The 228,827-nt window shown below is 53.8% G+C and carries 221 protein-coding genes, 3 tRNA genes, 1 other RNA gene, 1 pseudogene and 1 riboswitch (2 of these 227 cut by a window edge); of the genes and pseudogenes, 105 read left to right on the top strand and 121 right to left on the bottom strand.

What is annotated here, in order from left to right; translation table 11 throughout:
• Positions 1-267 carry the beginning of a fimbrial protein gene (locus ACWWFX_RS09325; RefSeq protein WP_149465021.1) on the bottom strand. It extends 288 nt beyond the left edge of the window, so 267 of the gene's 555 nt are visible here — the first part of the coding sequence; the start codon lies at positions 265-267; its stop codon lies off the left edge, out of view.
• Between the two features lie 72 nt (positions 268-339).
• The gene (locus ACWWFX_RS09320; protein WP_149465020.1) at positions 340-855 is read right to left on the bottom strand and encodes a fimbrial protein; all 516 of its coding nucleotides are present in this window, start codon (positions 853-855) and stop codon (positions 340-342) included.
• A gap of 1,195 nt (positions 856-2,050) precedes the next feature.
• Here ACWWFX_RS09320 and ACWWFX_RS09315 point away from each other — a divergent pair.
• The 4 genes from ACWWFX_RS09315 (at position 2,051) to ACWWFX_RS09300 (ending at position 7,036) form a co-directional block, all read left to right on the top strand.
• A complete protein-coding gene (locus ACWWFX_RS09315; protein WP_276224707.1) occupies positions 2,051-2,680 on the top strand; it encodes a fimbrial protein in 630 nt (209 codons plus the stop codon).
• Between the two features lie 87 nt (positions 2,681-2,767).
• Positions 2,768-3,472 carry a fimbrial biogenesis chaperone gene (locus ACWWFX_RS09310; RefSeq protein ID WP_276224706.1) on the top strand — a complete coding sequence of 235 codons (705 nt, stop codon included), beginning with the start codon at positions 2,768-2,770 and terminating at the stop codon, positions 3,470-3,472.
• Positions 3,473-3,542: 70 nt separating this feature from the next.
• The gene (locus ACWWFX_RS09305) at positions 3,543-6,059 is read left to right on the top strand and encodes a fimbria/pilus outer membrane usher protein (RefSeq protein WP_473223655.1); all 2,517 of its coding nucleotides are present in this window, start codon (positions 3,543-3,545) and stop codon (positions 6,057-6,059) included.
• The gene (locus ACWWFX_RS09300; RefSeq protein WP_276224704.1) at positions 6,056-7,036 is read left to right on the top strand and encodes a fimbrial protein; all 981 of its coding nucleotides are present in this window, start codon (positions 6,056-6,058) and stop codon (positions 7,034-7,036) included. The genes ACWWFX_RS09305 and ACWWFX_RS09300 overlap by 4 nt, the downstream gene beginning before the upstream one ends.
• 1 nt (position 7,037) lies before the next feature.
• Here the strand turns inward: ACWWFX_RS09300 and nikR are convergent, their stop codons facing one another.
• The 7 genes from nikR to gss form a co-directional block, all read right to left on the bottom strand.
• Entirely contained in the window at positions 7,038-7,436 is a 399-nt protein-coding gene (nikR, locus tag ACWWFX_RS09295) for a nickel-responsive transcriptional regulator NikR (RefSeq protein WP_149465015.1), read from the bottom strand.
• Positions 7,437-7,440: 4 nt separating this feature from the next.
• A complete protein-coding gene (gene nikE / locus ACWWFX_RS09290) occupies positions 7,441-8,247 on the bottom strand; it encodes a nickel import ATP-binding protein NikE (protein WP_473223653.1) in 807 nt (268 codons plus the stop codon).
• Entirely contained in the window at positions 8,244-9,008 is a 765-nt protein-coding gene (gene nikD, locus ACWWFX_RS09285; RefSeq protein ID WP_473223652.1) for a nickel import ATP-binding protein NikD, read from the bottom strand. The genes nikE and nikD overlap by 4 nt, the downstream gene beginning before the upstream one ends.
• The gene (gene nikC, locus ACWWFX_RS09280) at positions 9,008-9,841 is read right to left on the bottom strand and encodes a nickel ABC transporter permease subunit NikC (RefSeq protein ID WP_473223651.1); all 834 of its coding nucleotides are present in this window, start codon (positions 9,839-9,841) and stop codon (positions 9,008-9,010) included. The genes nikD and nikC overlap by 1 nt, the downstream gene beginning before the upstream one ends.
• Positions 9,838-10,782, bottom strand: coding sequence for a nickel ABC transporter permease subunit NikB (nikB, locus tag ACWWFX_RS09275; protein WP_086623691.1), 945 nt, complete (start codon positions 10,780-10,782; stop codon positions 9,838-9,840). Before nikB ends, nikC begins: the two co-directional genes overlap by 4 nt.
• The gene (gene nikA / locus ACWWFX_RS09270) at positions 10,782-12,359 is read right to left on the bottom strand and encodes a nickel ABC transporter substrate-binding protein (RefSeq protein ID WP_473223665.1); all 1,578 of its coding nucleotides are present in this window, start codon (positions 12,357-12,359) and stop codon (positions 10,782-10,784) included. The genes nikB and nikA overlap by 1 nt, the downstream gene beginning before the upstream one ends.
• 173 nt (positions 12,360-12,532) lie before the next feature.
• Positions 12,533-14,386, bottom strand: a complete 1,854-nt coding sequence (gene gss / locus ACWWFX_RS09265) for a bifunctional glutathionylspermidine amidase/synthase (RefSeq protein WP_473223649.1) — start codon at positions 14,384-14,386, stop codon at positions 12,533-12,535.
• Between the two features lie 279 nt (positions 14,387-14,665).
• Here gss and yghU point away from each other — a divergent pair, with 279 nt between their 5' ends.
• Positions 14,666-15,532, top strand: coding sequence for a glutathione-dependent disulfide-bond oxidoreductase (gene yghU, locus ACWWFX_RS09260; RefSeq protein WP_456146469.1), 867 nt, complete (start codon positions 14,666-14,668; stop codon positions 15,530-15,532).
• Between the two features lie 30 nt (positions 15,533-15,562).
• On the opposite strand, the gene ACWWFX_RS09255 is transcribed toward yghU, so the two are convergent.
• Together ACWWFX_RS09255 and yghX are read right to left on the bottom strand one after the other, a co-directional pair.
• Positions 15,563-15,853, bottom strand: coding sequence for a DUF2623 family protein (locus ACWWFX_RS09255; RefSeq protein WP_015963010.1), 291 nt, complete (start codon positions 15,851-15,853; stop codon positions 15,563-15,565).
• 80 nt (positions 15,854-15,933) lie between these two features.
• Complete coding sequence (gene yghX / locus ACWWFX_RS09250; protein ID WP_473223648.1) at positions 15,934-16,821, bottom strand: YghX family hydrolase; 888 nt, start codon at positions 16,819-16,821, stop codon at positions 15,934-15,936.
• 156 nt (positions 16,822-16,977) lie between these two features.
• On the opposite strand from yghX, the gene ACWWFX_RS09245 reads away from it, so the two are divergent.
• A complete protein-coding gene (locus ACWWFX_RS09245) occupies positions 16,978-18,018 on the top strand; it encodes an aldo/keto reductase (protein WP_276223176.1) in 1,041 nt (346 codons plus the stop codon).
• Between the two features lie 47 nt (positions 18,019-18,065).
• Here the strand turns inward: ACWWFX_RS09245 and ACWWFX_RS09240 are convergent, their stop codons facing one another.
• From ACWWFX_RS09240 to exbB, 4 genes are all read right to left on the bottom strand, one after another.
• A complete protein-coding gene (locus ACWWFX_RS09240; protein WP_015963007.1) occupies positions 18,066-18,563 on the bottom strand; it encodes a TIGR00645 family protein in 498 nt (165 codons plus the stop codon).
• Between the two features lie 89 nt (positions 18,564-18,652).
• The gene (locus tag ACWWFX_RS09235) at positions 18,653-20,104 is read right to left on the bottom strand and encodes a methyl-accepting chemotaxis protein (protein ID WP_473223646.1); all 1,452 of its coding nucleotides are present in this window, start codon (positions 20,102-20,104) and stop codon (positions 18,653-18,655) included.
• A gap of 333 nt (positions 20,105-20,437) precedes the next feature.
• On the bottom strand, positions 20,438-20,863 hold the full coding sequence (exbD, locus tag ACWWFX_RS09230; protein WP_015963005.1) for a TonB system transport protein ExbD: 426 nt from the start codon (positions 20,861-20,863) through the stop codon (positions 20,438-20,440).
• Between the two features lie 6 nt (positions 20,864-20,869).
• Entirely contained in the window at positions 20,870-21,604 is a 735-nt protein-coding gene (gene exbB, locus ACWWFX_RS09225; RefSeq protein ID WP_327621863.1) for a tol-pal system-associated acyl-CoA thioesterase, read from the bottom strand.
• A gap of 250 nt (positions 21,605-21,854) precedes the next feature.
• On the opposite strand from exbB, the gene metC reads away from it, so the two are divergent.
• A complete protein-coding gene (gene metC / locus ACWWFX_RS09220) occupies positions 21,855-23,042 on the top strand; it encodes a cystathionine beta-lyase (protein ID WP_473223645.1) in 1,188 nt (395 codons plus the stop codon).
• A gap of 266 nt (positions 23,043-23,308) precedes the next feature.
• Entirely contained in the window at positions 23,309-23,968 is a 660-nt protein-coding gene (gene yghB, locus ACWWFX_RS09215) for a DedA family general envelope maintenance protein YghB (protein WP_015963002.1), read from the top strand.
• Between the two features lie 67 nt (positions 23,969-24,035).
• On the opposite strand, the gene ACWWFX_RS09210 is transcribed toward yghB, so the two are convergent.
• Positions 24,036-24,935 (bottom strand): AraC family transcriptional regulator, encoded by a 900-nt coding sequence (locus tag ACWWFX_RS09210; RefSeq protein ID WP_473223643.1) that lies wholly within the window; start codon positions 24,933-24,935, stop codon positions 24,036-24,038.
• A 198-nt stretch (positions 24,936-25,133) separates the two neighbouring features.
• Between ACWWFX_RS09210 and yqhD the strand changes: the two genes are divergently transcribed.
• Together yqhD and dkgA are read left to right on the top strand one after the other, a co-directional pair.
• A complete protein-coding gene (gene yqhD, locus ACWWFX_RS09205; RefSeq protein ID WP_456146473.1) occupies positions 25,134-26,297 on the top strand; it encodes an alcohol dehydrogenase in 1,164 nt (387 codons plus the stop codon).
• Between the two features lie 130 nt (positions 26,298-26,427).
• On the top strand, positions 26,428-27,255 hold the full coding sequence (dkgA, locus tag ACWWFX_RS09200) for a 2,5-didehydrogluconate reductase DkgA (RefSeq protein WP_276223189.1): 828 nt from the start codon (positions 26,428-26,430) through the stop codon (positions 27,253-27,255).
• 154 nt (positions 27,256-27,409) lie between these two features.
• Here dkgA and ACWWFX_RS09195 read toward each other — a convergent pair whose 3' ends face one another.
• Positions 27,410-27,610: a hypothetical protein gene (locus ACWWFX_RS09195; RefSeq protein ID WP_473223642.1), complete on the bottom strand. Its 201-nt coding sequence runs from the start codon at positions 27,608-27,610 to the stop codon at positions 27,410-27,412.
• 48 nt (positions 27,611-27,658) lie between these two features.
• On the opposite strand from ACWWFX_RS09195, the gene ACWWFX_RS09190 reads away from it, so the two are divergent.
• Entirely contained in the window at positions 27,659-29,113 is a 1,455-nt protein-coding gene (locus ACWWFX_RS09190; protein WP_473223640.1) for a DASS family sodium-coupled anion symporter, read from the top strand.
• A gap of 77 nt (positions 29,114-29,190) precedes the next feature.
• Positions 29,191-29,655: an HIT family protein gene (locus ACWWFX_RS09185; protein ID WP_473223639.1), complete on the top strand. Its 465-nt coding sequence runs from the start codon at positions 29,191-29,193 to the stop codon at positions 29,653-29,655.
• Here ACWWFX_RS09185 and ACWWFX_RS09180 read toward each other — a convergent pair.
• The 6 genes from ACWWFX_RS09180 to ACWWFX_RS09155 all read right to left on the bottom strand — a co-directional run bounded on the left by ACWWFX_RS09180 (position 29,652) and on the right by ACWWFX_RS09155 (position 38,286).
• Positions 29,652-31,871 (bottom strand): YgiQ family radical SAM protein, encoded by a 2,220-nt coding sequence (locus tag ACWWFX_RS09180; protein WP_456146474.1) that lies wholly within the window; start codon positions 31,869-31,871, stop codon positions 29,652-29,654. The two genes, ACWWFX_RS09185 and ACWWFX_RS09180, sit on opposite strands and share 4 nt — an antisense overlap.
• A 181-nt stretch (positions 31,872-32,052) precedes the next feature.
• Positions 32,053-33,465, bottom strand: a complete 1,413-nt coding sequence (gene ftsP / locus ACWWFX_RS09175; RefSeq protein WP_108475111.1) for a cell division protein FtsP — start codon at positions 33,463-33,465, stop codon at positions 32,053-32,055.
• 119 nt (positions 33,466-33,584) lie between these two features.
• Positions 33,585-34,322, bottom strand: coding sequence for a 1-acylglycerol-3-phosphate O-acyltransferase (gene plsC / locus ACWWFX_RS09170; RefSeq protein WP_276223195.1), 738 nt, complete (start codon positions 34,320-34,322; stop codon positions 33,585-33,587).
• A 257-nt stretch (positions 34,323-34,579) separates the two neighbouring features.
• Positions 34,580-36,838 (bottom strand): DNA topoisomerase IV subunit A, encoded by a 2,259-nt coding sequence (gene parC, locus ACWWFX_RS09165; RefSeq protein WP_473223637.1) that lies wholly within the window; start codon positions 36,836-36,838, stop codon positions 34,580-34,582.
• Between the two features lie 115 nt (positions 36,839-36,953).
• On the bottom strand, positions 36,954-37,820 hold the full coding sequence (locus ACWWFX_RS09160; protein ID WP_473223636.1) for an AraC family transcriptional regulator: 867 nt from the start codon (positions 37,818-37,820) through the stop codon (positions 36,954-36,956).
• A gap of 73 nt (positions 37,821-37,893) precedes the next feature.
• Positions 37,894-38,286 carry a YgiW/YdeI family stress tolerance OB fold protein gene (locus tag ACWWFX_RS09155; RefSeq protein ID WP_473223635.1) on the bottom strand — a complete coding sequence of 131 codons (393 nt, stop codon included), beginning with the start codon at positions 38,284-38,286 and terminating at the stop codon, positions 37,894-37,896.
• 153 nt (positions 38,287-38,439) lie between these two features.
• On the opposite strand from ACWWFX_RS09155, the gene qseB reads away from it, so the two are divergent.
• The 4 genes from qseB (at position 38,440) to ACWWFX_RS09135 (ending at position 41,478) form a co-directional block, all read left to right on the top strand.
• Complete coding sequence (qseB, locus tag ACWWFX_RS09150; protein WP_276223199.1) at positions 38,440-39,099, top strand: quorum sensing response regulator transcription factor QseB; 660 nt, start codon at positions 38,440-38,442, stop codon at positions 39,097-39,099.
• Positions 39,096-40,445, top strand: coding sequence for a quorum sensing histidine kinase QseC (qseC, locus tag ACWWFX_RS09145; protein ID WP_473223634.1), 1,350 nt, complete (start codon positions 39,096-39,098; stop codon positions 40,443-40,445). The genes qseB and qseC overlap by 4 nt, the downstream gene beginning before the upstream one ends.
• Positions 40,446-40,551: 106 nt before the next feature.
• Complete coding sequence (locus ACWWFX_RS09140) at positions 40,552-41,133, top strand: NAD(P)H-dependent oxidoreductase (RefSeq protein ID WP_231826220.1); 582 nt, start codon at positions 40,552-40,554, stop codon at positions 41,131-41,133.
• A 30-nt stretch (positions 41,134-41,163) separates the two neighbouring features.
• Positions 41,164-41,478 carry a putative quinol monooxygenase gene (locus ACWWFX_RS09135; protein WP_015962980.1) on the top strand — a complete coding sequence of 105 codons (315 nt, stop codon included), beginning with the start codon at positions 41,164-41,166 and terminating at the stop codon, positions 41,476-41,478.
• Positions 41,479-41,573: 95 nt separating this feature from the next.
• Here ACWWFX_RS09135 and ACWWFX_RS09130 read toward each other — a convergent pair whose 3' ends face one another.
• The 3 genes from ACWWFX_RS09130 to ACWWFX_RS09120 form a co-directional block, all read right to left on the bottom strand.
• Positions 41,574-42,764 carry a glycoside hydrolase family 88 protein gene (locus tag ACWWFX_RS09130; RefSeq protein ID WP_276223202.1) on the bottom strand — a complete coding sequence of 397 codons (1,191 nt, stop codon included), beginning with the start codon at positions 42,762-42,764 and terminating at the stop codon, positions 41,574-41,576.
• A 31-nt stretch (positions 42,765-42,795) separates the two neighbouring features.
• Entirely contained in the window at positions 42,796-44,064 is a 1,269-nt protein-coding gene (locus ACWWFX_RS09125) for an oligosaccharide MFS transporter (RefSeq protein ID WP_276223203.1), read from the bottom strand.
• A 61-nt stretch (positions 44,065-44,125) separates the two neighbouring features.
• Complete coding sequence (locus tag ACWWFX_RS09120; RefSeq protein WP_473223633.1) at positions 44,126-45,964, bottom strand: DUF2264 domain-containing protein; 1,839 nt, start codon at positions 45,962-45,964, stop codon at positions 44,126-44,128.
• A gap of 151 nt (positions 45,965-46,115) precedes the next feature.
• Between ACWWFX_RS09120 and ACWWFX_RS09115 the strand changes: the two genes are divergently transcribed.
• Entirely contained in the window at positions 46,116-46,967 is an 852-nt protein-coding gene (locus ACWWFX_RS09115; RefSeq protein ID WP_473223632.1) for an AraC family transcriptional regulator, read from the top strand.
• 40 nt (positions 46,968-47,007) lie between these two features.
• Here the strand turns inward: ACWWFX_RS09115 and ACWWFX_RS09110 are convergent, their stop codons facing one another.
• From ACWWFX_RS09110 to nudF, 8 genes are all read right to left on the bottom strand, one after another.
• Complete coding sequence (locus ACWWFX_RS09110) at positions 47,008-48,297, bottom strand: TRAP transporter large permease (protein WP_473223631.1); 1,290 nt, start codon at positions 48,295-48,297, stop codon at positions 47,008-47,010.
• Positions 48,298-48,309: 12 nt separating this feature from the next.
• Complete coding sequence (locus ACWWFX_RS09105) at positions 48,310-48,858, bottom strand: TRAP transporter small permease (protein ID WP_276223207.1); 549 nt, start codon at positions 48,856-48,858, stop codon at positions 48,310-48,312.
• Between the two features lie 54 nt (positions 48,859-48,912).
• Positions 48,913-49,890, bottom strand: coding sequence for a TRAP transporter substrate-binding protein (locus ACWWFX_RS09100; RefSeq protein WP_456146483.1), 978 nt, complete (start codon positions 49,888-49,890; stop codon positions 48,913-48,915).
• A gap of 256 nt (positions 49,891-50,146) precedes the next feature.
• A complete protein-coding gene (gene parE / locus ACWWFX_RS09095) occupies positions 50,147-52,042 on the bottom strand; it encodes a DNA topoisomerase IV subunit B (RefSeq protein WP_276223209.1) in 1,896 nt (631 codons plus the stop codon).
• A gap of 27 nt (positions 52,043-52,069) precedes the next feature.
• The gene (gene yqiA / locus ACWWFX_RS09090; RefSeq protein ID WP_015962974.1) at positions 52,070-52,645 is read right to left on the bottom strand and encodes an esterase YqiA; all 576 of its coding nucleotides are present in this window, start codon (positions 52,643-52,645) and stop codon (positions 52,070-52,072) included.
• On the bottom strand, positions 52,645-53,472 hold the full coding sequence (gene cpdA / locus ACWWFX_RS09085; RefSeq protein ID WP_473223630.1) for a 3',5'-cyclic-AMP phosphodiesterase: 828 nt from the start codon (positions 53,470-53,472) through the stop codon (positions 52,645-52,647). The genes yqiA and cpdA overlap by 1 nt, the downstream gene beginning before the upstream one ends.
• Before the next feature lie 25 nt (positions 53,473-53,497).
• A complete protein-coding gene (locus ACWWFX_RS09080) occupies positions 53,498-53,917 on the bottom strand; it encodes a DUF1249 family protein (protein WP_015962972.1) in 420 nt (139 codons plus the stop codon).
• Positions 53,914-54,546, bottom strand: a complete 633-nt coding sequence (gene nudF / locus ACWWFX_RS09075) for an ADP-ribose diphosphatase (RefSeq protein ID WP_473223629.1) — start codon at positions 54,544-54,546, stop codon at positions 53,914-53,916. The genes ACWWFX_RS09080 and nudF overlap by 4 nt, the downstream gene beginning before the upstream one ends.
• A 200-nt stretch (positions 54,547-54,746) precedes the next feature.
• Between nudF and tolC the strand changes: the two genes are divergently transcribed.
• From tolC to dsbI, 6 genes are all read left to right on the top strand, one after another.
• A complete protein-coding gene (gene tolC / locus ACWWFX_RS09070) occupies positions 54,747-56,165 on the top strand; it encodes an outer membrane channel protein TolC (protein ID WP_276223211.1) in 1,419 nt (472 codons plus the stop codon).
• A 170-nt stretch (positions 56,166-56,335) separates the two neighbouring features.
• Entirely contained in the window at positions 56,336-57,007 is a 672-nt protein-coding gene (locus ACWWFX_RS09065; protein WP_456146487.1) for a DUF1190 family protein, read from the top strand.
• 5 nt (positions 57,008-57,012) lie between these two features.
• Positions 57,013-58,173 (top strand): glutathionylspermidine synthase family protein, encoded by a 1,161-nt coding sequence (locus ACWWFX_RS09060; protein ID WP_473223628.1) that lies wholly within the window; start codon positions 57,013-57,015, stop codon positions 58,171-58,173.
• A 535-nt stretch (positions 58,174-58,708) separates the two neighbouring features.
• Positions 58,709-60,505, top strand: coding sequence for an aryl-sulfate sulfotransferase (locus ACWWFX_RS09055; protein WP_473223627.1), 1,797 nt, complete (start codon positions 58,709-58,711; stop codon positions 60,503-60,505).
• Positions 60,506-60,517: 12 nt separating this feature from the next.
• On the top strand, positions 60,518-61,186 hold the full coding sequence (locus tag ACWWFX_RS09050; protein WP_456146489.1) for a thiol:disulfide interchange protein DsbA/DsbL: 669 nt from the start codon (positions 60,518-60,520) through the stop codon (positions 61,184-61,186).
• Between the two features lie 15 nt (positions 61,187-61,201).
• Positions 61,202-61,876: a protein-disulfide oxidoreductase DsbI gene (gene dsbI / locus ACWWFX_RS09045; RefSeq protein ID WP_473223626.1), complete on the top strand. Its 675-nt coding sequence runs from the start codon at positions 61,202-61,204 to the stop codon at positions 61,874-61,876.
• Positions 61,877-61,983: 107 nt separating this feature from the next.
• On the opposite strand, the gene ygiD is transcribed toward dsbI, so the two are convergent.
• Positions 61,984-62,772 carry a 4,5-DOPA-extradiol-dioxygenase gene (gene ygiD, locus ACWWFX_RS09040; RefSeq protein ID WP_456146490.1) on the bottom strand — a complete coding sequence of 263 codons (789 nt, stop codon included), beginning with the start codon at positions 62,770-62,772 and terminating at the stop codon, positions 61,984-61,986.
• A 191-nt stretch (positions 62,773-62,963) separates the two neighbouring features.
• On the opposite strand from ygiD, the gene zupT reads away from it, so the two are divergent.
• From zupT to ACWWFX_RS09015, 5 genes are all read left to right on the top strand, one after another.
• Positions 62,964-63,737 (top strand): zinc transporter ZupT, encoded by a 774-nt coding sequence (zupT, locus tag ACWWFX_RS09035; RefSeq protein ID WP_473223625.1) that lies wholly within the window; start codon positions 62,964-62,966, stop codon positions 63,735-63,737.
• A gap of 332 nt (positions 63,738-64,069) precedes the next feature.
• A complete protein-coding gene (locus ACWWFX_RS09030; protein ID WP_473223624.1) occupies positions 64,070-64,630 on the top strand; it encodes a fimbrial protein in 561 nt (186 codons plus the stop codon).
• Between the two features lie 56 nt (positions 64,631-64,686).
• Positions 64,687-67,143, top strand: coding sequence for a fimbria/pilus outer membrane usher protein (locus ACWWFX_RS09025; protein WP_473223664.1), 2,457 nt, complete (start codon positions 64,687-64,689; stop codon positions 67,141-67,143).
• A 13-nt stretch (positions 67,144-67,156) separates the two neighbouring features.
• Positions 67,157-67,891: a fimbrial biogenesis chaperone gene (locus tag ACWWFX_RS09020; protein WP_473223623.1), complete on the top strand. Its 735-nt coding sequence runs from the start codon at positions 67,157-67,159 to the stop codon at positions 67,889-67,891.
• Positions 67,888-68,955 (top strand): type 1 fimbrial protein, encoded by a 1,068-nt coding sequence (locus ACWWFX_RS09015; protein WP_473223622.1) that lies wholly within the window; start codon positions 67,888-67,890, stop codon positions 68,953-68,955. Before ACWWFX_RS09020 ends, ACWWFX_RS09015 begins: the two co-directional genes overlap by 4 nt.
• 47 nt (positions 68,956-69,002) lie before the next feature.
• Here the strand turns inward: ACWWFX_RS09015 and ribB are convergent, their stop codons facing one another.
• Complete coding sequence (ribB, locus tag ACWWFX_RS09010; protein WP_015962961.1) at positions 69,003-69,656, bottom strand: 3,4-dihydroxy-2-butanone-4-phosphate synthase; 654 nt, start codon at positions 69,654-69,656, stop codon at positions 69,003-69,005.
• 105 nt (positions 69,657-69,761) lie between these two features.
• A riboswitch (FMN riboswitch) is annotated at positions 69,762-69,911 on the bottom strand.
• Between the two features lie 121 nt (positions 69,912-70,032).
• Between ribB and ubiK the strand changes: the two genes are divergently transcribed.
• On the top strand, positions 70,033-70,299 hold the full coding sequence (ubiK, locus tag ACWWFX_RS09005) for a ubiquinone biosynthesis accessory factor UbiK (RefSeq protein WP_276223223.1): 267 nt from the start codon (positions 70,033-70,035) through the stop codon (positions 70,297-70,299).
• Between the two features lie 86 nt (positions 70,300-70,385).
• Here the strand turns inward: ubiK and glgS are convergent, their stop codons facing one another.
• The 4 genes from glgS to ACWWFX_RS08985 all read right to left on the bottom strand — a co-directional run bounded on the left by glgS (position 70,386) and on the right by ACWWFX_RS08985 (position 76,432).
• Complete coding sequence (gene glgS, locus ACWWFX_RS09000) at positions 70,386-70,595, bottom strand: cell surface composition regulator GlgS (protein ID WP_276223224.1); 210 nt, start codon at positions 70,593-70,595, stop codon at positions 70,386-70,388.
• 192 nt (positions 70,596-70,787) lie between these two features.
• Positions 70,788-72,221: a bifunctional D-glycero-beta-D-manno-heptose-7-phosphate kinase/D-glycero-beta-D-manno-heptose 1-phosphate adenylyltransferase HldE gene (gene hldE / locus ACWWFX_RS08995; RefSeq protein ID WP_276223225.1), complete on the bottom strand. Its 1,434-nt coding sequence runs from the start codon at positions 72,219-72,221 to the stop codon at positions 70,788-70,790.
• A gap of 47 nt (positions 72,222-72,268) precedes the next feature.
• Positions 72,269-75,109 carry a bifunctional [glutamate--ammonia ligase]-adenylyl-L-tyrosine phosphorylase/[glutamate--ammonia-ligase] adenylyltransferase gene (glnE, locus tag ACWWFX_RS08990; RefSeq protein ID WP_473223621.1) on the bottom strand — a complete coding sequence of 947 codons (2,841 nt, stop codon included), beginning with the start codon at positions 75,107-75,109 and terminating at the stop codon, positions 72,269-72,271.
• A 21-nt stretch (positions 75,110-75,130) separates the two neighbouring features.
• Positions 75,131-76,432, bottom strand: a complete 1,302-nt coding sequence (locus tag ACWWFX_RS08985) for a CYTH domain-containing protein (protein ID WP_473223620.1) — start codon at positions 76,430-76,432, stop codon at positions 75,131-75,133.
• Positions 76,433-76,683: 251 nt separating this feature from the next.
• On the opposite strand from ACWWFX_RS08985, the gene ACWWFX_RS08980 reads away from it, so the two are divergent.
• Complete coding sequence (locus ACWWFX_RS08980; RefSeq protein ID WP_276223228.1) at positions 76,684-77,304, top strand: TIGR04211 family SH3 domain-containing protein; 621 nt, start codon at positions 76,684-76,686, stop codon at positions 77,302-77,304.
• A 58-nt stretch (positions 77,305-77,362) separates the two neighbouring features.
• A complete protein-coding gene (locus ACWWFX_RS08975) occupies positions 77,363-78,604 on the top strand; it encodes a multifunctional CCA addition/repair protein (protein ID WP_473223619.1) in 1,242 nt (413 codons plus the stop codon).
• Between the two features lie 10 nt (positions 78,605-78,614).
• On the opposite strand, the gene bacA is transcribed toward ACWWFX_RS08975, so the two are convergent.
• Complete coding sequence (gene bacA, locus ACWWFX_RS08970) at positions 78,615-79,433, bottom strand: undecaprenyl-diphosphate phosphatase (RefSeq protein ID WP_473223618.1); 819 nt, start codon at positions 79,431-79,433, stop codon at positions 78,615-78,617.
• Positions 79,434-79,517: 84 nt separating this feature from the next.
• Positions 79,518-79,886 (bottom strand): bifunctional dihydroneopterin aldolase/7,8-dihydroneopterin epimerase, encoded by a 369-nt coding sequence (gene folB / locus ACWWFX_RS08965; protein ID WP_108475077.1) that lies wholly within the window; start codon positions 79,884-79,886, stop codon positions 79,518-79,520.
• Positions 79,887-79,993: 107 nt separating this feature from the next.
• On the opposite strand from folB, the gene plsY reads away from it, so the two are divergent.
• Positions 79,994-80,611 carry a glycerol-3-phosphate 1-O-acyltransferase PlsY gene (gene plsY / locus ACWWFX_RS08960; protein WP_473223617.1) on the top strand — a complete coding sequence of 206 codons (618 nt, stop codon included), beginning with the start codon at positions 79,994-79,996 and terminating at the stop codon, positions 80,609-80,611.
• Between the two features lie 149 nt (positions 80,612-80,760).
• On the opposite strand, the gene tsaD is transcribed toward plsY, so the two are convergent.
• Positions 80,761-81,774: a tRNA (adenosine(37)-N6)-threonylcarbamoyltransferase complex transferase subunit TsaD gene (gene tsaD, locus ACWWFX_RS08955; RefSeq protein WP_473223616.1), complete on the bottom strand. Its 1,014-nt coding sequence runs from the start codon at positions 81,772-81,774 to the stop codon at positions 80,761-80,763.
• 235 nt (positions 81,775-82,009) lie between these two features.
• Between tsaD and rpsU the strand changes: the two genes are divergently transcribed.
• The 3 genes from rpsU to rpoD all read left to right on the top strand — a co-directional run bounded on the left by rpsU (position 82,010) and on the right by rpoD (position 86,083).
• A complete protein-coding gene (rpsU, locus tag ACWWFX_RS08950) occupies positions 82,010-82,225 on the top strand; it encodes a 30S ribosomal protein S21 (RefSeq protein WP_001144069.1) in 216 nt (71 codons plus the stop codon).
• Positions 82,226-82,340: 115 nt separating this feature from the next.
• The gene (gene dnaG, locus ACWWFX_RS08945; RefSeq protein ID WP_276223253.1) at positions 82,341-84,086 is read left to right on the top strand and encodes a DNA primase; all 1,746 of its coding nucleotides are present in this window, start codon (positions 82,341-82,343) and stop codon (positions 84,084-84,086) included.
• Positions 84,087-84,241: 155 nt separating this feature from the next.
• Positions 84,242-86,083 carry an RNA polymerase sigma factor RpoD gene (gene rpoD, locus ACWWFX_RS08940; protein WP_149463896.1) on the top strand — a complete coding sequence of 614 codons (1,842 nt, stop codon included), beginning with the start codon at positions 84,242-84,244 and terminating at the stop codon, positions 86,081-86,083.
• Positions 86,084-86,146: 63 nt separating this feature from the next.
• On the opposite strand, the gene mug is transcribed toward rpoD, so the two are convergent.
• Positions 86,147-86,653, bottom strand: a complete 507-nt coding sequence (gene mug, locus ACWWFX_RS08935) for a G/U mismatch-specific DNA glycosylase (protein WP_473223614.1) — start codon at positions 86,651-86,653, stop codon at positions 86,147-86,149.
• A 125-nt stretch (positions 86,654-86,778) separates the two neighbouring features.
• Between mug and ACWWFX_RS08930 the strand changes: the two genes are divergently transcribed.
• Positions 86,779-86,854: transfer RNA gene (locus tag ACWWFX_RS08930), tRNA-Ile, on the top strand.
• Positions 86,855-86,954: 100 nt separating this feature from the next.
• Entirely contained in the window at positions 86,955-87,548 is a 594-nt protein-coding gene (locus ACWWFX_RS08925; protein ID WP_473223613.1) for a serine O-acetyltransferase, read from the top strand.
• Between the two features lie 29 nt (positions 87,549-87,577).
• Here the strand turns inward: ACWWFX_RS08925 and ACWWFX_RS08920 are convergent, their stop codons facing one another.
• Positions 87,578-87,877 (bottom strand): DUF1889 family protein, encoded by a 300-nt coding sequence (locus ACWWFX_RS08920; protein ID WP_276220782.1) that lies wholly within the window; start codon positions 87,875-87,877, stop codon positions 87,578-87,580.
• A 444-nt stretch (positions 87,878-88,321) separates the two neighbouring features.
• On the opposite strand from ACWWFX_RS08920, the gene ACWWFX_RS08915 reads away from it, so the two are divergent.
• From ACWWFX_RS08915 to ACWWFX_RS08900, 4 genes are all read left to right on the top strand, one after another.
• Positions 88,322-88,852 (top strand): Csu type fimbrial protein, encoded by a 531-nt coding sequence (locus ACWWFX_RS08915; RefSeq protein ID WP_473223612.1) that lies wholly within the window; start codon positions 88,322-88,324, stop codon positions 88,850-88,852.
• A gap of 14 nt (positions 88,853-88,866) precedes the next feature.
• Positions 88,867-89,586: a fimbrial biogenesis chaperone gene (locus tag ACWWFX_RS08910; protein WP_473223611.1), complete on the top strand. Its 720-nt coding sequence runs from the start codon at positions 88,867-88,869 to the stop codon at positions 89,584-89,586.
• A 103-nt stretch (positions 89,587-89,689) separates the two neighbouring features.
• Entirely contained in the window at positions 89,690-91,924 is a 2,235-nt protein-coding gene (locus tag ACWWFX_RS08905) for a fimbria/pilus outer membrane usher protein (protein ID WP_473223610.1), read from the top strand.
• A 16-nt stretch (positions 91,925-91,940) separates the two neighbouring features.
• Positions 91,941-92,918, top strand: coding sequence for a Csu type fimbrial protein (locus ACWWFX_RS08900; protein WP_473223609.1), 978 nt, complete (start codon positions 91,941-91,943; stop codon positions 92,916-92,918).
• Here the strand turns inward: ACWWFX_RS08900 and ACWWFX_RS08895 are convergent.
• The 8 genes from ACWWFX_RS08895 to ACWWFX_RS08860 form a co-directional block, all read right to left on the bottom strand.
• On the bottom strand, positions 92,915-93,418 hold the full coding sequence (locus ACWWFX_RS08895; RefSeq protein ID WP_473223608.1) for a protein disulfide oxidoreductase: 504 nt from the start codon (positions 93,416-93,418) through the stop codon (positions 92,915-92,917). The two genes, ACWWFX_RS08900 and ACWWFX_RS08895, sit on opposite strands and share 4 nt — an antisense overlap.
• Positions 93,408-94,004, bottom strand: coding sequence for a DsbA family protein (locus ACWWFX_RS08890; protein ID WP_473223607.1), 597 nt, complete (start codon positions 94,002-94,004; stop codon positions 93,408-93,410). The genes ACWWFX_RS08895 and ACWWFX_RS08890 overlap by 11 nt, the downstream gene beginning before the upstream one ends.
• Positions 94,004-96,016 carry a protein-disulfide reductase DsbD family protein gene (locus tag ACWWFX_RS08885; protein WP_473223606.1) on the bottom strand — a complete coding sequence of 671 codons (2,013 nt, stop codon included), beginning with the start codon at positions 96,014-96,016 and terminating at the stop codon, positions 94,004-94,006. Before ACWWFX_RS08885 ends, ACWWFX_RS08890 begins: the two co-directional genes overlap by 1 nt.
• Positions 96,017-96,065: 49 nt before the next feature.
• Positions 96,066-96,416 (bottom strand): copper resistance protein, encoded by a 351-nt coding sequence (locus tag ACWWFX_RS08880; protein WP_108475055.1) that lies wholly within the window; start codon positions 96,414-96,416, stop codon positions 96,066-96,068.
• 116 nt (positions 96,417-96,532) lie between these two features.
• A complete protein-coding gene (locus ACWWFX_RS08875; protein WP_149463922.1) occupies positions 96,533-97,345 on the bottom strand; it encodes a MetQ/NlpA family ABC transporter substrate-binding protein in 813 nt (270 codons plus the stop codon).
• Positions 97,346-97,368: 23 nt separating this feature from the next.
• Positions 97,369-98,037 (bottom strand): methionine ABC transporter permease, encoded by a 669-nt coding sequence (locus ACWWFX_RS08870; protein ID WP_108475053.1) that lies wholly within the window; start codon positions 98,035-98,037, stop codon positions 97,369-97,371.
• The gene (locus ACWWFX_RS08865) at positions 98,030-99,052 is read right to left on the bottom strand and encodes a methionine ABC transporter ATP-binding protein (RefSeq protein WP_276220803.1); all 1,023 of its coding nucleotides are present in this window, start codon (positions 99,050-99,052) and stop codon (positions 98,030-98,032) included. Before ACWWFX_RS08865 ends, ACWWFX_RS08870 begins: the two co-directional genes overlap by 8 nt.
• A gap of 254 nt (positions 99,053-99,306) precedes the next feature.
• Positions 99,307-100,071, bottom strand: coding sequence for a siderophore-interacting protein (locus ACWWFX_RS08860; RefSeq protein ID WP_473223605.1), 765 nt, complete (start codon positions 100,069-100,071; stop codon positions 99,307-99,309).
• 247 nt (positions 100,072-100,318) lie between these two features.
• Here ACWWFX_RS08860 and ACWWFX_RS08855 point away from each other — a divergent pair, with 247 nt between their 5' ends.
• Complete coding sequence (locus ACWWFX_RS08855) at positions 100,319-100,909, top strand: PadR family transcriptional regulator (protein ID WP_473223663.1); 591 nt, start codon at positions 100,319-100,321, stop codon at positions 100,907-100,909.
• On the opposite strand, the gene ACWWFX_RS08850 is transcribed toward ACWWFX_RS08855, so the two are convergent.
• Positions 100,906-102,426, bottom strand: coding sequence for a methyl-accepting chemotaxis protein (locus tag ACWWFX_RS08850; RefSeq protein WP_473223604.1), 1,521 nt, complete (start codon positions 102,424-102,426; stop codon positions 100,906-100,908). The genes ACWWFX_RS08855 and ACWWFX_RS08850 overlap by 4 nt on opposite strands.
• A 345-nt stretch (positions 102,427-102,771) precedes the next feature.
• On the opposite strand from ACWWFX_RS08850, the gene ygjG reads away from it, so the two are divergent.
• Together ygjG and ACWWFX_RS08840 are read left to right on the top strand one after the other, a co-directional pair.
• Positions 102,772-104,160 (top strand): putrescine aminotransferase, encoded by a 1,389-nt coding sequence (gene ygjG, locus ACWWFX_RS08845; protein WP_276220808.1) that lies wholly within the window; start codon positions 102,772-102,774, stop codon positions 104,158-104,160.
• 142 nt (positions 104,161-104,302) lie between these two features.
• A complete protein-coding gene (locus tag ACWWFX_RS08840; protein WP_473223603.1) occupies positions 104,303-106,321 on the top strand; it encodes an oxidoreductase in 2,019 nt (672 codons plus the stop codon).
• A 57-nt stretch (positions 106,322-106,378) separates the two neighbouring features.
• Here ACWWFX_RS08840 and ACWWFX_RS08835 read toward each other — a convergent pair whose 3' ends face one another.
• From ACWWFX_RS08835 to rlmG, 3 genes are all read right to left on the bottom strand, one after another.
• A complete protein-coding gene (locus ACWWFX_RS08835; protein WP_473223602.1) occupies positions 106,379-106,795 on the bottom strand; it encodes a helix-turn-helix domain-containing protein in 417 nt (138 codons plus the stop codon).
• Positions 106,792-107,106, bottom strand: coding sequence for a type II toxin-antitoxin system HigB family toxin (locus ACWWFX_RS08830; RefSeq protein WP_456146525.1), 315 nt, complete (start codon positions 107,104-107,106; stop codon positions 106,792-106,794). The genes ACWWFX_RS08835 and ACWWFX_RS08830 overlap by 4 nt, the downstream gene beginning before the upstream one ends.
• 212 nt (positions 107,107-107,318) lie before the next feature.
• Positions 107,319-108,455, bottom strand: a complete 1,137-nt coding sequence (gene rlmG / locus ACWWFX_RS08825; protein WP_456146526.1) for a 23S rRNA (guanine(1835)-N(2))-methyltransferase RlmG — start codon at positions 108,453-108,455, stop codon at positions 107,319-107,321.
• 83 nt (positions 108,456-108,538) lie between these two features.
• On the opposite strand from rlmG, the gene ACWWFX_RS08820 reads away from it, so the two are divergent.
• The 5 genes from ACWWFX_RS08820 to sstT all read left to right on the top strand — a co-directional run bounded on the left by ACWWFX_RS08820 (position 108,539) and on the right by sstT (position 113,610).
• Positions 108,539-109,030, top strand: a complete 492-nt coding sequence (locus tag ACWWFX_RS08820; RefSeq protein ID WP_276220818.1) for a M48 metallopeptidase family protein — start codon at positions 108,539-108,541, stop codon at positions 109,028-109,030.
• A 92-nt stretch (positions 109,031-109,122) separates the two neighbouring features.
• Positions 109,123-109,815 (top strand): SanA/YdcF family protein, encoded by a 693-nt coding sequence (locus tag ACWWFX_RS08815; protein ID WP_276220820.1) that lies wholly within the window; start codon positions 109,123-109,125, stop codon positions 109,813-109,815.
• A gap of 81 nt (positions 109,816-109,896) precedes the next feature.
• Entirely contained in the window at positions 109,897-110,895 is a 999-nt protein-coding gene (locus ACWWFX_RS08810; protein WP_473223601.1) for a Gfo/Idh/MocA family protein, read from the top strand.
• A gap of 287 nt (positions 110,896-111,182) precedes the next feature.
• Positions 111,183-112,151, top strand: coding sequence for a TerC family protein (locus tag ACWWFX_RS08805; RefSeq protein WP_231826169.1), 969 nt, complete (start codon positions 111,183-111,185; stop codon positions 112,149-112,151).
• Positions 112,152-112,365: 214 nt separating this feature from the next.
• Positions 112,366-113,610, top strand: a complete 1,245-nt coding sequence (sstT, locus tag ACWWFX_RS08800) for a serine/threonine transporter SstT (protein ID WP_473223600.1) — start codon at positions 112,366-112,368, stop codon at positions 113,608-113,610.
• A gap of 18 nt (positions 113,611-113,628) precedes the next feature.
• Here sstT and ACWWFX_RS08795 read toward each other — a convergent pair whose 3' ends face one another.
• The 3 genes from ACWWFX_RS08795 to uxaC form a co-directional block, all read right to left on the bottom strand.
• On the bottom strand, positions 113,629-114,180 hold the full coding sequence (locus ACWWFX_RS08795) for a YgjV family protein (RefSeq protein WP_276220826.1): 552 nt from the start codon (positions 114,178-114,180) through the stop codon (positions 113,629-113,631).
• 82 nt (positions 114,181-114,262) lie between these two features.
• Positions 114,263-115,750: a UxaA family hydrolase gene (locus ACWWFX_RS08790; RefSeq protein ID WP_276220828.1), complete on the bottom strand. Its 1,488-nt coding sequence runs from the start codon at positions 115,748-115,750 to the stop codon at positions 114,263-114,265.
• A 14-nt stretch (positions 115,751-115,764) separates the two neighbouring features.
• Complete coding sequence (uxaC, locus tag ACWWFX_RS08785) at positions 115,765-117,177, bottom strand: glucuronate isomerase (RefSeq protein WP_473223599.1); 1,413 nt, start codon at positions 117,175-117,177, stop codon at positions 115,765-115,767.
• A 460-nt stretch (positions 117,178-117,637) separates the two neighbouring features.
• Here uxaC and exuT point away from each other — a divergent pair, with 460 nt between their 5' ends.
• From exuT to ACWWFX_RS08745, 8 genes are all read left to right on the top strand, one after another.
• Positions 117,638-118,933, top strand: a complete 1,296-nt coding sequence (gene exuT / locus ACWWFX_RS08780; RefSeq protein ID WP_473223598.1) for a hexuronate transporter ExuT — start codon at positions 117,638-117,640, stop codon at positions 118,931-118,933.
• A 126-nt stretch (positions 118,934-119,059) separates the two neighbouring features.
• Positions 119,060-119,836 (top strand): transcriptional regulator ExuR, encoded by a 777-nt coding sequence (gene exuR / locus ACWWFX_RS08775; protein WP_015962918.1) that lies wholly within the window; start codon positions 119,060-119,062, stop codon positions 119,834-119,836.
• Between the two features lie 317 nt (positions 119,837-120,153).
• Complete coding sequence (gene yqjA / locus ACWWFX_RS08770) at positions 120,154-120,819, top strand: DedA family general envelope maintenance protein YqjA (RefSeq protein ID WP_276220835.1); 666 nt, start codon at positions 120,154-120,156, stop codon at positions 120,817-120,819.
• A complete protein-coding gene (gene mzrA, locus ACWWFX_RS08765) occupies positions 120,819-121,202 on the top strand; it encodes an EnvZ/OmpR regulon moderator MzrA (RefSeq protein WP_276220837.1) in 384 nt (127 codons plus the stop codon). Before yqjA ends, mzrA begins: the two co-directional genes overlap by 1 nt.
• A 134-nt stretch (positions 121,203-121,336) precedes the next feature.
• Positions 121,337-121,705, top strand: coding sequence for a DUF1090 domain-containing protein (locus ACWWFX_RS08760; RefSeq protein WP_015962915.1), 369 nt, complete (start codon positions 121,337-121,339; stop codon positions 121,703-121,705).
• A gap of 29 nt (positions 121,706-121,734) precedes the next feature.
• Positions 121,735-122,040 carry an ElaB/YgaM/YqjD family protein gene (locus tag ACWWFX_RS08755; protein WP_015962914.1) on the top strand — a complete coding sequence of 102 codons (306 nt, stop codon included), beginning with the start codon at positions 121,735-121,737 and terminating at the stop codon, positions 122,038-122,040.
• 2 nt (positions 122,041-122,042) lie between these two features.
• Positions 122,043-122,441, top strand: a complete 399-nt coding sequence (locus tag ACWWFX_RS08750; protein WP_015962913.1) for a phage holin family protein — start codon at positions 122,043-122,045, stop codon at positions 122,439-122,441.
• Positions 122,434-122,715: a YqjK-like family protein gene (locus ACWWFX_RS08745; protein ID WP_015962912.1), complete on the top strand. Its 282-nt coding sequence runs from the start codon at positions 122,434-122,436 to the stop codon at positions 122,713-122,715. Before ACWWFX_RS08750 ends, ACWWFX_RS08745 begins: the two co-directional genes overlap by 8 nt.
• A 38-nt stretch (positions 122,716-122,753) precedes the next feature.
• Here ACWWFX_RS08745 and ACWWFX_RS08740 read toward each other — a convergent pair whose 3' ends face one another.
• Positions 122,754-123,722 carry an Rpn family recombination-promoting nuclease/putative transposase gene (locus ACWWFX_RS08740; protein ID WP_276220842.1) on the bottom strand — a complete coding sequence of 323 codons (969 nt, stop codon included), beginning with the start codon at positions 123,720-123,722 and terminating at the stop codon, positions 122,754-122,756.
• A gap of 273 nt (positions 123,723-123,995) precedes the next feature.
• On the opposite strand from ACWWFX_RS08740, the gene ACWWFX_RS08735 reads away from it, so the two are divergent.
• The 3 genes from ACWWFX_RS08735 to ACWWFX_RS08725 all read left to right on the top strand — a co-directional run bounded on the left by ACWWFX_RS08735 (position 123,996) and on the right by ACWWFX_RS08725 (position 125,933).
• Positions 123,996-124,388 (top strand): DoxX family protein, encoded by a 393-nt coding sequence (locus ACWWFX_RS08735; RefSeq protein WP_276220844.1) that lies wholly within the window; start codon positions 123,996-123,998, stop codon positions 124,386-124,388.
• Positions 124,389-124,453: 65 nt separating this feature from the next.
• Entirely contained in the window at positions 124,454-125,440 is a 987-nt protein-coding gene (locus ACWWFX_RS08730) for a glutathione S-transferase family protein (RefSeq protein ID WP_276220846.1), read from the top strand.
• Between the two features lie 127 nt (positions 125,441-125,567).
• Positions 125,568-125,933 (top strand): DUF805 domain-containing protein, encoded by a 366-nt coding sequence (locus tag ACWWFX_RS08725; RefSeq protein ID WP_108475028.1) that lies wholly within the window; start codon positions 125,568-125,570, stop codon positions 125,931-125,933.
• 79 nt (positions 125,934-126,012) lie between these two features.
• Here ACWWFX_RS08725 and ACWWFX_RS08720 read toward each other — a convergent pair whose 3' ends face one another.
• Positions 126,013-126,909, bottom strand: a complete 897-nt coding sequence (locus ACWWFX_RS08720) for a LysR family transcriptional regulator (protein WP_149463942.1) — start codon at positions 126,907-126,909, stop codon at positions 126,013-126,015.
• Positions 126,910-127,014: 105 nt separating this feature from the next.
• Between ACWWFX_RS08720 and ACWWFX_RS08715 the strand changes: the two genes are divergently transcribed.
• On the top strand, positions 127,015-127,716 hold the full coding sequence (locus ACWWFX_RS08715; protein WP_276220849.1) for a pirin family protein: 702 nt from the start codon (positions 127,015-127,017) through the stop codon (positions 127,714-127,716).
• A gap of 25 nt (positions 127,717-127,741) precedes the next feature.
• Positions 127,742-127,903, top strand: coding sequence for a hypothetical protein (locus ACWWFX_RS08710; RefSeq protein WP_456146537.1), 162 nt, complete (start codon positions 127,742-127,744; stop codon positions 127,901-127,903).
• A gap of 31 nt (positions 127,904-127,934) precedes the next feature.
• On the opposite strand, the gene ACWWFX_RS08705 is transcribed toward ACWWFX_RS08710, so the two are convergent.
• From ACWWFX_RS08705 to garP, 14 genes and pseudogenes are all read right to left on the bottom strand, one after another.
• Positions 127,935-129,248, bottom strand: coding sequence for an L-cysteine desulfidase family protein (locus ACWWFX_RS08705; RefSeq protein ID WP_473223597.1), 1,314 nt, complete (start codon positions 129,246-129,248; stop codon positions 127,935-127,937).
• Between the two features lie 23 nt (positions 129,249-129,271).
• On the bottom strand, positions 129,272-130,603 hold the full coding sequence (locus ACWWFX_RS08700) for an SLC5/6 family protein (protein WP_473223596.1): 1,332 nt from the start codon (positions 130,601-130,603) through the stop codon (positions 129,272-129,274).
• A gap of 306 nt (positions 130,604-130,909) precedes the next feature.
• A pseudogene (tdcG, locus tag ACWWFX_RS08695) lies at positions 130,910-132,274 on the bottom strand (L-serine ammonia-lyase).
• 67 nt (positions 132,275-132,341) lie between these two features.
• The gene (locus ACWWFX_RS08690; RefSeq protein ID WP_015962903.1) at positions 132,342-132,737 is read right to left on the bottom strand and encodes an enamine/imine deaminase; all 396 of its coding nucleotides are present in this window, start codon (positions 132,735-132,737) and stop codon (positions 132,342-132,344) included.
• A 14-nt stretch (positions 132,738-132,751) separates the two neighbouring features.
• Positions 132,752-135,046, bottom strand: coding sequence for a formate C-acetyltransferase (gene pflB / locus ACWWFX_RS08685; protein WP_473223595.1), 2,295 nt, complete (start codon positions 135,044-135,046; stop codon positions 132,752-132,754).
• A gap of 33 nt (positions 135,047-135,079) precedes the next feature.
• Positions 135,080-136,288, bottom strand: coding sequence for a propionate kinase (gene tdcD / locus ACWWFX_RS08680; protein ID WP_473223594.1), 1,209 nt, complete (start codon positions 136,286-136,288; stop codon positions 135,080-135,082).
• 31 nt (positions 136,289-136,319) lie between these two features.
• A complete protein-coding gene (gene tdcC / locus ACWWFX_RS08675; protein ID WP_276220857.1) occupies positions 136,320-137,651 on the bottom strand; it encodes a threonine/serine transporter TdcC in 1,332 nt (443 codons plus the stop codon).
• Between the two features lie 93 nt (positions 137,652-137,744).
• Positions 137,745-138,734, bottom strand: a complete 990-nt coding sequence (tdcB, locus tag ACWWFX_RS08670; RefSeq protein ID WP_473223661.1) for a bifunctional threonine ammonia-lyase/L-serine ammonia-lyase TdcB — start codon at positions 138,732-138,734, stop codon at positions 137,745-137,747.
• A gap of 112 nt (positions 138,735-138,846) precedes the next feature.
• The gene (tdcA, locus tag ACWWFX_RS08665; protein WP_015962898.1) at positions 138,847-139,770 is read right to left on the bottom strand and encodes a transcriptional regulator TdcA; all 924 of its coding nucleotides are present in this window, start codon (positions 139,768-139,770) and stop codon (positions 138,847-138,849) included.
• Positions 139,771-140,459: 689 nt separating this feature from the next.
• Positions 140,460-140,840: RNase P RNA component class A (gene rnpB, locus ACWWFX_RS08660), an RNA gene on the bottom strand.
• 32 nt (positions 140,841-140,872) lie between these two features.
• Complete coding sequence (garK, locus tag ACWWFX_RS08655) at positions 140,873-142,018, bottom strand: glycerate 2-kinase (protein ID WP_473223593.1); 1,146 nt, start codon at positions 142,016-142,018, stop codon at positions 140,873-140,875.
• Positions 142,019-142,114: 96 nt separating this feature from the next.
• Positions 142,115-143,005, bottom strand: a complete 891-nt coding sequence (garR, locus tag ACWWFX_RS08650; protein ID WP_473223592.1) for a 2-hydroxy-3-oxopropionate reductase — start codon at positions 143,003-143,005, stop codon at positions 142,115-142,117.
• A gap of 30 nt (positions 143,006-143,035) precedes the next feature.
• Positions 143,036-143,806 carry a 2-dehydro-3-deoxyglucarate aldolase gene (gene garL / locus ACWWFX_RS08645; RefSeq protein ID WP_015962895.1) on the bottom strand — a complete coding sequence of 257 codons (771 nt, stop codon included), beginning with the start codon at positions 143,804-143,806 and terminating at the stop codon, positions 143,036-143,038.
• 28 nt (positions 143,807-143,834) lie between these two features.
• The gene (gene garP, locus ACWWFX_RS08640) at positions 143,835-145,166 is read right to left on the bottom strand and encodes a galactarate/glucarate/glycerate transporter GarP (protein WP_276220867.1); all 1,332 of its coding nucleotides are present in this window, start codon (positions 145,164-145,166) and stop codon (positions 143,835-143,837) included.
• Positions 145,167-145,581: 415 nt separating this feature from the next.
• Between garP and garD the strand changes: the two genes are divergently transcribed.
• From garD to ACWWFX_RS08625, 3 genes are all read left to right on the top strand, one after another.
• Complete coding sequence (garD, locus tag ACWWFX_RS08635) at positions 145,582-147,153, top strand: galactarate dehydratase (RefSeq protein ID WP_276220869.1); 1,572 nt, start codon at positions 145,582-145,584, stop codon at positions 147,151-147,153.
• Positions 147,154-147,304: 151 nt separating this feature from the next.
• On the top strand, positions 147,305-147,640 hold the full coding sequence (locus tag ACWWFX_RS08630; RefSeq protein WP_473223591.1) for a type II toxin-antitoxin system PrlF family antitoxin: 336 nt from the start codon (positions 147,305-147,307) through the stop codon (positions 147,638-147,640).
• Positions 147,640-148,110 (top strand): type II toxin-antitoxin system YhaV family toxin, encoded by a 471-nt coding sequence (locus ACWWFX_RS08625; RefSeq protein ID WP_473223590.1) that lies wholly within the window; start codon positions 147,640-147,642, stop codon positions 148,108-148,110. The genes ACWWFX_RS08630 and ACWWFX_RS08625 overlap by 1 nt, the downstream gene beginning before the upstream one ends.
• A 34-nt stretch (positions 148,111-148,144) precedes the next feature.
• Here ACWWFX_RS08625 and ACWWFX_RS08620 read toward each other — a convergent pair whose 3' ends face one another.
• Positions 148,145-148,951 carry a DeoR family transcriptional regulator gene (locus ACWWFX_RS08620; protein ID WP_276220871.1) on the bottom strand — a complete coding sequence of 269 codons (807 nt, stop codon included), beginning with the start codon at positions 148,949-148,951 and terminating at the stop codon, positions 148,145-148,147.
• A gap of 249 nt (positions 148,952-149,200) precedes the next feature.
• On the opposite strand from ACWWFX_RS08620, the gene kbaZ reads away from it, so the two are divergent.
• The 12 genes from kbaZ (at position 149,201) to ACWWFX_RS08560 (ending at position 159,571) form a co-directional block, all read left to right on the top strand.
• A complete protein-coding gene (kbaZ, locus tag ACWWFX_RS08615; RefSeq protein ID WP_276220874.1) occupies positions 149,201-150,481 on the top strand; it encodes a tagatose-bisphosphate aldolase subunit KbaZ in 1,281 nt (426 codons plus the stop codon).
• A gap of 27 nt (positions 150,482-150,508) precedes the next feature.
• The gene (gene agaV, locus ACWWFX_RS08610) at positions 150,509-150,982 is read left to right on the top strand and encodes a PTS N-acetylgalactosamine transporter subunit IIB (RefSeq protein WP_149463959.1); all 474 of its coding nucleotides are present in this window, start codon (positions 150,509-150,511) and stop codon (positions 150,980-150,982) included.
• Positions 150,983-150,993: 11 nt separating this feature from the next.
• Positions 150,994-151,773: a PTS N-acetylgalactosamine transporter subunit IIC gene (gene agaW / locus ACWWFX_RS08605; protein ID WP_276220876.1), complete on the top strand. Its 780-nt coding sequence runs from the start codon at positions 150,994-150,996 to the stop codon at positions 151,771-151,773.
• A complete protein-coding gene (gene agaE / locus ACWWFX_RS08600) occupies positions 151,763-152,641 on the top strand; it encodes a PTS N-acetylgalactosamine transporter subunit IID (protein ID WP_149463961.1) in 879 nt (292 codons plus the stop codon). The genes agaW and agaE overlap by 11 nt, the downstream gene beginning before the upstream one ends.
• Positions 152,642-152,656: 15 nt before the next feature.
• Positions 152,657-153,091 carry a PTS galactosamine/N-acetylgalactosamine transporter subunit IIA gene (agaF, locus tag ACWWFX_RS08595; RefSeq protein WP_276220880.1) on the top strand — a complete coding sequence of 145 codons (435 nt, stop codon included), beginning with the start codon at positions 152,657-152,659 and terminating at the stop codon, positions 153,089-153,091.
• On the top strand, positions 153,088-154,218 hold the full coding sequence (gene nagA / locus ACWWFX_RS08590; protein ID WP_276220882.1) for an N-acetylglucosamine-6-phosphate deacetylase: 1,131 nt from the start codon (positions 153,088-153,090) through the stop codon (positions 154,216-154,218). The genes agaF and nagA overlap by 4 nt, the downstream gene beginning before the upstream one ends.
• 279 nt (positions 154,219-154,497) lie before the next feature.
• Positions 154,498-155,652 carry an SIS domain-containing protein gene (locus ACWWFX_RS08585; RefSeq protein WP_276220884.1) on the top strand — a complete coding sequence of 385 codons (1,155 nt, stop codon included), beginning with the start codon at positions 154,498-154,500 and terminating at the stop codon, positions 155,650-155,652.
• Between the two features lie 12 nt (positions 155,653-155,664).
• Positions 155,665-156,537 carry a tagatose-bisphosphate aldolase subunit KbaY gene (gene kbaY, locus ACWWFX_RS08580; protein ID WP_276220886.1) on the top strand — a complete coding sequence of 291 codons (873 nt, stop codon included), beginning with the start codon at positions 155,665-155,667 and terminating at the stop codon, positions 156,535-156,537.
• A gap of 204 nt (positions 156,538-156,741) precedes the next feature.
• Positions 156,742-157,218 (top strand): PTS galactosamine transporter subunit IIB, encoded by a 477-nt coding sequence (gene agaB / locus ACWWFX_RS08575; RefSeq protein ID WP_473223589.1) that lies wholly within the window; start codon positions 156,742-156,744, stop codon positions 157,216-157,218.
• A 49-nt stretch (positions 157,219-157,267) separates the two neighbouring features.
• Positions 157,268-158,065, top strand: coding sequence for a PTS galactosamine transporter subunit IIC (agaC, locus tag ACWWFX_RS08570; RefSeq protein WP_473223588.1), 798 nt, complete (start codon positions 157,268-157,270; stop codon positions 158,063-158,065).
• Entirely contained in the window at positions 158,055-158,846 is a 792-nt protein-coding gene (gene agaD / locus ACWWFX_RS08565) for a PTS galactosamine transporter subunit IID (protein WP_473223587.1), read from the top strand. The genes agaC and agaD overlap by 11 nt, the downstream gene beginning before the upstream one ends.
• 11 nt (positions 158,847-158,857) lie before the next feature.
• Positions 158,858-159,571, top strand: coding sequence for a galactosamine-6-phosphate isomerase (locus ACWWFX_RS08560; protein ID WP_473223586.1), 714 nt, complete (start codon positions 158,858-158,860; stop codon positions 159,569-159,571).
• A 52-nt stretch (positions 159,572-159,623) separates the two neighbouring features.
• On the opposite strand, the gene rsmI is transcribed toward ACWWFX_RS08560, so the two are convergent.
• A complete protein-coding gene (rsmI, locus tag ACWWFX_RS08555) occupies positions 159,624-160,487 on the bottom strand; it encodes a 16S rRNA (cytidine(1402)-2'-O)-methyltransferase (protein ID WP_473223585.1) in 864 nt (287 codons plus the stop codon).
• Between the two features lie 63 nt (positions 160,488-160,550).
• Between rsmI and ACWWFX_RS08550 the strand changes: the two genes are divergently transcribed.
• The 4 genes from ACWWFX_RS08550 to dolP are packed head-to-tail and all read left to right on the top strand — an operon-like array spanning position 160,551 to position 164,181.
• A complete protein-coding gene (locus ACWWFX_RS08550; protein WP_473223584.1) occupies positions 160,551-162,632 on the top strand; it encodes a penicillin-binding protein activator in 2,082 nt (693 codons plus the stop codon).
• On the top strand, positions 162,590-162,976 hold the full coding sequence (locus ACWWFX_RS08545) for a YraN family protein (protein ID WP_276220900.1): 387 nt from the start codon (positions 162,590-162,592) through the stop codon (positions 162,974-162,976). Before ACWWFX_RS08550 ends, ACWWFX_RS08545 begins: the two co-directional genes overlap by 43 nt.
• A 29-nt stretch (positions 162,977-163,005) precedes the next feature.
• A complete protein-coding gene (diaA, locus tag ACWWFX_RS08540; RefSeq protein ID WP_015962885.1) occupies positions 163,006-163,596 on the top strand; it encodes a DnaA initiator-associating protein DiaA in 591 nt (196 codons plus the stop codon).
• A 9-nt stretch (positions 163,597-163,605) separates the two neighbouring features.
• On the top strand, positions 163,606-164,181 hold the full coding sequence (gene dolP, locus ACWWFX_RS08535; RefSeq protein WP_276220903.1) for a division/outer membrane stress-associated lipid-binding lipoprotein: 576 nt from the start codon (positions 163,606-163,608) through the stop codon (positions 164,179-164,181).
• A 98-nt stretch (positions 164,182-164,279) separates the two neighbouring features.
• Here the strand turns inward: dolP and ACWWFX_RS08530 are convergent, their stop codons facing one another.
• The gene (locus ACWWFX_RS08530; protein WP_473223583.1) at positions 164,280-164,924 is read right to left on the bottom strand and encodes an NAD-dependent epimerase/dehydratase family protein; all 645 of its coding nucleotides are present in this window, start codon (positions 164,922-164,924) and stop codon (positions 164,280-164,282) included.
• Positions 164,925-165,026: 102 nt separating this feature from the next.
• Between ACWWFX_RS08530 and ACWWFX_RS08525 the strand changes: the two genes are divergently transcribed.
• The gene (locus ACWWFX_RS08525) at positions 165,027-165,545 is read left to right on the top strand and encodes a type 1 glutamine amidotransferase domain-containing protein (protein ID WP_473223582.1); all 519 of its coding nucleotides are present in this window, start codon (positions 165,027-165,029) and stop codon (positions 165,543-165,545) included.
• Here the strand turns inward: ACWWFX_RS08525 and ACWWFX_RS08520 are convergent.
• Positions 165,525-165,968: a YhbP family protein gene (locus ACWWFX_RS08520; protein WP_276220910.1), complete on the bottom strand. Its 444-nt coding sequence runs from the start codon at positions 165,966-165,968 to the stop codon at positions 165,525-165,527. The genes ACWWFX_RS08525 and ACWWFX_RS08520 overlap by 21 nt on opposite strands.
• 54 nt (positions 165,969-166,022) lie before the next feature.
• Here ACWWFX_RS08520 and ACWWFX_RS08515 point away from each other — a divergent pair, with 54 nt between their 5' ends.
• Complete coding sequence (locus ACWWFX_RS08515) at positions 166,023-166,307, top strand: GIY-YIG nuclease family protein (RefSeq protein ID WP_108474997.1); 285 nt, start codon at positions 166,023-166,025, stop codon at positions 166,305-166,307.
• Here ACWWFX_RS08515 and ACWWFX_RS08510 read toward each other — a convergent pair.
• Together ACWWFX_RS08510 and ubiT are read right to left on the bottom strand one after the other, a co-directional pair.
• Positions 166,294-166,797 carry a GNAT family N-acetyltransferase gene (locus tag ACWWFX_RS08510; RefSeq protein WP_276220913.1) on the bottom strand — a complete coding sequence of 168 codons (504 nt, stop codon included), beginning with the start codon at positions 166,795-166,797 and terminating at the stop codon, positions 166,294-166,296. The genes ACWWFX_RS08515 and ACWWFX_RS08510 overlap by 14 nt on opposite strands.
• Positions 166,791-167,315 carry a ubiquinone anaerobic biosynthesis accessory factor UbiT gene (ubiT, locus tag ACWWFX_RS08505; protein ID WP_015962878.1) on the bottom strand — a complete coding sequence of 175 codons (525 nt, stop codon included), beginning with the start codon at positions 167,313-167,315 and terminating at the stop codon, positions 166,791-166,793. Before ubiT ends, ACWWFX_RS08510 begins: the two co-directional genes overlap by 7 nt.
• Before the next feature lie 205 nt (positions 167,316-167,520).
• On the opposite strand from ubiT, the gene ubiU reads away from it, so the two are divergent.
• The 3 genes from ubiU to ACWWFX_RS08490 all read left to right on the top strand — a co-directional run bounded on the left by ubiU (position 167,521) and on the right by ACWWFX_RS08490 (position 170,555).
• Positions 167,521-168,516, top strand: coding sequence for a ubiquinone anaerobic biosynthesis protein UbiU (ubiU, locus tag ACWWFX_RS08500; RefSeq protein ID WP_015962877.1), 996 nt, complete (start codon positions 167,521-167,523; stop codon positions 168,514-168,516).
• A gap of 8 nt (positions 168,517-168,524) precedes the next feature.
• A complete protein-coding gene (locus tag ACWWFX_RS08495; protein WP_276220916.1) occupies positions 168,525-169,403 on the top strand; it encodes a U32 family peptidase in 879 nt (292 codons plus the stop codon).
• 144 nt (positions 169,404-169,547) lie between these two features.
• Complete coding sequence (locus ACWWFX_RS08490; RefSeq protein WP_473223581.1) at positions 169,548-170,555, top strand: luciferase-like monooxygenase; 1,008 nt, start codon at positions 169,548-169,550, stop codon at positions 170,553-170,555.
• Positions 170,556-170,636: 81 nt separating this feature from the next.
• On the opposite strand, the gene ACWWFX_RS08485 is transcribed toward ACWWFX_RS08490, so the two are convergent.
• The 13 genes from ACWWFX_RS08485 to ACWWFX_RS08425 all read right to left on the bottom strand — a co-directional run bounded on the left by ACWWFX_RS08485 (position 170,637) and on the right by ACWWFX_RS08425 (position 185,311).
• Positions 170,637-171,341, bottom strand: a complete 705-nt coding sequence (locus ACWWFX_RS08485) for a L,D-transpeptidase family protein (protein ID WP_276220920.1) — start codon at positions 171,339-171,341, stop codon at positions 170,637-170,639.
• 74 nt (positions 171,342-171,415) lie between these two features.
• On the bottom strand, positions 171,416-172,660 hold the full coding sequence (gene mtr / locus ACWWFX_RS08480; protein ID WP_456146566.1) for a tryptophan permease: 1,245 nt from the start codon (positions 172,658-172,660) through the stop codon (positions 171,416-171,418).
• Between the two features lie 145 nt (positions 172,661-172,805).
• The gene (locus tag ACWWFX_RS08475; protein ID WP_473223580.1) at positions 172,806-174,767 is read right to left on the bottom strand and encodes a DEAD/DEAH family ATP-dependent RNA helicase; all 1,962 of its coding nucleotides are present in this window, start codon (positions 174,765-174,767) and stop codon (positions 172,806-172,808) included.
• A complete protein-coding gene (yrbN, locus tag ACWWFX_RS08470) occupies positions 174,760-174,840 on the bottom strand; it encodes a protein YrbN (RefSeq protein ID WP_100249910.1) in 81 nt (26 codons plus the stop codon). The genes ACWWFX_RS08475 and yrbN overlap by 8 nt, the downstream gene beginning before the upstream one ends.
• Positions 174,841-174,945: 105 nt before the next feature.
• Entirely contained in the window at positions 174,946-175,830 is an 885-nt protein-coding gene (gene nlpI, locus ACWWFX_RS08465) for a lipoprotein NlpI (RefSeq protein WP_149463982.1), read from the bottom strand.
• Positions 175,831-175,941: 111 nt separating this feature from the next.
• Positions 175,942-178,077: a polyribonucleotide nucleotidyltransferase gene (pnp, locus tag ACWWFX_RS08460; RefSeq protein WP_276220927.1), complete on the bottom strand. Its 2,136-nt coding sequence runs from the start codon at positions 178,075-178,077 to the stop codon at positions 175,942-175,944.
• Positions 178,078-178,423: 346 nt separating this feature from the next.
• Complete coding sequence (rpsO, locus tag ACWWFX_RS08455; RefSeq protein WP_015962870.1) at positions 178,424-178,693, bottom strand: 30S ribosomal protein S15; 270 nt, start codon at positions 178,691-178,693, stop codon at positions 178,424-178,426.
• A 150-nt stretch (positions 178,694-178,843) separates the two neighbouring features.
• Positions 178,844-179,788: a tRNA pseudouridine(55) synthase TruB gene (truB, locus tag ACWWFX_RS08450; RefSeq protein WP_473223579.1), complete on the bottom strand. Its 945-nt coding sequence runs from the start codon at positions 179,786-179,788 to the stop codon at positions 178,844-178,846.
• Complete coding sequence (rbfA, locus tag ACWWFX_RS08445) at positions 179,788-180,189, bottom strand: 30S ribosome-binding factor RbfA (RefSeq protein ID WP_015962868.1); 402 nt, start codon at positions 180,187-180,189, stop codon at positions 179,788-179,790. Before rbfA ends, truB begins: the two co-directional genes overlap by 1 nt.
• A gap of 161 nt (positions 180,190-180,350) precedes the next feature.
• On the bottom strand, positions 180,351-183,035 hold the full coding sequence (infB, locus tag ACWWFX_RS08440) for a translation initiation factor IF-2 (protein ID WP_276220933.1): 2,685 nt from the start codon (positions 183,033-183,035) through the stop codon (positions 180,351-180,353).
• Between the two features lie 24 nt (positions 183,036-183,059).
• Positions 183,060-184,547: a transcription termination factor NusA gene (gene nusA, locus ACWWFX_RS08435; RefSeq protein WP_276220935.1), complete on the bottom strand. Its 1,488-nt coding sequence runs from the start codon at positions 184,545-184,547 to the stop codon at positions 183,060-183,062.
• A gap of 27 nt (positions 184,548-184,574) precedes the next feature.
• Positions 184,575-185,027, bottom strand: coding sequence for a ribosome maturation factor RimP (gene rimP / locus ACWWFX_RS08430; protein ID WP_015962865.1), 453 nt, complete (start codon positions 185,025-185,027; stop codon positions 184,575-184,577).
• A gap of 207 nt (positions 185,028-185,234) precedes the next feature.
• Positions 185,235-185,311: transfer RNA gene (locus tag ACWWFX_RS08425), tRNA-Met, on the bottom strand.
• 337 nt (positions 185,312-185,648) lie between these two features.
• Between ACWWFX_RS08425 and argG the strand changes: the two genes are divergently transcribed.
• A complete protein-coding gene (gene argG, locus ACWWFX_RS08420) occupies positions 185,649-186,992 on the top strand; it encodes an argininosuccinate synthase (RefSeq protein WP_149463986.1) in 1,344 nt (447 codons plus the stop codon).
• A 305-nt stretch (positions 186,993-187,297) separates the two neighbouring features.
• On the opposite strand, the gene ACWWFX_RS08415 is transcribed toward argG, so the two are convergent.
• From ACWWFX_RS08415 to rlmE, 6 genes are all read right to left on the bottom strand, one after another.
• Positions 187,298-187,384: transfer RNA gene (locus tag ACWWFX_RS08415), tRNA-Leu, on the bottom strand.
• A gap of 13 nt (positions 187,385-187,397) precedes the next feature.
• Positions 187,398-187,727: a preprotein translocase subunit SecG gene (secG, locus tag ACWWFX_RS08410; protein WP_015962861.1), complete on the bottom strand. Its 330-nt coding sequence runs from the start codon at positions 187,725-187,727 to the stop codon at positions 187,398-187,400.
• A 229-nt stretch (positions 187,728-187,956) separates the two neighbouring features.
• Positions 187,957-189,294: a phosphoglucosamine mutase gene (gene glmM, locus ACWWFX_RS08405; protein WP_276220943.1), complete on the bottom strand. Its 1,338-nt coding sequence runs from the start codon at positions 189,292-189,294 to the stop codon at positions 187,957-187,959.
• Entirely contained in the window at positions 189,287-190,135 is an 849-nt protein-coding gene (gene folP / locus ACWWFX_RS08400; protein WP_473223578.1) for a dihydropteroate synthase, read from the bottom strand. Before folP ends, glmM begins: the two co-directional genes overlap by 8 nt.
• Positions 190,136-190,232: 97 nt before the next feature.
• A complete protein-coding gene (gene ftsH, locus ACWWFX_RS08395; RefSeq protein WP_276220948.1) occupies positions 190,233-192,167 on the bottom strand; it encodes an ATP-dependent zinc metalloprotease FtsH in 1,935 nt (644 codons plus the stop codon).
• A gap of 100 nt (positions 192,168-192,267) precedes the next feature.
• Positions 192,268-192,897 carry a 23S rRNA (uridine(2552)-2'-O)-methyltransferase RlmE gene (rlmE, locus tag ACWWFX_RS08390; protein ID WP_015962846.1) on the bottom strand — a complete coding sequence of 210 codons (630 nt, stop codon included), beginning with the start codon at positions 192,895-192,897 and terminating at the stop codon, positions 192,268-192,270.
• A gap of 126 nt (positions 192,898-193,023) precedes the next feature.
• Here rlmE and yhbY point away from each other — a divergent pair, with 126 nt between their 5' ends.
• Positions 193,024-193,317: a ribosome assembly RNA-binding protein YhbY gene (yhbY, locus tag ACWWFX_RS08385; RefSeq protein ID WP_041686369.1), complete on the top strand. Its 294-nt coding sequence runs from the start codon at positions 193,024-193,026 to the stop codon at positions 193,315-193,317.
• Positions 193,318-193,470: 153 nt separating this feature from the next.
• Here yhbY and greA read toward each other — a convergent pair whose 3' ends face one another.
• The gene (greA, locus tag ACWWFX_RS08380) at positions 193,471-193,947 is read right to left on the bottom strand and encodes a transcription elongation factor GreA (protein ID WP_276220953.1); all 477 of its coding nucleotides are present in this window, start codon (positions 193,945-193,947) and stop codon (positions 193,471-193,473) included.
• A 246-nt stretch (positions 193,948-194,193) separates the two neighbouring features.
• Between greA and dacB the strand changes: the two genes are divergently transcribed.
• Positions 194,194-195,627, top strand: a complete 1,434-nt coding sequence (gene dacB / locus ACWWFX_RS08375; RefSeq protein WP_276220955.1) for a serine-type D-Ala-D-Ala carboxypeptidase — start codon at positions 194,194-194,196, stop codon at positions 195,625-195,627.
• Between the two features lie 38 nt (positions 195,628-195,665).
• On the opposite strand, the gene cgtA is transcribed toward dacB, so the two are convergent.
• From cgtA to rplU, 4 genes are all read right to left on the bottom strand, one after another.
• Positions 195,666-196,844, bottom strand: coding sequence for an Obg family GTPase CgtA (gene cgtA, locus ACWWFX_RS08370; RefSeq protein ID WP_456146573.1), 1,179 nt, complete (start codon positions 196,842-196,844; stop codon positions 195,666-195,668).
• 15 nt (positions 196,845-196,859) lie between these two features.
• The gene (locus ACWWFX_RS08365; protein ID WP_276220958.1) at positions 196,860-197,825 is read right to left on the bottom strand and encodes a DMT family transporter; all 966 of its coding nucleotides are present in this window, start codon (positions 197,823-197,825) and stop codon (positions 196,860-196,862) included.
• Between the two features lie 103 nt (positions 197,826-197,928).
• Positions 197,929-198,186 (bottom strand): 50S ribosomal protein L27, encoded by a 258-nt coding sequence (gene rpmA / locus ACWWFX_RS08360; RefSeq protein ID WP_007673187.1) that lies wholly within the window; start codon positions 198,184-198,186, stop codon positions 197,929-197,931.
• A gap of 19 nt (positions 198,187-198,205) precedes the next feature.
• Positions 198,206-198,517 (bottom strand): 50S ribosomal protein L21, encoded by a 312-nt coding sequence (rplU, locus tag ACWWFX_RS08355; RefSeq protein ID WP_003025032.1) that lies wholly within the window; start codon positions 198,515-198,517, stop codon positions 198,206-198,208.
• A 258-nt stretch (positions 198,518-198,775) separates the two neighbouring features.
• Between rplU and ispB the strand changes: the two genes are divergently transcribed.
• Together ispB and sfsB are read left to right on the top strand one after the other, a co-directional pair.
• On the top strand, positions 198,776-199,747 hold the full coding sequence (gene ispB / locus ACWWFX_RS08350) for an octaprenyl diphosphate synthase (RefSeq protein WP_015962839.1): 972 nt from the start codon (positions 198,776-198,778) through the stop codon (positions 199,745-199,747).
• Positions 199,748-199,952: 205 nt separating this feature from the next.
• Positions 199,953-200,222 (top strand): DNA-binding transcriptional regulator SfsB, encoded by a 270-nt coding sequence (gene sfsB / locus ACWWFX_RS08345; protein WP_231826119.1) that lies wholly within the window; start codon positions 199,953-199,955, stop codon positions 200,220-200,222.
• A 58-nt stretch (positions 200,223-200,280) separates the two neighbouring features.
• On the opposite strand, the gene murA is transcribed toward sfsB, so the two are convergent.
• The 7 genes from murA to mlaF form a co-directional block, all read right to left on the bottom strand.
• Positions 200,281-201,540 (bottom strand): UDP-N-acetylglucosamine 1-carboxyvinyltransferase, encoded by a 1,260-nt coding sequence (gene murA / locus ACWWFX_RS08340; protein WP_015962837.1) that lies wholly within the window; start codon positions 201,538-201,540, stop codon positions 200,281-200,283.
• A gap of 65 nt (positions 201,541-201,605) precedes the next feature.
• A complete protein-coding gene (gene ibaG, locus ACWWFX_RS08335) occupies positions 201,606-201,860 on the bottom strand; it encodes a BolA family iron metabolism protein IbaG (RefSeq protein ID WP_015962836.1) in 255 nt (84 codons plus the stop codon).
• A 139-nt stretch (positions 201,861-201,999) separates the two neighbouring features.
• Positions 202,000-202,290 carry a lipid asymmetry maintenance protein MlaB gene (gene mlaB, locus ACWWFX_RS08330; RefSeq protein ID WP_276220970.1) on the bottom strand — a complete coding sequence of 97 codons (291 nt, stop codon included), beginning with the start codon at positions 202,288-202,290 and terminating at the stop codon, positions 202,000-202,002.
• On the bottom strand, positions 202,290-202,925 hold the full coding sequence (gene mlaC, locus ACWWFX_RS08325; protein ID WP_276220972.1) for a phospholipid-binding protein MlaC: 636 nt from the start codon (positions 202,923-202,925) through the stop codon (positions 202,290-202,292). The genes mlaB and mlaC overlap by 1 nt, the downstream gene beginning before the upstream one ends.
• Positions 202,926-202,943: 18 nt before the next feature.
• Positions 202,944-203,504, bottom strand: a complete 561-nt coding sequence (mlaD, locus tag ACWWFX_RS08320; RefSeq protein ID WP_276220975.1) for an outer membrane lipid asymmetry maintenance protein MlaD — start codon at positions 203,502-203,504, stop codon at positions 202,944-202,946.
• A 4-nt stretch (positions 203,505-203,508) separates the two neighbouring features.
• Positions 203,509-204,291, bottom strand: coding sequence for a lipid asymmetry maintenance ABC transporter permease subunit MlaE (gene mlaE, locus ACWWFX_RS08315; protein WP_276220976.1), 783 nt, complete (start codon positions 204,289-204,291; stop codon positions 203,509-203,511).
• Positions 204,292-204,298: 7 nt separating this feature from the next.
• Positions 204,299-205,111 carry a phospholipid ABC transporter ATP-binding protein MlaF gene (gene mlaF, locus ACWWFX_RS08310; RefSeq protein ID WP_015962831.1) on the bottom strand — a complete coding sequence of 271 codons (813 nt, stop codon included), beginning with the start codon at positions 205,109-205,111 and terminating at the stop codon, positions 204,299-204,301.
• 202 nt (positions 205,112-205,313) lie between these two features.
• Between mlaF and ACWWFX_RS08305 the strand changes: the two genes are divergently transcribed.
• The 12 genes from ACWWFX_RS08305 (at position 205,314) to yrbL (ending at position 214,052) form a co-directional block, all read left to right on the top strand.
• Positions 205,314-206,288: a calcium/sodium antiporter gene (locus ACWWFX_RS08305; RefSeq protein WP_015962830.1), complete on the top strand. Its 975-nt coding sequence runs from the start codon at positions 205,314-205,316 to the stop codon at positions 206,286-206,288.
• A gap of 14 nt (positions 206,289-206,302) precedes the next feature.
• On the top strand, positions 206,303-207,289 hold the full coding sequence (gene kdsD / locus ACWWFX_RS08300; RefSeq protein WP_041686367.1) for an arabinose-5-phosphate isomerase KdsD: 987 nt from the start codon (positions 206,303-206,305) through the stop codon (positions 207,287-207,289).
• Positions 207,290-207,303: 14 nt separating this feature from the next.
• Positions 207,304-207,870: a 3-deoxy-manno-octulosonate-8-phosphatase KdsC gene (gene kdsC / locus ACWWFX_RS08295; protein ID WP_108474958.1), complete on the top strand. Its 567-nt coding sequence runs from the start codon at positions 207,304-207,306 to the stop codon at positions 207,868-207,870.
• Positions 207,867-208,442, top strand: a complete 576-nt coding sequence (gene lptC, locus ACWWFX_RS08290) for an LPS export ABC transporter periplasmic protein LptC (RefSeq protein ID WP_473223577.1) — start codon at positions 207,867-207,869, stop codon at positions 208,440-208,442. The genes kdsC and lptC overlap by 4 nt, the downstream gene beginning before the upstream one ends.
• Entirely contained in the window at positions 208,411-208,965 is a 555-nt protein-coding gene (lptA, locus tag ACWWFX_RS08285; protein ID WP_015962826.1) for a lipopolysaccharide ABC transporter substrate-binding protein LptA, read from the top strand. The genes lptC and lptA overlap by 32 nt, the downstream gene beginning before the upstream one ends.
• Before the next feature lie 6 nt (positions 208,966-208,971).
• Complete coding sequence (lptB, locus tag ACWWFX_RS08280; RefSeq protein ID WP_015962825.1) at positions 208,972-209,697, top strand: LPS export ABC transporter ATP-binding protein; 726 nt, start codon at positions 208,972-208,974, stop codon at positions 209,695-209,697.
• Positions 209,698-209,744: 47 nt separating this feature from the next.
• The gene (gene rpoN, locus ACWWFX_RS08275) at positions 209,745-211,178 is read left to right on the top strand and encodes an RNA polymerase factor sigma-54 (RefSeq protein ID WP_149463999.1); all 1,434 of its coding nucleotides are present in this window, start codon (positions 209,745-209,747) and stop codon (positions 211,176-211,178) included.
• A gap of 22 nt (positions 211,179-211,200) precedes the next feature.
• Positions 211,201-211,488 (top strand): ribosome hibernation promoting factor, encoded by a 288-nt coding sequence (hpf, locus tag ACWWFX_RS08270; RefSeq protein ID WP_149464000.1) that lies wholly within the window; start codon positions 211,201-211,203, stop codon positions 211,486-211,488.
• 56 nt (positions 211,489-211,544) lie between these two features.
• Positions 211,545-212,033, top strand: coding sequence for a PTS IIA-like nitrogen regulatory protein PtsN (gene ptsN, locus ACWWFX_RS08265; protein ID WP_015962822.1), 489 nt, complete (start codon positions 211,545-211,547; stop codon positions 212,031-212,033).
• A gap of 33 nt (positions 212,034-212,066) precedes the next feature.
• A complete protein-coding gene (gene rapZ, locus ACWWFX_RS08260; RefSeq protein WP_015962821.1) occupies positions 212,067-212,921 on the top strand; it encodes an RNase adapter RapZ in 855 nt (284 codons plus the stop codon).
• Complete coding sequence (npr, locus tag ACWWFX_RS08255; protein WP_015962820.1) at positions 212,918-213,190, top strand: PTS phosphocarrier protein NPr; 273 nt, start codon at positions 212,918-212,920, stop codon at positions 213,188-213,190. The genes rapZ and npr overlap by 4 nt, the downstream gene beginning before the upstream one ends.
• A gap of 229 nt (positions 213,191-213,419) precedes the next feature.
• Positions 213,420-214,052 carry a PhoP regulatory network protein YrbL gene (gene yrbL / locus ACWWFX_RS08250; RefSeq protein ID WP_276220990.1) on the top strand — a complete coding sequence of 211 codons (633 nt, stop codon included), beginning with the start codon at positions 213,420-213,422 and terminating at the stop codon, positions 214,050-214,052.
• Here the strand turns inward: yrbL and mtgA are convergent.
• From mtgA to mnmL, 4 genes are all read right to left on the bottom strand, one after another.
• A complete protein-coding gene (mtgA, locus tag ACWWFX_RS08245) occupies positions 214,049-214,774 on the bottom strand; it encodes a monofunctional biosynthetic peptidoglycan transglycosylase (RefSeq protein WP_473223576.1) in 726 nt (241 codons plus the stop codon). The two genes, yrbL and mtgA, sit on opposite strands and share 4 nt — an antisense overlap.
• Entirely contained in the window at positions 214,771-215,424 is a 654-nt protein-coding gene (gene elbB, locus ACWWFX_RS08240) for an isoprenoid biosynthesis glyoxalase ElbB (RefSeq protein ID WP_473223575.1), read from the bottom strand. The genes mtgA and elbB overlap by 4 nt, the downstream gene beginning before the upstream one ends.
• A gap of 232 nt (positions 215,425-215,656) precedes the next feature.
• A complete protein-coding gene (gene arcB, locus ACWWFX_RS08235; RefSeq protein WP_473223574.1) occupies positions 215,657-217,993 on the bottom strand; it encodes an aerobic respiration two-component sensor histidine kinase ArcB in 2,337 nt (778 codons plus the stop codon).
• A gap of 146 nt (positions 217,994-218,139) precedes the next feature.
• A complete protein-coding gene (gene mnmL / locus ACWWFX_RS08230) occupies positions 218,140-219,114 on the bottom strand; it encodes a tRNA modification radical SAM protein MnmL/YtqA (protein ID WP_473223573.1) in 975 nt (324 codons plus the stop codon).
• A gap of 683 nt (positions 219,115-219,797) precedes the next feature.
• Here mnmL and gltB point away from each other — a divergent pair.
• Both gltB and gltD read left to right on the top strand, forming a co-directional pair.
• Positions 219,798-224,258, top strand: coding sequence for a glutamate synthase large subunit (gene gltB, locus ACWWFX_RS08225; RefSeq protein WP_473223572.1), 4,461 nt, complete (start codon positions 219,798-219,800; stop codon positions 224,256-224,258).
• A gap of 9 nt (positions 224,259-224,267) precedes the next feature.
• On the top strand, positions 224,268-225,686 hold the full coding sequence (gene gltD, locus ACWWFX_RS08220; RefSeq protein ID WP_015962813.1) for a glutamate synthase subunit GltD: 1,419 nt from the start codon (positions 224,268-224,270) through the stop codon (positions 225,684-225,686).
• Positions 225,687-225,893: 207 nt separating this feature from the next.
• Here the strand turns inward: gltD and nanQ are convergent, their stop codons facing one another.
• The 4 genes in view from nanQ to ACWWFX_RS08200 are tightly spaced (at most 45 nt apart) and all read right to left on the bottom strand, a layout consistent with a single transcriptional unit that may run on beyond the window.
• Complete coding sequence (gene nanQ, locus ACWWFX_RS08215; RefSeq protein WP_473223571.1) at positions 225,894-226,361, bottom strand: N-acetylneuraminate anomerase; 468 nt, start codon at positions 226,359-226,361, stop codon at positions 225,894-225,896.
• Positions 226,355-227,233 (bottom strand): N-acetylmannosamine kinase, encoded by an 879-nt coding sequence (nanK, locus tag ACWWFX_RS08210; protein WP_473223570.1) that lies wholly within the window; start codon positions 227,231-227,233, stop codon positions 226,355-226,357. Before nanK ends, nanQ begins: the two co-directional genes overlap by 7 nt.
• Entirely contained in the window at positions 227,230-227,919 is a 690-nt protein-coding gene (locus tag ACWWFX_RS08205; RefSeq protein ID WP_276221117.1) for an N-acetylmannosamine-6-phosphate 2-epimerase, read from the bottom strand. Before ACWWFX_RS08205 ends, nanK begins: the two co-directional genes overlap by 4 nt.
• A gap of 45 nt (positions 227,920-227,964) precedes the next feature.
• Positions 227,965-228,827, bottom strand: partial view of a sialate:H+ symport family MFS transporter gene (locus tag ACWWFX_RS08200; protein WP_473223569.1) — the 3' portion only. The gene runs 628 nt beyond the window's last position; only the last 863 of its 1,491 coding nucleotides appear in the window; its start codon lies off the right edge, out of view — the gene reads right to left on this strand; it ends in the stop codon at positions 227,965-227,967.

The following is a 228,827-nucleotide window of genomic DNA, read 5'->3' as shown; positions in this document are numbered from 1 at the left end:
AAGAAGGCAATTAATCAGACGAACCGTAAATTTTCGTGTCGGCCCATACCCTTTGACGGCAATTTCAGAGACCGGCGTTTCGCCCATATCAATAGTTTGATCGCGGCTATCGAGATCAATCGCACAAGGGGTATATAACACCTCTCCGCGAATAAATACGGTACCCTCACCCTGGTTCGCCGCCATCGCCGTGGAACAAAAACCGGATAAGAGAAAAAGGAGCGCTTTTGTCGCTGGCTGTAGTGACTGTGTATTTAAATAAATCATTGCGCTCCCTTTTCTCATATTCAGCTGAAACTCATTTCAGGTGGCCCGTTAAGGCCACCTGTTGGTTACGAATTACTCGTAAGCCAGAGTCCAGTTGGTCACACCGGTGAAATCACCTTCGGTCGGCGCTTCGCCACCGATGATGTAAGCGGAGTAAGAAAGGGTGTTATCACCGTTGGTGATGGTCTGGCCGGTCGTTGCTTCACCCAGAGTGATGGTGTTGCTGTCACCATCGGTCATCACGATACCGACATCCGTTGCATTACCGGTTACGCCCAGTACCGCGCCGTCAACGCTGGATGAAGCGCCGCTGAAGGTGGTGGTAACGGTGTTAGCCGTATCAACAGAGCAGTTTTCCAGATGGATGTAGAAAGGAACCGGCGTAGAGGTGCCACCGTTGGCAACCGCAGAGCTGGAAACCTGACCCAGGCTGATAGTCTGATCTTCATCACCCGCAGCGATGGAGCACGGCGCATCAATAACGGAACCGGTGAAGGTGACTACGCCGCTACCCTGATCTGCCTGAGCACCGAATACCATCACGCCAGAAGCCAGAACGAAAGCAGAAACAATTTTATTAAGTTTCATAAATAACAATCCTTTTAATTGTTCGACACACGAATAAAAGCATTAATAAATCGTTCAGAATCTTTCACTCAAACAATTCAACAGCAAGATTCACTCTCCCTGATAAAGTTAAAAGGCTCCCTGCCAATAGATAAACATATCAGCCTTAACCCATATGAAAGATTCGCAAACCACAATTGATTAGCGATTTACTAATACAGAAACATCATCGATTCGGGTTCACATTAATATCGACAGCCCCGTCTCGCTGACGTAATAAATTATCGATTAATCTCCAAAAAAAGAAAGGTCAAAAAACACGCAGATTTAAAATGAAATAACAACTCTAAAAATAGAACTATTATTAGAGTTAAAAACTAAAATATCGCCATGATTATGTTTATATACTTAACAAATACACTTTATTAGATTTTTATACTTACAATCAATGAAAATGCAGCATCTAACACTTACCAAATCCACTTTTTTTTGCCACGAAAAGCACTCAATGTCGTCCATTTCTCCTGCGTATGCACATGGCAGTAGAATGCAAATGACATTTTTTAGAATGGAACTTAACATTGAGAGTATTTAGCTTAAGAGGAATAGAAGGCGGCGCGGAATTTAACTTAACATCATATAAACATCATTAACTAATTTTCATAACGCGCTATCTAATCACTTGCCATGAAATATAACAACGGAAACAGGATGTGAAGGTTCTGAAAAAGCGCAGATAAGTTACCTGCTGATACCCCTACTCATTCGGTTACCTTGCATCGATTGTTTATCACTTTTAAGAAAAAACACTCGGGTTGATACAAGGATAATCTCGTTCTTAACGATGCCAGTGTGAAAAGGTCGTCGCACGACGTCTACCGTGCTATTTGTCATGCAAATCTAACCTCAGAGATAAAAGAGATGTAGCGCACATTGCAAACCGTCATTCAATATCATCAGCCCGGGGTTTCACTCACTAAAATTGCCGCCAGTTCAATAGAGTCATACTATTTTGTCACCAAAACCGGCGGAAAATACGAAAAAGGTATTAGATGCAATACCGCTTCGGTTGCCCACTATTAGCGGGCAGCATTCATCGCAGGAGAGATTAAATAATCCTGCCGGGTTATTTAATCCCTGAAGAGAGGAAGCTGTGCACGTCTTTATCATTGTAATTCGAATGTCCTACTAAACAACACAGTAACAGGATACGCACATGAAAAAGATATATCTGGGTTTGATGGTTACCGCGGCTTTATTGGGTGGCAGTGTGGCAGCATATGCAGATGATTCTGCATCTTTTGGTCATCCTGGCAATGGTGGCGGCGGTGATGATTATACCGTTGGCACAGGTGATACATTATTGTTCGACGGTGATGTCTATACCGGTTCGTGCAAAATTAAAATTGTAGGTGGGAAAAATGGTAGCAATACCATTTACCTTAACTCAGTGCGAACTTCCGCTCTTTCAACCAAAGGCGCACTGGTTAACCGCACTGACTTCAGTATTAACCTGAAGGATTGTGGTGACCCGGATGGTAAACACGGCACATTCACCCGTAAAGTACAGTGGACCGGCTCCTCTGGCCTGTATGGCAACGGCAACCCAGGCTATCTGAAAAATACAGATAACAATGGCGCAAGCAACGTCGCCTTCGCACTGACCAACCCAAGCAGCACAACGGTTATCAAACCGGGGAGCGATTCAGGTAAGGTTCGTGATGCAACTGACGGCTCCTGGGATGTTTATAAGTACCAGGTTAGCTATGTCAGCCCAGCCGGAAGTGGTAACCCAACCGGGGGCCATGTTTCAGCTAATGCTACATTCCAGGTATTCTACGATTAATATTTAAAATCAGTGGCGGGCGACCGCCACTTTTAGCCTATTAAAAGTAATGACAATAAAATGATATAAACCTGCACGAGGGTGATTATGAAACTTGTCGCTGCGCTAAGTGGATTATTATTATCTCTTCCTGTTTTAGCGGATAGTTTACTCGTTAATGGAACCCGATTTATTTATAAAGGAAGCGATAAAGAACTTACAGTACAACTGTCAAATGCCGCTGGACGTCCGTCATTGGCACAAGTCTGGCTGGATAATGGCGATCCCGAAGTCACACCGGATAAAATATCGACACCCTTTATTATTAATCCCCCTGTTTCGCGCATTGATGGTCATAGCGGGCAAGTTATCCGCATTAAACTCGCGCCAGGCAGCAATTTACCGACAAACAAAGAGTCTATTTGGTGGATTAATGTTCTGGATATTCCCGGTACCTCCTCAGCAGATAAAGCCCCCGAAGGTGCTGGCCTGTTCAAGATGGCAGTACGTTCCCGCTTTAAATTGATCTATCGACCAACAGCACTCGCAGGAAGAGCAGACGCGATAGAAAAACTGAAGCTTCAGCCTTCAGGGTCAACGTTAACGATGACCAACCCTACGCCCTTTTACATCACCGTAGCGACCATCAGCGCAGGTCAGGGTGATCCTATGAACTCCGCCGCCGTGATGATCCCACCGTTATCATCCGAAACGGTCACCCTGAATAAGGCATTACACAGCGGTGAGGAGATCACACTAGAAGAAATTAATGACTATGGCGCGCTGGCAAAACGTAAAGCGACCGTTGGCTAATACCGTTTCCCTATAACAAAAATGGTACCGGCCGTCGCCGGAAAATTCTCTTTTATCAGGGTGGATCCACATGGAGCATAGGCGAGTCACATCCTGGCAAGTCGGCGGTCTGGTGACCCTTTTTTGCCTGGGAACCGGCTTTTGCCGCGCTGAGCAAACCGGCGCGGATGACAGTAGTGCAGACTTCGAATTTGATAACAGTTTTATTGTTGGCAGCCAGCAGCAGGCCAACCTGAAGCGTTTTGATGCGCTGGCCTTTAAGCCAGGTATCTATTCCGTTGATGTGTATACCAACGAAAGCTGGAAAGGACGCTACGACGTTAGCGTTGAACGCACATCTACAGGTAAACCAAAAATCTGTTATACGAAAGCGATGCTGGAGAATTTTGGGCTTTCACCTGAAAAGCTGAATGCGTCCAGAAGCGATGACGAGACCTTTTGCGGCACGCTTGCTGAATGGAACAGCGAGCCCGCGTTAACAGACACCTTTAGTGCATCTGCAATGCGTCTTGATTTCAGTGTGCCACAGCAACTGACGGATGGCAGTGGTGAGGGATACATCCCCCCACAATTCTGGGATCAGGGCGTTCCCGGGCTAAACCTCGGTTATACGGCAAACTACTATAACATCCTGAAATCTGACAGCGATGATAAAGGCGCCAGCGCTTATCTGGGTGTCAATGCGGGGCTGTCCGCCATGGGTTGGCAGTTACGTCATTCAGGCAACTATACATGGGATGAAAATAGCGGCGAGAACAAATGGACCAGTAACCAGACCTATTTACGCCGTCCTATCGCGCCGCTGATGTCCGTCTTAACGATGGGCCAGTTTAATACTAATGGCACATTTTTCGACACCATTCGCCTGCTCGGAGGAAGCCTTCAGACCGATGACTTGATGTATCCGGATAGCATGCGCAGCTATGCGCCCGTTGTTAATGGCGTAGCACAGACTAACGCCCTCGTCACCGTTCGCCAGGATGGCAACATTATCTATCAGACGACGGTGACACCGGGCCCGTTTACACTAACGGATGTCTATCCGGCAGGGACCGGGAACGATTTAATCGTCACACTTCAGGAAGCCGATGGTCGGACCTCAACCTGGTCAATTCCTTATGATTCTGTCGTTCAACTCCTGCATCCAGGCATGATGCTATATGGCGTCGCCGCCGGTCAGGTGGATGAGGATGACCTGCATGACAAGCCGACTATTGGGCAGGCAAATTATCAGTATGGCTTGAACAACACCTGGACGCTCTACTCAGCGATAACGGGCTATAACGATTATCAGGCCGGGCAAATCGGTACGGGGATCAATACAGGTATTGGCGCGCTGGGTCTGGACGTGACGCAAGCCAGAACAAAACTGCCTGACGGCTCATCATCCGGTCAGCAATATCGCGCCACCTTTAGCCGTATGTTTGGCCTGTCCCAGACCAACCTGAACATTCAGGGATGGATCAATAACTCGGATAATTATTACTCTCTGCGCGATGCGCTCTACGCGCGTGATGATCAAATGCGCGGGCTCACAAGCAGTAATATTCGGCAAAAAAGTGGCATCAGCTACTCGATAAACCAGCAATTTCCTGACCCCTGGGGCTCGCTTTATTTGACAGGCTCCGTCACTCGCTACTGGAACTACTCAGGCAAAGAACAGCAATACTCTTTGGGTTATAGCAACGCCTGGGGGAAATTAAATTGGTCCATTTCCGTTCAAAGAACCTACTCCAACGACAGGAGTTCATCGGACGACAACGGCACTACTTCATCGCGGCGCACTAAAGAGGATTTAGTGTTCCTGAGCTTCAGCTATCCGCTTTATCAGGGAGAGAACAGCGCGGCCACACTCTCTTCGAATACGCAATTCAAAGACTCTTCGTTTGACCGCAGCCAGGTAGGCATCAACGGCTCCGTTGGCGAAGACCACACATTGACGTGGGGCGTCAACAGCAGCGTTGATGATAACGGCAGCTATACCACTGGCGTGAACGGCGGATATACCTTCCCGAAAATTGATCTCTCCGGAAGCTACAGCTATGGGCGTCGCTACCAGCAGGCTTCTGCTACCGCCGAGGGATCCATTGTCGCTATTCCTGGCGATATTATTTTAACGTCAACCACCGGAACAACGCTTGCTGTGGTTGAGGCCAAAGACGCAACGGGCGCTTCAATTGTCGGCGCGCCATCCTGGGTGGATGGCGACGGCCATGCCGTCGTCTCGTCACTACAACCCTACCGCGTAAACAGCATCGAACTGGATCCAAAAGGCGTCCACGAAGATGTTCAGTTCTCCAGCACCGAAGCACGCACGGTACCGTATGAAGGCAGTATCGTAAAAGTTGTCTTTAATACCCGTCGCGAAAAAACACGAGTGTTCATTGCTCGTCAAAGCAACGGTATGCCACTGCCATTCGGATCAGAAATTACCGATGGCAAGGGAAAATCACTGGGCTTTGTTGGCCAGGGCAGCACGCTCTACATCAGTGGTGAAAATGTCAAAAATGTGTGGGTTCGCTGGGATGGAGGGCAGTGCCAGGTGGTGCTGCCAGTCAGTAGTTCACAACAGTTGAGGTGCTTATGATGCTGCACAGACGATGGTGGCTGGCAGGATTACTCTTGACCAGCGGAGTGGCGCATGCCAGTTGTGAGTTAAACTCCGCAAGCTCTTCCACACCGTTTTATATGGATATTGGCCGCGTGATGGTCGATCCGCAAACCCCGCCCGGTGCAGTTATTGCCAGCCGCAGTTGGCCGCTGCGTGATAATAAAGCGCAGCTACAATGTAATGGTTCGCAAAATCTGGAAGCGCGAGTCATCGCCGCCGCCAGCCGCCAGAGTGGGAATCAGATATGGTCAACAAACATTCCCGGTATCGGCCTGCGGTACACACTACAAAGACAAGCGCAGCAGATTGTTTATCCAGGTAAAATCACCGTTGGCGGCCATGGCAATAATGATGTCTCGCTACGCGATTTAACCTTCAAACTTGAAGTGATAAAAACCGCCAATCTGGTCGGAAGCGGTTCTATCGCGCCGGGACAATACACGACCTTCGGCACCGGTAGCCAGGCGCTTCTCAACACCTGGATGCGTGAAAGCTCTCTAACTATTGTGGCCCCTTCCTGTCGGGTAACGAACAACAATAATTTTCGTATTAACTTAGGCACAGTGCCTCTGACTGCCTTCAAAGGGCAAGGTAGCGGCGCTGGAGGGAGAAACTTTTCCATTCGCCTGCAATGCGCGGGCGGCGTCAGCATATCTGGAACGCGAGTCAATATGACATTCAATGGCAATACGCCTGATGGCATATCCCCCTCACTCGGGGTGATTCGTAATGAAAGCCGTAGCAATAGTGCCGCAACGGGGATTGGCGTACAGTTGATGGATCAGAATCACCGCCCGGTGCCGTTTCGCCAGGCAACACGTGTCGCGACACTCAACAGCTCACCTTCGCAGTTTCTTGATTTACGCTATTTTGCCCGGTTTTATCAATACCAGGCGAAAGTCTCAGCCGGGAACGTCACCGGACATATGGTCTTTCGTGTGAGCTACGACTAACTCACTCTTCCGGCAAGCACTGTAAATGTCCGTGCCGCACGCCACGCTGGGCGATAACGTCATCGGCAAAATGCTGGACGTCGCCCATGTCACCTTTCAGCACGGCGATTTCCAGACAGTCGTCGTGGTTGATGTGCACATGCAGCGTGGCGACCGAGAGATCGTGGTGATGGTGCTGGGTGGAGACAATACGACTGGCTAAGTCGCGTTTTTCATGTTCATAAACATAGGAGAGGACCGCAAAGCCCTGGGTACCGTGCTCCTGCGTCGTTTCCTGCGCCAGCGCATCTCGCAGAATATCGCGGATCGCCTCTGAGCGGTTGTTATAGCCACGACGCTGGCTCAGGCTGTCCAGCGTCTCCAGTAAATCGTCATCAAGGGTGATAGTGACTCGTTGCATAGACTTAAACCTTTTCTGTGGCGCGACGGCGCACGGGGAATGCGGGTAATACCGCGTTTTGAAGCACGCGCCCGGCGTCAGAGAAAAAGGCTAATCTCTCCCCCACGGTCTGTGTTTCAACAATGTACCCGTTATCCATCACCATCACCCGCTGGCAAAAGCGTTCCACCAGGCGTAAGTCATGAGTGATGAACAGACAGGCCGTGCCAAATTGCTGTTGCAGTTTTTTCAGCAGGCGAATGACGCCCGCCTGTAACACGAGGTCAAGATTGGAAACGGCTTCATCCAGAATCAGCAGTTTCGGTTCGACCGCCAGCGCGCGCGCCAGGCAGACGCGCTGGAGCTGGCCGCCGCTTAACTGTGGTGGGCGCTTGTCGAGCACGCTGTCGTCGAGGTCGACCGCCTTCAGCATTTCGCTGGCGCGCGCCAGTTGCTCCGATTTTTTCAGCGATAGCAGGTGGCGCATCGGTTCACGCAGGATCTCGCGCACGGTTTTGCGCGGGTTAACGGCGCTGATAGAGTCCTGAAATACCATCTGAATATCGCGACGGAACGCTTTACGCTGGGCGCGATTAAGTTTCGCCAGCGGTTCGCCGCGCCAGCTAATATTTCCCTGCGAGGGCGATTCTAAGCCTGCCAGCAGCCGCGCGAGAGTGCTTTTCCCGCAGCCGCTACGCCCCAGCAGGGCGACGGTTTCACCGCTTTTCAGGGTCAGGGAAACGTTATTCAGCACTGCCTGATGCTGGTGCTTACCGCTGAATCCACCGTGCGCATAGTGATGGGAAAGGTCGCAGACGTTAAGTAAAGTCATGATGCCAGCTCCATACCGTAGAGGGCGAGATGAGCGGAAACCAGGCTGCGCGTTACCGCATGTTTGGGGGCGTTAAATAGCGTTTCGACATCGCCCTGTTCGACAATCTTACCGTCAGACATCACCGCGACGTCATCCGCCAGACGCGCCACCACGCCCATATCATGAGTCACCAGCAGCATTCCCGGCGCCTGTTTTTGCATAATGCTTTCCAGCAGATCGAGGATGCGCGCCTGCGCTACTACATCGAGGTCGGTGGTCGGTTCATCGGCGATGATAAACGGCGATTCGCACAGCACCGCCATCGCAATCATCATGCGCTGCAACATCCCGCCGCTCATCTCGAACGGGTACAACTTCAACACGCGCGCGGCGTTTTCCAGCCCCACGGCTTCTAATGCAGCGGTAAGCGTAGCATCGTCGGCGGGTTTCCCCAGCGCCAGACAGGTTTCCCGCGCGTGGGTGTGCATGGTGTGCAGCGGATTAAAGGCGCTGCGCGGGTTCTGCATGATGGTGGCAACTTTGATGCCGCGCAGCGCGCAGGGAGAAACCGGTTTGCCATCGGCTAAAATTTCCCCCGCCGTCTGGCGAACGCCTGCGGGCAGAATGCCCAACGCAGCAGCGCAGGTCAGTGATTTCCCGCTGCCGCTACCGCCGACTAACGCCAGCACGCGCCCGCGTTGCAGGGTTAACGATACACCGTGCACCAGCGGCTGCGCGGCCTGTAGCGCGATATTACGTAGTTCAATATGTTGCGGCATTAGTGTGCGTGCTCCGTCACCAGATGAGGGTCCAGATGATCGCGCAGTGCATCACCCACCAGGTTAAAGGCCATCACGCTGATAAACAGCGCCAGCCCCGGCCAGAACATTTGCAGCGGCTGAGTCCAGATATACTGGCGCGCGTCGTTAATCATCACGCCCCACTCCGGCGTCGGCGCAGTCACGCCGAGGCCGAGGAAGGACATCCCCGCGACGTGTAGCATCATATGGCCGATATCCAGCGTTGCCAGCACCAGCAGCGAAGGGAGAACCGCGCCTGCCAGGTGATCAACAAACACCCGCACATGGCCCGCGCCAGAAAGCCGTGACGCCAGCACAAACTCGCGCTGGCGAAGTGAAATCACCAGGCTGCGCACCATGCGCGCGTACCACGCCCAGTGCGACAGGGCGATGGCGATAATCACGTTGGTCAACCCGGTGCCGAGCACGCCAACCATAAAGAACGACAGAATCGAGGTCGGGAAGGTCATAAACATATCGGCGACGCGCATGGTGGCCTGATCAACGCGCCCGCCAATCAGCCCGGCGCTGCCGCCAATAATCACCCCTAACGCCAGCACCAACAGCAGGCAGATCATTACGGAACCAAGCGACACGCGGGTCGCCGCCATTAGCCGCGAGAAAATATCACGCCCTAAGTGATCGGTGCCCAGCCAGTGCTGCGCATCCGGCGAGAGCAGGCGCGAGGGCAAATCAATTGCCTGGGGATCATACGGCAGCCACCACTGGCCGGTGAGCGCAATCAGCGCCAGCAGGACGATAATGATCAGCGCCAGGCGTACCGACCAGCGGGAGGAGAGGAAAAAGTTCACGCGTGCGCTCCTTCATGACGACGAATGCGCGGGTCCAGCGCGGCGTTGAGCAAATCGACAATCAAATTACAGACCACAAAAACCACCACCATCATCAGCGTAAAGCACTGAATCACCGGATAGTCACGGTTAAAAATTGCCGACACCGCATAGCGCCCGACGCCCGGCCAGGCAAAGATGTTTTCGATAATCATCGTCCCGCCGATCAGTTCGCCGATGTGCATCCCCACGGCGGTGATCATCGGCAGTGAGGCATTGCGCAGAATATGGCGACGTTCGGTCTGTTTGTCGTTCAGGCCGCGCAGCCGCGCCCAGGTCACATGACGCTGACCGGCAACGTCCAGCATGCTGGCGCGCAGTAGTCGCGCGTTAATCGCCAGCGACATAAAGGCGATGGAAACCGCAGGCAAAATGATGTGCTGCCAGCCGCCGTAACCCATCGCGGGCAGCCATTGCAGATACACCGAGAAGAACATCACCAGTAAAAACGCCAGCCAGAAGTTGGGCATCGACACACCGAGAAACGCAATGAAACGCACGGCGAAATCCGGCAGACGATCGCGATGACGCGCCGCCCAGATACCGAGCGGTACGGAAGTGAGCAGAATTAACACCAGCGCCGCGCCCGCCAGTTCCAGCGTGGCGGGCAGGAAGTTCAGCATATCGTCCAGTACCGGGCGCTGCGTGGCAAACGAGATACCAAAGTCAAGATGCAGCGCCTTCCATAGCCAGGTGCCGTACTGCACGTACAGCGGCTGATCCAGCCCGAGCATGGTGCGGGTAGAGGCCAACATATCTGGCGTCGGCGGCAGATTAGACAGACGCAAATAATCAAGAGCAGGGTCGCCGGTGCCGAGGCGCAACATCAGAAAAATGATCACCGAGGCGGAAAGCACCATCGGGATCAACAGCAGCACGCGGCGTAATACGTAACGCAACATCAGGGTTTCACCGGGGTAATCTGTTCAAAAGGAATATCGCTGGCGATGGGCGCGTAGGGAATTTTGCCCAGTTCAGGTTTCGCCACCACCATCATCGACACGTAGCTAATTGGCAGATACACCGCGTCGCTATGCAGGCGCGTCAAAATATCACGGTAAAGCGCCTGGCGTTTTGTTTCGTCCGTGGTTTCCAGTACTTCGCCAATCTCTTTATCAATCAGCGGTTTGTCAGCTAATCCTTGTTGCGCCTGAAAATCGGCGTGAGATGGCACGCGCATCGAACTTAAAAACGCATGCGGATCGTAAGGCGCGCCCCAGGTGCGGTTGAAGATCATGCCAAAGCGCCCATCGCGCTGACGCGCATAAATGCTGCTCTCTTCTTCGCCGATCAGGGCGACATCAACGCCAATCTGGCGCATGTCGGCCTGAATGACCTCCGCCATTGATTTACTTAACGCATCGGTGCCGATGAACGACAGTTCAATGCGCAGCGGCTGACCGTTTTTTTCGCGGATGTCTTTGCCTGCGGGCAGCGTCCAGCCTGCTTTTTCCAGCAACGCTTTCGCCTGCTGCGGATCGTACTGGCGTGGTTTCAGTTTGAGATCGGCGTAAGGTACGGTCGGCGCAAACAGCGTATCCGCCACCTGCTGCGTGCCGTAAAGCACGTTGTCGATCAGGGATTTTTTATTCACCGCATGATTGAGCGCTTCGCGCACCGCCAGCTCGTTGGTGGGCGCTTTGGCGGAGTTCAGCGCCAGCATTACCGTCTCAATCGGCTGAGACAGCTGAGTGCGCCAGGCCGGGTTATGGCTGAAACGCTCAAAGGTATCAAGCGGCAATAACCCTTCGTTACCGTATAGCAGGTCGATATCGCCGGTTTCAAACGCTACTGCGCGGGTGGTCGGGTCGGGGATTACTTTAATGGTTATCTTGTTAATCGCCGGTTTTTCGCCCCAGTAGTTTTCGTTGCGAACGAAGACATCGTACTGATTCAGTTTCGATTCTTTCAGCACCCACGGCCCCGTGCCGACAGGCGCTTTAATCCCGCGCAGAGTCTCGTTATCTTTAAATTGCGACGGGGCGATAAAACGGAAAGGGCGGGGTAACGCCAGCTCTTGCAGGAAAGGGTAATAGGCGCTTTTCAGAGTGATTTGCAGCTCGGTTTTGTTCAGCGCTTTCACATCGACAATCTGATTTACCAGTTCAAGCCAGGCATGACGCTGGCGGTTATCGAGCACCACGCGGAAGTTCTCTGCCGCCGCCTGGGCATCAAACGGCTCACCATTGGAGAAGGTCACGTCATCGCGCAGGGTGAAGGTCCAGGTTTTGCCATCTTCGGAATGGGTCCAGCTTTTTGCCAGCCAGGGTTTCACCGAACCATCGGCCTGATATTTCACCAGCGGTTCGTAAACCATGCTCTGGGCGAACATCTGATTCGGCGTATAAAGATGCGGATTGAGCGGCCCAACGTTAACCGGCCAGGCGGTAGTGATTTCATCTGGCGCAGCGGCGTGTGCGAAAAACGAGGCACAGGTCAGCAGCGCAATGAGCGTGCGACGGAGAATGGACAAAACGATGACCTTCAGTGAAAAGGAGTACGACTAAGTGAGTATGATGATTTTAAGGATTCATCATACGTTTGGGATGTGCTGGATCAATTTATGCGCCGAATTGCCCGAAGGGTTCAATATTGTGTCGTGATGTTCGCAGGTAAAAAAGCGGAGCCCATTGCAGGCTCCGCTTCGATTTATTACCGCTCAATCACCACCAGCGGTTCGATATCGCTCTCTTTCTTAATCACCAGCGACGTATCGCCACGCAGGCAGGTCCCGCCGTAGTTACCGCCGACGGTAAAGGTACAAACCTGGATGTATTTCCCGGCGACGTTCGGTAAACACCACAGCTGCTGGTAGATATTTTTGCGGTCGACAAACTTACCGCTGGTTTGATCAAGAAGCTGATCGTGCCCGCTCACCAGGTCAATGTTGCTGCCGCAGCGCCCGGAGATTGGTTTCACCGCATAGCCGGTTTTCGCCAGCGCATCGGTCACTTCAAAATCGGTGTCGAGCAGATACGGATGATTCGGGAACAGCGACCACAGCACCGGCAGAATCGCTTTGTTGCCCGGAATCACCGTCCACAGCGGTTCGAAGACCATCACTTCCGGACGCAGCAGCACGTCAATCAAACGCACTTCCCCCGCCGGGCTGCCGGTGCGGATCGGCACGGCGGCGTACTCGGCATCGCTGACTTCGCGCACCTGTTCAATGGCGGTTTCCCACGCCCAGGTTTTCCATACGCAGTTCACCAGTCGCCCTTCGTCATCCACCAGCTGACCCGCGGCATCCCAGTGCACCTCTTCCAGGCCGTGGAGAATTTTGCACTCGAACCCGGCCTGCGTAATGGCACGCTGCATAAACTGCGCGTGGTAATCTTCTTCCAGATCTTTATCCTGCATGATGTGAACAAACGGACGCGCCGAACTGTGTTTCCACGCGCCAATCAATTCGCTGAGCAGTTCATCTGAAGGGTTATGGCCTTTGCCCTCAAAGCCGGTTTTCAGCCACTGTTCGAGGATTAACCCGCCTTCCGTATGGCAGGATGCGGAATCGGCGTTGTATTCGTACACCTTCAGACCGCGTTCATCCATGCAGAAATCCATGCGTCCGGTGATCATGTCGTGGCGGCGACGCTGCCAGGAGAGACGCAGACGCGGCCAAAGGATTTTCGGAATATCAAACAGCGCCAGCAGGTTATCGTCACGCATCACTTTATCGGTGGCGTGCAGATACATCAGGTGCATTTCGTTGGTGGCTTTAATCAGTTCCTGTTCAGCGCTTTCCGTCATGGTGAAGTACTGATACGGGTCCTGGTTGATCACATGACCATTTGCAGCGACGTACGCTTTCTGCAATGAATCCTGTTCGTTGAGCCATTTACCGTCGAACTGACCGCGATTTTCCAGCCGCGCGCCCTGCAAATTCAGCGCTTTGCTGGCAATCGTTGGTTGCGGCAGGCTGTATTCGGTATCGGCGGTTTGGATCATCCAGCCAAGAATGGTGGTGTCATCAAACGTATCGTGAAGGATGTAATGGCCGTCTTTCACTTCCAGCATCAGCTCGCGCGTCCACTGCTGGCCCGCAGGCAGCGGCGAATGGATAACGTTCTGTTCTGCAATACGGACTTTGTTGCCAACCAGTTGGGTGATAACCGCGACGTGGCCGGTTTCATGGAATTCGCCGCCCTTCTGCCAGATGAGCAGCGAGCCCGCTTTCGGTGCGCGACGGGAACCGTTGGCAAACGCCTGCAACGGCAGAATGTCGTCATTCACCACCTGGCGCAAAAAGCGCAGAGAGAAGATTTCATAGGCCATGCCGACGTCGGTGAAAACAAAACCGTAGGTAAGGAACAGGAAGCGGCGCGCGAATTCAACGCATTGCCACTTGTAGCCCATGTACTCGTTATCGATATAGCTACGGAACGAGACATCATCCGCCCGCTCTTCGGGCTTCAGGCTACTGTAATTTGAAGAATAGATGGCGACGCCACCCGGTGCATATCCCAACAACGTGCCAAACGGCGCGTCACTACTCGTACAACTCATGTGTCTTCCTCAGAGCATGCAGGCGGCGAGTAATAGCGGGTGTGGTCGTCCCTGCACGTTGTTATTTATCCAACAGGTGTCCGTTAATCATACACCTGTTGTGCGCGCTGTCACACTGTGCGGTCTGATGCCCTCACCCTAACCCTCTCCCACAGGGAGAGGGGACCGAACTGTGCGGTTTTTCTCCCTCTCCCTCAGGGAGAGGGCCGGGGTGAGGGTGATCATTTCCGCCATCAACTGCTACACTGCCTCAACACATCATCAAAAAGGCAGGCCAACATGTCAGACAATACCTATCAGCCTCCCAAAGTCTGGGAGTGGAAACAGAATAACGGCGGCGCGTTCGCCAATATCAATCGCCCGGTTTCCGGCGCGACGCATGAGAAGGCACTGCCGGTTGGGCATCACCCGCTTCAGCTCTATTCGCTGGGTACGCCGAACGGCCAGAAAGTCACCATCATGCTCGAAGAGTTGTTAGCTCTGGGGGTGACGGGCGCGGAATATGACGCATGGCTGATTCGCATTGGCGAGGGCGATCAGTTCTCCAGCGGTTTTGTTGAAGTGAACCCGAACTCGAAAATCCCGGCCCTGCGCGACCACTCCACCACGCCGCCGACCCGCGTGTTCGAGTCCGGCAATATCCTGCTGTATCTGGCGGAAAAATTTGGCCACTTCCTGCCTAAAGATCCGGCGGGCCGCGTAGAAACCCTGAACTGGCTATTCTGGCTGCAAGGCTCCGCGCCGTTCCTCGGCGGCGGTTTTGGCCATTTCTATAACTATGCGCCGGTGAAAATTGAGTACGCGATCGACCGTTTCACCATGGAAGCGAAACGTCTGCTGGATGTGCTGGATAAACAGCTGGCGCGTGGGCGCTATGTCGCGGGTGAGGAATACACCATTGCCGACATGGCGGTGTGGCCGTGGTTTGGCAACGTGGTGCTGGGTACCGTGTACGGTGCGGATGAGTTCCTTGATGCGAAGAGCTACAAAAACGTGCAGCGCTGGGCGAAGGATATCGCCAGCCGCCCGGCGGTTGGGCGTGGACGCATCGTCAATCGCACCAACGGCCCGTTGAATGAGCAACTGCATGAGCGTCATGCCGCCAGCGATTTCGACACCCAAACGGAAGATAAACGTCAGGGTTAAACGACGGAAACCGGGTGAACCCCACCCGGTTTATCTGCCTTCCAGGCGATAACCCGCCATAAAGTAGCGCACCGTGGTGCTGGATTCGTGTTCTTTAAAGAAATCCATCACCATCTCTTTATCCAGGCCATAACGTCGTGTCAGGACGCCCGCTTCCCATGCGCTGAGCTGGCGGTCACCCGTCTTCTCAAACATGCGATGGGAAAACCCCAGCACAAACCCGCGTTTATAGTCAGAACAAAAGCCCAGAACCTTCTGCGCACTGTCGGCGTAAGGTGCTTTCAGCCCGGCCATCAGGCCTTTACCAAAATGGTTATCCATCGCACTATCCTCAATCGTTATATATAAAATTATATAGCGACTTTTTGAGCGATATCCAGTGCTATTTGCAGCCTTTACTTTCAGTGCAAATATTTCTCAAACCACGCCAGCGTTCGCTGCCAGGCGAGATCCGCTGCGGCCTTGTCGTAGCGCGGGGTCGAGTCGTTGTGGAAACCATGATTCACGCCCGGATAAATATAGGCTTCGTACACTTTTTTATGCGCCTTTAACGCCTCTTCCATTGCCGGCCAGCCTTCGTTAATACGCGTATCCAGCGCCGCATAATGCAGCAATAAAGGGGCGTTGATTTTTTCCACGTCCGCGACCGGGGCCTGACGTCCGTAGAACGGCACCGCGCAGGCCAGCTCAGGATAAGCCACCGCCGCCGCATTCGACACGCCGCCGCCGTAGCAAAAACCGGTTATCCCGACTTTGCCCGTCGCCTGCGGATGCGCCTGCATAAACTCAATCGCGGCGAAGAAATCATTCATCAGTTTAGTTGGATCGACTTTTTGCTGTAACTCGCGCCCTTCATCATCATTACCGGGATACCCGCCAACGGAAGAGAGCCCATCCGGCGCAAGGGCGATATAGCCCGCTTTCGCGACGCGTCGGGCAACATCCTCGATATACGGGTTAAGCCCACGATTTTCATGCACCACCACCACGGCGGGTATCTTTCCGGCGGCTTTCGTCGGCGTGACCAGATAACCGCGCACCTCGCCGTGGCCGTTGGGCGACGGATAACGAATATATTCCGGTTTGATATCCGGGTCGGTGAACTCGACCTGTTCCGCCAGCGCGTAGTTGGGCTTGAGCAGATTAAACAGCGCCAGCGCGGTCATGCCGCCGACGGCGTACCGCCCTGCCAGTTGCAGAAACTCGCGTTTTGAAATTTTACCGTGCGCGTAATAGTCATAGTAATCGAGCAACTCTTGCGGAAAGTCTTTGGCGGTCAGTCGGGTCATCGAGGGATCTCCATTAACAGGCATTAACTAAGAAAAGCACAAGACAGATTTATTGCCCATAAATCATCAGCATTGTGATCCCGCCGACGGGTTGGTTGTGACAAAAACGTTAATCTGGAAACAGCGTTTCAAAAATCAGACAATCAAGGAGACATTATGACCTGGTCCGCCAATCCTGCCCGTTACGAGCAGATGCAATATCGCTATTGCGGCAACAGCGGCCTGCAACTGCCCGCGCTGTCACTCGGGTTATGGCACAGTTTTGGTCATATCCAGTCGCTCGATAGCCAGCGCGCGCTGCTGCGTAAAGCGTTCGACTGCGGCATTACTCACCTCGACCTCGCCAATAACTACGGGCCGCCTCCGGGCAGTGCGGAAGAGAACTTTGGCCGCCTGCTGCGGGAAGATTTCGCCGCCTATCGCGATGAGCTGATCATCTCGACCAAAGCCGGATACGACATGTGGCCGGGGCCATATGGCAAGGGCGGTTCGCGCAAATACCTGCTCGCCAGCCTCGACCAGAGCCTGAAGCGCATGGGGCTGGATTACGTCGATATCTTCTACTCGCACCGTGTTGATGAAAACACACCGATGGAAGAAACCGCTGCCGCGCTGGCGCAGGCGGTGCAGAGCGGAAAAGCGCTGTATGTCGGCATCTCGTCTTATTCGCCAGAGCGCACGCAAAAGATGGCGGAGCTGTTGCGCGAGTGGAAAATTCCTTTGCTGATACATCAGCCGTCTTACAACCTGCTCAACCGTTGGGTGGACAAGAGCGGCCTGCTGAATACGCTGGAAGAGAACGGCGTCGGCTGCATCGCCTTTACCCCGCTGGCGCAAGGGCTGCTGACCGGTAAATACCTCAACGGAATTCCGGACGGCTCACGCATGCAGACCGAAGGGAAAAAAGCGCGCGGCCTGACAGAAAACATGTTGAGTGAAAACAACCTCAACAGCCTGCGTTTGTTGAACGAGATGGCGCAGAGTCGCGGTCAAAGCATGGCGCAAATGGCGCTAAGCTGGCTGCTGAAAGATAATCGTGTAACGTCTGTGCTGATTGGCGCAAGCCGACCGGAACAGATTGAAGAGAACGTTCAGGCACTGAATAACCTGAACTTTACGGCAGAAGAGCTGGCGCAGATTGATAAGCATGTTGCCGATGGGCAACTGAATTTGTGGCAGGCGTCGTCAGATAAATAGCACACTCTTTGCCCGGTGGCACATCGCTACCGGGCGCGAGCCGCGTTTTAATGCTTCTGGCCACGCGTTAAGCGGTCCAGATACCCCATTACAAACGCCGACAGCACAAATGTCAGGTGGATAATCACATACCACATCAGCTTGTTATCCGGCACATTCTTGGCATCCATAAACACCCGCAGCAGGTGAATAGATGAAATAGCAACAATGGATGCCGCGACCTTGTTTTTCAGCGAGGTGGCATCCATTTTCCCCAGCCAGTTCAGCTTCTCTTTGTGGGTACTGATATCCAGCTGCGAGACAAAGTTTTCGTAACCGGAGAACATCACCATCACCAGCAGACCGCCCACCAGCGTCATATCGACCAGCGATAACAACGTCAGGATAAGATCGGCTTCTGCCAGTTCAAAGATGTTAGGCAGAACGTGAAAGATCTCCTGAAAAAACTTAATCATCAACGCCAGCAGCGCCAATGAAAGGCCAAAATATACCGGGGCTAAAATCCAGCGCGACGCGTACATCGCATTTTCAAAAAAACGTTCCATAGTGTCCTGTCGATAAACTCAATTCGGCTTAGTATATCGCAACCATGCAACATCATTTCAACAATTCACATCAGCAATTTAGGGTTAGGTTACACCAATCTGAACACCGAAATCGCCGTTTTCAGTTCGCCGGTATATCGCTGCTGTTGCTGCGCCATCTGCATGGTTTGCGCCACATGCTGGACGTTTTCCTGCACGCTGGCATCAATGCTGGCGATACTGCCCTTCATCTGCATCACGCTGGTACGCTGCTGTTTGCTCATCGAAGAGAGGATTTCCAGCGAGTCCTGTAAGCCTTCAATATGCGTAATGATCGCCTGCATGGTATTTCCCGCCAGCTCGACCTGCTCAGCGCCCTGATGAGTGCTTTTCACCGAAGCGGCGGTAAGCTGGCGAATCTCTTTCGCCGCCTCTTCACAACGTAACGCCAGCGAACGCACTTCAGAGGCGACCACCGCAAACCCTCGGCCATTTTCGCCTGCGCGAGCCGCTTCAACCGAGGCGTTCAGCGACAGAATATTCGTCTGAAAGGCGATGCCGTCGATTAACTCCAGAATGCTATTAATCTGCTGTGATTCATCACGAATATGCATCATTGAGGCCGTCGCGGCGCGGATGTTTTCCCCGCCCTGCCTTGCGACATCGCACGCCTGTAAAACACGCTTGCGCGCCTCGCCGGCTTGCTCACTGGTCAGTGACGCAGCGCTCGCTAGTTGTTCCATTGCGCTGGCGGCGATAGCGAGAGAAGTGGCCTGGCTGTCGGTGCGTTCCGATAGCGCGGTATTGCGCTGCAAAATCGTTTGCGAGGCGTCCAGCAACTGACCGACATTACCACTCACCTGCTCCAGCGTGTTACGCATCGCGCCAAGCGTTCGGCTAAACGTACGGGCGAACGGCGAATGGCTGTTGTTTGATTCTCGCGCCAGGGTCAGGCTTCCGGGTTCACAATTAATGACCGCCGCCAGTTTCGCCACCTCACTGGCAGATATCGCATCCTGTTCCATACGCACCGCCAGTACGACCAGGAATAGGGTTTGCGCCACCACAAACGCGCCATGCATCATCACCATATGCAGTCCGGTATGCATAAAAATAACGATGTGATAAAGGTTATAGGCCTGCAAATAGTTAAAGACTAAATGGTGCACCGCAATGACCGCCGCGCCCATCACTAACGGACGCCAGTCACGCCAGGCCAGCAACGCGGATAAAAGCACAAAAACAGAGAAGTGATATTCCGTTTCGCCCTCGCCAAGCTGAATAAGCAGTGCGGAAAAGGCCATCAGGATAAACGCAAAAACCAACCGTGACATTAAGCGCCCGCGAAAAAATGCGGTGACAAGCGTAGCCAGAATCGCTAATGGCGTTGCGAAAAATAGCGCCACCAGCGCATTCCCGGCTATCCAGCCCACAACCAGCGAGATAGCCCAAAGCAGCCACACCAGCGCCAACATCTGTCCGTCAGCCCGTTGGCGAATTGCCGAGACAGAGATGCTTTCGCGCAGCGATCCGCGAGCATTTGTTTTGTTTGAGTTATCCATATTGTTCCGCACTGTGCAGGTAATGTTATTAGTATTTTTAGCGCCATAAATAAGCGTAGAGAGTTTATTAATCATTACCAGCGGAGGGAAAGAATATATTCTTTACACGCGTTTTTATTACTACTTAATAAAGAATTAAATTTAATTTAAAGCAGAGATAAATAATTGTGTTGTGGGGACGTATTTATTAGGAGAGAAGACTTAGGGGAAATGTGCGGTGTTTACCCCCTCACCCAACCCTCTCCCTCAAGGGAGAGGGAACCGACAGAGCCAGGGTTTAAGTGAGTGCGGTTTTCACCCTCTCCCTGAGGGAGAGGGCCGGGGTGAGGGGCTTTACTTCGCCCCCGCGTGTTCTTCCCCTACCAGACCAATCTTCAGATAACCGGCCTGATGCAGAGTGTCCATCACCTTCATCATCGTTTCATAGTCGACGGTTTTATCGGCGCGGAAGAAGATAGTGGTATCTTTCTTCCCTTCCGTCAGCGTGTTCAACGCGTTTACCATGTTCTCATCGGTAATGGGGTCATTACCCAGGAACATCGACTTATCTGCTTTCACCGACAGGTAGACCGGTTTTTCCGGGCGCGGCTGCGGTTGGCTGGAAGACGCCGGCAGATTGACCTTCACATCCACCGTCGCCAGTGGCGCGGCAACCATGAAGATGATCAGCAGAACCAACATAACGTCGATAAACGGCGTCACGTTGATTTCATGCATTTCGCCGTTATCGTCCAGATTTTCATTAAGACGCATTGCCATGGGGCATCAACCTACTCGTAATTTCTGTGCGGAACGTACCGGCTGGGTCACGCCGCTGGCGTGGAGATCCAGATCACGGCTTTGCAGCAGCAGAACCTGCGCAGCAACATCGCTGAGGTTTGCTTTATAGCTGCCAATCAGACGGGCGAAGACGTTATAGATAACCACCGCCGGAATCGCGGCAAACAGACCAATTGCGGTCGCCAGCAGCGCTTCTGCGATCCCCGGCGCAACAACGGCCAGGTTGGTGGTTTGCGTCTGCGCAATACCGATGAAGCTGTTCATGATACCCCAAACGGTACCGAACAGACCGACAAACGGAGAAATGGCGCCGATAGTCGCGAGATAGCCGGTCCCGCGACTCATATTACGACTCACGAAGGCAACACGACGTTCCAGGCGGAAGCCAGTACGCTCTTTAATCCCTTCATTGTCTTCTGAACCCGCAGAAAGCTCGCGCTCGTCCTGCGCTTCATGAATCAGTTGCGTGCTTAGGCTTTTCCCGTGGAAGGCGGCGGCGATTTCGTGCGCCTGATCGATAGAGCGGGCTTCCGCTAACAGCTGCTGCTCGCGTTTGAGGCGACGCTTCTGGGAGAACAACTCTGCGCTCTTACTAAAGAAGATGGCCCAGGTGACTACGGATGCCAGAATCAGGCCAATCATAACCACTTTAACAACGATGTCGGCATGATGATACATACCCCAAACGGAGAGATCCGTCTGCATCAAATTATTACCCACTCTGTATCTCCAGGACATAAATCACAAAATCTGAGCACAATAATATCAAAACGACGTCGAATTGATAGTAGTTCTCATTAGTATTTACATAGTGACTCAAATCATACTTATTTTCCTTGCGCTTACGCAGTAAAAAAGTCACCACCGCGATTTTTGAGAAATTTTCTGCTTTATGTCGCGCGAGCGGGTACATCCTGCAACAATCGTGATAGTTTAGACGTCCAGACGTATAAAAATAGGCAGGAGAGACATGGCAGATAAGCACCTGGATACCGCGCTGGTCAACGCCGGGCGGAGTAAAAAGTACACGCAGGGTTCGGTAAACAGCGTCATTCAGCGCGCCTCTTCGCTGGTGTTCGACACCGTTGAGGCGAAGAAGCATGCCACCCGCAATCGCGCGAAAGGCGAACTCTTCTACGGGCGTCGCGGTACGCTCACCCACTTCTCTTTGCAGGAAGCGATGTGTGAGCTGGAAGGCGGCGCGGGTTGCGCCCTCTTCCCTTGCGGCGCAGCGGCGGTCGCCAATACGATTCTGGCCTTTGTTGAACAGGGCGATCATGTGTTGATGACCAATACCGCCTATGAGCCGAGCCAGGATTTCTGCACCAAAATACTCGGAAAACTCGGCGTCACCACCGGCTGGTTCGACCCGCTGATCGGCAGCGACATCGTGCGCCTGATTCAGCCCAATACCAAAGTGGTGTTCCTGGAATCCCCGGGCTCAATCACCATGGAAGTTCACGATGTTCCGGCGATTGTTGCCGCCGTGCGCAGCGTTGCGCCAGATGCAATCATTATGATCGACAACACCTGGGCGGCAGGCGTGCTGTTTAAAGCGCTCGATTTCGGCATTGATATCTCGATTCAGGCCGGCACGAAGTACCTGATTGGCCACTCTGATGCGATGGTCGGTACCGCGGTATCCAACGAACGCTGCTGGGCACAACTGCGCGAAAATGCGTATCTGATGGGCCAGATGCTGGATGCGGACACCGCCTACATGACCAGTCGAGGCCTGCGCACACTTGGCGTTCGCCTGCGTCAGCATCATGAAAGCAGTCTGAAAATTGCCGAATGGCTGGCACAACATCCGCAGGTTGCTCGCGTGAATCATCCAGCGCTGCCGGGCAGTAAAGGTCACGAATACTGGAAACGAGATTTTACAGGCAGCAGCGGCTTGTTCTCCTTCGTGCTGAAAAAGCGTTTAACCGATGCTGAGCTTGCGACTTACCTCGACAACTTCTCCCTGTTCAGTATGGCCTACTCGTGGGGCGGTTTTGAGTCGTTGATTCTGCCTAACCAGCCAGAACAGCTGGCGGAGATTCGCCCCGGCGGCGAAGTGGACTTTACCGGCACCCTTATTCGCTTACATATTGGTTTAGAAAACATTGACGATCTTATCGCTGATTTAGCAGCAGGCTTCGCGCGTATTGTGTAAAATAGCCTCAGGCCCGGCGGCGTTTCGCCTCGGGCTGTCTGGTTAGCAATGTTCCTGAAGATACGCGCCGCGCAAAGCCTCGCGTATTTTCATGATTTTGAGAACAGTCTCTCTGCCGAATGGCCAGAACATCCCGGCGTAAACGCATAGTGCTCAGGTTGTTCTTATTCCTGAACAGCTGCGCGTGCGTTGTTGCGCGAGGGATCAAAGAGTTTCGGGCAATTCGGGAGTACAATAAGCGAAAATGCTGTTCCACAGGAAAGTCCATGGTCGTCATTCAAGATATTGTCGCCGCGCTCTGGCAGCATGACTTTGCCGCGCTGGCGAATCCTCACGTTGTGGGGGTGGTTTATCTGGTCATGTTTGCCACGCTGTTTTTAGAAAACGGTCTGCTTCCGGCTTCCTTCCTGCCGGGCGACAGCCTGTTGCTGCTCGCAGGCGCGCTCATCGCCAAAGGGGTGATGGGGTTCGTGCCGACGGTGATCATTCTGACGACCGCCGCCAGCCTCGGCTGCTGGCTGAGCTATATCCAGGGGCGCTGGTTGGGCAACACCCGTACGGTGAAAGGCTGGCTCTCGCAATTGCCGGATAAATACCATCAACGTGCGACCTGTATGTTCGATCGTCACGGCCTGCTGGCGCTGCTCGCCGGGCGTTTTCTGGCGTTCGTACGTACGCTGCTGCCAACCATGGCAGGCATTTCCGGGCTTTCTAATCGTCGCTTCCAGTTCTTTAACTGGCTGAGCGCGCTGCTGTGGGTGGGCGTCGTCACCAGCCTTGGCTATGCCATCAGCATGATTCCGTTTGTAAAACGTCATGAAGATCAGGTGATGACCTTTCTGATGATCCTGCCTATTTTCCTGCTGGTTGCCGGGCTGCTCGGTACGCTGGTGGTGGTGATTAAGAAGAAATATTGCAGCGCCTGAGGGCGCTGTTCTATAGGGCCGGATGCGCTTTGAAGCCGGATGCGCTGCGCTTATCCGGCCTACCTTCCTAAACGATTTGAATCGCGCGTAATCGCGCCGCATCTTCTCCCGGCGTAATACCGAAATAGCGTTTAAATTCGCGGCTAAACTGCGATGCGCTTTCATATCCCACCTGCATTGCCGCTGCGCTTGCTTTTAATCCATCATGCACCATCATCATGCGCGCCTTATGCAGGCGATAAGTTTTCAGGTACTGCAAAGGTGACGTGCTGGTCACCGATTTAAAATTATGATGAAACGCCGACAGGCTCATATTGGCTTCGGCGGCCAGTTGATCGACACTCAAGGTTTCGGTGTACTGGCTTTCGATGCGTTTCAATACCCGGCTTATCTGACTGAAATGCGTCTGGCGGCTGACTAACGCCAGCAGCGCCCCACCACGCGGCCCGGTAAGCACATAGAAGAGCATTTCGCGGATAATCTGTTTGCCGAGGATGCGCGCTTCCAGTGGGCGTTCCATCACATCCAGCAGGCGCTCGGCCGCACAAAGGATCTCATCAGAGAGCGTCGCCGAGTTAATGCCGCTCGCCGCCATTGCAGGCTGGAAGCATTCATCTTCCCCGATATCCATCAACAGCTCCTGAAGCTGTAAAATATCGACGTTCAGGCGCAACCCGGCCAGCGGCGCGGCCTCGGTGGCAAAGGTTTCACACTCAAACGGTAGCGGCACCGTCAGCAGTAAATATTCGTTGGCGTCGTAGCGGAAGGTGCGTTCATTGATATAGCCAATCTTATAGCCAGAAAAGAGAAATATAATCCCAGGACGGTACATAACGGGCGTACGAGCGGCAGGCTGTGTACCATAGATAAGCTGGATATCCGGCACCAACGTGCTGAGCCTTTGCTCATTACTTTTCAGTGACTTAACTTTATCCGTCAGCAATGCGCAAATCTCTTCCCGGTTCATATCCTCACTCTCCCGCCAGTTGAATTCAGGCTTTCATTGTTGACCTTTTCGCTACTTTTCTCCAGCCCTATGGAGAAATGGGCAAGACATAGGCAGGAATGTGCATTGAGAGGATCGCCCCCAAAGACCACAATAGTCGTCATCCGGTAGCCACGGTTGCTACCCACTTTTTCCATCCTCCGATGAAGGAAACGAGCAATGTTTAATTTTGATCTCCATACCCCAACCCGCATTCTTTTCGGTAAAGGCGTTATTGAAAATCTGCGTGCGCAAATTCCGGCAGATGCTCGCGTTCTGGTGACCTACGGTGGCGGCAGCGTGAAAAAAACCGGCGTACTGGACCAGGTGTTAACCGCGCTGAAAGGTCTGGACGTTCGCGAGTTTGGCGGCATTGAACCGAACCCGTCTTATGAAACGCTGATGAACGCGGTGAAAATTGCCCGCGACGAAAAAATCACTTTCCTGCTGGCCGTTGGCGGCGGTTCCGTGCTGGATGGCACCAAGTTCATCGCGGCGGCGGCGCATTACGATGCGTCTATCGACCCGTGGGAAATTCTGGAAACTTACGGCAGCAAGGTGAACAGCGCGATTCCAATGGGTTCCGTTCTTACCCTTCCTGCAACCGGTTCTGAATCCAATAAAGGTGCGGTTATTTCCCGGAAAACCACCGGTGACAAACGCGCATTTATGTCGCCGCACGTGCAGCCAGTCTTCGCAATTCTGGACCCGGTCTACACCTACACGCTGCCACCGCGTCAGGTCGCCAACGGCGTGGTTGATGCCTTCGTGCACACGGTAGAACAGTACGTGACCTACCCGGTAAACGGCAAAATTCAGGATCGCTTCGCGGAAGGTATTCTCCTGACGCTGGTTGAAGATGGCCCGAAAGCGCTGAAAGAACCTGAAAACTACGATGTTCGCGCCAATATTATGTGGGCGGCAACCCAGGCGTTAAACGGCCTGATTGGCGCAGGCGTGCCGCAGGACTGGGCAACCCACATGCTGGGTCACGAACTGACCGCCATGCACGGTCTTGACCACGCACAGACGCTGGCTATCGTGCTGCCGGCCCTGTGGAATGAAAAACGTGACACCAAACGCGCCAAACTGCTGCAATACGCAGAACGCGTCTGGAACATCACCGAAGGTTCCGATGATGCGCGTATCGACGCTGCCATCGCCGCCACCCGCAATTTCTTCGAGCAAATGGGCGTACCGACTCGCCTGTCCGACTACGGTCTGGACGGCAGCTCCATCCCCGCACTGCTGAATAAACTCGAAGAACACGGCATGACAAAACTGGGTGAAAATCAGGACATTACCCTCGAAGTAAGCCGTCGCATTTACGAAGCGGCACGTTAATCCCCACCCAAAGCCAGACCTAAGTCTTTAGCGTCTGGCTTTCGTTTTTGCATATTTCGACCAGAATTGATCTTACAAATCTTATCGGGCCCACTGTGCCGATAAGCAATAGAGAGAAAAGGAGAAATGCATGACACATCCAACCGTAATCAAACTCCAGGACGGCAACGTGATGCCGCAGCTGGGTCTCGGCGTGTGGAAAGCAAGCAACGAGGAGGTTGTCACCGCGATTCATAAAGCGCTGGAGGTCGGGTATCGCTCGATTGATACCGCCACCGCCTACAAGAACGAAGATGGCGTGGGCCAGGCGCTGAAAAGCGCAGGCGTTCCGCGCGAAGAGCTGTTTATCACCACCAAACTGTGGAACGACGATCAGAAACGCCCGGCCGAGGCGCTACAGGAAAGCCTCGATAAACTACAGCTGGATTATCTCGATCTCTACCTGATGCACTGGCCGGTTCCCGCCATCGACCACTACGTGGACGCGTGGAAAGGAATGATTGAGCTGCAAAAGCAAGGGCTGGTAAAAAGCATCGGCGTCTGCAACTTCCAGGTGAATCACCTGCAACGCATTATCGATGAAACCGGCGTCGCCCCGGTCATCAATCAGATTGAACTGCACCCGTTGATGCAGCAGCGCCAGCTACATGCGTGGAACGCGACGCACAAAATTCAAACCGAATCCTGGAGCCCGCTGGCTCAGGGCGGCGAAGGCGTATTCGATCAGAAAATCATTCGTGAACTGGCGGATAAATATGGCAAAACACCCGCGCAAATTGTGATTCGCTGGCACCTGGATAACGGCCTGGTCGTCATCCCGAAATCCGTCACGCCGGCGCGTATTGCTGCCAACTTCGACGTCTGGGATTTCCGCCTTGATAAAGACGAATTGGCCGAAATAGCCAAACTGGATAAAGGCAAACGTCTGGGACCCGATCCGGATCAATTCGGCGGCTAATGATTTTCGCCTGGTACGGTTATTCGTATCAGGCGTTTTTATTCTGCAATTCATTTTTACAATGAATAACACAACTCAATTTATTCTCCATATCTATATTATCAATATAATTCTAAACAATAAGTGCGCCATTATATAAAGTTATATCTTCTATTTACTGCCGACCGTCATTTTCTTTTTCAGGATCAAAGTTTTCTTCGTAAGACATTGCAAAATAAAGGTCACAGAGTTCAGTCTCGGCGCGACACTCTACGCTAACCGCTGAATTTCTCCGGCCTCCTGATGGTTTCAGGATAAAAATACCATCAGGATAACTGTATTTCTCAGACATCAATAGCGCGGTAATTTTTGGCAAAACATATACGCCATGAATTAATTCGCCTATAAAAACGAGTGTAATGTCGTGACGAAAAAAACAACCCAGGGAGTAAAATGGCTCCCACTCATTATTATCGTGCTTATCGCCGCCGGGCTTTGGCAACTGACGCCACCTTCCGGGCTCAGCGCGCCCGCCTGGCATTCTGCGATTATCTTTGTGGCAACCATTGCCTCTATTGTGGCAAAAGTCCTGCCGATTGGCGCGGTCGGGATCATCGGTATTACGGTTTTTGCCCTCGCCTATGCGGCGGGTGATAAAACCGCCAGCGGCGCTATCACCACGGCGCTGAGTGAACTGAACAGCTCATTGATCTGGCTTATCGTCGTCGCCTTTATGATTGCCCGTGGGTTTATCAAAACGGGCCTGGGTCGGCGCATCGCCCTGCAAATGATCCGCCTGCTGGGTAAACGCACGCTGGGGCTGGCGTATGGCCTTGCGTTTGCCGACCTGATTTTATCCCCCGCAATGCCGAGCAACACCGCGCGCTGCGGCGGCGTTATCTACCCCATCGCCGACTCGCTGGCGCGCAGTTTTGGCTCACGCCCGGAAGACGAGTCGCGGAGCAAAATCGGTACCTTCCTGATCACCTGTATTGGCAACGTCAATGACGTCACCGCCGCGCTGTTTATGACCGGCTACACCGGCAACCTGCTGGCGGTCAAACTGGCGGCTAACGCGGGCGTCACCCTGACCTGGGGGAGCTGGTTTATGGCGGCCCTGCTGCCGTGCGTGGTGTCGCTGATGATCGTTCCGCTGCTGGTTTACTGGCTGACCCGCCCGGAAATCAAGCACACACCGGATGCCCCGGAAATCGCCCGTAAAGAACTCGCCCAAATGGGCAACATGGCGCGTGGCGAGTGGCTGATGCTGGCGACCGTCGGCGTACTGCTGGTGCTGTGGATCTTCGGCGACAAACTGGGTGTGGATGCCACCACTGCGTCATTTGTCGGGCTCTCTATTCTGCTGCTGAGCGGCGTGCTGAGCTGGGAAGATGTGAAAAGTGAGAAAGGCGCATGGGATACGCTGATTTGGTTTGCCGCGCTGCTGATGATGGCCAACCAGCTGAAAAAACTGGGCTTTACCATGTGGTTCGGCAATCTGATTGGCGACAGCATTGGTAGCGCCATGCAGGGCACCAGTTGGGTTGTCGTACTGCTGCTACTGAACGCCGCCTACTTCTACACTCACTACTTCTTCGCCAGCGGCAACGCGCAAATTGCGGCGCTGTATGCTGTCTTCCTGGGCGTGGGCTTACATCTGAACATCCCGCCTGCGCCGATGGCGCTGATGCTGGCGTTCACCAGCAGCCTCTATTGCTCACTCACCCAGTACACCCATGCGCGCGGCCCGATTCTTTTCGGCGCGGGCTACGTACCAACCGGCGTCTGGTGGCGAACCGGATTTGCTATCAGCCTGTTTAACCAGGCGGTGTTTATCACCGTCGGCCTGGCGTGGTGGAAGATGTTGGGCTTTTACTAGCAGTATTTAGCTGTGATAAAACCGTTTTTTACGTCATTGTGAAAAACGGTTTTTTATTTCCCGAATGGAGACGAATCATGACCTGCATTTTCTGCCAAATCGTTGAGGGCAAAGCGCCCTGCCATAAAATCTGGGAAGATAAGCATCACCTGGCCTTCCTGTCGATTTTCCCCAATACAGAAGGCTTTACCGTCGTCATCCCGAAAAAACACTATCCGAGTTATGCCTTTGATATGCCGCCGCAGGCGCTGGCCGATTTAGTTCTGGCGACGCAGAAAGTGGCTAAATTGCTGGATAAATCCTTTGATGATGTGGGCCGCAGCGGAATGTTTTTTGAAGGTTTCGGCGTGGACCACGTGCACAGCAAACTCAGCCCGATGCACGGCACAGGCGACATGACGAAATGGCGGCCTATCGAATTTAAGCAGAAGAAGTATTTTGAACAGTATGAGGGCTATCTGTCTTCTCACGATCACGAGCGGGCGGATGATGAGAAGCTGGCCGCATTAGCGGCCAGAATCAGAGCGGAGCAGGATTCTTAACGCCCCGCTGTCGGTTTTGCGCGTTTTTTCGCAGCCGCATTAACCGGACGCGGCTGCGCGGCAGGCGCTTTCTTCGCACCCGCTGGCGTTTGGCGCTGGTGCGCCACCGGCGTGTGTTTAGTCAGCGCCGGGCGCGTGTTGCGGTTCTGGCGACGCGCTTCGCGCATCTCGTCGAGCGTCGGTGACGGCACCAGACAATCACGACGCGGGCCGATCAGATGCTTTTTACCCATTGCTTCCAGCGCCTGACGAATCATCGGCCAGTTTTTCGGATCATGATAACGCAGCAGCGCTTTATGCAGGCGGCGCTGTTTATCGCCTTTCGGCACCACCACTTCTTCACTCTTATAGCCAATTTTACCCAGCGGGTTCTTGCCGGTGTAATACATGGTGGTCGAGTTGGCCAGCGGTGACGGGTAGAAGTTCTGCACCTGGTCGAGGCGGAAACGGTGTTTCTTCAGCCACAGCGCCAGATTCACCATATCTTCATCACGCGTACCAGGGTGCGCGGAGATAAAGTACGGAATCAAATACTGTTCTTTCCCGGCCTGTTTCGAATAGGTGTCGAAAAGCTCTTTAAAGCGGTGATAGGTTCCCATCCCCGGCTTCATCATTTTCGACAACGGCCCCTCTTCCGTATGCTCCGGCGCAATCTTCAGATAGCCGCCCACGTGATGGGTTGCCAGCTCTTTGATATAGCGTGGATCTTCCACCGCGATGTCGTAACGCACACCGGAGGCGATGAGGATCTTCTTGATGCCTTTCAGATCGCGCGCGCGACGGTAAAGATTGATCGTCGGCTCATGGTTGGTATCCATGTGCGGGCAGATATCCGGGTAAACGCAGGAGAGACGGCGGCAGGTTTGCTCGGCGCGCGGGGATTTACAGCGCAGCATATACATGTTCGCCGTCGGCCCGCCGAGGTCGGAAATCACGCCGGTAAAGCCCGGCACCGTATCGCGAATGGCTTCGATCTCGTTGATGATCGAATCTTCCGAACGGCTCTGAATAATACGCCCTTCGTGCTCGGTGATAGAGCAGAAAGAGCAGCCGCCGAAGCAGCCGCGCATGATGTTGATCGAGAAGCGGATCATCTCATACGCCGGAATACGCGCATTGCCATACGCCGGATGCGGAACTCGCTGGTACGGCAGCGCAAACACGCTATCCATCTCTTCGGTAGAAAGCGGGATCGCTGGCGGGTTGACCCAGATATAGCGGTCGCCGTGCTTTTGCATCAGCGCGCGCGCGCAGCCTGGGTTGGTTTCATGGTGCAGAATACGCGAGGCGTGCGCATACAGCACTTTATCACTTTTCACTTTCTCAAAAGACGGCAGCAGCACGTAGGTTTTTTCCCACGGCTTCGGACGCGGCGGCTGAACGGTGACGGTTTTGACTTCCGCTTTTTGCGGTTCAACCGGCTTGTTGTCGGCACACGGCAAATCTTCGCCATACGGATGCGGAATCGGGTCGATTTTCCCAGGCGTATCTAAACGCGTGGAATCCACGCCAGCCCAGCCCGGCAGCGCTTCTTTGACGATAATCGCCGTGTTACGCACATCGCGGATCTGCGAAATCAGTTCACCCTGCGCCAGACGGTGCGCCACTTCCACCAGCGGACGCTCGCCGTTACCGAACATCAGCATATCGGCTTTGGAATCAACCAGCACCGAACGGCGCACGGTATCAGACCAGTAATCGTAATGCGCGGTACGACGCAGGCTGGCTTCGATGCCGCCCAGAATCACCGGCACATCTTTCCACGCTTCTTTGCAGCGCTGGGTATAAACCAGCGTCGCGCGATCCGGGCGTTTGCCACCGACGTTATCCGGCGTATAGGCATCGTCCTGACGCAGCTTACGGTCAGCCGTGTAGCGGTTGATCATCGAGTCCATGTTGCCAGCGGTCACGCCGAAAAAGAGGTTCGGCTTGCCCAGACGCATAAAGTCGTCTTTGCTGTTCCAGTCCGGCTGCGCGATGATGCCCACGCGAAAACCCTGCGCTTCCAGCATACGACCGCAAATCGCCATCCCAAAACTCGGATGATCAACGTACGCGTCGCCGGTAACCAAAATGATGTCGCAGCTATCCCAGCCAAGTTGATCCATCTCTTCACGGGACATTGGCAAAAACGGTGCCGGCCCAAAACAGGCGGCCCAATACTGCGGCCAGGAGAACAGGTCGCGATCCGGTTGGATCAGGGAGATAGAGCTCATTTTGCTTCCAAAAAGAAAAGTGGTAAAAAAATAATCAAAGGCCGGGGATTATACGCTGTATTCAGGGGGGAAATGAAGGAGATTATCGGCTGAACACGCCTGGATAACGTAAAGCCCAGCCTACTTTTTCAGAATACAACAGCGCCGGGCATTGCCCGGCGCTGATTCCCTGCATCCCGCGTTACGGTGCCGGGTTCACCAGAATTTGCCCAATCGAGCCGCGATCGGCCAGCTCCAGCGTTTGGCTGGAATACTGGAACGGGAAGTGCGGCCAGGACGGCTGGTTGTAGTAGACCAGCAGTTCAATTTGCCCATCCACCCACACGGTATCTTTCCAGCCTCTGTCTTCCGGGAACGGCATTGCGCCGTTAACGTTGCGGATCAGGAACATCACGCCTTCGATATGGAACGACTGCGGCTCATCCGCGCGTACCGTCCAGCGCTCCCAGGTTCCCTGTTGCGCGGTAATATCAATACGCTGCGGGTCCCACAGCTGGCCGTTGATGCCAGGATCATCGCCCAGCACGATATCGCGGCTACGCAGCGGCGTGCCGGTCATGATCTCGGTGGAGAGCAGACGCATCGGCAGGTTATCCGTCACCAGCGGCAACAGGCCGGTAGGTTTCAGAGTGAGCACCAACGTAGAGATCAAAATGCTCGACGGCTCAAAGAAGCCACGCAGGCGATCCATGATGCTTGCCGCTTCCCCACAGGTGATGGAGACTTCATCACCATTGGTCATATCGACCAGGATTTCACGTCGTTCACCCGGCGCGAGCGACAGCTGCTTGACCGAAACAGGCGCAGGCAGGAAGCCCTGGTCGCCGGAGATCACGTGCAGCGCGCGGCCATCGCTCATCTGCAACTGATAGCGGCGTGAGTTAGAGGCGTTCAGCAGGCGCAGACGCACCCATCCGCGTGACACTTCGACATACGGGCTTTGCGCGCCATTCACCAGCAGCGTGTCGCCAACGAAGCCACCGCTGCCAGGTTCGCTGTATTCCGGCGTGCCAAAGTTATCCAGCCGCTTGTCCTGAATAATTACCGGGAAGTCGTCCACGCCGTAGTGGTTTGGAATAGGTAAGGACTTACTTACTTCATCTTCAATCAGCCACATTCCGGCCAGGCCGTTGTAGACCTGCTGAGCCATATGGTTCGGCGTATTGGCCTGATACCAGAGCGTGGCGGCAGACTGGCGAATCGGCAGCACCGGCGCCCAGTCGGCGTTTGGCGACATCATGCGCGCCGCACCGCCAATCAGCGGGCCGGGAACCTGCAAACCGCGCACGGTCATGGCGACGTTTTCCGTCAGGCGGTTGCTGTAGATCAGTTTGACGTCATCACCGTTCCACACGCGGATGGTCGGACCGAGGTAGCGACCATTGATGCCCCAGACAGGCGCGCGCGTGCCCTGAGAGAAGGACCAGTGTGAACGTTGTAAGGTAAGAAAGAGAGGCTGTCCGCGACGCGATTCCACCAGCGGCGGTATCGGCAGCTCAGGCTGTTTCCCTGCGGCATTTGCCCTCAGCGGCACTGCCCCTGCGCAGAACGCAACGCCCGATGCCTGAATAAACTGACGCCGACTGAGTGACATATAAACTCCATGAAAACTGATCAATCAAAAAAGGGAATTCGTTTCCCGTAAGCCAGCACCGCGTTTTATGTTTGCCGCCGTGCTTTATTCGCCCGGCGGCGAGTGAGCCTGACCCGGTTTTATAGTTTTCCGTCAGACTCGCGCTGGGCGACTTCTTTATCTAATTCTTCAATCTTCGCCTGCATAACTTCACGGCAGTGTTTGGAAAGTTCGCGTACCTGGTCTTTACCCCATTTGCTGGTATCGATCGGCGGCAGCATTTCAACAATCACCAGCCCGTTGTTCAGGCGGTTAAGGTTAATCTTATCCGATGTATTGGAAACGCACACGGGAATAATCGGTACACCCGCCGCAATGGCGGCGTGAAACGCGCCGGTTTTAAACGGTAACAGGCCACGACCACGGCTACGCGTTCCTTCCGGGAACATCCAGAAAGAGATTTTGCGGTTGTTGAAGTGTTTCACCACTTCGGCGATGGTGCTGTGCGCTTTCGCACGATTATTACGGTCAATCAGCAGGTTACCGGTGAGCCAGTAAAGCTGACCAAAGAATGGGATCCACACCAGGCTTTTTTTGCCCACGGTGACAGTCGGCGGCTGCACAATATTTGCCGCAGTAACCATGTCGTAGTTGTTCTGGTGGTTCGCAATGTAGATAGCATTCCCGTAGCTTGCGGCATCCGCAGGCAGGCGGGTTTCAACTTTCAGACCAAACAGCGGGGCCATACGGCCAAACATATGGCCAAAAGTGGCAACGTGTTTTGGATTACGCGGACTAAACAGGCAATAGATACAGCCAAACACGCATACCAGGATGCAATAAATGACCACGATGATGACACGAAAAATAAATAGCATAGCTACCTCTGAAGCCCTGACCGCTTAGAGTTATATATTGGTCAGGATTTGTGACTCGCAAACCCTCGTAAGGGCTATTCTTAATCGCAACGGCGTAATTAACAACGTTTTTACAGGAAAATGTGTACGTTGTCGCCTTAAGCCCCCTCACCCCGGCCCTCTCCCACAGGGAGAGGGTGAAAACCAACGCAGTTCTTAATGTCAGGCACATTCAGCCCCCTCTCCCTAAGGGAGAGGGTTAGGGTGAGGGGTAAGCTTTACTCCTCGCTCTCTCCCGCGCTCTGACGCAACGGAGAGTCGATATCGATACGGTCGATTTTCTGCAACCCACGCATCAGCGTACCGCGACGGCCACGTTCGCCCGTCACTTTTTGCAGCTCTTCCGGACGCAGTTTGATTTTGCGTTTCCCGACGTGCACGGTCAGCGTGGTCTGTGGCGGCAGCAGGTAAAGGTGCGCCAGACTATCTTCCCCTTTCGCCGCTTCCGCTGACGGGATGTTGATAATCTTGTTGCCCTTGCCTTTCGACAACTGCGGCAGGTCGCTTACCGGGAACATCAGCATGCGACCCGCGCTGGTGATCGCCAGCAGCATGTCAGACTCATCTTCTACCACTACCGGCGGCAGAACGTGTGCGTTTTCCGGCAGCGAGATCATCGCTTTACCCGCGCGGTTACGCGCAACGAGATCGTTGAACGTACACAGGAAACCGTAGCCCGCGTCGGAGGCCATCAGCAGTTTCCGATCGTCACTCTCCATCAGCATATGCTCAACGGTCGCGCCCGGCGGGAGCGTCAGCTTACCGGTCAACGGTTCGCCCTGACCGCGCGCCGACGGCAGCGTGATAGGGTCGATGGCATAGCTGCGTCCGGTCGTATCAACAAATACCACCGGCTGATTGCTCTTGCCTTTCACCGACGCTTTCCAGCTGTCGCCCGCTTTATAACTCAGCCCCTGCGCGTCGATGTCGTGACCTTTGGCGCTACGCACCCAGCCCATCTGCGACAACACAATGGTCACCGGCTCAGACGGCAGCATGTCATGCTCGCTCATCGCCTTCGCTTCATCACGCTCGTGCAGCGGAGAACGACGATCGTCACCGAAGGTATCGGCATCCGCCTGAAGTTCTTTCTTCAGCAGGTTATTCATTTTGCGTTCGGACGCGAGAATCGCCTGCAGCTGATCGCGTTCTTTCGCCAAATCGTTTTGCTCACCACGAATCTTCACTTCTTCCAGCTTCGCGAGGTGGCGCAATTTCAGTTCAAGGATGGCTTCCGCCTGCGTTTCGCTAATGCCGAAGCGCGACATCAGCGCCGGTTTCGGCTCATCCTCGGTGCGAATGATCTCGATCACTTCGTCGATATTGAGAAACGCCACCAGCAAACCTTCGAGGATATGCAGGCGTTTAAGGACTTTCTCCAGACGATAATTCAGGCGACGACGCACGGTGTCGCGACGGAACGCCAGCCATTCGGTGAGGATCTCCAGCAGGTTTTTCACCGCCGGGCGACCGTCCAGGCCTATCATGTTCAGGTTGATGCGATAGCTTTTTTCCAGGTCCGTAGTGGCGAAGAGGTGATTCATCACCGGCTCCATATCCACACGGTTGGAACGCGGCACAATCACCAGACGCGTCGGGTTTTCGTGGTCCGACTCATCGCGCAGGTCATCGACCATCGGCAGCTTTTTGTTGCGCATCTGGGCGGCGATTTGCTCCAGCACTTTCGCGCCGGAAACCTGATGCGGCAGCGCAGTGATCACCACCGCGCCATCTTCTTTATTCCAGACCGCGCGCATACGCACCGAGCCGCGCCCGTTCTGGTAAATTTTGCGGATTTCCGCGCGGGGTGTGATGATTTCCGCTTCGGTCGGATAGTCCGGCCCCTGCACGATATCAAGCACTTCATCCAGCGTGGTTTTCGGCTGTTCAATCAGTTTGATGGCGGCGTTAGCGACTTCGCGCAGGTTGTGCGGCGGAATATCCGTCGCCATACCCACCGCAATGCCGGTGGTGCCGTTCAGCAGAATATTCGGCAGACGCGCAGGCAGCATTTTCGGCTCCTGCATCGTACCGTCAAAGTTCGGTACCCAGTCCGCCGTGCCTTGTCCCAGTTCACCCAGCAGCAGCTCGGCATACTTCGACAGACGCGATTCGGTATAACGCATTGCCGCGAACGATTTCGGATCGTCAGGCGCACCCCAGTTCCCCTGTCCATCGACCAGCGGGTAACGATAAGAGAATGGCTGCGCCATCAGCACCATCGCTTCATAGCAGGCGCTGTCGCCGTGCGGGTGATATTTACCTAACACGTCACCGACGGTACGCGCCGATTTTTTGAATTTGGCGCTGGCGTTCAGGCCCAGCTCAGACATCGCATAGACGATGCGGCGCTGCACCGGCTTCAGACCATCACCAATAAACGGCAACGCGCGATCCATGATGACGTACATGGAGTAGTTTAAGTAGGCGTTTTCCGTGAATTCATGTAGCGCAAGGCGCTCTGCCATATCGCTCATTAATGGGGGTTCCTCAAATCTGCATGCTGACCGTTCGGACGGCAATATTGCCGCAGATAATACCCTATCTCACGGGCTGAGTCACAAGTCCGTGAGTTGAGGCGAGGAAGGCGGTTTATTGCAGTGGCAGGTAAATATCCGTTTGCAGTTCGTGCTCGGCAACTTCATTGACAAAATTGTGATACTGGAAAAAGACCGGGAAATCGCGCGGGGTTTCACCGCTGCCAGGCAGCCAGTCGCGGAACAGGTACCAGACGCTTTCGCCGACCGTATCCAGCGAGCCGTGATGGCGCACTACCGCGCAGCGTCCGGCGGGAATTTCGCTGTTAATGACGCCGTGGGCGTTTTCAGGCACAGGCGCGTTGACGCTGCCGCAAATATCAAATCGGAATGCCTCCGGCGCCGTCGTTTGCGGGTCGTCCCAGGCGATGCCAAAGGTAGCGCTTTGCGCGACCGGCGACAGGCCCGTTTCTTTGCGCCATAAAATAAACTTCGCGGCGCTGTAGTTCACTAATTCCGGATTACCGCGATGTTGCAGTAACGCAACCGGTGTACGGGGAAAATCGACAAGGGTGACATCCATATTTTTTTGCCCTTTTATGTTCATCATTGGCATGCGCTGGTGCCAGACACGCCAGTCCGGCAGTTGCCGAAACTGTCGCGGGCTTTGACCAAACGCGGTCTTGAAAGCTCGAGTGAATGACTCCGGGTTCTGAAACCCCGCATCCAACGCAATATCGATAACCTTATCCTGTGGATTAAACGCCAGCCGCCACGATGCGCGGCGCAGGCGCAACCACTGGATGTAGCGGTAGAGCGGTATTCCGACCCAGGCGGTAAACTGCCGGTGGAAATGGAAAGGCGAACAGTGCGCCATCTGGCTTAATGACTCTAACGAGAGAGGCGTATCCAGATGGCGCTCGATATAGTCACACACTCGCCGTAAGCGAGCCGAATATTGCGTTTTTAACCGGTCATTCATCACGGCCTCCGTGCCAACAATAGTGCCGGGGTTACGTCGTGAGATCCTGACCGATCTTGCGCATTCTTCCCGATTACGGTTTCAGTTTCTGAATCTGTTTGACGTCGATTTCAACCGAGTTCCAGTCTTTATCCACTTCACCGCGAATTTCCACTTTATCCTGCGGGGTGACGGTCAGACCGTTCCAGCGTTTGTCGTCGATATCCACGTTGATGGTGCCGGTCTCATCTTTAAAGGTATAGAGATCGTCAGAGATACGCTCAACGATAGTCCCTTTCAGCGTAACCCAGGTGTCATCGCGCAGGGTTTTCGCATTGGCAACGGTGGTTACAGTTCCATCCGGGCCAACGAAGCCGCCGCTTTGTGTTGACGTTGAATTTGGGCCAGAAAAACCGCTCTGAGTGTTAGCCAGAACCGGGGTAGCGATCAGCGCCAGGACGGCGGCCATTGCAGCAAGTTTCTTCATGATATTTTCTCCCTTAAATTTCATTACGAAAGCCATTTAACAGGATAATGCTTAACGACTTCTTAAGGTAAAAATATTCTTTTTTTTACTGTACAGCGCAGGTCTGATAAGGGTTTACTGGCTTTATTCAGGCAGAGTGGCAAGGAGCGCGAGATGCGAATTTTACTGGTAGAAGATGACAAACTGATTGGCGACGGGCTAAAAACCGGCCTTGGCAAAATGGGCTTTACCATCGACTGGTTTACCCGGGGCGAAGAAGGGAAAATTGCCCTCGACAGCGCGCCGTATGACGCCGTCATCCTTGATCTCACCCTGCCCGGCATCGATGGGCTGGATATTCTGCGCAGCTGGCGAGAAAAATCGCATCATGAGCCAGTTCTGATCCTCACCGCGCGCGACGCGCTCAGCCAGCGCGTTGAAGGGCTTCGCCTGGGGGCGGACGACTACTTATGTAAGCCCTTTGCGCTGATTGAAGTCGCCGCCAGGCTGGAGGCCTTAATCCGTCGCGCACACGGGCAGCCCAGCAATGAACTGCGCCACGGCGCGGTGACGCTCGATCCCGGTAAACTGACCGCTACGCTCAACGGCGAACCGCTTCCTCTTAAACCGAAAGAGTTTGCTCTGCTGGAGTTGCTGCTGCGCAACAGCGGGCGCGTTCTGCCGCGCAAGCTTATTGAAGAAAAACTCTACAGCTGGGATGACGACGTCACCAGCAACGCCGTGGAAGTACACGTGCATCATCTGCGCCGCAAACTGGGCAGCGAGTTTATCCGCACCGTACACGGCATCGGTTATACGCTGGGGGCGCAGTGAAACTGTTTCCCCGCCTCAGTCTGCGCGTTCGCCTGACGCTGCTGTTTATGCTGCTTTCCGCCGCCGCATGGCTCTGCGCCAGCCTGGTGGCCTGGCATCAAACCACCAATAAACTGGATAAGCTCTTCGATACCCAGCAAATGCTGTTTGCCAAGCGCATCAGCGCGATGGATTTTACCGACGTTCGCAGCTCGCGGCAGTTTATCCGCGCGCCGAAAAAGGTCAAACACGGGCATCTTGATGAAGATGTGCTGGCTTTCGCGGTGTACGCGATCGACGGCAGAATGGTGATGCACGATGGCGAAAACGGCCCGTTCATCCCTTATAGCTATCGCCGGGAAGGGTTTGACGACGGCAACTTGATCAATGATGACGATCGCTGGCGTTTTCTGTGGCTGACCACCGCCGATAAAAAATACCGCATCGTGGTCGGCCAGGAGTGGGAATATCGCGAAGAGATGGCGCTGGACATCATCACGTCGCAGCTTACACCGTGGTTGGTGGCGCTGCCGGTAATGTTTTTACTGTTGATTCTGCTGCTCAGCAGCGAACTACGGCCGCTGAAAAAATTAACGCTCACCCTACGTCGCCGTTCGCCGGAAGACGATACGCCACTCAACACCAAAGGCGTACCGAACGAGGTGCGCCCGCTGGTTGACGCCCTTAATCACCTCTTCCATCAAACCCATGAAATGATGAACCGCGAGCGACGTTTTACCTCCGACGCCGCCCATGAACTGCGTAGCCCGTTAACCGCGCTGAAAGTGCAGACCGAAGTGGCGCAGCTCTCACAGGATGATGCCGACGCGCGCGCGAAAGCCTTGTCACAGCTGCATGAAGGGATCGACCGCGCCACCCGCCTGGTGGAACAGCTGCTCACCCTCTCCCGCCTCGATTCGCTGGATAATCTGGCAGATGTACAGACGGTCCAGCTGGAAGAGTTGCTGCAATCTGCGGTGATGGATATTTATCACAGCGCCCAGCGCGCCGGAATCGAAGTGCGCCTGCACCTCAACGACATCAGCATTGCCCGCACCGCGCAGCCGCTGCTGCTCAGCCTGCTGGTGCGTAATTTGCTGGATAACGCCGTGCGCTACAGTCCATCAGGCAGCGTTATCGACGTGACCCTGGAACAGGACAGTTTTACCGTGCGCGATAACGGGCCAGGCGTCTCACCGGAAGCGCTGGCGCGAATGGGCGAGCGTTTTTATCGCCCACCAGGGCAAGAGCAAACGGGCAGCGGGCTGGGGTTATCAATTGTGCGGCGCATTGCGTCTCTTCACGGTATGACGGTGAATTTCGGCAATATTCCTGAAGGCGGATTTGAAGCACGGGTACGCTGGTAATTAGATTATTGCTCATACAGCAAAAGACTTTGTACATTTTGCTCATATTCACGCTTCGTCAGGAGGGGTATTATAACCGCCAAACGCTTTTCACCGAGGACAAAAAATGAGCAACATATTGATTATTAACGGCGGAAAAAAATTTGGCCACTCTAACGGCCAGCTGAACGACACCATGACCGAGGTCGCGGAAAGCTTCCTGCGCGACGCCGGACATGATGTTAAAGTTGTGCGCGCCGACAGCGATTACGACGTGAAAGCCGAAGTACAAAACTTCCTGTGGGCCGATTCCGTTATCTGGCAGATGCCGGGCTGGTGGATGGGCGCACCGTGGACCGTGAAAAAATATATCGATGATGTGTTCACCGAAGGTCACGGCGCACTGTATGCCAGCGATGGTCGTACCCGTTCCGATGCCAGCAAAAAATATGGCTCCGGCGGCCTGATTCAGGGCAAAACCTATATGCTTTCCCTGACCTGGAACGCGCCAATGGAAGCATTCACCGATAAAGAACAGTTCTTCCACGGTGTGGGCGTAGACGGTGTTTACCTGCCGTTCCACAAAGCCAACCAGTTCCTTGGTATGGAAGCGCTGCCGACCTTTATCGCCAACGACGTCATCAAAATGCCTGACGTTCCGCGTTATATTGCAGAATACCGCGAGCATCTTGGTAAAATTTTTGCTTAACTGGGAAGCTGGATTAAGAAGGAGTTTACTATGTTGACAGTTATTGCAGAGATTCGTACTCGTCCGGGCCAACACCACCGTCAGGCGGTTCTGGATCAGTTTGCGAAAATCATCCCGACCGTTTTGCAGGAAGAAGGCTGCCACGGCTACGCGCCAATGGTTGACCATGCTGCGGGCGTGAGCTTCCAGACCACGTCTCCAGACTCTATCGTGATGATTGAGCAGTGGGAAAGCATCGCGCATCTTGAAGCGCATCTGCAAACGCCGCACATGAAAGCCTACAGCGAAGCGGTGAAAAACGACGTGCTGGATATGTCTATTCGTATCCTGGAAGCGGGCGTTTAAGCTTTAGTCTGGATGTTGTGCCGGGTGGCGATTACGCTTACCCGGCCTACAAAGGATTGCCAGCCCGGGAAACGTACGCGCCACCGGGCAATCACTCACCAGTACAATTTCCAGCTCTGCGTCATGCGCATCAGCGCTTCCACGTAGAAATAATCCCCCCAGCTACTGCACTCATCCACGCCTTTATTTCCGGCTAAATGGTAGACCGAGTGTTTCAGCAGGCCATTACCCGGCTCATCTAACCCTGTCAGATAATGCTTCGTCAGCGACGACATCATCCCTATCGCCCATTGCTGATAACGCGCGCGATCCGGATCGGTGACCGGCAGAGATTTCACCAGCTCCAGCAGACCACAAACCGCAATCGCCGCCGAAGAGGAATCACGTAATGCGTCGGTGCCCTGCAATGCCAGATCCCAGTGACATACCGCATCCTCCGGCAGACGATTAAGAAAGTAGTTCGCCAGCTTTTTCGACAGGCTAATCAGTTGCTTGTCGCCGGTGTAGAGGTAACTCAGCATAAAACCGTAGATGCCCCACGCCTGCCCACGCGACCAGCAGGAGTCATCCGCATAGCCCTGCTGCGTATTGCCAAAGCGTGGTGCCCCGGTCTGCACATCCATATAGTAGGTGTGATAGGTCGATGCGTCGTCGCGCACCAGATACTTCGCCGACTGGCGCACATGCGCTTTTGCCGCCTCGGCAAAACGCGGGTCGCCGGTTTGTTCACTGGCCCAGTACAGCAGCGGCAGATTCATGGTGCAGTCAATGATCATGCGACCGGCCTGCGCGGGATCGTTAAGATCGCCCCATGCCTGGATGATCTCCGCTTTACGATGGAACCGCTCCAGCAGCGCTTCGGCGGCCAGCAGGGAGAAACCACGTGCATCGCGATTGCCCGTCAGACGCCAGGCGGCAACGCAGGAGAGCGTATACAAAAAACCGAGGTCGTGCGTGTTGGTATCGTGTCGCCCGGCAATGCGCAGGCCAAACGAGCGCACATGCTTTTCCGCCAACGCGCGGAAAGCCTCATCACCGCTCATCTCCCAGGCAAGCCACAATTGGCCCGTCCAGAAACTGGTGGTCCATTCGACGTTTTCCGTCAGCGGATAAACCCCTTTTTCACAGGTCTCCGCCGGAAATTTTTCGCCAAACTCCGCCATATGGCGGCGAATCAGCGTCAGAACGTGCTGTCGTGCAGCACCCATCTCATCGTTAAACGCGTCCATATTTACCGGCGCGCCCGGGAATTCTGGTAATGTTTCCTCAATGACGGAATTGTGCATTTTCGTGTCCTTATTACTCTTCGGTTCAGGATTATTTAGCCGCATTGTTTTCAGCCACATTTAGCGCCGCAGGGCGGTTACGTTGGGTACGACAGGCGGATAAGGTAAATGCCGAGATAACAGTAAACAGCAGGGCGATTGAGCCCATCAGGATGTACGTTTTTTCAAAACCAATGCGGTCATAAAGAATGCCCGCAGGCGAGGAGACCACGACATTACCGACATATAACATCGCCTGGTAACCCAGCAGATACATGGTCGCATTGACGCGTTTATCGAAATGTTCGGCGATATATTTAAATACCGATACCAGCAGCAAACAGATTTCCAGACCATACAGCGGCTTCAGTACGGAAATAAGCAGATGCGAATCACACAGACCGGAAATAATCAGACGCGCGCCAACCACGGCACCGACGATTAACAACCCGCGTTTGGCACCGATATAATTCACCACAAGCGGAATAAACATATACATCACGAATTCAATGCCGGACTGTACGGTACCAAGATAGCCAAACAGCGCATTGCCCTGATGAACATCCTCGAAGAAGGTGACGAAATAGCGCGAGAACTGCTGCTCGGCGATAAACATCATCCATGCCACGCCCGCGACATACATGCAGAAGGCCCAGAATTTACCGCTTCGCAGCAGCGCGTAGACGTCGGCCGGGGCGATTTTCTCCTTCGTTAGCACTTCGCTTGCATAAACGGAGTTAGTGTTCACTTTCAGGCTGATAAGTACCACCAGCATGATAATCGACGCCACGCTGCCCATAATGAAGTTATAGGCGGGCGAGAGGTTAAACAGCAGGCCCGAGAAAGAGGACGCCACTGCCCAGCCGAGCGACCCCCACATACGGATCTGGCCGAACTCCATGCCGTTTAAGCGACTGTAACGGTCTGCATACGATTCACAGGCTGCCACGCCCGCATACCACGCAAAGCTCAGGTAAATCGCGCCGACGATAATCCCCAGCATGGTGTGCGACAGCAGCAGCGGCTGATAGACATAAATAAAAAATGGTGCCATCAGAGCAGAGACCGCAACGACAAAATAGAGCAGGCATTTACTCATGCCTATTTTATCGAGAATATAACCGTAAATCGGTTTTAGGATAACGGCAAAGATGCCATTTACCGCAAAAACAGTACCGATCACCGTGCCGCTTAAATTAGCTTTTTGCCCTAACCAGATAGCAAATAAACCAATACTGGCGGACCAGGTAAAAAAGTAGAGAAAAATAAAGGTACTTATTTTGTAATATTCAAGCCTGTTTTGAGACGATAACTTTTCCATACCATCCTCGACGAAAGCATGTAGGATCAACAGAGAGTATTCCGGGCCTGCGCCCGGAAAATTAAAAACTCAGAGCAGCATATTGTTTGTCTGATTCACCAATAACTCTGAGCGTATTCTTTTCAATAACCAGCCGTGGCGGCTGTTGATATTTTTTCGTCACGTCGCCGCTGGCAGCCACCGCGCAGCAGAGCCAATGTTCACCCGGCGTCAGGTCGGCGGTGAGTAACGGAATCGACGCACATTCGGCGAACATCACGCTGCTGTTGGGCGGCGTCACGACCGCATCACCCTGCCGTGTAAGCGTTGGTGAGAGATCGGCAATCACGCTGACACCATTGCGCGCGGTAATCTGACACCGGCCTTCACCCTGCTGCGCATCGGCCTTCATCACCGCGAAACCGCCCTCGGCACTTTGCAAATGTCGCGCGGTATCCAGACGATGTACGCGTACGTGCCACTCGCCTGCCGGAATAAGCCAGGTGGTGACGTGTACGTCTTGCCAGGGCGACCAGCGTGAAACAATCGCATTCTCCTGCACTTCAACGCATTCGCATTCCCGACGCCCGCGCCAGTGGTTATCGTTCTCGGCAAGCAGCAGCATGGAGTCGCTGGCCGCATGTTTGATGCCGTAACGCCCGCGTTCGATGGTGAAACCAAAACGGCTGGAGTAGGCAAATTTGGTGTACTTGGCGTCGGTGTTCACATAGTTGTTCAGCTCCAGCTGGCCGGAGGTGAGCATCACAACATGTTGCGAATGTTCGCTGTGCTGCAAAACCTGCTGCGCAGGCGCAATAACGTGAACATCCTCCAGCGCGGGCAGCGGCAGTTCTTGCGCCTGCCAGAATGGGTGATCCGCCGGCAGCGCCAGAATCAAAAAGACCTTCAGCGCCCAGTATGGCGAGCCCGGCGCGTTGTAGTCCTCGCACATCGCCAGATTCGGATAGGCGAAACCAAGGGTCAGAATGCCGTCGCGATCGAAAATCGGTTTTTCCAGCCACCAGCGCAGATGACGCAAAATGATGCCCTTCACCACGCCCGGTGAGAAGACATCCAGCCCGGCGAATGCCACGCCGCTCCAGAAGGCAACCATCGCAAAACGATAGGTCAGGCTGCGCCCAAAGGGCACGGAAGCGCCATCGGCGGCACTGAGATAGATAAAGTCGCGGGCAAACAGCGTGGCGCGTTCGCGGATGGTCGCCGCGCGCTGCGGATCGTCGCTGCCGTTCAGAGTCGCGTAGATCAAGCCATAAAAATGAAAGGCCATTGAGATGTAATAATCTTTGGGCCGCCCCGGACCATCGGAATACCAGCCATCACCCAAATAGTAGGCTTCCATCATTGCGAAGCGTTTATCGATGGCCAGACGATCGTAAGGCAGACCGGCACGTTTAAAGCCCAGTTGTACCATGATGGCAAAGTAGTTCCAGTTACTGTCCGGCATTTGTGAATCGGTGATTTGATCCAGCCAGCGGTGCAGATTATTCAGCTCAGCGGCGCTGAAATGATCGGTGAAGCGGCCCGGTAACAGCGCCAGCCCAAGGCCATAGGCCGCCATCTCGACCAGACGCTGATCGTACGGGCCCGTTTCGCCCCAATACCCTGGGCTGTGTGGATCGGTGCCTGTCTTGATGGCGGTGAAATATTTGTCGCTGAAGGGTACCTCTGCCCCGCCCGCCAGCAACGGGAACAGGCCCCACAGCGCGCGTGACAGCCCTTCCATTTCGGCAATCTCCACACTGTAATGCGCGCAGGTATCGCCCAACGAGAATTGCGCCGCACCGGCGGGAAACTGTTTATCCAGCGCACTCAACATGCTTGTGAGCGCGGTCACCACCTCTTCACGTGAAGACAATGAATTTGATTTTTCCATCACCGCCAGAACCCTCTGCTTAGCCATCCTCGAAAGTGGCTCAAGCATAGAGAATCGGACAGGGCCTGAAATGTTAACCCGGTCACAACTGATATGATTAAATAAACCGCAGCTTGATAAAATTTAAAACGGTGGTTTAGTGGGGGAATTAATAACGTAAAAATTTAATTCTGTTGCTATGAGTACATCATTAAATGCGGAACGTCTGGAGCTGATCACGCTGAAGGATAAGGTAGCGTCATTCAGCCGCCTGTACGCTAACAGCGTGCGCTACCACCACTGGCATCAGTGTCTGGAAGTGCTGTACGTCGAAGAAGGATTTGGCGTGGTGATTGTCGATAATCGCCAGTACACCATGCGCCCGGGGCGGCTGTTTTTCTTCCCGCCGTTTACGCTGCATAAAGTGATGGTGGATGAACAAGCGCATGACACCTACCGCCGCACGATTATCCATCTCGATCAGCATGCGATTATTCGCCTGCTGCGCGACTTTCCCGACGCGAGAAGCCGTCTGCAAATGCTGTCTCAACGCGCAGCCCCGGCCTTTGTTGCCGACCTTGCCGACGCACATCCTCATATCGATTATCTGTTTACACTTTACGCCCGTCTTGCCGCTTCCGGGCTCAGCGCGGAGCATATTGCCAGCCTGCTGATGGCGTTGCTTCACATGCTGCCACCCGCGCAGGAAAAAATGCCAGAGGATAACCACGGTATCGCCAGCCCGGTGATGTTCTGGATAGAAGAAAACTATCGGCAAAAATTCAGCCTCGATAAGCTGGCGCAGGATCTCGGTAAATCGCGCAGCTATCTTTCGCGGCGCTTTCACGTCGAGACCGGGGAATATATTCACAACTATTTGAATACGATACGGCTGCGGCGAGCCTGCGAGTTATTGCTGCATAGCGCGATGAGCGTGGCGGAGGTGGCAAGCCAGGTCGGATTTGCCGATACCACATGGTTTATCAGCTCGTTTAAGAAAGGGATTGGCGAAACGCCGTTACAGTATCGGAAAAATCATCGCCCGGGTTAACCGTCATGGAGGCGCAGCCGGCCTCCATGACGTCAGGCTTTTACAGGAACAGCGACGGCAGCCACAGCGACAGCGCCGGGATATAGGTCACCAGAATCAGCACCACAAACAGCGCGAAATAGAACGGCAGCATCGCTTTCACTACCTGCTCTATCTTCAGCCCACTCACCGCGCTCGCGACAAACAGCACGGAGCCCACCGGCGGCGTAATCAGGCCAATTCCCAGGTTGGTCATCATGATGATGCCGAAGTGCATCGGGTTTATCCCCAACTGTATCACCACCGGCAGCAGAATCGGCGTGAGGATAAGGATCAGCGGCGCCATATCCATCAGGAAGCCCAGCAGCAGCAACATCACGTTGATAATCATCAGGATGATGTATTTGTTATCCGACAGAGACAGCAGCGCGGAGGAGATCTGGCTCGGTAAATCCACCAGCATCATCACCGAACCGAAGGCTGCCGCAAAGGCTATCAGCACCATCACCATGGTGACGGTTTTAATGGTGCGGTGAATCAGCTTCGGAAAGTCGCGGAATTTATATTCGCGATAGATAAAGAAGGTGACGAACATCGCCCAGATACAGGCGATGGCCCCCGATTCCGTCGGCGTGAAGAAGCCGGAAAGGATGCCGCCTGAGATGATCACGATGGTAATCAGACCCCAGATGGCATCCAGCGCAATTTTCAGTTTGCGCCGCAGCTCTATCTTCGCCTCTTTCGGATAATTATTGCGTCGGGCGGAGATCAAACACAGCACAATCAATGTGCCACACAGAACGAAAGTGGGAACAATTCCCGCCAGAAACATACCGGGAATGGTCACCGCTGCGGTATTGGCGACAATCGCAAACAGCACCGAGTTGTGGCTCGGTGGAACCAGAATCGCCTGCACCGAGGCACTGGCGGTGAGCACCGCGCCAAAAGATCGCGGATACCCTTTGCGTTCCATTTCAGGAATCAATACCGAACCAATCGAAGCGGTATCGGCAACGGATGAACCGGAAATCGCGCCAAACAACGTGGAGGCCAGAATGTTCACCAGCGCCAGGCCACCACGGATCCAGCCGACAAACAGCCCGGCAAAATCCACCAGCCGTCGCGCCATACCGCCTTCCGCCATTATCGCCCCTGCAAATACGAAGAACGGAATCGTCAGCAGGTTGACGTTATCAGTACTATGGAAAATGGTGATGATGAGACCATCCAGCGAGAAATCCGCCATCACCGTGACCACCACGGCGGTCAGGCCAACCGCATAGGCCACCGGCATGCCAACCGCCATCAGCACAACAAACGTCACCACAAAAACAAGCAGCGTCATGTCCATATTATGAATTCCTTAGTGACCCACTTTCGGCGAGCCAAATTGCACCAGTTCCCGGTGCGTTTGCGGGCCAAACAGTAATTTTTCAACGACAAACAGCAGCGTAAAGAATGCCCCTAAAGGAACGGGAAGATGGGTGATTCCGGAGGTCAGGAAAGGCAGTGAGGGAATCACATCGTCCCAGGCGTCCTGGCAGCCGACAATACCCCATTTGATAATAAAAATGCAGGTTGCCAGCATGGCGAGATCCACGAGCAGCGCGATCCCTTTTTGCGCCGCCGCAGGAATACGATCGACCAGCATGGTGATGGCAATATGTCCACCCGCCCGATAGGCCGCCGCTGCGCCAACGAAGGAGAAGGTGATCATGCAAATTTGCGACAGCGGTTCGGGCCAGCTGGTTGACGCGTGGGGCATAAAGTCCAGCCACGCGGGAAGGTCCGGGCGAAATCGGGCGTAAATACCGATCAAATAAATAAACGTCATAAATAACAAGCTAAAACCGGACAGCCAGATACAGACCCGGTAGACATAATCCATGGCCAGAATATAGGCATTTTTCATTTTATGCTCCTACAACGACCGGGCCAGAATAAGCCAGCCCGGCACATCGGATTCTTATTTTGTTTCCTGGATTTGCTGCATCAACGCACTAAACTGTTTGCCATATTTTTCACGGACTGGCGCAGTCGCGTCGATAAAGGGTTTTTTATCCACCTTAATAAACTCCACGCCCTGGCCTTGTAATTTTTGCGTTGATTTTTCAACATACTGCGCCCACAGAACGCGTTCTTCCGCCTGCGCTTCTTTCGCCAGTTTTAAAATCAGCGCCTGATCTTCAGCAGAGAGTTTGGCCCATTTTTTCTTTGAGAAGACGAACACTTCTGGAATCATAAAGTGCTCAGTCATATCAAAGTATTTAGTGCCGGCCACCACATAGTTTTCAGTATCAAACGTCGGTTCATTATTTTCCGCTGCGTCGATAACACCGGTTTGCAGGCTGGCAAAAACGTCGCCTACCGGAATGACGACCGGGTTTGCACCCATCGCTTTAAAGGAATCCAGGCCGATCGGGTTGTTTTGCAGGCGGATTTTCACGCCTTTCAGATCGTCGAGATTATTCACCGGTTTTTTGGTAATCAGACTACGTGAGCCCGCGTCCATCCAGCCGAGGAACACCAGGCCCAGGTTGCTGTCGGTGACTTTCTGCCCCAGTTGTTCGCCTACCTGACCATCCAGCACATGATGGAGATGATCGAGGTCGCGGAAAACAAACGGCATATTAAAGACGCTCACTTCCGGCAAAATACCGCCCACGGGTGCCATTGATACACGCAGAATATCAATCGCCCCTGCGCGCGCTTTTTCAATGGTGGCGCCTTCATCCCCCATCTGCCCATTGGGGAACATTTTTATCGCTAAACGCCCGTCCGTTTGCGCACTCAGTTTTTCGCCCATATGAATCACCGCCGCCGTGGTGGGGTAATCCGCAGGATGGACATCCGAGGCGATAAAGACGGTTTTTGCCAAAGCCATCGAAGAGGTAACCAGCAGGGATAACGCTAATAACCCGGTGGTGAGTTTCTTATTTCCCATTGTGTGCTCCATGCGTTGTATTTAATTAATAAATATATTCACAAAGATTATTTATTCATAAATAACGTTCGCACGTACTATGCAAAAACGCGAAAAGCCAATCCGTGACAGGACGCAATAAAAAAAAGAAAATAGCTTTTCAGAAAAATAAAAAGCACGTATTGTTATTAGTATTGTAAATATTAATAATTGAATATATCTTTAAGACAAATAAAAAAGGAGAGCGAACGCTCTCCTTTTAAAAATAAATAACCCATCAGGCCTCAATATCCGCCATATCGCCTTTTTCCTGCAGCCAGTTGCGGCGGTCTTCCGAACGCTTCTTGGCCAGCAGCATATCCATCATGGCGTTGGTTTGCTGTTCATCTTCATCATCAATAATCAGCTGTACCAGACGACGCGTATTCGGATCCAGCGTGGTTTCACGCAGCTGCATCGGGTTCATTTCACCCAGCCCTTTAAAGCGCTGCACGTTCGGTTTCCCTTTTTTGCGCTTCAGCTGTTCCAGCACGCCCGCTTTCTCTTCTTCGGTCAGGGCGTAATAGACTTCTTTACCGAGATCGATACGATAGAGCGGCGGCAGCGCCACGTAGACGTGCCCCTGTTTCACCACCGCGCGGAAGTGCTTCACAAACAGCGCGCACAGCAATGTGGCGATGTGCAGCCCATCGGAGTCCGCATCCGCAAGGATACAGATCTTGCCGTAGCGCAGCTGGCTGAGATCGTCGCTGTCCGGATCGATGCCGATCGCCACGGAAATGTCGTGCACTTCCTGCGAGGCCAGCACTTCATCGGAGGAGACTTCCCAGGTGTTCAGGATCTTCCCTTTCAACGGCATGATCGCCTGATATTCACGATCGCGCGCCTGCTTGGCGGAGCCGCCTGCGGAGTCACCTTCCACAAGGAAAAGTTCGGTACGGTTGAGATCCTGCGCGGTGCAGTCCGCCAGCTTGCCAGGCAGCGCCGGGCCACTGGTCAGTTTTTTACGCACCACTTTTTTCGCCGCGCGCATGCGGCGCTGAGCGCTGGAAATCGCCATTTCTGCCAGCATTTCTGCGGCCTGCACGTTCTGGTTCAGCCACAGGGAAAACGCATCTTTCACCACGCCGGAAACAAATGCCGCGCACTGACGAGAAGAGAGGCGTTCTTTGGTCTGACCGGCAAACTGCGGATCCTGCATTTTCACCGACAGCACGTACGCGCAGCGTTCCCAGATATCATCCGCCGTCAGCTTCACGCCGCGCGGCAGAATATTGCGGTATTCACAGAATTCGCGCATCGCGTCGAGCAGGCCCTGACGCAGACCATTAACGTGCGTACCGCCCTGCATGGTCGGGATCAGGTTAACGTAGCTTTCAGTCAGCAGCTCGCCGCCTTCCGGCAGCCACAGCAGCGCCCAGTCAACCGCTTCCGTTTCACCAGAGAACGTCCCGACAAACGGCTGTTCCGGCAGCGTCGGCAGGCCGTTCACCGCTTCTTTCAGGTAATCCGTCAGGCCGTCTTCATAACGCCAGCTCTGCTCGGTGTTATTCACTTTGTCTTTAAAGACGATTTCCACGCCAGGGCAAAGTACCGCTTTCGCTTTCAACACGTGATTCAAACGCGAAACGGAGAAGCGCGGGCTGTCGAAGAAGCTTTCGTCCGGCCAGAAGTGGACGCTGGTGCCGGTATTGCGTTTGCCGCAGGTGCCGGTAACGTGCAGATCTTCCACTTTATCGCCATTTTCAAAGGCGATGCTGTAGACCTGACCATCGCGACGCACGTTCACTTCCACGCGTCGGGACAAGGCGTTAACCACCGAAATCCCTACGCCGTGCAGGCCGCCGGAGAACTGGTAGTTTTTGTTGGAAAATTTACCGCCCGCATGCAGACGGCACAGAATCAGCTCGACCGCCGGTACACCCTCTTCCGGGTGAATGTCGACCGGCATGCCGCGCCCGTCATCGATAACTTCCAGCGACTGGTCAGCATGAAGAATGACTTCGACACGTTTTGCGTGGCCCGCCAGCGCTTCATCGACGCTGTTATCGATCACTTCCTGACCAAGATGGTTAGGGCGTGTAGTATCCGTGTACATTCCCGGACGGCGGCGAACCGGCTCAAGCCCGGTGAGTACCTCAATGGCATCAGCGTTATAAGAAGATTGTGTCATGATCTGTTCGTAGGTAATGGGAGCGGCTTAATGCAGCCCCAGAAAGTCGATAATCTGTGTGAAGTGATCTTCAAAGCCCACAAATGCGTGATTACCGCCCTCCTCTACCGTTTGGCGGCAGGAGGCGAAATAGTCAACGGCCTGGCGGTAATCAAGCACTTCATCGCCCGTTTGCTGCAACAACCAGATGAGATCCGGTGCTTCCAGCGGGTCAATTCGCATCACTTTGAGATCGTAAATATGGCGAGACTCTAGCACATAATGCTCACCGGTGTAGGGATTCTCGTTCGGACCGAGGAAGTTCGTTAGCAGCTCATACGGGCGTATCGCCGGGTTCACCACCACGGCGGGCAGCATGAAGCACTGCGACAACCAGGTGGCGTAATAGCCGCCCAGCGAGGAGCCGACGACACCCAGCGGCTCGCCACCGTGCTTTAACACCAGCGCTTCCAGCATTTCTGCGGCTTCAGCGGGATAGGACGGCAGTTGCGGAATCACCATGGTGATATCCGGATAATGCTCCGCCAGCCACGTTTTCAGCGCCGTCGCTTTGGCAGACCAGGGAGAGCTGTTAAACCCGTGCAGATAGAGAAGCGTAGCCATCAGTATCCTTCTGACGCGGTATCCGGGTGAAACTCCGACCCGGCAAGGCGGCAAACTTCGGTGGTTAGCGAGCCATCAGCATGCAGCTCCAGCCAGCGCCAGCCCGGAGAAACGGTATCCAGCGTAAAGTTGGCGCAATGCGGCTTAAACTGCACGCAGGTGGACGGTGTCGCCATCATCCGGCGGCCGTTCCAGTCGAGGTCAAGTTCCTGATGGATATGGCCGCACAGCAGGTTCTTCACCTTCGGGAAATTCACCAGCACGTTATCCAGCGACGCGGCGTTGCGCAGACTGTGCTGATCGAGCCAGCTGCATCCTGCAGGCAATGGATGATGGTGCAACAGCAGCAGCGTGTGACGTTCCGGCTCTTCTGCCAGCCGCTTTTCCAGCCACTCCAGTTGAAATTCGCTCAGTTCGCCATGCGGCACGCCAAAGACCTGACTGTCGAGCAGCAGGATTTGCCAGTGCTCGCCCACCATCACGCGCTTGGCCGGGGAGATTCCGGCGTCCTGGAGCGTACTGTACATGGCGGGTTGGAAGTCATGGTTGCCAGGTAGCCAAACGCAGGGCGCAAAAAATCGCGCGATGCCTTCAGCGAAGTGCTGATAGGCCGCGGAGGTGTGATCCTGCGCTAAGTCGCCGGTTGCGACAACCAGATCGACTTCACGCTGCGAAGCGTTAATCGCTTCGAGCACGGCGTGATAACTGTCCCAGGTATTCACGCCCAACAGCGTTTCACTCTTTTTAGCGAACAGGTGAGTATCAGTAATTTGCAGTAACCTGACACTGGCCCCACCAGCCAGAGGAAGGTTTAACAGGCTTTCCAAATGGTGTCCTTAGGTTTCACGATGCTTAAACCGGAATCGCCATCGCTCCATATGCTAAACAGTAACGTAACCAGTCAGCCAGAAACTGGTTAATTTGATGCTTTTCGTCGCGTTGATGCAACTTTTTATTAGGATAATCATAACGTGCTTTGAAGCGAAAAATCTGCTGACTCGAACACACTTCAGCCACCATGGCATCATGATACAGGCGTACCGTCATTGACGGCAGGCTCCAGTAGCTAACTTTCGGGTGTGTCTGCTCTATCTCAACCAGCGTGGTGTAACGCGTTGATTCGACAATCGTTAACCGATATTGCGCATTCGCCACCTGATAGTTCACTGCGTCGCCGGGCGTATCAGTGCGCGGCAGTAATCGGCGTAGCTGGGCGAAATTGGTTTCGCAAAGCCGCATCATTTCAGGGAAGTCAGGTGTATAGCGCTTCATTTTAACCACTCTTGTCGTAAGTCTTGATAATGCAACTGCAGCCATTGCAAAGCGATGACCGTCGCCGCGTTGTCGATTTTTCCCTCTTCTACCCACTGATAAGCTTGTTCCCGACTTACCACATGAACCCGAATGTCTTCGTTTTCTTCTGCCAGGCCATGAATACCTTTAGCCGTCGTTGCGTCCACTTCGCCCGCTAATATAGAAAGGCGCTCACTGGTTCCGCCTGGGCTTGCCAGGTAACTCAGCATTTTTTTCGTGCGCCCGACGATTAAGCCCGCCTCTTCTACTGCTTCCCGGCGCGCCACATCTTCGATGGTTTCGCCTTCGTCGATCATACCGGCCACCATCTCCAGCAACCACGGGCTTTCGCTGGTGTCGAATGCGGCGATGCGGATCTGTTCAATCAGCACAACTTCATCCCGCACAGGGTCAAAGGGTAGCAAGACTGCGGCGTGACCGCGCTCAAAAATTTCGCGTTTTACCTCGCCACTCATTTCTCCGTTGAATAAACGATGACGAAAACGATACAAATCAAGCGAAAAAAAACCGCTGTACAGCGTTTCCCGTGCAATAATTTCTACATCGTTTTTCGAGAACGTAACCACTGAGTCATTCGTCTTAGTCATGATTGGTTCCAATTGCATTTGTGCTGAAATTGTGGATTTCGGGTCAGTTTGGCTACCGTTTAGCTGACTGTATGCTAGATTGATGCAAATTAACGCCGCATGGCACATTACGCCAACTTTTTAAACTGGCAGACTCTGATACAATCGGCGAATATTTTTCTGAATTAGATCAGCGCTAAGCTTCACAACAAGGAATGCAAATGAAGAAATTGCTCCCCATCCTTATTGGCCTGAGCCTTACGGGTTTCAGCGCAATGAGCCAGGCAGAGAACCTGCTGCAAGTGTATCAGCAGGCGCGTTTAAGCAACCCTGACCTGCGTAAATCCGCAGCAGATCGCGATGCTGCCTTTGAAAAGATTAACGAAGCGCGTAGCCCACTGTTACCACAGCTTGGCCTGGGTGCTGATTATACCTATAACAACGGCTATCGTGACAACAACGGCGTCAACTCTAACGTTAGCAGCGCGTCGTTACAGTTAACGCAAACGTTGTTTGATATGTCGAAATGGCGTGCCCTGACGCTGCAAGAAAAAAGCGCCGGTATTCAGGACGTCACTTATCAGACTGACCAGCAGCAGCTTATTCTGAACACGGCGACGGCCTACTTTAACGTGCTGAGCGCGATTGATGCGCTTTCCTATACTGAAGCGCAGAAACAGGCTATCTACCGTCAGTTGGATCAAACCACTCAGCGCTTTAACGTCGGTCTGGTTGCTATTACCGACGTTCAGAACGCCCGTTCACAGTACGATACCGTGCTGGCGAATGAAGTGACCGCGCGTAACAATCTCGATAACGCCGTTGAAGCGCTGCGTCAGGTCACCGGTAACTACTACCCGGAACTCTCTTCGCTGAACGTTGACAGCTTCTCTACCGACAAGCCGAAAGCGGTCAATGCGCTGCTGAAGGAAGCGGAAAGCCGCAACCTGGCGCTGTTGCAGGCGCGCCTGAGCCAGGATCTGGCTCGCGAGCAGATTCGCCAGGCACAGGACGGTCACCTGCCGACTCTGGACCTGAACGCGTCTACCAGCGTGTCCAACACCAAATATGACGGCAGCAAAACCGGTGGCAGCACCTATGCTGACCGCGATATCGGCCAGAACTCTATCGGCCTGAGCTTCAACCTGCCAATCTACAGCGGCGGTTCGGTGACCTCTCAGGTTAAACAGGCGCAGTACAACTTTGTTGGCGCAAGCGAGCAGTTGGAAAGCGCGCACCGTACCGTGGTACAGACCGTGCGTTCTTCCTTCAATAACGTCAATGCCTCTATCAGCAGCATCAACGCCTACAAACAAGCCGTTGTCTCTGCACAGAGTTCATTAGACGCGATGGAAGCCGGTTACTCAGTCGGTACCCGTACCATCGTTGACGTGTTGGATGCAACCACCACGCTGTATAACGCCAAGCAGCAACTCTCCAGCGCGCGTTATAACTACCTGATTAACCAGCTGAATATCAAATCTGCGCTCGGTACTCTGAACGAACAGGATCTGCAGGCGCTGAACAGCACGCTGGGTAAACCGGTTTCAACGACGCCTGAGTCTGTTGCCCCGGAAAATCCAAAGCAGGATGCTTCAGCAGACGGCTATAACGGCGCGACCACTACCGCGAATCGTTAAGCTCAATGCCGTATAAAAACGCCACGCCGAACACGCGTGGCGTTTTACATTGCGCAGAACGTAAGGCAACGTAAAGATCCCCCTGTTTCTTCCCCTTCTCGCTTCATTTTCAACCAGTCATCCACTATCCTGAGCGCTAATGCTCTACCACTGGGTCCAGGAAGATAACGATGAAACGGACAAATAATATTAAGCACGCCGCTTTTCGCAAAAGCTGGAGTGCACGCCATTTAACACCGGTTGCTTTCGCTGTCACTGCCGTCTTTATGCTGGCGGGCTGTGAGCAAAGTGACGAAACGGTCACCCTCTATCAAAACGCGGACGACTGCTCGGCAGCCAACCCGGGGAAAGGTGCGGAATGTACCACCGCCTTTAATAACGCACAGAAAGAAGCGGAACGTACTGCGCCGAAATATGCCACGCGTGAAGATTGCGTAGCGGAATTTGGTGAAGGTCAGTGTCAGCAAACGCCAGCTCAGGCAGGTGTTGCGCCAGAAAACCAGGCTCAGGCACAAAGCAGCGGCAGCTTCTGGATGCCGTTGATGGCCGGTTACATGATGGGTCGTATGATGAGCGGCGGCGCGGGTTTCCAGCAGCAGCCAGTGTTCACATCCAAAAATCCATCCAGCCCGGCGTATGGTAAATACACCGATGCCAGCGGCAAAAACTACGGCGCCGCGCAACCAGGTCGCTCCATGACCGTACCGAAAACCGCGATGGCGCCAAAACCGGCAACCACCAACACGGTCACCCGTGGCGGCTTTGGCGAGTCTGTTGCGAAACAGTCGACAATGCAGCGTAGCAGCGCCTCCGGCACTTCTTCTCGCTCAATGGGCGGCTAAGTCAGATGGAAAGAATCAGTATTACAGAGCGCCCGGACTGGCGTGAAAAAGCCACTGAATATGGCTTTAACTTCCACACCATGTACGGCGAGCCGTACTGGAGCGAAGAAGCGTATTACAAGTTGACCCTGGCCCAGGTTGAAAAACTGGAAGACGTCACCGCAGAACTGCACCAGATGTGTTTAAAAGTGGTGGAGCGCGTAGTCGCCAGCGATGAGCTGATGACCAAATTCCGCATTCCGAAACACACCTGGGGCTTCGTGCGCCAGTCGTGGCAGACGCATCAGCCTTCGCTCTATTCACGCATGGATCTGGCGTGGGATGGCGTGGGCGAGCCGAAGCTGCTCGAGAACAACGCCGATACCCCAACCTCACTGTACGAAGCGGCGTTTTTCCAGTGGATCTGGCTGGAAGATCAGCTCAATGCCGGTAACCTGCCGCAAGGGAGCGATCAGTTCAACAGCCTGCAAGAAAAGATCATCGAGCGCTTCACCGAGCTGCGTGAGCAGCATGGTTTTCAGCTGCTGCACCTGACCTGCTGTCGCGATACCGTGGAAGATCGTGGAACCGTGCAATATCTGCAGGACTGCGCGGCAGAAGCGGAAGTGGCAACCGAATTCCTGTACATCGAAGATATTGGCCTGGGTGAAAAAGGTCAGTTTACCGATCTTCAGGATCAGGTTATCGGTAATCTCTTTAAGCTCTATCCGTGGGAATATATGCTGCGCGAGATGTTCTCAACCAAGCTGGAAGACGCTGGCGTGCGCTGGCTGGAACCGGCATGGAAGAGCATTATTTCCAACAAAGCACTGCTGCCACTGCTGTGGGAAATGTTCCCGGATCACCCGAATTTGCTGCCCGCTTATTTTGCCGAAGACGATCATCCGCAGATGGACAAATATGTGGTGAAACCGATCTTCTCCCGCGAAGGCGCCAATATTTCGATCATTGAGAACGGCAAAACGCTGGAACAGGTTGAAGGGCCTTACGGTGAAGAAGGCATGATCGTGCAGCAGTTCCATCCGCTGCCAAAATTTGGTGACAGTTATACGCTGATTGGCAGCTGGCTTATCAACGATCAACCGGCCGGAATTGGCATTCGCGAAGACCGCGCGCTGATCACGCAGGATCTCTCTCGCTTCTATCCGCATATTTTTGTGGAGTAAGCTTTGTTCCAGATACCGCCCCTTCGCAGGGCGGTATTTTCTCTTCGCGCCAACGACGAATCATCTCCAGCAACGCATCTCTTTCCTGCCGACAGGCGCGGCGCTCACGCCTGACATGGTAAATAGCATATCCCGCCAGTACAGCAATCAAAGCCATCCAGTACCACGCTATATACATTCTTTCATCCTTAAAAGTTAAAATTATTTTACATTCAACACTCTCACTTCACATCAATATATATTCATTTGTTTATTCATTAAGAATATCCCGCACTTATCATCGAAACAAATAAACTAAATTCAACTTTGAAAGAGTTACATTATGCTATTTAAAACAATGTAATCAGGATCACACTCTATAACAATAGCGGTTGTGGTTGATATATCACACACCTACTATCCGAATAAATAAAGCTGATTCATATATTTATAAAAAACATATTTAAAAAGAAAAGATAGATTTCATACTCATTCAGAAAAAACGATGTTTGTTATCTCATAAATAATCCACGGGAATATATAAGGAAATATCGTTATGTTTAATCAATATCGAAAAACGTTCCTCGCGGGCGCGGTGGCACTTACCTTTAGCGTATCAAGTGCAGGTGTGCTGGCCGCAGGTTTTCAACCAGCCCCACCGGCGGGTCATCTGGGAGCTGTCGTCGTCGATCCCTACGGTCACGCACCATTAACTGCGCTGGTTGAACTCGATAGCCACACGATCTCCGATGTAAAAGTCACCGTACACGGTAAAGGCGAGAAAGGTGTGCCAATCAGTTACAGCGTGGGCGATGAATCGCTGAAGAACTACGACGGTATCCCTATTTTTGGGTTGTATCAGAAGTTTGCCAACAACGTCACCGTGGAATGGAAAGAGAACGGCAAACCCATGAAGGACAATTATGTGGTGCAGACCTCCGCTATCGTCAACCACTATATGGACAACCGCTCTATCTCTGACCTGCAACAACCGAAAGTCGTTAAAGTCGCGAAAGGCTTTGAAGATCGCCTCTATATGGTGAATACGCACACCTTCACCGCGCAGGGCTCTGACCTGCACTGGCACGGCGAGAAAGCAAAAGACGCCGGTATTCTCGACGCAGGCCCGGCAACCGGTGCGCTGGCCTTTGACATCGCGCCCTTCACCTTTGTGGTGGATACCGAAGGGGAATATCGCTGGTGGCTGGACCAGGAAACCTTCTACGATGGGCATGACCGCAACATCAATAAACGCGGCTACCTGATGGGTATTCGCGAAACGCCACGTGGAACCTACACGGCAGTGCAGGGCCAGCACTGGTATGAATTCGACATGATGGGCCAGGTACTGGAAGATCACAAACTGCCGCGCGGGTTTGTCGATGCCACCCACGAATCTATCGAAACGTCGAAAGGCACCGTGCTGTTGCGCGTCGGCAAACACAGCTATCGCCGCGATGATGGCGTGCACGTCAACACTATCCGCGACCATATTCTGGAAGTCGATAAATCAGGTCGTGTGGTTGACGTCTGGGACCTCAACAAAATTCTCGACCCGATGCGTGATGCTCTGCTTGGCGCGCTGGATGCCGGTGCCGTCTGTGTAAACGTCGACCTGGCACACGCGGGCCAGCAGGCGAAACTTGAGCCAGATACACCGTTTGGTGATGCGCTGGGCGTAGGGCCAGGACGCAACTGGGCGCACGTTAACTCAATTGCTTATGACGCCAAAGACGACTCCATTATTATTTCTTCACGCCACCAGGGCGTCTTCAAAATTGGCCGTGATAAGCAGGTGAAATGGATCCTTGCACCGTCCAAAGGCTGGAATAAACAGCTGGCGGGCAAACTGCTCAAACCGGTTGATGATAAAGGGAAACCGATTAGCTGTGATGAAAACGGCAACTGCCAGAACAGTGATTTCGACTTCACCTATACCCAGCATACCGCGTGGCTCTCCAGCAAAGGCACACTCACCGTCTTTGATAACGGCGATGGTCGTCATCTGGAACAACCAGCCCTGCCAACGATGAAATATTCCCGTTTCGTGGAATATAAAATCGACGAGAAAAAAGGCACCGTCCAGCAGGTTTGGGAATACGGTAAAGATCGCGGCTACGACTTCTACAGCCCGATTACGTCCGTCATCGAATATGAAAAAGACCGCAACACGATGTTTGGCTTCAGCGGTTCAATTCATTTATTCGACGTTGGTCAACCGACCATTGGTAAGCTCAATGAAATTGACTACAAAACCAAAGAAGTGAAAGTCGAAATCGACGTTCTGTCGGATAAACCGAATCAGACCCACTACCGTGCAATGCTGGTTCATCCACAGCAGATGTTTAAATAAGAAGGAATGGCTATGTCTACGAAATGGATAAAATCATTATTCACCGGCGTGGTACTCACCGCCGCGCTGGCGACGTCTTTTGCAGCATCGGCTTTCACCGAAGGCACGGACTACATGGTGCTGGAGAAACCGATTCCCAATGCCGATAAAACGCTGATTAAAGTCTTCAGCTACGCCTGCCCATTCTGCTACAAGTACGACAAAGCAGTGACCGGCCCGGTGTCTGAAAAAGTGAAAGATGTAGTGGCCTTCACGCCATTCCATCTGGAAACCAAGGGCGAATATGGCAAGCAGGCCAGCGAAGTGTTTGCTGTGTTAATTGCCAAAGATAAAGCCGCAGGCATTTCTCTTTTTGATGCTAACTCACAGTTTAAAAAAGCAAAATTCGCTTACTACGCAGCGTATCACGACAAAAAAGAGCGCTGGTCTGACGGTAAAGATCCCGCTGCCTTTATCAAAACCGGCCTTGATGCCGCGGGTATGAGCCAGGCTGATTTTGAAACCGCGCTGAAGGAACCTGCGGTTCAGGAAACGTTGGAAAAATGGAAAGCAGCCTACGATGTGGCCAAAATCCAGGGCGTTCCGGCCTATGTGGTTAATGGTAAATATCTGATCTACACCAAGAATATTAAATCCATTGACGCTATGGCAGACCTGATTCACGAACTGGCGAGCAAATAACACAGGGAAATGCTTATGGCTTTCATTAAGGGATTATTGAGAGACCTGCGCAAAACGCCGGTCGATACGCTGGTGAGGTGGCAGGAACGGCGCTTTCTGTGGCTGTTTATGGCTATCGCAATGGGCGCGCTTATCGTGCTGGCGCACTCATTCTTCCAGATCTATCTCTACATGGCACCGTGCGAACAGTGTGTTTATATTCGCTACGCGATGTTTGTGATGGTGTTTGGCGGCTTAATTGCGGCGATAAACCCAAAAAACATTATCCTGAAGCTGATTGGCTGCGTGATGGCGTTCTACGGCAGCATCATGGGGATCAAGTTTTCGATCAAGCTGAACGGTATCCATTATGCGGTGCATAACCCGGACCCCGACGCGCTGTTTGGCGTGCAGGGCTGTTCAACAGATCCTACTTTTCCCTTTAATCTGCCGCTGGCGCAGTGGGCGCCGGAATGGTTTAAACCGACCGGCGACTGCGGCTATGATGCGCCCATCGTGCCTGATGGCGTCACACTTAGTAGCACCCAACACTGGTTTGTTAATTTGTACCAAAGCTCAGAAGGCTGGTATCTCCTGCCGCCATGGCATTTTATGAATATGGCGCAGGCGTGCATGCTGGCTTTCGGAACTTGCCTGGTGCTGCTGCTGATTATGAGCGCAGCCTGGGGCATAAAGCTTATCAGAGGATGAAACAAGCCTGATGGCGCTGCGCTTATCAGGCCTACCGACAGTCCGTAACACATTAACAGAGCGGGCTATTCGTAGGCCGGGTAAGCGCAGGGCCACCCGGCAAAAAACTACCCGATTTGAACAGACAACATGCTTAAGCTTCCCATCTCCAGCCCGTCCACCGGAATCGTGATAGGCTCTTCGCCATCCCAGGCGCCCAGCACATACAGCAGAGGCAGGAAGTGATCCGCCGTCGGGTTCGACAATGCTCCCCCTTCGTGCTCCAGATAGTTCACCAGCGGATGCTGCTCCAGCGACCCTTTCCAGTTCAGGTTGGCTTTAACGTAGTCGTTAAACGACGTTGCCCACGGGTATGGCGTGCCATCTCCATGCCATTTCGCGGTCCGCAGGTTATGCACCACGTTGCCACTGGCCACCAGCATAATCCCCTCATCGCGAAGGCTGGCGAGCTTACGCCCCATCTCCATATGCCACGCCGCAGGTTTGGTGCTATCGATGCTTAACTGCACCATCGGAATATCCGCGTTAGGGTACATCTTGATCAACACGCCCCAGGAGCCGTGGTCAAAACCCCAGGCTTCATTGTCCAGCGTCACAGGCACCGGTGACAGCAGTTCAACTAATTTCTGCGCCAATGCCGGAGACCCTGGTGCCGGGTAGTGAATGTCATACAGCGCCTGCGGGAAGCCGCCAAAATCATGAATCGTTTTCGGCGTTTCCATGGCCGTCACGCCGGTTCCCCGGGTGAACCAGTGGGCGGAAATCACCACAATCGCTTTTGGACGAGGCAACGTCTCGCCAAGATGCTGCCAGGTACGGGTATAGATGTTGTCTTCCAGCACGTTCATCGGGCTACCGTGACCTAAAAACAACGCTGGCATTCGGGTACGAGACATGGTGTTATCCTCATAAAGAGTACGATGTAATAACACTACATTAACCTGTTTTAGACAGGGTGAAACTCAGATAAGCGTGATGATGATCTTCAGAAAATTTGAATGTAAGCTGGAGTAAAGACGCAATAAGCCTCTCGTAATGGACGACAATTTTTAGTATAAATGATAATCATTATCATAAGGAGTAAGCGATGTCGGTACCCTTAATTCTGACCTTATTAGCGGGTGCAGCCACGTTTATTGGCGCGATCCTTGGCGTTATCGGGCAAAAACCATCTAACCGCGTGCTGGCGTTTTCTCTGGGCTTTGCGGCGGGCATTATGTTGCTGATTTCCCTGATGGAAATGCTACCTGCCGCCTTGCATACTGAAGGCATGTCGCCCGTACTGGGCTACGGTATGTTTGTCGTCGGCCTGCTCGGCTATTTTGCCCTCGACCGCATGTTGCCGCATGCTCATCCTCAGGATTTAGTGCCCGCAGATGTTAAGCCCCTGCCGCCTAATATTCGGCGAACGGCGGTTTTACTGACCCTTGGCATCAGCCTGCATAACTTCCCGGAAGGTATTGCCACGTTTGTCACCGCCAGCAATAACCTGGAACTGGGCTTTGGCATCGCCTTTGCCGTCGCGCTGCATAACATTCCTGAAGGCCTTGCGGTTTCCGGGCCGATATATGCAGCAACAGGCTCCAAGCGCAAGGCGGTATTCTGGGCAGGCATTTCAGGGATGGCGGAAATTCTTGGCGGCGTTCTGGCATGGCTTATCCTCGGCAGTCTGGTATCTCCGGTGGTCATGGCGGCGATTATGGCGGCAGTGGCTGGCATTATGGTGGCGCTGTCGGTTGATGAATTAATGCCGTTGGCAAAAGAAATCGACCCTAATAACAACCCAAGCTACGGTGTTCTTTGCGGGATGTCGGTGATGGGACTAAGTCTGGTACTGCTACAAGCGATTGGCTTGGGCTAACATTCTGCGCCGTGCGGTAAATGAGTCGTATGGCGCATATCGTTTGTTTTCTACGTTACATATGCTAACTAAATATAATCTTAATTCCTGGTTATTTTATTGAAACATTTAAATTTTATTGATTTAATAATTACGAAAACAACTAACGTTGCCCCGAATATAATCAAGCGGTAAATACAATCCCCAAAAAGCATTAACAAACAAAATTGTTTAAGATTACCTTCTGCACGCATTTAATTTAACTAAAACCAGCTTACTATTTCTTACGATATACTCCAGCCTTAGCCCCCTCCCATTAAAAATATTAGCCCTCTTCACAAAGGATATATTGTATGAATTCAGGAAAAAAAGCATTACTGGCGCTAATGATGACCGCGCTCGCTTCAGGTTATGCGCTGGCGGAGGTTGATGGCGGCAGTGGTAAAATTACCTTTACCGGTCTGGTCATCAGCGCGCCATGCTCCATCAAAAAAGAGGATGTTGATAAAAAGGTTGATCTTGGCGATGTAACCGATACTTATATTAATACCAACATCCACTCTGAACCCGCCGATTCCAGCATTACGCTAGAAAACTGCGCTCTTAAAAACGCCGACGATGGTGCCGGCGGGACGATATCGAAAGTCAACGTCACTTTCACCAGTACAAGCGTCGTCAATGGCACTCAACTGCTCAGTAATACCTTTGCAGGCGGCGCCACCAATGTTGGTGTGCGTCTGAGGGACGGCGACGGTGTCAATATAACATTGGGTACGCCAAAAGAACTCATACTGAACCTGGATTCCACTACGCAAATCCTGCCGTTCCAGGCGTGGATGGAAAAAATCGGCTCCGATAATGTCACCGCTGGCGACGTCACCGCAACTGCAAACTATACGCTGATATATAACTAAGAATCCCGGTGGCCATGACGGCCACCCGTTCTTTTCTTCTTTGCACAACCCCCGGTATGGACGCCATGGATAACTGCAAGCTGCTCGCCACAGGCTGTGGGTTATTATTGGCCCTTTCCGCTCAGGCCGTTGAATTTAATTTAAACGTGCTGGATAAATCCATGCGCGATAGTGTCGACGTTTCCCAGTTCAAAGAGAAAGCCGCCATTGCACCAGGCGATTACTTCGTTTCCGTCACGGTCAATAAAAACCTTATTTCTTCAGGCAGGCAATTGAGCTGGAGAAAACAGGACGAAAAGATAGCGGTGTGCATCCCCGCTGAACTCGCCGATCAGCTCGGACTAAAAGAAGACATTCGCCAGGCGCTGACTGTTAAAGCGAATTGTGTCGACTTCAGCGCGCAGCCAGAAATCACTTTTAAACTGGATATGGCCAATCAGCAACTGGATATTGCTATTCCACAGGCTATGCTGGCGTGGAAATCCGATACCTGGATGCCGCCCTCTACATGGGACGAAGGCGTTGCGGGTCTGATGCTGGACTACAATTTATTCGCCAGCACCTATCGCCCAAATCACGGTGAGCACAGTGAAAACTATAATAGCTATGGCACCGCAGGGGCGAATCTTGGCGCATGGCGTTTACGCAGCGACTATCAAATCAGCCAGACTCAAAATTCCAGCAGCTCGCAAACCACCCGCAGCATCGCCCGAACCTATTTGTTTCGCCCGTTACCTTCACTGGGCGCCAAATTAACCCTCGGCGAAACTGATTTCAGTTCTAACATCTTTGACGCCTTTTCCTATGATGGCGCTGCCATTGCCAGCGACGATCGTATGCTACCGTGGGAGCTTCGCGGCTATGCACCACAAATCAGCGGCATTGCGCAAACCAACGCCACGGTCACAGTCAGTTATGCGGGCCGCGTTATCTATCAAACCAAAGTCGCGCCAGGGCCGTTTATCATCAGCGACCTCAACCAGTCAGTGCAGGGCACACTGGATGTAAAAGTGATGGAAGAAGATGGCCGGGTGAACAGCTTTCAGGTTTCCGCTGCCTCAACGCCCTTCCTGACGCGAGAAGGCCAGGTGCGTTATAAAGTTGCTACCGGGCGCGCTCGTCCGGATATCTCACACCATGTGATTGACGATACCTTTATCAGCAGTGAGGCCTCCTGGGGTATGCTGTCTAATACGTCGCTATACGGCGGCGTGCTGGCAGCAGGTAGCAATTACCGCTCGGAGGCCATCGGCGTCGGGCAAAACATGCTGTGGTTAGGGGCGATTTCTTTTGATGTCACGCACGCCAGCAGTACTTTTGACGATGGACACACCGAACAAGGGTTGAGCTACCGTTTAAACTACAGCAAGCGTTTTGATGCCACCGACAGCCAGCTTTCGCTGGCTGCATACCGTTTTTCCGAACGTGAGTTCCACAGCTACGCCAACTTTATCGACCACCAGTACAACGATGCCGACACACGGGATGAAAAGCAGACCATCAGCATGTCCTTTAATCAGCCCATCACGCCGATTAACGTAAACCTTTATCTGAGCGGCCTGCGTCAGCAGTGGTGGGATGGCGACAACTCAACCACCGCCAGCATAACTGCCGGGTTTAACTTTGATATAGGAAAGTGGAAAGGCCTCACGCTCTCCACCTCATGGAGCACCACCCGCTACGAAGAGAGCGGCAATGACAAACAGTTCTATATGTCGCTCTCCATCCCCTTCGACTACGGTCGCCGCCTGAATTACGACATGCACAACAGCAATTCCACCAGTCACATGATGACCTGGAATGACTCCTCCAGCGAGCGCAATACCTGGGGCGTCTCGGCAGGCGTGGAATCGGATAAGCCAGATAACGGCGCGCAGTTCCGTGGCAATCTCCAGCACATCACGACGATGGGTGATTTACAACTTTCCGGCAGCTATGCCGCCAGCGACTACAGTACGGCGAGCGCCAGTTGGACCGGTTCCCTGACGGCGACGCGGTACGGTGTTGCATTACATCGTCGTAGTTTTGGCAATGAACCCAGAATCATGATCGATACTGACGGCGTTTCAGGTGTCCCCGTTCAGGGGGATCTCAATCAGACTAACTGGCTTGGTAACACGGTCGTCCCAATGATCTCCAGCTATTCGCCTGCAACGATTGCCGTGAATATGAATAACCTGCCGGATGGCGTCACCGTTGATGAAAACATTATGCGGCAGGCCTGGACGGAAGGCGCAATCGGCTATAAACAGATGGTCTCTCGCGCCGGGAAAGATCTGCGCGTTATCATCCATACCGCTGACGGCGGCGTACCGCCGCTAGGCGCTGTCGTGCACCTGGCAGATAAAAATGTCGATGTCGGAATGGTCAGTGAAGAAGGGCACGCCTGGCTCAGTGGTGTGAAAGGTGGCCAGACGTTAAACGTGCAGTGGGGTAAAGACCAGCGCTGTGCGATTGAACTGCCCGCAAATGTGGATGCTGTTGAACAACAGCTTATTTTACCTTGTCATTAATTAAGGATGAGAAATGACACTTTCTAAAGTACTCCCCGTTTTATTGCTGCTGTTACCAATGGTGGGCCGTGCGGCTATTCTACCAGACAGAACCCGCATCATTTTTAACGCGGATGATAAGGCCAGTAGCCTGAAGCTGGAGAATCAGAGTACATCGCTGCCTTATCTGGCTTACTCATGGATTGAAACCGAACAGGGGCAAAAAGATGATAGCATTCTGGCTGCGCTGCCACCGATCCAACGTCTGGAGCCTGAAGCGATAAGCCAGATACGCATCGTAAAACAGACCAAAGCCAGTACGCTGCCTACCGATCGCGAATCACTCTTTTACTTCAACGTCCGCGAAATCCCTCCGACGCCGGAGAATGGCAACAACCATGCCATTTTACAGTTGGCTTTACAGTCAAAACTGAAACTTTTCTGGCGGCCCGCAGGGCTTAAAAAAACACCTGATGCGAAAGTTGAACAACAGCTCACTGCGTCACAACAGGGAAGCTCGCTAGTGGTCAAAAATCCGACCCCCTACTACATCACCCTGGTCTTCTTCGGCAAAGACGCGCTGGCTGTTTTCCCGGGCTGTAAAAGCACGATGATTGCGCCCTTCGCTTCGCTGACACTCAATGCGGGAAGCTATAACGGAAACGCATTTGTACTGGGCTATATGGATGATTACGGCGCAATGCGCATGCTTAACGTGCGCTGCAACGGGCAATGCGTAGTGAAAGCGCCGGAGGAGAAGAAACGATGAGGCGCGTGCTATTTTTACTCGCTCTGGCCTTGTTGTCGCTGCTCCCACTGCGGGCCGCTTTAGCGGTGAATTGCTATCTCGGTACCGCAGGCGGGCCTGTCGAAGGCTTTAGCAATATTGAACCTTTTGCAGTGCCGAGCAATGCCAAACCTGGCGACAAAATCTGGGAAAGTAACGATATTAAGATCCCCGTTTATTGCGACGCCGGTACTGCGCCTAACTTTGGCAATGAAGATATCTACGCCTGGATAAACCCCTATACATCAGTGAATGACCCTTATTACCAGCTCGGCGTTACCTATGAAGGTGTGGATTACGATGCTTCTCAGGGCAGTATTGGCATTGATACCCATCAATGCCTGGACAATAAACAGCTTGAGATATACACCCCGGAGCAAATTAAAGCGTCTGGATGGGAGCACGACCTCTGCTCGGGTGACGTGAACAATATTCACTACTCGCGCACCTTTATTGCACGTATGAGGTTGTATGTGAAGGTCATTTCCATGCCGCCTCACGACTACAAAAGCAGTATCAGCGATTACATTTTGGTGCAGTTTGACGGCGTCGGCGGAGTAAACCAGAACCCGGAAGCGCAAAACCTGAAGTATCACGTGACGGGTCTGGACCAAATCCGCGTGCTGGACTGTAGCGTCAACTTCAATATCTATCCGGAAAACCAGACCATCGATTTCGGCACCTTTAACAATATGGAAATTAACCATAAAACATTAATCCGCAGTTTTTCGGTCAAAACGACCAAAAACGTTACAGACACTGAATGCACCGATACCTTTAAAGTTTCATCCTCGTTTTACACCACCGAGACGCTGGCAGACGACGATACCTCACTGAGGTTAGGCAACGGCCTGCAACTCAAAATTCGCGACACGGAAGATAACTCGTTCTACACCTACAACGAATACAAAGAGTACGCCGAGTTCGACCCTGCTTTACTGATGCGGGAAAAAACATATCAGGCGGAACTCAGTCAGGTGGCGGGCGAAACGGTAAAAATGGGGCCGTTTGAAACGGTAGTGTTATTTAAGATTAACTACAACTAGCAACAAAAAAGCCCGCGATGCGGGCTTTTTATCGAATATCGCGTCGATTAGCTTGCTTTACGCTCATGCGCCTGGCGGTAAGCCACCAGATCTTCAATCGTCACCAGCGCCATATTGTGTTTGCGGGCAAACTCGATGCACTCTGGTGCACGCGCCATGGTGCCGTCGTCGTTGGTCAGTTCACACAACACGCCTGCCGGTTTGAAGCCAGCCAGAGAAACCAAATCGATGGTCGCTTCAGTGTGGCCGCCGCGAGTCAGTACGCCGCCCTGCTGCGCGCGCAGCGGGAAGACGTGGCCAGGACGGTTCAGGTCAGACGGTTTGGCACCATCGGCAATCGCTGCGCGAACGGTCGTCAGGCGGTCAGCGGCAGAAACGCCGGTAGTCACGCCATGTGCCGCTTCGATGGTAATGGTGAAGCCCGTACCGTATGCGCTGGTGTTGTTTTCTACCATCATCGGCAGATCCAGCTGTTTGCGGCGTTCTTCCGTCAGGCACAGACAAACGATGCCGCTACCGTGACGGATAGTCAGCGCCATTTGTTCAACAGTCATGTTTTCGGCGGCAAAGACCATGTCGCCTTCGTTTTCACGGTTTTCGTCGTCCAGCACCATTGCGCCGCGGCCTTCGCGCAGGGCAATCAGTGCGTTTTCAACGCGTTCAAAAGCAGTACCAAAAGAGGAAAGTAGCGTCTGATTCATGGTAAAAAAACCTCGTTAAAATTATGGTTACCAGAATCAGGGCAGTCTTAGGAGTGCCGATTTAGCGGCAAATGGATAACGCGAGCGGGCTCAGCCCGACTGGATCGTTACTCTCTCCCATCCGGACTCTAACCGTCGGCCCCGGAATTACACCGGATCTGCTGACCTTTGAGTTTGCACCCAAAGCGCTCGCGGGCTTTCAGCCGTAGCTGATTTACCGCCGGTGGGGAATTTCGCCCCGCCCTGAGAATAAGCGTACTCACTATAACGCTATTGACTATGTTCGGCAATGCATAAGCTTCGAACAATTCTGGTTTATCGGGAGGAAGTAAGGCACTACAATGATCGTCAGAACAGACTAATCAGGTAAACGACGATGATTGACCCGAAAAAAATTGAACAAATCGCACGCCAGGTCCATGAATCTATGCCGAAAGGCCTCCGTGATTTCGGGGATGATGTAGAGAAAAAAGTCCGTCAGGTCCTGCAGTCACAGCTAACTCGTCTGGATTTGGTGAGCCGTGAAGAGTTCGACGTACAGACGCAGGTGCTGCTGCGTACCCGTGAAAAACTGGCGCTTCTTGAGCAGCGACTGAGCGAACTCGAGAGCCGGACAGCTACGCCAGCGGAAGATAAAGAGTAAGAAAAATGCCGGGTGGCGCTACGCTTGCCCGGCCTACGATCTACGTCCCCAGCCAGGGATAAACGCTATCCCCCGGCGCAAAGGTCTCAGTGTTCCAGCTCAGGCTCGTTATCCTTCTCCACTATCCGGCAGTAGCGTTCATAACGCTTACAGAACCAGACACGGTGCTCTTCATCCATGTTGCCGGTAATCGCTTTTAAATCAACGTCCTGACCCTGTTCGTGCATTCTGGCAAAGCTGTGGGCCAAAAAATCGAAATTATTCAGGGAATAAATATTGCTGTGTTTCATCGGCATACTCCTTCAGTCGTTGAGTTTCTGAGTGTCATATGCTTTTTCTACCACCAGTATTTCCCTATTTTTCACATGGCTTTGTGCAGGAAATGCGCTTTTATCGGCTAATTAGTGTGCTAAATCATATTTCGGGGATATCAATAAAAAACCCCGCGCTCGCGAAGAGGACGGGGTTTATTTTTTCGACGCCGTGGCTTACTTACTGGCGTCTTTCTGGATTTTCTTGATGATATTGGTGGTCGAGCAACCGTCTTCGAAGTTGAGCACCAGCACTTCACCGCCGTTGGCCCACACTTCTTCACTCCCGGCGATCTGTTCCGGTTTATAGTCGCCACCTTTCACCAGGCGATCCGGTAAGATCCCGGCGATCAGGCGCTGCGGGGTATCTTCTTCAAAAGAGACCACCCAGTCGACGGATTCCAGTGCGCCCAGCACGATCATACGCTGTTCCAGCGGGTTTACCGGGCGGGATTCTCCCTTCAGGCGTTTGGTCGATGCATCGCTGTTCACCGCAACAATCAGGCGATCGCCGAGCTTACGCGCATTTGCCAGATAAGAGACGTGCCCCGCGTGCAGAATGTCGAACACACCGTTAGTCATCACCACTTTCTCGCCGCGTTTACGCGCAGCGGCCACCGCCTGTTTCAACTCTTCTTCGCTCATCACGCCAAAGCCGGTTTCCGCACGACCGCGCACGGCGTTTTCCAGCTCGATAGGCGAAACGGTTGATGTACCCAGTTTACCCACGACGACGCCTGCCGCCGCATTGGCGAAGTAGCAGGCATCTTCCAGCGAATTACCCGCCGCCAGCGTTGCCGCCAGCACGCCAATCACCGTGTCACCGGCACCGGTGACGTCATACACTTCCTGCGCCTGGGTCGGTTGATGCAGCGGCTCTTTGCCCGGTTGCAGCAGCGTCATGCCCTGCTCGGAACGCGTCACCAGCAGCGCGGAAAGTTCGTAATCAGCAATCAGCTTCATGCCGCGCTCAACGATCTCCGCTTCGCTTTTGCATTTACCCACTACCGCTTCAAACTCAGAGAGGTTAGGCGTCAGCAGCGTTGCGCCACGATAACGGTCAAAATCAGTCCCCTTCGGGTCAATCAATACCGGGACTTTCGCTTCACGCGCCAGCTTAATCATCTGCTGTACGCTTTCCAGCGCGCCTTTGGCGTAGTCTGAAAGCACCAGTGCGCCCACGCTCGCCAGACCGCTTTTAATGCGATCATGCAGCGGCTGCGGGTCTACGCCGGCAAAACCTTCTTCGAAGTCGAGACGAATCAGCTGCTGGTTGCGCGACAGCACGCGCAGCTTGGTGATGGTCGGATGCGTCGCCACGGAGACAAAATCACATTTGACGTTCACGTCCGCCAGCGCTTTGTTCAATGCGCGCGCCGCGTCGTCAATGCCGGTCAGGCCGACCAGACGAGAATTCGCTCCCAGGGACGCGATATTCATCGCCACGTTCGCCGCGCCGCCAGGCCGTTCTTCGATGGTTTCAACCTTCACCACCGGCACCGGCGCTTCCGGGGAAATACGGCTGGTTGGACCATACCAGTAGCGATCCAGCATCACATCACCAACAACCATTACCCCTGCGCGCTCATATTCTGGCAGCGTTACTTTCATTCGTGTCTCCTGAGAGATTCAAAAATTTGGCGCGATAATAGCACATTTCACGGCGTGACCAGCCACTTCAGCCAACTCGCCTCTACCTGTTCACGCTCGGCGGTAAAACGCTCCAGCCCAACGTTCCCCGGTAATTCCTGCAACGCCAGATGATGCAACGCATCGCGCAGCGTGGTGTAGGCACGGGTCAACGCTTGCGCTTCCTGCTCATCCATAATGTCGTTCTGCGCCAGCAGTTCTAGGATGCGCACGTTATCAGACCACCGCGTCAGCTTCGGTTTTTCATGCGCGTAGCGCAGCACCAGATATTGCGTAATGAATTCAATGTCGGTGATCCCGCCGGCATCGGTTTTGATATCAAAGCGATCGCGCTGCTTACCACCCAGATGGGCGCGCATTTTTTCGCGCATTTCGCGCACTTCCGTGCGCAAGGTGTCGCCATCGCGGACGTTGGTGAGGATCTGGCGGCGAATGGCATCAAACTGCTGCTGAAGCTGCGGGTCGCCATAGACCACACGCGCGCGGACCAGCGCCTGATGTTCCCACGTCCACGCTTCGTTTTGCTGGTAATCAGCAAAGGCTTCAGCCGTGGTCACCAGCATTCCCGCCGCACCGGAGGGACGCAGGCGCGCGTCAACTTCGTAAAGGATGCCGGAGGACGTCCGCGTGCTGAACAGGTGCATAATGCGTTGCGCCAGACGCAGGTAGAACTGGCGGCCGTCAATTTCGCGATCGCCATCGGTCATCACATCCGCCGGGCAGTCGTGAAGGAACACCAGATCCAGGTCGGAACTGTAACCCAGTTCCCATCCGCCCAACTTACCGTAACCAATTACCGCAAAACCGCGCCCATGACGGTCATGCAGATGCGTCGGTTTTCCGAAGCGCGCGACCATTTGTGTCCACGCCTGGTGAACTACGGCGTCAATCATCGCTTCGGCCAGCCAGGTTAAGTGATCGCTCACTTTCATGACTGGCAACGTTCCGGCGATATCGGCTGCGGCAATGTGCAGCAACTGAGCTTGTTTAAACTGGCGTAATGCTTCCAGTTGTTGTTCTTCATCCTCTTCCGGCACGCGCAGCAAATATTGGCGCAGCTCGTCGCGATAGGCGTCGGTCGCTGTCGGTTGATAAAGCGTATTCGGGTCGAGCAGTTCATCCAGCAGCAACGGGTAGCGCGCCAGCTGGCTTGCGACCATCGGCGAGGCCGCGCACAAACGGATAAGGTGTTTCAGTGTTCCCGGATATTCGCTGAGCAGTTCCAGATAGGTGGTTCGCGTGACGATGCCAATCAGCAGCGGCGTGATGCGCATCAGCGGCACCGGCGCGTCATCGCGCACGCACACTTCGCTCAACAGATGCGGCATCAGCGAATCCAGCACCTGGCGCCCGCGCGGGCCAATGGTACGTTTATCCAGTTCTTTGCGGAAATCCGCAATCAACGCCACCACCTGGCGGCGATCGTCCTCGCTGAGGTGCGCCAGCACCGGCGGGTTGTCCTCTTCCTGCAACGTGTCCTGCCAGAGTTCGCGCCAGTCTTCAGCCAGCGTTTCTTCTTCCGGCGAGGATTCATCGTCGCCAATCAATTCATCAAAAATGCGGCGCACGCCCGCCATCAGCCCTTCAAGCTGTACGGTGAGCGCCTCCCAGTCGGCCACACCCATTCCCCACGCCAGACGCGCGCGGTTAAGGTCGTCGCCCGGCAGGGTTTGCGTCTGTTCGTCGTTGATGCTTTGCAGCAGGTTTTCCAGGCGGCGCAGGAAAAGATAGGCTTCGCGCAGCGCGTCTGCGTCCTGCTCTGAAAGCAGATGCAGGTTTTCAATCGCCGCAAGCGTCGGCAGCAGAGAACGCTGCTGTAACGATGGTTCACGCCCACCGCGAATCAACTGGAACACCTGGACGATAAATTCGATTTCGCGGATGCCGCCCGCGCCGAGCTTGATGTTGTCTTTCAGACCCCGGCGGCGCACTTCGCGGGCAATCATCCCTTTCATGCTGCGCAGCGACTGAATCACGCTAAAGTCGATATAGCGACGGAAAACAAATGGCCGCAGCATGGCGCGCAATTCCTGGCTCCAGACGTCATCGTTGTCGCCCATAATCCGCGCCTTGACCATCGCGTAGCGTTCCCAGTCGCGGCCCTGCTCCTGATAATAATCTTCCAGCGCGGCAAAGCTCAGCACCAGCGGGCCACTGTCGCCAAACGGGCGCAAACGCATATCGACACGATAGACAAAGCCATCCTGCGTCGGCTGATCGAGCACTTTAATTAACCGCTGACCAAGGCGGGTAAAGAACTGGGCGTTGTCGAGTTCGCGACGCCCGCCGCGCGTGGAGCCGTGCTCCGGCCAGGCAAAAATCAGGTCGATATCCGAGGAGAAGTTCAGCTCCCCGCCGCCCAGCTTGCCCATACCGAGAATCAACAGCGGTTGCGCGACGCCATCGGCGTTACTGGGCGTGCCCCATTCGCGGCAACAGGCGTCATAGAGCCAGTCGCGAGCGCTGACGATCAGCGTCTCGGCCAGCACACTGAGCTGTTGCAGTGTATCCACCTCAGAAATCAGCGACAGCGACTGCGCCCAGGCGATGCGTACCATGATACGTCGGCGGAACAACCGCAGTTCGCGCATGAGCCCGGCTTCATCGGTTACGTCTACCAGCGCAGCCTGTAGCCAGTCGCGATAGTGCTGCCATTCGTCCGCCTGCGGCGGCTGGCTGGCGAGCGTTTCCAGCCATTCGGGATGCATCGTCAGGCTTTGCTGAACGAAATCGCTGAACGTCATGACGGCCTGCGCCTGCGGCGTCAGCGTCGCAACCGGAAAGGTCTCCGGCAGCCGCTCAACCAACGTTTGCCAGTGCTGCTGTAACTGCGATGAAAGCGGGGTCATACTCGGTTTCCCTGAGGTCAGTTATCGTTTTCCGCTGTGTAACCAGAATGGCTCAACCGCCAGTGCTTCATTGCGGAAATGTTCAATTTCAATGTGCTGGCGCGTCAAAATGGCGTGACGTAATCCCAGCCAGTTTGCCAGCCATGCGTCGGCCTGCGCGCGATTGTAATAACCCGCCAGCAGCTGCACGCAGGTGATATCACGCGTTAATCGTGGCAACTGGTCGGCATAGCTGTCGCCCAGCGGATACGCAAAGGTGGTGCGCAGTTCTGCGGCCTGGCGCGAAAGATGGGTATCAGCGAAACGCTTAAAGGAGTCGCTGATTTTGGCCTGCGCTTTGGCATCAAGGAAAGACTGCCAACCGCGGGTCACCAGCCACTCGGTGAAGGCCAGTTTGGCCTGGGTTACCGCCACGTTGAAGGCGGCATCATGCGCGGAAATGTCGCCGCCCAGCACCTCTTCTGCCTGGGTCAGTAAATCACGCAGCGCCGCGCTGGCTTTGCGCGGCACCACGCCACCAAACAACATCAGCGTGTGGCGAATCTGACCAATTGCCGCCAGGACTTCGTCTTTCGCTTTTTTATTACCGCGAACCCACAGCTCTTCGTGGTATTGCCAGTGCGCCAGTGCTTTTTCCAGCGCCGCTTCCAGCCCCTGTTCGATGGTCGATTTCGGCGCGATTTGCATGATTTCCGCAGGCTTGATCGGACGTTCATCGTTTCCCTGCGCCAGATGATAGCCGCGCGCGGCTTTGCTCAGGCTGCCCTGACGCACCAGGCCGGTTTGGTTAAGCTGCTGCGCCAGCGCCAGAACATCGGCTGTTTCGCCGGAAAGCAGTTCCAGTTCCAGCTCGCAAATCGGTTCCTGATAATCACCCGCTTTGACCTCGCCCAGGTCGAGCGCAATTTCAATTTGGCTCTTGCCGTGGCTTACCACCCACTTTTCACGCAAGAAATCGGTGCTGAACAGCGGCTGCACCTGCTCTGCCAGCCCTTCCGGCATCTCGCCATTCGGCCAGACTTCTGCAGGCAGTTTTTCCAGCGCGAGTTTCGGTTCGTCGAGATCGATATTGTACTCCGGACGCTGATGCAGCCCGCCAACCGTACGACCGGCCACCTTCAGGGTCATTTCATAGCGATCGCCCGCGCCGCGAATGCGCAGGCCCATGTCATGACGACGCAGCCAGTTATCTTCAGTTTCGTAGTAAATATTGAGGAGTTTCCCGGCGTCCGTATGCTCGGCCTTCAGGGTGGAGAGATGCTGACGCAGGGCATCAACACCTGCCTCATCAACGAGGAACTTTAATTCAATTTCTTGTGCCATGGCTGATTTCTTATGGTTTCGTGGCCCGGAAGTACCCTTTCGGCGAACTTCCAGGTAATCTTTTTGTCAGTAGATAGTATTTTGCGAAAAATTACCATGCAATGCGCAATTTGCGCGGCAACTTTACGCGGTTAACATTATTGCGACGTCACCCGCGCCTCCTGGATGATTCTGATTGCTGTAGAAGGCTTTGCGTCGCCAGACTGTTGCCACTACTATCGTTCCACTTTTATGACAAAAACGATGACCTGATGCCAAAATTACGCCTAATCGCAGTCACTTTACTTGCACTCACCGCTTCCGCCGTCACCCATGCTGATGAGAAGCGCTATGTTTCTGATGAACTGAATACCTGGGTTCGCAGCGGCCCTGGCGATAACTATCGCCTGGTGGGCTCCATTAACGCTGGTGAAGAAGTCACCCTGCTGCAAACCAATCCCGGCACGCAATATGGACAAGTTCGCGACGGCAATGGCCGTACCGCGTGGATCCCGCTGAAAGAGCTGACGGAAACCCCGAGCCTGCGCACCCGTGTGCCGGATCTGGAAAATCAGGTGAAAACCCTGACTGACAAGCTGACTAACATCGATTCGACCTGGAATCAGCGCACCGCTGAAATGCAGACCAAAGTCTCCCAGAGCGACAGCGTGATCAACAGCCTGAAAGAAGAAAACCAGAAGCTGAAAAATGAGCTGATTGTGGCGCAGAAAAAAGTCAGCGCCGCCAACCTGCAGCTCGACGATAAACAGCGCACCATCATCATGCAGTGGTTTATGTACGGTGGCGGCGTGTTAGGCGCTGGCCTGATTCTTGGCCTGGTGCTGCCGCATCTGGTGCCAAGCCGTAAGCGTAAAGACCGCTGGATGAATTAGCCATAACGCCGCTTCTCTCGTATTATCCACAAAGGACAATAGCGAGGAGAAGCGTGGCGTGAAGAGTTATCTGGTCGGTGGTGCGGTACGAGACGGTTTATTAGGCCTGCCGGTCAAAGATAAAGATTGGGTCGTGGTCGGCGCGACGCCACAGCAAATGCTCGACGCGGGCTACCAGCAGGTAGGCCGCGATTTTCCCGTGTTTTTGCATCCGCAAAGTCATGAAGAGTATGCGCTGGCACGCACCGAACGGAAGTCAGGCTCCGGGTATACCGGATTCACCTGCTACGCTGCGCCGGATGTGACGCTGGAGCAAGATTTACTGCGCCGCGATCTGACAGTGAACGCCCTCGCACAAGACGACAACGGCACGATTATCGACCCTTACGGCGGTCGTGCCGATTTGCAAAACCGCCTGCTGCGTCATGTTTCCCCCGCCTTTGGTGAAGACCCGCTCCGCGTGCTGCGTGTGGCGCGTTTTGCCGCACGCTACGCCCACCTGAGCTTCCGCATTGCCGATGAAACCCTGACGCTAATGCGCGACATGACTGCCGCAGGTGAACTTGAACACCTGACGCCAGAACGTGTGTGGAAAGAGACGGAAGGCGCGCTCGGTACCCGCAACCCCCAGGTGTTTTTCCAGACCCTACGCGACTGCGGCGCGCTGAAAGTGCTGTTCCCGGAAATCGACGCGCTGTATGGCGTGCCTGCGCCGGAGAAATGGCATCCGGAAATCGATACCGGCGTGCATACGCTGATGACGCTAACAATGGCGGCTATGCTGAGCCCGAATATCGACATCCGTTTCGCCACCCTGTGCCACGATTTAGGCAAGGGCCTAACGCCAAAACATCTCTGGCCGCGTCATCACGGCCACGGCCCGGCGGGTGTCAAACTGGTGGAGCAGCTCTGCCTGCGCCTGAAAGTGCCTAATGAGATGCGCGATTTAGCGAAACTGGTGGCGGAGTTCCACGATCTCATCCACACCTTCCCGATTTTGCAGCCGAAAACCATCATCAAGCTGTTCGATTCAATCGATGCCTGGCGTAAACCGCAGCGCGTCGAACAGGTTGCGCTAACCAGCGAAGCTGACGTGCGCGGACGTACGCATTTTGAAGCCTGCGATTACCCGCAAGGGCGCTTGCTGCGTGAAGCATGGATCGTGGCGAAAAGCGTGTCGAATAAAGAGGTGATAGAAGCGGGTTTTCAGGGGCCTGAGATCCGCGAAGAGTTGACGCGCCGTCGCATTCAGGCTGTCGCGAACTGGAAGGAAAAACGTTGCCCTCAGCCGAAAGACTGAGGGCTGTACATCAGAAGAAGACCACGTACACCGCTGCCGCGACAATAAAGCGGTAGATGGCGAACGGGATAAACGAGATGCGTTTGATGAGTTGCAGGAAGGTTTTAATCGCCACCAACGCCACAAGGAAGGCCATCACAAAGCCCACCGCAAACATCGGAAAATCAGCCAGCGTCAGGAAGTGCCAGCTTTTATAGAGATCCAATACCGTGGCACCCATCATCATTGGTACCGCCAGCAGGAATGAGAATTCTGACGCCGCATAGCGGCTTACGCCCATCAGCATACCGCCGGAAATGGTCGCGCCGGAGCGAGAAAAGCCCGGCCACAGGGCCAGACACTGGAAGCAACCAATCATAAATGCCTGACGATAGGTCATATCATCCACGCCCACTGCGCGCGGTTGTTTAGGCTTCAGGCATTCGGCGGCAATCAGCAGGAAACCACCGACGACCAGCGCGTACATCACGTTAACCGGATTAAACAGCGACTTGATGGTGTCGTGAAATACCAGCCCCAGCACCACCGCCGGGATCATCCCCAGCATAATGTGGATGAGCGACAAACGCCCTTTCCCTTCGCCTTCATGAACCGGTCGGCCAAAATGGATGCCAATCAGCCCAAACAGACGACGCCAGAACATCACCACCACGGCCAGAATCGAACCGAGCTGAATGACCACTTCAAACGTTTTCGCCGTTTCACCTTCAAAACCCAGCAAATGCCCCACAATAATCATGTGGCCGGTGCTGGAGACGGGCAGAAACTCCGTCAATCCTTCGACAACACCCAGAATAGCCGCAACCAGCAGCGAGTGCATATCGCTCATCACTTAAACCCTTAAAATTTAAAAAATAAAATAAACCCGGCTCTAAGACCGGTGTATTACCGTTTGGTTTAATCCATTCTGAATTTAAATGGTTTGTTTCAGATTTTGGCCACGCTCGATGATAACGCCCACGTTCGCCGCCCTGGCGACCGCGCCCGGTTTGCTGACTTTAATGCGCACCCACGGAGAATTAAAGCGCGTCATGAGCAATTCAGCGACCTCTTCCGCCACGCGCTCAACCAACGCAAAGCGGCTACCTTCGACATGCGCAATCACCGCGTCGCTAATATCGGCATAGCTCAGGCAATACTTGACGTCGTCGCTTGATGCCGCCCGGCGGTTGTCCCACCCCATTTCGATATCGAACACCAGTTTCTGTTCGATGGTCTGTTCCCAGTCATAAACACCAATAGTGGTGATTACCGAAAGTTGCTCTATAAATACAATATCCATCACGACCTGCCTGCTTTTTGGCTGAACCGGATACCACTTCCGGCGAATTATGCGTATTATCCACAGATGCAGAGAATACTTCGACATTTTCACAACGGAACAGCGTTATGAGTGCAATCGCGCCTGGAATGATCCTCCTCGCCTACCTTTGCGGCTCAATTTCCAGCGCCATTCTGGTCTGCCGCATCGCGGGTTTACCCGACCCTCGCGAGAGTGGTTCCGGGAATCCCGGGGCGACCAACGTTTTACGAATTGGCGGCAAGGGAGCAGCCGTAGCAGTTCTGCTTTTCGACATTCTGAAAGGAATGTTGCCGGTCTGGGGCGCGTATGCCCTCGGGCTCACGCCGTTTTGGCTTGGGCTGGTGGCCATCGCTGCCTGTCTGGGACACATCTGGCCGATTTTCTTCGGCTTTCATGGTGGAAAAGGCGTCGCCACCGCATTTGGCGCGATTGCGCCAATTGGCCTCGATCTCACCGGCGTGATGGCGGGCACCTGGCTTTTGACTATCCTGCTGAGCGGCTATTCATCGCTGGGCGCCATCGTCAGTGCGCTGGTCGCGCCGTTTTACGTCTGGTGGTTTAAACCGCAATACACTTTCCCGGTGTCGATGCTGTCGTGCCTGATCTTACTTCGCCATCATGACAATATTCAGCGTCTGTGGCGGCGTCAGGAAACGAAAATCTGGGCGCGGTTTAAGAAGAAGAAAGAAGAAGAGAAAAAATAAAAGCGCGCCGAATGACACGCTTTGAGACTGATGGCAAACGCAACATTGCCTGATGCGCTACGCTTATCAGGCCTACGACGCTCCTGCAAGATATTGAATTGGCAATATTTTACAGGCCGGATAAGCGCAAGCGCCATCCGGCATGGTCATCACGCTGCCGGTAACTCCGCCAGCGGCCAGCGTGGACGCACGGTTACGCCAAGGCCTGCATTCACACCCGCTTTGAAACGCACCATGCCCGCATAGGCAATCATCGCCCCATTATCGGTGCAAAATTCCGGGCGCGCGTAGAACACTTCGCCGCGACGTTTCTGCATCATCTCCGCCAGTTTTGCACGCAAGGTTCGGTTAGCGCTCACGCCGCCCGCCATCACCAGACGCTTGAAGCCGGTTTGATCCAGCGCGCGTTTGCACTTGATCATCAGCGTATCGACCACCGCATCTTCAAAGGCACGGGCAATATCGGCACGCGTTTGATCGTCGTTGTCATTATTGCGAATGGTGTTCGCCGCGAAGGTTTTCAGGCCAGAGAAGCTGAAGTCCAGACCCGGACGGTCAGTCATCGGACGCGGGAAGACAAAGCGCCCTTCCGTGCCCTGAGAGGCCATTTTCGACAGCATTGGGCCGCCTGGGTAGTCAAGTCCCAGCAGCTTGGCGGTTTTATCGAAGGCTTCGCCCGCCGCGTCATCAATCGATTCGCCCAGCAGTTCATACTCGCCAATGCCGGTCACGCTGATAAGCTGCGTGTGACCGCCAGAGACCAGCAGCGCCACAAACGGGTATTCCGGCGGGTTATCTTCCAGCATCGGCGCCAGCAGATGCCCTTCCATATGGTGTACCGGGATCGCCGGAACATTCCAGGCAAATGCCAGCGAACGCCCAACGGTTGCGCCAACCAGCAGCGCGCCAACTAAACCCGGCCCGGCGGTATAGGCAACGGCATCAATATCTTTTGCCGTCAGATTCGCCTCTTTCAGCGCAGCCTGAATCAATGGCACCGTTTTACGCACGTGATCGCGCGAGGCCAGTTCCGGCACGACGCCGCCGTAGTCGGCATGTAATTTCACCTGACTATACAATTGGTTGGCTAACAGACCTTTTACATCGTCATAAATTGCGATGCCGGTTTCATCGCAGGATGTTTCAATTCCCAGTACACGCATGGCTAGATTTACCTCGTTTCAATACCGCGCAGTGTAGGTTCTCTGACCCGGCTTGTAAAACATTGTTCGCCCCAGGAGGCTGCCTCGTGTATACTCCTCACCCTTAAAAAGTCCCTTTCAAAAACGCGTCGGTGCTTTACAAAGCAGCAGCAATTGCAGTAAAATTCCGCACCATTTTGAAATAAGCTGGCGTTGATGCCAGCGGCAAACCGAATTTATTAAAGGTGAGAGTTACATGCCGGTAATTAAAGTACGTGAAAACGAGCCGTTCGACGTAGCACTGCGTCGCTTCAAGCGTTCCTGCGAAAAAGCGGGTGTTCTGGCGGAAGTTCGTCGTCGTGAGTTCTATGAAAAACCGACTACCGAACGTAAGCGCGCTAAAGCTTCTGCTGTGAAACGTCACGCGAAGAAACTGGCTCGCGAAAACGCACGCCGTACTCGTCTGTACTAATCTCTTGAGAGCACGCGCTCTCAATTGTCAGACCGAGTAGTAGTTGCAAGGCCGTGCTTCCGGAAGGAAAGCGCGGCTTGTTTTCGTTTAAGCATCATTAAAAACTACGGGGCTTATGGCTGGACGAATTCCGCGCGTATTCATTAATGATCTGCTGGCACGCACCGACATCATCGATTTGATCGATGCGCGAGTGAAGCTAAAAAAGCAGGGCAAGAACTATCACGCGTGCTGTCCTTTCCATAACGAGAAAACCCCCTCTTTCACCGTCAACGGTGAAAAACAGTTTTACCACTGCTTCGGCTGTGGCGCGCACGGCAACGCCATCGACTTTTTGATGAACTACGACAAGCTCGAGTTCGTGGAAACCGTCGAAGAACTGGCCGCCATGCACAACCTTGAAGTGCCGTATGAAGCAGGCAACGGGCCGAGTCAGATAGAGCGCCATCAACGGCAAAGTCTCTATCAACTGATGGACGGTCTGAATGCGTTTTATCAGCAATCCCTGATGAATCCTGCCGCTGACCCCGCGCGCCAGTATCTGGAAAAGCGTGGCCTCAGCAGTGAAGTGATTTCTCGTTTCGCGATTGGTTATGCGCCTCCGGGTTGGGACAACGTCCTGAAACGGTTTGGCGGCAATAGTGAAAATCGCCAGGCGCTCATTGACGCCGGCATGCTGGTAACCAACGATCAGGGGCGTAGCTACGACCGCTTTCGCGAGCGCGTCATGTTCCCTATTCGTGATAAACGTGGCCGGGTAATTGGTTTTGGTGGACGCGTGCTGGGCGATGCCCTGCCGAAATACCTTAACTCCCCGGAAACCGATATTTTTCATAAAGGCCGTCAGCTGTATGGCCTTTATGAAGCGCAGCAGACAGAAGCTGAACCCCAGCGTTTACTGGTGGTCGAAGGTTATATGGATGTGGTCGCTCTGGCGCAGTACGACATTAACTATGCCGTCGCCTCGCTTGGCACCTCGACCACTGCCGACCATATTCAGCTGCTGTTCCGGGTGACGAATAACGTCATCTGCTGTTACGACGGCGACCGTGCTGGCCGCGATGCCGCATGGCGCGCGCTCGAAACAGCGCTGCCGTACATGACCGACGGGCGTCAGTTACGCTTTATGTTTCTGCCCGACGGCGAAGACCCGGATACGCTGGTGCGTAAAGAGGGTAAAGCAGCATTTGAAGCGCGGATGGAGCAGGCTCAACCGCTCTCCACGTTTCTGTTTAACAGCCTGATGCCGCAGGTCGATTTGAGCACCCCGGACGGGCGCGCGCAGTTAAGTACGCTGGCGCTGCCGCTCATCGGCCAGGTTCCAGGCGAAACCTTACGCATCTATTTGCGTCAGGAGCTGGGAAACAAACTGGGTATTCTGGATGACGCCCAGCTTGAACGTTTAATGCCGAAACTGGCAGAAAATGGCGTAGTCCGCCCGGCTCCACAGCTAAAACGCACGACCATGCGTATACTGATAGGGTTACTGGTGCAAAACCCCGATCTCGCGCCGTTGGTTCCCCCCTTAACTGGGCTGGATCCGAAAAAACTGCCGGGACTTGGCTTATTTGCAGAACTGGTCAACACTTGTTTGTCACAGCCTGGACTGACCACTGGTCAACTTCTGGAACAATATCGTGGCACAAATGAAGCCGCGACCCTTGAAAAACTGTCGATGTGGGACGATATAGCAGATAAGGATATCGCAGAAAAAACGTTCACCGACTCACTCAACCATATGTTTGACTCATTGCTGGTTCTGCGACAAGAAGAGTTGATTGCTCGCGATCGCACACACGGACTCAGCAGTGAGGAACGCCGGGAACTCTGGACGCTAAACCAGGAACTGGCCAAAAAATAGAATTGAACGGCTTAAGTGCCGAATATCACTCGGGAAGCCCCCGAAAGCCGCGTGAAGGGCAGCGGCAAAATATAAATAAGTCCTCGTTACACTCTGTTGGCGGCTTGTTTCGCCGACCGACACCAATCTCATGAAATAAGTGTGGATACCGTCTTATGGAGCAAAACCCGCAGTCACAGCTGAAGCTTCTTGTCCAACGTGGTAAGGAGCAAGGCTATCTGACCTATGCCGAGGTCAATGACCATCTGCCGGAAGATATCGTCGACTCCGATCAGATCGAAGACATCATCCAAATGATCAACGACATGGGCATTCAGGTGATGGAAGAAGCACCGGATGCCGATGACCTGTTGCTCGCTGAAACATCGAACAACACCGATGAAGATGCGGAAGAAGCCGCCGCACAGGTGCTTTCGAGCGTGGAATCTGAAATCGGGCGCACCACTGACCCGGTACGCATGTACATGCGTGAAATGGGTACCGTTGAACTGTTGACCCGCGAAGGCGAAATTGACATCGCCAAACGTATTGAAGACGGGATCAACCAGGTTCAGTGTTCCGTTGCGGAATACCCGGAAGCCATCACCTATCTGCTTGAACAGTACGATCGCGTTGAAGCGGAAGAGGCTCGCCTGTCCGATCTCATCACCGGGTTCGTCGATCCGAACGCTGAAGAAGATTTAGCGCCGACCGCGACTCACGTTGGTTCTGAACTCTCTCAGGAAGAGATGGATGACGACGATGAAGATGAAGAGGACGACGACGACAGCAGCGATGACGACAACAGCATCGACCCTGAACTGGCGCGTGAGAAATTCGCTGAACTGCGCACGCAGTATGAAGTGACTCGCGACACCATCAAGGCGAAAGGCCGTAGCCATGCCGCTGCGCAGGAAGAGATCCTGAAGCTGTCCGAAGTCTTCAAACAGTTCCGTCTGGTGCCGAAACAGTTCGACTACCTGGTGAACAGCATGCGCGTCATGATGGATCGCGTGCGTACCCAGGAACGTATCATCATGAAGATGTGCGTTGAACAGTGCAAAATGCCGAAGAAAAACTTCATCACCCTGTTCACCGGCAACGAAACCAGCGAAACCTGGTTCAACGCGGCCGTCGCGATGAACAAACCGTGGTCTGAAAAGCTGCTCGACGTGAAAGAAGACGTTCAGCGCGGCCTGATGAAGCTGCAACAAATCGAAGAAGAAACCGGCCTGACCATCGAGCAGGTGAAAGATATCAACCGTCGCATGTCCATCGGTGAAGCGAAAGCCCGCCGCGCGAAGAAAGAGATGGTTGAAGCGAACTTACGTCTGGTAATTTCTATCGCCAAGAAATACACCAACCGTGGCCTGCAGTTCCTTGACCTCATTCAGGAAGGTAACATCGGCCTGATGAAAGCGGTTGATAAGTTCGAATATCGTCGTGGTTACAAGTTCTCCACCTATGCAACCTGGTGGATCCGTCAGGCTATCACCCGCTCTATCGCGGATCAGGCGCGCACCATCCGTATTCCGGTGCATATGATTGAGACCATCAACAAGCTCAACCGTATTTCTCGCCAGATGCTGCAAGAGATGGGCCGCGAGCCGACGCCGGAAGAACTGGCTGAACGCATGCTGATGCCGGAAGACAAAATCCGTAAAGTGCTGAAAATCGCTAAAGAGCCTATCTCCATGGAAACGCCAATCGGCGACGATGAAGATTCGCATCTGGGTGATTTCATCGAGGATACTACCCTCGAGCTGCCGCTGGATTCTGCGACTACCGAAAGCCTGCGTGCGGCAACGCACGACGTTCTGGCTGGCCTGACCGCGCGTGAAGCGAAAGTTCTGCGTATGCGTTTCGGTATCGACATGAACACCGATCACACGCTGGAAGAAGTGGGTAAACAGTTCGACGTTACCCGTGAACGTATCCGTCAGATCGAAGCGAAGGCGCTGCGTAAACTGCGTCACCCGAGCCGTTCTGAAGTGCTGCGCAGCTTCCTGGACGATTAATCCCGGCCTGTGAAACGTAAAAAGCTCCCTGCGGGGAGCTTTTTTTATGGGTTTTTTATCCCCTCAAAGCCCCCGCAATACCAGCGCCTGATCCAGCTCCCGGTATGCCTCAACCAGCTTATCCGTGGTAATGCGGCTTAGTCCGCTCGGGTTCGGCAGCACCCACACCTGGGTCACGCCAATCGACATCGACTGCTTGCCCCACGGCACGCCCCGCTGGCTGAATCCCTGTTCAAACGCCTGTTTCCCCAGTACCGCCAGCGCTGCCGGCTGGTACGCCTCTATTTTGGTAATCAGCGACCGCCCGCCGTCATGTAACTCCTGGCGCTTCACTTCCGTGGCCTGCACCGTCGGGCGCTCCACCAGTTTGGTGACACCACAGCGAAAATCGAGCAGGTGATCGGCTTCTTCTGGTTTCAGTTGCCTATCGGTAAACCCGGCCAGATGCAGAACTTTCCAGAAGCGGTTAGCCGGATGGGCGAAGGGAAAACCGAGTGAAGAGGAAGACAAACCAGGATTAATGCCGCAAAACACCACCCGTAGGCCTGGAGCGATAATATCTTTAACCATGCTGTTCTCTGATAAATGGCTCATGTGACCATTATAACGAATTGAAAATACGTTGTTTATAAAAACAGCAGACGTACGGTTACAACTGGATTGTAAAGCGCAGTTACTTTATAATTCCCCGCCACGGCCCCTTAGCTCAGTGGTTAGAGCAGGCGACTCATAATCGCTTGGTCGTTGGTTCAAACCCAACAGGGGCCACCAAATTTAAGCATCAAGATCATATGAAAAAGCCACTCTCACGAGTGGCTTTTTCATAAGTATCTGTCTACACGCGGTCATCGTCATTTTGCCTGGGGAGAACATGGCTTCCTACAACGAACTTAAAGAATGTATCCGCCTTGAAGTTATTGGACAAAACAAATCCTTTTCCTGGCGTAAGGCCCTCCTGAGAACACGTCGCAATCAAAGGAAGCACTTTATTTTCTGGTGGCGTATCGCTTCATGGCTCTATGCTCAGGACAGTAAGTTCAAAAAACGCATTGCGCGTAGAATTGAAAACCGCCTTAAATATCAGCATAGCGTAGAGATATCCCTGTCCTGTAAAATCGGGAAGGGCTTAAATATCGCGCATCTCAATGGTATTGTGATTACGGATAATTGCGTGATTGGCGAATACGCCGATCTGAAACAAGGCATCACCATCGGTCTGCGTACAGACAGCGCTAATGCAATGATAGTCATCGGGAATCATGTTGATATTGGATGTAATTCATCCATCCTTGGGGGCAATGTTAGAATTGGCGACAATGTTACCATCGGCGCGCATTCTCTGGTCCTTCAGGACATCCCCGATAACACAGTGTACAAAAACAAGATCACACCGCTATTAACACCCAAGTCGAATCAGCACGAGCATCAAAAAATTGATACAGCAAGGGCTTACGTGAAAACGTAAGCCCTTCGTTTTTTGCAGACCACGTTAACTCACACTAACGCGCTCAGCTGTTCCTGCATATAGGATGAAAAATACTCGGGGTTTTTAATCACAACACGCTCGTCAGAGGCGATTTTATCAGCCCATCCGACCACTTTTTTGGTGAACTCGGGGTTCCATCCCTCTGAAGTCCCTCGCGCAGTAATGTCTTCTGCACTCACCTGTACACCGATTTCTTTCAGATACTTAAAGATACCCTTCGCTGTGCTTTCATCCATAGAGTGCGGTACCGCAACGGTTGTATCCATAGCGTTGATGAAATCCAGGGCTTTAGCGATGACTGTTGGCATGTTCTCGTCCTTAAATTAACCACGTGATTAACAAGACTATAAGACCTCAAATGGCTCACGATATCAAAGGGATTCTTACACCTTTCATACGAAACCTCGTACGGGTCACTTCTTCGGGCATCCGTGTCCTCAGTCTCCCTCATCGGGAGTGTAGCGGGTAATCGCTTTTTTGCCATGTCGGGCGACGGGTTGAGACTGTTAAAACATATAATATATTATATATCACACCTTATTTATTCTATCTCTTAAAAACATCCACAAGAATATTCCTATAAAATAACCACACAAATAAAATATATCCACACAGAAAAATCAATACGCATAAATCCTTATTTTAAATTGGCACAAAACTTTTCCGTACCCTAAGGTTTACTTAAGTCCAATTGAGATAATTCCCCTTCCACTCATTTGAAAAGAATAAGATAACCTGTAGAGGATAAGAATATGAAACCATCAAACCTGCTGCGCTTCATTCTTCCTTGCTTCGCATTTGCCGTTATTCCAGCAGCCAATGCGGCGACAGCGACAGCCACCTTTCAGGTTCTTATTACTATTCTCAAATCATGCAGCGTTACCGCCGGAGCATCCTCCAATATTAACCTGGGCTCGGTGAATGCCAGCGCCACCAATACCAGCGGTAACAGCACCATTTCGGTGAACTGCTCGAAAACAACCCCCTACTTTATCGGCCTTGCGCCCTCCACGGCGAACGGCGGCGGAACAGGTGGCGCGGGGGCGATGTCATCTGTCGCCAACGCCGCGACCAACACCGATAAAGTGCCGTATCAGCTCAACCAAAACTCCGCCACCGGCCCGGTTTGGGGGAATACCGCCACCACCACCACGGTGGGTAATGGCGTGGCGGGCACCGGTACTGGCGTTGCACAAACCTACACGGTCTACGCGACCGCCGCGAGCGCAAACTTCACCCCAGATAGCTATGCCGACACGGTAACCGTCAACGTTAACTATTGATTAAACGGAATTTTATGAGAATAAAAACCTTCTTAAGGCAGGCCATTTGGCTTTGCCTGACAGGATTGATCGCCTCACAAAATCTCGCCCTGGCCAGCGGTTTGCAGGTTTCTCCTGTCTCGTTAACCCTTCAGGATAAAAATGCTGACGGCATCTGGCTGAGCAACGAAGGCAGCAATGCGATTAACGCGCAGGTGCGTGTCTTTCACTGGAGCCAGCGCAATTTTCAGGACAACCTGACCGCCTCGCGCGATCTGGTGATCAGCCCGCCGATGCTCACCCTGCAACCCGGGCAGCGCCAGTTGATTCGCGTCATTCACCTGGGGAGCCCAACAAACAGCGTGGAAGAGTCTTACCGGTTATCGGTTAATGAATTACCGTCAGCCACCCCGCAGTCCAATAAATTACAATTCGTTTTACATTATTCACTCCCCGTTTTTATTCAACCGAAAAACAGTGGCGCGCCGGAAGCGAAATTAACGTGGGGTGTTAAACGCGTAGGAAATGATAATTTCCTTGAGGTCAGCAACCAGGGAAATAGCCATGCGCAACTCTCGGCGGTGACATATATCAATCATCAGGGTGGCAGAAGGGAAATTACGCCGGGACTGCTTGGCTATGTTCTTCCAGGCTCGACCATGCGATGGATATTAGCGCCACAGGCCGCAAATATTGCGCCTGGCGGAAAACTCGAAGTCATGATCAATGGCCAAAAAGCGGTGCAAAATCTGTAGAAGACTTTCCCGTCTGGCAAACGTCATTTTGCTTAGCGCAACATGTTTATCGGGAGCCGCGGTCGCGAACAATAGCAACACTGGCCCATCACGGGATACTCCGATGAATGATAACGCGCAGCATGAAGGTATCGACCTCTACCTTGATGTGACGGTTAACGGAAACCCCAAAGGGCTGGTGCATTTTCGCTTCAATAATGAAAAGCTCTACGCCAGCCCCGCCACGCTGCGCCAGATTGGCATCCCGGCGGGCGAGACGCGCGCGCTAAATGACATTCCACAACTCAATGTCGATTACGATGTCCAGCAGCAAACCCTCACACTCACTGCCCCGCTTAGCGTGCTGGATCTCGGTACTACCGAGGTGGGTAGAGAGAACGTGGAGCAGCCGCAAGCCAGCATCTCGCGTGGGCTACTGCTCAACTACGCTCTCTATGCCGCGCAGGATGATGAAACGCGCCTCAACACATGGAGCGAGCTGCGCGCCTTTAATGCCGCCGGGGTTCTCAGCTCGACCCAGTTAAGTCAGAACACCACCGAAAGCACGCCAGGTTATCAAAGCAATGGCTTCACGCGCCTCGATACCAACTGGCGCTCCTCTTTCCCGGATAAAATGCTGTATGTCTCGTTGGGCGATACGCTCACCAGCGCTCTGTCATGGTCGCGTTCCACGCGGATTGCCGGCCTGCAAATCGGCACCGATTTCAGCCTGCAACCCTATCAGCCCACGACTCCGCTGCCTGCGTTTTTTGGTTCCGCCACGTTACCCTCCAGCGTCGAGCTATACGTGAACGGGGTGAGAAACTACAACGGCAACGTCCCTGCCGGAAATTTTGAGATTAACACGCTGCCCAATATCAACGGCGCGGGGAACGCCCAGGTGACAATGACCGATGCGCTGGGGCGCACGACCGTGCAAAATTTTTCGTTTTATAACGATCAGTCTTTGCTGCGAAAAGGGTTAACCGAGTGGTCCGCCGAGCTGGGCGTCGTGCGGGAAAACTACGGTTACACCTCGTTTGACTATGCCAGCAAGCCCGCTCTCAGCGCCACGTGGCGTCACGGCGTCAGCAACACCTTCACCACCGCCGCACACGGTGAAGCCAGCGACAGCCTGATTAACGGTGGCATCAGCAATGACTGGGTGCCAGGCCCGCGCAGCGGTACGATTTCAGCCGCCCTCGCCTTCAGCGGTGATGACGGAAAAAGCGGCGCGCTGTACAGCCTCGGCTATCGCTGGTCGAACGATATTTTCAGTTTTAATACCTCCACAACCGCCACCAGCGGCGACTACCGCGATATCGCCACCGCTTACGGCCAGGCGCCGCCGGAGCTCAACAGCAATACGGTGGTGGGCTATAACGCTCAGTCACTCGGCAATTTCAGCGTTGGATATTTACAGTTTCGTTATCCACACGACAGCAACCTGCGCTACGTGAATGCCAACTGGTCAAAAGCGTTGACGGAGAAAGCCTGGCTTAACCTCGGGCTGAATCAGAATCTTGATGATCATCAGGACAGCAGCGTCTACCTGATGCTCACAGTTTCACTGGAGAATAACCGTACCGTCAGCGGTACCGTTCAGCGCACCAACAATGAGACGGGTTACATGATGAATGCCAGCCAGATGCTGCCGTCCGAAGGCGGATGGGGCTGGAATATCGCCGCCAATCGCCAGGCGTCAGAAACCAGCGGCCAGGGCGAAGTCGGCTATCAGGGGCGATACGGGAAGGTGTATAGCGGCTTTAACCGTGTTCCCGATAACCACTACGCCTACGCGGGCGCGACCGGTTCTCTTGTGATGATGGGCGGCGGCCTGTTCGCCGCGCGTGAAATCAACAATGGCTTTGCGGTGGTGTCAACGCAGGGCGTGCCGGACGTGCCAGTGATGCTGGAAAATAATGTGGTTGGCACCAGCGACGACGACGGCTTGCTGCTGGTGACGCAGCTCAATAGCTATCAAAACAATCAGATAAGCATCGATACACTGAATCTTCCGGCCAACACGCGCGTCGACCGCGTTAACACCGCCGCCGTTCCCGCCGATCGTTCCGGCACGCTGGTTGAGTTTGGTATTACCGCCACGCAACCCGCGTTGATTGTCTTAGTGGATGCCCAGGGCCACGCGTTACCGGAAGGCAGCCAGGCCACGCTCAACCCAGGCCAAAAGCACACTGATACGGTGATGATCGGTTTCGATGGGATGGCCTATTTCGACATGGTGTCGCCGCACAATACGCTGGAAGTTGCCCTGCCGGGCGGCAAGTGCGCTGTGCAGTTCGATTACCCGCGTCAGGCCAAAGGCATCCCGCAAATTGGCCCATTGGTCTGTCGCTAACTACAGGAGTCGTGATGTGCGGTTAATTCATCTGGTATTACTGTTGGGATTATTGCTCTGCCCGCTGGCCAGCAACGCGGTGGTGTGCTCAATGTCCGGCGTGCAAAACATCAACTTTGGTAACGTCAACCCGTTAAGCAGCGCGGATACCAATACCAGCATGACCTTCAACTACAGCTGTACTAAAGAGCTCGGCGATTTACTGGCCGGTGTGACTATCTGCTTTAACATCGGCGCGTCGGCGAACAGCGGTCAGGTGATACCGCGCAGAATGGCTTATGCGGGACCACCCGCCGGGACGCTCGATTATCAGCTTTATCAGAATGCGGGGTACACCGCTGTCTGGGGCAGTCAGTATCAAAGCGGGACCACCGTTCCGGCGATCCAGCTTAATTTGTTAAACCTGACGCCAGTGACGGGCAGTGCGACGGTGTATGCCAAAGTGCCCGCCAGGCAAACCACCGTCGTGCCGGGAAGCTATCAGGATACCTATACGGCGGCGACCGCCAGCATGACCATCAACGTCGGCCTGCTGGCGCCACCGACGACCTGTGGAACCACGCAGGGGCCAACTTTTCCTTTTAACGTCCAGGCTACCGTGACCAAATTTTGCAACGTCACCACGGCGAGTAATATCAATTTTGGCAATGCCGCCTTCACCGATACCAACCTGAGCGCTAACAACAGCATTAGCGTGGCCTGTACCAGCAATACGCCCTATACCATCGGGCTGGTGCCGTCCAACAACAGCACGACCGGCAGCGGGGTGATGAAAACCAATACCGGCAATGCCAGCAACAGCGATCAGGTGCCATATCAGCTTCGCTCCGCAGCCGGAACCAGCGGCGCGCCATGGGGAAACACCACGGGCAACACAGTTGCTGGAACGGGGAACGGGCAAACCACCACCTACAATGCGTATGCCACGGTGCCGAGCGCGAATTACACGCCCGACACCTACGCCGACACGGTCACTATCAACGTAACCTACTAAAGCCCGCTCCACCACAGCCGGGCGCGCATGCCCCAGTAGCTGGTCCAGCCGGTAGTCACATTCACCACCTGGCCCTGCGAAATAACCACCAGCGTGGGCGTCACACTTACCTGCCAGCGCGCGGAAAGCTCACCGCGCGGGTCGTTTACCACGGGCAGGGTCAGGTGCTTTTTTGCCATCCACTGCGCCAGTTGGCTGTCGTCTCCGGATCGCAGGGCCACGCTCAGTACGTTCTGACCCTCCTGCGAAAGTTGCTCCACCGCTGGCGTGGTGTAGCGGCATACGCCACACCAGGTCGCCCATACGTAAAGTAACAACGGCTTTTTCTGGCTCAGTTCCGCCAGCGAATGGGTTTCGCCGTCCAGGGTCTGTAAGGTTATCCCGGAAACATTCTCCGGGAGTTCAGGCTTACGCAGTTGATCCATCCCCCACATCAGCGCCATTGCCAGGAGTAGCAGGACAACCAGATCCTTCAGCCAGCGGCGTAATTTACTGCGCATTGGCTTTCGCCAACTGTTCTTTCACCAGCGCCTCCAGATCGTCATAGGCGATGGCGCCCGCCACCAGTTGATCGCCAACGATCGTCGCGGGCGTTCCCTGAATGCCCAGCACCTGCGACAGGATCAGATTCAGCTTCACGCTGTCCGTGCTTTGCGCATCCGCCTTGATATCCGCCGTCTGGGTTTTCTGCTGCGCATTCAGGATAGAAGCGTCATCGTGCGTGCCCTTTTTCGCCATTAACCGCTGATGTAGCGCCCAGAATTTTTCCGGCTGCTGACGCCAGGTGGTTAACGCCACACGCGCGGAGGTCATCGAACTTTCCCCACGAAACGGCAGCAGTTTAACGACCAGTTGCACCTGCGGGTAATCCTGCACAATTTTCTCCAGCATCGGGTCAAACTGTTTGCAGTAGGGGCAGTTGTAATCGGTAAAATTGACGATCATCAGCGCCGGTTTTTCCGCGCCTTTGCGCGGGCTGGTCGGGTCATTGAAAATCATCTCGGTGAGCTGCGATTGTGTGTCCGATTCTTGTGCCTGGCTAAAGGTGGCAATACACAGCAGTAATATCAGAGTAAATACGCGCATTAGTTTTTTCCTTTGGCATTGGACAACGCATTCAGTACCGCATTGCGGCTGAGCAGCGGCGGCAGAATCTCGCCCTGCGGCGTTCCGGGGCCATAAATTTGATTAAACGGGATAGCCGCGCTTTGGCGGCGCTGGAGAAACTGGCTGATGACGGTGGACGGGCGGCTCCAGTCTCCGCGCAGGGCAACAACATCTGGCGCTGTGAGCACCTGCTGAACGTCATCGCGTAGCAGCACGTTGTATTTATTGGCTTTACAGGTGACACACCAGTCGGCGGTCACATCGACAAATACGCGCTTGCCGTCACCCAGCGCCGTCTGGATCGCCTGCTCGCTCAGCGGTTGCCAGTCAATTCGGTCGCGTAGCGGGGAAGATGATTGCGCAAGCCAGAATAGCGCCGCAGCAGTAAGCAACATCAGCCCAGCCGCGCCCAGCGCCACACGCCCGCGATAGCGCCAGGCCAGCGCAGCGCACAGCAGCAGCGCCAGCACGCCGCCAATTCCCCAGGTGATGGCTGCCCCAACATGCGCGTTCAGTAGCGTCAGCAGCCAGAGCGCGGAGCCGAGCATCATCACGCCCAGTATGATACGCACGAGGTTCATCCAGCGGCCCGGTTTTGGCAGGCGCTGCGCTAGCCCCGGCCAGGCCGCGACCAACAGCCACGGCAGGCTCATGCCAATCCCCATCGCAAGGAAAATGCCCCACAGTTTCGGCAACGGCGCAACCAGCGCCACCGATACCGCTGTGCCAAGGAATGGCGCCGTACAGGGCGTTGCCAGCAGCGTGGCAAATGCGCCCTGCCAGAAATGCCCCGCCAGCCCGTGACCGCCGCGCGTGGCGAGAAACGTCGTGGTGTTTGATGAGAGGCGAATTTCGAATAATCCCAGCAGGCTGGCGCTGAACAGCACCATCACCAGCACCATCGCCGCAATAAACCACGGATTCTGGAACTGTATGCCCCAGCCCAGCGCCTGATTGCTCAGACGCAACAGCGTCATCATCAATGCCAGCGCCAGAAACGACGCCACAATCCCCGCCACCGAGGCCAGGAACTGCCGCCGCACCACGCCACGTTGTGCACTATCGCCCTGTAATACCGAGCCAAGTTTCATCGCGAGAACCGGTAATACGCAGGGCATAATATTGAGAATCAGCCCGCCGAGCAGCGCCATCGACAGCACCAGCCACAGCGACACGCTTTCTGACGGCAGCCCACTCGCCTGGCCAATTACCCGCGTACTCTCCTGCGCGAGACCGTTATCCACCAGCACCAGCGACAGCGTTTTGCCCTGTAAATCCGGCGCGCTATCGCCCCATTCGTCCGTCACCGGCACGGTGACAGTGAGCGTATCGCCGTTCACCTGGACACTGGGTTTGGCAAAACTCACGCCGTCCAGCGTATCGAGAAACAGCGCGGGCGATTGCCAGCCGCCCTCACGCGTGGCAGTAACGATCATTTTTCCCGGCGCGTAATCCGCCTGCAACGTGGTGGTAAGCCCATCTTCGCGTGGCAGGGTGCCCATCGCGCGGGTGAAGTCGTAATCGATGTTTTTATCCGCCGGGGCGCGCAGGTCGAGCGAGAACGGATAGTCCGTCAGAATACAGACGTTGCTACAGGTAGAGAGCGTCAGCACGCCGCTCAGCGTCGACGTTTTGACATCATGCAGCATGATGGGGAAGCTGACATTATCGTGATAGCCCTGCGTCGTAATGCCCGCGACATCAAAACGTTGCGGCACCGGCCAGCGCCAGGCCACCGTCGGTGCATTATCCCAGACGATAGTGGGCGCAATCCCGCCCTCGCCCGGCGAGCGCCAGTAGGTTTTCCAGCCCTTCTCCAGTTGAACATCAAGAAGCAGGCGCGTATCGCCGCCCGGAAGAGTTTGCGTGCGCAGCCGCACGCTGGCGTGGTCGTTATCGGCGGCGCGCAGCCAGCCGCTGTCCGCCGCCCAGCTTGCGGGCAGCCACAGACAAACCAGACAGAGCAGAAGCTGCCTGAAAAAAGTAAGCATCGGTTTTCTCCGTAAGTAATTAATTAACCTGAATAACGCAGGCTAAAACTCACTCACGAAAGACGCACAATCGTAGATGCACCCGCAATCGGGGCGGAGAGATAACGCGAGGAGGCCAGACGCGCGTGAAGAAGACGGGTAGCGCCGCCAGTACCGCCAGCAGCAGTGCAACGGCAAACAGCGCGCCTTCAAACAGCACCGGCGGCGACGCCAGCAGCGATTTCGCACTCAGTTCGCAAGGCGTGACGGGCGCATCGCCATCCGATGAGACGGTCTGGCTTACGGAGGCAACGTTCATCGTCAGGGCGTGCAGGCTCGCCATGCGCTGCGCGGTGCAAACCAGCACCACCAGACATGCAAGGGCTACCAGTAATATCGCCTTTCGCTGCCGATGAATCATCATTACCTCGTATAAATACGGGCTTAATCTTAACGGGCGAAAATGGTTTGGCAATCTTATTGCTGTAAAGAAGTGTCGGAGAGGGAGAAACGCCCGGCGTTAACCGGGCGGAAGGATCAGTTATTAACCGGGATCACCGCGCCTTTGTATTTGGTGCGGATCCACTCCTGAATCTCTTTCGAGTGCAGTACGTTCACCAGCGCCACGATATCTTTTTTCTTCTCGTCGCCGCGATGCACGGTAATGATATTGGCATACGGGTTATTTTCGCCGCTCTCTACCGCAATCGGGTCATGCACCGGGTCGAGGCCCGCATCAATCGCGTAGTTGGCGTTAATCACCACCGCCGCACCTTCGTCGTTGTTGTACATCTGCGGCAGCAGAGACGCTTCTACGTTTGGCAGGAATTGCAGCTTTTTCGGGTTCTCCACGATGTCGCCGATACGCGCGGTCACTTTATCAATCCCCGGCTTCAGCTTAATCACGCCCTCTTTTTCGAAGATGGTCAGAATACGCCCCTCTTCGGAAACCGCGTCACGCATGATGATTTTGCCACCTTCCGGCAGGTCTTTCAGCGTTTTGTATTTTTTGGAGTAAATACCAATCGGCTCGATGTGAATCGCCCCGGCACTCACGAAATCATAATCTTTATCGCCCGCATGATCTTTCAGCACGCTGTTCAGATACGGGATGTGCTGGAAGTAGTTGGCGTCAATGTCGCGGCCCGCCAGCGCGGTGTTCGGCAGGATGTAGTCCTGGAACGGTTTAATCTCCAGGTCGATACCCTGCTTCGCCAGAATCGGTTTCGCCTGCTCCAGAATTTCCGCGTGCGGCGTGTTGGACGCCCCCACGGTCAGGGTGTCAGCCCAGGAAGCAAAGCTCAGGGCGCTCAGGGTAGCGGCGGCGATTAGCGTGAGTGTCTTTTTCATGATGATGGTTCCTGTGTGTGTTATTAGCGTTTATCTAACAGAGAAGTCAGTACGTCGCCGCAGAACTGGATGATGAAAACGATGATGAGAATAGTCACCGTCGCGACCAGCGTGACGTCATTGTGGTTGCGCTGGAATCCTTCCAGATAAGCCAGATTCCCTAAGCCACCTGCGCCGATCACCCCCGCCATTGCGCTGTAACTCACCAGCGCAATCAGCGTGACGGTAATACCGGAAACCAGCGCCGGGGAAGATTCGGGCAGCAGGACGCGAAAAATCAGCGTCGACAAACGTGCGCCCATAGAACGGGTTGCCTCAATCACCCCTTTGTCGACTTCACGCAGGGCAATCTCGACCAGTCGCGCATAGAACGGAGCCGCACCAACAATCAGGGCGGGCAGCGCCGCGTTCGCGCCGAGAATGGTGCCGACGATCGTTTTGGTAAACGGGATCAGCAACACAATCAAAATAATGAACGGAATGGAACGGAAGACGTTCACCACCACCGAAATCACGCTGTACAGCGGGCGGTTATAAAAGAGCCCGCCTTTGGCGGTCAGAAACAGCGCCAGCCCGAGCGCGATGCCGAGGACAAACGTCGCCACACCGGAAAGCGCGGTCATGTAGAGCGTCTCCTGGGTGGCGGCCCACAGGGCATCCCATTTCAGATGCGGTAAGAATTGCTCAGCCATGTTTCACTACCTCGCTGTCGATGCCGGTTTCCTGCAAATCTGCGAGGATGCTTTTCAGTTGTTCAGGGTTCGCCACCACGTGTAGCCAGAGCTGACCAAACGCGCCGTGCGTGGTCTGCGTCATCTTGCCGTGCAGAATGTTGAACGGCAGGCCGTAGCGCAGCGTCAGCTCGCCCACCACCGGGCGATGAGTCGTCTGCCCGGTAAAGGTCAGCTTGATAATGCTGCCGGTCAGGCCGTCGGTGAGATCGGGGTTAAACGCCTCTTCTTCAACGTACTGGCTTACCTGGCGCACAAACTGCTGGGTAATCGGTTTTTGCGGATGGGTAAAGACCTCCAGCACATCGCCCTCTTCCACCACTTTGCCGTCTTCCATCACCGCCACGCGGTCGCAGATTTTACGCACTACGTGCATTTCATGGGTGATGAGCACAATGGTTAAACGGAAGCGGCGGTTGATATCCAGCAGCAGGTCGAGAATTTGATCGGTCGTTTGCGGGTCGAGCGCCGAGGTGGCTTCATCGCACAGCAGCACGTCCGGGTTGTTGGCCAGCGCGCGGGCGATACCCACACGTTGCTTCTGCCCGCCGCTTAACTGTGAGGGATAGGCATTTTCACGCCCCTTCAGGCCCACCAGCTCAACCAGTTCCGCCACGCGAGCGCGAATTTTGGCTTTCGGTACGCCGGCAATCTGCATCGAAAAGGCGATGTTTTCGCTGACCGTACGCGACCAGAGCAGGTTAAAGTGCTGGAATACCATGCTGATTTTCAGGCGTGCCTGGCGCAGACTTTCGCCTTTCGCAGCGGAGATATCCTGCCCGTTAATGACAACGCTGCCCGCAGTGGGTTTTTCCAGCCCGTTAAGCAGGCGAATCAGCGTGCTTTTTCCCGCGCCGCTGTAGCCGATAATGCCGTAAATCTGCCCCTGCTCAATGCTCAGGTTGACGTTATCGACCGCCGTGATCGTCCCTTTTCCAGGGTTAAAAATCTTTGAAATATTCCTGAGTACTATCATTCGTCTGCCAAATAGCGGTTTAGAAGTATGGACGTCCAGACGATATCGGGAATGAGTGATAGATAGCAAACAACAAAAAGGAATGTGTTATTACGAGAGGTTATAAGCGAGTCGCCGCACCGGGTGCGGCAATACGATTATTTTCGGCAAAGCATAGTCGGAATTTGGCTAATGCGGTTGCGCCGCCCGACACGCAGCGTATTCAGCCTTTGTAGGTCGGGTAAGCGCAGCGCCACCCGACAAAACCAGCGCACTTACTTCTTATGCCAGTACGCCTGCGTCCTTACCAGCTGTTGATCAATCGCGTCAGTTTCAAAACGACTCACCAGCGATTTGGCCACCGCGCCTTCCCCGGTCACCCAGATAAAATAATCCTCCGCAGGCACAGACAGCGTCGCCAGTTTATCGGCCACGGCTTGTTCGCGATGACCAATCACCCACTCAATCTCAAACTCGCTGAACTCCGCCAGATAGTCCTTATACGACTCATCCGCGATCGTCACAATGGCCTTAACCTGCGGGCACGAGGGCAGCTGGCGCAGGCTTTCCAGACGGCGGCGCAGCGCAGGCATACCCGATTCATCACACACATAAAGCTGCCAGGCGTAATCTTCCGGCACCACCAGCGAACCACGCGGGCCGCCAATCGTCAGCGTGTCACCCACGCGGGCATTCATCGCCCATGAACTTGCCACGCCGCCATCATGAATAAAGAAGTCATAGGCCAGCTCATGACGCTCGGCGTTGTAGAGAGGCGTGTAGTCTCGCGACTGCGGGCGCACACCGTCCGGCCAAACGATCCCTTCGTCGGTCATGGTCGGCGGCGCGATACGTTCGCCTGCCTGAGGGAAAAACAGTTTGGTGTGATCGTCAAAGCCGCGTGAAGAGAAGCCATCCAGCGCCTCACCGCCCAGCACAATGCGCTGAAAACCCGCGCCAATGCGCTCCACGCGTAACACGCTCAATTCGCGAAAACGCAGTTCATTACGCACGCGCTGTGGGTATTTTTTTTCTTTCATAGTGGTGTTATCCGTCGCCTTCGTGAAAAATAGATATATCTAAACTTGATGCAAATGATAATGATTGCCAGTTAGAAAGAAAGCAAGCTTTTTTTAAGATATACTTTATCTGTCGCACAAAAAATCATCAAAATAAAAATAATCATTTATATTTCATAAAGATAAAAAATCACCTTATCTCACCCTTGCTAAAGATAGATGTTTAGATATAAGTTAGATATATCGAAAACAAGTTAAGGTAAAAATGATGAGACACTTTTCAGAGTTTGGCCGCGGCGGACGCGGTGGTCGTGAATGCCATGGTGAGCGCGAATGTCGTGGTGGTCGTGGTGAAGGTCGTCACGGCGGTGGAGGCGGCTTTGGCGGCGGGCGTCGTCAGCGTTTCTTCGGCCATGGCGAGCTGCGTCTGGTGGTACTGGATATCCTTTCCCGCAACGCCAGCCACGGTTACGAGTTGATCAAAGAGATCGAAAACATGACCCAGGGCAACTACACCCCAAGCCCTGGCGTAATCTACCCGACGCTCGATCTGTTGCAGGATCAGGGGCTGATCACCATCCAGGAAGAAGACGGTGGACGTAAAAAAATCGCCATCACCGGGGAAGGCAGTAATGTGCTGGTGGAAAACAAAGAGGTGCTGGAGCAGGTTCAGGCGAAGCTGAAACTCCGCATGGTCGGCCACGAACTGCGTAAAGATCCGCAAATGAAACGCGCGCTGGAAAACTTCAAGGCCGTACTGAACCTGAAAGTGAACCAGAGCGAAATCAGCGACGCGCAGCTAAAACAGATTGTTGGCGTGATCGACCGCGCGGCGCTGGAAATTTCACAGCTTGATTAATGCAGTACCGTGACAGCGTCCTGAAGCCGGCTGGCGCGATGTTTTACCATCGCCGACACATGGGCGCTTTCAGCAACCAGCCCGGCATTTTTCTGGGTAATGGCATCCAGTTCCGCCACCGCGCGGGTAATATCCGACAGCCCGTTGGCCTGCTCTGAGGTCGACTGGCTGATTTGTGCAATCAACTGCGTCACATTCTGCACCTGCGCCAGAATATCGTTCATCACCCGCCCCGCCGCGTGAACCTGATCGGCGCCGGAATGCACCTTGCTGGCGCTGGCCTCAATCAGCTTACGAATGTCGTTAGCCGCCGTTGCGCTGCGGCTCGCCAGCTGACGAACCTCCCCCGCTACCACCGCAAAGCCTTTCCCCTGATCGCCCGCTCGCGCGGCTTCGACCGCCGCATTTAGCGCCAGAATATTGGTCTGGAAGGCAATATCATTGATAAGCGTGGTGATTGAGCCAATCCGCTGCGTGCTGTCAGCAATTTCGTCCATCGTTCTGACCACGCCCTGCATTGCCTGCCCGCCCTGCTCCGCCGCGCCGCTAGCGGCAATTGAGAGCTTATCGGCTGCCGCCGCCGTTTGCGAATTGCTTTGCACGGAGGCATTCATCTCGTTCATCGTTGCCACCGTCTGCTGGACATTAACCACCGTCTGGCGGGTGCGTTCGTAAAGATCATCGTTGCCCTTCGCTAACGTATCGCTTCCCTGGCTGACGCTGGAGACCTGGCTTGCGACGTCATTTTTCAACCAGCGACAGATAAGCCCCAGTTGTCCGACCGATCGCAAAATCAGCCCCAGTTCATCACCACGGCTCAGATGCTGCACGCGGTGACGTCCACCGGTCGCAATACTGAGAGCCTGATGCGCCACATTCTCGACCGGGCGAACGATCTGCGCTTCAAGCAGCGCCGTTCCCGCCAGCATCAGCAGTGCCGCCACCGCCAGCGACATCCACGGCGCATGCGTGGCGCACAGCGCCGCCGCTAACAGCATAAACAGGGACGTCATCAATAGCCGCACGCGCCAGCGTAGCGGCATCACGGACAGCTTGCCCCACCAGTGTTTACTGATCACCATGCCTTTGTAGAGCCGCTTGTTACTGCGCCCCTCTTTTAACGCCCGATAGAGCGGCTCCGCGGCAGCTACCTCTTCCGGCGTAGCCTGTGTGCGAATCGACATATAGCCGGTGACTTCACCGTGCCGCACCATCGGGATGGCGTTGGCGCGCACCCAGTAATGGTCGCCATTTTTACGCCGGTTTTTGACAATTGCGCTCCACGGCTCCCCCTGTTTCAGGGTGTACCACATATCGGCAAACGCCGCTTTCGGCATATCCGGGTGACGGACCAGGTTGTGTGGCTGACCGCAAATCTCTTCCATGCTGTAGCCGCTCACCTGAATAAACGCATCGTTTACGTGAGTGACATAGCTATTGAGATCGGAAGTGGACATTAACGTCGTTTGTTCATCCAGCGGGTATTCGCGTTGACTAACCCAGGGTTGTGAAGACATGCAGGTATCCTTGCCGGTAATAAGGCTTATTGTGTAAAGGTTATGTCGGCGGCGGATGACTTAGCTTTATTCGTTAATCTCGATTCAGCTCGCATTTTTAGAGGATATATTCTCTCATGCGTTAAAATGGCGCACGATCTGCCCCTTTTTCGCGCATTTCGCCCCATTCTGGCGAGATGAGATTTGTCCTTCTCCTGCGGCCACAGGGCCGCTGGACGATTAAATATTGTGCAACTGCATTTCTCCCTGGTGTTTATCCCGATTTTCAGCGCCCGCTTCGAAGTGGCGCAATCCCTGCAATACTTAATTCAGTATCGTGTGATACGTGACCCCCGGGAGCTTATTTTGAACAGATTACCTTCCAGCGCATCGGCTTTGGCCTGTAGCGCACACGCATTGAATCTCATTGAAAAGCGCACGCTTGATCATGAGGAGATGAAAGCTCTCAATCAGGAGGTCAGAGAATACTTTAAAGAGCATGTAAACCCGGGGTTTCTGGAGTATCGAAAATCTGTGACCGCCGGCGGGGATTACGGAGCCGTAGAGTGGCAAGCGGGGAGCCTGAATACGCTTGTCGACACCCAGGGACAGGAGTTTATTGATTGTCTGGGTGGATTTGGCATTTTCAACGTGGGGCACCGTAATCCAGTTGTGGTTTCCGCCGTACAGAATCAGCTCGTCAAACAACCGCTACACAGCCAGGAGCTGCTCGACCCGCTTCGTGCGATGCTGGCGAAAACGCTGGCCGCGCTGGCGCCGGGGAAACTGAAGTACAGTTTCTTCAGCAACAGTGGCACCGAATCCGTGGAAGCGGCGCTGAAGCTTGCCAAAGCATACCAGTCGCCACGCGGTAAATTCACCTTCATCGCCACCAGCGGCGCGTTTCACGGGAAATCGCTTGGCGCACTCTCAGCCACAGCGAAATCCACGTTCCGCAAGCCGTTTATGCCGCTGCTGCCGGGCTTCCGTCATGTGCCGTTTGGCAACATCGACGCCATGCGTCTAGCGCTATCCGAATGCCAGAAAACCGGTGACGACGTGGCGGCGGTGATCCTGGAACCTATCCAGGGTGAAGGCGGCGTGATCCTGCCGCCACAGGGCTACCTGCCAGCGGTACGCAAGCTGTGCGATGAGTTTGGCGCGTTACTGATCTTCGATGAAGTGCAAACCGGGATGGGGCGCACGGGCAAAATGTTTGCCTGCGAACACGAGAACGTTCAGCCGGACATTTTGTGCCTGGCGAAAGCACTCGGCGGCGGCGTGATGCCTATCGGCGCGACCATCGCCACCGAAGAGGTCTTTTCGGTGTTGTTCGATAATCCGTTCCTGCATACCACCACCTTTGGCGGCAACCCGCTGGCCTGTGCGGCCGCACTCGCCACCATCAACGTGCTGTTGACGGAGAACCTTCCGGCACAGGCGGAGCAGAAAGGTGACATGCTGCTGGACGGCTTCCGCAGCCTGGCGCGCGAATACCCGGACCTGGTGCGTGAAGCGCGCGGTAAAGGGATGCTGATGGCGATTGAGTTTGTCGATAACGAAATCGGCTACAGCTTCGCGAGTGAAATGTTCCGCCAGCGCGTGCTGGTTGCCGGGACGCTCAACAACGCCAAAACCATCCGCATCGAGCCCCCGCTCACGCTGACCATCGAGCAGTGCGAACTGGTGCTGAAGGCGGCGCGCAAGGCGCTGGCGTCGCTGCGCGTTGAAAAACAGGTCACGACCGAGCAGTAAATCTCACGCCCCCCTGTTTTCGTGGGGGGCGTTCTTTGAATCCCATCACAATCCCTGCATTCCCCTTTTCCCTTTTCTACGCCGACGGCTAAATTAAACTCATCCGACCACATAACAATAATTTTACATACTGGACAATCTTATGAGCTATCCGTCGCTGTTCGCCCCGCTGGACCTGGGCTTCACTACCCTTAAAAACCGCGTTCTGATGGGCTCGATGCACACCGGGCTGGAGGAGCATCCCAGCGGGGCCGAACGGCTGGCGGCGTTTTATGCCGAACGTGCGCGTCACGGCGTGGCATTGATTGTCACCGGGGGCGTCGCACCGGCGCTTTCCGGCGTCGGTATGGAAGGCGGTGCGGTGCTGAGTGATGCCAGCCAGCTCCCTCAGCATCGGCTGGTGACGGATGCGGTGCATCAGGAGGGCGGCAAAATCGCCCTGCAAATTCTGCACACCGGGCGATACAGTTATCAGCCGCATCTGGTGGCGCCCTCGGCCATTCAGGCGCCGATCAACCGCTTTACGCCGCATGCGTTAACCCACGATGAAATCCTGACGCTGATTGATGATTTCGCCCGTTGTGCCCAACTGGCGCGGGAAGCCGGGTATGACGGCGTGGAAGTGATGGGTTCAGAAGGCTATCTGATTAACGAATTTCTGGCGGCGCGCACCAACCATCGCGACGATGAATGGGGCGGCGACTATCCGCGCCGAATGCGTTTTGCTGTGGAGGTTATTCGCGCAGTACGCGAGCGCGTGGGAAAAGATTTCATCATCATTTTCCGTCTGTCGATGCTGGACCTGGTGGAAGGCGGCGGCGCATTTGATGAGACCGTGCAGCTGGCGCAGGCCATTGAAGCAGCGGGGGCGACGATCATTAATACTGGCATTGGCTGGCACGAAGCGCGGATCCCTACCATCGCCACGCCGGTACCACGCGGGGCATTCAGTTGGGTCACGCGCAAGCTCAAAGGACGTGTCACGATCCCGCTGGTTACCACCAACCGCATCAACGATCCTGGCGTCGCGGACGATATTCTGGCGCGCGGCGATGCCGACATGGTATCGATGGCTCGCCCGTTCCTCGCTGATGCGGAGTTGCTGTCAAAAGCACAGGCGGGCCGCGCCGACGAGATTAACACCTGTATTGGCTGCAATCAGGCGTGTCTCGATCAGATCTTCATGGGCAAAGTCACCTCCTGCCTGGTGAACCCCCGCGCCTGTCATGAAACCAAAATGCCGATTGTCCCGGCGCTAAAAAAGAAAAATCTCGCCGTCGTCGGCGCGGGCCCGGCCGGGCTGGCGTTTGCCATTAACGCCGCCGCGCGCGGGCATCAGGTCACACTGTTTGATGTGCATAGCGAAATTGGCGGGCAGTTTAATATCGCCAAACAGATCCCCGGCAAAGAGGAATTTTACGAAACGCTGCGCTACTACCGCCGGATGATCGACGTCACGGGCGTAACGCTCAAACTGAATCATCGGGTCACAGCGGATCATCTGCAGGCATTTGACGAAACGATCCTCGCCTGCGGGATCGTCCCGCGCATGCCCGCGATTGACGGGATCGATCATCCCAAAGTGCTGACCTATCTCCAGGTGCTGCGTGACAAGGTTGCGGTGGGAAATTCGGTGGCGATTATCGGTTGCGGCGGCATTGGCTTTGATACCGCGATGTATTTAAGTCAGCCAGGCATTTCTACCAGTCAAAATATTGACGAATTTTGCCAGGAATGGGGCATCGACACCACGCTGCAACAGCCGGGCGGCCTGCGCCCGGAAGGCGCAATGCTGCCGAAGAGCCCGCGCAAAATAGTGATGCTTCAGCGTAAAGCCAGTAAACCCGGTGATGGGCTCGGCAAAACCACCGGCTGGATCCACCGGGCAACGCTGCTGTCGCGCGGCGTGAAGATGATCCCGGCGGTGAGTTATCAGAAGATCGACGACGAAGGGTTACATATCACGATCGGCGATGAAGCGCAGGTGCTGAGGGTCGATCATGTGGTGATCTGCGCCGGACAAGATCCGCAGCGCGCGCTGGCGCAACCGCTGGCGGAAAGCGGGAAAACCGTGCATATGATTGGCGGCTGCGATGTAGCAATGGAGCTGGATGCGCGGCGGGCAATCGCGCAGGGGACACGGCTGGCGCTGGAGATTTGACACCCTCTCCCTCAGGGAGAGGGAACCGATTGTGCGTAATGTTAAGGCAGCGACGCCTTAATCAATGAACAACGCCGGTGAAATACCAAAACGGGCCGCCAGCTTTTTCGCGTGTTCAAGAGTTAGCTTTCGCTGCCCGTTGAGAACCCGGGATACCATCGATTTGCTGCCGATTTCAGGAAGATCGGATAACGTTAATTCGTACTGATCCATTAACGTACGAATTACCGCAATGCCTGCTGGCGTCGCTTCAAGCCTCGCATTAAATTCAGCAAACTCCGGTGCCGAGGTTTCCCAGGCCGTAATTTTTGCGCATACCAGGTCCACAAGCGGGTTATCGGGATCGTTCAGTAACAGATGCTCAATCAGTAGGAGCGCTTCTTTATGCTGTTCATCGTTCTGGATACCGGCCAAAAAAGGAGCGGCTTGTGTCAGCTTTTCACCTGCCTTCAGTACTTCAGAAATGACCATCATCTTTTTCCCCTTCCTCGATGCTCTGCTGTAAACCTATCGTACTCTTTATGCGTGAACACCTGCCGAACATAGAACTTCTGCGAATCAAAAAAAATCATCACAATAACGCGTAATTCGTTCCGACCAATGTCGATAACATAATGTTTATCCAGATATTTAAAATTATCCAGAGAGGGGAAAAGCCCCTTTAGTGCCTCGGGCGTCCTGAAGTATCCTTTCGAAACCACCCTCCCCAGCGCGAGGATCTCCAGCGCATGCTGCGGAAATTTTTCGGCCGCATCTTTCAATGCTTTTTGTGTTATCAGGTGCATTCTTCATCAACTCCGTTGACAAATTGGCAATATCATAACGCATGTTGCCAAATTGGCAATACGTTACGTCATCAGGGCGAAGTGAGGTTACGCTTCAAACAGAGCGATACAAGAGAAGGAAGATGTAGAATTTTAATGCTGCGAGCACGCTTCCAGAAGCGGAGGTTTTGCTCCCTCTCCCTATGGGAGAGGGCCGGAGTGAGGGATTCGCCTTAACGGCGACGCCCTAGCTTCACCGCTTTCAGCACCACAAACTTGCTGTTGGTGGCGATGGTGGTGCAATTGCCGAAAATCTTCTTCAGCTTGTGGAAGTAGTCGAGGTGACGGTTAGCCACAATATACAGCTCGCCGTTAATTTTCAGGCAACGACGCGCGTGGTGGAACATTTCCCATGCCACGTTATCAGTCAGCGCATGCTGCTGATGGAACGGCGGGTTGCACAGTACCGCGTTAAAGCGGAACGGTTCGACGCCGGAGAGCGCGTTGTTGATCATAAATTCACAACGGTCGATGGCGTCCGGCAGGTTGCTTTCCACGTTAAGGCGGCTGGAGGCCACCGCCATCGGTGATTCATCCACAAACACCACCGTCGCTTCCGGGTTTTTCGCAAGCAACGTCAGGCCAATCACCCCGTTACCGCAGCCGAGATCAACAATCTCACCTTCCAGATTTTCCGGCAGATGCTCGATAAAGAAGCGTGCGCCGATATCCAGACCGGTGCGAGAGAAGACGTTCGCGTGGTTATGAATGGTCCACGAGGTGCCTTCCAGCGGCCAGCTCAGGATCTGCGATTCGTCTGCCAGCGCCGGCTTCGTGAAGGAGCAGTTAATCAGACGCGCTTTTTTCCACGCAAGCGTAGTAGTAGTGGTGCCGAGGATTTTCTCGAACAGCGCCAGCGTTGAGTTGTGGATGTCGCGCGCTTTCGCGCCAGCGATAATACGCGTTTGCGGGGTAACAACCTCGCGCAGTGCGCGCAATTGCTGCTCCAGCAGCGCCAGCGTTTTCGGGATTTTAACCAGCACGACGGCAGGCGCAGACGGATATTCCGCGGTACTGTCGAGGAATCTGACGCTGGATTCGTCAATGTCGTTATGGCGCAGGTTTTCACGCGTACCCAGCTCGCTGACGTAAGAGTCACCAATGCTGTACGGCTTATGCTCCGCCAGCGCGCAGCTCAGTGCGCCGAAGCTGTCATTGAAGATCAGGACCGGGCCGTTGATTTCGGTGTCGTCCAACTGCTGCAGCAGATACTCATCCGCCGCTTCCCACGCCTGTAGCGGGTTGACGTCGTCCGTCTCCGGGAAACGTTTCAGGTTCAGTGAACGGAAACCGTTGTCTATGTGGCTCATCGGCCCTCCAGAATGGTAAAATTTGGCGTTATCCCTGAAAAGGGTGCGTGAGTATACACTTTTTAATCCGATTTGGGGCTGTGATGACGCAACTAACTTATCTCCAGGGCTACCCGGAACACCTGCTGGCACAAGTGCGCACGCTTATCGCCGAACAGCGTTTGGGTGCCGTGCTGGCAAAGCGCTACCCCGGCACGCACGATTTCGCCACCGATAAGGCGCTCTGGCAATACACGCAGGATCTCAAAAGCCAGTTTCTGCGCAACGCGCCGCCAATTAATAAGGTGATGTATGACAATAAGATCCACGTGCTGAAAAACGCGCTGGGCCTGCATACTGCCGTTTCGCGCGTTCAGGGTGGGAAGTTGAAAGCCAAAGCGGAAATTCGCGTCGCCACCGTTTTTCGCAATGCGCCAGAGCCGTTTCTGCGCATGATTGTGGTGCATGAATTAGCGCACCTGAAAGAGAAAGAGCACGACAAAGCGTTTTATCAGCTTTGCTGCCACATGGAACCGCAATACCACCAGCTGGAGTTTGATACCCGGCTGTGGCTGACACAGATGTCGTTGGGTTAAGACAAAATCTGAATTCGATCGCCGATCGTTATGAATTTACCCACTAACGTCTACAATCGACTTTCCCCTGCTTTCGTTAAGGATAACGATCAATGCTGCGCGTGTTAGCCCGTTTTCTCCGTCACCTTTTTTGCTCTCGACGCATGTTCAGGTTCGTCTGTTTTCTGCTCTTTGCGGCTATTGCTATGATTTTTTTCGCCAACCGGGAGATAGTCAAAGCAAGCCAGCAACTGACATGGAATGACGTCGATGCAATACCTGCGCGCAATGTAGGCCTGCTGTTAGGGGCCAAACCGGGCAACAATTACTTCGCCCGACGGATTAACGCAGCAGCGGCATTATTTCATTCCGGAAAAGTGAAATGGCTGCTGGTGAGCGGCGATAATGGTCGTAAAAATTACGATGAATCTTCCGGCATGCAGCAGGCGTTGATCGCCAAAGGCGTCCCCGCCAGTGCTATCTTCTGTGACTACGCGGGGTTCTCCACCCTCGACTCTGTCGTGCGCGCCAATAAAGTCTTTGGTGAAAATAACATCACGATTATCTCGCAAGAATTTCATAATCAACGCGCCATTTGGCTGGCGAAACAATATGGCATTGATGCCATCGGCTTTAACGCTCAGGATTTGGATCAAGGCCGCGGCAAACTGGTGCGCCTGCGCGAAAAGCTCGCCCGCGTCAGCGCGGTCATTGATGCCAAAATACTCCACCGTCAGCCCAGGTATCTCGGCCCCACGGTGATGATTGGCCCGAACAGCGAGCACGGTTGCCCCGCCACTAAATAAGTGCGTTACTGCGCACTCATTTTGTCATGCCAGCGTGCTACATTGAAGGAAGATCCCCTTTTATGGAGCACGTCAGCGTCTATGATACGTTTCGCAGTCATTGGTACAAACTGGATAACCAAACAGTTTGTCGATGCCGCCCACGAGACCGGCAAATATAAGCTCACCGCTATCTATTCTCGCAGTCTGGAACAGGCCCAAACCTTCGCCAACGATTATCCCGTCGAGCACCTTTTTACTTCGCTTGAAGCGATGGCGCAAAGCGATGCCATTGATGCGGTGTATATCGCCAGCCCAAATTCGTTCCATTTCCCGCAAACACAGCTTTTCTTACGCCATAAAAAGCACGTGATTTGTGAGAAGCCACTGGCGTCAAACCTGCGTGAAGTGGAAGCGGCGATTGAAACCGCGCGCGAAAATCAGGTCGTACTGTTCGAAGCGTTTAAAACCGCCAGCCTGCCTAATTTCCTGCTTTTACAGCAGTCGTTAAGCAAGGTAGGTAAGGTGCGTAAAGCGCTTATCAACTACTGCCAGTACTCGTCCCGCTATCAGCGCTATCTCGACGGTGAAAACCCAAATACCTTTAATCCGGCGTTCTCTAACGGTTCGATTATGGATATCGGTTTTTATTGCCTGGCCTCAGCGGTCGCGCTGTGGGGCGAACCGCACGGTGTGCAGGCATCAGCGAGCCTGCTGGAAAGCGGCGTGGATGCGCATGGTCTGGTGGTGCTCGACTATGGCGATTTCAGCGTTACGTTGCAGCACTCAAAAGTCAGTGATTCCGTGTTGCCGAGCGAAATCCAGGGCGAAGACGGGTCGCTGGTCATCGAGAAAATCTCCGAGTGCCAGAAAGTCACCTTCGTGCCGCGCGGTGGCAAAGCGCAGGATCTCACTCAGCCTCAGCATATTAATACTATGCTGTATGAAGCAGAGGTCTTTGCCCGTCTGGTCGAAACCAATGAAGTGAATCATCCGGGGCTTGCTGTCAGCCGTACAACCGCGAAACTGCAAACGGAGATTCGCCGCCAGACTGGCGTCACTTTCCCTGCGGATGACGTTAGCGAGCAGGTGCCTGCGTAAAGCTATGTAAAACAGATGTTACAGGCCATTGACGTCGTCGATGGCCTGTAATATTTTGTAACCCGCAAAGGGGAGTAACTTCCTTGCCGGTGGATCGTCATTACGATACGTGAAAAACCGTATCCGGTCGCCGGGCAATAAAACGTATGCACCTTCGGGCAACCGTTTGAAGTGCATACTTTTTGTTGTAAGTGAGACCTTGCCGGAAGGCGAGGTCTATGCATAGAAAAAGCAGCGGCTGACGTCTTCCGACGTTAGCCGTTTTTTTATGCGTAAGGAAAATATCTATGAATAGTGTCGGCACACCGTTGCTGTGGGGCGGATTCGCTGTCGTCGTCGTGATCATGTTAGCCATCGACCTGATGTTGCAGGGCCGACGCGGCGCTAACGCCATGACCATGAAACAGGCTGCGGCCTGGTCTATCGTCTGGGTCACGCTCTCGTTGTTGTTCAACGCTGCCTTCTGGTGGTATCTGGCTGAGACACAGGGTCGCGCGGTGGCCGATCCGCAGGCGCTCGCCTTCCTTACCGGTTATCTGATTGAGAAATCGCTGGCCGTCGATAACGTCTTCGTCTGGTTGATGCTGTTCAGCTACTTCTCGGTTCCGGCAGCGCTGCAACGCCGCGTACTGGTTTATGGCGTATTAGGCGCGATCGTGCTGCGTACAATCATGATCTTCGCCGGAAGCTGGCTGATTACCCAGTTTGAATGGCTGCTGTATGTGTTCGGCGCGTTCCTGCTGTTTACCGGTATCAAGATGGCGCTGGCGAAAGAAGATGAGAGCGGTATTGGCGATAAACCGCTGGTGCGCTGGCTGCGCGGGCATCTGCGCATGACTGATAAGATAGAGGGCGAGCACTTCTTTGTGCGCCAGAAAGGCGTTATCTACGCGACGCCGCTGTTATTGGTGCTGATTCTGGTCGAGTTCAGCGACATTATTTTCGCCGTCGATAGCATTCCGGCCATCTTCGCGGTCACCACCGATCCGTTTATCGTACTGACCTCTAACCTGTTCGCCATTCTCGGCCTGCGCGCGATGTACTTCCTGCTGGCGGGCGTGGCAGAGCGCTTCTCGATGCTCAAATACGGTCTGGCGGTGATCCTGGTGTTTATCGGTATCAAAATGCTGATCGTCGATTTCTACCATATCCCTATTGCGATATCGCTGGGCGTGGTGGGCGGCATCCTGGTGCTGACGTTAGTGATCAACGCCTGGGTGAATCACCAGCACGATAAAAAGAACCAGCAGGCCTAAGCCGTTTAGCCGGGCAGCAGTACGCTGCCCGGCATCAATGTAAAACTAAAGTTAAAAAATATGATGCACCGCGTAAATTCCAGCATTTTACGCTTCCCCACCGGCCAACTTTCCTTATACTCAACCAGGCAAACATTTTTTTACATCCTGACATAAACGAGACAAATAATTCGTAACCGGGATGGCACATTACATCACTGGAAGGAATACATTCATGACGACATCTCCGTCTTCCAGCTTCTTTCGCCGCCTGGTGCAGGGAAGTCTGGTAAAACAAATATTGATTGGTCTGGTGCTGGGCATCGCACTGGCGTTAATTTCAAAACCGGCGGCGGAAGCTACGGGCCTGCTCGGTACGCTGTTTGTTGGCGCACTGAAAGCGGTCGCGCCGGTGCTGGTACTGACGCTGGTGATGGCCTCAATCGCCAACCATCAACAGGGGCAAAAAACCAATATCCGCCCTATTCTGTGGATGTATTTACTGGGGACCTTCTCTGCGGCATTAACAGCCGTGGTGGTGAGCTTTATGTTCCCCTCCACACTGCAACTCACGACTGGGGCGACGGATATTACCCCGCCAACAGGCATTGTGCAGGTGATGCACGGGTTGCTGATGAGTATCGTCGCCAACCCGATTCATGCGCTGATTAACGCAAATTACATCGGTATTCTGGTGTGGGCCGTGGGCCTGGGCTTCGCTCTGCGTCACAGCAACGACACCACCAAAAACCTGGTCAACGATATGTCCAACGCGGTCACTTTTATCGTGAAGGTGGTGATTCGCTTTGCACCCGTGGGTATTTTCGGCCTGGTCTCTTCTACCCTCGCCACCACCGGTTTTTTCGCGCTGTGGGGCTACGCGCAAATTCTGCTGGTGCTGGTCGGCTGTATGGCCGTGGTGGCGCTGGTGATCAACCCGCTGCTGGTATGGCTACAAATCCGCCGCAACCCGTATCCGCTGGTCTTTACCTGCCTGCGTGAAAGCGGCGTGACCGCCTTCTTCACCCGCAGTTCTGCGGCGAACATTCCGGTGAATATGTCGCTCTGCGAGAAGCTGAATCTGGATCGCGATACTTACTCGGTCTCCATTCCGCTGGGTGCGACCGTGAACATGGCGGGTGCGGCAATTACCATTACCGTGCTCACCCTGGCTGCGGTGCATACGCTGGGCATTCCGGTTGACCTGCCGACGGCGCTGCTGCTGAGTGTGGTGGCATCGCTGTGCGCCTGCGGCGCATCGGGTGTGGCGGGTGGTTCACTGCTGCTGATCCCGCTGGCCTGTAATATGTTCGGCATTCCGAACGAAATCGCCATGCAGGTGGTGGCTGTCGGCTTTATCATCGGCGTATTGCAGGACTCCTGCGAAACCGCGATCAACTCCTCTACCGACGTGATGTTCACCGCTGCCGTTTGCCAGGCAGAAGATGCGCGACTGGCGAAAGACGCCCTGCGCAGCTAATCGTTTCCCCCTTCGCCGTCAGGCGGAGGGGCTTTCTTTCTGTACTTTCTTCTCAACGTTAAACGGGTCAATACCGCGCCGCTGCATGCGCCAGAAGCGGATTATATTCAGGCCGTTCATCACCAGAAAGCTCCCTTCAATCATCGTGCCGCCAATCGAACCGAGCCAGAAGTTATGGGCAACCCAGCAGGCGGTAGAGCACCACATCACGCAGCGCACCGATAACCCTTTGCAACGAAACAGCGCCCACGTACTGGCAACCGTACCCGCAATCGGCAGCAGTTCCATCGCGTGATGCAGCTTGCTTAGCCCCAGGGTAAGCGTCAGCGCGATAAACACAAACATCACCCAGATGCGCCGGGTGTATACCGAAATAATGGTACGGATGACGTTGAGTTCGGCGCTCATCCCCGCCGGGATAGCCCCCATCAGGAAGAAATGCACCCCAATGGTCGCACTGTAGAGGGAGAGCTGAAACTTAAAGCGCCGTTCATCGCGATTGATGAAGGTGGTGATACCGATTAAAAACGCGAGTACACCTACGCCCTGGGCGAGCCAATACGCAGTCATGGAGAAGTCCTTATTGAACACCATAAAAAAACGGCGTTTCAGGAAGTGAAACGCCGTTTTATCGTATCAGATCACATTTTTATTACAATGTGACGCCGCTCTTAAAGATCGCCAGCTCGCGGAAATCATTGCGTTCGTTGCAGGTCTCTTTGCCATTGGCAAAATCAACAATCACATCAACGAACTCGTTCAGCAGCTGCGGCATTGCTTTGCCGTGAATCAGCTGCCCCGCGTCGAAGTCGATCCAGTGTTTTTTCTTCGCCGCCAGTTCACTGTTGGTGGCGATTTTCACCGTCGGCACAAAACCGCCGTAAGGCGTACCGCGACCGGTGCTGAACAGCACCATGTGACAGCCCGCACCCGCCAGCGCGCTGGTCGCAACCGCATCGTTACCCGGTGCGCTCAACAGGTTCAGACCCGGCGTTTTCAGACGCTCGCCGTAGCGCAGCACGTCCACCACCTGGCTGGAGCCCGCTTTTTGCGTGCAACCCAGCGATTTATCTTCCAGCGTGGTGATGCCACCGGCTTTGTTACCCGGTGATGGATTCTCGTAGATAGGCTGATCATGGGCAATGAAGTACTGCTTGAAGTCATTGACCATGGTGACCAGTTTCTCAAACGTGGCTTCGTCACGGCAATGGCTCATCAGGAGCTGTTCCGCGCCAAACATTTCCGGCACTTCGGTCAGCACGGTGGTGCCGCCGTTGGCAATCACGTAGTCGGAGAAGCGACCCAGCATCGGGTTGGCGGTGATCCCGGAGAGGCCGTCGGAACCGCCGCACTCGAGGCCAAACTTCAGCTCGCTCAGCTTGCCCGGTACACGTTTGTCGTTACGCATTACGTTGTACAGCTGATGGAGATGCTCAATCCCCGCTTCCACTTCATCGTCCTGGTGTTGGCAAATCATAAAGTGAACGCGGTCGGCATCAAAATCACCCAGCGTTTCGCGGAAGGCATCAACCTGGTTGTTTTCACAGCCAAGACCAATCACCAGCACCGCACCCGCGTTAGGGTGACGCACCATGTTTTGCAGCATGGTACGGGTATTAATATGGTCGTCGCCCAGCTGAGAGCAGCCGTAAGTGTGGCTGAAGAGATGCACGCCGTCGGTACCTTCGGCGTTATTGGTCTCTTTCAGGAAGCGAGTCTGGATCTGACGCGCGATGCCGTTAACACAGCCCACGGTCGGCAGGATCCAGATTTCGTTACGCACCCCAACGTCACCGTTAGCGCGACGATAAATGTTGATATCGCGATCTGCCGGTTGCGCCGCTTCAGGCTGGAATTCGGGTTGATAGCTATACGTATCCAGATCGCTCAGATTGGTACGCGTATTGTGTGAGTGAATATGTTCACCCGCGGCAATATCCACCAGCGCATGGCCAATCGGTAAACCATACTTAATGACGTTTTCACCTTTGGCGATAGGGCACAACGTGAATTTATGCCCACGCGCTACCGCCTGACGGAGCGTTACCGTCTGGTTGTCGACCGTGACTTCCGTGCCTTCAGCCAAATCCGCTAATGCTACCGCAACGTTATCCAGCGCATGGATCTTGATGTATTGCATATCAACCCCAGACCTTAGTTCAGTTCAATGGCGAAGTAGTCACGCGCATTGTTAAAGCAAATGTTTTTCACCATCTCGCCCAGCAGGTTGATATCCGCCGGCGCTTCGCCCGCAGCAACCCAGCGGCCAATCATCTGGCACAGAATGCGACGGAAGTATTCGTGACGGGTATAAGACAGGAAGCTGCGGCTGTCGGTCAGCATGCCGACGAAACGGCTCAGCAGGCCCAGCTGTGCGAGCTGAGTCATCTGACGTTCCATGCCATCTTTCTGGTCGTTGAACCACCAGCCGGAACCGAACTGCATTTTGCCCGGCATCCCTTCGCCCTGGAAGTTACCGATCATGGTGCCCAGCACTTCGTTGTCGCGCGGGTTCAGACAGTACAGGATGGTTTTCGGCAGCAGATTCTGTTCGTTCTGTTTGCTCAGCAGTTTAGAGAGCTCTTCCGCCATCGGACGGTCGTTGATGGAGTCGAAACCGACGTCCGCGCCCAGCAGTTTGAACTGACGCTGGTTGTTATTACGCAGCGCGCCAATGTGGTACTGCTGTACCCATTCGCGACGGGCATATTCTGCGCCGAGGAAGACCAGTACCGCGGTTTTGAACTGTGCCACTTCGTGCTCGCTCAGGCTTTCACCCGCCAGACGACGCGCCAGGATGCTATCCAGCTCGGCTTCGCTCGCTTCGGCGAACATCACCACGTCCAGCGCGTGGTCGGACACTTTACAGCCGTGGGCGGCGAAGTGATCGAGACGTTTGGTCAGCGCGGTTTGCAGGTCGGTGAAACGACGGATATCGGTGTCAGACACTTCACCCAGTTTCGCCATGTAGTCGTTGAAGGTGGCCTGCTCAATGTTGAACGCTTTATCCGGGCGCCAGCTCGGCAGCACTTTGATGGAGAAGGTGCTGTCTTTGGCTACGGTCGCGTGGTGTTCCAGCGTGTCGATCGGGTCATCGGTAGTGCCGACCATTTTCACGTTCATCTGCTGCATGATGCCACGCGCGGAGAACTTATCCTGCGCCAGCAGTTCGTTGCATTCGTTCCAGATTTCGTCAGCGGTAGACGGGGAAAGCAGCTTGCCGGTGATGCCAAACGGACGGCGCAGTTCGAGGTGCGTCCAGTGGTATAACGGGTTGCCGATGGTGTGTGGCACGGTCGCCGCCCACGCATCAAATTTTTCGCGGTCAGACGCATCGCCGGTGCACAGGCGCTCGGCGACACCGTTGGTACGCATGGCGCGCCACTTATAGTGATCGCCTTTGAGCCAGATGTCATACAGGTTGTTGAAACGGTAGTTTTCAGCAATCTGCTGCGGCGGCAGGTGGCAATGATAGTCAAAAATCGGCTGATCTTTTGCGTAGTCGTGGTACAGACGGCGGGCAAATTCGGTATCTAACAGAAAATCTTCAGTCATAAACGGGGTCATTATCGTCTTCCTCTCACGAGTGGTCAGATGTTTATCTGTAATGCTGACAAAGTTATCACACCAATTTCGTCAAGCCGAAGATTTTTTCGTGAGTTAGATCAATAAAAATTGACAAAAAATGACATTAAAAAACTAAAAAAAGCGACACAAGCCGCGCCACGACTGGCTTCAAGCCCTACCACCTATACCCACACGTAAAATACCTCTTTTGTGACAGCATTCACCTTTTAAAGTTGTATGACAAGTTATTGTGCACCCCGTCAAACATAAGCCGACGGAATGCATTGTTGGTGAAAGATACAACTGACTTAACGGTACGGATACCGAATTAAGCACAAGTACGAAGGCAAGGTTCGGGTCGTACCGGGTTCTCCCGGTAAGCCCCTCGATTGAGACATCCTCCCGTAGTACTGGATGAAGACCGTATGAAGATGCGGAATAACGACACGATGAGGTTTACATGCGTAAAATTAAAGGGTTACGTTGGTACATGATCGCACTGGTGACAATGGGCACCGTGCTCGGATACCTGACGCGTAATACCGTTGCAGCTGCTGCTCCTACCCTGATGGAAGAGCTGCACATTTCTACACAGCAATACTCCTATATCATTGCCGCTTACTCCGCGGCCTATACGGTGATGCAGCCTGTTGCCGGGTACGTGCTGGATATTCTGGGCACCAAAATTGGTTACGCCTTCTTCGCCGTTGCATGGGCTGTGTTCTGCGGCGCGACTGCGCTGGCAGGTAGCTGGGGCGGCCTGGCGCTGGCGCGTGGTGCGGTCGGTGCGGCAGAAGCTGCGATGATCCCGGCTGGCCTGAAAGCGAGCTCCGAATGGTTCCCGGCGAAAGAACGTTCTATCGCGGTCGGTTACTTCAACGTCGGCTCTTCAATCGGTGCGATGATTGCTCCTCCGTTGGTGGTATGGGCAATCGTCATGCACAGCTGGCAGATGGCATTTATTATCTCCGGTGTGCTGAGCTTCATCTGGGCGATGGCCTGGCTGGTGTTCTACAAACATCCGCGTGATCAGAAAAAACTGACTGATGAAGAACGCGACTACATCATTAATGGTCAGGAAGCACAGCACCAGGTCGGTACGGCGAAGAAAATGTCCGTTGGTCAGATCCTGCGTAACCGTCAGTTCTGGGGTATTGCCCTGCCGCGTTTCCTGGCAGAACCAGCCTGGGGTACCTTCAACGCCTGGATCCCGCTGTTCATGTTTAAAGTGTATGGCTTTAACCTGAAAGAAATCGCCATGTTCGCCTGGATGCCAATGCTGTTTGCTGACCTGGGCTGTATCGTGGGGGGTTACCTGCCGCCGCTGTTCCAGCGCTGGTTTGGCGTGAACCTGATTGTTTCCCGTAAAATGGTTGTCACCATGGGCGCCCTGCTGATGATTGGCCCTGGTATGATTGGTCTGTTCACCAGCCCGTATGTTGCAATCGGCCTGCTGTGCATCGGTGGCTTTGCTCACCAGGCGCTGTCTGGCGCGCTGATTACGCTCTCTTCTGACGTATTCGGTCGTAACGAAGTGGCCACGGCTAACGGCCTGACCGGGATGTCCGCCTGGCTGGCAAGTACGCTGTTCGCACTGGTCGTCGGTGCGCTGGCAGATACCATCGGCTTCAGCCCGCTGTTCGCGGTACTGGCGGTATTTGACCTGCTGGGTGCGCTGGTTATCTGGACGGTACTGAAAAACAAACCGGCCGAAGAGGTCGAGCAAGAAACGCATCAACCGGCCACGCAAAGCTAGTTTGAGAGTGTTAAACATGTAGCAAAAGCCGCCTCCTCTGGCGGCTTTTTTCATGCGGCGTTATGGTTAGATCCTCGTAAAAGTGGTATAACAAATCTAATCTGCCGTACCCTGCCTGGAGAGAATATGGAAATCACTGACGCACGTCGTTTATATCAGCAACTTGCCGCTGAGCTGAAAGAGCGCATTGAGCAAGGCGTTTATCTCGTGGGCGACAAGCTGCCTGCCGAGCGCTTTATTGCTGACGAAAAATGCGTTAGCCGTACGGTGGTTCGTGAAGCCATAATCATGCTGGAAGTCGAAGGCTACGTTGAAGTGCGTAAAGGTTCCGGCATTCATGTTATCTCCAATACGCCACGCCATCAGCAGGTGCCTGACGAATCCATGGAATTCGCCAATTACGGCCCGTTTGAGCTGCTCCAGGCCCGCCAGCTCATTGAAAGTAATATTGCCGAGTTTGCCGCCACGCAGGTGACCAAGCAGGACATCATGAAGCTGATGGAGATCCAGGACAAAGCGCGCAACGAGAAGTGTTTCCGCGACTCCGAATGGGATTTGCAATTCCACATCCAGGTCGCGCTGGCCACGCAGAATACCGCCCTTGCCGCCATCGTCGAGAAAATGTGGACCCAGCGCAGCCATAACCCGTACTGGAAAAAACTGCATGAGCATATTGATGCGCGTACGGTCGATAACTGGTGTGATGACCACGACCAAATCCTGAAAGCGCTGATCCGCAAAGACCCGCATGCCGCCAAACTGGCGATGTGGCAGCATCTGGAAAACACCAAGCTGATGCTGTTTAACGAAACCAGCGATGACTTCGAATTTAATGCCGACCGCTATCTCTTCGCAGAGAACCCGGTCGTGCATCTCGACACCGCCGCCAACGGCACCAAATAATCGCCCGATCCCTTCCCAGGCCAGTCTTCAGACTGGCCTGACGTTTAATGTGGGTAAGCAAAACATATATAGTGTCAGCCTTTGTAAATACCCTCGCCTCTCACCCACGCAACCCGCAAAATCAAACCTCAACAAACTGCAAAATCTATGACGTAAAACTCAGGTGTTTGTTACAATTAGATGCATTTTGTCGTTCTGTGAGTTAGCAATTGCTTACTTCGCCATTAACACGGATGTGTTTACCGCGACCGATTAAAATATAAACAATGTCGCAGTTCGTTCAGGCGTTACGTTAATCGTTGTACCAGGAATCGTGAATGGAACTATTATCCCAGTTATTAAATGCGTTATGGAGCCAGGATTTCGAAACCCTGTCGAATCCGTCCATGATTGGCATGCTCTACTTCGTCTTGTTTATGATCCTGTTCCTTGAGAATGGGCTATTACCTGCCGCCTTCCTGCCAGGCGATAGCCTGCTGGTGCTGATTGGCGTTCTGATTGCCAAAGGCGCGCTGGGTTTCCCACAAACCATTCTTCTGCTGACTACCGCCGCAAGCCTTGGCTGCTGGCTCAGTTATATTCAGGGGCGATGGCTGGGGAATACGCGCCTTGTGCAGAACTGGCTTTCACATCTTCCGGCCCACTATCACCAGCGCGCGCACCACCTGTTCCATAAACACGGGCTCTCCGCGTTGCTGATTGGCCGTTTCATCGCCTTCGTGCGTACCCTGTTGCCAACCATCGCCGGGATATCCGGCCTGAGCAATGCCCGTTTCCAGTTCTTTAACTGGATGAGTGGCCTGCTGTGGGTGCTTATCCTCACTTCGCTGGGATACCTGCTTGGCAAAACGCCGGTATTCCTGAAGTATGAAGACGCGCTGATGTCCTGTCTGATGCTGTTGCCGGTCGCCCTGTTGGTGATTGGTCTGGTGGGGTCGCTGGTTGTTCTGTGGAAGAAAAAATACGGCAACCGGAGCTCATAATGGGGCTGAAACAGGTCACGCTACGTCGATTTACCCTGAGCCTTGGCGCATTGCTGCTGTTTTGCGCCATTCTCTGGCTCTGCGCGGCGTTACAGCAGAAAGAATCCACGCTGGCGATTCGCCCGCTCAATCAGGGCGCCAGCATGCCGGATGGCTTCTCCATCTGGCATCATCTGGATGCTAACGGCATTCAGTTCAAAAGCATTACGCCGCAAAACGATGCGCTACTCATTAAATTTGAGTCCAGCGCGCAAAGCGCCGCAGCCAAAAAGGTGCTCGACAGCACGCTGCCGCATGAGTACATCATCGCCCAGCAGGATGACGATCGCGATGCCACCACCTGGCTTTCGCTGTTGCGCGACACGCCGCATCGCTTTGGATAATTCTGTATCTAATCACTGGCTTTGGTGATTTCCCATTTTTCTAACTATGCTTAAGTAAGTGGGCGTAATCTATTACCCCCGTTACTGGAACCCGTACATTCCTGATGTACTTAACACAATGGAAGGTTTCTTACATGAAATACCGCATCGCACTGACCATCGCACTTCTTTCCCTCACCGCTGGCGCAAGCGCGACCACACTGTGTCAGGAGAAAGAACAGGACATCCAGCGTGAGATCAGCTATGCCGAAAAGCATAACAATCAAAACCGCATTAATGGCCTGAAAAAAGCGTTGAGTGAGGTCAAAGCAAACTGTTCCGACAGTAAGTTACGCGCCGATCATCAGAAAAAAATTGCCGAGCAGAAAGAAGAGATCGCCGAACGTCAGCGTGACCTGCATGAAGCAAAGCAAAAAGGCGATGCGGATAAAATTACTAAACGCGAGCACAAACTCGCGGAATCTCAGCACGAGCTTAAAGAACTGGAGTCTCGCCAGTACTAAGCACATGGACATTCAAACAGGAGAGCATCATGTCTAAAGATACCAATGCAGATAACCTGCGCGCGGAACTGAAATCACTGGCTGACACCCTGGAAGAAGTACTGAATAGCTCCTCTGATAAGTCGAAAGAAGAGATAAGTAAGCTGCGCAGTAAAGCGGAAAGCGCGCTGAAAGAGAGCCGCCATCGCCTGGGCGAAACCAGCGATGCGCTGGCCAAACAGACCCGTGAAGCCGCGGCGCGTGCCGACGGTTATGTGCGTGAGAACCCGTGGACGGGCGTGGGTATTGGGGCTGCGGTCGGTCTGGTACTGGGCGTGCTGCTGACGCGTCGCTAATAATGGCGGATTATCAACACACACAAGGCCCGGGGAAAAATATCCTCGGCATCGGCCAACGTCTGGTGACCGTACTGGTGCAGATGGTTGAGACGCGGGTGCGCCTTGCGGTGGTCGAGCTGGAAGAAGAGAAAGCCAACATCTTCCAGCTATTACTGCTGGTTGGCTTAACCCTGCTGTTTGCCGCTTTCGGTCTGATGAGCCTGCTGGTGCTGATTATCTGGGCGGTCGATCCGCAATATCGACTGAACGTGATGATTGGCACCACCGTCACCTTGCTGGTGCTGGCGTTAATCGGTGGCCTTTGGACGTTACGTAAAGTGCGACGCTCAACCCTGCTGCGTCACACGCGTCACGAACTGGCCAACGACCGGGCGCTGCTGGAGGACGATCGTGAGTAACCGAAAGGAGCGTGAGGCGCGTAAGGCGTATTTGCTGAGCCAGATTCAGCAACAGCGGCTGGACTTAAGTGCGGGCCGACGCGACTGGCTGGAACTCACCCACGTCTACGACCGCAAATGGGCGATGCTGCTCAGCCTGCGGACCTGGGCTCTGGCAGGTAGCGGCGTATTCGCCGTCTGGGGTTTGCGTCAGCCGAACAGGCTGGTGCGCTGGGCACGACGCGGATTCAGCGTCTGGAGCGCCTGGCGGCTGGTGAAAAACACGCTACGTTAATCTGACACAGGCCCGGTATGCCATGCCGGGCCTTGTTTTTAGGCGAGCGCTTCTATCTCGGCAACTGTCAAGCCGGTGGTTTTGGCGATAATCGCCACGTCGATGCCAGTGGCTAATAATGCCTGGGCGATTTGGCGTTTGGCGTTGCGTTCGCCTCTATCAAAACCCTTATCGAGCCCTTTACTAAAACCTTCGCGACGCCCTTTGTTCATCCCTAACCGACGGCCAAAATCGATCCCTTTTTCCCGCTCTTTTTCCATCCACTCCGCAATCGTCATCAACGTCTCCTTGTGTTGAGGTACCTTACGCGCCAGCCGGCGAAAAAAGACGAACAGACTGGCGGAATGGCCAGCCTGCGCGATATAGCTCATCATCGCATCGAACTGGCTTTGGGTAGTGTAACCTGGCGCTAAAAGCCTTGCCAGCGCATCGGTGAGCTCGAGAAGATCGCGGCGGCGAATATGCTTTTGCAGAAATTCCAGCACCGCCATTCGCCGATGCGTGGCTATCTCATCGTCTGACAGCACCGTGATATCCACCAGCGGCAGCGCCTCGAAATAGAGCTGTTTCGCCAGTGCCGGATGACTAAACGCTTCCCACCAGCGCATGGAATAGGGATAAGGGCTACGTTCGCCATGATAAAACAGAATCGGGATAACCAAAGGCAACTGGTTATCGACGTTTTTGAGATGGCGATGCATCGCGGAAAAGGCATAGTACATCAGGCGAAAGGTCATGTTCTTCTGGGCCGTGCTTTGATGCTCAACCAGCGCATAGACATACCCTTTCCCCTGCGCCGTATTCACAGACCACAGCACATCGGAGTGCGTTTCCTTCAGCTCCTCGTCGATAAAGCTGCTCGATTCCAGCTGCAGCGTCGACAGGTCGCACTGCGCACGTAAAGGGGCGGGAAGATGAATTGCCAGAAAGTCGCGAGCGGTTTCCGGGTGGGTCATAAACGTTTTAAAAACAGCATCATGCGGTGTCGAGGTCGTTGTCTCAGTCATGACATCCTGTCCGATAAGTGTCCTGCGCCGAGTATCCTGCCGATAAACCTCGCCGTCAGCAGGCAATTCACCACTCCCCGAGCAGCCTCGACAAAAATATTCATCTTGCATTGCATTACTCAGAATTTTTGAAGCAATTCGACAGTTTTCCTTGCTAACAATTGATCCAGGCCGCAGGTATTCTTCTTTCCATCGACAGCAGGCACACGGCATCAACGTGTATTTGCACAATAAATGACATTGTTCGCCCGATGGGTTTCCTGGAGTTATAAGATGAAAAAATTAGAAGATGTTGGTGTACTGGTAGCGCGCATCCTGATGCCAATCCTGTTCATTACCGCAGGTTGGGGCAAAATCACCGGTTATGCGGGTACCCAACAATATATGGAAGCAATGGGCGTCCCTGGCTTTATGCTGCCGCTGGTTATTCTGCTTGAGTTTGGCGGCGGTCTGGCAGTGCTGTTTGGTTTCCTGACCCGTACCACCGCATTGATTACCGCGGGCTTCACCATCCTGACCGCGTTCCTGTTCCACAGTAACTTTGCGGAAGGCGTAAACTCGCTGATGTTTATGAAAAACCTCACCATCGCGGGCGGTTTCCTGCTGCTGGCTATCACTGGCCCGGGCGCATTCAGCATCGACCGCGTGCTGAATAAAAAATGGTAATCGCACTATACTGAATCAAAGCGAGGAGACATCTCCTCGCTTTTGCCATCTGAAGGAGAGAAAAAATGGGACAACTGATTGACGGCGTCTGGCATGACACCTGGTACGACACCAAATCCACCGGGGGTAAATTTCAACGTTCAGTCTCGGCATTCCGTAACTGGCTCACTGCGGATGGCGAAGCAGGTCCATCGGGCGTCGGCGGATTTGCCGCTGAGAAAGATCGCTATCACCTGTACGTCTCGCTCGCCTGTCCGTGGGCACACCGCACGCTGATTCTGCGTAAACTGAAAGGCCTGGAGCCGTTTATTTCCGTTTCCGTGGTTAACCCGCTGATGCTGGAAAATGGCTGGACCTTTGATGACAGCTTCCCGGCAGCGACCGGCGATACGCTGTATCAGCATGAATTCCTGTATCAACTCTATCTGCATGCCGATCCGCATTATACCGGGCGCGTTACCGTACCGGTGCTGTGGGATAAGAAAAACCATACCATCGTCAGTAACGAATCTGCCGAAATCATTCGCATGTTCAATACGGCCTTCGACGGTCTGGGCGCGAAAGCAGGCGATTACTACCCTGTTGCCCTGCGCGCGCAAATTGATGAGCTGAACGGCTGGATCTACGACACCGTAAATAACGGCGTCTACAAAGCCGGTTTTGCCACCAGCCAGGACGCCTACAGCGACGCGGTGGAGAAAGTCTTTACCTCACTGGAACGCCTTGAGCAGATCCTCGGTCAGCATCGTTATCTGACGGGTAATCAGCTTACTGAAGCCGATATTCGTCTGTGGACTACACTGATTCGCTTTGATCCGGTTTATGTGACGCACTTTAAGTGTGACAAGCACCGCATCAGCGATTACCTGAACCTGCACGGTTTTATGCGCGATATCTATCAGATGCCGGGCATTGCTGAAACGGTGAATTTCGATCACATCCGCAATCACTATTTCCGCAGCCATAAAACCATTAACCCTACGGGAATCATTTCCATTGGGCCGTGGCAGGATCTCGACGAGCCACACGGGCGTGATGAGCGCTTCCGCTAATGACACAGGGCATCCTCCGGGATGCCCTATTAATTGGTGACACCAATATTTACCACCGTTTCATTCACGGCTATTCTTAATTCGATCGCTTAGAAAACAAGTGATTAACGAATAGCTGAGGCAGAAAATGGATTGGTATCTCAAAGTTCTACGAAATTACATCGGTTTTGGGGGCCGCGCGCGCCGTAAAGAGTACTGGATGTTTATTCTGGTCAACGTCATCTTTACGCTGGTGCTGGGTATTCTCGATAAGATGCTGGGCTGGCAACGCGCCAGCGGTGAAGGCATTCTGACAACAATTTATGGTGTGCTGATTTTCCTGCCCTGGTGGGCCGTCCAGTTCCGACGTCTGCACGATACCGACCGCTCAGCCTGGTGGCTGTTGCTGCTGATCATCCCGATTATCGGCTGGCTGGTGATTATTATCTTCAACTGCCAGTCAGGTACGCCGGGCGAAAACCGCTTTGGCGCGGATCCGAAGTTGAATTCGTAGTGCATTTATTGCCGGATGGCACTTCGCTTATCCGGCCTACGCAAATCCGGTAGGCCGGATAAGGCGCTGAACATAATGACTACTTAACCGCCAGCAGCTTCTGAATTTCCCGCAGACACCACGACTTCGCTTCGCCCATGCTGTCGCGACGCCACGCCATGATAATTTCCACTTCGTTGGTGTATTCCGGGCTCACTACCCGCAAACGCCCCTCGGCGATATCTTTTTCCACCAGCGGATACGGCATGGTCGCCACGCCTAAACCGGCCAATAACGCCTGGCGTTTATCTTCCATCGACGTGACCGTCAGGCGCGGCTGTTTATCCAGTAACTGCACCGTCAGCACCGGGCGTTCACGGGCGGTATCCGCCACCGCCACGCCGCGGTACTTCACGCGCGTCACTTCAGAGAGCGGTTCCGGCTCCTGATGAATCGGATGATCTGGCGCGGCGACGTAAACGTTCATCACCGAATAGAGTTTGCGGGAGTTAATTTCCGATGACGAGCGGAAATGCATATCCGGCGCAATCACGATATCCGCACGCCCTTGCTCCAGGCGTTCCCACGCACCGGCCAGCACTTCGGTGATAATCGACAACTGGGTGTTGGCTTTCAACGCCAGCTTCTCGATCAGCGGGTAGAGCGTAGGCGTTGGAATAAGCGCTTCGGTGACAATCGTCAGATGCGTTTCCCACCCGCGCGCCAGTGCTTCGGCGTCCGTCGTCAGCTTATCCGCCGCTTCCAGCAGTACGCGCCCGCGTTCCAGCAACATACGCCCGACATTGGTGAATTTTGTTCGATGACCTGAGCGGTCGAACAGCACAACATCCAGTTCTTCTTCCAGTTTTTGCATGGTGTAGCTTAATGCCGACGGAACGCGTCCCAGCTCATCAGCCGCAGCGGCAAAGCTGCCGCGACGGTCGATTGCATCCATCACCCGCAGGGCTTCCAGCGTTAATGCTCTCTCTTTAGCCATCGTTTTATCATTCAGGAAATTTGAATATACCGGGCAGAATATCTGGCTAACAATGCAGCGTCCATACCTTTACCATTGATTTAGTGTAAAGAGAGGTCAAAAACTATGATTACTACCCGAACAGCCAAACAGTGTGGACAGGCGGACTTCGGCTGGCTCCAGGCTCGCTACACTTTCTCCTTTGGACACTACTTTGACCCGAAACTGCTGGGATACGCCTCTTTGCGTGTCCTGAACCAGGAAGTGCTGGCACCAGGGGCCTCCTTCCAGCCGCGAACTTACCCGAAAGTGGATATCCTCAACATTATCCTCGAAGGGGAAGCGGAGTACCGCAACAGCGAAGGCCATCATGTCCAGGCGAAAGCAGGCGAAGCGCTGCTGATTTCGACCCAGCCGGGCATCAGCTACAGCGAACATAATGTCAGTAAGGATAAACCGCTCACCCGGATGCAGCTCTGGCTTGACGCCTGCCCGGAACGTGAAAACCCGCTGGTTCAGAAAGTGGACATTGCAGATGCTTCACCACAACTTCTGGCTTCGCCAGACGGCGCAGACGGCAGCCTGCAATTGCGTCAGAAGGTGTGGATACACCATATCGAATTGAAAAAAGGTGAGAAAGTCAGTTTCCACCTCAACGGTCCGCGCGCTTATCTGCAGTCGATCCACGGTACCGTGCATGCAGAGACGCAGGCGCTGGAAAAAGGAGCGCTCACCTGCGGTGACGGCGCATTTATTCGTGACGAAGATAACATAACGCTGGTTGCCGATACGCCGCTGCGCGCTTTACTGATAGATTTACCGGTGTAATTTTCAGGATGAAAAGAGTGAGCAGATGAGTAAAAAAAGCCATAAGAAGCCGCAGGCGAAAAAGCAGGTAAAACCCCAGGCCGTCATTTCAGCGCCGGTAAGTTTCGGTTATGAAGAGATGTTAGGCGAACTCGAAGCGATTGTCGCAGATGCCCAAACCCGTCAGTCGGATGAGGAAACGGCATAAAAAAATCCCCGGTGATACCGGGGATTTTTGTTTAAACGGTCGCCTTGTGAGACATAATCTCGATTATTTGCTGGTCCGTATGCTGCATCGCGTGGCGCGCCAGTGCGCAGAGATTGGCAATTGAATGCTCGACGTCACACCCTACAATGCCATCGTTGCCACTCACCGCCGAACCATCTAACGCCAACAGAACGGCTTTCCACGCTGAGGACACACTGGTAGAGACCTTCATCGCGCAGCTGTTAGAAGCCCCATCGCAAATCATCCCGCTTACGTCTCCTATCATGCTGGCGATAGCCATTGAGATCACGGCGTAATCGCCCCCCGCAAGCAAGGCCATCCCCGCCGCAGCCCCCATCGCTGCTGTCGTGGTCGCGCAGAGTGCAGAAAGTCGCGGGAGTTGGTTATGAATGTAAATGGCGCTTAGGTGCGACAGCATTAACGCTCGCGCCAGTTTTTCATCATCTGCGGCAAAATGTTCAGCGACAATTAACACCGGAAGCGTGGCTGTAATCCCCTGATTACCTGAGCCAGAATTGGTCATGGCAGGAAGCGACGCCCCTCCCATTCGGGCATCAGACGCCGCGCTGGTGCGGATTAAAATAGCCGTCAAAATATCATCAGCCAACAACCCGAGATGCCGCTGTTTTTCCAGCGTTCGGCCAATGTGTAATCCCCATTCGCTTTGCAGACCCAGCCTGGAGAGTGCATCGTTCATCTGGCCCGCGTCGAGAATAAAACGAATCGCCTCAAAGGGAACCTGAACGGCGAAATCGACAATCTCCGCGAGGGTAGCCGATGCCAGACTTTCCAGAGGATTAGGTCGAAGCGTTTCGCTACCGTTCTCAGCAAGGGAAAACATAATGCCATCCTGCGTTTCAATGCTGACGATGCGTGTGTGCTCGCCAACAATAGTCACGCTACACCAGCGTTCACCCGCGCTAAGCCTGGCTCTGGCGTAGAGGATATCTTCGCACGGCGATTGCAATACGATGCGTACCTGCCCATTTTCCAGCATCGATTTCGCCGCCATAAGGTGGTCCCCGGTGCTGTTTTTCAGCACCTCCAGCCCAGCCTGCGAGTTACCGCCGAGAGCCCCCAGCGCCGCCGCGATAGGTAAGCCCACCATCCCGGTTCCCGGAACGGTCACGCCCATGCCATTTTTCATCAGGTTAGGCGAAACCCACGCGTCAATACGCTCAATTTTTCCCTGTAAATGCGATGCCGCAACAGCCGCTGCCAGCGCCAGTGAGACTGGCTCAGTACAGCCAAGCGCAGGTTTTACCTCCTGCTTTACTGCCGCGAGAAATACATCCCATTTGGGGTTTATTTCATTCTCAAACATAACAACAACCTTTTATAACGATATCAGGCAAATGCCAGGAATGGAGAAACACATAACAGAAGACCGGTGACAATAATGATCCACAGGGATAACCCCTTATATTTATGCAACGCAGGAACTTTATAGACCAGCCAGGCTGGAATTAAGCATCCAACCATGCCGAAAATAGGACTACAAATCGAAGTGAAACTGAGTACCGGTGCATTCAGAACAATTGCGCTCCAGGCCAGGAGAACCGCAAATATCATGATCCCACGCTGTACGGTTTTTTCATTGATTGCCTCAGCCGAAAATCGACGGCGCAGTACGTTCATTACAATACCCTGAGTCGCTTCACGGAAGCCTAAATAGACGCCAAAAAAGGCGGTCATCACTGCGAAGATATTCAGGATAACGCTGACAATTTTCACCCACCCGGCACCTGCGCCACTAATAAACTGCGCAGCAATTGCCAGTGCGGAAATATTCTGCTCATAGGCTTTAACCGCCTCATCATGCCCCATCGCCAGCGTAAAGGAGACGGCATAAAAGAATACGGTTACAAATAGAATGCCAAATGCAATATTCATTGCCCGCAATGCTTTATAGCGTGCGACTTCTATTGATTTCTCCCGAGAGCGGTAGGAAATGACCATCGGGCTCAGTGTTTGAATAAAGAGAATGGACGTCAGTGTAAAAGGCAATGTAATGATCGCATTTTTGATCAGCAGGCCTAACGGCGGTAACGCACCGACATTATAAAGACGCCACATCCCTATCATTGAAAGCCCCAACGCAGCGACGACCAGAAGCTTTGTCAGTACCATCCCGGTTGAGATCTTAAACAGCATCTTCTCTCCACGAGAGGAGATTGCCACCAGCACGCAAATAAGTACCAGCCCATAAAAGGGGTTTTCTGAGAGCAAACCGTCCGTTACGCCAAAGGTTTGCAGATAAGATGCACTGTCATTGGTGATTGCCGTTGAATAGACGAACATCCAAATGACTAACATCACAAAATAGAGGGCACCTAACAGGATCCCCCAGTTTTTACCAAGATAGCCGCTAATCACGCTGGGATAATCTTTACATTCTGGTGATTCAGCGAGGGTATTAATAAAAAGTCGCTGAAAAAGGTACATCGCCGGATAACCAATAACCGAGGAGAGTAAAAAAACCCAGAGGCCCATTAACCCAACCTGCACGGGTAAAAAAACGATGCCCGCACCAATTGCCATACCGATACTCATAATAACCCATCCAGTATCGGTGCTATCGAACTTGATTGCTTCTCTCCAGGCTTGCTCACTCATATTTTCCCGAGAAAGAGGTACAGCACTTTCCCGAGCAACACTATTTGTTGTCGCCGTTTCCATAACGTAATCACTCTGTGTATAGGTAAGATGTTTATTATTTATCTCGTTGCTACAAAGGCGATATGCAACGTATTTTTGGCAGGCTTATTATTAATATGAAGGAATCATACTCGTGGAGCGAGAGAAATATTTCACAATATTAAGATGAATAGAGGGCAACATTGACAAAAGTTTTCTCCATTAAGCCAGCTAGAAAGAAAAAGATACTACCAATAATGTATGTTTGAACAACATCACATTTTTATTCATGGATAAAAGGATAAAAAAAAGCTCCGGCATGCGGAGCTTCTTCGTTACTGGAGAGTGTTAACTGCACACCACTTTTATCGCCAGCCCACCACGGGACGTTTCGCGATACTTATCGTTCATATCTTTACCCGTTTCATACATCGTCTCGATCACTTTATCGAGAGAGACACGCGCTTCACTGGTACGCTGGATGGCCATTCGCGCCGCATTGACCGCTTTCACCGCGTTGATGGCATTACGCTCGATACAGGGAATTTGCACCTGTCCGCCAACCGGGTCGCAGGTCAGGCCCAGGTTATGCTCCATAGCGATTTCCGCCGCCATGCACACTTGCTACGGGCTGCCGCCAAGCAGCTCCGTCAGGCCCGCTGCAGCCATCGAGGCCGCGACGCCTACCTCTCCCTGACAGCCCACTTCCGCACCGGAAATTGAAGCGTTCTGCTTATACAGGCCGCCAATCGCCCCAGCGGTCAGTAAGAAACGCGCCACGGAGTTACCGTTCACCGTACGACGGAATTTGTCGTAATAGGCCAGCACCGCCGGGACGATACCGCAGGCACCGTTGGTGGGCGCGGTGACGACGCGCCCACCCGCCGCATTCTCTTCACTGACCGCAAGCGCGAACATGTTGATCCAGTCGATCACATTCATCGGATCGCTGGATGTGCTGTCGCTGGAAACGAGGATCCGCCGTAACGCCACCGCGCGACGCGGCACATTCATCGGCCCTGGCAACACGCCTTCCGTATTCATACCGCGCTCGATCCCGGTGCGCATGACGTGCCAGATCCGCGCAAAACCGGTGTCGATCTCTTCTCTGCTCCTGAGCGCCAGCTCGTTTTGCATCATCAGGCCGGAGATAGACAACCCGTTATCCGTACACTGTTTTACCAGTTCACTGGCTGAACGGAATGGAAACGGCACCGGCTGTTCGATGTCATGCGCCTGGCCAAACTTTTCCTCTTCGACAATAAAACCGCCACCCACCGAGTAGTAAGTTTTACTCAGCAGAATCTGGTCGCCGTGACGCGCGGTAAAACGCATGCCATTCTCGTGGCGCGGCAGGGTCTCGTCATGAAAGACCACGTCATCATTCACAGAGAACGGCACCACGGCAGCGCCCTGCGCGACCGGTAGGCGCCCGCTGCGCTGTACGGCGCGAATAAATGCCGGAATGGCGTCAATATCGACGCTATCCGGGCGATTGCCGGCCAGCCCCATAATCACCGCAACATCGGTCGCATGCCCTTTCCCGGTGAGCGACAGCGAACCATAGAGATCGACCGTCAGACCGGTTATTTGTGACAGCGCCCCACTCTTCTCGAGTTCATCAATAAAGGATTTCCCGGCATTCATCGGCCCAACCGTGTGCGAACTGGATGGCCCAACGCCGATTTTGAACATATCGAATGTGCTAATCATATCCGTGACCTCGATACGACTTCAGAGACGGGCTACCGGATAGCAGCCCGGTGTGGCTACAAGCGAATTACAGGCTATCTCCCCGAACGGCGATCGCTTCAATTTCCAGCTTCACATCCTTCGGTAATCTCGCCACCTGCACGCAGCTGCGCGTCGGGTAGGTCGCATGATGATCGTCGAAGAACTGCTGATAAACCTGGTTGATGGTCGCAAAATCATTCAGGTCAGTGATAAATACCGTCGTCTTCACGATACTCCCCACCTCAAGGCCCGCCGCCGTGATAATGGCTTTGACGTTTTCCAGGCTCATTCGCGCCTGATCCGCCACATCCGCCGGGATCTCGCCGTTTTGTGGATTCACCGGGATCTGCCCGGAGGTGAAGATCATTTTTCCTAAATCGATCCCCTGTACGTAGGGGCCAATCGCACCCGGCGCACGGGTGGTTTCAATCATCTTTTTCATGCGCTCTCCAGTTCTCAAAGTGCCTGGGTAAAGGTTCGGGAAATCACGTCCTGTTGCTGCTCACGCGTCAACGCATTAAAGCGCACAGCGTAGCCAGAGACGCGAATGGTTAAGTTCGGGTAGTTTTCCGGATTCGCGATGGCATCCAGCAGCATGTCGCGGTTCATCACGTTGACGTTAAGATGCTGGCCGCCTTCTATCGACGCTTCATGATGGAAATAGCCATCGAGCAGGCCGACGAGGTTGGTCTTGCGTACCGCATCCTCTTTGCCGAGCGCTGCCGGAACAATCGAGAAGGTGTAGGAAATCCCATCTTTGGCATAGGTAAACGGCAGCTTCGCCACCGATGTCAGCGAGGCAACCGCACCTTTGCGATCGCGTCCGTGCATCGGGTTGGCACCCGGCGCAAACGGCGTACCTGCGCGGCGACCGTCCGGGGTATTCCCGGTTTTCTGGCCATACACCACGTTCGAGGTGATGGTCAGAATCGACTGGGTCGGCACGGCGTTACGGTAGGTTGGCAGCACTTTGATTTTCTTCATAAAGCGCTCAACCAGGTCACAGGCGATACTGTCAACGCGTTCGTCATTGTTGCCGTATTGCGGATAATCGCCTTCGATTTCAAAATCGACCGCCAGCCCGTTTTCATCACGAATCGGTTTTACGCGGGCATATTTGATAGCCGACAGGGAATCTGCCGCCACCGACAATCCGGCCATACCGCAGGCCATGGTGCGATAGACATCGCGGTCGTGCAGCGCCATCAGCGACGCTTCGTAGCTGTATTTGTCATGCATGTAGTGAATGACGTTCAGCGCGCTGATGTACTGCACCGCCAGCCAGTCCATAAAGTGGTCGAGGCTTTCCATCACGGTGTCGTAATCCAGCACGTCATCCATCAACGGCGCGGTTTTCGGCCCGACCTGGATTTTCAGCTTCTCGTCCACCCCACCGTTAATGGCGTACAGCAGCGTTTTAGCGAGGTTGGCGCGCGCACCGAAGAACTGCATCTGTTTGCCGATAACCATCGGGCTGACGCAGCAGGCGATGGCATAGTCATCGCTGTCAAAGTCTGCGCGCATCAGGTCATCGTTTTCATATTGCAGCGATGAGGTGACGATAGAGACCTGCGCCGCATACTGCTTGAACGCTTTCGGCAGCGCTTCCGACCACAGAATGGTCAGGTTAGGCTCCGGTGCCGGACCCATCGTGTGCAGGGTATGCAGGTAACGGAATGAGTTTTTGCTTACCAGCGTGCGGCCATCCAGCCCCATCCCGCCGATCACTTCCGTCGCCCAAATCGGGTCGCCGGAGAAGAGCGTGTCAAATTCCGGGGTTCGCAGGAAGCGCACCATGCGGATCTTCATAATGAAGTGGTCGATCAGCTCCTGCGCCTGCTGTTCCGTTAGCTCACCCGCCTGCATATCACGCTCAATATAAATATCGAGGAAGGTGGCCGTGCGGCCCAGCGACATCGCGCCACCGTTCTGCGATTTCACCGCCGCCAGGTAGGCGAAATAGAGCCACTGCACCGCCTCCTGAGCATTACGCGCCGGGCGCGAGATATCGCAACCGTACTTCGCTGCCATCTCCTGCATTTGCAGCAGCGCGCGGCGATGTTCGGCCAGCTCTTCACGCAGGCGAATGGTGGCTTCCAGGCTTTCGCCCCACTCCAGTTTGTTCTGTAAGTCCGCGAATTGCAGCTCGCGTTCGCGCACCAGATAACGGATGCCGTACAGCGCCACGCGGCGGTAATCGCCGATAATGCGCCCACGCCCGTAGCCATCCGGCAGACCGGTCAGCACGCCCGATTTGCGGCAGCGCAGCATATCCGGCGAGTAGGCATCAAATACACCCTGGTTATGGGTTTTACGCAGTGACGTGAACTGGTACTCGAAATCGGCATCCATTTCGCGGCCATAGGCCTCGAAAGAGCTTTTGATCATATTGATGCCGCCGAACGGATGCAGCGCGCGTTTCAGCGGTTTATCCGTTTGCAGGCCGACTATTTTTTCCAGATCTTTTTCGATATAACCCGCATCATGCACGGTAATGGTAGTCGCGATATTGGTGTCAAAATCGACCGGGGCGTGAGTGGCATTCTCGGTACGAATGCCTTCCATCACTTTTTCCCACAATGCGGTCGTCGCCGATGTCGCTTCCGCAAGGAAAGACTCATCGCCTTCATACGGCGTGTAGTTCTGCTGAATAAATTCGCGAACGTTAATTTCGTCCTGCCATTCGCTACCCTTAAAACCGCGCCATGCATCGGCAAAATGCATATCGTTAAGATCGATATTTACCTTCATGAAACTCTTCTCTCAATTTTAAAAGCGATTAACTCAGGCGTATTCCGCTACCGTATTAATATTTCCTAAACGGATAGCGTCCAGCGCAATCATTTTTTCTTCATTGGTCGGAATAACGGCGCAGACGACACTGGAACGTTCGTCAGAAATAATACGTTCGCCGCAGGAATTAGGTTGGTTATTCATTTCGCGACTTATTGCCACACCCAGTACGCGTAAATGCTCCATCACCATTTGGCGGATAAGTACCGAATTCTCACCGATACCGCCGGTGAAAATAATACCGTCCAGCCGGGTCAGGGATGCCGCGTGTCCGGCAATATGGCGCGCAATGCGATGGACAAAGGTTTTGATCGCCAGCTGCGCGCGCTCATGCCCTTCGTGCCACGCTTTTTCCAGGGTGCGCAGGTCTGATGACAATCCGGAAATACCCAGCAGGCCAGACTCTTTATTGACGATGCGCTCAAGGTCGCTCATCGTCTGGTTGGTCTGGCTGGCAATCCACGCCATCGCGCCAAAATCGACGTCACCGCTGCGGGTGCCCATCATCAGGCCTTCCAGCGGCGTCATGCCCATCGACGTATCCACACTCTGCCCGTTGTGTACCGCGCAAATAGATGCCCCGTTGCCCAGGTGCGCAATCACCAGCCCGGAATCGGCTTCCTGTAACCCCAGCAGGCCATACGCCTGTTTTGCGACATAACGATGAGAAGTGCCGTGGAAACCGTAGCGACGAACGCCCAGCTCTTCAGTATATTTCCACGGTAAACCATAGAGATACGCCTCTGGCGGCAGCGTCTGATGGAAGCTGGTGTCAAACACGGCGACCTGCTGTACGCCCGGGAAAAGCTGGCGGGCGGACTCAATCCCACTGAGGTTGGCGTAGTTATGCAACGGCGCCAACGGCGAAACTTTACGGATACTGTCAATCACTGCGTCAGTAATTAAAACAGACTGGGTAAAGATATCGCCGCCATGGGCGATGCGGTGGCCAATTAAGGCTACACTGTCCATTAAATCGCGTTTTTCAAGTTCAAATGAGATAGCGCTTAATGCCGCTTCATAAGTGGGTTGGGACAGCGGCGAAATATCGCCGCCGTTGACCGTTAAACCCGCCTGCTCAGTATTAATACCCTCCGCGATACCCGCCAGTAATACATCACAGGTATCAACATCCAGTACTGAAAATTTAATAGACGATGAACCGCTATTAATAACCAATACAACCGGGAACTCATTCATATTACGACTCCGCTCATCCTGAGCATGTTAATTAAAACAGTTTGTAGACGATGTTCAGAATGGTCAGCAGACCAATCGCGGTAACGAAGACGTTATCCAGCTTGCCACGGTATTTCGCCAGCGACGGTGCTTTACGGATGGCATACATCGGCAGCAGACAGAGCAGAGAAGCGATAATCGGCGCGCCCATGGCTTCAATCAGGTCCAGGATGTTCGGGTTGGCATAAGCCACCACCCAGGTGGAGCCCATGATGAAGATCATGCTGATGGTATTCAGTTTGCCGGTGGAGACTTTGGTTTTATCGCCTTTGTAGCCGAATTTCAGTACCAGGCCATTCAGCCCTTCCAGCGTGCCCAGGTAGTGGCCGAAGAAGGATTTGAAGATAGCAACCAGCGCGATGATGGAGGCACCATACTCAAGCGTGGTGGCAAACGTCGATTTCTGACCCGCCATGGAGGAGAAGTGGTTCGCCAGATAAGAAAGCACCGGAATGTTCTGCGCCTTCGCTTCCGCCATGTTTGCCGGAGAGAGCGTGAACAGGCAACTGAAGGCGAAGAACATGACCACTGCAACCATCAGCATACTGGCGCGGGAGATGATTTTAGAACACTTACGCTCGGTGAAATCACGGCCAAATTCGCCTTCGTACTCTTCACGCTTGGAGACCACGAACGAAGAGACGATTGGTGAGAAGTTGAAGGAGAACACCATGATGGAAATCCCCAGCCACACAGTGACCAGAATGCCATCGTGACCGGTCAGCGAGATATCGCTCAGGCTGACCTGGTCAATGACCGCAGAGTTCCAGTAAGGGATCAGGGAGAGCGAAATCAGCACCAGGCTCGCGATGAACGGGAATACCAGGAAGCTCATCACTTTAACCATCAGGTCTTTACCGAAGTAGATGACGAACGCCATCAGCAGCAGCAGGAGCATCGCAACCAGACCACGGTTTAACGCGGGCATCTGGAGCTGGTTTTCCCAGAAGGTCATAAAGGTGTTGGTAATGGTGACGCCATAAATCCACAGCAGCGGGCAGATAGCAAAGAAGTACAGGAAGGTGATAACCACCCCGCCGGTTTTACCAAAATGCTCTTCTACCGTTTCGGTGATGTTTCCGGAAGGATTCGATCCGGAAAGGCACAGGCGCGCCAGCGCGCGGTGGCAATAAAAGGCAATGGGGTAAGCCAATAACAGCATTAATAATATTGGGATCAGGCCGCCGTAGCCTGCGCGAATTGGGAAGAATAAAACCCCGGCACCAATCGCAGTACCGAATAAACCCAACGTCCATGTGGTATCCGATTTACGCCAGGAGGCTTCTTTAGAATGGCTTACATTAATACTTTCTGTCGTACTCATATCTTATCCTTTGATTAAAGTACCCGTCATTCTTTAAATACCAGGCCAGCGCCGTTCAGCGCACGGCCCGTAAATAATGATCAGGAAAATGGATTAAGCACCAACATACCCTGTAATTTGGGAAACACGAGAAAGGTCGATATTCCCGCCTGAAATAATACTTACCGTTTTGCGGCCACGAATATAATTATCGAGCTTGCCGCTTAAGAGAGCCGCCGACGCTAATGCGCCCGCGCCTTCAGTCACCACTTTATTACGCTGAATTAATGCAATCATGCTGTCGCGAATTTCGTCTTCAGTGACCAGTACAATATCGTCAACCAGCTCACGCACAATTTCGAAGGTCAGGTTGCCCGGACGCGCAACGTCGCAGCCGTCAGCCAGCGTCGTGCAGGTGCGGTGATTGGTGATTTCACCGGCATAGAACGATGCTGCCATACCGTGTACGTTTTCAGACTGCACGCCGATGATTTTGATTGTCGGGTTGATGGATTTGATCGCCGTGGCGATCCCGGCAATCAGGCCGCCGCCGCCAATTGGCACGATGACGTTATCCACATCATAAAGGTCTTCAAGGATCTCCAGACCGATGGTGCCCTGACCGGCAATCACCAGCGCATCATCATAAGGAGGAATAAAGATGCGGCCTTCGGTTTCAACGATTTCGCTCACTTTGGCAATTGTATCGTTGAAGTTATCGCCGTGAAGAATCACTTCGGCGGAGTAATCCTGCGTCGCCGCAACTTTCGACTTCGGCGCGCCTTTTGGCATCACAACCTTGCCGTCAATCCCAAGCATCGCGCAGGAAAGAGAGACGCCCTGCGCATGGTTGCCCGCTGAACAGGCGACCACGCCTTTACGGCGTTCAGCTTCCGTCAATGCGCTCAGTTTGTTAAATGCGCCGCGAATTTTAAAGGAGCCCGTACGCTGCATATTTTCAAACTTCAGAAATATTTCGCCTTTGCAGCGTTCGCTAAGATAATTTGAGCGCGGCATCCCGGTTTTATAAATTTTACCGGCCAGTCTTTTTTTAGCTGTTTGAATATCGTCAAGAGTTACAGGCAGATCGTAGGTAATATGCATCATATCCTCTTATCAGAATAACTTTCTGATGTTTAGACAAAATCAGGGTGTCAGAGTATTTAATGACTCTGGGTTTCGTTTACGTTATTAGCTGCTTCTAATAAACAGGCTGTTAATTCATTTCTGCCTTCCCGGCCTTCGACGAATATTCTTTCGCCAAATCAACCAATACAGAGGCAGATTTTTTAATTCGATAATTTTTAGACCACACGGCTGCATAGCGCGCTACCGGTAATACATCTTCAACCTTTAGCGTAATAAATTGTTTAGAGCCAAACGGCGCAATCATATCTCTTGGGATCACCGTCAGGAATCCGGCATTCAACACCAGGTTGTAAATGGTGACGACAGAATCGGTTTTTACAATATTTTCGGTGCTGATGTGATGAAGATGGAGGGTGGTGAGAAGTTCTTTGTAGTAACCCATATCCGTTTGCGGTAAAACCCACTGCTCGTTCGAGAGCGACTCCAGCGTGACCGTTGACGTATACGTTCGCGATTTCGATGCGACGACAACAAATTCAGACTCGAACAGCGGCTCTACCTGCAAATCCTGGAGCTGCATTTCATCACTTAATGTACCAATGGCAAAATCTAAGCGGCCATCACGCAGGGCCGGTAAAAACGACGAGAGCTGTGCTTCAAACATGGTAACCTGCGCCGCCGGAAACACCGTTTTAAAGGTTTTAATCATCTCGGGTAAGAAGGTGAAACCGATAAGCGATGGGTAACCAAACGAAACGTCAACCACGCTGTTGCAGCTCAGGCTGTTCATCTCGTTGACCATGTTTTTCATTTCACGGGTGATGGATTCGGAGTAGCTCAGCAACACCTGACCTGCGCTGGTCAGCGTGACGCCGGTATTTTTACGCACCATCAACTCGATACCAAAGTTAGACTCAATGTCGTTGATAATTTTACTGACCGCCGGTTGGGTAAGCCCAAGCTGCTTGGCAGCTGAGCCAAAAGAACCACTTCTAATGACTTCCTGAAACACGACCAGCTGTTGTGTTTTTGGCAGAAGAACATTATCCATTTTTCTTTCCCCCTTTATTTCCATTTGGCGAGAGGGATTCTAATAAATATAGGAGAGTAAGATGTGTGCTATTACTCACAATTTACCTTAAACCTGTATAAGCACAGGTCACAAAATACAATAAAAACGATATAAATCAATATCTTGTTAATATATCCAAGTGACTTTAGCCTGACTTTTATCAACAAAAATAAGGTGTATAACTTTATTTTATGGCGATAAATAAAGCACCTTTAAACATATAAAAAATCAAATTAAAAGATCACCTTTCAACCAATTTCAGGACGTTTTTTACCCTATTGTGCGCATTAACATTCTTTTTAATATATAAAATAAACTGGTAAAAAAGCCTGTTATTAAAAAAATTCTTCGTACGGCGTCACAGATACCCAGGACAAACATACATTCACGTTAATATGTTTAGATCACTACCATTAACATACAAGCAACCCATGTGAAACATTGCGGATAATTCTAAACCCTGTTTTTGTTTTGTTTTACGAGAAATTAATCAAGCCAAAAGCACGATAGGCAGCATAAAAAACCGCTAAATTTTACCCGTTCAGTGTTTTGTGCATCGTGTCGCAATTCTGCAAAATGGCACTCGTTGATGCAGGAGGAAGAGAAGGAAATAGCGGTTGTCGGGGCAGAAAAGCAAAAACCCGCCGAAGCGGGTTTTTGCCTGAAAAAAGTGAAACTGACCGATAAGCCGGGTTCTGTCGTGGACAGTCATTCATCTAGGCCAGCAATCGCTCACTGGCTCAAGCAGCCTACCCGGGTTCAGTACGGGCCGTACCTTATGAACCCCTATTTGGCCTTGCTCCGGGTGGAGTTTACCGTGCCACGGACTGTTGCCAGCCGCGCGGTGCGCTCTTACCGCACCCTTTCACCCTTACCTGATCCCACTTGCGTGGGCCATCGGCGGTTTGCTCTCTGTTGCACTGGTCGTGGGCTGTTACACCCCCCAGGCGTTACCTGGCACCTTGCCCTATGGAGCCCGGACTTTCCTCCCCTCCGCCCGTCTCCCCCGAAGAGGACGACGACGAAGCGGCGACTGTCTGGTCAGCTTCGGCGCGAAGTATAGAGGGTTTGCGCGCCCTTGTCACCCCGTGCTGCGCATTCCGACCGCAAGCGTGGCCGCAATGTTGCGCGAAGCGCGGTAAATGTTGTCGAATGCACCGCGAAATGCCTCTTCCAGCGTACCGATACTGGTCAGCACGCTAAATACCGCATCGATACCATATTGATGTACCACGCCCACGTCACGCGTCAGGCTGCCAGCAATACCAATCACCGGTTTATGATACTTTTTCGCCACGCTTGCCACGCCAACCGGTACTTTGCCATGAATGCTTTGGCTGTCGATGCGCCCTTCCCCGGTGACCACCAGCGTGCAGTCGTGAATATGCTCTTCCAGGTTCAGCGCCGTGGTGACAATCTCAATGCCGCTTTTCAGCTCCGCACCAAGAAACGCCATCAGCGCAGCCCCCATACCGCCTGCGGCACCCGCGCCGGGCACCTCTTTAACGTCTACGCGCAGCGATGTCTTAATCACATCAGCATAGTGCGACAGGTTGTTATCGAGTTCGCGGATCATCGCCTCGTCAGCCCCTTTCTGCGGGCCAAAGATGCGGGATGCGCCGTTATCGCCGATCAACGGATTGGTGACATCGCAGGCGACGCGAATGCTGCAATGCTGAATGCGGGGATCGAGGCCCGAGATATCGATGGTATTCAGGCTTTCAAGGCTGCCACCGCCAAAACCGATGTCGGTGCCATTGGCATCCTGGAGTTTCGCGCCCAGCGCCTGGACCATGCCTGCACCGCCGTCATTGGTGGCGCTACCGCCAATGCCGATAATAATGTTCGTTGCACCGCTTTCCAGCGCTTGCAGGATGAGCTCACCGGTACCACGAGAGGTTGTCACCAGTGGATTGCGTTTTTCCGGAGGAACCAGCGCCAGCCCACTGGCCGCCGCCATTTCGATAAACGCGGTTTTTCCGTCGCCAGACATTCCCCAGCTGGCATTCACCTTTTCGCCCAAAGGCCCGGTGACCCACGCATGATGTTCTGAGCCCTGCGTGGCAGCAATCATCGCTTCAACCGTTCCTTCGCCGCCGTCAGCAACCGGAACAGAAACATACTGCGCATCAGGAAAAATTTCCCGAAATCCTTTTTCTATCGCCTGAGCTACCTCGGAGGCAGAAAGGCTTTCTTTGTAAGAGTCTGGGGCGATTACGATTTTCATAGTGATAGCCTGTTGCTGCACAACGCCGGATGGCGTTTCACTTATCCGGCCTACAATGTAGGCCCGGTAAGCTAAGCGCCACCGGGCACAACGTCATTAGCGAGTGACTTCCACCTTCGCCAGTTTTTCGTAGTAGCACGCCAGGGCGCTATGGTCCGCCGTTCCCAGGCCATCAGCACGCAGCGCCTGCATCATTTCCATGACCGCAGCGGTAAGCGGAAGCTGTGCGCCAACGCCGTGAGAGGTGTCCAGCGCATTCGCCAGGTCTTTGATATGCAAGTCGATACGGAAACCTGGTTTGAAGTTTCTATCCATCACCATTGGCGCTTTGGCTTCCAGTACGGTGCTGCCCGCCAGGCCGCCGCGAATCGCCTGGAATACCAGTTCCGGGTTAACCCCCGCTTTGGTTGCCAGCGTCAGCGCTTCGGACATTGCGGCGATGTTCAGCGCGACAATCACCTGGTTTGCCAGTTTAGTGACGTTGCCTGCACCGATATCACCGGTATGCACCACGGAGCCCGCCATCGCTTTCATCAGGTCGTAATATTTGTCGAAAATCGCCTTGTCGCCACCGACCATGACGGAGAGCGTGCCGTCGATGGCTTTCGGTTCACCGCCGCTCACTGGCGCGTCCAGCATATCCACACCTTTTGCTTTCAACGCGTCGCTGATTTCGCGGCTCGCCAGCGGCGCAATAGAACTCATGTCGATCAATACGGTGCCTGGCTTCGCGCCCTCGATAATTCCGCCTTCACCCAGCGCAACCTCTTTCACGTGCGGGGAGTTCGGCAGCATGGTGACAATCACATCACACTGCTCGGCAATGGCTTTAGCGGTGGTGGCGGTTTCTGCGCCTAAGGCAATCAGTTCAGCAATCACTTCCGGGTTACGGTCGGAAACCACCAGCGAGTAACCGGCTTTAATGAGGTTTTTACTCATTGGTTTACCCATGATGCCCAGGCCAATAAAACCAACTTTCATCGTCATAATTGTGTCTCTCTCTTATTGCGGTGGTGGTTATTTTTTAAAGGAATCAGCCAGTTTCTGCGTGGCAGAACGGAAAACGCCGAGGTCGCTGCCGACGGCGACAAAGGTCGCACCCCAGTCAAGATAACGACGCGCGTCCGCTTCAACCGGGGCCAGAATGCCGCTCGGTTTGCCGTGTGCTTTTGCACGCGCAAAAATGTGCTGAATAGCTTTCTGTACATCCGGGTGCGATGCGTTGCCAAGATGGCCCAGTGCCGCAGCCAGGTCGCTTGGGCCAACGAAAATACCGTCCACGCCTTCGGTCGCCGCGATAGCATCAACGTTATCGACGCCCTGCTGGCTTTCGATTTGTACCAGGATGGTGATGTTCTTGTTCGACTGCGCGAAGTAGTCCGGCACCGTGCCAAACATATTGGCGCGATGAGAAACGGAGACACCGCGAATGCCTTCTGGCGGATAACGCGTCGATGCCACGGCCTGCACGGCTTCTTCTTCGGTTTCCACAAACGGGATCAGGAAGTTATAAAAACCGATATCCAACAGACGCTTAATAATCACCGGCTCGTTAGTCGGCACACGCACCACCGGTGCGCTGCTGCTGCCCTTCAGCGCCATCAGCTGCGGAATAAAGGTAGAGATATCGTTTGGTGCATGTTCACCGTCCAGCACCAGCCAGTCAAACCCGGCCAGGCCCAGTACTTCGGTGCTGATTGGGCTTGCCAGCGCTGACCAGCAGCCAATTTGAATCTGTTTGGCGGCCAGCGCGGCCTTGAATTTATTCGGGAAGATATCGTTATTCATCGCTTATACCTTGTCTCTTAACCGTTAATTATTTCTGCAATTCCATACGCTTGATGTCGCCGACGACAAACAGGTAGCAGAACATCGCCATCAGTGCCGAACAGCCGACGAAGACCAGCGCGGCGTTGAAGGAATGCAGTTCACTAACCAGATAGCCAATCACCAGCGGAGTCACGATAGAGGCTACGTTGCCAAACACGTTAAATACCCCGCCGCACAGGCCTACAATTTCTTTCGGTGCGGTATCGGAAATTACCGGCCAACCCAGCGCGCCAAACCCTTTGCCGAAGAATGCCAGCGCCATCAGCGTGACCACCAGTGCGGTGTTATCGGTGTAGTTACACAGGATGATGGTCGAAGCCAGCAACATACCCAGTACAATCGGTAACTTACGCGCTAACGTAATGGTGGCCCCGCGTTTAATCAGATAATCCGAGAACACGCCGCCCAGTACGCCGCCGGCGAACCCGCACAGTGCCGGAATCGACGCCACCAGGCCCACTTTCAGAATCGACATCCCTTTTTCCTGCACCAGATAGATCGGGAACCAGGTAAGGAAGAACCAGGTGATGGTGTTGATAAAGTATTGCCCGAAGAACACGCCCAGCATCATGCGGTTGGTCAATAACTGTTTGATGTAGTGGAGTTTTGGCCCCTGTGTCGTGCTGCCTGGCTTTTTGTGATCCATATCGACCACGGCGCCGTTATCAGAGATAAACTTCAGCTCCTCCGCCGACATGCGAGGGTGGTCGGTCGGGTTATGAATCAGCTTGATCCACAGCCCCGTCAGCACAAAACCAATCACGCCCATCACGGTAAAGACATGTTCCCAGCCCCAGGCGAAGGTCAGCCAGCCCAGCAGCGGTGAGAAGAGCGCCAGTGAGAAATACTGCGCCGAGTTAAAGATAGCGGACGCGGTGCCACGCTCTTTAGTCGGGAACCAGGCCGCAACAATACGCGCGTTGGCCGGGAAGGATGGCGCTTCCGAAAAACCAAGCATAAAACGCATAAAGAACATGGAGATACCTGCCCAGGCGAGTGGGAACATATCCACAAAGCCCTGCAGGAACGTAAACAGTGACCAGAAGAAGAGACTGTAAGAGTAAACCTTCTTCGAGCCGAATTTATCGAGCAGCCAGCCGCCAGGGATCTGCATCAGCAGGTAAGCCCAGCCAAACGCTGAGAAGATATAGCCCATCGAGACCGCACTCAATTGCAGCTCTTTGGCCACTTCCGTACCGGCAATTGATAACGTGGCGCGGTCCGCGTAGTTAACGGCGGTAACAATAAAGATGATTAGTAAGATTAAATACCGGGTTGGTACACCTTTTTTTGATTCGACAGTAGTATCCAGCATCATTTAATTTATCCTCGGGTACAGGATGCCTTATATTATATGTTTAGTACTAAGGCATATTTCACTGATTATTTATCGACAGCAGGAATATCGGATAACTAACCAGACACAATGAAATCGTGATTCAGTATAATCAGCATCGCTGTTCTACACACTGTGCAATTCCACAATTTGAATATTTTAATATCGCATACTATTGAGCATATGCACATCTCTTTGGGCGCTGATGCACAGATTTACGCAATACCCGCCACAGCTGGCCTGACAGGCGATTAAGTGGTGATCTGCGTCACATTTTTACCGTTAAACTCCTGACATTCTTTATGCCATCACGCGATGTAATAATTTTGCTTCGTCAGAAAGCGATACCCTTTATTGTAATTTTTAGGTTTACCACCTGGCTGGAGAATACTGGACAATGGCTAACATCGAAATTCGCCAAGACGCGCCGAAAGCATTTTATATAAAAGTGCACGATACGGATAACGTGGCGATTATTGTTAATGATAATGGCTTAAAAGCAGGAACACGTTTTCCTGATGGGCTTGAGTTAATTGAACATATTCCACAAGGCCATAAGGTGGCATTGGTGGACATTCCCGTTAATGGCGAAATCATTCGCTATGGCGAAGTCATTGGCTATGCGGTGCGCGATATCGTCAAAGGCAGTTGGATCGACGAATCCACCGTGTCGCTGCCGGAAGCGCCGCCGCTGAATACGCTGCCGCTGGCCACCAAAGTACCGGAGCCGCTGCCTGCGCTTGAGGGTTACACCTTTGAGGGTTATCGCAACGCCGATGGCAGCGTAGGGACGAAAAATCTGCTGGGGATCTCCACCAGCGTCCACTGCGTAGCGGGTGTTGTTGATTATGTCGTCAAAATTATCGAACGCGATCTACTGCCAAAATACCCCAATGTGGATGGTGTCGTCGGTTTGAACCACCTCTATGGCTGCGGCGTGGCGATTAATGCACCTGCCGCCATCGTGCCTATCCGCACTATTCACAACATCGCCCTGAACCCGAACTTTGGCGGCGAGGTAATGGTGATTGGCCTCGGCTGTGAAAAACTTCAGCCGGAACGCCTGCTGGAAGGCACGCCAGATGTGAATGCCATTCCGGTCGACAGCGCCAGCATTGTGCGTTTGCAGGACGAACAGCACGTCGGCTTTAAATCGATGGTTGATGATATTTTGCAGGTCGCTGAACGCCACCTGAAAAAATTGAACGCACGCCAGCGCGAGACCTGCCCGGCCTCTGAACTGGTCGTGGGGATGCAGTGTGGCGGCAGCGATGCGTTTTCCGGCGTGACGGCGAACCCGGCAGTGGGCTACGCGTCTGACCTACTGGTCCGCTGCGGCGCAACCGTGATGTTCTCAGAGGTGACGGAAGTACGTGATGCTATTCACCTGCTGACACCTCGCGCCATTAACGAAGAAGTAGGTAAACGCCTGCTGGAAGAGATGGCCTGGTACGATAACTATCTTGATATGGGTAAAACCGACCGCAGCGCCAACCCGTCCCCCGGCAACAAAAAAGGTGGACTGGCAAACGTGGTGGAAAAAGCGCTCGGCTCGATTGCCAAATCAGGCAAAAGCGCCATTGTGGAAGTTCTGTCACCCGGTCAGCGCCCAACCAAACGTGGGCTGATCTACGCCGCGACGCCTGCCAGCGATTTCGTCTGCGGCACGCAGCAGGTGGCTTCCGGTATTACGGTGCAGGTCTTCACCACCGGGCGCGGTACGCCGTATGGCCTGATGGCGGTGCCAGTCATTAAGATGGCGACGCGTACCGAACTGGCGAACCGCTGGTACGACTTAATGGATATCAACGCGGGCACTATTGCCACTGGCGAAGAGACGATTGAGGATGTGGGCTGGAAGCTGTTCCAGTTTATTCTCGACGTCGCCAGCGGGAAGAAGAAAACCTTCTCGGATCAGTGGGGGCTGCATAACCAGCTGGCGGTGTTTAACCCGGCACCGGTTACCTGATATCCTTTTGAAATATTCCTCGCAAAACATGGCCTTAGGGCCATGTTTTTTATTGCCTCGCATTTCACTTCGCGCTAATAATGCATTTGCATTACCCTGCTCAACGGCTATAATTTAGCCAGAATTAATGTTGTAAAGAACAGGTGATTTTATGCTCGCTTATGCTCGTTCTGACGCAGTGCTGACCACTGAATCTAAGGTCACTGTGCGCGGTCAAACTACCTTACCCACGCCAGTACGTGAAGCGCTGAAACTCAAGCCCGGCGAGGACAGTATCCAGTATGACATTTTGCCTGGGGGGCAAGTGCTCATGAGCCGTGTGGGAGATGAACAGGAGGATCACACCATGAAGGCTTTCTTACAGTTTCTGGACACCGACATTCAGAATCACCCTCAGCAATTACGCCCATTCGATATGCATCAGGGCAAAACTCTGGTGTCTGGTATGGACATCAATATCGATGATGAGATTGGCGACGACGATTGATGGACTTTCCGCATAAAGTGAACGGTTGGGCGCTCTATGCTCATCCCTGCTTTCAGGAAACTTATGATGCTTTAGTTGAAGATGTCGAGATATTAAAGGGAAAGGATCCTGAGAACTATCAAAAGAAAGCAGCCACCAGGCTGTTGGCCGTTGTACACAAAGTTATTGAGGAACACATCACCGTCTCTCCTTCATCACCCGCATTTCGTCATGGGAAGACGTTAGGTACAGGTAATCATAAAGACTGGTCGAGAGCTAAATTCGGCGCGGGAAGATATCGACTCTTTTTCCGGTACAGCGAAAAAGAGAGAGTTATCATCCTGGGGTGGATGAACGATGAACACACGCTCAGAAGCTATGGCAAAAAGAGTGACGCTTATGCCACCTTCTGCAAAATGTTGAAGAAGGGGCACCCACCCGCCGATTGGGAGAGTCTTCTGCAAGACGTCCTGACAAGCGCCAAAACTTAAATAATATAAAACATGGCCTTAGGGCCATGTTTTGTTATTCCGCCACCACGACAACGTCGATCCCCGTCTTCCGCAACCCTTCCAGGCACTCTTGCGGAATACCGTCATCAACAATGATCGTATGGATCCGCTGAGTATCGATGATCTTATGCAGGCTCGAACGATTGAATTTACTGGAGTCGGTAACCACGATAATACGTTCAGCGACTTCACACATTTTACGATTCAGCCGCGCTTCATCTTCGTTATGGGTACTGACGCCACGCTCAAGATCAATCGCATCCACGCCCAGGAAAAGCATATCAAAGTGGTAATTTTGCAAAGACTGTTCAGCCTGATCGCCGTAGAAAGAGAGTGACTGTCGGCGCAAATGCCCACCGGTCATCAGCAACTCCACTCCCTCAGCTTCCAGTAGCGCATTAGCTACGTTAATCCCATTCGTCATCGCGATTACGCCCTGATGATGGCGCAGCTTCCTTGCAATCTCATAGGTCGTCGTACCGGAGTCAAGGATCACACGATGCCCTGGATGAATCAGTTCTGCCGCAACCTGCGCAATACGCTGCTTAAGACCGGTATTCAGTGCACTTTTATCCTCAAGGCTAGGCTCTACGTTTGTTGCACCCGTTTCACAAATTAGCGCGCCGCCATAGGCGCGTACCGCAATTCCCTGCTTTTCAAGGAATGCCAAATCGTTACGGATGGTGACGGTTGATACACCGAAAAAGTGAGAAAGATCATTAACCTGAACACTTCCTTGTTGGCGTAACCGCTGAATAATCTGCTCACGACGCTCGCTGGTGCCAGTCATCCGTTTGTCCGCAGAAGTAGAGTCGCTCATCGATAATCCTTTTCTTAATCTTTCGTTTTATTTCGTTTCGTCTATTAACCCCTTTCTTTTACCAAAAAGCAAGCCGGAAACGGTGCAGAGACCGGTTTCTTCGCCACGCCAGAACCTTTCGTTATATTTCTTTTGTGAAACAGATCGTAATTCTATTATCTTTCGTTTTGTTTTTACATCACCTTAATACACTATCAAATGAAACAAACCGAAAGATTTACTGACATAGAACCCTACCGGGAGATGAAAGTGAAACATCTGACGCACATCGTGGAGCAACATAAAAAAGGTGCAGCCAAAGGAATATACGCGGTCTGTTCCGCACATCCTGTTGTACTTGAAGCTGCCATCCGTTTCGCCCGTGAAATGCAAGCTCCGCTTCTGATAGAAGCCACATCGAATCAGGTCGATCAATTTGGCGGCTATACGGGAATGACACCCGTAGATTTTCGCCAATTTGTTATAGAACTTGCGAATAAATGGCATTTCCCGTCAGAGGACTTAATCCTTGGAGGCGATCATTTGGGGCCAAACCGCTGGCAAAAATTATCCTCTGACACTGCCATGGCTCACGCTGAAGATCTGATAAAAAGCTATGTTCAGGCCGGATTTAAAAAGATCCATCTCGATTGCAGCATGTCCTGCGCCGACGATCCTGTTCCCCTGACCGACACCATTGTCGCCAGCCGTGCCGCGCGACTGGCGACAATTGCCGAAGAGACGGCGCACGAGATGTTTGGTGAATCTGACCTTGTTTACGTCATCGGTACCGAAGTCCCCGTTCCGGGAGGTGCTCATGAAACGCTAAATACACTTGAAGTGACGACGCCTTCTGCCGCACAAGCGACGCTACGAGCGCATTACGATGCCTTTGAACAACATGGGCTCACCGCCATTTGGCCAAGAATCATCGGGCTTGTCGTTCAACCCGGCGTCGAATTCGACAACACACAGGTTATCGATTATGTGCCTGAAAATGCCACTGCACTTAGTCAAATGATCGAAGATTACGACACGCTAATTTTTGAAGCGCACTCGACCGATTATCAGAACCCTGCATCACTGCAAAAGTTAGTTTGCGATCACTTTGCCATTCTTAAAGTAGGCCCGGCACTCACCTTCGCGCTACGGGAAGCGCTTTTTGCCCTTAGCGCCATTGAAGAGGAGTTGATCCCTTCTCGTACCAGCGCCAGCCTTCGTACAGTGGTAGAAAATGTCATGCTGGAAAAACCAGAATACTGGGAAAGCCACTACCACGGTGACAACGCACTACGCCGCCTGGCCCGAGGCTATAGCTATTCCGACCGCATTCGTTACTACTGGCCCGATCAATGCATTGATGATGCTTATCATCAGCTGGTACGAAATCTGGAGCATGAAACCCTCGCGCTTCCTCTCCTCAGTCAATATTTACCGCTGCAATACGCCCGCGTCCGCGAAGGCAAGCTCACCGCGACGGTGCATGAATTGATCATCGACCATATTCAGGACGTGCTGCGCCAGTACCACGCTGCCTGCACGCCGCTATAACAAAGAAGAAAAGAAAGGAAAAATGTTATGCCAAATATTGTGTTGAGTCGGATTGATGAACGCCTGATTCACGGGCAGGTAGGTGTGCAGTGGGTGGGGTTCGCTGGCGCAAATCTGGTACTGGTCGCGAATGATGAAGTGGCTGAGGACCCCGTTCAGCAAAACCTGATGGAAATGGTACTGGCAGAAGGCATTGCCGTACGCTTTTGGTCACTACAAAAAGTCATCGATAACATTCACCGTGCTGCTGACAGACAGAAAATTCTCCTGGTCTGCAAAAACCCAACGGATTTTTTAGCACTGGTAGAAGGCGGCGTTCCGGTCAGCCGGATTAATGTCGGCAACATGCACTACGTTAACGGCAAACAGCAAATAGCAAAAACGGTTTCCGTCGATACCAGGGATATCGCCGCGTTCAACGGGCTAAAGGCAAATAATGTTGCCTGCTTTGTCCAGGGCGTCCCCACAGAACCCGCACAGGATCTGTTTAAACTTCTCTGAAGGAGAGTGTCATGGAAATCAGTTTATTACAGGCTGCCGCACTCGGAATACTGGCATTTATTGCCGGCCTGGATATGTTCAATGGCCTGACTCACATGCATCGCCCGGTGGTACTCGGGCCACTGGTAGGGCTCATTCTCGGCGATCTGCACACGGGGATTCTGACCGGCGGTACGCTGGAATTGGTCTGGATGGGTCTGGCGCCTCTGGCAGGGGCACAGCCGCCGAACGTGATTATTGGCACCATCGTGGGCACCACTTTTGCGATTACAACAGGGGTAAAACCTGAGGTTGCTGTCGGCGTCGCCGTTCCTTTTGCCGTCGCAGTGCAAATGGGCATTACGTTCCTGTTCTCCGTTATGTCCGGGGTCATGGCACGTTGTGACAATCTGGCTGCTAACGCGGATACCCGTGGTATTGAGCGCATCAACTATCTGGCACTTCTGGCCCTGGGCACGTTCTACTTTTTGTGTGCGTTCCTGCCAATCTATTTCGGCGCTGAACACGCCAAAACAGCCATTGATGTTCTACCGACACGCCTGATTGATGGCCTCGGCGTGGCAGGCGGCATCATGCCGGCTATCGGCTTTGCGGTCCTGCTAAAAATCATGATGAAGAATGTCTACATTCCCTATTTCATCCTCGGTTTTGTCGCCGCGGCCTGGCTGAAGTTACCGGTACTGGCCATTGCCGCTGCCGCGCTGGCAATGGCGCTCATCGATTTCGTTCGTAAAGATCCTGAACCCAAAACTGCACCGTCACAGCAGGAGGAATTTGAAGATGGCATCTAATCACACCACGCTGACCCCGGTTGCAGATAAAGAGGAAACCCTGCTGACCGGCGTAAACGAAAATGTTTATGACGATCAGTCAATGGGGGCAGACCTGACAAGGCAGGATATTAATCGTGTGGCATGGCGCTCAATGCTTTTACAAGCCTCATTTAACTACGAGCGTATGCAGGCTTCTGGCTGGCTATATGGGCTGCTTCCTGCGTTAAAAAAAATCCATACGAATAAGCGCGACCTCGCGCGGGCAATGACAGGACATATGGGATTTTTTAATACCCATCCTTTTTTAGTGACCTTTGTCATCGGCATCATTCTGGCGATGGAACGTTCTAAGCAGGACGTTAATAGCATCCAAAGTACCAAGATAGCCGTCGGCGCACCGCTGGGCGGTATTGGTGATGCCATGTTTTGGCTCACGCTTCTCCCTATTTGTGGCGGCATCGGCGCAAGCCTGGCGCTTCAGGGGTCCATCCTTGGCGCGGTTATTTTTATTGTTCTGTTTAACGTGGTGCATTTAGGTTTGCGCTTCGGTCTGGCGCATTACGCATACAGGATGGGTGTCGCAGCGATTCCACTTATAAAAGCCAACACGCGCAAAGTGGGGCACGCGGCGTCGATTGTCGGCATGACGGTCATCGGTGCACTGGTAGCAACCTATGTGCGCCTGGCGACGACGCTCGAAATTACCGCAGGCGACGCGGTCGTTAAACTTCAGGCGGATGTCATTGACAAGTTGATGCCTGCGTTTTTACCCCTGGTCTATACCCTGGCGATGTACGGCCTTGTTCGTCGCGGCTGGAGCCCATTGCGCCTTATTGGTATCACCGTCGTGTTGGGTATCGTCGGCAAATTTGCCCACTTCCTCTGAGCATAAGGAGACACAATGTTAAGCATTATTTTGACAGGACACGGCGGGTTCGCCAGCGGAATGGAAAAGGCGATGTTACAGATTCTTGGTGAGCAGGAGCAGTTTGTTGCCATCGATTTCCCGGAAACGTCCTCCACTGCGATTCTCACCGCACAGCTTGAAGAGGCGATACAAACATTACCGGGAAACGAAGGCATCATTTTTCTCACAGACCTGTTAGGCGGTACGCCTTTCCGCGTGGCGTCAACGCTTGCGATGCCACGCCTTGATTGTGAAGTTATCACCGGCACCAACCTGCAATTACTGTTAGAAATGGCGATGGAGCGCGATGAACTGAACTGCAAAGATTTTCGCCAGCAGGCACTCGAGTGCGGTCACCGGGGTTTGACCAGTCTCGCCGATGAGCTTGTCCGCAATCGAGAAAGCGAACCCGTTGAGGAAGGAATATGACGCAAATCATCCGTGCCCGGCATGTATTGACCGGGCAGGGCTGGTGTCACGACAGGTTACTTCGTATTGATGACGGAATGATCACTGCCATCGAACCAGTACCGATTGGAACTCCCTTCCGTGAAGCGGAGTTACTCTGTCCGGCCTATATCGACCTGCATGTTCATGGCGGCGATGGCGTGGATGTGATGGATTGCGATCCTGACGCGCTTGATAGATTAGCCATTTTTAAAGCGCAACAAGGGGTTGGCGCCTGGCTGCCAACAACGGTCACCGCACCAATGGCAGAGATACATCATGCGCTGGCTCGCATTGCAAAACGTTGCCAGTCTGGTGGGCCCGGTGCAACGGTTCTGGGGAGTTATCTGGAAGGACCTTTTTTCACGCCGAAGAATCGTGGCGCGCATCCAGCGGCGTTGTTTCAGGAGTTAGACCTCAACGAGCTGGACCGCTTAATCACTGTTTCACAACAGACCTTACGCATCGTCGCGCTTGCGCCAGAGAAGCCCGGAGCGCTGGAAGCTATTACGTACCTTAAACAACGAGGCGTTCTTGTCATGCTTGGCCATAGCGCTGCGACATCGGAACAAACACAGAAAGCCTTTGATTCCGGCGCTGACGGTCTGGTGCATTGTTTCAATGGCATGACGGGATTACATCATCGAGAGCCCGGCATGGTGGGGGCGGGCCTTACGGATGACCATGCCTGGCTGGAGCTTATTGCTGATGGTCATCATGTTCATCCGTCGGTACTCGCGTTGAGCTGCACGTGCGCTCGCCAGCGCATTATTCTGATTACCGATGCCATGCGTGCCGCAAGTATGCCGGACGGGCGTTACGAGATCTGCGGCTGTGCTGTCGACATGAAACAAGGCGTGGTGCGCACTGAAGAAGGTGGACTGGCTGGCAGTACGCTGTCGCTGGATGCTGCTGTTCGCAATATGGTGCAATTCTGCGACATCAGTTCAGAAGAGGCGATCAAAATGGCATCGTTGCACCCTGCCAAACTGCTGGGTATGGATAGCGAATTGGGCACCATCGACGTAGGAAAACGCGCGAATCTTATCGCCCTGGATAGCCATTTACAGGTACAGAAAACCTGGGTGAATGGCATAGTTGCCATTTAAATCCTTTCGTTATGTTTCTAACTGACTTACTGAGTCTCTCGGTAAGTCATCCTCTTTCACTTTCTTATCTTGATAAACAAATAAAACCTTATAATTCATCATCTTAAATAAAACACCCTTCATATCTCACAAATTTCGTTTTATTTCCTTTTATCAGATTGACCTTTCATTTTCTTTTCTATAGATTTTAGGAAAAGAAACGAAAGAAGCAGTGAAATGAAATGAAAGGTCAATTCCCTCACTGTAATTTCCTGAATGGCTACTGCTAAGGATGATGTGATGAGTGAAACACTGGATATCAATGCAACGGCGGCACCCACCTGGACGGAGGAAGAGATTCGCCAACAACCAGAGACCTGGCTGAAAGCACTCAACAACCTTGATAACCAACGGTGCGAAATAGCGGCTTTTCTAAAGCCTGTTCTGAACGACGGGAACGTAAAAATCATTCTCACGGGAGCCGGAACCTCTGCCTTTATTGGCGATATTATCGCGCCCTGGCTGGCCCGCCATACTCAGCTTGATATCGTTGCCGTACCGACCACTGATATCGTGAGTAATCCGATGGATCATTTCAGTAAAGATCGCACAACGCTGCTGGTCTCTTTTGCGCGATCCGGCAACAGCCCGGAAAGCGTGGCGGCCGTTGAGTTGGCCAATCAAATGATCGATAACAGCTACCATTTGATGATTACCTGTAACGATGCTGGCGCACTTTACCAGGATGCTCATAATAATCCTCGGGCATACGCGCTGTTGATGCCTGCTGAAACGCACGATCGTGGCTTTGCTATGACCAGCAGCATCACCACAATGATGGCAAGTTGCCTCGCCGTTTTCGCCCCGGAAGTGATTAATCTTGCCAGCTTTTGCGCAGTCTCTGAACGCTGCCAGCAGATTATTGAATCTCTGGGCGAATTCCATTCCCATCCCTTCGGCGATCTTCCTTTTAAACGCATCGTCTACCTTGGCAGTGGCGGATTACAAGGCGTAGCACGCGAATCAGCGCTGAAAGTTCTCGAGCTTACCGCGGGCAAGCTGGCGGCCTTCTACGATTCCCCTACGGGTTTTCGCCATGGACCAAAATCATTGGTCGACGGGGAAACGCTGGTGGTTGTGATGATTTCAAGCCATCCGTACACCCGTCAGTACGATCTGGATCTTCTGACCGAATTGCGTAATGACAAGCAAGCAATGCGCGTCATCGCGATCTCTGCTGAGAGGCATCCGGCGATCGACGCGGGCCCACATTTCTACCTTCCTCCCGCTCGCCATTTCCATGATGTTGAACAGGCCTTTTGTTTCCTTATCTACGCGCAAATTTTTGCACTTTCGGAATCGCTAAAAGCCGGAATTACCCCCGACTCCCCTTCGGCTAACGGAACCGTAAACCGTGTAGTTCAGGGCGTCAATATTCATCCCTGGAACGCATGAGAGGTCTGACAAATGGCAATTATCTCGACGAAATACCTGCTTCAGGATGCCCAGGAAAAAGGTTACGCCGTTCCCGCATTCAATATTCATAACGCCGAAACCATTCAGGCGATCCTGGAAGTATGTAGTGAACTTCGATCGCCGGTTATCCTGGCCGGAACGCCGGGTACCTTCAAACACATCGCTTTTGAAGAGATTTACGCGCTGTGTGAAGCCTACTCAGCAAGCTACGATATCCCCCTCGCTCTCCATCTCGATCATCATGAAAAACTTGATGATATCCGCTGCAAAGTTGATGCTGGCGTACGCAGCGCAATGATCGACGGCAGCCACTATCCGTTTGAAGAGAATGTCCGTTTAGTAAAATCGGTCGTCGATTTCTGCCATCGCCACGATTGCAGCGTTGAAGCCGAGCTTGGTCGCCTGGGTGGCGTCGAAGATGACATGAGCGTCGATGCAGAAAGCGCTTTTCTTACCGACCCGCAAGAGGCCCGTCAATTTGTGGAACTGACCGGGGTAGATAGCCTGGCCGTTGCGATAGGAACAGCACATGGTTTATATAAACAACGCCCAAAAATTGACTTTGCCAGACTCGCCAAAATTCGTGAAGTGGTTGATATTCCGTTAGTTCTTCATGGCGCGAGTGATGTTCCAGACGAGTATGTCAGACGCGCCATTGAGCTGGGTATTTGCAAAGTTAATGTTGCAACAGAATTGAAAATTGCTTTTGCCGCAGCAGTTAAAAAGTGGTTTAGCGAAAATCCTGATGGTAATGACCCTCGGTATTATATGCGCGTAGGGATGGATGCAATGAAAGAAATTGTCAGAAACAAAATTACCGTCTGTGGATCAGCACAAAAACTACTTGTTGAGTCAGTTAATTAAACCCTTGCTTAACTCTATATTTAAAAAACTGACGTTGCATTAAAGCATAAAATTAGCGAGCGTTATCTGGCAATCACTGGATAACGCTATTTTTGATAAAGTTACGTAGAGGTACGTAATTAGAAACGCTGAGTCCCTGCAAGTCACACATAAATATTCACCATTTTTATATTACAATAAATTTATATGACAGGAAAACATAATATGAGCTCCCCAAATATTTTATTAACACGTATCGATAACCGTTTAGTTCATGGTCAGGTTGGTGTGACCTGGACATCGACCATCGGAGCGAATCTGTTAGTCGTTGTTGATGATGAGGTGGCGGGTGATGACATTCAGCAAAAGCTCATGGGTATGACCGCAGACACCTATGGTTTCGGCATTCGATTTTTCTCTATAGAGAAAACCATTAACGTCATTGGTAAGGCCGCGCCACATCAAAAAATATTCCTCATCTGTCGCACACCCGCTACGGTACGAAAACTCGTTGAAGGCGGCGTGCCGTTAAAAGAAGTTAACGTGGGGAATATGCATTTCTCTGAGGGTAAACGTCAGATCAGCAATAAAGTTTATATCAATAGTCAAGATTTAGAAGACTTACAGTTTATTAAGAAAAATAATATTAATGTTTTTATTCAGGACGTCCCCGGAGATCAAAAGGAAAACATACCTGAGTAAATGTTCTCTCGATATTCAACCCGACATCACTGATTTATGAGGCATTGATATGCATGAAATTACATTAATGCAAGGGATATCCCTTGCCACATTAGTGTTCTTCCTGGGCATTGATTTTTGGCTGGAAGCACTTTTCCTTTTTCGTCCCATTATCGTTTGTACGTTAACCGGTGCCATTCTGGGAGATATTCAAACGGGGCTTATCACGGGTGGATTAACCGAACTGGCCTTTGCGGGTCTTACACCTGCGGGCGGTGTTCAACCTCCGAACCCCATTATGGCCGGATTGATGACCACCGTTATTGCCTACTCCACTGGCGTCGATGCCAAAACGGCGATTGGCCTCGGTCTCCCCTTCAGCCTGCTGATGCAATACATCATTCTCTTTTTCTACTCAGCATTCTCGTTGTTTATGGCTAAAGCTGACCGCTGTGCAGAGGAAGCGAACACGGGAGCTTTTTCAAGGCTTAACTGGACGACCATGCTGATTGTCGCCAGCTCATATGCCCTACTCGCTTTTCTGTGCACTTATCTGGCGCAGGGGGCGATGCAATCACTGGTTAAGGCCATGCCTGGCTGGTTAACACATGGATTTGAAGTCGCTGGCGGCATCCTGCCTGCTGTCGGTTTCGGCCTGCTGTTACGCGTGATGTTTAAGGTCCAGTTCACGCCTTACCTGATAGCCGGGTTCCTGTTTGTTTGCTTTATCCCAGTCAACAACTTACTACCGGTTGCGGTGCTCGGCGCAGGCTTTGCTATCTGGGAATTCTTCAACGCAAAAACGAAAGCCGCGGCGCAAGTCGTGCAGAAAAGTGAATCAACAGAGGACTACAGCAATGGGATCTGAAATTAGCAAAAAAGATATTACCCGCTTAGGGTTTCGCTCCTCTTTGCTTCAGGCCAGCTTTAACTATGAACGTATGCAGGCCGGCGGCTTTACCTGGGCAATGTTACCGCTGCTAAAGAAAATCTATAAGGACGACAAGGCCGGGTTAAGCGCGGCAATGAAGGATAACCTCGAGTTTATTAACACTCACCCTAACCTGGTGGGCTTCCTGATGGGCCTGTTAATCTCCATGGAGGAAAATAAAGAAGATCGCAGCACCATCAAAGGGTTAAAGGTTGCATTGTTCGGGCCCATTGCCGGGATTGGCGACGCTATTTTCTGGTTTACGTTGTTACCGATTATGGCCGGGATCTGTTCATCTTTTGCCAGTCAGGGAAACCTGCTCGGGCCAATACTCTTTTTCGCCGTCTATCTGGGGGTTTTCTTCCTGCGAGTAGGCTGGACGCATATCGGCTATACGCTGGGCATCAAAGCGATCGACAAAGTGCGCGAGAACTCGCAAATGATTGCCCGTTCCGCGACGATCCTCGGGATCACCGTCATCGGTGGCTTGATTGCCTCCTACGTGCACATAAATGTGATCACCACGTTCGCTATTGATGCCACTCATAAAGTCGCGCTCCAGCAGGACTTCTTCGACAAAGTCTTCCCGAATATTCTGCCTCTGGGCTATACGCTACTGATGTACTACTTCCTGCGGGTGAAAAAATCACACCCGGTATTACTGATTGGCGTGACGTTCGTACTGGCAATCCTCGCCTCAGCACTGGGCATTCTTTAGGACCTATCATCATGCAGAAAATTAATGTCTGTAGTCACTATGACGTTTTGAGCCAACAAGCCAGCGAACTGTTGCTTGCCTGCATTGAAAATAAACCGGACGCCGTCATTTGCCTTGCTACCGGCGCGACGCCGCTGCTTACCTATCATTATCTGGTAGAGAAAATCCGCCAGCGCAGGATAGATATCAGCAAAGTGACCTTTGTAAAACTGGATGAGTGGGTGGGTTTACCCTTAGAGACACCAGGAACCTGTGAGCATTTCCTGCAACAGCACGTTATAGAGCCTCTGGCGTTACGGGCAGACCAGCTAATCGGTTTTCGATCTGAAGGGATTGATGAAACAGAATGTCTGCGTGTGACGCATCAAATTGCCCAACGCGGCGGGCTGGATCTCTGTGTTCTGGGGCTGGGTAAAAATGGTCACCTGGGTCTGAATGAACCTTCGCCGACTCTCGAACCGTTCTGCCACATCAGCAAGCTTGATGATAAAACGCGGGGTCATGACATGCTGCAACAAGCAGGTATTCCCGTTGAATTCGGTATTACGTTAGGGCTAAAAGAAATCATGAGCGCCAGAGAAGTTCTTATGCTGATTGCAGGAGAGGGAAAACAGGATGCTTTTGAACGGTTTATGTCAAAAAGGATAAGTACGCTAACACCAGCCTCATTGCTGTGGTTGCATGAGAAATTAACGTGTCTGGTTGATGGGTCAATCGTGAGATAGAACGCCTGTCGGGTTGCGGCTTAATCTGGAGCCGCAACCTGGTCAATTCGTCTTAATCGCCCTGGTGCTCCAGCGCATACTTATACAACGCATTCTTTTTCACGCCGTGAATTTCCGCAGCCAGGGCCGCCGCTTTCTTCAGCGGCAGTTCTGCCTGTAACAGCGCCAGCGTGCGCAGCGCATCGGCGGGCAAGTCATCTTCCTGCGCTTTATGGCCTTCGACAATCAGCACCATCTCGCCTTTGCGACGGTTTTCATCTTCCTTCACCCACGCCAACAGTTCACCTACCGGCGCGCCGTGAATAGATTCCCAGGTTTTAGTCAGCTCACGGGCCAGAACCACGTAGCGAGATTCGCCCAATACCGCGACAATATCTTCCAGGCTATCTAACAGACGGTGTGTTGACTCATAAAAAATCAGCGTGCGCGTTTCTTCTTCGATAGCTTTCAGCGCGTCGCGACGACCTTTTGATTTGGCCGGCAGGAAGCCTTCATAGCAGAAACGGTCCGAAGGCAGACCGGCGGCGCTCAGTGCGGCGATAGCAGCACACGGCCCCGGCAGCGGGACAACGCGGATGCCCGCTTCACGACAGGTACGCACAAGATGATAGCCAGGATCGTTAATCAGCGGCGTGCCCGCATCGGAAACCAGCGCAATGTTTTGCCCCTCTTTCAGCTTCGCCACCAGCGTTTCGGCTTTTTGTTGTTCATTGTGGTCGTGAAGCGCAAACAAACGGGCGTTAATCGCAAAGTGTTGCAGCAGTAAACCGGTGTGACGCGTATCCTCAGCGGCAATTAAATCAACGGCTTGTAATACGTTTAATGCACGTTGGGTGATATCAGCCAGATTCCCGATAGGAGTGGGTACAATATAGAGCTGACCTTCAGAATTCTCAGCTGATTCGTGTTGTTTCATTGTTTCATCCGTATTGCCGATTTAATATTGAGCATTGAGCCAAAAAAATATCACTGGATACATATGGTACCGTCAACATTTCTTCGTTCTAAAGCCACGCGCTGCCTGCCTGTTGTTCTGGCGGCATTACTTTTCGCCGGCTGTGGCACCCAGCAAACACAGGACCAGAGTGCATCCCATTTAGAGGGAACCGCACAAGCGGACTCGGGTTATTACCTGCAGCAGATGCAGCAGAGTGCGAATGATAGCAAGACCAACTGGCAATTACTCGCCATTCGTGCACTGCTGAAAGAAGGTAAGAGCCAGCAGGCAATGGAACTGTTCGGCCAGTTACCGAAAGAGCTTAACGATGAGCAGCGTCTGGAGCAGTCGCTGCTGGCCGTTGAGATCAAACTCGCACAGCAGGATTTCAAAGGCGCGGAAGCGCTGCTGGCAAAAATCGACCCGAATGGTCTAAGCAACAATCAGCAGATTCGCTTCTGGGCCGACGGCATCGCCTCGCAGCAAGGGAAACCCACCCTTACGCTGCTGCGTGCATTAATCGCGCAAGAACCGCTGCTGAAAGCCGTACCGGAAAAACAGAAAAATATCGATGCCACCTGGCAGGCGCTTTCCGCAATGACGCAGGATCAGGCCAACGCGCTGGTGATTAACGCCGATGAAAACGTGTTACAGGGTTGGCTCGATCTGCAACGCGTCTGGTTCGATAACCGTAGCGATGCCGATATGATGAAAGCCGGGATCAAAGACTGGCAGACCCGCTATCCGCAGAATCCTGGCGCAAAACTGCTCCCGACCCAACTGGTGAACGTCCAGAGCTTTAAACCCGCATCGACCAATAAGATCGCCCTGCTTCTGCCGTTAAATGGTCAGGCAGCGGTGTTTGGCCGCGCCATTCAGCAAGGTTTTGAAGCCGCGAAAAACGGGATTTCTCCGGTAAGCGGCAGCGCGGTGCCGGAACAAGTTGCACAGGCGGCATCGACGAATGACGTGGTGAGCCCGTCTCAGGCCGAAGTCACTGACCTGACGACACCGCAGACGCACCCAGTACAGGCCCCAGCGCCTGCACAAGCACCGGTGCAATCCGTCACCGCCGCACCACAGCAGCAAGAACAAGCGCCAGCCGCAACCGCACCTGCAACGCCTGCGGCCCAGCCCGCTGCTGCGAATCCGTCCGCCGAGCTGAAAATTTATGACACCACCACGCAGCCCATGAGCCAGATTCTGACGCAGGCTCAGCAGGATGGCGTCACGCTGGTCGTCGGCCCGCTGTTGAAAAACAATGTCGACGACCTGCTGAAAAGCAATACGCCGCTGAACGTGCTGGCGCTTAACCAGCCGGAGTCAGTCACCAACCGTGCGAACGTCTGCTACTTCGCGCTCTCTCCGGAAGATGAAGCGCGCGACGCCGCGCGTCATATTCATGAGCAGGGTAAACAGGCTCCGCTGCTGCTGGTTCCGCGCAGCGCACTGGGCGACCGTGTGACGCGCGCCTTCGCAGAAGAGTGGCAATCGCTGGGCGGCGGTACCGTGCTACAGCAGAAATTTGGTTCCCTGTCTGAGCTGCGCGGCGGCGTGAACGGCGGCTCCGGTATTGCACTGACCGGCAGCCCGGTCACCACCAGCCAGAATCAACCGCAGAGCGTGACGATTGGTGATTTAACGATTCCGGCACCGCCGAGCGATGCGCAAATCAGCAGCGGTGGTAAAGTGGATGCCGCGTACATCGTGGCGACCGCGCAGGAAATTGCGTTCATCAAGCCGATGATCGCCATGCGTAACGGCAGCCAGGGTGGCGCAACGCTGTATGCCAGCTCGCGCAGCGCGCAGGGCGTCGCCGGGCCCGATTTCCGTTTAGAGATGGAAGGCTTGCAGTACAGTGAGATTCCGATGCTGGCGGGCAGCAACCCATCTCTGATGCAGCAGGCACTGCGTGCGGTGAATAACGACTATTCCCTGGCGCGCCTGTATGCAATGGGCGCAGATGCCTGGTCGCTGGCGAATCATTTCTCGCAAATGCGCCAGGTGCCGGGCTTTGAGCTGAATGGCAACACCGGCGATTTGACGGCAACTCAGGATTGCGTGATTAACAGGAAGTTATCATGGCTCAAATACCAACAGGGTCAGGTCGTTTCAGCAAACTAACCACGAAACAGACTGGCGACGCGGCGGAACTTCGTGCGCGTCGCTGGCTGGAACATCAGGGGCTAACATTCATCGCCGCCAACTTTCGCGATCGCGGCGGCGAAATCGACCTGATTATGCGCGACGGCACGGTAACGGTTTTTGTGGAAGTCCGTTATCGTACTTCCGGTGCGTATGGTGGCGCTGCCGCCAGCGTAACCCGGAGCAAGCAACATAAATTATTACACACTGCTCAATTGTGGCTCGCCCGTCACAATGGGAGTTTTGATACTGTGGATTGCCGTTTCGATGTGGTAGCCTTCACAGGCAATGAGATCGAATGGCTTAAAAACGCATTTAGCTAATAGCAACATCAAGAATTTAAAGGGAAATCGTGCTCGAAAGAATTAAAGTTTGCTTCACTGAAAGCATTCAAACGCAAATTGCAGCGGCAGAAGCCCTCCCGGATGCTATCTCCCGAGCCGCTATGACCCTTGTGCAGTCACTGCTCAATGGCAACAAAATTCTCTGTTGTGGTAACGGATCATCCGCCGCCAACGCACAGCATTTTGCTGCCTGTATGATCAATCGTTTCGAAACCGAGCGCCCTGGTTTACCCGCGATTGCACTTAATGCAGATAATGTGGTCTTAACGGCGATCGCAAACGATCGCTTACACGATGAGATTTACGCCAAGCAGGTGCGCGCGCTGGGTCATGCCGGAGATGTGTTACTGGCAATTTCAACGCGTGGCAACAGCCGCGACATCGTGAAAGCGGTAGAAGCTGCCGTGACGCGTGATATGACCATTGTGGCGTTAACCGGCTACGACGGTGGTGAACTGGCCGGTTTACTCGGTCAGCAGGATGTGGAAATTCGCATCCCTTCCCACCGCAGCGCGCGCATTCAGGAAATGCACATGCTGACGGTGAATTGCTTATGCGATCTGATTGATAACACGCTTTTCCCACACCAGGACGATTAAGGAGTACATATGAAGGCATTCTCGCCCGTCGCAGTCCTTATTTCCGCGCTGCTGCTTCAGGGATGCGTCGCCGCTGCCGTGGTTGGCGGCGCAGCGGTAGGCACGAAAGCGGCAACCGACCCGCGTACTGTGGGAACACAGGTTGACGATGGCACGCTGGAGCTACGCGTAAACACCGCGTTGTCGAAAGACGAACAAATTAAGAAAGAAGCGCGCATCAACGTGACGGCATACCAGGGCAAAGTGTTGCTGGTCGGTCAGGCGCCGAATACCGGGCTGGCGGCTCAGGCCAAGCAAATCGCTATGGGCGTAGAGGGCACCACCGAAGTTTTCAACGAAATTCGTCAGGGTGCGCCAATTAGCCTGGGCACTGCGTCAACGGATACCTGGATCACAACGAAAGTACGCTCCCAGTTGCTGACGACCGATCAGGTGAAATCATCAAACGTGAAGGTCACGACGGAAAACGGTGAAGTGTTCCTGATGGGCGTGGTGACAGACCGTGAAGGCAAAGCCGCCGCGGATATCGCCAGCCGCGTTAGCGGAGTGAAACGCGTCACAACGGCGTTTACCTATATTCAGTAACCGCTCAGGCCTGCGTCAACCGTAGGCCTGATAAGCGTAGCGCCATCAGGCACCGTGCAGCGTAATTGCCGGATAGCGGCGTAAACGCCTTATCCGGCCTACACTGCTCGCCGCGCGATGTCGCGCAACTCCCCTGACTTCAAAATGGTGACGGGTTCCCGCTCCGGTGATAACGCTTCCGTCAGCATTGCCTGCGCCACATCGCACGCCTTGATCGACTTCCAGTTCCCAGGCAGGAAACCAAACAGCGGGGCCAGCAGCGACTCGTTGAGGCGTTTTTTATGGCGTTCCCCCACCAGCATGGATGGCCGGGCAATGGTCAGTCGTGGCCACTGCTGCGCAATCAGCGCATCTTCCATCTCACCTTTGACGCGGTTATAGAAAAAGGGTGAATGCGCATTGGCGCCCATCGCGCTCACCACCAGCATATGCTTCGCCCCCAGTCGCAAACCGGTAAGCGCCGTATCGACCACCAGAGTGTAATCCGACTGAATGAACGCCTCTTTTGAGCCCGCCTCACGCATCGTCGAACCCAGACAACAGAACACGATATCAATTGGCGTCGTGACCTGCGCGAGCGCGTCGCTCAACTGCGGATCGTACGGATTAAAGACTTCGGGAAATCCTTCAAGCGGGCGGCGCGTAGGGGCGGCAATCGAGTAGATATGCGGTTCCTGAAGCAGAAGATGCAGTAAGTGACCACCAACTAACCCGGTAGCGCCGGTTATCAATACCTGACTCATTCATATCCCCTTTACGGATTTTTCACCCTTGTAATCTCGTCGTCCTGCCCCAGACTGTATAGTTCGCAGGATTTTTTCTGAAGCCAAAACCATGGAGGAATCATGAGCAAGAAAATAGCCGTCTTGATCACCGACGAGTTTGAAGATTCAGAGTTTACCTCTCCCGCCGATGCGTTTCGCAAAGCGGGCCATCAGGTTATCACCATTGAGAAGCTGGCCGGTAACACCGTGACGGGTAAACGTGGCGAAGCGAAAGTGAAGATTGACGCCGCCATTGACCAGGTAAGCCCTGCGGAGTTTGATGCTCTGCTGCTGCCAGGCGGCCACTCGCCAGACTACCTGCGCGGCGACGATCGTTTTGTCACCTTCACCCGCGATTTTGTTAACGCCGGCAAACCGGTTTTCGCCATCTGCCACGGGCCGCAACTGTTGATCAGCGCTGATGTGGTGCGCGGGCGCAAGCTCACCGCTGTGAAACCTATTGTAGTGGATGTGAAAAATGCCGGGGCGGATTTTTACGACCAGGAAGTGGTGGTCGATAATGACCAACTGGTAACCAGCCGGACGCCAGATGATTTACCGGCATTTAACCGGGAAGCGTTACGCCTGCTGGGCGCCTGATTCCCGTAGCCAATGCAGTTTTTTACCGAAGCCCAGCGTGTTGTCAGTAAACTTGAGTTCATCAAGGCGAATTTCCCACACGGGTGCTGACAACATTCTGGCGACCGGGAAGCGGCGGTTATACAACGCGCGCTTCTCGTCGCTCTCTTCACCTTCCAGCAGCCGAATCTCGCCCTTGAACTGCACGCCGCGAATCAGCGCCACCGTTTTCGGCTGGCCGTTAACCGTTCCGGCAACGGGCGCGCGCGTACCGGTCATCTGGCCGTGGCGGGTGGTGGTATCGCTGAGAAGATAAAACGCGACACGGTCGGCGTCATACACGAAGAATGCATTCGCACACCAGAGTTCGCCTTCACTCGCCACACACCAGCTTACAACGTGTTGTTTTGTCAGCCAGCGGCTAATGGCAGCAAGCGTTTCCATCTTTTCTCTCCGTTATGCTAAGGTGCGTTCACGTTACTATACAGGTTTCAACTCGTGCCCTGGTTTCTTTATCTGGTCCGCTCGGCGGATAACAAACTCTATACCGGGATCACCACCGACGTAGCGCGTCGCTTTCAGCAGCATCAAAGCGGAAAAGGCGCAAAAGCGCTACGCGGCAAGGGTGAACTGACGCTGGCATTTTCTGGCGAGGTTGGTGAGCACTCACTGGCTTTGCGGCTGGAATATCGCATTAAACAGCTAACGAAGCGCCAGAAAGAGCGCCTCGTTGCTGGAGAAGAGTCGTTTGAAGCCCTGCTAAGCGGCCTTAAAAACGATTAAAGTGATCGGAATACTCGACCAGGCCGTGCACGCCGTTCAGCGCATCATCCGCCAGACGATGAACCATAAACGCGTCTTCCGTGCCCGGCCAGCGGCAGCGTAAGTCGTACTGTGCGGCGCGTTCGAAGCCAAAACGGCTGTACAACGCGGGCTCGCCCAGCGTGACGACCGCGGCATAACCGAACTCGTTCAGAGAATCGAGGCCTTCATAGACCATCTGGCGCGCCAGCCCTTGCCCGCGATAGCTTTCATCTACCGCCAACGGCGCCAGCCCGACCCACTGCAGTTCTTCACCTTCGACGCTTACCGGGCTGAATGCCACGTAACCCACCACGTGACCTTCGTCATCCGTCGCCACAAGTCCGAGGGTAATCAAGCCGTCTTCGCGCAGCTCGCGCACAAGATCGGCTTCCCCGTCGCCGTTGAAGGTACGACGCAGCAGGGAGTCAATCCCCGGTGCATCAATCCCAATTTCCACTCGAATCAGCATGGCTCACCTACCGATGTGTGTTTAGAGTCTGATGGCGTTTTCAGCCCGGCTTCCACGAAGTCCGCCAGCTGCATCAGCATGACACGAAGCGCTTTTGGCATCTGTTCAAGCTCAATGGCATCCATCAGGTTTTTAACGTACAAACCCAGCTCCGTATCGCCTTCAATGACCAGTCGACGCTGGAAGAAGAGCGTGTCAGGATCTTGTTTACGCGCGGCGATCATCAGCAAATCGCTGGCGTCCGCGCTAAAGCTCACATCTGGCTGCGCCGACTCGCTCACAATCAGGCGATCGTTCTCGACGGAGGTAAACCATTGCAGGCCAATATCACGCACCTCAATGCTTAACCAGCGACCTTCGAGAAACTCAAGCTCACCATCGGCCAGCGCCTGGCGGAATTGCCAACTGAGCATCTGCTGCAACACCTGACGTTTAAGGGCGAACGGCGTGAATTTCACCGGCACGCTCATCAGCGTTGGGGCAACATGAACCAGACGTGAACGCAGTTTATCCAACACAAGCTTTACTCCCTGAATGCAATAATCCTGTTATTTTGCCATATCAGATAAACGACATAGCGGCGTAAATCAACAATTATGTGGTAAAGACTAACCATTATTGGTGCCATCAATACGCTTTTGTCTGCCTCAAATCAAAAATAATCGCCGCCAGGTTAACTAAAATCCCACCTCGTTAACATTATCGCTATCTGCAGGAAGAATTATGGAGCTGCTCTGCCCTGCCGGAAATCTCCCGGCGCTTAAGGCGGCCATCGAGAACGGTGCCGATGCTGTCTATATCGGGCTGAAAGATGACACCAACGCCCGCCATTTTGCCGGTCTGAATTTTACCGAGAAAAAACTGCAGGAAGCCGTCAGCTTTGTGCACCAGCATAAGCGTAAGCTGCATATCGCCATCAATACCTTCGCGCACCCGGACGGTTACGTTCGCTGGCAACGCGCGGTAGACATGGCCGCACAGCTTGGCGCAGATGCGCTGATCCTCGCGGACATCGCTATGCTGGAGTACGCGGCAGAACGTTACCCGCATATTGAGCGCCACGTCTCCGTTCAGGCTTCCGCCACTAATGAAGAAGCAATTCGCTTCTATCACCGCAATTTCGATGTCGCTCGCGTGGTGCTGCCGCGCGTGCTTTCCATCCACCAGGTGAAACAGCTGGCGCGCGTCACCCCCGTTCCGCTGGAAGTGTTCGCGTTCGGTAGCCTGTGCATTATGGCGGAAGGCCGTTGCTATCTGTCGTCCTACCTGACCGGTGAATCACCGAATACCGTCGGCGCGTGTTCTCCGGCGCGCTATGTACGCTGGCAGCAAACGCCACAGGGGCTGGAATCGCGCCTCAATGAAGTATTGATTGACCGCTACCAGGACGGCGAGAACGCCGGGTATCCGACGCTGTGTAAAGGGCGTTATCTGGTAGACGGCGAGCGCTATCACGCGCTGGAAGAACCGACCAGTCTGAATACGCTGGAACTGCTGCCGGAACTGCTGGCCGCCAATATTGCCTCGGTGAAAATCGAAGGTCGCCAGCGTAGCCCGGCCTATGTCAGCCAGGTAGCAAAAGTATGGCGTCAGGCCATCGATCGCTGCATCGCGGACCCGCAAAACTTTGTGCCACAGGCGGCATGGATGGACACCCTCGGCTCAATGTCCGAAGGCACACAAACCACGCTTGGCGCGTACCACCGCAAATGGCAGTAGGAAAGACCATGAAATATTCATTAGGGCCGGTGCTGTACTACTGGCCAAAAGAGACGCTGGAAGATTTCTACCAGCAGGCGGCCACCAGCAGCGCTGATATTATTTATCTGGGCGAAGCGGTATGTAGCAAGCGCCGCGCCACCAAAGTGGGCGACTGGCTGGATATGGCGAAATCGCTGGCGGGCAGCGGCAAGCAAATTGTGCTGTCAACGCTGGCGCTGGTGCAGGCCTCTTCTGAACTGGGCGAGCTGAAGCGCTACGTTGAGAACGGCGACTTCCTGCTGGAAGCGAGCGACCTCGGCGTGGTGAATATGTGCGCCGACCGCAAATTGCCGTTTGTCGCCGGACATGCGCTGAACTGCTATAACGCGGTAACGCTTCGTCTGCTGGCGAAACAGGGCATGATGCGTTGGTGTATGCCGGTCGAGTTGTCTCGCGACTGGCTGGCGAATCTGCTGACGCAGTGTGAAGAGCTGGGCATCCGCAATCAGTTTGAAGTGGAAGTTCTGAGCTACGGTCATCTGCCGCTGGCCTACTCCGCCCGCTGCTTTACCGCGCGTTCAGAAGATAAGCCGAAAGATGAGTGCGAAACCTGCTGCATCAAATACCCGAACGGGCGCAGCGTGCTGTCGCAGGAAAACCAGCAGGTCTTCGTGCTGAACGGTATTCAGACCATGAGCGGCTATGTCTATAACCTCGGCAATGAGCTGGCGTCAATGCAGGGTCTGGTGGATATCGTGCGTCTGTCGCCGCTGGGCACCGAGACGTTCGACATGCTGGATGCCTTCCGCGCCAACGAAAATGGCCAGGCGCCGCTGAACCTTACCGCCAACAGCGACTGTAACGGTTACTGGAAACGTCTGGCGGGTCTGGAGCTACAGGCCTGATAAAAAAGCTCACTTTGTTAACAACAGTCATCACTTTTTAATGCAGTATTAAAGATGCAGCTTTTCTGGCCGACAGCGCGCTGTGCTGCCAGGCTGGAACAAGACCTTCAATCTGATGATGACGCTGTAACAAAGTGAGCCTTTATGACTGACAAACCTGTTTCTTTCTCGGTGCTCGATCTGGCCCCGATCCCGCAAGGGTTGCAGGCCAAAGATGCCTTCGCCCGTTCTCTCGATCTCGCAAAACTTGCCGAAAAGCGTGGCTATCATCGCTACTGGTTAGCGGAGCACCACAACATGACCGGCATCGCCAGTGCGGCAACGTCAGTGCTGATTGGCTATCTGGCAGCGAATACCACCACCCTGCATCTCGGTTCCGGCGGCGTGATGCTGCCGAACCACTCTCCACTGGTCATTGCCGAGCAGTTCGGCACGCTCAATACGTTGTACCCCGGTCGTATTGATTTAGGGCTGGGCCGCGCGCCTGGCAGCGACCAGCGCACCATGATGGCGCTGCGCCGTCATATGAGCGGTGATGTGGATAATTTCCCACGCGATGTGGCGGAGCTGGTTGACTGGTTTGACGCCCGCGATCCCAATCCACACGTGCGCCCGGTTCCCGGCTACGGCGAGAAAATCCCGGTTTGGCTGCTGGGGTCAAGCCTCTACAGCGCGCAGCTTGCGGCACAGCTTGGCCTGCCGTTCGCGTTTGCCTCGCACTTCGCGCCGGATATGCTGTTCCAGGCACTGCACCTTTACCGCACCAATTTCAAACCTTCCGCACGGTTGGAAAAACCTTACGCGATGGTGTGCATCAATATCATCGCCGCCGACAGCAATCGCGATGCGGAATTCCTGTTCACCTCCATGCAGCAGGCGTTTGTGAAACTGCGCCGTGGCGAAACCGGGCAACTACCGCCGCCGATTCAAAACATGGATCAGTACTGGTCGCCGTCCGAGCAGTATGGCGTACAGCAGGCGCTGAGTATGTCGCTGGTTGGAGATAAAGCGAAAGTGCGTCACGGGCTCGAGTCAATTCTGCGTGAAACCGACGCGGATGAAATTATGGTTAACGGGCAGATTTTTGATAGCGAGGCGCGTCTGCATTCGTTCGGGCTGGCGATGGATGTGAAGGAAGAGTTGTTGGGGTAAGTATGGTTCGTGTGCCCGGTGGCGCTGCGCTTACCGGGCACACATGATCCAGCTCGCGAGCGCAACGCCATCAGGTATTGTTCAGCTGATTTTATAGCGCTGGTTTTCAACAACAACGGTGGGAAGTCGACGGTTTTTTTCAAAGTAATCATAGCCGGGCTTCAACATACGCCAGAAATTATAGTCCGGCCATGCTCTTGCCCTTCGCATGTTTTCATCGCTCATTGCGAACGGGAAGATATGCACCGACACGCGCTTTTGCCCGCTATTCAATGCCTGTGCAACCAGTTGATAAATCTCTTCAATGCCGTCGTCGGTCATAGCATAACAGCCTGCGGAGACGCAGTTCCCGTGAACCATAATAAAATCACCGGTATAGCCATTAGCCCGATCGTATGCATTCGGGTAACCAATATTAAACGCAAGATGGTAGCGGCTGTTTGGGTTAAGTAAGCCTTTATTGGTGGCATAAAAACCTTCCGGGCTTTTACCATCTCCCTGCTTGTGTTTTGGCCCCAGCCCCCCCGACCAGGCACATATAGTCCAGGTTTTGTAGAGTTCGTAAGGCTTATTGTTGGTACTCGACCACAGTTCCAGCTTATCTTCCGCTTTCAGAATGCGAATAAAGAGCTGGTCGCCGGGGTGAATCACTTTTGGCGGTGGCAAGACAGGGCGTTCGACCGGTATGAAAACATGTTCATCACGCGGAGTGGGCCAGAAAAAGTGGACACCCAGCGCGATGACCGCTGCGAATAAAAATAGAGAGAACAATCCATTACGAGACATTTTCACGCGTCCTGCGTTGGGTGACGGCGGCCATTATAAAATGGCTCCCGCCGTCTGTCGCGTTGGCTTGCTGATTACTGATAAACCGGCAACAAGTTAAAGCTCGACAGAATGTGCACCAGCGCGTTGCCGATACCGAAGACCAGAATCAGCGCAATCATCGGCTTGCCGCCCCAGACGCGGAATTTCGGGCTGCCGAAGCGTTTGCGCGATGCGCGGGCCAACAGTGCGGGTACAATCGCGGCCCAGATGGTTGCCGCCAGCCCGGCATAGCCAATAGCATGCAGGAAGCCGTTCGGCCACAGTACGCCGCCAACAATCGGCGGTGCGAAGGTCAGCAGTGCCGTTTTAAAACGACCCATCGCGCTATCATCAAAGCCAAACAAATCGGCCAGGTAATCGAACAGGCCCAGCGTCACGCCCAGGAATGAACTCGCTACCGCGAAGTTAGAAAACACCACCAGCAGCAGGTCCAGGCTACGGCTGTTCAGCACGCCGCTCAGCGCCTGTACCAGCACATCAATGTTCCCGCCTTTCTCGGCGATGCCGATAAATTCCGGACGCGGAATGTTGCCCATCGTTCCCAGCAACCAGATAGCATACAGACCCAGCGCCAGTAGCGTGCCGTAAACCAGGCATTTCACAATGGTCTGCGGATCTTTGCCGTAATACTTCATCAGGCTCGGCACGTTACCGTGGTAGCCAAACGAGGCCAGGCAGAACGGCAGCGTCATCAGCAGATACGGGGTGTAAGACGCATTACTTTCTGCGACGTTAAACAGCGTCGCAGGTTCAACATGCCCCAGCAGACTGCCGAACGTCAGGAAGAAAGTGATCACTTTCGCGCCCAGTACGATAGCCGTCATGCGGCTAACCGCTTTGGTACTCATCCAGACGATAAAGGCCACCAGCAGAGCGAAGGTAAAACCGCCCACGCGTGCCGGCACGTTCAGCGACATCTCTGCAAACGTGTGATGCAGAATCGACCCGCTCGCGGAGATATACGCGTAGGTCAGAATATAGAGTACAAAGGCAATCGAGATGCCGTTGACGATATTCCAGCCTTTGCCAAGGAGATCTTTGGTCAGCGTGTCGAAGCTCGCGCCGATGCGGTAGTTGAGGTTCGCTTCGAGGATCATCAGCCCGGAATGCAGCATGCAGAACCAGGTGAAAAGCAGCGCCGCCAGCGACCAGAAGAACCAGCTACCGGCCATCACCACCGGCAGCGAGAACATGCCCGCGCCAATAATGGTCCCGCCGATGATCACCACGCCGCCAAAGAGTGACGGTCGTGAAGCTGTAGTGGTAAGTGTCGCCATTTGCCGATATCTCCAGTGAATCGTTCTTTGCTATACGTTAGCATGGCGCTAATGTACCAGTACACGAGTACAAAAGGAATAAAAAAAGCCCCGATTTCGCAACCGGGGCTGTATATTTTACTTTACGCTAACAAGCGGTGATTTCTTACGCATCGCCACCGAAACGGCGACGGCTGGAAGAGTCATCACGACGCGGAGCGGCAGCAGCATCATCACGACGCGGCGCACGGCCACCGTCACGACGTTCGCCGCTGAAACGACGACCATCACCACGGCCACCTTCACGACGCTCACCACCGAAACCACGGCCTTCACGACGTTCGCCGCCAAAGCCACGACCTTCACCACGACCGCCTTCACGACGCTCGCCGCCGAAACCACGACCACCGCTACGCTCAGGACGCGGTTGCGCGTCGCCCAGCAGCTGCATGTTCATCGGTTTGTTCAGGATGCGGGTGCGAGTAAAGTGCTGCAGTACTTCGCCCGGCATACCTTTCGGCAGTTCGATAGTGGAGTGCGTACCGAACAGTTTGATGTTACCGATGTAACGGCTGCTGATATCGCCTTCGTTGGCAATCGCGCCAACGATGTGACGAACTTCAACGCCATCATCACGGCCCACTTCAATGCGATACAGTTCCATATCACCGGCTTCACGACGTTCGCGACGCGGACGATCTTCACGGTCGCCACGCGGAGCACGATCGTTACGATCGCTGCGATCGCGCGGACCACGGTCATCACGGTCACGGAATTCGCGTTTCGGACGCATCGGCGCATCTGGCGGAACGATCAGAGTACGTTCGCCCTGTGCCATTTTCAGCAGTGCTGCGGCCAGCGTTTCGATATCCAGCTCTTCGCCTTCTGCAGTCGGCTGGATTTTCGCCAGCAGGCCACGGTAGAGATCCAGATCGCTGCTTTCCAGCTGCTGCTGTACTTTCGCGGCGAATTTTTCCAGACGACGTTTGCCCAGCAGTTCTGCGTTCGGCAGTTCGACTTCCGGAATAGTCAGCTTCATGGTGCGTTCGATGTTGCGCAGCAGACGACGCTCACGGTTCTCAACGAACAGCAGCGCACGGCCAGCACGACCCGCACGACCGGTACGACCGATACGGTGAACGTAAGACTCGGAGTCCATCGGGATATCGTAGTTTACGACCAGGCTGATACGCTCAACGTCCAGGCCACGGGCCGCAACGTCGGTCGCAATCAGGATGTCCAGACGACCATCTTTCAGGCGTTCCAGCGTCTGCTCACGCAGCGCCTGATTCATGTCACCGTTCAGCGCAGCGCTGTTATAGCCGCTACGTTCCAGCGCTTCAGCCACTTCCAGCGTCGCGTTTTTGGTACGAACGAAGATAATCGCCGCATCAAAGTCTTCCGCTTCCAGGAAACGTACCAGCGCTTCATTTTTACGCATGCCCCACACAGTCCAGTAGCTCTGGCTGATGTCAGGACGGGTAGTCACGCTGGACTGAATGCGCACTTCCTGCGGCTCTTTCATAAAGCGGCGGGTAATGCGACGAATCGCTTCCGGCATGGTTGCAGAGAACAGAGCGGTCTGATGACCTTCCGGGATCTGCGCCATAATGGTTTCAACGTCTTCGATGAAGCCCATGCGCAGCATTTCGTCAGCTTCATCCAGAACCAGACCGCTCAGTTTAGAGAGGTCCAGGGTGCCGCGTTTCAGGTGATCCAGCAGACGACCCGGCGTACCGACGACGATCTGCGGCCCCTGACGCAGGGCGCGTAACTGCACGTCATAACGCTGGCCGCCGTACAGGGCAACCACGTTTACGCCGCGCATATGTTTAGAGAAATCCGTCATGGCTTCAGCAACCTGAACCGCCAGTTCGCGGGTCGGTGCCAGCACCAGGATTTGAGGTGCTTTCAGCTCAGGATCAAGATTGTTTAGCAGTGGCAGTGAAAACGCTGCGGTTTTACCACTACCTGTCTGGGCCATGCCCAGCACGTCACGACCGCCCAGCAGGTGCGGGATGCACTCAGCCTGGATCGGAGATGGTTTTTCGTAACCCAGATCGTTAAGGGCTTCAAGGATAGGAGCCTTCAGGCCCAGATCTGCAAAAGTGGTTTCGAATTCAGCCATGTAGTACAAGTGCCTCGATATTAATGGCGGCCAGTCTACATAACTCATCATGAAATTGATCTGCAATTTTCATTGAAAAGTGTGAACCGGCTCAAAGTAGGTGTATTAACGAACAACAACGCCCTCACCCGCGAAGGTGATGGCAATCAAAAAGATTACGGGCTGATGTAGTCGTCAGCTATTGCTGGTCCGATTCTGCCAGGTCATCTTGGTCCTGGCCCAGGAGCGATAATTCCAACAATGCGTATCGGTGCTCAACATAGTTATGAACGTTGTTAGCAACCGCCAGTTTGAACAGTGCCGTAGCGCTGTCCTTGTCCCCAAGACTTAGGTAATACTTACCTAAATAGAAGTTGGTTTCACTGAGATGCTCAGCGAGCGAGGTGTTATCCGTTGCGTCCGCCTTCAGGCGCTCCATTAACGTTTTTTCGTCAATGTTGCCTAAGTAGAACTCGACAATGTTCCATCCCCATTGTTCTTTATCCGATTTATCGAAGCGTTGTTTCAACGCGTCTTTTGCCTGCTTCTCATCGAGCTTCTGCTCAGCGAGGAATAACCACAGACTACGGAAGGGATCATTGGGATCGTCTTGATAAAACGCCAGCAGATCATCTTGCGCTAATTTTGCACGGCCACCGTAATAAAGCGCGATGCCGCGGTTCAAGTGCGCATAATTGTAAGTTGGATCAAGCTCAAGTACAGAATCAAACGCTTCATAGGCAGCATCAAAATTGCCTGCCTGCGTTAAGTAAATGCCTAAGTAATTGAATACTTCAGGCATATCTGGTCGGATTGCCAGCGCTTGCGAAAAATCGTTACGCGCTAGTGCCCTCAGACCGAGACTATCATACAACACTCCGCGCTCATATAAAAGCTGTGCGCGTTCGTCATCGGTTAAAGCCCGACTGGCAAGAATTTGTTCCATGCGTGCCAGAATCACTTCCTGCTGTAAAGTCGGTTGCAATGGTACCGCGAGGACCTCACTCTTTCGCCAGGCAGAATTACTGCATCCTGCCAGCGTGAGTGCTGTCGCTACGAAACACCAGCGCAAAAAAGGCTTCATTTCCCACTCCCGAAGACAACAATTGGATGAACGTCCTGTCCCCCGGCTGCAAACAGGCATCCCGCCAGGTAAAATTGCCCCCTGCTTGCGCAGAGGGCAAAACGGCAAACCTTACTCGCCTTGTTCCGCGGCCGGAGCTTCCGGTGCGGCAGCAGGCTGAGACTGCTCGGTTGCTTCTTTGATGCTCAGACGGATACGGCCCTGACGGTCAACTTCCAGAACCTTAACCGGTACTTCCTGATTCATCTGCAGGTAATCAGTGACTTTCTCAACACGCTTGTCAGCGATCTGAGAGATGTGCACCAGACCTTCTTTACCGCCGCCGATGGCAACGAATGCGCCAAAGTCTACAATACGGGTCACTTTACCGTTATAGATACGACCCACTTCGATCTCTGCAGTGATCTCTTCGATACGACGGATAGCGTATTTCGCTTTCTCACCGTCGGTCGCAGCGATCTTCACAGTACCGTCATCTTCGATTTCGATGGTGGTGCCGGTTTCTTCGGTCAGGGCACGGATAACAGAACCGCCTTTACCGATAACGTCTTTGATTTTGTCCGGGCTGATCTTGATGGTGTGGATACGCGGTGCGAACTGAGAGATGTCGCCGCGCGGCGCGTTGATCGCCTGTTCCATCACGCCCAGGATGTGCAGACGCGCACCTTTAGCCTGGTTCAGAGCAACCTGCATGATTTCTTTGGTGATACCTTCAATTTTGATATCCATCTGCAGCGCAGAGATACCGTCGCGGGAACCCGCTACTTTGAAGTCCATATCGCCCAGGTGGTCTTCGTCGCCCAGGATGTCAGACAGAACAACAAAGTTGTCGCCTTCTTTCACCAGACCCATCGCGATACCCGCAACGGCGGCTTTGATCGGCACACCTGCGTCCATCAGCGCCAGAGACGCGCCACACACGGAAGCCATGGAAGAAGAACCGTTAGATTCGGTGATTTCAGAAACCACACGAACGGTGTACGGGAATTTGTCCAGTTCCGGCATCACTGCCAGTACGCCGCGTTTCGCCAGACGGCCGTGACCAATTTCACGACGCTTCGGAGAACCGACCATACCGGTTTCACCTACGCAGTACGGAGGGAAGTTGTAGTGGAACAGGAAGTTGTCAGTACGCTCGCCCATCAGCTCGTCGAGGTTCTGCGCATCGCGGGTGGTACCCAGAGTAGCAGTAACCAGCGCCTGAGTTTCACCACGGGTGAACAGCGCGGAGCCGTGAGTACGCGGCAGAACGCCAGTGCGCACGTCCAGACCACGGATCATGTCTTTTTCACGGCCATCGATACGCGGTTCGCCTGCCAGTACGCGGCTACGAACAACGTTTTTCTCAATAGCGTGCAGGATTTCGCCCAGCTCGTTAGCGTCCAGAGTTTCGTCTTCAGCTACCAGCGTTGCGATGGTTTCAGATTTGATCACGTCAACCTGAGCATAACGCTCTTGTTTGTCGGTGATGCGGTAAGCGTCGCTCAGACGAGCTTCTGCCAGCGCAGCAACGCGTGCATTCAGCGCGTCGTTTACTGCTTCTGGCTGCCAGTCCCAACGTGGTTTACCGGCTTCTTTAACCAGTTCGTTGATTTCACGAATAACGGTCTGCTGCTGTTCGTGACCGAAGACAACTGCGCCCAGCATAACGTCTTCGCTCAGCAGTTCTGCTTCGGATTCAACCATCAGTACAGCGGCTTCGGTACCGGCAACAACCAGGTCCAGCTTGCTTTCTTTCAGCTCGTCCTGAGTCGGGTTCAGTACGTACTGGTCATTGATATAACCTACACGTGCAGAGCCGATTGGGCCGTTGAACGGGATACCGGACAGAGACAGCGCAGCGGATGCACCAATCATTGCCACGATGTCTGGGTTAACCTGCGGGTTTACGGACACAACGGTCGCGATAACCTGAACTTCGTTGACGAAGCCTTCCGGGAACAGCGGGCGAACCGGGCGGTCAATCAGACGCGCGATCAGGGTTTCGCCTTCGCTTGGACGGCCTTCACGACGGAAGAAGCTACCCGGGATACGACCAGCAGCGTAGGTACGCTCCTGATAGTTAACGGTCAGCGGGAAGAAATCCTGGCCTGGTTTCGCTTTTTTCTGGCCGACAACGGTAACGAATACCGCGGTGTCATCCATGCTAACCATAACAGCGGCAGTTGCCTGGCGCGCCATCATGCCGGTTTCCAGGGTTACGGTGTGTTGGCCGTACTGGAATTTACGAACGATCGGATTAAGCAAAATTCTATCCTTTCTTATTAAGTGGCAGCACACCTTCAGGCGTGCCGACATTGGAACCCGATCTTCTTTGCATCCTCGCGACTAATGACAACCCTAACCCTTCATGGGTGAAGCCTCTCATTAGCCGCGCGAACCTCTGCAATGAAGAACATGTACAACAACAATACATTATACCCGTTATCTTTCAAAATACCGCTGCGTTAGCAAAGTGCGTTGTAAATTCATTTACGTGGCACACTGGCTTTCGCTTAAGCGCTACTTTTTTCGGGTACATTTTCTCTTAAATAGCTGACATCTGGTGGAAAAAAGGGGCCATAAAGGCCCCTCTTTCTGAAACTCGCCAGAATTAGCGACGCAGACCCAGACGCTCGATCAGCGCGGTGTAGCGTGCAACATCTTTACGTTTCAGGTAGTCCAGCAGTTTACGACGCTGAGAAACCATGCGCAGCAGACCACGACGGCTGTGGTGATCTTTTTTGTGCTCTGCAAAGTGACCCTGCAGGTGGTTGATCTGTGCAGTCAGCAGAGCAACCTGAACTTCGGTAGAACCGCTGTCGTTCGCATCGCGACCGAACTCAGAAACGATTTGTGCTTTAGCTTCAACGCTTAGAGACATTTTGAACTCCAAATTTAAAAGAATGAAAGGGTGCCGATCTCTAATTCAGCAGCCCTGAGATAACGCTTGCCAATTGTTAAACAATTACGCAGGCGTTAAGCCGCAACATTCTACTCGTAGCGGCCTGTTATCGCAAGAGAGGCAATTACCTCACTCGGGGTATTCCACCACCAGGCGACGCGGTGCGACGCGGCCTTCATCATCGATTTCAGCCATGCCGATAAATTTCGCGTCGTCGCCTTCAGTGACGCGGACTAATCCGCTGGCTGGCGCCTGAGAGGCGCGCACCGGCTGACCGTTCTTAAAGTACGCCGCCACGACGGATGGAATATTGACGACGGGGAAGTCCGAAGCTGGACTATCCATCGGCATCAGCAGCGGGTCCAGCAGTTGGGTGGCAGGAATACCCTGCTGTTCAGCCTGCTCGACATACTCACGCAACTGTTCCAGGGTCACCATCCGTTCAACCGGATATTTACTCACCGCCAGACGACGCAGGAAAATGACGTGCGCGCCGCAGCCGAGCTTTTCACCCAGGTCATCAATGATGGTGCGAATATAGGTGCCTTTCGAACAGTGTATTTCCAGCTCCAGTTCATCGCCTTCGTGGCGAATAAACAGCAGTTCATACACGGTAATCGGGCGCGCTTCACGCGGTACTTCAATGCCCTGGCGGGCGTATTCGTAGAGCTTTTTGCCCTGATACTTCAGCGCCGAATACATTGACGGCACCTGCTGGGTATCGCCACGAAAACTCTCCAGCGCCTCAGCCAGCTGCGCATCGGTGAAGGTCACCGGGCGCTCTTCGACAATCTGACCGTCGGCATCGGACGTATCGGTACGCTGGCCCAATCGTGCGATGACGCGATAACGCTTATCGGAATCCAGCAGATACTGGGAAAACTTGGTCGCTTCCCCAAGGCAAATCGGCAGCATGCCGGTCGCCAGCGGATCCAGCGCCCCGGTATGCCCGGCGCGGTTCGCGTTATAGAGACGTTTTACTTTTTGCAGCACATCATTGCTGGATGCACCTTGCGGTTTGTCCAGCAACAATACGCCGTGGATATCACGACCGCGACGACGAGGACGACTCATCAGTCCTCCTTGCTGTCGTCCGGGTTCACACGACGTTCTTCGTCATGCTTAACCACGTTAGTCACCAGGTTGGACATGCGCATCCCTTCAACTAACGAGTTGTCGTAGAAGAAGGTCAGTTCCGGCACGATACGCAGACGCATGGCTTTGCCCAGCAGCGAGCGGATGAAACCGGATGCTTCCTGCAGCGCTTTGATGCCTGCTTTTACGGCAGCTTCATCTTTGTCGTTCAGGAAGGTAACAAACACTTTGGCATAGGCCAGATCACGGGACATTTCCACGCCGGAAACGGTCGTCATCATGCCCAGACGCGGGTCTTTAATTTCGCGCTGCAGGATGAGTGCGATCTCTTTTTGCATCTCCTGGCCCACGCGCTGCGGGCGACCAAATTCTTTCGCCATAATAAATTCTCCAGACAAAAAAGGGGCCAAAAGCCCCTTTTAAAATTAATCTCAGGTGGAAAGGGCTGTTCACGTAGGCCTGATAAGACGCGCGAGTGTCGCATCAGGCAACGGCTGCCGGATGCGGCGTGACGCCTTATCCGGCCTACACCCAATCAACCTTAGGCAATCGTACGCTGAATCTCGATGATCTCGAACACTTCGATCATATCGCCAACGCGAACGTCGTTGTAGTTCTTCACGCCGATACCACATTCCATGCCGTTACGGACTTCGTTAACGTCATCTTTGAAGCGGCGCAGGGATTCCAGCTCGCCTTCATAGATAACCACGTTGTCGCGCAGAACGCGGATTGGGTTGTGACGCTTGATGAGACCTTCGGTAACCATACAGCCCGCGATCGCACCGAATTTCGGTGATTTGAACACGTCACGCACTTCAGCCAGACCGATGATCTGCTGTTTCAGTTCCGGAGACAGCATGCCGCTCATCGCTGCTTTCACTTCGTCGATCAGGTTATAGATGACGGAGTAGTAACGCAGATCCAGGCTTTCTGCTTCGATCACGCGGCGCGCAGAGGCATCAGCACGGACGTTGAAGCCAACCAGGATGGCGTTGGAAGCCGCAGCAAGCGTGGCGTCGGTTTCGGTGATACCACCTACGCCAGAACCGATGATCTTCACTTTCACTTCGTCGGTAGACAGTTTCAGCAAGGAATCGGAAATCGCTTCTACTGAACCCTGTACGTCTGCCTTCAGCACGATGTTCACTTCGTGAACTTCGCCTTCGGTCATGTTGGCGAACATGTTCTCGAGTTTAGATTTCTGCTGACGAGCCAGTTTAACTTCACGGAATTTACCCTGACGATACAGTGCAACTTCACGCGCTTTCTTCTCGTCACGCACAACGGTCACTTCATCACCGGCAGCCGGAACACCGGACAGACCGAGGATTTCCACCGGAATGGACGGACCTGCTTCCAGCACTTCCTGACCCAGTTCGTTACGCATCGCACGAACACGGCCATATTCGAAGCCACACAGAACGATGTCGCCCTTGTGCAGAGTACCTTCGCGTACCAGAACGGTAGCAACCGGACCACGACCTTTATCCAGGAAGGATTCGATAACCGCGCCGCTCGCCATACCTTTACGAACCGCTTTCAGCTCCAGAACTTCAGCCTGCAGCAGGATGGCGTTCAGCAGGTCATCAATACCGGTACCCGCTTTCGCAGAAACTGGGATGAACTGTGCTTCACCGCCCCACTCTTCCGGCATAACGCCGTACTGGGAGAGTTCGTTCTTAACGCGATCGAGGTCTGCTTCTGGCTTATCGATTTTGTTCACAGCAACAACCAGCGGAACCTGCGCCGCTTTCGCGTGCTGGATAGCTTCGATGGTCTGCGGCATCACGCCGTCGTCTGCTGCAACAACCAGAACAACGATATCCGTTGCCTGCGCACCACGAGCACGCATAGAGGTAAATGCGGCGTGGCCTGGGGTATCCAGGAAGGTGATCATACCGTTGTCAGTTTCAACGTGGTATGCACCGATGTGCTGAGTAATGCCGCCCGCTTCGCCAGAGGCCACTTTCGTTGAACGAATGTAGTCCAGCAGAGAGGTTTTACCGTGGTCAACGTGACCCATGATGGTCACAACCGGCGCGCGCGGTTCAGCCGCAGCACCCGTGTCACGGTCGCTCATTACCGCTTCTTCCAGCTCGTTTTCACGACGCAGGATAACTTTGTGGCCCATCTCTTCGGCAACCAGCTGTGCGGTTTCCTGATCGATGACCTGGTTGATGGTCGCCATTGCGCCCAGTTTCATCATCGCTTTGATGACCTGAGAACCTTTAACGGCCATTTTGTTAGCCAGATCGCCAACGGTGATGGTTTCGCCGATGATAACGTCACGGTTGACCGCCTGCGCTGGCTTCTGGAAGCCCTGCTGCAGAGAAGAACCTTTACGTTTTCCACCTTTACCACCGCGAACAGCGGCACGCGCTTCTTCACGATCGGCTTTAGATTCAGCGTGTTTGTTGCCTTTTTTCGCCGGACGCGCCGCTTTCGCGTTGCGACCACGGCCACGACCACCTTCAACTTCACGGTCGTTTTCATCTTCAGCCTGGCGAGCATGCTGAGAAGTGGTGACGTGATAGTCGCTGGTGTCTTCAGTCGGCTCAGCGTTATTCACGCCATTTTTCTCGTTTTCTTCTGCCATGCGGCGGGCTTCTTCCGCTACGCGGCGCGCTTCTTCTTCAAGCTTGCGGCGTGCTTCTTCTTCCGCTTTACGCTTCAGCTCAGCAGCTTCACTTTCACGGCGGGCTTTCTCAGCCTGGGCAGTTTTAGTCATATCGTCTTGTTGATTGCTCACTTTGTCTTTTTCCGCAGCTTCACGTTTCGCTTTATCAGCGGCTTCACGCTTAGCTTGTTCTGCGGCCTCACGTTCGGCTTTTTGTTGCGCCTCGCGCTTCGCTGCTTCTTCAGCTTCACGACGGGCTTGCTCTTCCGCTTCACGCTGCGCCTGCTCTTCCGCGGCCAGGCGTTCAGCCTCTTGCGGATCGCGTTTCACAAAGGTGCGTGTCTTGCGGACTTCGATTTGTACCGACTTACTTTTACCGCCGGTACCTGGGATATTGAGCGTGCTGCGCGTTTTGCGCTGCAGGGTCAATTTGTCCGGCGCAGAACCGTTTTCACGGTTCAGGTGCGCCAGTAAAGTTTGTTTCTCTTGTGCGGACACAGAGTCATCAGCAGACTTCGGGATACCAGCGTCAGCAAATTGCTGTACCAGGCGATCCACCGAGGTCTGTATCTCTGCGGCCAGCGTTTTTACGGTTACATCTGTCATGCTGTTCCTTCCTGCTACAGTTTATTACGCTTCGTCGCCGAACCAGCAAATATTACGGGCGGCCATGATGAGCTCGCCGGCTTTCTCGTCAGTTAAACCTTCGATATCAGCCAGGTCATCAACGCCTTGTTCAGCGAGATCTTCCAGCGTACAAACACCACGAGCTGCCAGTTTGAATGCCATTGTACGATCCAGCCCTTCAAGGTTGAGCAGATCGTCAGCCGGTTTGTTATCACCGAGGCTTTCTTCCTGGGCCAGTGCCAGAGTGGTCAGTGCGTTTTTAGCACGTTCGCGCAGTGCCTCAACGGTGTCTTCATCAAGACCGTCGATTTCCAGCAGTTCTTTCATTGGCACGTAGGCCAGTTCTTCCAGCGTGGAGAAGCCTTCTTCAACCAGCACTGTCGCGAAATCTTCATCAATATCGAGATATTTGGTGAAGGTATCGATCGCTGCGTGCGCTTCAGCCTGATGCTTCGCCTGCAGGTCATCAACGGTCATCACGTTGAGTTCCCAGCCGCTCAGCTGCGAGGCAAGACGCACGTTCTGACCGTTACGGCCAATCGCCTGCGCCAGGTTGCCCGCTTCAACAGCGATATCCATAGTGTGTTTATCTTCGTCGACCACGATAGACGCGACATCCGCCGGCGCCATTGCGTTGATCACGAACTGCGCCGGGTTATCGTCCCAAAGAACGATGTCGATACGCTCGCCGCCCAGTTCTGTCGAAACGGCCTGAACACGCGCACCGCGCATACCCACGCAAGCACCCACCGGATCGATACGCTTATCGTTGGTTTTCACGGCGATTTTCGCACGAGAACCTGGATCGCGAGCGGCTGCTTTGATTTCAATAACTTCTTCGCCAATTTCTGGCACTTCAATGCGGAACAGTTCGATCAGCATTTCCGGCTTGGAACGCGTGACGAACAGCTGTGCGCCACGCGCTTCCGGACGTACGGAATAAAGTACACCACGGATACGGTCGCCTGGACGGAAGTTCTCACGCGGCAGCATATCTTCACGCAGGATAACGGCTTCAGCATTGTTGCCGAGATCCAGAGAGATGTTGTCACGGTTCACTTTCTTCACCACGCCGGTGATGATTTCACCTTCGTGCTCGCGGAACTGATCAACGACCATTGCGCGTTCAGCTTCACGAACTTTCTGGACGATAACCTGTTTCGCCGTTTGGGTGGTGATACGGTCGAAGGTCACAGATTCGATCTGGTCTTCAACGTACTCACCCACGTTCAGGCTTTCGTCTTCGTAGCGTGCTGCTTCCAGGGTAATTTCTTTAGTCGGCTGCGTGACCTCTTCAACGATCACCCAACGACGGAATGTGTCGAAATCGCCGCTCTTACGATCAATTTCTACGCGAACGTCAATTTCTTGCTCGTATTTTTTCTTAGTAGCCGTTGCCAGCGCGCTTTCCAGCGCTTCGAAAATCTTCTCACGCGGCAGCGCTTTCTCATTGGAGACGGCTTCAACAACAGCCAAAATTTCTTTGTTCATCGGGGCCTTTCACCTCAATCCAGACTGTTAAAAGTGGGGAACCAGGTTCGCCTTCTGGATGTTACTCAGCGCGAACACTTCATCTTTGCCTTCGACTGTCACAGTGATCATTTCACCGTCTACCGCTTTGATAATGCCCTGCCATTTACGACGGTTCTGAACCGCCATGCGCAGGACCAGCGTCACCTCTTCACCCAGGAAACGCGTGTAGTGTTCCGCGGTGAACATAGGACGATCGAGGCCCGGAGAGGAAACTTCCAGGTTGTAAGCCACAGTAATCGGATCTTCTACATCCATTACCGCGCTTACCTGGTGGCTCACATCAGCACAATCATCAACATTGATGCCATCTTCACTATCAATATAGATGCGCAGTGTGGATGTGCGACCGCGAATAAATTCGATGCCGACCAGTTCGTAGCCCAGGGCTTCAACTGGTGCCGTAATCATCTCTGTTAATTTTTGCTCTAATGTGGACAAACCCACCCCCAAGACATAAAAAAAGGGCGTAAAGCCCAGTTATTCTGTAGTCAGATAACAAAAAACCCCGATAAATCGGGGCTTTAGATAACTGAACCCTATAGCCGCAACTGCGGCCTGGAGAACCTTCCGAAAGAATTTTTTTCAAATCCAGCTACGAAGGCCTAAGTCTTCACAGTATATTTGAAAAAGAACTCTAAGGGAAAGTGGTTGCGGGGGCCGGATTTGAACCGACGACCTTCGGGTTATGAGCCCGACGAGCTACCAGGCTGCTCCACCCCGCGCCTGAAACGTGGCAAATTTTACGCGTTTTGAGTAAAAAATGCAAATAATGCTGGGATTTGGTACCGAGGACGGGACGTAAAATCGGCCTGTAGTATAAGGAAGAAAGTAACATCCTGTCAACCTCACATTCTATGCAGCGGACAAGCAGTATCACTGGCGGTAATGTGTCAGGAGTGATACGCCGAAGCGATAAGGATTTTTCACTGAAAATCGCACGAAGCACTTCCGGTATTGCGCAAAAGATGATTAAATGAAAACTCATTTATTTTGCATAAAAATTCACTGAGAGCGAAAAAGCGTTTTCTCCATCAGTCTATCAAAGCAGGGTTTTACTTTATGACGACGATTCTCAAGCATCTTCCGGTAGGTCAACGTATTGGTATCGCCTTCTCCGGCGGTCTGGACACCAGCGCGGCGCTGCTGTGGATGCGACAAAAAGGAGCAGTGCCTTATGCCTATACTGCAAACCTGGGCCAGCCTGATGAAGAAGACTACGACGCTATCCCACGCCGTGCCATGGAATACGGCGCAGAGAACGCTCGTCTGATCGACTGCCGTAAGCAGCTGGTTGCAGAAGGTATTGCCGCTATTCAATGTGGCGCCTTCCACAATACCACTGGCGGTCTGACCTACTTCAACACAACCCCACTCGGCCGTGCCGTTACCGGCACCATGCTGGTTGCCGCCATGAAAGAAGATGGCGTGAACATTTGGGGCGACGGCAGCACCTATAAAGGCAACGATATTGAACGTTTCTATCGTTATGGCCTGCTGACCAACGCCGAACTACAGATTTACAAACCGTGGCTCGATAGCGACTTTATCGATGAACTTGGCGGTCGCCATGAGATGTCTGAGTTCATGATTTCCTGCGGCTTCGACTACAAGATGTCTGTTGAGAAAGCCTACTCCACCGACTCCAACATGCTCGGCGCGACGCACGAAGCGAAAGATCTGGAATTCCTGAACTCCAGCGTCAAAATCGTTAACCCGATTATGGGCGTGAAGTTCTGGGACGAGAACGTGAAGATCCCGGCAGAAGAAGTGACCGTACGTTTTGAACAGGGTCATCCGGTCGCGCTGAACGGTAAAACCTTCAGTGACGACGTGGAGATGATGCTGGAAGCGAATCGTATCGGTGGCCGTCACGGTCTGGGCATGAGCGATCAGATTGAAAACCGTATCATTGAAGCAAAAAGCCGTGGCATCTACGAAGCTCCGGGGATGGCGCTGCTGCATATCGCTTACGAGCGTCTGCTGACCGGTATTCACAACGAAGACACCATCGAGCAGTATCATGCGCATGGCCGTCAGTTGGGTCGTCTGCTGTACCAGGGCCGTTGGTTCGATTCTCAGGCGCTGATGCTGCGTGATTCACTGCAACGCTGGGTCGCAAGCCAGATTACCGGCGAAGTAACGCTGGAACTGCGTCGCGGGAACGACTACTCCATTCTGAATACCGTGTCTGACAACCTGACCTATAAAGCAGAGCGTCTGACTATGGAGAAAGGCGACTCCATGTTCTCTGCCGAAGATCGTATCGGCCAGCTGACTATGCGTAATCTGGATATCACCGACACGCGCGATAAGTTGTTTGGTTATGCGAAAACCGGTCTGCTCTCTTCCTCAGCCGCCAGCGGTGTTCCGCAGGTTGAGAATCTGGAGAAGAAAGGGAAGTAATTGCGTCTCTGTCGATGCATCTAAAAAGCCGCGTAAGCGGCTTTTTTTGTGGGTAGGTTGTACCGCCGTCTGGCGGTTCTGCTGCTTGCACGATGCCTGATGGCGCTTCGCTTATCAGGCCTACGAAGCGTGCGGTGTTTGGTGTTTGGTGTTTGGTGTTTGGTGTTTGGCACATTTGTAGGCCGGATAAGGCGAAGCCGCCATCCGGCGGTTGTGCCGCGTGCACAATGCCTGATGCGCTGCGCTTATCAGGACGGGTCACAGACGAAAAAAAAGACGCTTTTCAGCGTCTTTTTTCGGAATATTGGTACTGAGGATGGGACTCGAACCCACAAGCCCGTTAGGGCACTACCACCTCAAGGTAGCGTGTCTACCAATTCCACCACCTCAGCACAGATACAACTCTTAGTGTGGGATATCGCTGGTCGGCTGAGCCGGTGCAGCTGGCTGAGTTTGCTCGGTTTTCGGCGCACTCAGATTTTCCCACTCGCTTCCTTTATTGGTCTTGTTGCTGTTAATGTTACCCAGCGCCAGACTGATAATGAAGAACAACGTTGCCAGAACTGCGGTCATGCGGGTCATGAAGTTACCAGAACCACTTGAACCAAACAGCGTGCCGGAAGCGCCTGCTCCGAAGGAGGCTCCCATATCAGCGCCTTTACCTTGCTGCAGCATGATCAGACCTACGAGGCCAATCGCTACAATAAGGAAAACTACTAAAAGAGCTTCGTACATAATCAACCTGTTCCTTGCGGAGTTGCCGCATACCAATTGCTTCGACCAATTAAAGTGGGCGTTTTTAATGTTTCCCACTGAAGCGGGTGTGAATACTAACCAAAGCGAATCACCTTCGCAAGGGCAATTTTATCGCATTGTATCAACTGCGGAAAAAAACAGCAAAAAAGCCTATTTTCCCTAAAAGAAAGGCGGCAATCGCCGCCTTATTAATCACTTATCGCCAGTATCAGACCGCTTTCACCGCATCCGCAATACGATTAGCGAAAGCAGTAACCTGTGCTTCATCCTCGCCCTCGACCATCACGCGAATCAGCGGCTCAGTGCCAGATTTACGCAGCAGTACGCGGCCACGGTTGCCCAGTGCGGATTCCACTTCCGCCGTCACCGCTTTTACGGTCTCATTTTCCAGCGGGTCGCCGCTACCCGCAGTGAAGCGGACGTTGACCAGCACCTGCGGGAACATTTTCATCCCGCTGCACAGGTCATGCAGAGACATATGGTTGCGTACCATCGCTGCAACGACCTGCAATGCCGCCACAATACCGTCGCCCGTCGTGGTTTGGTCCAGCAGGATGACGTGGCCGGAGTTTTCCGCGCCAATGCGCCAGTCTTTCTCCTGCAGTTTTTCCAGCACGTAACGGTCGCCGACTTTGGCGCGTACAAACGGAATACCTAACTGCTTCAGCGCGACTTCCAGACCCATGTTGCTCATCAGGGTGCCGACCGCGCCACCGCGCAGTTTGCCCTGACGCAACCCTTCACGGGCGATGATGTAGAGGATCTGGTCACCGTCAACTTTGTTACCTTCATGGTCAACCATGATGACGCGGTCGCCGTCGCCATCAAAGGCGATGCCAAGATGCGCTTTCTCGGCCAGTACGCGCGCCTGTAAGGCACGAACGTCGGTTGCGCCGACTTCCTGGTTAATGTTGACACCGTCCGGCTCACAGCCGATGGCAACAACCTGCGCGCCCAGTTCGCGGAATACGTTCGGCGCGATGTGATAAGTAGCACCGTTCGCACAGTCAACCACGATTTTCAGGTCGTTCAGACTCAGTTCGTTCGGGAAGGTCGCTTTACAGAATTCAATATAGCGGCCCGCGGCATCCACGATGCGGCTGGCTTTACCCAGCTCGGCAGAATCCACGCAGCTGATCTCTTTTTCCAGCTCAGCTTCGATGGCTTCTTCAACTTCATCCGGCAGTTTGGTGCCGTCGATGGAGAAGAATTTGATGCCGTTGTCGTAGTATGGGTTGTGCGATGCGGAGATAACAATGCCTGCCTCGGCACGGAAGGTACGCGTCAGGTAAGCCACCGCAGGGGTCGGCATTGGGCCAGTAAAGGACGCAGAGAGCCCCGCAGCGGCCAGGCCGGCTTCCAGCGCAGACTCCAGCATATAGCCTGAGATGCGGGTATCTTTACCGATGATGATCTTACGTGAACCATGGCTTGCCAGCACTTTCCCGGCCGCCCAGCCTAGTTTCAATACGAAATCAGGGGTGATTGGCGCATCGCCTACGCGGCCACGAATACCATCGGTACCAAAATATTTACGTTTACTCATAGCGTTTGTTTTCCTTCGCTGACAACGTAGCTTCCACCACGCGCATCGCTTCTACAGTTTCTTTGACATCATGGACACGAATAATATGCGCCCCCTGCATTGCGGCAATCACCGCACACGCCAGGCTGCCACTGAGACGTTCGGTGGGCCCAACGTTCAGCAACTGACCAATCATCGACTTACGCGACATTCCAACGAACAGCGGAAGACCAAAATGATGGAATTCGGACAGGCGTGCCAGTAATGCATAATTATGGGAGAGATTCTTACCGAAACCGAACCCCGGGTCGAGGATCAATTTCTCTTTTCCGATACCTGCCGCTTTGCAGCGTGCAATTTGCTCAATAAAGAAGCGATTCACATCCGCAAAAACGTCATCATACTTCGGCGCTTCCTGCATCGTTTTTGGGTTGCCCTGCATATGCATCAGGGATACGGGCAGGCCGGTTTCAGCTGCCGCTTCCAGCGCGCCGGGTTCGTTGAGCGAGCGGATATCATTAATTATGTGTGCGCCTACGCGCGCAGATTCGCGGATGACTTCCGGTTTTGATGTATCGACGGAGATCCACACCTCAAATCGCTGAGCAATCGCCTCTACGACGGGGATCACGCGCTCCAGCTCTTCTTCGACGCTGACGTCAGACGCTCCAGGGCGCGTAGACTCACCGCCCACATCCACAATCGTCGCCCCGGCGTTAATCATCAGGTTAGCGTGCTTCACCGCCTCCACTAACGTATTGTGCGTTCCGCCATCGGAAAATGAATCCGGCGTGACGTTCAGAATGCCCATAACGTGAGGGTGAGAGAGATCCAGCGTGGAGCCCTGGGCGAAGAGTTTCATGGCTAATCCTTCCGATTGATTCTTGTCTTGAATGTAAAAAAACCCTGAGGCAAGCCTCAGGGTTTCAGGTGATGCTACGTTATCACGTGCGGATAACTTATTTGTCGCCTAACTGTTCTGACATGGTGTTGCCCGGGTTCGGCGTACGCGGTTCATCGACCGGACGCGGCGCACGCGGGGTGCCATTGTTGTCAGAATTGTTGGATGAACCCGGTTCTTCCCAGCCAGCTGGCGGGCGAACATCACGGCGGGCCATCAGGTCATCAATCTGCGGCGCATCGATGGTCTCATATTTCATGAGCGCATCTTTCATTGAATGCAGGATGTCCAGATTATCGTTTAGCAACTGACGCGCACGGTCGTAGTTACGTTCGATCAGCAATTTTACTTCCTGGTCGATGATACGCGCAGTTTCATCAGACATATGTTTCGCTTTCGCGACAGAACGGCCCAGGAACACTTCGCCTTCTTCTTCCGCGTACAGCAGCGGACCGAGTTTGTCGGAGAAGCCCCACTGGGTGACCATGTTACGCGCCAGGTTCGTCGCGACTTTAATGTCGTTCGACGCACCGGTAGAAACATGCTCTGCACCGTAGATGATCTCTTCTGCCAGACGACCGCCATACAGCGTAGAAATCTGACTTTCCAGTTTCTGACGGCTGGCGCTGATCGCGTCGCCTTCAGGCAGGAAGAAGGTCACACCCAACGCACGTCCGCGCGGGATAATCGTCACTTTGTGCACCGGATCGTGTTCCGGTACCAGGCGACCAATAATCGCGTGGCCTGCTTCGTGGTACGCGGTGGATTCTTTCTGCGCTTCCGTCATCACCATGGAGCGACGTTCCGCACCCATCATGATTTTGTCTTTCGCTTTTTCGAACTCAACCATCGATACAACGCGTTTGTTGCCACGAGCCGCAAACAGTGCCGCTTCGTTCACCAGGTTCGCCAGGTCTGCACCGGAGAAGCCAGGGGTACCACGGGCAATAATTGCCGCGTCAATATCCGGCGACAGCGGTACGCGACGCATGTGAACTTTCAGGATCTGCTCACGACCGCGAACATCTGGCAGGCCAACCACAACCTGACGGTCGAAACGGCCAGGACGCAGCAGCGCCGGGTCAAGAACGTCCGGACGGTTAGTTGCCGCGATAACGATAATACCTTCGTTACCTTCGAAGCCGTCCATCTCAACCAGCATCTGGTTCAGAGTCTGTTCACGTTCATCGTGACCACCGCCCAGGCCTGCGCCACGCTGGCGGCCTACGGCGTCGATTTCATCGATAAAGATGATGCACGGTGCCGCTTTCTTCGCCTGTTCGAACATGTCACGCACACGAGATGCACCCACACCGACGAACATTTCTACGAAGTCAGAACCGGAAATCGTAAAGAACGGAACCTTCGCTTCGCCAGCGATCGCTTTCGCCAGCAGCGTTTTACCGGTACCCGGAGGGCCGACCATCAGGACGCCTTTCGGAATTTTACCGCCCAGTTTCTGGAAACGGCTCGGCTCACGCAGGTATTCAACCAGCTCAGCCACCTCTTCTTTCGCTTCGTCACAGCCTGCGACGTCAGCAAAGGTGGTTTTGATCTGATCTTCCGTCAGCATGCGCGCTTTGCTCTTACCGAACGACATGGCACCTTTGCCACCGCCGCCCTGCATCTGGCGCATGAAGAAGATCCAGACACCGATCAGTAACAACATCGGGAACCAGGAGATGAAGATAGAAGCCAGCAGGCTCGGTTCTTCAGGCGGTTCGCCAACCACTTTGACATTTTTAGTCAGCAGGTTGTCGAGAAGCTTCGGATCGTTAACCGGAATGTAAGTCGTGTAACGGTTACTATCTTTCTTGGTAACGTTGATCTCACGTCCGTTGATACGCGCTTCGCGAACCTGGTCCTGATTGACCTCTTGCAGGAAGGTAGAGTAGTCCACCTTGCGGCTATTCGACTCGCTGGGCCCAAAGCTCTGGAATACTGACATCAGCACAACGGCAATGACCAGCCAGAGTATTAGGTTTTTCGCCATGTCACTCAAGGGATTAACCTCTTATTACAACTGTGTTAAAAACAGCGTCAGGATACTCTATATCCAGTGTCTTTCAAACTTTCGTTTGAAAATCCACCGTCTATGGTTTTCGCCCGGTCGCTACAATGTACACTTCTCGCGAACGTGCGCGGGAAGAGTCCGGCTTACGAACTTTCACCTTCGTAAACAGGGAGCGAATTTCCCTTAGATACTCATCGAAGCCTTCGCCCTGGAACACCTTCACTACAAAATTACCGCCTGGCGCTAATACATCACGAGCCATTTCAAGCGCCAGCTCCACCAGATACATGGCGCGGGGGATATCCACCGCGGGTGTTCCACTCATGTTTGGTGCCATATCTGACATGACAACTTGTACTTTACTGTCACCCACGCGTTCCAGTAACGCTTTCATAACGAGTTCATCACGAAAGTCGCCCTGAAGGAAGTCCACACCAACGATTGGATCCATAGGTAAAAGATCGCAAGCAATGATGCGGCCTTTGCCACCAATCTGCGTGACCACGTACTGTGACCAGCCTCCTGGGGCAGCACCGAGGTCGACAACCGTCATCCCCGGCTTAAAAAGTTTGTCACTTTGCTGTATTTCATCAAGTTTAAACCAGGCACGGGAACGTAACCCCTTTTTCTGTGCCGCTTGAACATATTTATCGCTAAAGTGTTCCTGAAGCCAGCGACTTGAGCTGGCAGAACGCTTCTTACCTGTCATTTAACTTTCCCATCGGGGCAGAACATCGTTGCCATGCGGCGTAAATTTCAACGCACTATTTGGCGATATATGGGAGATGGCGGTAGAATGACCCGTTTTCAATCCCAACGTAAGCAAAAATATACGATGAATCTGAGTACTAAACAAAAACAGCACCTGAAAGGTCTGGCACATCCGCTCAAGCCGGTAGTCATGCTTGGCAATAATGGTTTGACCGAAGGGGTACTGGCCGAGATTGAACAAGCGTTAGAGCACCATGAACTTATCAAGGTGAAAGTCGCGTCTGAAGATCGCGAGACCAAAACCTTGATCGTGGACGCTATCGTGCGCGAAACCGGCGCCTGTAACGTACAGGTCATCGGTAAAATGCTGGTGCTTTATCGCCCGAGTAAAGAGCGTAAAATCTCGCTGCCACGTTAAGAATATCCTAAAATTGCACACAACAGTGTGTAAAACGAGGGTTTTCCTTCGCGAAGGCTAGCAACATGCCACGCTCTTCAGCTTGATAAAAGGCCGCTATGCGGCCTTTTTCTTATCTTTACAATGCATCAACAACTCTGTGTTGGGCAACCGTTAAAGATACTCTACCTTAATGATTTCGTACTCAACTTCGCCGCCTGGCGTGCGAATGGTTACGACATCATCCTGCTCTTTGCCGACCAGGCCACGCGCGATCGGTGAGTTCACAGAAATCAGATTCTGCTTAAAATCCGCCTCATCATCACCCACGATACGGTAGGTTTGTTCTTCATCAGTATCGAGGTTCAGTACGGTGACGGTGGAGCCAAAAATCACGCGGCCATTGTTAGGCATTTTGGTGATGTCGATCACCTGCGCGTTAGACAGCTTGGCTTCGATATCTTTAATACGGCCTTCGCAGAAGCCCTGCTGCTCACGGGCGGCATGGTATTCAGCGTTCTCTTTCAGGTCGCCGTGTTCACGCGCGTCCGCAATAGCCGCAATGATTTCTGGGCGGCGAACAGATTTCAGAAAATCGAGTTCTTCACGCAGTTTTTCTGCGCCACGAAGGGTCATCGGAATAGCTTGCATTTGTTATACCTCTTGAACATTCCTGTTGGGAGCAGTTCACCCCACTCCGGCTCTCAGCCCGCCTGACAACGCCACGCGGCCAGGCCAGAAGCAAAAGAAAACCGACCCGGGTACAAAGTCCCAGGTCAGCAGCAATTTCTCATTTGATAAGCATTTTACCCTGAAGTTCACTATGGGTCATCGTTTACTTTACAGGGCGTTGCGCCGTAGTATGTCGGCTTGTTTCCAGGTTGTTAGCGCGGGATTATGCGATTTTCCAGATTTATCATTGGATTGACCACCACGATAGCGTTTAGCGTCCAGGCCGCGAATGTTGAAGAGTACACCAGTCAACTTCCTGCAGGGGCCAATCTTGCTTTTATGGTGCAAAAAGTGGGCGCAGCAGCGCCAGAGATTGACTACCACAGTCAGCAGATGGCGCTGCCTGCCAGTACGCAGAAAGTGATCACTGCGCTTGCGGCGTTGCTACAGCTTGGCCCTGACTTCCGTTTTACCACCACCCTTGAGAGTAAAGGCAGCATTGATGATGGCACGCTGAAAGGCGACCTGGTGGCACGATTTGGCGGCGATCCGACGCTAAAACGCCAGGATATTCGCAATATGGTGGCGAACCTGAAAAAAGCAGGCGTACAGAAAATTGAAGGTAATGTGCTGATTGATACCTCGATTTTCGCCAGTCACGATAAAGCCCCTGGCTGGCCGTGGAACGACATGACCCAGTGCTTCAGCGCCCCGCCCGCTGCCGCGATTGTCGATCGCAACTGCTTCTCGATTTCTCTCTATAGTGCGCAAAAAGCGGATGATTTAGCGTTTATTCGCGTCGCTTCCTACTATCCGGTGACCATGTTCAGCCAGGTACGTACGCTGGCGAAAGGCTCCCCGGACGCGCAATACTGTGAGCTGGACGTGGTGCCAGGCGATCTTAACCGCTACACCCTGACCGGCTGTCTGCCGCAGCGTTCCGAGCCGCTTCCACTGGCTTTCGCGATACAGGACGGCGCCAGCTACGCCGGCGCGATCATTAAAGATGAACTGAAGCAGGCTGGCATCACCTACAGCGGCACGCTGCTGCGCCAGACGCTCGTCAACGAGCCGGGAACGGTCATCGCCAGTAAGCAATCTGCGCCGCTGCACGATCTGCTGCGGATCATGCTGAAAAAATCGGACAACATGATCGCCGATACCGTTTTCCGGATGATTGGCCACGCGCGTTTCAACGTGCCGGGTACCTGGCGCGCTGGTTCGGATGCGGTACGTCAGATCCTGCGTCAGCAGGCGGGCGTCGATTTAGGCAACACGATTATCGCCGATGGCTCCGGCCTTTCACGGCATAACCTGATCGCCCCTGCGACGATGATGCAAGTTCTGCAATATATTGCTCAGCATGATAACGAGCTGAACTACATCTCCATGCTGCCGCTCGCCGGGCACGACGGTTCTCTGCAATACCGCGCAGGTCTGCATCAGGCGGGCGTGGATGGCAAAGTTTCCGCGAAAACGGGTTCACTGCAGGGTGTGTATAACCTGGCCGGATTTATCACCACCGCCAGCGGTCAGCGCATGGCGTTTGTGCAGTATCTTTCGGGCTATGCGGTTTCACCGGCGGATCAACGTAACAGGCGTATTCCGTTGGTGCGGTTTGAGAGTCGGTTGTATAAGGATATTTATCAGAATAACTGAGCATAAAAAAACCCGGCCATCAGGCCGGGTTTTTTAGGTTAACGCTTGTAAATGAACTCAACGCCTTCTTCGTCGTCTTCGTCCCAATCGTCATCCCAGTCTTCATCATCTTCTTCTTCGACAGCCGCTTCTTCAAGCTGCTGACGGTGGTAGTCATCCCACATGAATTCGACTTTTTCCGGCTGCGCCGCTTCTTCAGCAGAGACAATCGGATTCTCGATGATAAAGGTCATGACATCCCAGCACAGGTCTTTTACGCCCTGCTGACTGGCGGCGGAGATCAGGTAGTGTTTACCTTCCCAACCCAGCGCGTCTGCAATCTCCTGAGCCTTCGCTTCAGCTTCCGCTTTATCCATCAGGTCGATCTTGTTGAAGACCAGCCAGCGTGGCTTACCGGCCAGTTTTTCGCTGTACTTCTCCAGTTCGCCAATAATAATGCGGGCGTTCTCAACCGGATCGGAACCGTCGATTGGCGCAATGTCGATGAGGTGCAGCAGAACACGGCAGCGCTCAAGGTGTTTCAGGAAGCGGATACCCAGACCAGCACCTTCCGCTGCGCCTTCGATCAGCCCCGGAATATCGGCAACCACGAAGCTCTTCTCGTTATCCATACGCACCACACCAAGGCTTGGCACCAGGGTGGTAAACGGATAATCCGCCACTTTCGGCTTCGCCGCAGACACGGCGCGGATGAAGGTGGATTTACCAGCGTTCGGCATACCCAGCATCCCAACGTCGGCCAGCAGCATCAGTTCCAGTTGCAGGTCACGTTTATCACCCGGCGTACCCATCGTTTTCTGGCGCGGAGTACGGTTAACGGACGATTTAAAACGGGTGTTCCCCAAACCGTGCCAGCCACCTTTTGCCACCATCAGACGCTGACCATGTTTGGTCATATCGCCCATGGTTTCGCCAGTACCCTGATCGATAACACGCGTACCAACCGGCACTTTAACGGTGACGTCTTTCCCGCGCTTACCGGTACAGTCACGGCTCTGGCCGTTCTGGCCACGTTCAGCACGGAAAGATTTTTCGAAACGGTAGTCAATCAGGGTGTTCAGGTTCTCGTCCGCTTCCAGCCAGACATCACCGCCATCACCGCCGTCGCCGCCATCAGGGCCACCGCGTGGAATATATTTTTCACGGCGGAAGCTTACGCAACCATTACCGCCATCACCTGCTACAACCAGGATCGTTGCTTCATCAACAAACTTCATTTTACTCTCCGTAAATCATTCGCCTGAGCGGGGGACAACTACAACCGCCTCACGCTTACGCCACCGTCCCCAAAGACGGTGACCAATGGCGGAATACATTGCGCCCGCAACCACGACAAACGCACCGAGATAACCGATAAGGTTTAACATCGGTCTGGCGAAGAAATCGGGCCAGGCCATTGATAATAAATCTGAAAACAACAGTGTAAACAGTGGGGTGAGCGTCACAATCGCGCTCACCTGCGCCGCCTGCCAGCGAGCCATGGCTTCCGCCAGTGCGCCATAGCCAACCAGTGTGTTCAGCCCACAGAAAATCAGGCAGGCCAGCTGCCAGTCACTGAGCTGATGGATAACCGCCGGCTTTGCCAATGGCAGCAGCGCAATAGTACATAAAGTGTACAGTAAAAACAGGATCTGTTGTGACGCCAGCCGCCGCAATAACACCTTTTGCGCGACGCCATAGCTCACCCAGACCATCGCCGCCCCGACACCGAAGATAACGCCCCAGGTGTAGTCGGTCAGGCGCGTGAAAATCTCAATCAAACTGGTGTTGAAGAACATCACCAGCCCACAGACCAGCATGATAGCGCCAACAATCTGCGTACCGCGCATTTTCTCTTTGAGGATAAATACGCTGGCAACCATCATCCCAACGGGAGAAAGCTGCCCAATGACCTGCGAAGCGGTCGGACTGACATATTGCAGCGAGGAGCTGAAGAGAACAAAGTTCCCAAACAGACCGCCTGTGGCAATCGCCAGCAGCACCAGCCAACGCGGGTTACGGAAAATTCGCAGCGGCGGCAGCTTACGCTTCACCGTCAGAATGAGGCCGAGGCCGACAGTGGCCATTAAAAAGCGATAGAAGACAACGGTAGGCGGTTCCATGACCTCCAGTACCTGCTTCATTGCAATCGGCAAAGCACCCCAACATATCGCCGTGGTGAGTGCCAAAAGAATACCAATACCTGCCTGCTGCTTCATACCGGATTCCCTGCCTGAGACCACTGTGATTTTCCGGGCGTCGAATGTAAAAAGCCCCGCAACGAGTTGCGGGGCTTTAATCCGTTACCGGACCACGAAAACCTTACTCAGCAACGATGCTGATGTATTTACGGTTGTTCGGGCCTTTAACTTCGAATTTCACTTTACCGTCTGCTTTAGCAAACAGAGTGTGGTCACGACCGCAACCTACGTTGTTACCAGCGTGGAATTTGGTACCACGCTGACGAACGATGATGCTACCCGCCAGAACGGTTTCGCCACCGAAACGCTTAACGCCAAGACGTTTAGCTTCTGAATCGCGACCGTTACGAGTTGAGCCGCCAGCCTTTTTATGTGCCATTTAAATCTCTCCTCAGGTCTTAGGCGCTGATGCCAGTAATTTTCACATCAGTGAACCACTGACGGTGGCCCTGCTGCTTACGGTAGTGTTTACGACGACGAAACTTAACGATTTTAACTTTCTCGCCACGACCGTGAGCAACAACTTCAGCTTTGATTACGCCGCCATCAACGAAAGGAACGCCGATTTTGACTTCTTCACCGTTTGCGATCATCAGAACTTCAGCGAATTCAACAGATTCGCCAGTTGCGATGTCCAGCTTTTCCAGGCGAACGGTCTGACCTTCGCTTACTCGGTGTTGTTTACCACCACTTTGGAAAACCGCGTACATATAGAACTCCGCTTCCGCGCACATTAATCGTGTGATTCAGAGTGCGCTATAAATATTCACAATAGGGCGCGAATATTACGCAAAACGCGAGCCTTTGACAAGTGCTACCATCAATACATGCAGAAAAAAAACACAACTTTCACGGTAACGTTTATCTGAGCCGTTTTTTCAGTACAATCAGTACTACAACTCTAACGTAAAACCTTCGTTATCCTGTATGGATAAGTGGTAAACAGGACATTAAGCCCGGCTTTTGCGATGAATCTACAACAAATCAATGAGTTAACCGCGCAGGATATGGCGGGTGTCAATGCAACGATTCTTGAACAGCTCAACTCAGATGTTCAGCTCATCAATCAGTTGGGTTATTACATCGTCAGTGGAGGTGGAAAACGCATTCGCCCTATGATCGCCGTACTGGCAGCACGCGCTGTCGGCTACGAGGGAAATGCCCATGTAACCATCGCCGCGCTGATTGAGTTTATCCACACTGCCACGCTGCTGCACGACGATGTGGTGGATGAATCAGACATGCGTCGCGGGAAAGCGACCGCGAATGCCGCGTTCGGTAATGCGGCAAGCGTCCTGGTCGGCGATTTCATCTACACCCGCGCGTTCCAGATGATGACCAGCCTCGGCTCGCTGAAGGTGCTGGAAGTGATGTCGGAAGCGGTGAACGTGATTGCAGAAGGCGAAGTTCTGCAGTTGATGAACGTCAACGACCCGGATATCACCGAAGAAAACTACATGCGCGTGATTTACAGTAAAACCGCGCGCCTGTTTGAAGCGGCATCCCAGTGTTCCGGCCTGCTTGCGGGCTGTACGCCAGAGCAGGAAAAAGGCTTGCAGGATTATGGACGTTATCTCGGTACTGCTTTCCAGTTGATTGATGATTTACTGGATTACAGCGCCGATGGCGAGACGCTCGGCAAAAACGTGGGTGATGACCTCAACGAGGGCAAACCGACGCTGCCGCTGCTGCATGCCATGCGTAACGGTACCCCGGAACAAGCGCTACTGATTCGCGGCGCGATTGAGCAGGGTAACGGGCGTCATCTGCTGGAGCCGGTTCTGGAAGCGATGGCGGCCTGTGGCTCGCTGGAGTGGACGCGTCAGCGCGCCGAAGAAGAAGCAGATAAAGCCATTGCCGCCCTCTCACCGCTGCCGGATTCCCAATGGCGCGATGCGCTTATCGCCCTCGCCCACATCGCCGTTCAGCGCGACCATTAATCCTGTCTTTCTCTCCCGCGCACCTTGCGGGAGAGTTCCAGTAAAATCCAAAAAATGATAATTCACGCCTGATGGCGTCAATAACTTGATGTTTTCTGAATTTTGAGTCGTGTTACATGAACTTTTTAGAGCTTATCTACAGAAAGCGTTATAGTACTCCCGTGTTGTTTTCACGAGCAATTTAGCTTCTGAACAGGGAGGTAACATGGATAAGTTTATTGACTGGCACCCTGCGGATATCATCGCGGGTCTGCGCAAAAAAGGCACAACAATGGCGGCGGAATCCCGCAAAAATGGCCTGAGTTCCTCTACGCTTGCCAACGTTCTGTCGCGCCCGTGGCCGAAAGGTGAGCTGATTATCGCCAAAGCACTGGGTACAGAACCGTGGGTTATCTGGCCGTCACGCTATCACGACCCTATCACGCATCAGTTTATTGATAAGACGCAGTTGATGCGTCAGTCGAAAAAGAAATAAACCTCAGAAAGCACAACGCCTCTCACGCTGCGCGTAAGAGGCGTTGTCAGCAGAACGATTACTCGCCCTTCACACGTTCGATATTCGCACCCAGCGCGCGCAGTTTGTCTTCAATGCGCTCGTAGCCACGGTCGATGTGATAGATACGGTCAACAATGGTGGTACCTTCCGCGATGCAACCTGCCAGCACCAGGCTTGCAGATGCACGCAGATCGGTCGCCATCACCTGAGCGCCGGAAAGTTTCTCAACGCCGTGACAGATAGCCGTATTGCTTTCGATTTCCGCACGAGCGCCCATACGGATCAGTTCAGGAATGTGCATGAAACGGTTTTCGAAGATGGTCTCGGTGATCACACCCGTACCTTCCGCCAGCATATTCAGCAGGGTGAACTGCGCCTGCATGTCGGTCGGGAAGCCAGGGTGCGGCGCAGTACGCACGTTCACCGCTTTCGGACGCTGACCGTGCATATCCAGGCTGATCCAGTCGCTGCCGACTTCAATTTCAGCACCGGCTTCGCGCAGTTTCGCCAGCACGGCGTCCAGCGTTTCCGGGCAGGCGTTACGGCAGATGATTTTGCCGCGAGAGATTGCCGCCGCCACCAGGAAAGTACCGGTTTCAATACGGTCTGGCAGTACGCGATAAACACCGCCACCCAGGCGTTTTACGCCTTCGATGGTAATGCGATCGGTGCCCTGGCCGCTGATTTTCGCGCCCAGCGCAACGAGGAAGTTTGCCGTATCGACAATTTCCGGCTCACGCGCGGCGTTTTCAATGATGGTGGTGCCTTCAGCAAGCGTAGCAGCCGACATGATGGTCACGGTGGCGCCAACGCTCACTTTGTCCATCACGATGTGCGCGCCTTTCAGGCGGCCGTCGACGGAGGCTTTTACATAGCCTTCTTCCAGCTTGATGGTCGCGCCGAGCTGTTCCAGACCAGTAATGTGCAGGTCAACCGGACGCGCACCAATGGTGCAACCGCCAGGCAGCGAAACCTGACCCTGACCAAAACGCGCTACCAGCGGCCCAAGGGCCCAGATAGAAGCACGCATGGTTTTCACCAGTTCATACGGCGCGCAGAAGATGTTCACACCGCTGGCATCGATGTGTACCGAACCATTGCGCTCAACTTTCGCGCCTAACTGGCTCAGCAGCTTCATCGACGTATCAACGTCTTTCAGTTTCGGGACGTTTTGAATCTCTACCGGCTCTTCCGCCAGCAGTGCGGCGAAGAGGATTGGCAGTGCGGCATTTTTAGCGCCGGAAATAGACACTTCGCCCTGGAGCTTAGTCGGCCCCTGAACACGGAATTTATCCATTATTCTGTTCTCTGTTAAAAGTCATACTCGCCATCGATTCACGCCTTTACAGGCGAATCCATGGCTCAAAATCCGTTAAGTTTACGGTCGCGCGCCCACTCTTGCGGGGTATACGCTTTGATTGACAGGGCATGGATGCGGTTGTCCGCAATATACTCCATCAGCGGGGCATAGATAGTCTGCTGCTTCTTGACCCGGCTCATGCCGTCAAACATCTCACCCACCGCGATAACCTGAAAGTGGCTGCCATCGCCCGAGACGATCGCTTCCTGAAGGGAGAGTGCATTCATCAGCACGGTCTGAATTTCATGATTTTCCATGGGTTCACATTTTTATCTGATAGAGAAAACAGCCCAACATCTTAGAGGAAAGTGACGCAGGCTTAAACAATCAAAAAGCCCCATCGTGCAGATTGATGGGGCTTTGGGAGTAATCAACAGCAATAACGCACTGAAAGTATTATGGGATCATATCTGCTGGCAGATTATACAACCCGGCGAGCGTGGCGACGTTTTCGCTCACACCTTTAACGCTGGCTGTATTTCCCTGACGGCGGATCAGCTCGATAAAGTGGATTAATAACGCCAGGCCGGCGGTATCAACGCGGCTTAAACCACTTAAATCAATTACCTGCGCGCCGCTCGTCGCCTCTGCTCTGGCGTCCCACAGGGGAACCAGCAGATCTTGATCCAGTTCACCGTGTAGCGACAGGATTTCCCCATCGCGCGTCCAGCTTAACTGTTCTGTCATTATTTTTTCTGTTCCAGCGTGATCGGCTGGCTGGAGATGGATTTCAGCTGTGCGGTCAGGCCATCAATGCCTTTAGTGCGCAGCAGATCGCTCCACTCGTTTTGCTTGGTGGTGATCATGCTCACCCCTTCCGCAATCATGTCGTAAGCCTGCCAGTTACCCGTCTGGGTATTTTTACGCCACTGGAAGTCCAGGCGCACTGGCGGGCGGCCGTTCTGGTCGATGATGGTCACGCGGATTGGCACGATAGACGCATCGTTCAGCGGCTGTTCCGGCGCGATCTGGTAGGTCTGACCGTGGTACATCGCCAGCGCCTGGCCGTATGCCTGTTTCAGGTATTCACGGAACGCCACGAAGTAAGCGTCACGCTGTGCCGGCGTCGCGTCTTTGTAGTAACGGCCCAGCACCAGCGCACCGGCGTATTTTACCTGCACGTACGGCAGCAGTTCCTGATCGACCACGTCGCGCAGGTAGTTTGGATTCGCGCGAATTTTCGGTTGTTCATTTTTCAGGCGATCAAAAGTTTTCTGCGCCGCTTCATTCATCAGCTTGTACGGATTGGACTGGTCAGCCGCCGTTGCCGCGGTTAACGGGGCAATCACCAGCATAGCGACCATCAATAAGCGTTTAAACATGAGTTAAGTCTCCTGAAATTAATTCGTCGAGCCAGCAGCAGGCGTCGCAGCATCAGTATGTCCTTCGCCGGAGCTCTGCGCATCGCCTGAATTCTTATTGTCACCGCCTTTACTGTTGCTGCTGTAAAGGAACTGACCGATTAAATCTTCCAGCACCATCGCGGATTTAGTGTCCTGAATGGTCCCGCCATCTTTAAGGATAGCCGTTCCCAGCTCAGGGTCTTCAAATCCGACGTTCAGCGCCAGATACTGTTCCCCCAGCAGGCCGGAGGTGCGGATTGCCAGCGAGCTGGTATCCGGAATATGGTTGTAACGCTCTTCGATATCCAGCGCCACGCGCGGCAGATAGGTTTTCGGGTCGAGGGTGATGTCCGCGACGCGACCAATCACTACCCCGCCGATACGTACCGGCGAACGCGCTTTCAGGCCGCCGATGTTATCGAAGGTAGCGTAAATGCGGTATGTCGGCTCCACACGCAGCGAGGTAACATCCGCCGCTTTCAGGCAGATAAACAGCGCCGCCAGCATGGCAACCAGCAAAAAGATACCGACCCAGATTTCACTCTTTTTCGTTTGCATTCACTCAATTCCCAAACATCAGTGCCGTCAGCACAAAGTCCAACCCAAGTACCGCCAGCGACGAATGCACCACGGTGCGCGTTGTCGCCCGGCTGATCCCGGCAGAAGTGGGGATCGCATCGTAACCGTTGAATAACGCAATCCATGTAACCGTAATGGCGAAGACCACGCTCTTAATCAGGCAGTTCACCAGATCAAGACGTAAATCCACCGCGTTTTGCATTGCCGACCAGAAGAAGCCCGCATCAATACCTTTCCAGCTCACACCAACCAGCGAGCCGCCCCACACACCCACCGCGACGAACATAATCGTCAGCAGCGGCAGCGAGATGACGCCCGCCCAGAAACGTGGGGCAATGACGCGACGCAGCGGATCGACCGCCATCATCTCCATACTGGAGAGCTGTTCCGTCGCGCGCATCAGGCCGATTTCCGCCGTCAGTGCGGAACCTGCGCGGCCCGCAAACAGCAGCGCGGCAACTACCGGCCCCAGTTCACGCAGCAGCGACAGCGCCACCAGCATGCCTAAACTGGTCTCAGCGCTGTAGGTGGTCAGCACCAGATATCCCTGAAGCCCCAGCACCATGCCGATAAACACCCCGGACACGATGATGATCAGCATCGACAGCACGCCAACATTATAAAGCTGACGCACCAGCAACGGCGCATGCTTACGAAACTCCGGCTTGCCGACGATGGCATTGAATAACATTAACCCGGCGCGCCCGAACGTCGCGAGGGTCTTAATCCCGCGATGGCCCAGCGCGGCCAGTGCATTTAACAGCATGAGTAAGTTAGCTCCCTGTTCCTAAGAGATCGCGGCGATAGTCGCCCGCAGGATAGCGGAACGGCACAGGCCCGTCGGCAATGCCGTCGAGGAACTGGCGTACCCGAGGATCGTCATTTTCCTGCAATGCCGACGCGCTCCCGTGCGCGACAATTTTTTTATCCGCCACGATGTAGGCGTAATCCGCGATACTCAGCACTTCAGGCACATCGTGCGAAACCACGACACAAGTGACACCCAGCGCGCTATTGAGTTCCGAAATCAGTTTGACCAGCACGCCCATGGTGATGGGGTCCTGACCAACAAAAGGTTCATCAAACATGATGAGGTCGGGCTCAAGCGCGATCGCGCGCGCCAGCGCCGCACGTCGCGCCATGCCGCCGGAGAGCTCTGACGGCATCAATTTCGCCGCCCCACGCAGGCCGACAGCTTCCAGTTTCATCATCACCGTGCTTTTCAGCAGAGCGGGAGGAAGATGCGTGTGCTCACGAATAGGATAGGCGACATTGTCAAAAACGTTCATGTCGGTGAACAGCGCGCCGGACTGAAACAGCATGCTCATGCGCTTACGCACGGTATACAGGCGCGAGCGGGACATCTCCGGCACATTCTCGCCGTCAAACAGGATCTCGCCGCTGTCCGGTGGGATCTGCCCGCCAATCAGGCGCAGCAGCGTGGTTTTGCCGATGCCCGACGGCCCCATGATGGCAGTAATTTTTCCGCGCGGCACCGAAAGCGAGATATTGTCAAAGATGACACGGTTCCCGCGCGTAAAGCTCATTCCCCGGACATCAACAAGATTCGCTAAACTCTGGCTCATACGTTTACCTTTACCAGGACCTTAACAGGGTGAGCATGGAATGATTCCCTGCCCTAAACCCGACATTCTTACAGAATCTGCTCTGCTTTGGTTAACGAAATCTGGCATTTGTTTTACTTTTACAGCGCATAAAGTCAAAATTAAGAATTCGTTACGACCAGGCGTTACGGACTAGCGATTATACCTTAAGAAAGGACTTTGAATGCTTTTAGCGACGGCTCTGTTCATAATTGGTTTACTTCTGGTGGTTTACAGCGCCGACCGTCTGGTTTACTCCGCATCAATACTGTGTCGCGCGGTAGGTATCCCGCCGTTGATTATTGGTCTGACGGTGGTCAGCGTCGGCACATCATTACCGGAAATTATTGTTTCTTCCGCCGCCGCGCTGCACGGGCAGGTCGATTTAGCCATTGGCACCGCCATTGGCTCGAATATCATCAATATTTTATTGATCCTTGGGCTTGCCGCCTTGCTGCACCCTTTTACCGTGCATTCTGATATCCTGCGCCGCGAAGTTCCCTTAATGTTAATCGTCAGCCTGCTGGCGGGCTATGTGTTGTATGATGGTGAATTATCACTGTTTGATGGCGTTTTTTTGCTCGCGCTGGCGGTGCTTTGGTTGCTGTTTACCGTTAAAATCGCCCGGCTGGCGGAACGTCAGGGAAACGATAGCCTGACCCGCGAACAGGTCGCGGAACTCCCTCGCGAAGGTTCGCTGCCGGTTGCGTTCCTGTGGCTCGGTATCGCATTGATTATTATGCCCATGGCGACGCGTATGGTTGTGGATAACGCTACCGTACTGGCCAATTTCTTTGCCATGAGCGAGCTAACAATAGGCCTGACCGCCATTGCGCTGGGTACCAGTCTCCCAGAACTGGCAACGGCAATCGCGGGCGTGCGCAAAGGCGAAAATGACATTGCCATTGGTAATATCATCGGCTCCAACTTTTTTAATATCGCCATTGTTCTTGGAATACCGGCGCTGCTTGCGCCTGGCGCGTTTAACCCACTGGCCTTCACCCGCGATTACGGGGTGATGGTTATCGTGAGCGTGATTTTTGCGTTGCTGTGCTGGCGACGTCAACAAATTGGCCGCGTGGCGGGCGCGCTCTTAACCGGCGGGTTTATCGCATGGCTGGCGATGCTCTGGTGGGCGACGCCGCTCTTTGTAGAATGAATCGGGATAACATTATGTCGCAAATCGATTTGCAACCGGGTTTTGACTTCCAGAAAGCCGGGAAAGAGGTGCTGGAGATTGAACGCGAGGGCCTGGCCCAGCTCGATCAATACATCAACGACGACTTCAGCCGCGCCTGTGAGAAAATCTTCTACTGCAGCGGTAAAGTCGTGGTGATGGGCATGGGGAAATCCGGGCATATTGGCCGCAAAATGGCTGCGACATTTGCCAGCACCGGCACCTCCGCGTTCTTCGTGCATCCGGGCGAAGCCGCACATGGCGATTTGGGCATGGTGACGCCGCACGATATCGTCATCGCCTTGTCTAACTCCGGTGAATCAAACGAAATTCTGGCATTGATCCCAGTTCTGAAACGTTTACAGGTGCCGCTGATTTGCATGACCAGCCGCCCGGAAAGCAGTATGGGCCGCGCGGCGGATATCCATCTGTGCGTGAAAGTGCCGAAAGAAGCCTGCCCGTTGGGCCTGGCGCCGACTTCCAGCACCACCGCGGCGCTGGTGATGGGTGATGCGCTGGCAGTTGCGTTGCTGAAAGCGCGCGGTTTCACTGCCGAAGATTTTGCGCTCTCCCACCCCGGCGGCGCACTGGGTCGCAAGCTGTTGCTGCGCGTAAACGATATTATGCACACCGGCGACGAAATTCCGCGCGTCAGCAAAGAAGCCTCTTTGCGTGATGCGCTGCTGGAAATTACCCGCAAAAACCTCGGCATGACGGTAATTTGCGATGCCAACATGAAGATCGACGGTATCTTCACCGATGGTGACCTGCGCCGCATCTTTGATAATGGCGCCGATTTACGTAGCCTGAGCATCGCCGATGTGATGACCCCAGGCGGCATTCGTATCCGTCCAGGTACGCTGGCCGTTGACGCGCTAAACCTGATGCAATCACGCCACGTCACCTGCGTGCTGGTTGCCGATGGCGATCACCTGCTGGGCGTCATCCATATGCATGATTTACTGCGCGCAGGCGTAGTGTAAAAGGATTAAAAACAATGAGTAATGCTGTCACTTCCGTGGCAACCTGTTACGGCCCGGTGAGCACCGAATTTATTGAGAAGGCGGCGAAAATTCGCCTGCTGATCCTCGACGTCGATGGCGTGCTGTCCGATGGCCTGATTTACATGGGGAATAACGGCGAAGAGCTGAAAGCGTTTAACGTGCGTGATGGCTACGGTATTCGCTGCGCCCTGACGTCCGGAATCGAAGTTGCCATTATTACCGGGCGAAAAGCTAAACTGTTAGAAGACCGCTGTGATACGTTAGGAATTACCCATCTTTATCAAGGGCAATCCGATAAACTTATCGCCTATCGCGAGCTGCTCGGCAAGCTCGGTTTGCAGGCCGATGAAGTCGCTTATGTGGGTGACGATCTCATCGACTGGCCGGTCATGGCGGAAGTGGGTTTAAGCGTTGCGGTCAATGACGCGCATCCGCTGTTGCTGCCGCGTGCGGATTACGTCACCCGTATTGCCGGTGGGCGCGGCGCGGTCCGCGAAGTGTGCGATCTCCTGTTGCTGGCGCAAGGGAAGTTAGAGGAAGCCAAAGGGCAATCGATATGAGTAAAACCAGACGTTGGGTTATTATCCTGCTTTCGCTTGCGGCACTCGTCCTCATTGGCGTGAATCTGGCCAGCAATGATGATGAAGGTCAGGCGGTGGTTAACACCAACGACCCAACTTATAAAAGCGAACATACCGATACGGTGGTCTACAGCCCTGAAGGCGCGTTGAATTATCGGTTAATCGCAGAACACGTCGAGTATTTTTCCGACGAAGCTGTCTCGTGGTTTACCCAGCCGCGACTGACCACGTTTGACACCGATAAAGTGCCAACCTGGTCAATCAAAGCCGATAAAGCGAAGCTGACAAACGATCGCATGCTGTACCTTTACGGTCACGTTGAAGTTAACGCACTGACCCCTGACGCGCAATTGCGCAAAATTACGACGGATAACGCCCAGATCAACCTGGTCACCCAGGATGTTACCTCTGATGATTTGGTGACGTTATACGGAACGACATTTAATTCCAGCGGCCTGAAAATGCGCGGCAATTTACGCAGCAAGAACGCCGAGCTGATTGAAAAGGTTAGAACCTCCTATGAAATTCAGAACAAACAAACTCAGCCTTAAGCTGGCGCTCGCCGGTTCTCTGCTGGCAGCCAGCCTGCCGGCACTGGCACTGACTGGTGATACTGACCAGCCGATTCATATTGAATCCGATCAGCAGTCGCTGGATATGCAGGGCAATATCGTGACCTTTACCGGCAACGTTATTGTGACCCAGGGCAGTATCAAAATTAACGCCGACAAGGTGGTGGTGACCCGTCCTGGCGGCGAAAAAGGCAAAGAAGTGATCGACGGCTACGGTAACCCGGCGACCTTCTACCAGATGCAGGACAACGGCAAACCGGTGAAAGGCCACGCCGCCAAAATGCACTATGAACTGCAAAGTGATTTCGTGGTACTGACCGGTAACGCGTATCTGGAACAGGTCGACAGCAACATCAAGGGCGACAAAATCACTTACCTGGTTAAAGAACAGAAAATGCAGGCGTTTAGCGAAAAAGGTAAACGCGTAACGACCGTTCTGGTTCCGTCCCAGTTGCAGGACAAAAACAAAGACCAGGCTCCGGCACAGAAGAAGAGTAACTAATTCGTTATGGCGACATTAACTGCAAAGAACCTGGCTAAAGCCTACAAAGGCCGCCGCGTGGTAGAGGATGTCAGTCTGACCGTCAACTCCGGTGAGATTGTGGGCCTGCTTGGGCCGAACGGCGCGGGTAAAACCACCACCTTCTACATGGTGGTCGGTATCGTGCCGCGCGATGCGGGCAATATCATTATTGATGACGAAGATATCAGCCTGCTGCCGCTGCACGCCCGTGCGCGCCGCGGGATTGGCTATCTGCCGCAGGAAGCGTCCATTTTCCGTCGTCTGAGCGTATACGACAACCTGATGGCCGTGCTGCAAATTCGCGACGATCTCACCAGCGAACAGCGCGAAGACCGCTGTAATGAGCTGATGGAAGAGTTCCACATCGAACACCTGCGCGACAACATGGGTCAATCGCTGTCCGGGGGCGAACGCCGCCGCGTAGAGATCGCCCGCGCGCTGGCCGCAAATCCGAAATTTATCCTGCTGGATGAACCGTTTGCGGGCGTTGACCCGATCTCCGTTATCGATATCAAACACATCATTGAGCACCTGCGCGACAGCGGTCTCGGCGTGTTAATCACTGACCACAACGTCCGCGAAACGCTGGCGGTGTGTGAGCGTGCGTATATCGTCAGCCAGGGGCAGCTTATCGCCCACGGCACCCCGACAGAGATCTTACAAGACGAACATGTTAAACGTGTGTATCTTGGGGAAGACTTCAGACTCTGATAGGGTAGAAGCATGAGAGAGGTTAGCCGGAGATTATCGCACTGAACATGAAGCAAGGTTTGCAATTAAGGCTCAGCCAACAGCTCGCCATGACGCCACAGCTGCAACAGGCTATTCGCTTGTTACAGCTGTCGACGCTGGAACTGCAGCAGGAACTTCAGCAAGCGCTGGAGAGTAATCCCCTGCTTGAGCAAACCGATATTCATGAAGAAATCGATGCCAAAGAGACGCCGGATAACGAAACGTTAGACAGCGCCGACGCGCTCGAACAGAAAGATATGCCGGAAGAGCTGCCGCTCGATGCCAGCTGGGATGAAATCTACACCGCCGGAACGCCCTCAGGCACTGGCGCAGATTACCAGGACGACGAACTGCCGGTCTATCAGGGCGAAACCACCCAGTCTCTTCAGGATTACCTGATGTGGCAGGTGGAACTCACGCCGTTTACCGATACCGACCGGGCGATAGCCACCTCCATCGTCGACGCCGTTGACGATACCGGTTATCTGACCGTCCCGCTGGAAGATATCCGCGAGAGCATGGGCGATGACGAAATCGGTCTGGATGAAGTCGAAGCGGTGCTTAAACGGATCCAGCGATTTGACCCGGTGGGCGTCGCCGCCCGCGATCTCCGCGATTGCCTGCTTATTCAGCTCTCTCAGTTTGCCAAAGAAACCCCCCGCCTCGCCGAAGCCCGTCTGATCATCAGCGACCATCTCGATCTGCTTGCCAACCACGATTTCCGATCGTTAATGCGCGTCACGCGTCTGAAAGAAGACGTGTTGAAAGAAGCGGTGGATCTGATTCAGTCACTGGATCCGCGTCCGGGTCAGTCGATCCAGACTGGCGAGCCGGAGTACGTTATCCCTGATGTGCTGGTACGCAAAGTCAGTGGCCGCTGGGTGGTGGAACTCAACGCCGACAGCATTCCACGTTTGCAAATTAATCAGCACTACGCGGGCATGTGTAACAACGTCCGTAACGACGCCGACAGCCAGTTTATTCGCAGTAATCTGCAGGATGCGAAGTGGCTGATTAAAAGCCTTGAGAGCCGCAACGACACGTTGCTGCGCGTCAGCCGCTGCATCGTTGAGCAGCAGCAGGCGTTTTTTGAGTCCGGCGAAGAGTATATGAAACCGATGGTGCTGGCGGATATCGCCCAGACCGTCGAGATGCACGAGTCCACGATTTCACGCGTGACTACGCAGAAGTATTTGCATAGCCCGCGCGGTATTTTTGAGCTTAAGTATTTCTTCTCAAGCCATGTGAATACCGAGGGTGGCGGCGAAGCCTCATCCACGGCGATTCGCGCGCTGGTGAAGAAATTGATTGCCGCGGAAAATCCCGCGAAACCACTGAGCGACAGTAAGCTGACCTCCATGCTCTCCGATCAGGGTATCATGGTGGCCCGTCGAACCGTTGCGAAGTACCGAGAGTCTTTATCCATTCCGCCGTCTAACCAGCGTAAACAACTGGTGTGACTCAACTGATAAGGAAGACACTATGCAGCTCAACATCACTGGACACAACGTCGAAATCACTGAAGCCCTGCGCGATTTCATCAACACGAAATTCGTGAAGCTGGAACAGTATTTTGAGAGGATCAATCAGGTCTATATTGTGTTAAAAGTGGAGAAATTGACGCACATCTCGGATGCGACCCTGCATGTTAACGGGGGCGAACTTCATGCCAGCGCGGAAGGGCAGGACATGTATGCCGCTATTGATCTGTTGATCGACAAACTGGCGCGGCAGCTTAATAAACATAAAGATAAACTGAAACAACACTAATTGTCCGGGCGGTCGCCCGATGCCGGTAAAGTGTCGGGCGATGCTTAGGTGAAATTATGATAAATAACGATTCGGCTCTACAACTGAGCAATGTGCTTAACCAGGAATGTACCCGCAGTGCTGTTCACTGCCAGAGTAAAAAACGTGCGCTGGAAATCATCAGTGAACTGGCGGCAAAGCAGTTAGGTCTGCCTCCTCAGGTGGTGTTTGAAGCGATTCTCACCCGCGAGAAAATGGGCAGTACCGGTATTGGCAATGGCATCGCCATTCCACACGGTAAGCTGGAAGAAGATACGCTGCGCGCCGTGGGCGTTTTTGTGCAGCTTGAAACGCCTATCGCGTTCGACGCCATCGACAATCAGCCTGTCGACCTGCTGTTTGCTCTGCTGGTGCCTGCGGACCAAACCAAAACGCACTTACATACGCTTTCACTGGTGGCGAAACGTCTGGCGGATAAAACTATCTGCCGCCGCCTGCGCTCAGCGCAGAGTGACGAAGAGCTTTATCAAATCATCACCGAAACGGAAAACAGTGATGAAGCGTAAGGGAAATGAGTTCGTACTGAGGAGAAACGGTACATGGTACTGATGATCGTCAGCGGCCGCTCAGGCTCGGGTAAATCCGTGGCCTTACGGGCGCTGGAAGATATGGGGTTCTACTGTGTGGACAACCTGCCGGTAGTCCTGCTGCCAGAGCTGGCGAAAACGCTGGCCGACCGGGAGATCTCCGCCGCCGTCAGTATCGACGTGCGTAACATGCCGGAGTCGCCGGAAATCTTCGAAAAAGCGATGGAAAATCTGCCGGACGCATTTTCTCCACAGTTGCTGTTCCTCGATGCCGATCGCAATACGCTGATCCGTCGTTACAGCGACACGCGCCGTCTGCACCCGCTTTCCAGCAAAAACCTGTCACTGGAGAGCGCAATCGACAAAGAGAGCGACCTGCTGGAGCCGCTGCGCTCACGCGCGGACCTTATCGTCGATACCTCCGAGATGTCGGTACACGAGCTGGCAGAAATGCTGCGTACCCGCCTGCTGGGCAAACGCGAGCGCGAACTGACGATGGTGTTTGAATCCTTCGGCTTCAAGCACGGTATTCCTATCGATGCGGATTACGTCTTCGACGTACGCTTCCTGCCAAACCCGCACTGGGATCCAAAACTGCGCCCAATGACCGGCCTCGATAAACCGGTTGCCGCGTTCCTCGACAGGCATACGGAAGTCCATAACTTTATCTACCAGACCCGCAGCTATCTTGAGCTATGGTTACCTATGCTGGAAACCAATAACCGTAGCTATCTGACTGTGGCGATTGGCTGTACCGGCGGTAAACACCGTTCGGTGTATGTCGCCGAACAACTGGCTGACTACTTCCGCTCTCGCGGTAAGAACGTGCAGTCTCGTCACCGGACGCTGGAAAAACGTAAATCATGACCGTAAAGCAAACCGTTGAAATCACCAACAGGCTGGGCATGCACGCCCGGCCAGCGATGAAGCTGTTTGAACTGATGCAAGGTTTTGATGCGGAAGTACTGCTGCGCAACGACGAAGGCACAGAGGCGGAAGCCAATAGTGTGATTGCGCTGTTGATGCTGGACTCCGCCAAAGGACGCCAGATTGAAGTGGAAGCCTCCGGCCCGCAGGAAGTCGAAGCGCTGGCCGCGGTTATTGCGCTGTTTGAATCTGGGTTTGATGAAGATTAAGTAGTCTCCCTTCCCCATGCCGGATGGCGGCTTCGCCTTATCTGGCCTACGAAAAGCTCCTCTACCGTAAAAACGCCATTTGGCGTTTTTTTTTATTATCCCTGTACAATTTGTGCGCTTTTTAGTCCAGGATTAACCTTAAGAAAACCTTAACAAGGTTCGTTTATGTTTCATTTAAGTTTGGTGTCGATACTGGTCAATTGTCAGCAAATAATTCCAGGAGCGCGTCATGTTACATTTATCGGATCACACCCCCCTGGGCACCGGAAGACATCGTAAATGTTATGCGCATCCGGATGATGCCCAACGCTGCATCAAAATCGTCTACAACAACGACGATGGCGGCGATAAAGAGACTAAGCGAGAGTTGGGCTACTACGCGCATCTCAATCGCTATCTGAAGGACTGGAGCGGTATTCCTCGCTATTACGGCACCGTTGAGACCGACTGCGGAACAGGTTACGTCTATGACGTGATCAGCGACTTTGACGGTAAACCGTCTATCACCTTAAAACAGTTTGCTGCGGAGTGTCGCTACGAAGAAGATCTGGTTGTGCTGCGTCAGATCCTGCGCTCGTTGAAGAAGTACATCACCGAAAACCACATTGTGACCATGACGCTGAAACCAGCCAATATTCTGTGCCATCGCATCAGCGAATCGGAAGTGGTGCCGGTTATCTGCGACAACATCGGCGAATCAACCTTTATTCCACTGGCCACCTGGTCAAAATGGTTCTGTCGTCGTAAGCAGGAGCGTCTGTGGGAACGTTTTATTGCCCAGCCGGTACTGGCAGCTGCACTGAATAACAGCAAGCCGCGCGAAGAGCGCAGCACGCTGGAGCTCTCTTCTCGCAAAGCTTAATGCAGTTGGTGGCGGGTCATGAAGGATTCGCCGCCGAGCTGACGCATCTGCCGCAGTATCCACGCCTGGCGGCTACGCACGTAGCCTGAAGGGGCATCTGCTTTAAAGCGAATAGGGTTCGGTAGTACAGCGGCTAACAGCGCCGCTTCCGACATGGTCAGCCTGCTGGCGGATTTATGGAAATAGCGTTGAGCAGCGGCTTCTACGCCAAAGGTGCCCTCGCCAAACTCAGCGATATTCAGGTAAACGGTCAGAATACGTTTCTTACTCCAGACGGTTTCAACGCCTACCGTCAACCCTGCTTCCAGCCCTTTACGCAACCAGCTACGGCCATCCCACAGCAGCAGGTTTTTCGCTGTCTGCTGCGACAACGTCGACGCACCGCGAATGCGGTTTTCGTTGCGTTCGTTATGCGAAAGTGCCTTTTCGATCGCCTGAACATCGAACCCCCAGTGCTCCGGGAATTTCTGATCTTCGGCAGCGATCACCGCCAGTCCCATCCACGGCGAGATTTCATCCATGCTGACCCAGTCGGAATGCGCCACATAATGAAAATCGCCGCTCAGCCAGGCGTTTAGCTGGCGCTCGACCATCACCGCAGAAAAGGGCACTGGCACAAAGCTGAACAGTGCGATACCGCCGCCCCAGAACAGCGCCAGCAGTAGCGCGACGCGCCAGACGATACGTTTTATCCACGCCAGCGGTGAAACGCGCTTGCTCATTCAGCCAGAACCAGCACGCGCGCCACCAGCTTCTCAATGCCCTCGGCAGCTTCAGCAATGTTCTGCGCCAGCATATAAGCCGGCGTAGTCACCACTTTGTTGTCTTCATCAACAACGATGTCATCCACCGGGCACGGCACATGCTCCGCGCCCATCTCTTCCAGCACTTCTGCCGTGTCGATATCCGTGCCGATGGTAATGCGCAGCGGGAAATCAAAAATCTTCGGTAACATCGCCGGGGCGATACACATAAAGCCGAGCGGTTTTCCCGCCTGATGCATTGCCTGCGCCAGCGCTTTCAGATGCGCATCAACCTCGCACGCCGCGCCCTGCGTGGCAAAGTTAGAGAGGTTTTTCGCCGCGCCAAAACCGCCGGGCACAATCAGCGCATCCAGCTCTTCCGCCTGTGCGCTGGCGAGCGGACGTACATCACCGCGCGCAATGCGCGCAGACTCGATCAGCACATTGCGGCTTTCACCCATCGCTTCTCCCGAGAGATGATCCACAACATCGAACTGGCGCTTATCCGGCGCAAAGCACACGGCCTGCGCGCCGCTACGGGCAATGGCCAGCAGCGTAATGGTGGCTTCGTGAATTTCAGACCCGTCATAGACACCGCAGCCGCTTAAAATAACGCCAACTTTTTTCATGATGCTTATCCCTCGCTGTAACTGACTGAAGATTATTACTATTTCTGATTAACTCGCTATGCTTCACATATTTTGCTGATTCATGTAACAAATGTTTCAAGTTTTGCTATCTTAATCTGCGTGCAATCGTATTCATCAGGTTGTGTCTTACTAAATTCCTATTACATCTTATGGCGCAGCCACGATTTCCCTGGTGTTGGCGCAGTGTTCGCGCACCCCGGTTTAGCCGGGGTCATTTTTTTTCAGCGCTCGCCACCCAGGATTTAAGCACCGCGACATCGTGCTGCCACTCGGTTTTCATCTCTTCAACCCATTCACCGACGTTATCCCACCAGGCCGGTAAATCAGGCGACTGGATCTGCTGCCCCAGTTGCTGCAGATGACGCAGGCCCACGGAACCCGCCGCGCCCTTGATTTTGTGCCCTTCCTCGACAATGCCTTTCTGATCGCGTGCAGTCAGATTCGATTCCAGCACCGCCAGATATCCCGGCATCATCTTCTCAAAGACGGCCAGACCGTCGGTAATCAGCTTCGGCCCTACCAGTTCGATGTACTGCTCCAGCATCGGAATATCCAGTAACTGCTGTGATTTACCCTGTTCAGTTGGCATTGCGGTACTCTCCTCGTCGTCGGCGGTGTCCCAGAATTTTTTGATCATCGCGGTGAGGGCCGGTACTGATAACGGCTTGCTCAGCACATCATCCATCCCCGCTTCCAAATACTCTTTTTTATCTTTCAGCACGTTAGCCGTCAATGCCACCAGCGGCGGCAGATCATCAGCGGCGAATTTCTGTTTTAACTCGCGAGAAATATCCAGCCCGGTCATATCCGGCAGTTGAATATCCAGCAGTACCAGGTCGTATTCGCCTGGCGTAAACATCTCCAGCGCCGCCTTCCCGGTCATCGCCACGTCAACGCTGTTGCCCAGTTTTTCCAGTACCGAGCGGGCGACAATGACGTTCAGTTCGATATCTTCCACCAGCAGCACGTTGAGCGCCGGCAACGGCATATCGTCGTCGTCCAGCGTATCTTCAACTTCGTCGGCAACGGCAGGCGCGTGGACGGTCAGAATAAAGGTTGAGCCCTGGCCTGGGTTACTGGTGACTTCAATATCGCCGCCCATGTCGCGCGCCAGACGGCGCGAAACGGCCAGTCCAATCCCGGTGCCAGTTGCCGGTTTACCGCCCTGGCTGTCTTTCACCTGGTAGTACATGGCGAAGATTTTATCCTGCTCTTCCTGCGGAATACCGATACCGGAGTCGGCCACTTCAAAGTGCAGCATATCGCCTTCGTCGTAACGGATGCGCACTTCAACCTTGCCCTGCTGGGTAAATTTCACCGCATTGCTGATGAGATTCCACAGGATCTGACGCAGGCGCGTACCGTCGGTAATCACTTTATGCGGCAGCGGCAAGCTCGGTTCCATGACGAAGCGCAGCCCTTTCTGTTGCGCCTGCAAGCCGGAGAGGTTTTCTAAATCGGAGAGAAAGCCGGTAAAGTCGATAGTCTGGTTATCCAGCTGAACTTTACGGCGCTCCATTTTATCCATATCGATGATATCGTTGAAGATATTGCCCAACGTTACCGCAGAAACATGGATAGTTTTCAGGTATTTTTCCTGTTCGGCGGTCAGGTCGGTATCAAGCAGAATGCGGCTGAGGCCAACGATGCCGTTAAGCGGCGTACGCAGTTCATGGCTGATGGTGGAGATAAAGGTGGTCTTATCGCGGCTGGCGCGCTCCAGAGCGTCCTGATAACGCTTACGCTCGGTAATGTCGCGGCCAAAGCCCATCAGGCCGTGGCGCTTACCGACACGATCGTAATAAGGCACTTTACGGATTTCAAAGCAGGCTTTGCGGCCGTCCGGGTAATCCAGCCACTGTTCATAGGTGAGCGAGACGTTATGACGGAACACTTTCTCATCGGTTTCCAGCACTTTCGCCGCGGCTTCCGGCGAGTAAACGTCTTCCGGGTGCAGGTTTACAAGCTGCTTTTCACTCTTACCGGTTAACAGCTCCATCGCCCGGTTACAGCCAGAAAACTCTTTATCTTCATTGCGATAGAAGACCAGGTCTGGTGAGGCATCGAGGAACGAGCGCAGGAAGGAGGATTGCTGCTCGAGGCGGATTTGCGTCTCTTCACGCTCCTTCATCTCGACCTTCAGCTGCTCAAGCGTAGTTTCACGCTCGGCTTCCGCCTTTTCACGATCGCTGATTTCCTGGTTGAGCTGCGAGATGTTGTCTTTGAGTTGAACGTTAAGTTTGAGATCGCGCTCGCGCATCTCTTCGAGCTTCTCCACCAGCTTCGATAAGCGCTGGCGAGATTCTTCCAGTTGCTCAACCACCACCGATAAAAAGTAGACCGCCCACGGCGTAATCAACAGACCAAAGAAGATAGAGCGGATCACATCAATGCTTTCAACCTGGCCGTGCAGCACCATGGTTACGGCCATCTGCACCACAATGGCCAGCACCACCAGCGCAAGGGCCAATAGCATTGAAAAGCGCACCAGACCCAGCTTCATCATCAGGTCGACGTAATACTGCGCCAGTAAACGGATTTGCTTCATAGGGGGTTCCTTCACGTCATCGTCGCTCAATAATACCCAATTCTGAGCAATGCGTTGAAGGTTGTGTGAAAAATGGTGAGTTGTGCGGTCTTTGTGCCCTCACCCTAACCCTCTCCCACAGGGAGAGGGGACCGATCGCATGCGTGTTAATGTTCTGCGCTGGTTTTCTCCCTCTCCCTGTGGGAGAGGGTCGGGGTGAGGGGTTGCACCCACCCTCGCCCCAGCGCCGATCCCTGTACCCCATGTTCATTCAAATACTTATCCAGCTCCACCATCCCGGTCCAGCGGTTTTCGCACCACAGTGGCGCGAGCAGCGTCGGGCGACGCGCGCTGGCGGAAATGCGGTGGTAAATCACCTCGGGTGGCGTGTGGCGAATCATCTCACCGGCCGTCACGGTGTAATCATCCAGCTCAATACCGCTTAAGCGCCCCGCTTCCCAGGCCTTCGCCATAATGCTGCCCTTCACGATATGCAGCGGATGCAGTTTAATGCCGTCCACGCCGGTCTCCACCACACGTTCCAGAGTTTGCAGACATTCACTCGCCCCTTCGCCCGGCAGGCCGACAATCAGGTGCGAACAGACCTTCAGCCCGCGTTCGCGCGCCAGTCGCGTCGTGTTCTGATAGCACGCAAAATCATGCCCCCGGTTGATGCGATGCAGCGTTTTATCGTGCGCGGTTTGTAGCCCCAGCTCCAGCCACACCTCATAACCCTGGTCTTTATATTCGCTGAGCAAGTCGAGCACCGCTTCCGGCACGCAGTCCGGACGCGTACCCACGCACAGACCCACGATATTGGCCTGACTGACTGCCTGCTGATACATGGAACGCAGCACCTGCACTTCCGCAAAGGTACTGGTATAAGCCTGGAAATAGGCAAGATAGCGTTTGGCGCGATTCACCAGGCTGGCCTGATGTTCAAGCTGCTCGGCAATCGAGCGGTACTGCTGCGCTTCGTCGGCAAAAGAGGCAACATTGCAAAATGTGCAGCCGCCCCGGCCAATAGTGCCATCACGATTCGGGCAGCTAAACCCGCCATGCAGCGTCAATTTATGGACCTTTTCGCCATAGCGACGCGCAAGATCCCCACCAAACATATTGACTAATTTTTGTAACTGCATAATCTGATAGACCGGCCTGTAGAAATGGGCCAAGCCTGCCATTTTTAGTCTCGATCGGCGATGACCTGGATCAATCGCCCGGTAGACCTTTATCTTATTGCATAACAACTCAAAATAAATGCAATTTCATTCACCGCCAAACCGATTACTTTTGCTTATATACGCCGCTTATTTTGCAATAATCCGCCTCTCGTAGAAAAACAGAGTGATCCTATACCCGCACAACCATTGCCAGTGTTATGTGCTACTTTAAGCGGCAAATTCAGCACAGGCCGTTTATCACAGCGCTTCCAGACAGTGAGACAGATCACACTCCATCGGCCCCCATTTCGTGGTTAATACAATGTAAAAAATGAACAAAAACCATAATTATCATTGAATTAAGCCATCTATAGCACATTTTCAGATAAATAAGTTTGCCATTTGACCTGTCTACGGATTCCCGATAAGTTGGAAATCCGCTGGAAGCTTTCTGGATGAGCACTCAGCTCATCATATTTATGCAGTAATTGAGATTCCCTCTGAAGCAAGTCCTCAAACTTGTTTTACCTGCGCGAAAAGGCAAAAGAGGGCGAATGCGAGATTGGTCATTGAACGACCCAATCCCGTCGCCATGCTCTTTCTGCGCCCGTGCGCAATCGGTGTCGGAGTGAGTCACGTAGAGCCTGGGGAGGTTCACTGATATGTTGTACGATAAATCCCTTGAGAGGGATAACTGTGGTTTCGGCCTGATCGCCCACATAGAAGGCGAACCTAGCCACAAGGTAGTGCGTACCGCCATACACGCACTGGCCCGCATGCAGCACCGTGGGGCAATCCTCGCCGATGGTAAAACCGGTGACGGTTGCGGCCTGTTGCTGCAAAAACCGGATCGTTTCTTCCGCATTGTGGCGGAAGAGCGCGGCTGGCGTTTAGCCAAAAACTACGCCGTTGGTATGCTGTTCCTCAATCAGGACCCGGACAAAGCCGCCGCATCACGCCGCATCGTTGAAGAAGAACTGCAACGTGAAACGCTCTCTATTGTTGGCTGGCGCGATGTGCCGACCAATGAAGGCGTGCTCGGTGAAATCGCCCTCTCCTCGCTGCCCCGTATTGAGCAAATTTTTGTTAATGCCCCGGCTGGCTGGCGCCCGCGCGATATGGAACGCCGTCTGTTCATCGCCCGTCGCCGCATTGAACAACGCCTGGTGGAAGACAAAGAGTTCTACGTCTGTAGCCTGTCTAACCTGGTTAATATCTATAAAGGTCTGTGTATGCCGGCGGATTTGCCGCGCTTCTACCTGGACCTCGCGGACCTGCGTCTGGAATCGGCCATCTGCCTGTTCCACCAGCGCTTCTCCACCAATACCGTGCCGCGCTGGCCGCTGGCGCAGCCGTTCCGCTATCTGGCGCACAACGGTGAAATCAACACCATTACCGGTAACCGTCAGTGGGCGCGCGCGCGTACCTATAAATTCCAGACACCGCTGATCCCTGACCTGCACGACGCCGCACCGTTCGTTAACGAAACCGGCTCTGACTCCAGCTCAATGGATAACATGCTCGAACTGCTGCTGGCAGGCGGGATGGATATCGTGCGTGCAATGCGTCTTCTGGTTCCGCCAGCCTGGCAGAACAACCCGGATATGGACCCGGAGCTGCGAGCGTTCTTCGACTTTAACTCCATGCACATGGAGCCGTGGGATGGCCCGGCGGGCATCGTGATGTCCGATGGTCGCTACGCGGCCTGTAACCTTGACCGTAACGGCCTGCGCCCGGCGCGCTACGTCATAACCAAAGACAAGCTCATCACCTGTGCATCGGAAGTCGGGATCTGGGATTATCAGCCCGACGAAGTGATGGAAAAAGGCCGCGTTGGGCCGGGCGAGCTGATGGTGATCGACACCCGCAGCGGCCGCATTCTGCACTCTGCCGAAACCGATAACGATCTGAAAAGCCGCCACCCGTACAAAGAGTGGATGGAGAAAAACGTCCGCCGTCTGGTGCCGTTTGAAGATCTGCCGGACGAAGAGGTCGGCAGCCGCGTGATGGACGATGACACGCTCGCCAGCTACCAGAAACAGTTTAACTACAGCGCGGAAGAGCTGGATTCGGTTATCCGCGTGCTGGGCGAAAACGGCCAGGAAGCGGTCGGTTCAATGGGCGATGACACCCCGTTTGCCGTGCTCTCCAGCCAGCCGCGCATTATTTACGACTACTTCCGTCAGCAGTTTGCGCAGGTGACTAACCCGCCAATCGATCCGCTGCGTGAAGCGCACGTCATGTCGCTGGCGACCAGCATTGGCCGCGAGATGAACGTATTTTGCGAAGCAGAAGGCCAGGCGCATCGCCTGAGCTTCAAATCGCCAATCCTGCTGTTCTCTGATTTCAAACAGCTCACCACGATTGCAGATGAGCACTATCGCGCAGACACCCTCGATATCACTTACGACGCGACTGAAACCTCGCTTGAAGCGACGGTAAAAGCGCTGTGCGATAAAGCCGAAGAGATGGTGCGTAACGGCACCGTTCTGCTGGTGCTCTCTGACCGCAACATCGCCAAAAATCGTCTGCCGGTTCCGGCACCGATGGCGGTTGGCGCTATTCAGGCGCGCCTGGTCGATAAGAGCCTGCGCTGCGATGCCAACATCATCGTCGAAACCGCCAGCGCCCGCGACCCGCACCACTTTGCCGTGCTGCTGGGCTTTGGCGCGACGGCTATCTACCCGTATCTCGCCTACGAAACGCTGGCGAAACTGGTCGATACCAAAGCGATTGATAAAGCGTATCGCACCGTGATGCTGAACTACCGTAACGGCATCAACAAAGGTCTGTACAAAATCATGTCCAAAATGGGCATCTCAACCATCGCCTCTTACCGCTGCTCCAAACTGTTTGAAGCGGTCGGCCTGCACGATGATGTGGTTGAGCAATGCTTCCAGGGCGTGGTCAGCCGCATCGGCGGCGCAAACTTTGACGACTTCCAGCAGGATCTGCTGAACCTGTCGAAACGTGCCTGGCTGGCGCGTAAACCGATTAGCCAGGGCGGCCTGCTGAAGTACGTGCACGGCGGTGAATATCACGCCTATAACCCGGACGTGGTGCGCACCCTGCAACAGGCCGTTCAAAGCGGCGAGTACAGCGACTATCAGGAATACGCGAAGCTGGTCAACGAGCGTCCGGCGGCAACGCTGCGCGATCTGCTGGCTATCACGCCAGGTAGCGACGCCGTCAGCATTGATGAGGTTGAACCGGCAAGCGATCTGTTTAAACGCTTCGATACCGCAGCGATGTCTATCGGCGCATTGAGCCCGGAAGCACATGAAGCGCTGGCGGAAGCGATGAACAGCATCGGCGGCAACTCTAACTCCGGTGAAGGCGGTGAAGACCCGGCGCGTTACGGCACCAACAAGGTATCGCGCATCAAGCAGGTGGCTTCCGGCCGCTTCGGCGTCACGCCAGCGTACCTTGTCAATGCCGATGTCATTCAGATTAAAGTCGCTCAGGGCGCGAAACCGGGCGAAGGCGGTCAGTTACCGGGTGATAAAGTCACCCCGTACATCGCCAAACTGCGCTATTCGGTGCCGGGCGTGACGTTAATCTCCCCGCCGCCGCACCACGATATTTACTCTATCGAGGACTTAGCGCAGCTGATTTTCGACCTGAAACAGGTCAACCCGAAAGCGATGATCTCCGTGAAGCTGGTTTCCGAACCGGGCGTCGGCACTATCGCCACGGGCGTGGCGAAAGCCTATGCCGATTTAATCACCATCGCCGGTTATGACGGCGGTACGGGGGCAAGCCCGCTGTCGTCAGTGAAATATGCAGGCTGCCCGTGGGAACTCGGTCTGGTGGAAACCCAGCAGGCGCTGGTGGCGAACGGCTTGCGTCATAAAATTCGTTTGCAGGTCGATGGCGGCCTGAAAACCGGCGTCGATATCATCAAAGCAGCGATTCTCGGCGCGGAAAGCTTCGGCTTTGGCACCGGCCCGATGGTGGCGCTGGGCTGTAAATATCTGCGTATTTGCCACCTGAACAACTGCGCAACGGGTGTTGCAACTCAGGACGAAAAACTGCGTAAGAACCACTATCACGGCCTGCCGTTCAAAGTGACCAACTACTTTGACTTTATCGCCCGTGAAACCCGCGAGCTGATGGCGCAGCTTGGCGTGACGCGTCTGGTCGATCTGATTGGCCGTACCGACCTGCTCAAAGAGCTGGATGGTTTCACCGCCAAACAGCAGAAGCTGGAACTGTCTCGCCTGCTGGAGACCGCCGAGCCACATCCTGGCAAAGCGTTGTACTGCACCGAGACCAACCCGCCGTTCGATAACGGAGTGCTGAATGCGCAACTGCTGCAACAGGCGAAATCGTTTGTCGATGAGCGCCAGAGCAAAACCTTCTGGTTCGATATTCGCAATACCGATCGCTCCGTGGGCGCGTCGCTCTCCGGCTATATCGCGCAAACGCACGGCGACCAGGGTCTGGCTGCCGATCCGATTAAAGCACACTTCAGCGGCACCGCAGGCCAGAGCTTCGGCGTCTGGAACGCGGGCGGCGTAGAGCTGTACCTGACCGGCGATGCCAACGACTACGTCGGTAAAGGCATGGCGGGCGGCCTGATTGCCATTCGTCCTCCGGTTGGCTCCGCCTTCCGCAGCCATGAAGCGAGCATTATCGGCAACACCTGCCTGTACGGCGCGACCGGTGGTCGTCTGTATGCCGCAGGCCGCGCGGGTGAACGTTTCGGCGTGCGTAACTCTGGCGCTATCACCGTGGTAGAAGGCATTGGCGACAACGGTTGTGAATATATGACCGGCGGTATCGTCTGTATTCTGGGTAAAACCGGCGTTAACTTCGGCGCAGGCATGACCGGCGGCTTCGCCTACGTTCTGGATGAAAGCGGCGATTTCCGCAAACGCGTCAACCCGGAACTGGTAGAAGTGCTGGACGTTGACTCTCTGGCAATCCATGAAGAGCACCTGCGCGGGCTGATTACCGAGCACGTACAGTTAACCGGTTCCCAGCGCGGCGAAGAGATTCTGGCTAACTGGCCGGCATTCTCTGCCAAATTTGCTCTGGTTAAGCCGAAGTCCAGCGATGTCAAAGCACTGTTGGGTCACCGTAGTCGTAGCGCAGCTGAGCTGCGCGTGCAGGCGCAGTAAGGGGTCATCATGAGTCAGAACGTTTATCAATTTATCGACCTGCAACGCGTTGATCCCGCTAAGAAAGCGTTAAAGATCCGCAAGATTGAGTTTGTTGAAATTTACGAGCCGTTTTCAGAAGGTCAGGCCAAGGCGCAGGCCGATCGCTGTCTCTCGTGCGGCAACCCGTACTGTGAATGGAAATGTCCGGTACACAACTACATCCCGAACTGGCTGAAGCTTGCCAACGAGGGGCGTATTTTTGAAGCGGCAGAACTGTCGCATCAAACCAACACCCTGCCGGAAGTGTGTGGGCGCGTCTGCCCACAGGACCGTCTGTGTGAAGGTTCCTGTACCCTGAACGACGAGTTCGGCGCAGTGACTATCGGCAACATCGAACGCTATATCAACGATAAAGCGTTCGAGATGGGATGGCGCCCGGATATGTCTGGTGTGAAGCAAACCGGCAAAAAAGTGGCAATTATCGGCGCGGGCCCGGCGGGCCTGGCATGTGCTGATGTGCTGACGCGCAACGGCGTAAAAGCGGTCGTGTTCGATCGTCATCCGGAAATCGGCGGCCTGCTGACCTTCGGTATTCCGGCCTTTAAGCTGGAAAAAGAGGTGATGACCCGCCGCCGCGAAATCTTCACCGGTATGGGCATTGAGTTCAAACTGAATACCGAAGTGGGTCGTGACGTGCAGCTTGAAACTCTGCTGAGTGATTACGACGCAGTGTTCCTCGGCGTCGGCACCTATCAGTCGATGCGCGGCGGTCTGGAAAACGAAGATGCCTCTGGCGTGTTTGATGCGCTGCCGTTCCTGATTGCCAATACCCGTCAAATCATGGGCTTTGGTGAGAACAAAGACGAGCCGTACATCAACATGGAAGGCAAACGCGTGGTGGTGCTTGGCGGTGGCGACACGGCGATGGACTGCGTGCGTACTTCCGTGCGTCAGGGCGCAACGCACGTCACCTGTGCCTATCGTCGTGACGAAGAGAACATGCCAGGCTCACGCCGCGAAGTGAAAAACGCGCGTGAAGAAGGCGTTGAGTTCCAGTTCAACGTGCAGCCGCTGGGCATTGAAGTGAATGCTAACGGCAAGGTGAGCGGCGTGAAAATGGCGCGCACCGAGATGGGCCAACCGGATGCGAAAGGCCGCCGTCGTGCGGAAATCGTTCCTGGCTCCGAGCACGTGGTTCCGGCAGATGCGGTGGTGATGGCGTTTGGTTTCCGCCCGCACAGCATGGAATGGCTGGCGAAACACAGCGTCGAGCTGGATTCTCAGGGCCGCATCATCGCCCCGGAAGGTCACGAAAATGCCTTCCAGACCAGCAACCCGAAAATCTTTGCCGGTGGCGATATCGTCCGCGGCTCAGACCTGGTCGTGACCGCCATCGCCGAAGGCCGTAAAGCGGCTGACGGCATTATGAACTGGCTGGAAGTGTAAGCCCTGCCTCGGCGTCGCCTGCCTGGAAAGGAAGGCGGCAACAGGAAATTTGGCAGACAGTGTCTGCCAAATCAGATTGCTGAAAAAGTGCACTTTGTTTTTGCCGGATGCGGCGTAACCGCCTTATCCGGCCTACAAAACACTCCATATTCAATGCATTGCGGAAATCTTGTAGGCCGGATAAGCGCCAGCGCCATCCGGTTTTTTTTAACGTGCGAGCATGCTGGCGCGGACTTTAACCACCGTTTTTTTGATATCTCGCGATAGCGCCACGGTACACCCCGGTTTATGCGGCTCTCCCGGCATAAACACGGCGAACATTCCCGGTTTTAACGTCACCGCTTGCTCATCCTCGATGGCAGAGCAAAGCTGATAATCTTCATCAGCATGCAACTCTTCGCACTGCCGTGCCGCCCCTGCCACACCGAACAAAATCTGCTCTTCACCCATCAGCAAGAGCTGGATATCCACATACTGCACATGCAGCTCAGCTTTCTTGCTCTCGGCAGGCTGAGTGGAAAATTCCATCACATTCATAAAGATATCGTCACCGCGCAGTTCATAGCGCCCCGGCGCTTTTTCCTGTGGTCGCGCGGTTAATGAAAGCGTAAGCGCCTCGACCAGCACGGGATGTAACCCCGTTGCGTTCAGCGCCTGAATATCCCCTGTTACCATGATTTTTCTCCCTGGGCCAGCAGCGCGGCCCCCAGTAATCCGGCGTCATGCCGATAATGCGCCGATTGTAATGTGACCTGATAAACGTCAGGTTCCTGCGCCAGGCAGGCCTCCACTCGCGCTAAATATCCTTCCGCCAGCCCAACGCTGCCGCCAATGACTACACACTGACAATCCGTCGTCGCTTTTACATCGGCGATGAGTCTCGCCAGCGTATGCGCCGAGCGGTGAATGAGTTGCGTTGCCTGTTCATTGCCCTGTCCCGCGCGAGTGAAAATTGTTCTGGCGTCACATCCGGCGAGTTCCCCCTGAGCCGCTGCGGCAATCCCGCGCCCTGAAGCAATGGCTTCTACGCAGCCCCGACGACCACAGCCGCACATCGGCCCGTTAGGATCGGCCAGCGTATGCCCCAGATGCCCGGCCAGACCGCCCGTTCCGGCGATCAGGTTGCCGCGGCTTATCACACCGCCCCCCACGCCCGTGGAGACGGTGAGGAAAACCATGTCACGATAATCGCCATGCAGGGCATGATATTCCGCCCACGCCGCTGCCTGCGCGTCATTCACTGCCAATGTCGGCAGCCCGGTTATCGCTTCCAGCGTCTTCGTGAGCGGAAAATTCAGCAAGCCGCCCAGATTAAGCGGGTTAATCGCCAGCAGCACGCCATCGCGAATAATCCCGGTTGAGGCGATGGCCACCCGCGTGGCGCGAGGGAAAAGCGGCTCAACCAGCGTTTGCAAAGCGTCGCGTAGCGCATCCGGCGTCTTGCTCGCCGGTGTGGGTAGCTCGCGACGTTCCAGCAGGTTCAGCGCATCATCCACCAGGGCGGCTGCCAGTTTGGTGCCACCGATATCAATCGCCAGCGTGGTCATAGCACCGCCTTTTTTAACGCCGTGTTGTACCACTGGCAGATGTGTTCAAGACGTGTGATAGCAGAACCGACCGTGACCGCCCACGCGCCGTGGCGCATCGCCTCAGCCGCCTGCGCAGGGGTGTTGTAGCGCCCTTCGGCAATCACCCGGCAGCCTGCGTCACTTAAGGATTTCACCAGTGTGAAGTCTGGCTCTTCCGGTGTCTGCGGCGTGGTGTAGCCCGAAAGCGTGGTGCCGATAATGTCTGCGCCCAGACGCTGACAGGCCATACCGTCTTCAAATGTTGAGCAATCGGTCATCGCCAGCAAACCGTGCTGGTGAATCTGTGCCAGAAGCGCTTCTACGCCCGCCGGGCGCACGCGGTCCGTGCCATCGACGGCGATGATATCGGCCCCGGCCTGTGCCAGTGCATCGACATCTTCCAGGAAAGGCGTGATACGTACCGGTGAGTCATCAAGGTCACGTTTGAGGATGCCAATAATCGGGATGGACACGAGCGCGCGAGTGGCGCGTAAATTCGCTACGCCTTCAATGCGCAGTGCAACTGCCCCTGCCTGTTCCGCCGCCAGCGCCATCGCGGCGACAATGTCAGGTTTATCCAGCGGGCTATCAGGGACGGGCTGGCAGGAGACAATCAGCCCGCCAGATTGCGCAATGTTGTTATTCAGCTGTTCAAGTAAAGACATCATCATATCCTCGGAGAAGCGCCCGGCCTGCGCCGGGCTCCCTGGTTAACTTTTACTTTTCACTAATCCGCTTTTATCGCCGCCAAACGGTACGGCTCCACTGAACGGTTTACCGTCGATCGCATCGTGTGTGCGCAGCGCTTCAGGGCGGATCCAGCGTTGAACGCGCGTGGGCATATCAAGGCCGATCAGCAGGATCACCACAAAGGTCAGGCTGAAGGAGAGCGAGCCCAGCGCGGTTCCCAGATCCAGCCGTTGGGCGATCAACGCACCGAGGATCGGAGCCAGCGCGCCGCCTAACGCACCGACGTTGTAGGTAAAGCCCAGCCCTGCCGCACGTTGATCCGTTTCGAAATACCCCCCGATCAGTTTCGGTAAGATCCCCGAGATCCCCTGCCCCAGCATTTGCTGGAAGAAGAGCAGGAAACCGAGCACCCACACGCTGGAGCCGCCGATCGCAAACACCGGGATGATCAATAACTGCGAGGCCAGCAGGCTACAGACATACGCTTTACGCGTACCCAACCAGTCGCCAAGGAAACCACCCACGCAGCAGCCTACTGCCGCACCAAATCCACTGAAGAACAGGACGTTCGCCACGGTGTGCGGGTCATAGGCCAGCTCGGTTTTCAGATAGGTCGGCAGCAGCGCCTGAATTGGCCACGAGTAGAGGAAAGCAAACAGCACGACCACCATCAGCATCACGCCGGTCGGCCAGCGTTTGCCACTGCTTTGCACCATAAAACTGATGAAGATAATCGCGCACACCAGGCCCAGCAGCGCCACCAGCCCGGCAATGCGCGCTTCACCGGCGAAGCAGTACCACAGCGATGCACCGGCGACGCAGGTCATGATGATGTTCATTACCCGATACCGGCCGCGATAGAGAATATCGACCATCGTACGTA

The sequence above is a fragment of the Pseudocitrobacter sp. 2023LY-00077 genome (assembly GCF_055796175.1).
The sequence above is the reverse complement of the archived record's forward strand: the minus strand, read 5'-3'. Positions and strand labels throughout refer to the sequence as shown.

What these genes read in the sequence shown, in the direction of transcription:
- ubiU (WP_015962877.1), top strand. Translation starts at nt 167,521, where the DNA reads ATGGAGCTGCTCTGCCCTGCCGGAAATCTCCCGGCGCTTAAGGCGGCC.
- secG (WP_015962861.1), bottom strand. Translation starts at nt 187,727, where the DNA reads ATGTACGAAGCTCTTTTAGTAGTTTTCCTTATTGTAGCGATTGGCCTC.
- lptA (WP_015962826.1), top strand. Translation starts at nt 208,411, where the DNA reads ATGAAATTCAGAACAAACAAACTCAGCCTTAAGCTGGCGCTCGCCGGT.
- folB (WP_108475077.1), bottom strand. Translation starts at nt 79,886, where the DNA reads ATGGATATTGTATTTATAGAGCAACTTTCGGTAATCACCACTATTGGT.
- greA (WP_276220953.1), bottom strand. Translation starts at nt 193,947, where the DNA reads ATGCAAGCTATTCCGATGACCCTTCGTGGCGCAGAAAAACTGCGTGAA.
- ACWWFX_RS09050 (WP_456146489.1), top strand. Translation starts at nt 60,518, where the DNA reads ATGTCTACGAAATGGATAAAATCATTATTCACCGGCGTGGTACTCACC.
- ACWWFX_RS09320 (WP_149465020.1), bottom strand. Translation starts at nt 855, where the DNA reads ATGAAACTTAATAAAATTGTTTCTGCTTTCGTTCTGGCTTCTGGCGTG.
- ACWWFX_RS09240 (WP_015963007.1), bottom strand. Translation starts at nt 18,563, where the DNA reads ATGGAACGTTTTTTTGAAAATGCGATGTACGCGTCGCGCTGGATTTTA.
- ACWWFX_RS08850 (WP_473223604.1), bottom strand. Translation starts at nt 102,426, where the DNA reads ATGTCTTCACAACCCTGGGTTAGTCAACGCGAATACCCGCTGGATGAA.
- ACWWFX_RS08885 (WP_473223606.1), bottom strand. Translation starts at nt 96,016, where the DNA reads ATGCTTACTTTTTTCAGGCAGCTTCTGCTCTGTCTGGTTTGTCTGTGG.
- ACWWFX_RS08805 (WP_231826169.1), top strand. Translation starts at nt 111,183, where the DNA reads ATGAATAGTGTCGGCACACCGTTGCTGTGGGGCGGATTCGCTGTCGTC.
- rbfA (WP_015962868.1), bottom strand. Translation starts at nt 180,189, where the DNA reads ATGGCGAAAGAATTTGGTCGCCCGCAGCGCGTGGGCCAGGAGATGCAA.
- pflB (WP_473223595.1), bottom strand. Translation starts at nt 135,046, where the DNA reads ATGAAGGTAAATATCGATCTTAACGATATGCATTTTGCCGATGCATGG.
- nikB (WP_086623691.1), bottom strand. Translation starts at nt 10,782, where the DNA reads ATGTTGCGTTACGTATTACGCCGCGTGCTGCTGTTGATCCCGATGGTG.
- ACWWFX_RS08835 (WP_473223602.1), bottom strand. Translation starts at nt 106,795, where the DNA reads ATGATGGTCATTTCTGAAGTACTGAAGGCAGGTGAAAAGCTGACACAA.
- rpsO (WP_015962870.1), bottom strand. Translation starts at nt 178,693, where the DNA reads ATGTCTCTAAGCGTTGAAGCTAAAGCACAAATCGTTTCTGAGTTCGGT.
- garD (WP_276220869.1), top strand. Translation starts at nt 145,582, where the DNA reads ATGGCTAACATCGAAATTCGCCAAGACGCGCCGAAAGCATTTTATATA.
- rlmG (WP_456146526.1), bottom strand. Translation starts at nt 108,455, where the DNA reads ATGAGCCACATAGACAACGGTTTCCGTTCACTGAACCTGAAACGTTTC.
- ACWWFX_RS08830 (WP_456146525.1), bottom strand. Translation starts at nt 107,106, where the DNA reads ATGCACCTGATAACACAAAAAGCATTGAAAGATGCGGCCGAAAAATTT.
- ACWWFX_RS09030 (WP_473223624.1), top strand. Translation starts at nt 64,070, where the DNA reads ATGAATTCAGGAAAAAAAGCATTACTGGCGCTAATGATGACCGCGCTC.
- ACWWFX_RS09160 (WP_473223636.1), bottom strand. Translation starts at nt 37,820, where the DNA reads ATGAATGACCGGTTAAAAACGCAATATTCGGCTCGCTTACGGCGAGTG.
- yghU (WP_456146469.1), top strand. Translation starts at nt 14,666, where the DNA reads ATGTCAGACAATACCTATCAGCCTCCCAAAGTCTGGGAGTGGAAACAG.
- ACWWFX_RS08205 (WP_276221117.1), bottom strand. Translation starts at nt 227,919, where the DNA reads ATGTCTTTACTTGAACAGCTGAATAACAACATTGCGCAATCTGGCGGG.
- agaV (WP_149463959.1), top strand. Translation starts at nt 150,509, where the DNA reads ATGCCAAATATTGTGTTGAGTCGGATTGATGAACGCCTGATTCACGGG.
- ACWWFX_RS09300 (WP_276224704.1), top strand. Translation starts at nt 6,056, where the DNA reads ATGATGCTGCACAGACGATGGTGGCTGGCAGGATTACTCTTGACCAGC.
- ACWWFX_RS09060 (WP_473223628.1), top strand. Translation starts at nt 57,013, where the DNA reads ATGGAAAGAATCAGTATTACAGAGCGCCCGGACTGGCGTGAAAAAGCC.
- yghX (WP_473223648.1), bottom strand. Translation starts at nt 16,821, where the DNA reads ATGACCCGACTGACCGCCAAAGACTTTCCGCAAGAGTTGCTCGATTAC.
- cgtA (WP_456146573.1), bottom strand. Translation starts at nt 196,844, where the DNA reads ATGAAGTTTGTTGATGAAGCAACGATCCTGGTTGTAGCAGGTGATGGC.
- garK (WP_473223593.1), bottom strand. Translation starts at nt 142,018, where the DNA reads ATGAAAATCGTAATCGCCCCAGACTCTTACAAAGAAAGCCTTTCTGCC.
- ACWWFX_RS09310 (WP_276224706.1), top strand. Translation starts at nt 2,768, where the DNA reads ATGAAACTTGTCGCTGCGCTAAGTGGATTATTATTATCTCTTCCTGTT.
- plsY (WP_473223617.1), top strand. Translation starts at nt 79,994, where the DNA reads ATGAGTGCAATCGCGCCTGGAATGATCCTCCTCGCCTACCTTTGCGGC.
- ACWWFX_RS08875 (WP_149463922.1), bottom strand. Translation starts at nt 97,345, where the DNA reads ATGAAAAAGACACTCACGCTAATCGCCGCCGCTACCCTGAGCGCCCTG.
- yrbL (WP_276220990.1), top strand. Translation starts at nt 213,420, where the DNA reads ATGTTACATTTATCGGATCACACCCCCCTGGGCACCGGAAGACATCGT.
- ACWWFX_RS08790 (WP_276220828.1), bottom strand. Translation starts at nt 115,750, where the DNA reads ATGCAATACATCAAGATCCATGCGCTGGATAACGTTGCGGTAGCATTA.
- ACWWFX_RS09245 (WP_276223176.1), top strand. Translation starts at nt 16,978, where the DNA reads ATGACCTGGTCCGCCAATCCTGCCCGTTACGAGCAGATGCAATATCGC.
- tolC (WP_276223211.1), top strand. Translation starts at nt 54,747, where the DNA reads ATGAAGAAATTGCTCCCCATCCTTATTGGCCTGAGCCTTACGGGTTTC.
- gss (WP_473223649.1), bottom strand. Translation starts at nt 14,386, where the DNA reads ATGAGTTGTACGAGTAGTGACGCGCCGTTTGGCACGTTGTTGGGATAT.
- ACWWFX_RS08585 (WP_276220884.1), top strand. Translation starts at nt 154,498, where the DNA reads ATGAGTGAAACACTGGATATCAATGCAACGGCGGCACCCACCTGGACG.
- garL (WP_015962895.1), bottom strand. Translation starts at nt 143,806, where the DNA reads ATGAATAACGATATCTTCCCGAATAAATTCAAGGCCGCGCTGGCCGCC.
- parE (WP_276223209.1), bottom strand. Translation starts at nt 52,042, where the DNA reads ATGACACAATCTTCTTATAACGCTGATGCCATTGAGGTACTCACCGGG.
- metC (WP_473223645.1), top strand. Translation starts at nt 21,855, where the DNA reads ATGGCAGATAAGCACCTGGATACCGCGCTGGTCAACGCCGGGCGGAGT.
- rplU (WP_003025032.1), bottom strand. Translation starts at nt 198,517, where the DNA reads ATGTACGCGGTTTTCCAAAGTGGTGGTAAACAACACCGAGTAAGCGAA.
- ACWWFX_RS08880 (WP_108475055.1), bottom strand. Translation starts at nt 96,416, where the DNA reads ATGATTCATCGGCAGCGAAAGGCGATATTACTGGTAGCCCTTGCATGT.
- exuR (WP_015962918.1), top strand. Translation starts at nt 119,060, where the DNA reads ATGGAAATCACTGACGCACGTCGTTTATATCAGCAACTTGCCGCTGAG.
- ACWWFX_RS08915 (WP_473223612.1), top strand. Translation starts at nt 88,322, where the DNA reads ATGAAACCATCAAACCTGCTGCGCTTCATTCTTCCTTGCTTCGCATTT.
- dkgA (WP_276223189.1), top strand. Translation starts at nt 26,428, where the DNA reads ATGACACATCCAACCGTAATCAAACTCCAGGACGGCAACGTGATGCCG.
- exbD (WP_015963005.1), bottom strand. Translation starts at nt 20,863, where the DNA reads ATGGCAATGCGTCTTAATGAAAATCTGGACGATAACGGCGAAATGCAT.
- infB (WP_276220933.1), bottom strand. Translation starts at nt 183,035, where the DNA reads ATGACAGATGTAACCGTAAAAACGCTGGCCGCAGAGATACAGACCTCG.
- sstT (WP_473223600.1), top strand. Translation starts at nt 112,366, where the DNA reads ATGACGACATCTCCGTCTTCCAGCTTCTTTCGCCGCCTGGTGCAGGGA.
- nusA (WP_276220935.1), bottom strand. Translation starts at nt 184,547, where the DNA reads ATGAACAAAGAAATTTTGGCTGTTGTTGAAGCCGTCTCCAATGAGAAA.
- ACWWFX_RS08690 (WP_015962903.1), bottom strand. Translation starts at nt 132,737, where the DNA reads ATGAAAAAGATGATTGAAACCACCCGTGCGCCGGGTGCGATTGGCCCC.
- dolP (WP_276220903.1), top strand. Translation starts at nt 163,606, where the DNA reads ATGAAGGCATTCTCGCCCGTCGCAGTCCTTATTTCCGCGCTGCTGCTT.
- ACWWFX_RS09235 (WP_473223646.1), bottom strand. Translation starts at nt 20,104, where the DNA reads ATGGATAACTCAAACAAAACAAATGCTCGCGGATCGCTGCGCGAAAGC.
- hldE (WP_276223225.1), bottom strand. Translation starts at nt 72,221, where the DNA reads ATGAAAGTAACGCTGCCAGAATATGAGCGCGCAGGGGTAATGGTTGTT.
- nanK (WP_473223570.1), bottom strand. Translation starts at nt 227,233, where the DNA reads ATGACCACGCTGGCGATTGATATCGGTGGCACCAAACTGGCAGCCGCC.
- folP (WP_473223578.1), bottom strand. Translation starts at nt 190,135, where the DNA reads ATGAAACTCTTCGCCCAGGGCTCCACGCTGGATCTCTCTCACCCTCAC.
- rpmA (WP_007673187.1), bottom strand. Translation starts at nt 198,186, where the DNA reads ATGGCACATAAAAAGGCTGGCGGCTCAACTCGTAACGGTCGCGATTCA.
- uxaC (WP_473223599.1), bottom strand. Translation starts at nt 117,177, where the DNA reads ATGACCCCGTTTATGACTGAAGATTTTCTGTTAGATACCGAATTTGCC.
- ACWWFX_RS08840 (WP_473223603.1), top strand. Translation starts at nt 104,303, where the DNA reads ATGAGCTATCCGTCGCTGTTCGCCCCGCTGGACCTGGGCTTCACTACC.
- rpoN (WP_149463999.1), top strand. Translation starts at nt 209,745, where the DNA reads ATGAAGCAAGGTTTGCAATTAAGGCTCAGCCAACAGCTCGCCATGACG.
- nikD (WP_473223652.1), bottom strand. Translation starts at nt 9,008, where the DNA reads ATGCCGCAACATATTGAACTACGTAATATCGCGCTACAGGCCGCGCAG.
- npr (WP_015962820.1), top strand. Translation starts at nt 212,918, where the DNA reads ATGACCGTAAAGCAAACCGTTGAAATCACCAACAGGCTGGGCATGCAC.
- tdcB (WP_473223661.1), bottom strand. Translation starts at nt 138,734, where the DNA reads ATGCATATTACCTACGATCTGCCTGTAACTCTTGACGATATTCAAACA.
- ACWWFX_RS08630 (WP_473223591.1), top strand. Translation starts at nt 147,305, where the DNA reads ATGCTCGCTTATGCTCGTTCTGACGCAGTGCTGACCACTGAATCTAAG.
- ygiD (WP_456146490.1), bottom strand. Translation starts at nt 62,772, where the DNA reads ATGTCTCGTACCCGAATGCCAGCGTTGTTTTTAGGTCACGGTAGCCCG.
- dsbI (WP_473223626.1), top strand. Translation starts at nt 61,202, where the DNA reads ATGGCTTTCATTAAGGGATTATTGAGAGACCTGCGCAAAACGCCGGTC.
- ACWWFX_RS09140 (WP_231826220.1), top strand. Translation starts at nt 40,552, where the DNA reads ATGAGCAACATATTGATTATTAACGGCGGAAAAAAATTTGGCCACTCT.
- nagA (WP_276220882.1), top strand. Translation starts at nt 153,088, where the DNA reads ATGACGCAAATCATCCGTGCCCGGCATGTATTGACCGGGCAGGGCTGG.
- ibaG (WP_015962836.1), bottom strand. Translation starts at nt 201,860, where the DNA reads ATGGAAAATCATGAAATTCAGACCGTGCTGATGAATGCACTCTCCCTT.
- glnE (WP_473223621.1), bottom strand. Translation starts at nt 75,109, where the DNA reads ATGACCCCGCTTTCATCGCAGTTACAGCAGCACTGGCAAACGTTGGTT.
- ACWWFX_RS08810 (WP_473223601.1), top strand. Translation starts at nt 109,897, where the DNA reads ATGATACGTTTCGCAGTCATTGGTACAAACTGGATAACCAAACAGTTT.
- mug (WP_473223614.1), bottom strand. Translation starts at nt 86,653, where the DNA reads ATGGTTAAAGATATTATCGCTCCAGGCCTACGGGTGGTGTTTTGCGGC.
- nanQ (WP_473223571.1), bottom strand. Translation starts at nt 226,361, where the DNA reads ATGGTAACAGGGGATATTCAGGCGCTGAACGCAACGGGGTTACATCCC.
- ftsH (WP_276220948.1), bottom strand. Translation starts at nt 192,167, where the DNA reads ATGGCGAAAAACCTAATACTCTGGCTGGTCATTGCCGTTGTGCTGATG.
- ispB (WP_015962839.1), top strand. Translation starts at nt 198,776, where the DNA reads ATGAATCTACAACAAATCAATGAGTTAACCGCGCAGGATATGGCGGGT.
- mlaD (WP_276220975.1), bottom strand. Translation starts at nt 203,504, where the DNA reads ATGCAAACGAAAAAGAGTGAAATCTGGGTCGGTATCTTTTTGCTGGTT.
- yqiA (WP_015962974.1), bottom strand. Translation starts at nt 52,645, where the DNA reads ATGGCTACGCTTCTCTATCTGCACGGGTTTAACAGCTCTCCCTGGTCT.
- agaW (WP_276220876.1), top strand. Translation starts at nt 150,994, where the DNA reads ATGGAAATCAGTTTATTACAGGCTGCCGCACTCGGAATACTGGCATTT.
- ACWWFX_RS09185 (WP_473223639.1), top strand. Translation starts at nt 29,191, where the DNA reads ATGACCTGCATTTTCTGCCAAATCGTTGAGGGCAAAGCGCCCTGCCAT.
- murA (WP_015962837.1), bottom strand. Translation starts at nt 201,540, where the DNA reads ATGGATAAATTCCGTGTTCAGGGGCCGACTAAGCTCCAGGGCGAAGTG.
- ACWWFX_RS09315 (WP_276224707.1), top strand. Translation starts at nt 2,051, where the DNA reads ATGAAAAAGATATATCTGGGTTTGATGGTTACCGCGGCTTTATTGGGT.
- ACWWFX_RS08815 (WP_276220820.1), top strand. Translation starts at nt 109,123, where the DNA reads ATGCTGCGCGTGTTAGCCCGTTTTCTCCGTCACCTTTTTTGCTCTCGA.
- exuT (WP_473223598.1), top strand. Translation starts at nt 117,638, where the DNA reads ATGCGTAAAATTAAAGGGTTACGTTGGTACATGATCGCACTGGTGACA.
- ACWWFX_RS08720 (WP_149463942.1), bottom strand. Translation starts at nt 126,909, where the DNA reads ATGGCTAAAGAGAGAGCATTAACGCTGGAAGCCCTGCGGGTGATGGAT.
- ftsP (WP_108475111.1), bottom strand. Translation starts at nt 33,465, where the DNA reads ATGTCACTCAGTCGGCGTCAGTTTATTCAGGCATCGGGCGTTGCGTTC.
- ACWWFX_RS08510 (WP_276220913.1), bottom strand. Translation starts at nt 166,797, where the DNA reads ATGCTGATTCGAGTGGAAATTGGGATTGATGCACCGGGGATTGACTCC.
- ACWWFX_RS08495 (WP_276220916.1), top strand. Translation starts at nt 168,525, where the DNA reads ATGAAATATTCATTAGGGCCGGTGCTGTACTACTGGCCAAAAGAGACG.
- ACWWFX_RS08910 (WP_473223611.1), top strand. Translation starts at nt 88,867, where the DNA reads ATGAGAATAAAAACCTTCTTAAGGCAGGCCATTTGGCTTTGCCTGACA.
- ACWWFX_RS08725 (WP_108475028.1), top strand. Translation starts at nt 125,568, where the DNA reads ATGGATTGGTATCTCAAAGTTCTACGAAATTACATCGGTTTTGGGGGC.
- hpf (WP_149464000.1), top strand. Translation starts at nt 211,201, where the DNA reads ATGCAGCTCAACATCACTGGACACAACGTCGAAATCACTGAAGCCCTG.
- mtr (WP_456146566.1), bottom strand. Translation starts at nt 172,660, where the DNA reads ATGGCGACACTTACCACTACAGCTTCACGACCGTCACTCTTTGGCGGC.
- garR (WP_473223592.1), bottom strand. Translation starts at nt 143,005, where the DNA reads ATGACGATGAAAGTTGGTTTTATTGGCCTGGGCATCATGGGTAAACCA.
- rpsU (WP_001144069.1), top strand. Translation starts at nt 82,010, where the DNA reads ATGCCGGTAATTAAAGTACGTGAAAACGAGCCGTTCGACGTAGCACTG.
- ACWWFX_RS08760 (WP_015962915.1), top strand. Translation starts at nt 121,337, where the DNA reads ATGAAATACCGCATCGCACTGACCATCGCACTTCTTTCCCTCACCGCT.
- ACWWFX_RS08980 (WP_276223228.1), top strand. Translation starts at nt 76,684, where the DNA reads ATGCCAAAATTACGCCTAATCGCAGTCACTTTACTTGCACTCACCGCT.
- ACWWFX_RS09130 (WP_276223202.1), bottom strand. Translation starts at nt 42,764, where the DNA reads ATGCACAATTCCGTCATTGAGGAAACATTACCAGAATTCCCGGGCGCG.
- dnaG (WP_276223253.1), top strand. Translation starts at nt 82,341, where the DNA reads ATGGCTGGACGAATTCCGCGCGTATTCATTAATGATCTGCTGGCACGC.
- tdcA (WP_015962898.1), bottom strand. Translation starts at nt 139,770, where the DNA reads ATGGATAATGTTCTTCTGCCAAAAACACAACAGCTGGTCGTGTTTCAG.
- ACWWFX_RS08795 (WP_276220826.1), bottom strand. Translation starts at nt 114,180, where the DNA reads ATGACTGCGTATTGGCTCGCCCAGGGCGTAGGTGTACTCGCGTTTTTA.
- rpoD (WP_149463896.1), top strand. Translation starts at nt 84,242, where the DNA reads ATGGAGCAAAACCCGCAGTCACAGCTGAAGCTTCTTGTCCAACGTGGT.
- lptB (WP_015962825.1), top strand. Translation starts at nt 208,972, where the DNA reads ATGGCGACATTAACTGCAAAGAACCTGGCTAAAGCCTACAAAGGCCGC.
- ACWWFX_RS08560 (WP_473223586.1), top strand. Translation starts at nt 158,858, where the DNA reads ATGCAGAAAATTAATGTCTGTAGTCACTATGACGTTTTGAGCCAACAA.
- ACWWFX_RS09080 (WP_015962972.1), bottom strand. Translation starts at nt 53,917, where the DNA reads ATGAAGCGCTATACACCTGACTTCCCTGAAATGATGCGGCTTTGCGAA.
- ACWWFX_RS09020 (WP_473223623.1), top strand. Translation starts at nt 67,157, where the DNA reads ATGACACTTTCTAAAGTACTCCCCGTTTTATTGCTGCTGTTACCAATG.
- mlaE (WP_276220976.1), bottom strand. Translation starts at nt 204,291, where the DNA reads ATGCTGTTAAATGCACTGGCCGCGCTGGGCCATCGCGGGATTAAGACC.
- ACWWFX_RS09110 (WP_473223631.1), bottom strand. Translation starts at nt 48,297, where the DNA reads ATGGACATGACGCTGCTTGTTTTTGTGGTGACGTTTGTTGTGCTGATG.
- yqjA (WP_276220835.1), top strand. Translation starts at nt 120,154, where the DNA reads ATGGAACTATTATCCCAGTTATTAAATGCGTTATGGAGCCAGGATTTC.
- garP (WP_276220867.1), bottom strand. Translation starts at nt 145,166, where the DNA reads ATGATGCTGGATACTACTGTCGAATCAAAAAAAGGTGTACCAACCCGG.
- ACWWFX_RS09015 (WP_473223622.1), top strand. Translation starts at nt 67,888, where the DNA reads ATGAGGCGCGTGCTATTTTTACTCGCTCTGGCCTTGTTGTCGCTGCTC.
- ACWWFX_RS08735 (WP_276220844.1), top strand. Translation starts at nt 123,996, where the DNA reads ATGAAAAAATTAGAAGATGTTGGTGTACTGGTAGCGCGCATCCTGATG.
- argG (WP_149463986.1), top strand. Translation starts at nt 185,649, where the DNA reads ATGACGACGATTCTCAAGCATCTTCCGGTAGGTCAACGTATTGGTATC.
- glmM (WP_276220943.1), bottom strand. Translation starts at nt 189,294, where the DNA reads ATGAGTAAACGTAAATATTTTGGTACCGATGGTATTCGTGGCCGCGTA.
- ACWWFX_RS08365 (WP_276220958.1), bottom strand. Translation starts at nt 197,825, where the DNA reads ATGAAGCAGCAGGCAGGTATTGGTATTCTTTTGGCACTCACCACGGCG.
- ACWWFX_RS08705 (WP_473223597.1), bottom strand. Translation starts at nt 129,248, where the DNA reads ATGTTTGAGAATGAAATAAACCCCAAATGGGATGTATTTCTCGCGGCA.
- mzrA (WP_276220837.1), top strand. Translation starts at nt 120,819, where the DNA reads ATGGGGCTGAAACAGGTCACGCTACGTCGATTTACCCTGAGCCTTGGC.
- parC (WP_473223637.1), bottom strand. Translation starts at nt 36,838, where the DNA reads ATGAGCGATATGGCAGAGCGCCTTGCGCTACATGAATTCACGGAAAAC.
- tsaD (WP_473223616.1), bottom strand. Translation starts at nt 81,774, where the DNA reads ATGCGTGTACTGGGAATTGAAACATCCTGCGATGAAACCGGCATCGCA.
- mlaC (WP_276220972.1), bottom strand. Translation starts at nt 202,925, where the DNA reads ATGTTTAAACGCTTATTGATGGTCGCTATGCTGGTGATTGCCCCGTTA.
- ACWWFX_RS08820 (WP_276220818.1), top strand. Translation starts at nt 108,539, where the DNA reads ATGACGCAACTAACTTATCTCCAGGGCTACCCGGAACACCTGCTGGCA.
- ACWWFX_RS08865 (WP_276220803.1), bottom strand. Translation starts at nt 99,052, where the DNA reads ATGATAGTACTCAGGAATATTTCAAAGATTTTTAACCCTGGAAAAGGG.
- agaF (WP_276220880.1), top strand. Translation starts at nt 152,657, where the DNA reads ATGTTAAGCATTATTTTGACAGGACACGGCGGGTTCGCCAGCGGAATG.
- ACWWFX_RS09255 (WP_015963010.1), bottom strand. Translation starts at nt 15,853, where the DNA reads ATGGATAACCATTTTGGTAAAGGCCTGATGGCCGGGCTGAAAGCACCT.
- kdsD (WP_041686367.1), top strand. Translation starts at nt 206,303, where the DNA reads ATGTCGCAAATCGATTTGCAACCGGGTTTTGACTTCCAGAAAGCCGGG.
- ACWWFX_RS09065 (WP_456146487.1), top strand. Translation starts at nt 56,336, where the DNA reads ATGAAACGGACAAATAATATTAAGCACGCCGCTTTTCGCAAAAGCTGG.
- rapZ (WP_015962821.1), top strand. Translation starts at nt 212,067, where the DNA reads ATGGTACTGATGATCGTCAGCGGCCGCTCAGGCTCGGGTAAATCCGTG.
- ACWWFX_RS09105 (WP_276223207.1), bottom strand. Translation starts at nt 48,858, where the DNA reads ATGAAAAATGCCTATATTCTGGCCATGGATTATGTCTACCGGGTCTGT.
- ACWWFX_RS09155 (WP_473223635.1), bottom strand. Translation starts at nt 38,286, where the DNA reads ATGAAGAAACTTGCTGCAATGGCCGCCGTCCTGGCGCTGATCGCTACC.
- rsmI (WP_473223585.1), bottom strand. Translation starts at nt 160,487, where the DNA reads ATGAAACAACACGAATCAGCTGAGAATTCTGAAGGTCAGCTCTATATT.
- ACWWFX_RS09210 (WP_473223643.1), bottom strand. Translation starts at nt 24,935, where the DNA reads ATGAACCGGGAAGAGATTTGCGCATTGCTGACGGATAAAGTTAAGTCA.
- ACWWFX_RS08305 (WP_015962830.1), top strand. Translation starts at nt 205,314, where the DNA reads ATGCTTTTAGCGACGGCTCTGTTCATAATTGGTTTACTTCTGGTGGTT.
- yqhD (WP_456146473.1), top strand. Translation starts at nt 25,134, where the DNA reads ATGTTTAATTTTGATCTCCATACCCCAACCCGCATTCTTTTCGGTAAA.
- ACWWFX_RS08890 (WP_473223607.1), bottom strand. Translation starts at nt 94,004, where the DNA reads ATGCGCGTATTTACTCTGATATTACTGCTGTGTATTGCCACCTTTAGC.
- tdcC (WP_276220857.1), bottom strand. Translation starts at nt 137,651, where the DNA reads ATGAGTACGACAGAAAGTATTAATGTAAGCCATTCTAAAGAAGCCTCC.
- ACWWFX_RS09115 (WP_473223632.1), top strand. Translation starts at nt 46,116, where the DNA reads ATGAGTACATCATTAAATGCGGAACGTCTGGAGCTGATCACGCTGAAG.
- ACWWFX_RS08750 (WP_015962913.1), top strand. Translation starts at nt 122,043, where the DNA reads ATGGCGGATTATCAACACACACAAGGCCCGGGGAAAAATATCCTCGGC.
- ACWWFX_RS08855 (WP_473223663.1), top strand. Translation starts at nt 100,319, where the DNA reads ATGAGACACTTTTCAGAGTTTGGCCGCGGCGGACGCGGTGGTCGTGAA.
- ACWWFX_RS08755 (WP_015962914.1), top strand. Translation starts at nt 121,735, where the DNA reads ATGTCTAAAGATACCAATGCAGATAACCTGCGCGCGGAACTGAAATCA.
- ACWWFX_RS08550 (WP_473223584.1), top strand. Translation starts at nt 160,551, where the DNA reads ATGGTACCGTCAACATTTCTTCGTTCTAAAGCCACGCGCTGCCTGCCT.
- ACWWFX_RS09180 (WP_456146474.1), bottom strand. Translation starts at nt 31,871, where the DNA reads ATGAGCTCTATCTCCCTGATCCAACCGGATCGCGACCTGTTCTCCTGG.
- qseB (WP_276223199.1), top strand. Translation starts at nt 38,440, where the DNA reads ATGCGAATTTTACTGGTAGAAGATGACAAACTGATTGGCGACGGGCTA.
- gltD (WP_015962813.1), top strand. Translation starts at nt 224,268, where the DNA reads ATGAGTCAGAACGTTTATCAATTTATCGACCTGCAACGCGTTGATCCC.
- ACWWFX_RS08985 (WP_473223620.1), bottom strand. Translation starts at nt 76,432, where the DNA reads ATGGCACAAGAAATTGAATTAAAGTTCCTCGTTGATGAGGCAGGTGTT.
- agaD (WP_473223587.1), top strand. Translation starts at nt 158,055, where the DNA reads ATGGGATCTGAAATTAGCAAAAAAGATATTACCCGCTTAGGGTTTCGC.
- yrbN (WP_100249910.1), bottom strand. Translation starts at nt 174,840, where the DNA reads ATGAAAATTGCAGATCAATTTCATGATGAGTTATGTAGACTGGCCGCC.
- ACWWFX_RS08625 (WP_473223590.1), top strand. Translation starts at nt 147,640, where the DNA reads ATGGACTTTCCGCATAAAGTGAACGGTTGGGCGCTCTATGCTCATCCC.
- ptsN (WP_015962822.1), top strand. Translation starts at nt 211,545, where the DNA reads ATGATAAATAACGATTCGGCTCTACAACTGAGCAATGTGCTTAACCAG.
- ACWWFX_RS08895 (WP_473223608.1), bottom strand. Translation starts at nt 93,418, where the DNA reads ATGCGCAGTAAATTACGCCGCTGGCTGAAGGATCTGGTTGTCCTGCTA.
- ACWWFX_RS08700 (WP_473223596.1), bottom strand. Translation starts at nt 130,603, where the DNA reads ATGGAAACGGCGACAACAAATAGTGTTGCTCGGGAAAGTGCTGTACCT.
- nlpI (WP_149463982.1), bottom strand. Translation starts at nt 175,830, where the DNA reads ATGAAGCCTTTTTTGCGCTGGTGTTTCGTAGCGACAGCACTCACGCTG.
- agaE (WP_149463961.1), top strand. Translation starts at nt 151,763, where the DNA reads ATGGCATCTAATCACACCACGCTGACCCCGGTTGCAGATAAAGAGGAA.
- lptC (WP_473223577.1), top strand. Translation starts at nt 207,867, where the DNA reads ATGAGTAAAACCAGACGTTGGGTTATTATCCTGCTTTCGCTTGCGGCA.
- ACWWFX_RS08475 (WP_473223580.1), bottom strand. Translation starts at nt 174,767, where the DNA reads ATGGCTGAATTCGAAACCACTTTTGCAGATCTGGGCCTGAAGGCTCCT.
- ACWWFX_RS09120 (WP_473223633.1), bottom strand. Translation starts at nt 45,964, where the DNA reads ATGGCTAAGCAGAGGGTTCTGGCGGTGATGGAAAAATCAAATTCATTG.
- ACWWFX_RS08530 (WP_473223583.1), bottom strand. Translation starts at nt 164,924, where the DNA reads ATGAGTCAGGTATTGATAACCGGCGCTACCGGGTTAGTTGGTGGTCAC.
- dacB (WP_276220955.1), top strand. Translation starts at nt 194,194, where the DNA reads ATGCGATTTTCCAGATTTATCATTGGATTGACCACCACGATAGCGTTT.
- nikR (WP_149465015.1), bottom strand. Translation starts at nt 7,436, where the DNA reads ATGCAACGAGTCACTATCACCCTTGATGACGATTTACTGGAGACGCTG.
- bacA (WP_473223618.1), bottom strand. Translation starts at nt 79,433, where the DNA reads ATGAGCGATATGCACTCGCTGCTGGTTGCGGCTATTCTGGGTGTTGTC.
- elbB (WP_473223575.1), bottom strand. Translation starts at nt 215,424, where the DNA reads ATGAAAAAAGTTGGCGTTATTTTAAGCGGCTGCGGTGTCTATGACGGG.
- ACWWFX_RS08520 (WP_276220910.1), bottom strand. Translation starts at nt 165,968, where the DNA reads ATGGAAACGCTTGCTGCCATTAGCCGCTGGCTGACAAAACAACACGTT.
- ACWWFX_RS08920 (WP_276220782.1), bottom strand. Translation starts at nt 87,877, where the DNA reads ATGCCAACAGTCATCGCTAAAGCCCTGGATTTCATCAACGCTATGGAT.
- ACWWFX_RS08485 (WP_276220920.1), bottom strand. Translation starts at nt 171,341, where the DNA reads ATGTCTCGTAATGGATTGTTCTCTCTATTTTTATTCGCAGCGGTCATC.
- ACWWFX_RS08710 (WP_456146537.1), top strand. Translation starts at nt 127,742, where the DNA reads ATGAGTAAAAAAAGCCATAAGAAGCCGCAGGCGAAAAAGCAGGTAAAA.
- glgS (WP_276223224.1), bottom strand. Translation starts at nt 70,595, where the DNA reads ATGCCGATGAAACACAGCAATATTTATTCCCTGAATAATTTCGATTTT.
- yhbY (WP_041686369.1), top strand. Translation starts at nt 193,024, where the DNA reads ATGAATCTGAGTACTAAACAAAAACAGCACCTGAAAGGTCTGGCACAT.
- ACWWFX_RS09125 (WP_276223203.1), bottom strand. Translation starts at nt 44,064, where the DNA reads ATGGAAAAGTTATCGTCTCAAAACAGGCTTGAATATTACAAAATAAGT.
- ACWWFX_RS08715 (WP_276220849.1), top strand. Translation starts at nt 127,015, where the DNA reads ATGATTACTACCCGAACAGCCAAACAGTGTGGACAGGCGGACTTCGGC.
- kdsC (WP_108474958.1), top strand. Translation starts at nt 207,304, where the DNA reads ATGAGTAATGCTGTCACTTCCGTGGCAACCTGTTACGGCCCGGTGAGC.
- ACWWFX_RS08860 (WP_473223605.1), bottom strand. Translation starts at nt 100,071, where the DNA reads ATGAAAGAAAAAAAATACCCACAGCGCGTGCGTAATGAACTGCGTTTT.
- ACWWFX_RS08620 (WP_276220871.1), bottom strand. Translation starts at nt 148,951, where the DNA reads ATGAGCGACTCTACTTCTGCGGACAAACGGATGACTGGCACCAGCGAG.
- mlaB (WP_276220970.1), bottom strand. Translation starts at nt 202,290, where the DNA reads ATGACAGAACAGTTAAGCTGGACGCGCGATGGGGAAATCCTGTCGCTA.
- mtgA (WP_473223576.1), bottom strand. Translation starts at nt 214,774, where the DNA reads ATGAGCAAGCGCGTTTCACCGCTGGCGTGGATAAAACGTATCGTCTGG.
- ACWWFX_RS09135 (WP_015962980.1), top strand. Translation starts at nt 41,164, where the DNA reads ATGTTGACAGTTATTGCAGAGATTCGTACTCGTCCGGGCCAACACCAC.
- mnmL (WP_473223573.1), bottom strand. Translation starts at nt 219,114, where the DNA reads ATGCAGTTACAAAAATTAGTCAATATGTTTGGTGGGGATCTTGCGCGT.
- ACWWFX_RS08525 (WP_473223582.1), top strand. Translation starts at nt 165,027, where the DNA reads ATGAGCAAGAAAATAGCCGTCTTGATCACCGACGAGTTTGAAGATTCA.
- ACWWFX_RS08490 (WP_473223581.1), top strand. Translation starts at nt 169,548, where the DNA reads ATGACTGACAAACCTGTTTCTTTCTCGGTGCTCGATCTGGCCCCGATC.
- ACWWFX_RS09100 (WP_456146483.1), bottom strand. Translation starts at nt 49,890, where the DNA reads ATGGGAAATAAGAAACTCACCACCGGGTTATTAGCGTTATCCCTGCTG.
- rlmE (WP_015962846.1), bottom strand. Translation starts at nt 192,897, where the DNA reads ATGACAGGTAAGAAGCGTTCTGCCAGCTCAAGTCGCTGGCTTCAGGAA.
- ACWWFX_RS09025 (WP_473223664.1), top strand. Translation starts at nt 64,687, where the DNA reads ATGGACGCCATGGATAACTGCAAGCTGCTCGCCACAGGCTGTGGGTTA.
- sfsB (WP_231826119.1), top strand. Translation starts at nt 199,953, where the DNA reads ATGGATAAGTTTATTGACTGGCACCCTGCGGATATCATCGCGGGTCTG.
- yghB (WP_015963002.1), top strand. Translation starts at nt 23,309, where the DNA reads ATGGTCGTCATTCAAGATATTGTCGCCGCGCTCTGGCAGCATGACTTT.
- ubiK (WP_276223223.1), top strand. Translation starts at nt 70,033, where the DNA reads ATGATTGACCCGAAAAAAATTGAACAAATCGCACGCCAGGTCCATGAA.
- ACWWFX_RS08730 (WP_276220846.1), top strand. Translation starts at nt 124,454, where the DNA reads ATGGGACAACTGATTGACGGCGTCTGGCATGACACCTGGTACGACACC.
- ACWWFX_RS08870 (WP_108475053.1), bottom strand. Translation starts at nt 98,037, where the DNA reads ATGGCTGAGCAATTCTTACCGCATCTGAAATGGGATGCCCTGTGGGCC.
- gltB (WP_473223572.1), top strand. Translation starts at nt 219,798, where the DNA reads ATGTTGTACGATAAATCCCTTGAGAGGGATAACTGTGGTTTCGGCCTG.
- ACWWFX_RS09055 (WP_473223627.1), top strand. Translation starts at nt 58,709, where the DNA reads ATGTTTAATCAATATCGAAAAACGTTCCTCGCGGGCGCGGTGGCACTT.
- mlaF (WP_015962831.1), bottom strand. Translation starts at nt 205,111, where the DNA reads ATGAGCCAGAGTTTAGCGAATCTTGTTGATGTCCGGGGAATGAGCTTT.
- ACWWFX_RS08905 (WP_473223610.1), top strand. Translation starts at nt 89,690, where the DNA reads ATGAATGATAACGCGCAGCATGAAGGTATCGACCTCTACCTTGATGTG.
- arcB (WP_473223574.1), bottom strand. Translation starts at nt 217,993, where the DNA reads ATGAAGCAAATCCGTTTACTGGCGCAGTATTACGTCGACCTGATGATG.
- tdcD (WP_473223594.1), bottom strand. Translation starts at nt 136,288, where the DNA reads ATGAATGAGTTCCCGGTTGTATTGGTTATTAATAGCGGTTCATCGTCT.
- ACWWFX_RS09305 (WP_473223655.1), top strand. Translation starts at nt 3,543, where the DNA reads ATGGAGCATAGGCGAGTCACATCCTGGCAAGTCGGCGGTCTGGTGACC.
- nikE (WP_473223653.1), bottom strand. Translation starts at nt 8,247, where the DNA reads ATGACTTTACTTAACGTCTGCGACCTTTCCCATCACTATGCGCACGGT.
- agaB (WP_473223589.1), top strand. Translation starts at nt 156,742, where the DNA reads ATGAGCTCCCCAAATATTTTATTAACACGTATCGATAACCGTTTAGTT.
- ACWWFX_RS08925 (WP_473223613.1), top strand. Translation starts at nt 86,955, where the DNA reads ATGGCTTCCTACAACGAACTTAAAGAATGTATCCGCCTTGAAGTTATT.
- kbaY (WP_276220886.1), top strand. Translation starts at nt 155,665, where the DNA reads ATGGCAATTATCTCGACGAAATACCTGCTTCAGGATGCCCAGGAAAAA.
- plsC (WP_276223195.1), bottom strand. Translation starts at nt 34,322, where the DNA reads ATGCTATTTATTTTTCGTGTCATCATCGTGGTCATTTATTGCATCCTG.
- ACWWFX_RS08740 (WP_276220842.1), bottom strand. Translation starts at nt 123,722, where the DNA reads ATGACTGAGACAACGACCTCGACACCGCATGATGCTGTTTTTAAAACG.
- zupT (WP_473223625.1), top strand. Translation starts at nt 62,964, where the DNA reads ATGTCGGTACCCTTAATTCTGACCTTATTAGCGGGTGCAGCCACGTTT.
- ribB (WP_015962961.1), bottom strand. Translation starts at nt 69,656, where the DNA reads ATGAATCAGACGCTACTTTCCTCTTTTGGTACTGCTTTTGAACGCGTT.
- nudF (WP_473223629.1), bottom strand. Translation starts at nt 54,546, where the DNA reads ATGACTAAGACGAATGACTCAGTGGTTACGTTCTCGAAAAACGATGTA.
- truB (WP_473223579.1), bottom strand. Translation starts at nt 179,788, where the DNA reads ATGAGTCGTCCTCGTCGTCGCGGTCGTGATATCCACGGCGTATTGTTG.
- agaC (WP_473223588.1), top strand. Translation starts at nt 157,268, where the DNA reads ATGCATGAAATTACATTAATGCAAGGGATATCCCTTGCCACATTAGTG.
- ACWWFX_RS08545 (WP_276220900.1), top strand. Translation starts at nt 162,590, where the DNA reads ATGGCTCAAATACCAACAGGGTCAGGTCGTTTCAGCAAACTAACCACG.